A 168,115-nucleotide genomic window follows, 5' to 3' on the forward strand; every position below is an offset into this window, starting at 1 on the left:
CGGGAGGGTTGTTCTCGGTCGCCGCGATGACGTCGTGCAGGTCCTCGAAGCTTTCGATGCTTCCCTTGTACGCCAGGCACTTCTCGACCCTCGGCGCCTCCGCGAGAGCCGCCTTCGCGAGGTCGGCGAGGTCGGCCGAGGCGATCAGCACCTTGGCCTTGCAGTCACTGAGGATGTACGAGACCTCCGCCGGCAGCAGGTGAAAGTTGATCGCGGTCAGGTAGAGGCCCGAGCGGACGGCGGCCCAGTACGCGACGAAGTGCTCGACCGAGTTAGTGGCCAGCAACGCGACCGCGTCACCGCGGCGCAGCCCCTGCGCGTGCAGCCACGTCGCGAGGCGGGCCGACTGCTCCTCGAGCTGGCCGTAGGACAGCTGCTCACCGGGGTCGGTCAGGACGATCGCCGGCTTGTCGGGGTCGATCGCTGCCCACTTGCCTGGGTACATCTAGCACCTCGCAGACTTTACTTAGCAGGGTTAACTACCTGCACTACATCAGACGCGATGAGAGCCAGATGGTCAAGGTCCGACAGATCCAGGATCTGCAGGTACAGCCGCTGCGCGCCGATCTCCTGGATCCGGCCGATCTTGTCGATCACCTCGGACGGCGTGCCCGCCAGGCCGTTCTCGCGCAGCTCGTCGACCTCGCGCCCGATCGCCGCGGCCCGGCGGGCGATCTCCGCCTCGTCGCGACCCACGCAGGCGACCATCCCGGCCGACAGGGTGATCGAGGACCGGTCCCGCCCGATTGCGTCGCACGCCGCGCCGACGCGGTCGAACTGGGTCTTGATGTCGTCGATCGGTGCGAACACGCGGTTGAACTCCGCGGCGTACTGCGCGGCCAGTCGCGGCGTCCGCTTCGGCCCGCCGCCGCCGACGATCAGCGGTACGCCGCCGTCTTGCACAGGCCTCGGCAGCGCCGGCGAGTCGGTGAGCGTGAAGTGGTCGCCGTCGTACGAGAAGCGACCGCCCTCCGGCGTCCCCCACAGACCGGTCAGGATCGCCAGCTGCTCCTCGAGGATCTCGAAGCGCTCGCCGAGCGCCGGGAACGGGATGCCGTAGGCCTGGTGCTCTGCCTCGTACCAGCCCGTGCCAAGGCCCAGCTCGAGCCGCCCACCAGACATCTGGTCGATCTGCGCGGCGCTGATGGCGAGGACGCCGGGGTATCGGAAGGTCGCCGAGCACACGAGCGTGCCGAGACGGATCCGCGACGTCTCGCGGGCGAGGGCGGCGAGGGTGATCAGCGCATCGGTCGGGCCGGGCCGCCCGTCGGTGTCGCCCATCGCGAGGTAGTGGTCGGAGCGGAAGAAGGCGTCGAAGCCGAGGTCCTCGGTGGCGCGTGCGACCGCGAGCAGATCGTCGTAGGTCGCACCCTGCTGAGGCTCGGTGAAGATCCGGAAGTCCATGCGCCCATGCTATTGGCGCATGGGTCTACCGGCGGATCTGGGACTGGTCGATGACGTACTCGCCCCACTTGAGGGCGCTGACCAGGGAGGTTCCGTGGCCGGTGGCCAGCATCTGCAGGTCGTTGCGCAGCCGGATCACCTCACTGCCGTCCACGAGCCCTTCGGCCGCGCACAGTTCGACGGCCTCGTTGCAGACCTTGGAGCACACGTCCGTCGCGTGCGACTTGGCACCGGCCGCGAGTGCCTCGACGCCGGGCTGCTGCATGTCGATGAACTTCAGCGCGTGGTAGGCGAATACCCGGGCGGCCTCGACCGAAGCGCTCATACGGCCGATCTCGGCGCGGATGACGTCGGTCTCGGTCACCACAGTGCCACGGATCCGCCTGGTCGAGAGCTGCTTGACTGCGGAGTGGATGGCGCGCTGTGCGACCGACGTGGCCTGGATGGCGGTGAGCGCGCGGTCGGTGGCGACCATCAGCGCGATCGCGTCGTCGTCGATGTCGCGCAGGATGTCGTCCTCGGCGATCGGGGTGTTCATGAACTGCAGCAGCCCGAAGGTCAAAAAGCGCAGCCCGGACGTCGGGATCTGCTGGCGGCGTACCGACTCGTGGTTCAGGTCCGCCACCACGCGTATCGGCTCACCCTCGGGCCCTTTGGCCAGCACGATCGCGACATCGGCGGTCATCGTGTGCACGGCCCATAGCTTCTGGCCGGTGAGCGCGTACCCGTCGTCCCTCGTCTCGACCCGCGTGTGCAGGTGCTCGAGGTCGGAGCCACCGGAAGGCTCGGTGACCGCGATGGTGCCGATGGCCTTGCCCTCGAGCAGCGGGCCGAGCCACTTCTCCTTCAGGGACGACGATCCCGCCAGCGCGATCTCTCGCTGCACGTTGTGGTTGGACAGGTAGGGCGCGGCCTCGGCAACGCCCTCCAGCAAGGCACCGAACTCCTCACCGGACATCTCCGAGCCCCCATCGGCCTTGGCGACCAGGCCCCCGAGGTAACCGGTAGGCGCCAGCGAGGCGAAGATGCTGTGCAGCTCGTCGGCAGGTATGGGCTTGGACAGGTCCGCAGCGTGGAATGCCGACTTGGCGAGCGCCGCACCGACGGCATGAAGCTCGGCGAGATGAGGGTCTGCGAAGTACTGCGTGTCCATGTCGATCCCAACCTGGAGAAGAAGGCTTCACCTCGCAGTATTCCATCGTCGGTTCCCGGCGGGCGCCCGCGGCGGGTAAGTTGCCCGCATGAGCGAGCTTCCGAAGTATGACGACCTGCCCGAGGGCCCGCACGGCGGCCGGTTGGCCTGGCACCTGTTCGGCGAGGACGACGACCTGGGCTTGGTGAACCTGCTGACTCCCGAGCGCGTGTCCGAGGCGACCAAGCTGGTACGCCGCGGCGTGTCCTTCCCGCTGGATCACGCGCACGCCTACTACGACCCGGCCCCGAACATCAAGCGCGGCAACCCGACCCACAACCTGTTGGTGGCGCGCGAAGGGCTGTCGCTCGACGACTACTACGACGACTTCTTCCCGCAGGGCGGCAGCCAATGGGACTCGCTCGCCCACGTGGGCTATGCGCCCGGCCTGTACTACAACGGCACCACGCTCGAGCAGGTCAAGGCCGGCGAGCGGAACACGATCATCGGGTGGGCGCGCCACGGCATCGCCGGTCGTGCCGTCGTCTTGGACATCCCCGCGACCATGCAGCGGCTCGGGCGCGACTACGACCCGGGCACCGATAGCAGGCTCACTGTCGACGACCTACGCGCCGCCGCCGAGCATTCCGGCATCGAGCATCGCCCCGGGGACCTCGTCGTTCTCTACACCGGCTTCGAGCAGTGGTACGCCGGGACCGGCCGCGACATCCGCGAGGGCCTGCCGCACGACCTCGCCTCACCCGGCATCGAGGCCACCGAGGAGATGGCCCGGTACCTGTGGGACATCCACTGCACGGCGATCGTGTCCGACAACTACTCCGTCGAGGCCTGGCCGGCGACCTTCGAGGACGGCACCGCGCCCTTCGGCTTCCTGCACCAGATGCTCATCGGCAGCTTCGGCATGGCCCTCGGCGAGCTGTGGCACCTCTCGGACCTCGTCGAGGACTGCCGCGAGACCGGAGTCTACGAGGGCATGCTGGTCAGCACCCCGATGATGGCGCCGAAGGGCATCGGATCCACCGCGAACGCCGTCGTCCTGAAGTAGCCGGTCAGCTCGCCCGGCGACGTCCGGCAGCGACGGCCGCGGCGCCCGCGGTGATCAGCAGAGCGGACAGCAGCCCCATCGGCGCGGCGTCCACGCCGGTCGCGGCGAGTGCCGGGGCGCCCGGCTTCTTGCCGCCGCCGGGCTTCGGTCCGCCGGCCGGCGGGTGGCTCCCGCCGGGCTGATCCGTGCCTGCCTGGTTGCTGCCGGGCTGGCTGACCCCGGGCTGCTGATCGTCGTCGCCCGGATCGCCATCGCCCGGGTCCGCGGGATCCGGCTCCGGCGTGGCGCGGATTCCCGCGATGGCCGGATCGTGATCCGAGGAGGCGAACGGCGAGGTCGTGTAGAAGTCGGTGATGTTGTAGTTGCGGCGCGAGTACTGCATCGCGACCGATTCGTCACCGTTGATGTCCCACACCGCGGCGCCGGTGACCAGCTCGAGCGCCTTGGCGTTGGCGAAGATGTGGTCGAGCGAGCCGAGCCGGCCGCTGAACTGGTAGGTGGCGGACGTGGGCTCGAAGAGCTTCTCGACGCCCGTGTAGCCGGCGCCTTCGATGATCTGGACCGGGGTCTCCTTGCTGTAGGCGTTGAAGTCGCCGAGCAGGAAGACCGCCTCGTCGGCGTACGCCGTGTTCGCCCAGGTCGTCAGCGCGGTGGCCTGCGCCTCGCGAGAGGGGTTGGCCAGACCCTGGCCCGTGCCGTCGTCCTCGCCGGAGCCCTTGGACTTGAAGTGGTTCGCGATCGCGACGAAGGACGTCGTGCTGTCGTTCACGGTGAACTTCTGGGCCAGCGGGTAGCGGGCGTTCGCGAAGGCACCGTCGAGCAGGATCTCCGACGGGCCGTCGAGCGAGACGACGTCGGGGTTGTAGATGAAGGCGGTGCGGATGACATCCTCGTTCGGCGGCAGGACGACGGGCGAGGGGGCGTAGGCCCAGTTGCCGCCGGCGGCGTTGAGCGCGGCGACCAGCTCGGCGAGCGCCTTGTCGCGGTCCTGGCCGGGGAGGTAGGTGATACCCGCGGAGTTCTCGACCTCCATGAGGGCGACGATCTCGGCGCCGGAGCTGTTGATCGCGTTGACGATCTTCGCCTGCTGGTCGGCGAAGGCCTCCGGGGTGTAGGCGCCGCGGACCTGGCAGTCGCGCGCGCCCACCGGGTTGCCCTCGCGGTCGTCGTAGGAACGGCAGCCTGCCTCGTCCTGGCCGAGGTCGGTGAAGTAGTTCAGCACGTTGAAGGCGGCCATCTGCAGGTCGCCGCCGACGGACGGCACGGTCGCCTCACGGTCGTTCTCGCTGGTGATCGGGATGTCGACGTCGTCGCTGCCGACGACCTGCCCGACCGGCTGGTAGTTCCACTGGAAGCGGTAGTCGAGGATCACCGGCGAGACGAAGGTGACCTGCGAGCCGGTGCGCATCGGCGTCTCCTGGCTCAGGTACGGCAGCGGGGTCGACTGCGCGGTCTGGTTGGTGAGGTAGTTCCAGCTGGATCCGTCGTCCAGCGTGATGTACTTCGCCAGGTTCGCCGCCTCGTACGCCGCGGCCTCGGGCCCGGGAGCGACCACGTCGGTGGCTTGGTAGAGCGGCTGGTCGCCGTACGCCAAGCCGATCTGCCCGTACTGGCTGAGCTGGTAGTTGTTCGTGATCGTGTAGCTGCCGATCGGGTGGACCAGCATGCCCTCGTACTGCTCCTTCTCGGCGTCCGTCGCAGGCAGGGTCTCGAGCTCGACCGCCTTCGCCGGCGCGCAGTCGCTCGCGGGCGCGATCGTCGGCGAGCTGAGCTGGGTGAGCCCGTAGTACTCGCCCGCCGTGCCGGTCACGGTCAGGCAGGCGCCGACCGTCGCCGGCTCGGCGCCGCTGCCGAGGTAGACGAAGATGCCGTCGGAGGCACCGGGGGTGCTGTCCTCGACGCCGCCCGAGCCGGGAGTCTGCAGATAGAAGCCGTTGAACCCGCCGGTCGGGTAGCTGGCGGTCACCACGCCGATGGTGGTGACGCGCTGCCCGTTCATCGGGGTCTCCGCGCCGGCGCCCTGGATCTCGGCGATCGACACCACGGTCGGGTCCGGCTCGGGCTCTGGATCCGGGTCGGGATCGGGGGTGGTGCCGGTGTTGGCTGCGCCCGGGGTCGGGGTCTCCAGGAAGGTGAAGTCGGTCGCGTTGTCATCGGTGTCGACAGCGGTGGTGCGGCCGAGCGAGCCGGGTGTGGAGTTGCTTCCTGTGTAGGTCGCGGCCGTTCCTTCCGGCGAGTTCGAACCGCCGTAGCCGAGCTTGTCGACGACGAGCTCGGGCTGCGTGGCGGGGTTGATCGCCGTGGTGGTGCTCGCGAGGAAGACGGTTCCGGTGGTGCCTGAGGGGTTCACTCCGCTGGTCTGGTCGGGCTCCGGCAGGGGCGCGCCTGTGGTGCCGTTGCTGCCGAGCTGGATCACGTAGTAGCCGCCGGGCTCGATGGTGCCGGTGAGCGCAACGACGCCGCTGGCGTTCCCGGTGCCGGTCGCCGAGCGGTACTGGATCGACATGCCGTTGAGGTCGATGGCCGTGCCGGTGGGGTTGTGCAGCTCCACGAACTTGTTCGTGTACGGCTGGTTAGCACTGCCGCCGCGAGCGTAGAGCTCGTTGATGATCACCCCGTCGCTCACCGCGGCGGCTGGCAGCTGCGTCATCAGCGTGGCTGCGAGCGCGGTCGCGATGACGAGGATGAAGTTGCGGACGGCGGTGCGGAGGGACGTCGGCATCGAGGACCTCATTGGCTGGTAGCGGAGAACCCACCGGTGCTGGGGGGCGGACGACGCTGTCGTCGTGGCTCCGACGACGTTAACGCCGTCCACACACTCACGGGAACCAGGTGAGCGCACCGTTGCGCAGGTGTTCACGGGAGGGTCACCGACCGATAACCCTGTGCGACGATCACGTCAGCGCGGCCGCTCCGTGCTCGCTAACGATCACATCGCGAAGGGAATCGATCAGGTGGATATTCAGGGCAAGGTCGCAGTCGTCACCGGGGCCGCCGGCGGGATCGGAGAGGCGCTCGCGCACGAGCTGCTCGCCGAAGGCGCGAAGGTCACGGTCGTCGATCTCGACCAGAAGCGGGTGGACGCCGCGGTCGCGAAGCTGGCCGAGAAGTACGCCGGCTCGGTGATCGGCATGGCCGGGGATGTCAGCAGCAACGACGTCATCCGCGGGATCATCGAGCGCACCGAGAGCGAGCTCGGCGAGATCGAGATGTACTTCGCCAATGCCGGCATCATCGGCCCGCACGGAATTGGCGACTCAGACGACGACTGGGACCAGATCATCGACGTCAACGTGCTCGCGCACGTGCGCGCCGCGCGGATGCTGGTACCGGCATGGGTCGAGCGGGGCTCGGGCTACTTCATCTCCACAGCGTCCGCTGCGGGCCTGCTCAGCCAGATCGGCGCGGCGGCGTACTCGACGACGAAGTCGGCCGCGGTCGCGTTCTCGGAGTGGCTGGCGATCACGTACGCCAAGGACGGCATCAAGGTCAGCTGCCTGTGCCCGATGGGTGTCAACACCGACATGCTGAACACCGGCCTGGAGTCGACCGACGAGGCCGACTCGCTCGGAGCGCGCGTGGTGCAGAGTGCCGGTGGTGTTCTGGAGCCCTCGGACGTCGCGAAGACCGTGCTGCAGGCGGTGCGCGACGAGGTGTTCCTGGTCCTGCCGCACGAGGAGGTCCGCGAGTACATGCGCCGCAAGGGTTCGGACCACGACCGGTGGCTGCGCGGCATGGCCCGCCTGCAGGAGCGACAGAGCCGGTAGGCACCGGCTCATGCCGTCAGCGGAGCAGGCCGAGGTCGCGGGCGCGGGCTAGCGCGGCGGTGCGGCTGGAGACGTCGAGCTTGCCGTAGATGTGGGCGAGGTGGCTCTTGACGGTCGGCTTGCTCAGGTAGAGGCGTTGGCTGATCTGGTCGTTGGTCAGGCCCTCGGCGACCAGCGCGAGCACGTCATGCTCTCGTGGGGTCAGCGCCACCTCGGGGCGTCGGCGGCGTTCTTGCAGCCGGTTGGCAACGACCGGAGCGAGTACCGTGCGCCCCGCCGCGGCGTCCTGCACGGCGCTGATCAGATCCGCGGGTGGCGCATCCTTGAGCAGGTAGCCGCTCGCCCCGGCCTCGATCGCCTCCAGGATGTCGACGTCGTTGTCGTAGTTGGTCAGCACCAGCACCGCGGGCGCGTCCTCGCGGCGGCGTACGGCGCGGGTGGCCTCGGCGCCGGACATCCCGGCGCCAAAACGAAGGTCCATGGTGACGACGTCGATGCCGTCTGCCTGGGCGTCCACTCGGGCGACGGCGTCCTCGGCGCGGCCCACCTCGCCGACGATCTCGATCGACGGCTCGCCCTCGAACACCGCGCGGAGGCCAGTCCGCACGATCGGGTGGTCGTCTGCGATGAGCACGCGGATCATGTGGCTTCTCCGGGTTGTGCTGGTGTGGTGGGGATCTGGGCGCTGACGAGCGTTCCCTCGCCAGGTTCACCGACGACTGCGACATACCCGCCGAGCTCGGCGGCTCGGGCACGCATGCCGCTGATGCCGAAGGAGTTCGAGTCGGCCGGCGACCCGTTGATGACCTGCTCGCTGTCGAATCCGCGGCCGTCATCGCTCACTTCAAGACTGACCTGATGGTCCTCGTACTCGAGCCGGACGTCGACCGCGCTCGCCTGGGCGTGCTTCTCGACGTTCGTGAGCGCTTCCTGGGCGATCCGCAGCACGGTCGCCTCGGTGGCGGTGGGGAGATTGCGGGCCGCGCCGTCGACTCGCATGGTGACCTGCATGGCGGTTCTCGCGGCGGCCTCGGTCGCGACCCGCTCGATGGCGGTGGTCAGCGACCGGCCGGCCAGCGGTGCGGGCGTGAGGTCCTTGATAAACGCGCGGGTGTCGGCGAGGGCGGTGGACGCCGCGTCGCGCGCCTCCTGAAGGTGGGTGGCTCGCACCTCATCCTCGGGCGCGCGCTCAGCCGCGTGCAGCAGCAGCTGGATGCTCGACAAGTGCTGGGCAACCGTGTCGTGCAGCTCTCGGCCAAGGCGGGTGCGTTCGGCGTGGCGGCCGGCTTCCCGCTCCGACTCGGCCAGCCTCGTCTGCGCGGCCTCGAGCGCGGCGATCAGCTCGCCACGGGCCGACAGCTCGGTGATGATCGCGCGCAGGCCGGCCATCCCTGCGATCAGCACCGCCGCGGTCGATACCGGTCCAACGAACGCGCCGGATGACCAGCCGTGGTGCACGCTCAGGCCGAACCCGGTCAGCAAGGCGAGCCCGAAGGTGGCGGCGGGGCCGATCGACGACGGCAGCAACCACAGAGCCAGGAAGTACAAGACGAAGCCGAGATACGCAGCCTGCCGGCTCACCACGATCAGCGCCGCCCACGGAAGACACAGGGCGATCAGCCAGAGCGCGGATGCCCACCGCAGCTGGGATGCCGGTCGATAGACGAGCTCGCCGCGGCGGTGCAGCAGCACCGCGCCGACGATCCCGACCAAGATCTCGAGGACGGCGAGCGTCAAGACCATGGCCAGCGCCGGGTGGTTCGCGACGACGGTCTCCGCGACCGGCAGAGCAATCAGTAGACCGATGACAAGGACGGCCGAGACCAGGAAGCCGCGCGAGATGGGCGAGCCTTGAGTGGCTGCCATCCGCACCTTCCCCTGCATCTCACCAGGCTACGGCTCGCCCGGTGCCGCGACGTCCACCCTTCGGCCAGTTCTCGGCCCCGCCACATTCTGCCCCTGTCCACTTGGCGCGCAGTGCTGGGGCAGTCCTCATCCCTCCGACCCGGGCCTCGCCGCACCCGGCAGACGGTACGATGGGCGCTGCGCTGTACGCGGTACGGCGCAGGCCGGCCTGGCGCAATTGGCAGCGCATCTGTCTTGTAAACAGAGGGTTAGGGGTTCGAGTCCCCTGGCCGGCTCACGCCTAGACCCCCAGGTCAGGGCATAGAAACGGCCCCTCCCTAGTTCGGATAGGGAGGGGCCGTCGCTATCCTGAGCACAAGTCTTTGTCACCGCAGCCGGCATGCTCACCGCCGACCTGCTGGAGCAACCCGAGGTCGGCGCGAGTCGATCACTATCCCGCCTGACAAGGTCCCCGGCCTAGCCAGGCGGCACCCCCGCCGCCCCTCTGGCTCTCGCCTTACGCCGAGCCACCCGCACCCGACCGCGCGGCGTCAACTTCATCGGCGGCGCGCCCCCGGGGCCGGAAGTCCCTCTCGCGCGATATCTGCGCCGGGGCGCTCTCCGACCCCACGCCGCGAGACAACACTGTGGACACTCTTGTGGACAAAATGGCGCCGATAATCCATCCTTGCAGGATGGTCAAGTCGGATTGGAATACCACTCATCCGTTCATTACGTTTACCGCTCCTTACGAGCCTGAGCGTTTCAACCTGAAACTCGGCGAGGCGTTCTCTAAGTGCCAGCACCTCAGCGGTACGCCCCTCCCGCCGAAACTTGCCCAGCACCTATCTCACATCTACTTCGCTCGCGGCATCCAAGGCACAACGGCCATCGAAGGCAACACCCTTTCAGAAGCCGACGTGTCAGACGTCCTTGCTGGGAAGAAGCAACTACCTGAGTCTCGGAAGTATCAAGAGGTGGAGGTGTTAAACGTCGCCAAAGCGCTGACTGAGATTCGCGCCGAAGCGGCATCCGGCAAGCCATTCAGGCTCACTCCCAATTGGATCCGGGAGCAGAATCGCCAGGTCCTCGACGGGCTAGACGATCTTGAGGACCACGTCGTGCCAGGCGAGTACACGCGTGAACAGGTGGTCGTTGGTTCTTACCGACCTCCGAGGCCGAACTCTGTCCCTGAGCTCGTGGATCGGCTGTGCGACTGGCTGAATAGCCTCATCGAGGCATCGCAGGACAACGAAAAGAAGTCCGACGAACGCTTCCTGAACGCGTTCATGGCTGCCGCCCTGGGGCACCTGTACGTGGCTTGGATCCATCCCTTCGGGGACGGAAACGGGCGAACTGCAAGGTTGCTGGAGGCAGCCATTCTTGCTCACTCTGGCGTGGTGCCTTGGGTATCCTGCCAGTTGCTGTCGAACTTCTACAACGAAACCAGACCGAAGTACTACCGGAAGCTCGATCGTGCCTCGAAGGCACGAGAAGTCTCACAGTTCATCCTTTACTCAATCGAGGGATACGTGGACGAACTTCGCGATCAGATTTCGGTCGTGCAGGCTCAGCAGCGACATATCGCCTGGATGTCGTACGTGCACGAAGTCATGCAGAACGAGAGCGAAGGCAAGCCGAAGAAGCGGCGCAGCCGGCTGGCCCTCGCGCTGCATCCCGACACACCCACCCCCAAGGACGAAGTGCCGACTCTAGAGACGGAACTCGCGTTTCACTACGGGAGCGTCACGCCCAAGACCGTAAGCCGCGACCTGTCCGCGCTACAGCAGCTTGGTCTTGTTCGTCAACTCCCGGACGGGTGGGTGGCCAACCAGGCTGCTCTCGACGCCTTCGTGCCGTTACGAGAGAACTTCGAAACCAATGCGATCGTCGTTTCGGTGCCCGAACCGTTCGACCTTGCCACGACGGAGGATGTGGAGCCTGCGTCACTCTGACGCGGCACTAAGTCGACAGCGCCCCTTAGAGATACGTGACTCCCTCCTGGGGATCCGCGAGGGTCCAGCCGGGGTTGCGCCTCGCGATGGCTTCTAGCTGCTGCTTCGCATCTTCCGTGAGGACTGCCAACTTGTCGCGTTGGAGTCCGGCCAGCCTGAACGCTCCGAGATTCTGCACGAAGACCGATGCCCAGCGGGCGAACTCCGCATGTGCCCGGCCGTATTCATCCACTGTCTTCGGCTGCGGTTTCTCCATCATCTCGTTGAGGAGAAACAGCCCCCATCTCGCAGTTGCCCTCCACCACTCGTTGAAGCCGTCCGGTGCGCCAAGTCGATGGGTGAGGTTCTGTAGACGCCCGCGCAACTCCCGAATCATTGGCGCGATCGGCTCGCCCCATGGGTTCGCTGAGACCAACGGGGATGCCGCCATGAGGACGGCGTCCCACGCTCCGCTGATCTCGACCTGCTTCGACTGTTCGACGGCCTCGGTCGCGATCTCGTTGGCCTTTTCCGCGTGCTCGTTGGCCTTTTCCGCGTGCTCGTTGGCCTTCTTCGCGATCTCGTTGGCTTTGGAGGCTCGGCCGTTTGCAAGGATCGCCACCACGATTGCGACGAGCGCTAGGGCAACGCTCGCGCTCGCAGCAATTGCCATGACGATGTCGCTTCTCGATCCCCATGGCGCGAGTAGGTCTGGTTGCATGGGGAGAGGGTAGCCAGGACCGGGGACACATCGGTCACAAACGGCGCGGGACACGAAAGCACCGGATGAGGACGGCAGGGAACGCGGCCGATCCCAACTACAGAGAGAAAGAACGGGCGAGAACGGACAACCCGCCCCGACTTGTAAACAGAGGGTTAGGGGTTCGAGTCCCCTGGCCGGCTCCGAACAATGCTCACTGGTAGCTGATGAAGTCCGGGATCGGATCGACCTGGCTCATGGTCTGCTCCGGGGTCAACATCGGCTTGTCCTCGTCGTAGAAGTTCTTCCAGCCCCAGTAGTTGATGGACGGCGCGTTCTGGTGCAGCACGCTCCAGGTCGCCTGCTTCATTCCCTGGCCGCCCTGCCCGTCGGCGTGGATGAGCACGGCGATCTCGTCTCGACTCTGATCGACGGTATCCACGGCCGGGATCATCCCGACCTTGAACATATGCAGTACGAGCACCTTCTGCGGCAGGTTGTTCGCCTTCGTCAGATCGGCCAGCCAGGTGGCGACCTGGTTGACCTCCTCGACCGGCACACTGCCGACCTTGGTGAGGTGCTTCTCGTCGGGGCCGAGGCGCCATTCCGGGTCGAGCGCCAACCCTACGTGCGGGCGCTTCAGCAGCTCTTCGTAGAGCTTGGCCTGAGTGAGGAAGTCCGTGCGGCCCGGTTGCAGGTCGAGAATGACGTACTGCCCGTTCTGCTCGGCGAGGTCGACCAGCGGCTCGAGCTCGGCGACATCGCTCTCGGCCGAGTAGTCGCCGTCCGAGCCGGGGCCTTCGCTGGCCACCGTCGCGATGATCTCCAGCGTCGGCACGACCGCCTCGTCGGTGAGCGGCTCGTACCACGAGGCATGCTCCTGAGCGCGCGCGATCGTCTCCTCGGCCGACTGCTCCCCCAGCACACCCAGCGCTCCGGTGATCGGCGAGCCGTAGAGCGCGACGTAGGTCTTGCCCGGGAGCGCCAGCTGCCCGCCGCCCGGCAGCTCGACTCCGGTCGCGGCACTGGTCGCCTTCGCAGCCAGCCGGTCCGGGTCGCCGTACGCCGGACCGAGCCCGATGACCGTGCTCGGCTTGGCCGCGGCGAGCGCTTGCACCGTCTCGCTGGTCGCCCGCGGGTCGGGGGCGGCATTGACGAGGGTCTGGGCGCCGGCCGCCTTGGCGCTACCTAGCGCAGCCGCGTCGACGGCGGCTCCGGTCGACAGGACGACGACCGCCTCGTCGCGCTCGGGAGGGTGGGTTTGCGGGAGCTCGTCCCGGTCGCTGTCCAGGCTCTCGCCCGGGTCTGTCCCAGCTTCTGGAATCAGCAGCGCCGGCGAGGCCGGGTCGAGCGCGGCGACCCGGGCCGCCGCCTCGGCCTCGGTAACCGGGATGGGCGCGGACTCGGCTCCGATCAGCTGAGCCAGCTCGTCGTCGGCGGTGGGAACGACCACGTCGATGCCCGGGTCGCTCACGGTCCCGATCACGAGGGCGACCTCGGTCTCCAGCCGCGTCAGCTCATCCGCAGTCTGCGGACCGTCGACCAGAACCGGCACGCCCAGAGCCACCGCCGCGGACGCCGCCCTGAGCTGCTCGGACTCGCTGGCGAGCACGACGACCGGCGCGGACTCGAACAACGCGCTGCTGACTCCGTGGGCGAGATCGGCTGGCGTGGCGCCGTCGAGGACGAGCGCCGACTGTGATGGGGCCGCCGTCGTCGCGGTCAGAGCGTCCGGGTCGGGCGCGTCGTCGTCCTCCCCGTCGCATGCGGTCAGTGCCAGCACCACGACACAGATAAGCGCCACCAGCTCGCGCAGTCTCCGACTGCCGACTGACATCGCGACACCTCCTCTGGGAGGTCGTACCTCCTCCCAGAGGTCCTCAAACCCGACTCGACATTCGCGGCAGGACGGCGACGCCGAGGCCGAGCCCATCGGCGTACCCTCCCGAACTCCTCGTCAACTACGACCAGGTCACAGCTGCTGTGAGATGCCTTCGTAGTTGGGGAGGCGCTTCTCGGTGAAGGCCTGCACACCCTCGCCCATCTCACCGCCGGCGATCGACTCGCTCATCAGCTGGTCGGACTCTGCCTTCGCGGTCTCGAGGTTAGCCGTCCAGTGCGCGTACACCTGCCGCTTCATCACGGCCATCGCCTTCGGCGAGACGGTGGTGGCGACGAGCTCGGCGTACGCCAGGGCGTCGTCCAGGACGTCGTCGCTGAGGTGGTTGACCAGGCCGATGCGATGCGCCTCCTCGCCGGTGATGATGCGGCTCGACATGAGGAGGTCGAGCGCGTGGCTGGTTCCGACCAACCGCGGCAGCAGCCAGGAGATGCCGTGCTCAGCGACCAGGCCGAGCTTGGCGAATGCGGTGGTCAGCTTGGCGGCGGGCGATGCGAATCGGACATCGAACATCAGCGCCTGAACGAGACCGAGTCCGGCGCAGGCGCCGTTGATCGCGCCGATGATCGGCTTCTCGATCGTAAGTGGGAAGGTCATCGGTCGCTCGGCCTGGCCGACCTCTCCGCGCTCGTCGATGGTCTTGAGGCGGTCCATGTCGGCGCCGGCACAGAAGCCCTTGCCGGCACCTGTCACCACGATTGCCTTGACCTCGGCATCGGCCGCGGCCTCGGCAAGGGCGCCGAAGTATCCGGCCTGGATGCCGTCGTCCCAGGCGTTCAGACGTTCGGGACGGTTCAGGGTGATCAGCAGGACGGCGCCGCGGCGCTCGGTCAGGACGGGATTCTCGTCGCTCATGCGTCTACTCCTCGAGGACGTCGGACGATCGGGCTGGCTACCGCGATCATGCGCCCCACCGTACACAGCGGGCATTCGCGCGCTAGGCGCATTCTGCAGTCGTAGAACGAAGGAGAGACGATGTCTCCAGTCATCGACATTGACGGGCTCGTCAAGACGTTCGGCATCACCCGGGCGCGCCTGCGTGATCGACGATCCCGGCTTGCTCGGTGAAGTCCTGCAGGCCGCGATCGCCTATATCCCGGCGATCGCGGTGCTGGTCGGTGTGGCAGGGCTGCTCGCCGGCTGGCTCCCCCGGTGTGCCGGCCGGCGAATGAACTTGTCCCCGGATGCGCCGCGCTTGGCGCATCCGGGGACAACTGCCCGCGGGTAACTGACGAGCTCCACTCCTCCCGAGCCGTCGAGAGCCGCCCGTCGTGGTCAGGAGGCGAGAGTGGCCCGGATGATCGCCGCCTGGGCGTACTCGTGGACGTCGTGGGTCGGGGTGACCGAGATGTCGCGGAAACCGGCCTCGCTCAGGAACCGCTCGAAGTCGCCGGCGCTCAGCGCACCCGCGATGCAGCCGGTCCACTGCTGCATGTCGGCGCGGACGTCGTCCGGCATGGCCGGATCCGCGATGACGTCGCTGAAGGCGACCCGCCCACCGGGCCGCAGCACGCGCGCCGCCTCGCGAATCACGACGCGCTTGTCGGCGGCGAGGTTGATCACGCAGTTCGAGAGCGCGACGTCGACGCTGTCGTCGGGCAGCGGGATCTCCTCCAGGTAGCCCTTGAGGAACTCGACGTTCTGCACGCCCGCTCGCTCGGCGTTCGCCCGGGCCTGCTCGAGCATCTCGTCGGTCATGTCGAGGCCATAGACCTTGCCGGTCTCCCCCACGCGGCGAGCGCTGATCAGCACGTCGCCCCCGGTCCCCGAGCCCAGGTCCAGCACGGTCTCGCCCTCGGCGAGGTCGGCGACCTCGGTGGGGACGCCGCACCCGAGCGAGCCCTGCACCGTCTCGTCGGCGTCCTCCCCGTACAGCGACGCCCCGAACACCCCGTCGCGGTACAGCTCCTCGTTGCCGCCGCAGCAGCCGGACGAGATCGCCTGCGCAGCCTGCGCGTAGCGCGCCCGGACCGTCTCCCGGATGTCGTCGGACGGCGCGATCTCGGCGATCAGCTGCTCTACCCGGCTCTTGATCTCGTCCCGGATCGGCCGTACAGCGTCGATTCCCTGCCCGGCGGGGTCGTCGAGCTTCCAGTCGAGATACCGCTTGCCGGGAAACACCGGGCAGGCGTCCCCACAGCCCATGGTGATCACGACGTCCGCCGCTTCGACGCCCTCGGTGGTGAGCTTCTTGGGCACCTCGCGGCTGATGTCGATGCCTACCTCCGCCATGGCCTCGCGGACGGCGGGATTGATCTCGTCCGCCGGCGCGGACCCGGCCGACCGCACCGAGACACGGTCCCCAGCCAGGTGCTGCAGCCAGGCGGCAGCCATCTGGGAGCGGCCGGCGTTGTGCACGCAGACGAACAGCACTTCAGGACGGTTGGTCATGACAGGAAGCTCCTCGATCGGTGTGGGTGTCAGCCGCGGTGGGGTGTCAGTCGCGGTGGGGGTGTCAGTTGCGGCGCAGCTCGCCCAGCAGGCGAGTGACCCGCATCTGGATGTCGTCGGCGATCTTGCGCACCGTCTGGATGTCGGCGCCATCCGGGTCGGCCACTGGCCAGTCCTCGTACCGCTTCCCCGGCAGCACCGGACAGATGTCCCCGCAGCCCATCGTGATGACGACGTCCGACGCGCGAATGACGTCGTCGCCGAGGGGCTTCGGGTACGCATCGGGCATCGGTATGCGCCGCTCGGTGAGCACCTGGACCGCCATCGGGTTTACCTCGCCGGTGGGGTTGGACCCCGCCGACCGCACGTTGACCTTGCCGCCGGACAGGTGCTTTGCCATTGCCGCGGCGATCTGCGAACGACCGGCGTTCTGCACGCAGACGAACAGCAGCTGCGGGAACGGCTGGTGCTCCTTGCCCTCGGCCTGCGCGCGAGCGCTCAGGATCTCCCCGGCGTACCGGCCGACCAGCACAGGCAGGAACTGGGCCACGGTACACCCGGGCAGCAGCCCTGAGTGTGCCTCGCGGACGGCGCTGCGCACCTCCGGTTCGGTGAACACGCCTTCGTACCGGTCGGCGAGGTCCTCGATGAGCTTCTGGTAGCGCCCGAGGTTGCCCGCGGGCTGCCCGGTGAGCTCCAGCGCCAGCGCCGCGACCCGGTTGGCGATGTCGTCGCGGACCAGCCGCATCCGCTCCACGCCCTCGATGCCGCGCTCGCTGGGCTCGTCGGTGGACCACCGCTCGATGCTCGCCCGCATCCCCGGCGCCGCGTTGACCTTGGCGTCGTCGCCGAGGATGATGACCCGGTCGGCACGAGCGAGCAGCTCGGGGTCGATGCCCTTCGGGGTCGCCTGGCGCATGTCGGCGCCCGACTCGGTGACGACCTGCGCGGACAGCGCATTCACCTCGGTCTTCGGCGAGGTCCCCGCGGAGTGGACCTCGACCGCGTCGCCCGCGATCTGGCGCATCAGCGCCTCCGCCATCTGGGACTTGCCTGCGTTGCTTACGCAGACGAACAGCACGCTCGGGGGTGCCGCACCGTCCTGGGTCATGGCTGACCTGCCTCCGTTCGCGGGGATTCGGGCTGCTCGGCGGGGAACATCCTGCGGCGCAGCCACAGGCTCACATACACGAGGCCGACGAGGACCGGCACCTCGATCAGCGGGCCGACGACTCCGGCGAGCGCCTGACCGCTCGCGGCGCCGAAGGTGCCGATGGCGACCGCGATCGCGAGCTCGAAGTTGTTGCCGGCAGCGGTGAACGCGACCGTCGCGCTCTTCTCGTACCCCAGCCCCGCTGCCTTCGACGCCAGCAGCGAGATCGTCCACATCACGGTGAAGTAGGCCAGCAGCGGCAGAGCGATCCGGGCGACGTCGCCGGGGTTGTCGATGATCTGCCGCCCCTGCAGAGCGAACAGGATCACGATCGTGAACAGCAGGCCGTAGAGCGCGAACGGCGAGATGCGAGGCAGGAAGGTCCCCTCGTACCACTCACGGCCCTTGCGCGCCTCGAGCAGCTTGCGAGACAGATAGCCTGCCAGCAAAGGAATCCCGAGGAAGATCAGCACAGATTTCGCGATCTGCCACATCGACACGTCCAGGTCGTCCTGCGGCAGGCCCAGCCATCCCGGCAGCACGGCGAGATAGAACCAGCCGAGTACGGCGAACATCAGCACCTGGAAGATGGAGTTCAGCGCGACGAGGAAGGCGGCCGCGTTGCGATCTCCACAGGCCAGGTCGTTCCAGATAATCACCATCGCGATGCAGCGCGCGAGGCCGACGATGATCAGGCCGGTGCGGTACTCCGGCAGGTCCGGCAGCATCAGCCACGCCAAGGCGAACATCAGCGCCGGTCCGACCAGCCAGTTCAGGACCAGGCTGATGCCCATCAGACGCCGATCACTGGCGATCTCGCCCATCCGGTCGTAGCGCACCTTCGCCAGCGGCGGGTACATCATCACGAGCAGGCCGAGCGCGATCGGCAGGGAGACCCCGTCGAGCTGCACCGCGGTGATCGCGTCCGAGAAGCCGGGGATCAACCGTCCGGCGAGCAGCCCCGTGACCATCGCCAGCCCGATCCAGAGCGGCAGATAACGGTCGAGGAAGGACAGGCGGGCGCCAACGTGGGCCTCGACGGGATCGACCGCAGTCGTGTGCTCGGCGCGGGTCACGCGACCGCCTCCTTGGTTGCCAAGAGCCGGGACAGCAGGTCCGCCAGCGCCGGGACGACGCGGTAGTACACCCAGGTGCCACGCCGCTCGCTGGTGACCAGCCCGGCAGTGCGCAGGGTCTTGAGGTGGTGCGAGATGGTCGGCGCCGTGACGTCGAAGGCGCAGGTCAGATCGCACACGCAGACCTCGTCGTCCGCACTCGCGATCATGCTGAACAGCTGCAGCCGCACCGGATCGCCCAGGGCCTTGAACGCCTGGGAGAGAGTGCCCGCCTCGGACGCCGACAACGCGCGTGAGATCAGCGGCGCGCAGCACTCCACCTCGGCAAGATCAAGGCCTTGATTCAACATACGTCTAATTTAACTGTCATCGAATCAAAATTCAACGCCTCGGATACGTGTGGAGGCCGAGGCTCGCGGGTATGGCCTTCACGAGGACCACCGCAGCGTCGAACCAACGGCGGTCAGCGGGCCCCGGGACTGGCCCGGACGATCGAAAAGGCACCTAGATGAACCCGAAGGACCGCACCGACACCATCGACTGGGATCTGCTATCGCTGTACATGAACGATCACGTCAGCGGCGCGACTGCCGGCGTGGCCCGGCTGAACCACATGGCCAAGCAGTACCAGGACACCCCGCACGGCGAGAACCTGAGCCGGATCGCGCGCGAGCTGCGCGAGGAACGCGCCTTCTACCTGGAGCTGATCAGGCGGCGCGAGCTCCCCCAGCGCAGCTACCGGCAGGCTCTCGCCTGGGTCGGCGAGCGCGTCGGCCGGCTGAAGTTCAACCGCCGACCGCTGAGCACCTCGCCGATGACACCCGTGCTCGAGAGCGAACTTATGCAGAGCGCGATCGCGGGTAAGATCAGCGGCTGGCAGACCTTGACCGAGTACCACGAGGCGCTGGGGGTCGGCAGAGAGGTGTTCCAGCGGTTCATCGAGCAGGCCGAGCGTCAGATCGCCGATCTGGAGAGCATGCACGCCTGGGCTCGGCGGACCGCCTTCTACAAGGTGCAGGACGGCGAGTCCGAGACCGGCTCCCCGGCGGACCCGCGCAAGATCGACTGAACCACGCAAGATCGGCTGAGCCACCCACGGTCGTCGAGCGAGGGAGCGCCAGCGACCGACGCCGAGACGCAGCAAGGCCCGAACTAGAGGTCGATCTCCGGAAGCAGTTTCGCCAGGGCCGCGAACGCGGCGTCGTCCGACTCGAAGTCCTTGGCGTCGACGGTGGCGACGAGCTTGTCCTTGAACACCGTGCCCTGCGGGTCGATCTGCATGCAGGTGAATGCGATGTCGCCCGCGTCGACGTCCGTGATCGGCTCGTCGCAGGTCTCCTTCGAGCCGTCGGCGTACTCCTTCTGATCGATGGCGATCTCGGTCAGCATCACCCAGATCGCCGGGCCGCCCTCGGCCTCGGCCTTGAATATGCACCCAGCCTCACCCGCGGTATCGAGCGTCATGGGCTGACCCACTGCCTCGGTGACGGCGTCTGCGCTGACCCACTGGCACTCACCGTCATCGGGAGCATCGGTGTCGTCCGACTCCCCCGGATCATCGGTCTCGGTCGACTGCGAGTCACCGGTTGTGGGGTCCGAGCCCGCGGACGCCTCGTCGTCGCTTCCGCATCCTCCGAGGACGCCGACGAGTGCGCACGCAGCCACCGCGGCCGCCACCCGAAACCCACCCCTGTGCACCATGCTTCCTCCTGACGCCGAGTACCAATTCTCCTGAATCCTAAAACGTATAGGCCCCCTGGGCAATCCGCGTCGGTGATCGCTGGCTTCGGACGACCGGCCAGGGTTGCATAATGGCCGCATGAGCGAGCCGAGCACCGAGACGATCCAGACGCCGCCGCAGGCTGCCTGCACAGAATCGACCTACTTCATCGACTCCGACGACCCGGCCGTGGTCGAGTACGCCGAGAAGGTGTGCACCGACGCCGGCGCCACGACCGATCGCGAGAAGGCGGTCGCGCTTTTCTACGCCGTCCGCGACGGCTGGCGCTATGACCCCTACGACGTCTCGTACGCGAGGACCGACTACCGGGCCAGCAGCATCCTGGACTCGGCATCCAACTGGTGTGTGCCGAAGTCGATCATCCTTACCGCCCTCTGCCGCGCGGTCGGGATTCCCGCAGGGGTGGGGTTCGCGGATGTGAAGAACCACCTGCAAGCGAGAAGCTGCACGAGCAGATGGGCACCGACCTGTTCGTCTACCACGGCTACTCAGTGATGTGGATCGACGGCGCCTGGCGCAAGGCGAGCTCGGCATTCAACAAGGAGCTGTGCGAGCGGTTCGGCACCAAGGTGCTCGAGTTCAACGGTCACGATGACGCGCTGATGCACCCCTTCGACGAGTCCGGCAACCGGCACATGGAGTACGTCAACTACCGCGGCGACTACGTCGAGCTGCCGCTGGAGGACATCTTCGAGGCCTTCGACGAGGTGTACGGCGACCGCTTCAAGCAGCCGAGTACCCGCGAACGCGACGAGGCCTTCGACGGATAGCCGGCACGGCCCGAATCTCGTGAGGACGATCAGGTCCCATAGTGGTACCTGATCGTCCTCACTAGATTTTTGTGGCGGTAGGCGGGCTAGTGCTGCGACAGCTCGTGGCGGCCGACCACCATGTGGTGGACCTCGTCCGGGCCGTCGGCGAAGCGCAGATGCCGGACGTCGGTGTACAGGCCGGCCAGCGGCGTCCACTGCGACACACCCGCCGCGCCGTGGATCTGCATCGCCTGGTCGATGATCAGGCAGGCCCGCTCGGGCACCATCGCCTTGGCCATCGAGACCCAGATGCGGGCTTCCTTGTTGCCCAGCACATCCATGGCCTTGGCGGCCTTCAGCACGATCAGGCGCATCGCCTCGATCTCGATGCGGGCCCGTGAGATCTTCTCGAGGTTGCCGCCGAGCTTGGCCAGGGGCTGGCCGAACGCCGTCCGCGACATGCCGCGCTTGACCATCAGGTCAAGCGCGACCTCGGCCTTGCCGATGGTGCGCATGCAGTGGTGGATGCGGCCGGGTCCGAGACGCAGCTGGGAGATCTCGAAGCCGCGGCCCTCACCGAGCAGCATGTTGGACTCCGGCACGCGCACGTTGTTGAAGCGGATGTGCATGTGACCGCGTGGCGCGTGGTCCTCGCCGAAGACCTCCATGGGGCCGAGGATCTCCACGCCAGGCGTGTCCTTCGGCACCAGAATCTGCGAGTGCTGCTTGCCGGCGGCGCGTCGGGGCTGGTCTGCACCATCACGATCATGATCTTGCAGCGCGGGTCACCGGCGCCGGAGGCGAAGAACTTCTCACCGTTGATGACCCACTCGCCGTCCTCCAGCACCGCGCGGGTGTGCACGTTCTTCGCGTCGGACGACGCGACGTCCGGCTCGGTCATGACGTACGCCGAGCGGATCTCGCCGTCCAGCAGCGGCCGCAGCCACTGGTCCTTCTGCTCCTGCGTTCCGACGCGCTCGAGAACCTCCATGTTGCCGGTGTCCGGCGCCGAGCAGTTCATCGCCTCCGAGGCCAGCGGACTCTTGCCGAGCTCGACCGCGATGTAGGCGTAGTCGAGGTTCGACAAGCCCTCTCCGGTCTCGGCGTCCGGCAGGAAGAAGTTCCACAGCCCCTCCTCCTTCGCCTTGTCCTTGGCCTTCTGCAGTGCCTCGAGCTGACCGGGCGCGAAGGTCCAGCGGTCGGTGTGGCCCTCGCCGAGACGCTCGTACTCCTCGTACATGGGGTCGACGGTCTCCTTGATGAACCGCTTGACGTGGTCCAGCAGCGGGAGCGCCTCCTTCGACATCCGCAGGTCATTCATCTCGTCCATCGGGTCCATGCTCGGTGGATTCACGTTGTCGCTCACGGCTGCTCCGCTCAAAGTTGACGTCTGGATCAAGATCAACATAACCACGCCCCAGAACCGGCACCACCCCCACGCTTCCTACTTTGGGTGTAGACAACTCCCTGAGCGGGTATTACTCCTCAGAAGCTGACTCACCGTCAGACCCCCGACGGAAGGATCACCACGATGGCGAAGGCCGCCAAGACCGACCGCGCCGACTACACCGTTCCCGGCGTACCGACCACGAAGGGCCACGAGCTCGCAGGCAAGCTGCAGATGCGGCTGCACGCGCTCAACGACCTGGCCCTCACGCTGAAGCAGGCGCACTGGAATGTCACCGGACGCGGGTTCATCGGCGTCCACGAGATGCTCGACCCGCAGATCGATGCGGTCCGGGCAATGGTCGATGAGACTGCCGAGCGGATGGCCACCATGGGCGTGGCCCCGATCGGGACGCCGGGTGCGATCGTCGCCGACCGCACCTGGGACGACTACTCGATCGGGCGCGGTGACGTGTTCGAGCATCTCGCGGCCCTCGATCTCGTCTACACCGGGGTCGTCGAGGACCACCGCAAGACCATCGAGGCCGCGGGCGACGTCGACCCGATCACCGAGGACATGCTGATCGGTCAGGTCGCCCAGCTTGAGCAGTTCCAGTGGTTCATCCGAGCCCACCTGGAGAACTCCGACGGCTCCCTGGTGCACGATGGCGCGCAGGGTGAGCAGGCAGCCGCCGACAAGGCCAAGCCGAAGAACCCCAAGAAGTAGAGGAGAATCGGATGACTCACGACAAGAGCAACGAGCCGATCGACGACAACGATGGCCAGATGACCGACGAGGAAGCCAAGCGCATCGCGTCTGAGCAGACGGCATCGGCGTCCGAAAACGCCGACAAGGCCGGCAAGGACTGGGAAGGCCGCGACGTCGAGCCGCCCAAGCCGGTCTAGGCAACGCCGCTGAACGAAAGAGGGAGGACCCGCCCGGGTCCTCCCTCTTTCACGTCCTGAGAGCTAGACGAAGATCCCGACGATCAGGCAGAACACCAGGCCGACGATCGACAGGACCGTCTCCATGATCGACCAGGTCTTGACCGTCTCTCCGACCGACATCCCGAAGTACTCCTTGATCAGCCAGAAGCCGGCGTCGTTCACGTGCGAGAAGAACACCGATCCCGAGCCGATCGCGAGCACGATCAGCGCGAGCATCGCCGTGGACATGTCCCCGGACTCGGTGAGCGTCTCGACGATTGGGAGCATGATCGCGGACGCCGTGATCGTCGCGACCGTGGCCGAACCGGTCGCGAGGCGGATCAGGACCGCGACGAACCACGCGATGAGGATCGGCGAGAAGCTCGAGTCGGCGACGAACTTCGCGATCACCGTGCCGATTCCGGTGTCGACGAGCGATTGCTTGAAGCCACCCCCTGCGCCGACGATCAGGATGATCCCAGCGATCGGCGGCAGGGACGACGCGACGGAGTCGGCCAGCTCCTTGCGCCCCATGCCCGCCGGCGTACCCAGCAGGAAGAACGACACGATCACAGTCAGCAGCAGCGCGATCAGCGGAGTGCCGACGAACTCGATGGTCTTGTACCACCAGGTTCCCTGTGACTGCGCCGAGGTCACGAAGATCTCGACCAGCGCCTTTCCGAGCATCAGCACGACCGGAACCATGATCGCGGTGATGGTCATCCCGAAGGACGGGCTGGGCTTGGACCGGGTACTGACCGACTTCCCGACAGTGGTCTGCTCGGTGTCGGAGTCGCCGGCCTCGCGGTCGGCGTGGTCGAGGTCCTCGCGGTCGGCATGGTCGGCGTGGTCGGCGTCCTGGTGTCGGGCCTCCTGGTGTCGGGCGTCCTGGCCTCGGGCGTCCTCGACCTTCTCGCGCTCACCCTCGAAGAGGGTCGGCGTGGGCAGCTCGACCCACTTGGCCGCGAGCTTGGCGAACATCGGGCCGGAGATCGCGATGGTCGGAATGGCGATGAGGATGCCCAGACCCATGGTGATACCGAGGTTCGCACCGAGGGTGTCGATGCCGATCAGCGGGCCGGGGTGCGGTGGCACGAGTCCGTGCATTGCCGACAGGCCGGCCAATGCCGGGATGCCGATGCGGATCAGCCCGAGGCCGGAGCGCCACGCGACCAGCATGATCACCGGCATCAACAGGACGAGGCCGATCTCGAAGAACATCGGGAGGCCGATGATCGCGCCGATGATGCCCATCGCCCACGGCAGAAAGGCGGTGCTGGACTTGGAGATGATCGTGTCGACGACCTTGTCGGCGCCGCCGGAGTCGACCAGGATCTTGCCGAACGCCGCGCCAAAGGCGATCAGCAACCCGACGCCCGCGATCGTGTTCCCGACGCCGGTCGTGAAGCTCTCGACCGCGGTGCCCAGATCGGCTCCGGCGATGTCGACACCAGCAGGGCGCCGATGGTCAGCGAGATGAACGCGTTGAGCTTCGCCCACAGGATGAGCGCCACGATCACCGCGATCGCCACCAGCGCAGCGACCACCAGCCGGCCGGTCGAGGCGATCGGCTCGACCAGATCGGCCGCGAGCACCGTCATACTCATCTCGACATCTCCCTACTTCCTCTGCGCGACCCGTGCCACTACGGTGTCGACGATCGTGTCCACCGGTAGGTCAAAGCGAACGACCATGCCGTTCTCCCACTCCTCGAGCGCCTCGAGGGTGTCGTACTGCGATTGCACGAGCGTGGTGGGCATGAAATGCCCCTTGCGCGCCGCGACCCGTTCTACCGCGACCTCCTGCGGACCGTGCAGGTGCGCGAAGAAGACTCCCGGGACGTGCCTGCGGATCACATCGCGATAGACCACGCGCAGCGCAGAGCACCCGATGACCCCACCGGTCTCGGCGTTGTTCGCCAGCCATTCGCCGCACTTCTCCAGCCACGGCCAGCGGTCCTCGTCGGTCAGCGCGTGGCCGGAGGCCATCTTCTCGACGTTAGCCCTGGGATGGAGGTCGTCGCCGTCCGCGAACGGGATGTCGAGGCGCTCGGCGATGCCCTCTCCGACCGTCGTCTTGCCGCAAGCAGTCACCCCCATGACCACGATGACCGGACTCGTGAATCCGGGGGCGCCGGCGGGACTGGCGGACATGATGCACCTCACTAGAGCAAACGACCTTACCGACAGTTAACTCCTCTTCGATCGCTCACCCCGGGGCACCCGGGGTGGGCCGCGTGTCTGCCGGGACGTCCAGAATGAACAGGTGACCAGGGTGATCGGCGTACGCGGTGACGGGACTCCCTGGCTGCACCACGTCGGGCGCACGTCGGAGGTCACCCTGGACGAGCTGAACCAGATCGAGCAAGGCGGGCACCCTCGTTGGCTGATCCCGTCGGCAGCGGCGAGCTATCCGGTGCTCCGCCGCGGCGGCGTCCGGCTCGATCGGTGTTACGACCTCGCGCACGCCGAATCGGTCATCAGCGCGTTCGAGGGCACCCCGGTGGCCGGGCCGGCGAGTGCTCCGCCGACGTCGCTGACCCTGTTCACTGAGGACGACGACGCGGACGCCGGGGCAGTCGCGGCCACCCAGTACGCCGACCAGCAGCGCCGGCTGGCGGCTACCGGGCACGCCGACCGGCTCGGGCTGCTCATCGCCTCCGACAGCGTCGGAGCGCTCCTCGCGGTCGAGATGACCGAGGCCGGGATCCCTTGGGACGCCGCGATTCACGACCGGTTGCTGACCGAGGCACTCGGCGTCCAGACCCTTCCCGGGGCGCGGCCATCGCGGCTGCAGGAGCTGGCCGACCGGATCATCGAGTCCTTCGGCAGGCCGGTCAACCCCGACTCTCCGCAAGACGTGCTTGCCGCCTTCGCACGCGATGACATCGTCCTCCAGAGCACCCGCAAGTGGCACCTCGCCGGCGTCGACCACCCCGCGGTGGCGCCCCTGCTGGAGTACAAGGAGCTCTCCCGGCTGCACACCGCCAACGGCTGGGCCTGGCTGCGGGAGTGGGTGCGCGACGGCCGGTTCCGGCCCGAGTACCTCCCGGCGGGGGTAGTGACCGGCCGGTGGGCGACCCGGGGCGGCGGTGCGCTGCAGATCCCCCGGCGGTTGCGCTCGGCCGTCGTCGCCGACCCCGGCAAGACGCTCGTCGTGGCGGACGCCGCGCAGCTCGAGCCCCGGATCCTCGCGGCACTCTCCCGCGATCCCGGCATGATGCGCGCCGCCGGCGCCGAGGACATGTACGCCGCGCTCGCCACCGAGGCCTTCGACGGACGACGCGACCAGGCCAAGGTCGGGCTGCTCGGCGCGATGTACGGACAGGTCGGCGGCGGTGCGGCGCGACCCCTGCAGGTACTGCGGGACCGCTACCCGCGGGCGCTGCAGCTGCTCGAGGACGCCGCCCGCACCGGCGAGCGAGGCGGGGTGGTGCGCACCCGCCTGGGCCGCACCTGCCCGCCGGGCAGCGAGCGCGACCCCACGCCCGCCCAGGAACGGGCACGCGGCCGGTTCACCCGCAACTTCGTCGTCCAAGGCACCGCCTCGGAGTGGGCCGGCTCCCTGCTGGGGATCCTGCGGCAGCGGCTGCACCGGGCGTACGGCGACACCGACGCGGCGCGGATCGTCTTTTACCAGCACGACGAGGTCATGGTGCACTGCGACGCAGCACTGGCGGACGACGTCATCGCGCACGTCGAGGCCGCGGCGCTCGCCGCCACCCGGTTGCTGTTCGGCGAGACCGAGGTGGTCTTCGGGCTCGACGTACGCGCGGCGAGAACCTACGCCGAGGCCCACTAGCGCATACGCTCATCTGGTGAGTATCGACGTACTGACGCGCACCCCGACCACACCCGAGTCGTTCGGCGGCCTGACCGACGACGAGCGGCGGGCCGGGCTGCGGAAGATGAAGATGGTCGCCACGGGGCTGCTCGTCTTCGCCGCGATCGTCTTCGTAATCTGCGTGATCTGGCAGCGCAATGACGCGCCGGGATGGGTCGGTTACGTGAAGGCCACCGCCGAGGCGTCGATGGTGGGCGCGCTCGCCGACTGGTTCGCGGTGACCGCGCTATTCCGGCATCCGATGGGGATCCCGATCCCGCACACCGCGATCATCCCCAACAAGAAGGACTCCCTGGGCTCGTCCCTGGGGGAGTTCGTCCAGGGGAACTTCCTGACCGGGCCGGTGCTGGCCGAGAAGCTGCGGCAGGTCGGTGTGTCGCAGAAGGTTGGCGAGTACATCGGAGATTCGGAGAACGCGCGCAAGCTGGGCAACAACTTCGGCCACGCGATCGAGGTCGGTGCCGAGATCATGACGGACGACGACGTCCAGGACGCCTTCGACAACATCATCATGAAGCGGGTGCGGCAGGTGGACGCCGCACCGATCCTCGCAAAGCTCATCGACGTCGCCGTCGAGGGCGGCAACCACCAGCACATGATGACTGCCGCGCTCAAGGGCATCTCGAAGTTCATGCACGACAACCGGGCGGTGCTGCGGCTCAAGCTCGCCCAGGAGTCCCCCGACTGGGTGCCGTCGTTCGTCGACGACAAGATCTTCGAGCGGATGTTCAACGGCGTCCAGTCCTTCATCGACGACGTCTCGAACGACGAGCAGCACGCGATGCGCACCCAGTTCGACGTGAAGGTGCGCGAGTACGCCGAGCAGCTGCGCACCGACCCTGAGGCCGCCGAGAAGATCGCCGCGATCCGCGACGACGTGCTCAACCACCCCGCCGTCCGCGAGTGGTCGCAGGGTGCGTGGACGACGCTCAAGCGGCAGATCATCGAGATGGCCGCCGACCCGGAGTCCGACCTGCGCAAGAGCGTCGACTCGACGATCATGCGACTGGGCCGGATGCTGCAGGAGGACAAGGAGCTGCAGCGCAAGGCCGACGGTTGGATCGAGCGCGGCGTGCTCTACATCGTCGACCAGTACAAGGACGACATCGCCGACCTGATCTCCGGCACAGTCGCGCGCTGGGACACCCAGGACACCTCCCGCAAAATCGAGACCCTGGTGGGACGTGACCTGCAGTTCATCCGCATCAACGGCACCGTGATCGGCGCCCTCGCCGGCCTGGCGATCTACACCATCTCCCAGCTCATCGGCTGATCCCCAGCTTCCTCCGTCGACGGCTCATCGGCTGATCCTCGCGGCAGCTCCCACACACGCTCGTCGACCAGCGTCGAAGGCGCGCGGAGAGGACGCAGGATGACAATGCCCGCAACCACCGTCACGTGACCAGCGGAGCTCCCGCTGCTCGGTCGATATAGCAGTCGAAAGTTCCGGTGATCCCGTGTACGCCCGGAATCGCCGCCTTCACCTCACCGGTGACCGTTGGATACGCGGCAGTGACGACGTCCTGACAGACCATCTGCGCAACATCGGCTCCATAGCCGTCCTCCGCCGGGGCCGAGTCCATCGGGGTCTTGCCGTTGCGGACGACGGTGACCAGCGTCTGCGCGTTCGCCTGCGGATCGTCGCATGCGAGGGGCGTCGTACCGGCCGAGTCGACCTTCAGGCACAGCGCCAGTTCCTCGGGCACCGTCCCCAGGTCCAGGCCGGGCGCATCGATCGGGAGCGGCGTCTCGGTGAGGCTCACCAGGTCGCACCGCATCCACCGTTGACCGTCAGCCCACTGGTCCGCGGTCGGCAGCCAGACCCGCGGCGCAAGCGATGTCGCGCGATAGGCCGCCTGGGCCCACTTGTCATTGACGTCGACAGCCGCGGAGGCGAAAGCCTGCCCATAGATCGGCGCGCAACCGGGCAGCACCACGGTCTCCCACGTCTCGTCGTCCGCAGCGTCGAGCCGTTCCCCTGCCTGGGCCAGCTCACCGAGGGCCGTCTCCTGCCCGAGTGGGAGGTCGACGACGTCCACGGTGATGGCGTTGTGCGACGCGGCGCAGTCCGTCGGTTCCTGCTCTGTTGCGGTGACGGCGGACCCGGGATCGAGCTGCTGCCCGGTGAGCTCCCAGCACGAGCCGGCTTGCGGCGCGGCGGCGGGCTTCGCGGACTCCCCGTCCGCATCCGGGCTGCAGGCGACAACGGTGACCAGCAGCGGAACCGTCAGCAGCAGGCGGGCAGCACGCACGACACGACTACTTCAGGAAGGGGTCGCCGGGGGCACGGTCCACATAGCAGTCGAAGCTGCCGGTGAACGAGAACGCGATCGGGAGCGCCGCCTTGCCGTCCTTTCCCGCGTCGGGGTAGGCACTCTGGACGGTGTCCGCGCACATCGCGCCGGCTTGGCCGGAGAAGGCGTCGTAGTCCTGCTTGGCCGACTCGGTAGTGGCGGCGTCGAGCACGATGGTCACGACCGCCTGACCGTTGACGCTCGGGTCGTCGCAGGGCATCGCTAGATAGCCCTCGGCATTGGCGTTCAGGCAGGCGATCAGCTCGTCCGGAACCTCGGCCAGATCGGGCGTGGGGGTCTCGAAGGCGATCGGCTCGGCGGTCGGGTTCGCGATGTCGCACCGCCCCCACCGCGCCCCGCCGTTCCACTCCTCGGCGGTCGGGGGCCACGCGTACCCGTGCAACGTCGAGGCCCTGTACGCCGACGCGATCCCCCCCCCCCCGACATCGACCGCGGCGGCCGCGAACCCCTGGTCCCACGCGGCTCGGCACGCGGGGGCGACGACCGAGCGCCAGTTCGACTCGTGCCCGGGATCGACCGCCTGCCCAGTCGCGACCGCGCCCTCGACCAGCACCTCATGCTCGGGAGGGATGCCGACGACCGCGACGGTGACCGAGTTGTGCTCGGCGCCGCAATCGACCGGGGTAGCGGCCGTTGACACCATCGCCATGCCCTCGTCGAGGTCCTGGGCGCTGAGGTTCCAGCACTGACCGGCTTCTGGAAGAGTGGCGCCGCCGGCGACCGGGTCGACCGGGCCGCCCGGCATGATGCCGGAGTTCGGCGCCTCGCTCGACGTCGCCGCGGTCTCGGATCCGTCCGGGTGCGACTGCTCGTCGTCTGAGGTGCAGGCGGCAAGCGTGAGCATCAGTAGTGCGGCCAGCAGGGATCGGACGATCCGCATCGGGCAACTCCTCGTGTCGGGGACGTTCCGAGTCTGCCACGCGATCTAGCGGTACTCGCCGACCTCGGGGGTCTCCCCAGCCTCCAGCGCGGTGATGTATGCCCACGCGCGCGGTTGGGAACCATCGGTGTCGGTCACGCCGTACTCGCGTCCCAGCACCTCGGACGTCGTCGACCGCTGGTTCCAGCGCGCCTTGTCTCGGTCCGCAGCCATCGCGGCGATGCATCGGCCGGCGTACAGCGGCGACTCCGAGACTGCGAAGCTCTCCGGCGCGACCTCGCCGGTGCCGGTGTCGGTCCATGCCTCCTGCCAGTTCTCCTCGCGGACACCGAACAGGTCGAGCATCATCTCCGAGCGTAGCCAGCCGGGACTGACTGCCACGGCCGTGCATTCGTGCTCAGCGAGCTCGTGGCCGAGGCTGTACGCCAGTCTGATCAGGCCGGTCTTGATCACGTCGAAGTACGCATTGATCCGGTAGTGCGTGTCGTTGTACGCCGCGTCGCCGTCCGTGAGCGTCACGTGCAGGCCGCCCTCGTGGCGGTGCAGCAGGTCCAGGGCACAGGTGGCGGTGAGCAGGTGGGCCTCGAGCACGCCGCGCAGCATGCGGCGTCCGATCTCGACGTCCTGCTTCCAGACCGGCTGCTCCCACTCGCCGTGCAGATGCTCGCCCCCGAGACTGGTAACGAGGACGTCGAGCCGGCCGTGCTCGCGCTCGATCGTGGCTACGAGCTCGCGTACTTCGGCCTCGTTCGTGTGGTCGACGCGCACGGCGATACCCCGCCCTCCTGCCCGGGTGACCAGCTCGGCGGTCTGCTCGATCGTTTCGGGCCGGTCGTACTCCGACCGCTCACCGCCGCCGGACCGGCCCGTGCAGTACACGGTCGCTCCCGCTTCGCCGAGCGCCCTCGCTGCTCCCCTGCCCGCTCCGCGGGTCGCCCCGGCCACAAGTGCGATCCGGCCACTTAAAGTCTTGGTCTTGCCGTTATCTGTCTTCATGCGTTCCATCGTCCGCGGTAACCCTGCCATCTAGTGTCAGGGTTGAGGCGTAGATTCAGCGCATGCGTTCATCACGGTTGCTCGCCATGCTGCTGGCGATCCAACGTACCGGACGTCACACCGCTGTCGCGCTCGCTAAGGAGTTCGACGTCTCGGTGCGGACCGTGTATCGCGACATTCAGGCACTGCAGGACGCGGGCGTACCTTTGTGGACTGAGGCCGGACCCGCTGGCGGCGTACGGCTCATGACTGGCTGGCGATCCCCGATCGACGGTATGACTGGTGAAGAGATCAGCGCGCTGCTGTTCGGGCCGGCCGGTGCCGCGGACCTCGGGATGGCGGCGGTCCTGGCGACCGCGCGATCCAAGGTGCGCTCCGGGCTTCCACCGTCGGTGGTGACGCAACTCGACACCGTCACCGAACGCTTCCACATCGACTCGACGGACTGGTTCGGCGAGCGAGACCCTGGACCGTCTCTCGCTATCGTCGCCTCCGCCGTGTGGGACGGCGGTCGGCTAGACATCCGCTACCGGTCACGGTCCCGGCGGCTCGACCCCGCCGGTCTGGTCCTGAAATCCGGTGTCTGGTATCTCGTTGCCTTCCACCGCGGCAATCCACGAACCTACCGGCTCCAGCGGATCGAGTCGGCTCGCCGTCGAGCAGAGCCTGCCCGCCGCCAGCAGGGATTCGTGCTCGCAGACTACTGGAGCACCGTGGCCGGCGAACTTGATCGAAGCATCCGGCGGCTTGCCACGATTATCCGGCTTCCCGCCGGCTCGGCCGGTTATCTGCGAAGGCACGTTCCCGGGCCATTGACCGCCGAGGCCATCGACGACGCCGAGATCGACGGCGAGCACCTAATAATCACGCTACCGGTCGAGAATGTCGAAGTCGCGACCTTCCAACTCGCCACGGTTCCCGGTATCGAGGTGCTCGAGCCATACGAGCTCCGCGAGTCACTGCGCGCACTCGGCGGTTGCCTGAGCGCTGTGCACGGATAGCGTCGTCCACGCGACAAGGGGCTTCTCACGCCCAATGCCGCTGGCTACTGTCTGACTAGATAACGTCAAGGTCTGAGGCCAGCATGATGAGAGATGAGTTTGATCAGGTTTTAGAACGCTATCGAACAGGGACACAGGACAGCACCGTCTTACCGGAGGTGACACCGCCAGGTAGCGAACCAAGTTGGGATTACTGCTACTCGTGGTTTCGAGCGGGCCGAGGCGAAGACCTTCGCCGAGATTGTCTCGAACTCGGCTATTACCTCGCGAACTGGGGGATGTTTCGCGGATCCGGAGCCCTAATGCGGACTAACCTTACGGCTTTTGTGCCCGTCATGGATGTCATCAATGCGCATGACGAAGAAATGCGCGGGGTTCAACTCGCGGGCTCGAATAGTGAGTGGCGGGCGCTTGAGGAGGTCTACGGCGCCCTATCCGTGACGCTGCCCAGCCATGTCCAACCGAGCGCCACCCTCATCACCAAGGTGATTCTGGGTGTCTGGGGATGCATCCCCGCGATGGACACCTACGTTCTCGCTGGAGTGAGGAAACTGCAGCAAACAAAAGGGAAGCAAGGCATCGCGAGTTTTAATCGAAACTACTATGACTTTATGGTCGAACTCACCCAAACACATACGGACGAAATCGATAGATACCGAACGACGGCAAAACTATCCACATTCAACTCCGACACCACTGTGGGCGCCCCAAACCTCCCGGTCGGGAAGGTGCTGGATATGTACCTGTTTCAAATAGGCACCGAAGTGCTCAATGGAGAAAGTTAAGACCTAAGGCTACGGACTGCCACGTCGGTCGTCGGCACTTTCGGCCTGCGACGTCTCCAAGCGTTCCGCGCTCGTCGACGACCGTATGGGCGCGGTGGCTACTGCATGGCTTCGGCGGCGAGCTCGGCGATGGTCTTCACCTCGCGACCGGCGAGGTCGCGGATCTGGGTCTGGCAGGAGAAGCCGTCGGCGACGACGATAGCGTCAGGATCGGCCGACAGCAGCGGAAGCAGCCGATCCTCGGCGATCCTCTTCGAGAGGTCGGCGTGCTTGGCGTTGAACCCGAACGAGCCTGCGAGACCGCAGCACCCCGAATCCAGCACCTTCACGTCGTAGCCGAGCGCCGTCAGGATCTCGACGTCCGCCTGGTACCCACCGTTCGCGTTCTGGTGGCAGTGCACCTGAAGCAGGACCCGCTTGCGCACGTTCCCCTCTGGCTGCGTCTCGACGTCGCCAGTTCCTCGCTCACTCGAAGACCGTTCGGGCCCGTTCCCAGCACGGCGGGCGATCAGCCATTCGGGGAGGGAGCAGGCGATCTCGCTGAGTACCTGGGCGCGCGGGTCGTCCGGGAACAGGCCCAGCAACTCGTCGCGGAAGGTCGCCAGGCATGACGGCTCGAGGACGACGACCGGCGTCCGCGCCTCGATCGCCGGGTGCAACGACCGCATCGTCTTCTCGAGGTTCCGCTTCGCCGTCGACAGCATCCCGTAGTCGTACAGCGGTCGGCCACAGCACAGGTCCTCCTGCGGCACAACCACGCGTCCACCGGCCGCCTGCATCACCTTGACAGCGGCGATCCCCGCCTCGGGGCCGAGGTAGTTGGTGAAGGTGTCGACCCACAGCACCACGTCGCCCGGCTGCTGCGCGACGTTCTTCTTGAGCCACGCGCGCAGCGTCTCCTCGGCGAAGTGCGGCGCGGGACGCGAGTTGGTGACACCGACCGCCGACTTCAGCACCTTCCCTACCGGCGAGGCGAGTACGCCGTTGGCCAGCGACGGCAGCTTCGAGGCGAACTTTGACCCGTAGCGGATCATGCCCAGCGAGTAGGCCTCGCGCGGGCGCACCTTCCCCTTGTAGTAGTGCGACAGGAACTCCGACTTGAAGGTCGCCATGTCGACGTTCGTCGGGCAATCGGTCTTGCATCCCTTGCACGACAGGCAAAGATCGAGCGCTTCCTTGACGTCCTCGTTGCGCCAGGTCGCCTCCGTGATCTCGCCGCGGAACATCTCCTGGAAGAGCTTCGCGCGTCCACGCGTCGAGTGCTTCTCGTCGCGCGTGGCACGGTACGACGGGCACATCGTGTTCGTGTCGGTACGGCGGCACCGCCCGACGCCGACGCAACGATCCGCAGCATCCTGCAGCGAGTAGCCCTCGTCACCGAAGAAGAAGGTCGTCTTCGACAGCGGGTTGTGCGGCCGATCCGGCCCATGCTTGAGATTGGTGTCGAGCGGGAATGGGTCGATGAGCTTTCCGGGGTTCATCCGGGACGCCGGATCCCAGGCCTGCTTGAACTCCTTGAAGCCCTTCATCAGCGTCGGGGAGAACATCTTCGCCCACAGCTCGGCCCGCCCTTGCCCGTCTCCGTGCTCACCGGAGATCGAGCCGCCGAGCTCGGCCACGATCGAGGCCGCCTTCTCGAGGTACGCACGGTAGTCCTTCAACCCTTCGAGGGTCTCGGTGTGGAAGTTGGAGCGGGTGTGCATGCAGCCATCACCCAGGTGGCCGTACCAGCAGCCGTGGTAGCCGAACTCGTCCCACAGCTTGGTCATCCGGCGCAGGTACTCCCCGAGCCTCTCCGGGGGAAGCGCGGCGTCCTCCCAGCCCTCGACCAGCGGCTCCTCCCCCGGCGGGCGCGCCGTAGCGCCCAGCCCGGACTCGCGCACCGCCCACATCGCCTTCTGCTCTGCGGCGGTGCGGCATATCAACACGCTCGGATTCCCCGGTGCAGCGGCGACTGCCTCCTCGACCATCGCCTCGACGTCCGCCTCGTCGAACGAGCCGAACTCGGCCAGCACCCACCCCTTGCCCGCCGGCAGCGTCGCCAGCGACTGCAGGTGCATGTTGCGGCGACGCATATAGATGGTCAGCTGCTCGTCGACGCCCTCGCAGCCGATGATGCCGCGCATCTGACGGAATGCGGGCGCGTTGTCAGCCGCAGCAAAGATGTCCTCGTATCCGAGGACGACGAGCCGGCGGTGCGTGGGCCATGGCACGAGCTTGAGCTTGGCCTCGGTCACGACCACCAGGGTCGACTCGCTGCCCACCAGCGCTCGCGCGATGTGCGGGCCGCCCTCCTCGCTCAGCGAGTCCAGGTTGTAGCCGCTCACTCGGCGCGGGATGTCAGGGAACTCCGCACGTACCGCCTCGGCGTACTTCTGGCGAATGTCGGCGATCTGCCGGTAGATCTCCCCGGTGCGACCAGGCACGCGCGTCAGCTTCGCCAGCTCGTCCTCGCTGATCTTGCCGACGTCGAGGGTGTGCCCGTCGTAGGTGATCACCCGAAGCGACTCAATGTTGTCGACGGTCTTGCCGGCGTACACCGAGTGCGTGCCGCAGGAGTTGTTGCCGATCATTCCGCCGATGGTGCAGTAGGCGTGCGTGGCGGGATCCGGCGCGAAGGTCAGGTCGTGCTTCTCGGTGACCAGGCGCAGATCGTCCAGCACGATGCCCGGCTGCACCCGCACCCAGCCCTCCTCGACGTTCAGCTCGACGATGCGGTTCATGTGCCGCGAGAAGTCGATAATCAGCGCGACATTGCAGGACTGACCAGCGAGGGAGGTTCCACCACCGCGGGACAGGACGGCGGCGTCCACCTCGCGGGCGCAGTGGAGCGCCCAGGCGACGTCGTCCTCGTTGCGCGGAAACACCACGCCCAAAGGGATCTGGCGGTAGTTTGACGAGTCGCTGGCGTACGCCGCCCGCGTGCCACTCCCGAACTCGATGTCCCCGGTGAACCGCTCCTGGAGCAGCTCCTCGAGCCGCAGCCGGCTCGCCTCGTCAACAGTGTTGCGGTCGATCTGCGTTCCTGGACGTCCCGGCATGCCGAGGTCGACCGTGGTCATGCTTGCTGTCCTTCCTGACCAGCGCCGCGGGCGCTGGCGACCTGCCACAGGGTGACCGACGCGGCCACCGAGGCGTTGAGTGATTCGGTTGCTCCCGACATCGGGATGGAGACGATCTGGTCGCACTTCTCCGCCACGAGTCGCGAGAGCCCCTTGCCCTCCGATCCGACGACGATGCACAGCGGATCGCCTGCCATGTCGAGGTTCTGCAGCTCGACATCACCGTCGGCGGCCAGACCGACGACGAACACGCCGGCCTTCTGGAGTGCTACGAGCGCGCGCGACAGGTTCGTCACCTGGGCGATCGGCAGCCGAGCGGCCGCACCAGCCGACGTCCGCCACGCCGTGGCCGTCATGCCCGCGGCGCGGCGCTCCGGCACGATGACGCCGTGCGCGCCGAAGGCGGCTGCCGACCGGACGACGGCGCCGAGGTTGCGCGGGTCCTGGACGCCGTCCAGCGCGACCAGCAGCGGCACCTGCCCGGCGTCCACCGCCGATGCGATCATGTCGGCCGGGTCGGCGTACTGGAACGGTGGTACGGCGATGCCGAGGCCCTGATGCAGGGCCCCGCCGGTGAGGCGGTCCATCTCGCTGCGCGCCACCTCCTGGATCGGGATGCCGCGCTCGTTGCAGATCTTGATCGCCTCGCGCACCCGGTCGTCGATGTCGGTGCGCTCGGCGATGTAGAGCGCGGTCGCGGGAATCTCGGCGCGCAGCGCCTCGACCACCGGATTGCGACCGACCAGCAGCTCGGGGCCACCGCTCTGCCGCCGCACCGTCGACGTGCGCCCGGCGACCTTCTTCGCGCCCTGGGACCGGCGGTATGCCTTGTGGTTGGGGCGGTCCTCGGCGCGAGGCGTCGGTCCGCGTCCCTCAAGCCCTTTGCGGCGCTGGCCGCCAGACCCAACGACCTGGCCCTTCTTGGTGCCGCTCTTGCGCATCGCGCCTTTGCGTTGGGAGTTACCGGGCATGACAACCCCGGGTCGCAGCGCGGCTGGTCGACGACGTCGGTTTCTGGCTCACCCCGACATCCTACGGCGCCGCGCACGAGCGCCCGGCCGCGCGAGTGTCAGCCGGCCGTCGGCCAAGCGGCGCGCCGACGCCCGCTGCCGCTCTCCCATTCTTCCACGCTCATCGAGTTCCATCTCGCGTACCAATCGGCACACCGAGCGCACCACTCCTGCCCGTCGGCCATCGTCGTGACGGCGATGCTGCCGAAGCACAGTTCGCAGATCGGGAAGAGCGCCCCCTCGTTGATCGACAGCGTGCTCGCCTCCTGCACCATCAGATGCTCCACTTCGGGCCGTCCGGGGTGTCCTCGATGGTAACTCCGCGTGAGGTCAGCATGTCGCGGATCTGGTCCGCACGCGCGAAGTCCTTGGCCGCCCGAGCCTCGGTGCGCTGCGCGAGCAGGTCGTCGATCGCCCACCCCAGATCGGCACCGCCCGCTGACGCCCACTGCGGGTCGAGCGGGTCCAGACCGAACACGTCGAGCATCGCCCGCGCCTGCGCAGCGAGATCGGCGGCGTGTGCCTTGTCCCCGGCGCCCAGCGCCGAGTTTCCCTGCCGGACGACGTCGTAGACGACGGCGATCGCGCCCGAGACGTTGAGGTCGTCGTCCATCGCGGCCACGAACTCCTCCGGCAGCGCGACGTCGGCGACCTCGCCGGTCACGCCCGACCGCTCGATGAACCCCTCGATGCGCGAGTAAGCCGCCCGCGCCTCCTCCAGCGAGTGCTCACTGAAGTCGACCGTGGAGCGGTAGTGCACGGTTGCGAGATAGAAACGCAGGTCGACCGGCCGCGAGTCCTTGGTCAGCTCCTCGATCGACAGCGTGTTGCCCAGCGACTTCGACATCTTCTCGCCGGCCAGCGTCACCCAGGCGTTGTGCATCCAGAACTGCGCGAACTCGTCCCCGGCCGCGCATGACTGCGCGATCTCGTTCTCATGGTGCGGAAAGCGTAGGTCGATGCCGCCGCCGTGGATGTCGAACTGCGCTCCGAGATAGCGCCGCGCCATCGCCGAGCACTCCAGGTGCCAGCCCGGGCGGCCGCGGCCCCACGGGGTGGGCCACGACGCGGTCCGTGGCTCGGACTGCTTGTATGCCTTCCACAGCGCGAAGTCCCGCGGGTCGCGCTTGCGCGCATCAGTATCGGTGTCGTCGGCGGGCTGCAGCTCGTCGACCTTCATCCCGGTCAGCTCGCCGTACCGCGGCCACGACTTCACGTCGAAGTACACGTCGCCGTCCGAGACGTAGGCGTGCCCCCGGTCGATCAGCTCGCCCATCAGCTCGATCATCTCGGGGATGTGGCCGGTGGCGCGCGGTTCGTAGGACGGCGGCAGGACGCCGAGCGTGTCGTAGGCGGCGGTGCCGACCAGCTCGTAGCGGTAGGCCCACTTCCACCAGTCGACGCCGTGCTCGGCAGCCTTGTCGAGGATCTTGTCGTCGATGTCGGTCACGTTCCGGATGAACGTCACGTCGTACCCCGAGCGCATCAGCCAGCGGCGTACGACGTCGAAGGCCACCGCTACGCGCATGTGGCCGATGTGCGGCGGTCCCTGCACGGTGATGCCGCAGACGTACATCGAGACCTTGCCCGGCTCGACCGGCACGAACTCGCGCACGGCTCGTGTCTTGCTGTCATGAAGGCGAAGGGTCACCCGGTCGATCTTACGGGTGGGCCTGCCGGGTGGCGGGTGGGCCGGGAAGCCCCGCGAGGCCGGGCCGCACCCGCGACCCCTCACGCACGTAGACTGGTCGACGCACAGGGACCCTGGCGCGACCTGATGGGTGGGTAGGCGCGCCGTCCGCCCCGCCGCACCCTGAGGTCCCGCATCCGATGTCAGCCATCGCCGCCTACCGCCAGCTCTTCGCGTACTCCGGCCTGTCGTACGTCGTCTTCGCCTTCTTCGGCCGACTGCCGCTGGCGATGAGCCAGATCGGCACGCTGCTGCTGGTCCAGGACGCCACCGGCTCCTACGGCATCGGCGGGTTCTGCGCCGGAGCGCTCGCCGTCGCGAACGCCGTCGGAGCCCCGTTCTTCGGCTCGCTCGCCGACCGGATCGGACAGCGCCCGGTGGCGCTCGTCCAGTCGCTCGCCGGCGCCGTCGGCCTCGCGGCGGTCGTCGTCCTGACCTGGATGGACGTGCCGTGGCCGTGGATCGCGGTGGTGGCTGCGGCCGCGGGCCTGGCGATTCCGCAGGTCGGTCCGCTCGCGCGGGTGCGGTGGCGCCCCATGACCGCCGCCGCGCCCAACCAGGGCCGGCTGGTCAGTACGGCCTTCTCCTACGAGGGCGCCGCGGACGAGGCGACCTTCGTGCTCGGCCCGGCGCTGGTCGGCCTCGCCATCGCCGTGGTCTCGCCCGGCTTCGCTGTGCTGCTGGCCGCCGCGGTGCTCGGGGTCTTCGGTACGGCGTTCGCGCTGCACCGCACCGCCGAGCTGGTCGGACGTCGACCGACGGACGAGCGAGCCCCCGGCCGCCTGCTGACCGCCGGAATTATCGTGCTGACCGTCGCTCAGCTGACCATCGGGATCATCTTCGGCTCGGTGCAGACCGGCAACTCGGTGGTCGCCAACGACGCCGGTCAGCCCGGCCTGACCGGCCTGCTGCACGCGCTGCTCGGCGTCGGCAGCGTCGTGGCCGGAGTAGCGATGGCGGTCATCCCGGACCGCTTCCCGCTGCCGCGCCGGATGCTGGTGTTCGCGGTCGCCTTGCTCGTGCTGTCGTTGCCGCTGCTCTGGGTCGGCTCGCTCGGCTGGCTGGTCGTCATCCTCATCGTGCTCGGGTTCGCGGTGGCACCGTTCATGATCACCAACTTCTCGATCGCCGAGCGGATCACCGACCCGGCGCGCACCGGCGCCGCCATGACGCTGCTCGCCGCGGCGACCGGTCTCGGCTACGCCGTCGGTGCGGCGATCGCCGGCCGACTGGCCGACAGCGGCGGCGCGACCCCGGCCTTCGCGGTCACCGTGGCCGCCGGCGTCCTCGCTGTGCTGGTGTCGATGCTGGCCGGCCGGGTCCTGCGCGCTGACCTGCCCGGCTAGTCCTCGAAACGCCACGACCTGGGCGCGTAGTCGCTGAACCGGGCGACCTGCGCACGCGGTCAGGGTGGTGCCACGACCTGGGCCACAGTCGCGGAGGTCAGCGGCGGGGGTCCTTGGACCGGTCCAGGATGATCGGCTGCTCCGTGGTGCCCTGGCTGCCGTGCCGGACCGTGCGCTCGATCTGCGCTTCGACCTCGATGGAGCGCACCCGCACGACTCGCCAGCTCTCCGTCGGGCTGTCCGGCGGCAGCGCGATCTGGGCGGCGAGCGCCTGAACGAGCTCCGGACTGGGGCTGTCGATGATGAACCTCCGGGTCGAGCTGCTGTTGCTCTCGGTGTCGTGGAACCCGGCCATGACCTACCCCCTGCTCGGTGTTGCCCGACAGCGTAACGGCCAGCCGCCGCCGGGGCGGGCATTTCTCCTCCCACGGGATGAGCGGTTCGGACCCGGTGGATGACGCACAGGCACTGCCGTGCGGCCGACGATCGAGTCATGAATCCACGTACTGTGTCCGCTCTGCTCCTGGCGGCCCTCGGGGTCGTCGTCCTGGCGCTGTGGGGCGACCCGTTCAGCCTCCAGCTCGTCGCCTACCTCCCGATCCTGATCGCCGGCTGGCTGACCGGCAGCGACAAGGCACCCGCCGCCGGCGAGGTGCTCGGCTCCTGGGTGCTCTGGCGCTCGGTCCTGATCCTGGTCGCGGCCGGCGTCCTGTTCTGGCTGGCGCGACGCACCTGGCCGCGGGAGCATCTGCTCGGGCACCTCGACCGCCCTCGGCTACGGCGGGTGCTGTACTCGTCGGTGGCGATCGCCGCGGCCTGCCCGCTGTTCTACGCCGTCACCCGCATCGCGTGGGTCCTCGGGATCCCGCTCGGCCTGGACGCCGAGTTCCTCGAGTCGATCCAGTCCATCGTCAACAACGGCCTGGTGCTCGGGCTGCTCGCCGTCGGCGGCGCCGTCCTGACCATCGGGCTGCTGCGGCCGTGGGGCGAGGTGTTTCCGCGGTGGATGCCGTTCGTCGGTGGGAAGCCGGTGCCGGTGCGGTTCGTGACGCGGTTCGCGTGCGGCGTGGCGTTCCTGGTCGCCGCCGCGAGCGCCTACTTCATCCGCGCGATGGTGACCGGCAGCGAGATCTCGATGGCGCCCGCGGGCGCCGAGCGTTACTGGGGCGCCTGGCTGCCGGAGATGGTGTGGCCGGTGTGGGCACTCGCGCTGGCTGTCGCGGCCGTCGCGTACGCCGAGCGCCGGCGTCGCGCGGCGACCGAGGCGTACGCGCCGGCTCGTTAGGCTGGCCACGATGACCGTCGACCTCAGCTCCAGCAAGCCCGAGCGGAACGCGCAGGCGATCGACCTGATCGTCTTCGTGATCGCGAGCGGCGTGCTGCTGCCGGCGAGCATCTCCAGCGTCCGCGGGTCGACGCTCGGCGCCGCGTGGCAGTGGGCCGACCTGGTCGCCGTCGTCGCGCTGCACGCGGTCTTCCTCACCAGCCGGCGCTGGCCGGTCGAGACCTACGGGGTGGCCTGCGCGGCGATGGCGACCTTGGCGCTCTCGCCACACCTGACGCTCGCCGAGCAGGTGATCCCCGCGATCGTGCTGCCGTCGTCGCTGCTGTTCTTCTACGCCCTGTACGCCGTCGCGCTCCGGCGTGATGCGCGCACCGCGCTGATCTCGCTGGGAGCCGCGCTGCTGGGCGCCTCGGCGGTGACCTGGCGGCTTTCCACCACGCTGGACTGGACCTCTGATGTCGGCACGGGGGCCGGAGCGGCGGTGATTCTCGCCGGCGTCGCGATCCTCGGCCCGATCGCCGCGTGGGCCCTGGGCCGGCTCCGCTCGACCCGCGTGGCCTTCCTCGCCGAGCTCGAGGAGCGCGCCCGCCGTACCGAGGCCGACCGGCAGCGCGAGCGGGAGCAGGCCGCGTCCGACGAGCGGACCCGGATCGCCGCCGAGATGCACGACGTCGTCTCGCACTCGCTCGCGGTGATCGTCTCGCAGGCCGAGGGTGGCCGGATGATCGCTACCGACGAGCAGACCCGCGACGTCCTGCGCACGATCGGCACCACCGGCCGGACGGCGCTCGCCGACATGCGCTCCATGCTCGGCGTCCTCCGTTCAGACGACGTACGCCGCGGCGCGCCGTTGACCGGGATCAACGGGATCCCAGCGCTCGTCGAGCAGTCGGGAGGCCGGCTGGTGGAGCGCGGGGAGCAACAGCAACCGGCGGCCGCGGTGGCGCTGGCGGCATACCGGATCGTGCAGGAGTCGCTCACCAATGCCCTCAAGCACGGGTCCGGCCCGGTGACGGTCGAGCTCGACTGGAGCGACGGGCTGGCGATCACCGTGACCAACCCGGCTTCCGGTGCGACGGACTCGGGTACCGGGTCCGGTGTCATCGGGATGCGCCAGCGCGCCGAGGCCGTCGGCGGTACCCTCGCCGCGGGCCCGCACGGTGGCGACTGGGTGGTCCACGCCGTCCTTCCCTTGGAGGTCAAGTGATCCGAGTAGCGCTCGTCGATGACCAGCCCCTGCTGCGCAGCGGCGTCGCCATGGCCCTCGGGTCCCAGCCGGACATCGAGGTGGTCTGGCAGGCGGACGACGGCAGGCAGGCAGTCGAGACGAACGCGCGGGACGCGGCCGACATCGTCGTAATGGACGTCCGCATGCCCGTCATGGACGGGATCGCCGCCACGGAGGCGATCTGCCGTGACCAGCCGCAGTCGCGGGTGCTCGTGCTGACGACCTTCGACCTCGACGAGCACGCCCTCGATGCCTTGCGTGCCGGGGCGAGCGGCTTTTTGCTGAAGGACGCGCCGGCCGAGGAGCTGATTGCCGCCGTCCGACATGTCGCCTCGGGCGAGGCGGTGCTGGCCCCGGCCACGACGGCCCGGCTCGTGCAGCACTTCGTCGAAGGCTCCGCGCGGACGGCGTCCGACCAGGCGCTCCAGGCGGTTCAGGCGGTGGGGTCGCTCACCGGGCGCGAGCGCGAGATCACCCGCCTGATCGCCCGCGGGCTCACGAACCCGGAGATCGCCGACGAGCTCTACCTGTCGGAGACCACCGTGAAGACGCACGTGCGGGCGATCCTGCGCAAGCTCGGTGCTCGTGATCGCGTGCAGATCGTGATCACCGCCTACGAAGCTGGCCTCGTCTGAGACTGCTTACCCACCGGCAGCCGCGGCTGAGGCTGGTTACCCGCAGGTAGATGTCCCCAGATGCGGCGTTCTTGCCACATCCGGGGACAAATAGATCCCGGACCATCCGGGGACGTCCTTGATCCGTCGTCCTAGCGAGGTGCCTCGCGGACGTCGGCACGGGTCTAGACATGCGTATCGGGCGCGCTCTGGGAGGATGCGCGCCCGATACGGGAGGAAGACTTATCGGATCAGTATAGGCATGGATCGGGGGCCGCGGATCTGGCCGACGCTCCACTTGGTCTGGTCGCCGTCCTTCGGGAACGAGAAGTCCGGGAAGCGGTTCACGAACTCCTCGATGGCCACCTTCAGCTCCAGACGGGCCAGGTTGGATCCCAGGCAGCGATGAATTCCAAGACCGAACGCCGAGTGCCGGTTGACCTGGCGGTCGATGATGAACTTGTCCGCGTTCTCGATGAACTCCGGGTCGCGATTGGCGGCCGGGAAGGGAAGCAGGACGAAGTCCTCCTCCTTCATCGGGCAGCCGTTGAACTCGACGTCCTGCTTGACCAGACGCGCCATGGTGACCGGCGCGTAGGCCCGCAGAAACTCCTCCAACGCAAAGATCATGACGTCGGGATCGTTTCGCAGCCGCTCGACGTCCGCCGGGTTCTGCGCGAGATGCCAGAGCGAGGCGCCGATCGCGCTCCACGTGGTGTCGATGCCGGCGATCAGCAGCAGCAGGATCGCGCCACGCACCGTCTCATGCGCCAGCGGCTGGCCGCCGATCTCGGAGTTGAGCAGGTAGGTGGTCAGGTCGTCGCGCGGGTTCTCCACGTGCGCCTGGATCTGCTCGTCGAGGTAGGCGTTGAACTCCAGCCCGAACGCGGCCTTCTCCTCCGGCGGCGCGTCGATGTTCTCCAGCACGTTGTAGATGAAGTAGCGGAACTTGTCGTCGTCCTCAGGCGGGAAGCCCAGCATCCGCGAGATGACGGCCGGCGGGATGTGCTGCGCGTACTGCGTGGCGGCGTCGATGACCGTCTCACCCGGGGTGATCTCGCCGAGGTCGTCGAGGCGCTGGCGGCAGATCTCGCGGATCTCATCCTCTAGCGGATCGATCTTGTTGGGGCGGAACTGCGACAGCAGCAGCTTGCGCGCCATCTGGTGGAACGGCGGGTCGCTGGTGATCGGCGGGGCCTGGCCGATCGGCGACATCGCGGGATCGATGCGACCGTTGACCACGACGACCTGGCGGCTGGTGAAGTTGTCCGTGTCGTAGGCGATGGCGCGGACATCGGCGTGGGTGGTCGGCAGCCAGGTGCCGCCGTACCGGTTGCTGTGCGCGATCGGGCACTTCTCGCGAAGGTCGTCCCAGATCTCGTGCGCGTTCTTGTTGTACGCCGGGTCGGCGTGGTCGAAGTCGGTCGCCCAGTCGGCGACCGGGATCCCGTGGCTGGAGGGGTACATCTTGACCACGCCCTCGGGAAGCTCGTGGCCGTCGGAGGCGAGCATCGGCTCACCGGGGCCCTTCGAGAGATCTAGCGGTTCGGCTGACATTCGTCCTAGTCCTCCTCGAGCGACAGTGCGAACTCGGGGCAGTTGTCGACGGCGAGTTGGGCTTTGTCGCGCAGGTCGTCGGGAACCTCGCCATCACCCTTGATCACGGCGTACCCCTCGTCGTCCACGTCGACGAGCTCGGGTGCGAGTACCTTGCAGCGGTTGTGGCCTTGGCAGGCCTCGGGATCAACTTTGAGTCGCATGACCGAACGCTATCCGCTAGTGATAGCGATCACAAGAGTTGAACGCCGTTTAATTGACGACCGAATCATGTTCGTTATCGCCCGGCGACGTCGTCCTACGGATCCTGGCCGACGGACCGACAGGGACGGCGATGCCCGCCCGGACGCCGGGTCGCGGCGTCCAGACGGGCATCGAGGAGTCCTATTGAGAGGGCTACTTGCCCTTCCACTGCGGGGCGCGCTTCTCGGCGAACGCGGTCGCGCCCTCGATGGCGTCCTCGCTCTTGAAGACCGGGTCGATGATGTCGGCCTGCCAGGCCAGCAGGTCCTTGTCGATCCACTTGATCGAGCCCGAGACGAGCTGCTTGGAGGCCTTGACGGCGAGCGGTCCGTTCTGGGCGATCTTCTTGGCCAGCTCAAGCGCCTCGTCGAGCGCCTTGCCCTCCTCGGCCACGCGGGTGACCAGGCCGAGCTCCTGAGCGCGCTCGGCCTTGATGAAGTCGCCAGTCAGCGCGAGCTCCATGGCGGCGCCGTACGGCATGGTCTTGGCGAGCTTGAGGACGCCGCCCGCGGCAGCGACGAGGCCGCGCTTGGCCTCCGGGATGCCGAACTGAGCGGTCTTTGCCGCGACGATGATGTCGGCGGCGAGGGCCAGCTCGCACCCGCCCGCGAGCGCGTAACCCTCGACGGCGGCGATCAGCGGCTTGGCGATCTCGGCCTCGGTGAGGCCGGCGAACCCGCGGCCCGGGATCGAGGGGCGCTCGCCCTTGGCGAAGGCCTTCAGGTCCATGCCGGAGCAGAAGGTGCCGCCGGCGCCGGTGATGATCAGCGCGACGACCGAGTCGTCGGCCTCGAGCTTGTCGACGGCATCGGCTACGCCCTGGGCGACACCCAGGTTGACCGCGTTCTTGGCCTCGGGACGGTTGATGGTGATCACGCCGACGCCGTCGGTGATCTCTACCTTGACGAGCTCGCTGTCGCTCATGTGCGCTCCTGACTAGTTAGCAAGACGAACTTCTCCGCCTCGACGATAACGCCCCACCGGCGACCTGACCACCCTGTCAACTCCGTTCTGCGGGGCTGGGCAGACCGCTTTCGGCCCCGTAGCGTGCTCCACTGCCCCGCAGAACCACAAGGGCGGACGGCGGGGTCAGGAGACGGACGACGAGCGGGGGTAGATCAGCGCGACGGCATTGGCCAGGCGGCCCTCCTCGCGGCCGGGATAGCCCAGCCCGTCGGTGGTGGCGCCGGCGACCGACACCGGCGCCCCGATGACCTCACTCAGGAGGGCCTGCGCCTCGTCGCGCCGCGTGCCGATCTTGGGGGTATTGCAGACGATCTGCACCGAGGCGTTGCCGATCTCGAAGCCCGCGTCGCGCACGAGCCGCACGCACTCGGTCAGCAGCTGGACGCCGGACGCACCGGCCCACTCCGGTCGGCCGGTTCCGAAGACCGCTCCCAGGTCGCCCAGCTGGGCGGCGGCCAGCAGCGCGTTGCAGAGTGCGTGGCACGCCACGTCGGCGTCCGAGTGCCCGGCGCAACCGTCGACGCCGTCCCACCGCAGGCCCGCCACCCAGCACTCGCGACCGATCTCGATGGCGTGGATGTCGGTGCCGGTGCCGACGCGCGGGACGATCATGCGCCCAGCGTAGATGGCCACCAACCGCGGATATTCAACCGTCTGGTTGACAACTGTCGGCACCAAGGCCTACGGTTTTCTCAACCGATCGGTTGAGAAAGGGGCGCGATGACAGACACTCTGTCCCGGGCGTTCGCCGCGCTGGCCGATCCGATCCGGCGCGACATCGTCGTCCGGCTCTCGATCGGCGACGCGACGGTGGGCGAGCTGGCCGCGCCGTACGACGTAAGCCTGCAGGCGATCAGCAAGCATCTGAAGGTGCTGGAGGACTCCGGCCTCGTCTCCCGCCGTCGCGACGCCCAGCGGCGTCCGGCACACCTGGAGGCCGAGGCGCTCGGCGAGCTGACCACCTGGATCGAGCGATATCAGCGACAGGCCGAGGAGCGCTTCTCCCGGCTCGACGACGTCCTGGCCCGCATGGCGCAGGACGAGATGGAACAGAACGAGCAAACCCACCCCCGTTCGAGAGGAGAGCACCGATGAGCACCAATGACCACATCACGACCGCCCGGATCGAGGCCGCTGAGCACGTGCCACTGATCCGCATCACCCGCGACTTCAAGGCGACGCCGGCGCAGCTGTTCCGCGCCCACACCGACCCGGACCTGTACGCCGCGTGGGTCGGCCCGCACTCGGTACAGACCCGGATCGACTACTGGGACGCGCGCAGCGGCGGGTCATGGCGGTTCCTGAACCTGCGGGCCGGCGAGGAGTTCGCCTTCCGGGGCTGCTTCCACGAGGTCCGCCCCGACCGGATCGTCCAGACCTTCACCTGGGAGGGCATGCCAGACGCCGTGTCGTTGGAGACGATGACCTTCGAGGACCTCGGCGACGGCCGGACCCGGCTGCATGCCCAGTCGCTGGTCGATTCCTTCGAGGGCAGGGATGCGTGGCTCCAGAGCGGCATGGACGTCGGCGTCAACGAGGGATACGCGAAGCTCGACGACCTGATCGCAAGCGACGCGGCTGCGCTCAGCCCGCTCCCCCAGCGCGCGCTCGCCGAGAAGTACCGGGCGATCGCCTCCGAGTTCGACCGCCGGGTCCGGGCGGTCAGCGACTGGGACGTTCCGACGCCGGTCAAGGAGTGGACGGCGCGCGACATCGTCGACCACCTCGCCACCTGGCTGCCCGCCGTCCTCAGCAGCGCCGTGCAGCTCGACCCCGGGCCGCCGGCGTCCAAGGATCCGGTCGGGGCGTGGGAGAACCTCGATCGTCAGGTGCAGGCCATCTTCGACGATCCGGCGTCGATGGAGATCATCCACGCGAACCCGAACACCGGCGAAAACCCCCTGCCGGTGATCATCGATCGCATCTTCACCGGAGACGTCTTCTTGCATACCTGGGATCTGGCCCGCGCGACCGGTCAGCCCGACCGGCTCGATCCCGACATGGTGCACGACGCCTACGAGGGGATGCGCGCCGCCGAGGAGTTCCTGCGGCCGACCGGTCAGTTCGGCGAACAGCAGCCCGTGCCGGACGACGCGACCGAGCAGGAGAGGCTGTTCGCCTTCCTCGGCCGCGATCCCCGCTGGAGCCCACCGGCCTCCTGACCGCATGGCGGCCGCCCCGGCCGCAGTAGGCTCGGCTGATCATGAGCTTCTCAGTCGCAGTGGTGCTCGCCGGAGGGCGCGGCACGCGCGTCGGCGCCGATCGCAACAAGGTGCTGCTGGACCTCGCGGGACGGCCCGTCATCGGCTGGTCCATCGCCGCTTTCGCCACACATCCCTCGATCGACCGCGTCGTGCTGGTCGGGCATCGCGACGACCTCGACGAGCTCGGCCGAATCGCCGAGACGTACGGTGTCCGCGATGTCATTGAGGGCGGCGCCGAGCGCGCCGACAGCGAACGGGCCGCGCTCGACCTGCTGCGCGCCGAGATCACGGCTCGATCCGTTGCGTCAGTGGTGATCCACGACGGCGCCCGGCCGTGCGTGTCACCGGGTCTCATCGATCGGGTCGTACGCAGCGCTCGCGTCGAGGGAGTCGTCCCGACTCTGGAGGCTCCCCCGCTGGTGCACATCGCGGCGTCGCGGATCTCCGCCGCGCCAGGGCATCTGATGAGGGCGCAGACGCCGCAGGGCGGTCCGGCCGCGTGGTTGCTAGCGGCGTACGACGATGCGCAAAGCGCCGGGTATATCGGCACCGACACGGCGTCGTACCTGGAGCGTGCCGGGTACGACGTACGGGCGGTGCCTGGCGAGGAGCAGAACCTGAAGATCACCTATGCGGCGGATCTATCGGTCGCTGAGGCGACGCTCACCGGCCTGCACGACAAGGACGCTGGTCGTTGACACCAGTGCACCCCGCCGCGTCTCCACCAACCACCGGCTGCCGTCGACGACCGTCGGATGAGCCACGAGCCTCCGGCCGCCGTTGACGACCGTCGGATGAGCCATGCGCTTGCGACCGAGTCACGGTGTCGCCCGCGGCTTCTCTGAAGCCGCAGGGGTCAGGCGGGCAGCGAGTTCAGCGGTCCCGCACGCTCCAGAAGATTCCGCAAGAGTGCTTCGGGATCAGCTCCATCGAGAATCGTCGATTCAGCGACAATCGGGTAACCGGCGATCGCCAGCTCTTCACGCGGCACCGTCGCGCGCACCAGACCGTCGGCGTCGACGTCCTTGACGGTCTCCGGCATCGGCGTCGTGCTCACCCACGCCTCGGCCTGTCCAGCCCAGCGCGTCACCTGATCTGCCAACGCGGGTAGGACGTCGGCGTCCGGCCCGATCGCCACTGTGCCGGAGAAAGAGTGAAGGTCGCCCGCCGACGTCAGCCGGCAGGCGACCTTCATGCCAGCACTCGCGATGTACAGATCAGTCCACTGCATCGAAGAGTGCTGCTCCGATTAGGAGTCGAGAACCTCGTCGAGGAGGATCTCCGCCTTCTCCTCGGTGGTGTCCTCAGCGAGCGCGAGCTCCGAGACCAGGATCTGACGGGCCTTGGCCAGCATCCGCTTCTCGCCGGCGGACAGCCCGCGCTCCTTGTCCCGCCGCCACAGGTCGCGGACTACCTCAGCGACCTTGTTGACATCTCCGGAGGCAAGCTTCTCGACGTTCGCCTTGTACCGACGCGACCAGTTCGTCGGCTCCTCGGTGTGCGGCGCACGAAGCACCTCGAAGACCCGGTCCAGACCCTCCTGGCCGACAACGTCACGAACACCGACGACCTCGGCGTTGTCCGCGGGCACGCGCACGGTCAGGTCACCCTGCTGAACTTTGAGAACCAGATAGGTCTTCTCTTCGCCCTTGATGGTGCGCTTCTCAATCGCTTCGATCAGTGCCGCCCCGTGATGGGGGTAGACCACGGTCTCGCCGATGTTGAATTCCATATTTGCTTATCTCCTATCGGGTTGTGTCAATTCTAACACGCCATGAACGACGAGAAAAGTTGAGAGGTTCGACGTTTTGCCAGGTCAGCGGCGGTTTTCATGAGCAACTCCGGTTTGACATCTGCGCAAAAATTTGCTGCGCACTACGAAGGAAGGGCAGCCAGGCAGAGCGCGGGGCGATCGTGGATGAGCCAAATGACGCGTGCCGGTGACATCCCCGTGAGGTCCTCGCACTACTCTATTGCGAAGACGCTTGCACCAAGATCGAGGAGTCTGTCGTGAGCCTGACCGCCGCACCGCGCCGCAGCGCGCGCCGTTCCCGCCTGGCTGCCGCCGCGATCGCCCTTCCGATGGCGGTGGGCCTGGCGCTGACCGGTTGCTCGGCTGGCCAGCATGCCCAGACAACCGAGAAGCGCCCCGCGGTCGAGGGATCGACCGCCGAGACCGGTGACCTGCGCATTCTCAACGCGCACTTCGTCTCGCCCGGCGAGGACGGCAAGTACGAGGCCGGCGCCGAGGTGGAGATGGAGATGGTCGTGACCAGCACTGGCGCGGCCGACGAGATCACCAGCATCACGGTGGACGGCGCGGAAGCCACCATCTCCGGAGGCGGCGGTAGCGCGGGTCAGAGCGGCGCCCCCGAGGGCGATGCGGACACCAACTCCGAGGCCCCCTCGGCCGAGGGCGCGCTCACAGTGCCGGCCGACGGCATGCTCGTGATCGGCGGCGACCAGGGCGAGGCCACCGTCACCGCCACCCTGGCCGACGAGGCCTACCCGACCACGCTGATCCCGGTCACGATCAGCTTCCGTGAGGCCGGGGACGTCGAGATCGAGGTGCCCATCGCCGTCGAGTGGGAGGACGTCCCGCGCGATCCCGAGCAGCAGTACCACCCCAAGGAGGGTGAGGGCGGGGGTCACTAACCCCGTTGCACAGCTTCCAGACAGACGCCCGGCCGGCTGGCCGGGCGTCTGCTGTTTTGTCTGGGCGCTGAGGCAGAGTGGAGCGCATGGCAGGAAAGGTCAAGCAGAGCTACAAGTGCTCCGAATGCGGCAACGTCACCGCACGCTGGTTCGGGCGGTGCCCGGAGTGCCAGTCGTGGGGCACGCTTGAGGAGTCCGGCGGCGGCTCGGCCGCGCTGCGCAGCCTCACCGCCGGCGCCGTCAGCGCTCCCGCGAAGCCGATCCGCCAGGTGGACGTCGAGGCGGCCCGCGCCCGGCCGACCGGCGTCAGCGAGCTCGACCGGGTGCTCGGCGGAGGTCTCGTGCCCGGCTCGGTGGTGCTGCTTGCGGGCGAGCCGGGAGTCGGCAAGTCCACCCTGCTGCTGGAGGTCGCGAGCAAGTTCGCGGACGCCGACCGCAAGGCGCTGATCGTCACCGGTGAGGAGTCCGCCTCACAGGTGCGACTGCGCGCCGAGCGAACGGGCGCGCTCGCGCCGTCCCTCTACCTCGCGTCGGAGACCGACCTGTCGGCGCTCATCGGGCATGTGGACGCCGTACGGCCCGGCCTGCTCGTCGTGGACTCGGTGCAGACCCTCGCCTCCCCCACCGTCGACGGCTCCGCGGGCGGCATCACGCAGGTGCGCGCGGTCGCAGCCGCGGTGATCGCGCTGGCGAAGGAACGCGGCATCGCCGCCGTCCTCGTCGGGCACGTCACGAAGGACGGCTCGATCGCTGGGCCCCGGATGCTCGAGCACCTCGTGGACGTCGTCCTGCACTTCGAGGGTGACCGGCACTCGACCCTGCGGATGGTGCGTGCGATCAAGAACCGGTACGGCGCCGCTGACGAGGTCGGCTGCTTCGAGATGGTCGACGACGGAATCCGCGGCCTCGCCGACCCCTCCGGGCTGTTCATCAGCGACCGCAAGGACACCGTCGAAGGCACCTGCATCACGATCGCTGTCGAGGGACGCCGTCCGATCCCCACCGAGGTACAGGCCCTGACCAACCCGAGCCAGATCCCGTCGCCGCGCCGCTCGGTCAGCGGACTGGACTCCTCGCGGGTAGCGATGAGCCTGGCCGTGCTGGCGCGCTCCGGCTATCCACTCGGCGATCGCGACGTCTTCGTCGCGACGGTCGGGGGCGTCAAGGTCACCGAACCGGCTGCCGATCTGGCGATCGCGCTGGCGCTCGCCTCCGACCTGCGCAGCAAGCCGCTGCCGCCGTCCCTCGTGGCGTTCGGCGAGGTCAGTCTGGCCGGCGACATCCGCCGCGTGACGGGCGTGTCGCGGCGGCTCACCGAAGCCGCGCGGATGGGTTTCAAGACGGCGATCGTGCCACCGGGTACGGGCAAGGCACCGGCAGGCCTACGGGTCGTAGAGGTGCGCAGCCTGCGTGAGGCGCTGCTCGCGGCAGGCCTGCCGGCTCGGCCTGGGGCCGGGGCAGGATCGGCGACAGGGTAGGCGCCGACGCCGGGGTGGACCGACGGCTGGCTCGCACGGCTGGCCTCCCGGTCACGTCGGGCGCAGCGATAGCATGAGCGGGTCAGTCACGCCGCTTCGTACCCCGCCTCGATAGGACGTCATGCTCCGCTCGATCCTCGCCTCGATGGCGCCGGGAACGGCCCTGCGCGAGGGTCTGGACCGGATCCTGCGCGGCCGCACCGGCGGGCTGATCGTCCTCGGCTGGAACCGCGCTGTCGAAGGACTCTGCACCGGCGGCTTCCCCATCGACACGGAGTTCTCGGCAACCCGGCTTCGCGAGCTGTGCAAGATGGACGGCGCCGTCGTCCTCTCCAGCGACGGTACGCGGATCGTGCGGGCCAGCGTCCACCTGATGCCCGACGCGTCCGTGAGCACCGACGAGTCCGGGACGCGGCACCGAACCGCGCAGCGAGTCGCGGTGCAGACCGGCGTACCGGTCATCGCGGTGAGCCAGTCAATGAACGCGATCACCTTGTACGCGGACGGCGAGCGGCACCGCATCGAGCATCCCACTGTGCTGCAGGACCGGGCAAACCAGGCGCTCGCGACGCTGGAGAAGTACAAGCATCGCCTCGATGAAGTCGCTGGAACCCTTTCTGCGCTGGAGATCGAGGATCTCGTGACAGTTCGGGACGTGGCCGCGGTGAGCCAGCGGCTGGAGATGGTCACTCGGATCTCCGAGGAGATCGCCGGGTACGTCAGCGAGCTCGGCACCGACGGCAGGCTGCCGGCTCTCCAGCTCGAGGAGCTGATGGCCGGGGTCGTCGACGAGCGAGCGCTGATCGTACGCGACTATCTGGTCGCCGGCCGCCGGGCGCGGAGCGTCGAGAGCGTGCTCGAGCAGCTTGAGGGGATGCCGTCGGCGGACCTGATCGACCTCGCGGCGATGAGCGTCGCCCTCGGTTTCGCCGGGACGCCGGAATCGCTGGACGAGGCGGTGAGCCCACGCGGGTATCGGCTGCTGGCTCGGGTTCCACGGTTACCGGTGCCGGTCATCGAGCGGCTCGTCGATCACTTCGGCACCCTGCAGCGACTGCTGGCCGCCACTCCCGAGGAGCTGACCGAGGTGGAGGGCGTCGGCGAGACCCGGGCCCGCGGCATCCGCGAGAGCCTCTCTCGCCTGGCCGAGACCACCATCCTCGACCGCCACCTTTAGCAGGGGCGTTCTCTGGCCGCGTTTTCCGGTGACCGAGGTTTATCTCGGCGCTAGCGAATTCGCCCCTGCCGCAACCGCACGCCACACCGATCCGCGACGGCAAGTACCGGTTACGGCTCGATGGTGAAGGGGACCCGCTCGCTAACGACGCCGTCCTGGACGGCCTCGAGCAGATAGCTGCCGGCGCCGAGCGTCTGGCGCGGGGTCGAGCAGCCCGGCGACGACGTCTTGCCGGCCCAGACCAGCGAGAAGTCGACCTTCTGTCCGGGCGCGAGCAGCCGGGTGTCGTCGGAGGACTCCGGATAGCAGTCGTTGCTGGACCACAGGCGAGTACCGTCCGCGGCGTACACCAGCAGCTCCTGGTTGGCCGCATTCAGGTTGCGCAGGCACTCGGTCCCACCGGCGTTGGTGACGCTCAGCACGAGCGTCGGCTTGTCGCCCGAGCGGATCGGTGAGGTCGCGATGCCCGCCTGGACGACGATTTGCGCAGCCTCACACACGGCGGGGGCAGCGGGCGGAGCCGGGGGTGCCGGCGCCGGAGCGGGCTCGGTGGCCGGCGCAGGCTCCGCGGAAGTCCTCGGCGTAGGCTCGCTGGGCTGCTGCGCCCCGGACGCCGACGCATCCGAAGCGCCCGAGGCCGCCGCGGCCGAGCCGCTGACGCCCGAGCCGCTGGCGCCAGAAGTACTCGCATCGGAGCCGCTCGAACCATCACCCTCGCTCGCCGAGGATCCGGCGTCCGCCGAGGAGGAAGTCTTGGTTGCGGCCGAGGCCGGTGCGTCGTCCCCTCCGAAGATCCGCGCGGTGACCCAGAAGAACACGATCACGGCCAGGACGACCGCCACCAGCGCAGCAATGCGCCGGCGCCAGTACACCGAGGGGTGGAGTGGTCCGACTGGTTCGAGCACGTCTTCAAATCTAGGTCGTGGACGGCTCAAGTCCGGGTAGCAAACGCCGTAGCAGCCCGGATCCGTCGAGACTCCGTCTGCCCCCGTGGGTCCGGCAAAGGAGCGGTTGAAAACGCAGCGTCTGCGGCCGGGCATCGGGATAGTGACCCTCGTCTTGCTTCTGCCGCTGCGTTTTCAGCAGCGCCAGTCACCCGGAAGCGGGCAGGATGGTCGCCATGCCTTCGTCCGACGACGCGCTGGTGGCCGCGATCAGCGACTGGTACGACGACCACGCCCGCGAGCTGCCCTGGCGCGGTCCGGGCGCGACGCCGTGGGCGGTGATGGTCAGCGAGTTCATGCTGCAGCAGACGCCGGTGTCGCGGGTGATCCCGGCGTTCGAGGCGTGGATGGCGAAGTGGCCGGCGCCGTCCGACCTGGCCGCGGCGAGCATCGGCGAGGCGGTGCGGATGTGGGGCAAGCTCGGTTATCCGCGCCGAGCGCTGCGGTTGCATGCGGCGGCGGCCGAGATCACCGAGTCCTACAACGGCGTCATACCAAGCGCTCTGTCGGATCTTCGCGGGCTGCCCGGTGTCGGCGAGTACACGGCGGCGGCGATCTGCGCCTTCGCTTTCGGGCGGCGGGTGGCGGTGGTCGACACCAACGTGCGGCGCGTCGTGCACCGCGCCGTGCTGGGCGCTGCGGACGCCGGCCCGAGCACGACGAAGGCCGACTTCGCGCTGGTCGAGTCGATGCTGCCCGACGCCCCCGCGGAGGCGGCAAAGCTGTCGATCGCGCTCATGGAGCTCGGCGCCCTGGTGTGTACGGCGAAGAATCCCCGGTGCGCCGACTGCCCGATCGTCAGCGCGTGCGCGTGGGTGGCGGCGGGGAAGCCGGAGTACGACGGTCCACCGAAACGGGTGCAGCGATTCGCCGGAACCGACCGGCAGGTGCGTGGACTGCTGATGGACGTACTGCGCGGCAACGAGGGCAGCGTCGCGAAGGCGCAGCTAGACGTCGTCTGGAGCGATGGCGAGCAGCGGGAGCGAGCCCTCGCCGGCCTCCTGGCCGATGGTCTCGCCGTCCGCACTCCCGACGGCACCTACACCCTCCCTTAGCCCGATTTTGGATTGAAGCGCTCGCTGAGCGAGCGCTTCAATCCAAAATCGGGGTCAGAACTGGGTGATGGAGATGGTGGGGTTCAGGACGCCGGCGGCGGCCATCTGGTCGACGATCGCCTGAAGCTGCGCGTGACCCTCGTCCGGCAGGGTGCGCCCGGAGTTCACCTCGACGTCCAGGTGGGTCTCCGACTCGTAGGCGTACGCCGTGAAGTCCTGCACGATGCCGTCGTCCCCGGGCTCTCCGATGTATGTCTCCCGGAAGTCGACCATCTGGGTGGCGAAGACCGACCAGCCGGGCTGGTACGGCGTACCGGCCGCCACCGCGACGGTCCCGTACGCCCTGGGGCAGCTGAATTGGACCTCGACCGACGGGATTCCCGCAGTGGTGGCTGCACCGGTGATCACCGGGACGCTCGTCTGCGCCGCACCGTCGAGGTCGGCGCAGGTCGCCACCTCGAGCCGAGTGCTGAGCTCGAACGCGGCAGCGGCGTCGTCTGATGCGACATAGGCGGCTCGCGCAGTGGTCAGCACGACGGTGTCGACGAATGCCTGCGCCATCGCAGTGCTGAATCCGCTGTGGTCGGCAGCGCGTACCTCGAGGGAGTGCTGGTCATCGAAGCGGAGCGTGACAGCGGGGCCGCCTCGGTCGGTGAACTCCGACGGCAACCGCTCGGCACTGGACGCGTCGTGGGTGGCGACGATCTGCTGCACCTGCTCGGCGGTGGTCGACGGAACGAGATCGACTGTGGCCTGGTAATGCGGCCGCCAACCCTTGCACCTGTCGATGCACTCGCGCTCCACGACCACCGTCACCTGCGCGACGCCAGGCTGCTGCTCGAGCTGTTCCTCGATGCCCTGTGCGATCGCCGGATCGGGTTGCTCGGGCTCGGGGTACTCGCGGGTCATCCCGAAAGTGATGGGAGCACCGATCGCGAAGACCACGGCGACGACGGCAGCGACGATGCCGAGCAGCACCCACAGCAGCTTCTTGGTCATCGTCATCCTCATCGCCGGTCGTCAAGGGGAACCCTACGACGGCTCGTCGGCGAGTGGCCGTTCCGGCGCCGCCCCGACCCTCCCCCGATTCTCTTACGAACGCGGGTCACCGGCGCCTGGCGGGCGGCGGCAGACACCACCAGCAGACCGCGGCGCAGCCGCCAGTCGACAGCCCCAGACCGCTACGCCACGTCGTACACCAGCTTCAGCACGCCGTTGCCGTAGGCCTCCTGCTCGATAGCGAGAGTCGCGCTGCCATGCACGATGATCGGTCCGCCGTCGGTCTCCTTCAGTGCGCGGACGTCGTCCAGCGAGCGCAGCACGTGCGGTGCCTCCCAGGTGCCGTCGTCCGACTCGGGGAGCGTCGTCGAGACGACGTACTTCGGCATGGCGTTGTACTTGCCGAACTCCTCGGTCATCGACGGCCAGACCGGCGCGAACTCCTGGTAGGAGACGCGGCCGAGCAGCATCGCCTCGGAATGCAATCTGCGGGGCAGTGGAGCACGCTATCGGTTAGATAGCGCGCCCCACTGCCCCGCAGAAGCAGAACGTCGCAGGCAGGACCGGCCCTAGATGGTGGCGCCTCCGCCGGCGCTGTCACCGGACGGCGTCCCGTGGTCAGGCGACGACCCTGGAGAAGCCTCCGGAACAGCACCGGTGCCGCCGATCTGGTCGATGGTGGTGCTGGCGTCGTCCGCGCCGACCTTCACCGGCTCGGCCCGCTTCTCGCTGCTGAAGCCGAAGTGGAAGTCGAACAGGCCGTTCTTCTCCGCGGCGAGGATCTTCTCGGTCGGGATGGACTTGCCGTCGGCGTCGATCGCGTCGACCTTGATGACCGATCCGGGCTCGATCTCGCCATAGAGGATCTTCTCCGACAGCGGGTCCTCGATGTCGCGCTGGATCTCGCGGCGCAGCGGGCGGGAGGTTTGCGCGATCTCCGCTGCATCTGGACCCGACTCGCTCGACGAGCCGAGCACTGGAGTCAGCTGTCCTCGTCGTACGCCGCGGCCTGACCCTCGTAGAGCTCGGCGTACATCGCGGCGGTCATCCGGCCGGCGGCGCGAATGGCCGGATCGCTGGGATCCAGCAGCGCCGCCGCGTGCGTCAGCGAGGCCTGCGAGAGCACCAGACGCAGCTCCTCGACACCCTCGGCTAGCTCCTCCGAGCGGACGGCGCGCTCAGCCGACCCGAGCCGGCCCTCGAGCTCGTCCTCGATCCTGTCGACCTCGGAGGCCCGCACGGCCGCGTCGAAGTACGCCGGGGCCTGGCGTGCGGCGGCGGACACGACCGCCCGGTTCCGCTCGCACTCTCGGATCCGCACCGCGACCCCGCGCGCAATCAGCCTCCCGTTCCCGAGCAGCCGGTTCAGCAACTTCGCGTACCCGACGCCGACCACGATGCAGACCGCGACGGTCACCAGGCTTACATTCCCGTCCTCGCTCCCAATGAACGTGGCAACGATCGATCCGAGCATGAGCCCGCCGATTCCACCCAGGATGGGCGAGGCCGGGGTCACCAGCCGTCGGCCTGGGGCAGCGATCGTCCAGCAGGTCGGTGGGCCGACGCGCACGTTGGGCTGTAGGTGCGGGGCGCGAATGGGTGCTGCGTCAGCCACGGCGACCTCCTTCGAGATAGGCCCGCACGGTCGCCTCGCGATCGGTAGCAGCGGCATCGAGTCGGTCGGCGTACGCCGCGAGCCGACCCACTAGCTGCGCGTCATGGGCCCCGGCGACGCTGCCCGCGGCGTGCAGCTCGCGCATCTGCTCGGACTGCAGCCGCAGCGCGTCGGCGCGAGCGAGCTCCTCGGCCTGATCGAAGTAACCGATCGCGTGAGACTCGGCGAATCTCAGCAGATCGCGAGCGAGCGGCTGAGTCATCCGCATCGAGATCACGTCTCCGCGCCTGAGCGCCGCCTGGAGCTTGCCTTCGCTGCCCACCACAAGACGTATCGGGTACGGCACAGTCAAAGCGAGAACGAACACGACGATCAAGACGATGCCCGTGATCGTCCGCCCGGGAGATCGGTCATCAGCGTTGGTCAACAGCAGCAGCGACACGAACCAGAGCACGAACACGGCCAGGCTGGCGATGGGGATGCTCACGGATGAACCGACCGGGATCCACGCGCCGCGGCGTCCGAAGTAGATCAGCTTCTCTTGCTCATCGAGATAGCCGCCCAGGACCTGCTTACCGAAGACCGCGCTGTCGATACCGTGCAACGGCCGAATATCGTCGTCCATCGTCCCGCCCAACCGTGCTCGCCTGCCCTGATGGCGGCTTGGAGTTCATCCTAGGGGTGCGAGTTCCCCACAAGGCAGCTGTCTTCGTCGTACGCCACGGGCCCTCGTACAGCTCGGCGCACATCGCGGCAGTGAGATGCCCTGCGGCGCGAATGACGATTAGATGCGCTTGAGCTTCGACTGGGGATCGACGACGCCGAGGTCGGCGAGCTGCGCGACGGCGTCCTTCACACTCGCGGACATCTCGGCGCGGTCGGTCGCCAGCGAGGTCTCGATGACGACGTGCGTCTGCGTGCCGTCGAAGCTGAGCAGGATGTCGCCAGAGTGTCCGCCCGCGCCGGGAGGGCCGCCCGCATCGGTGACAGCGACGAGGTCGGAGACGGCGTCCGACCACCCCGGCTGATACCCGATCGCGCTGTCTACCGCCAGCTCCCCGGCGACGTTGTCGCACTCCAGGTGAAGCAGCACGTGCTCCTCACCGTTCGACTGGGCAGCGGCGGTGAGGTCGGGCAGGTGCTGTTGCATGAGCGCGTCGAGATCGGTGCAGGACGCCGTCTGCAGCTCGGCCGCCGGTGTCAGAGCAGGCGTCGAAGAGCCCGCCGTACTCGATGCGGCATCCGACCCGGCTGACTCGCCCTCCTTGTCGAGCGTGTCGCTCAGGTAGAACATCAGGACGGCGTATCCAACGAGCAGCACGGCGGCGAGGCCGATGACGGCCCACGCCAGCTTGCCCAGCACCTCCCGCATTCACGCTCCTCGTCATCATCCACCGGGTCATGAGTAGTCATCGCCCGCCACACGCATCTGCGGGGCGGTGGAGCACGCTATCGGTTAGATAGCGCGCCCCACTGCCCCGCAGAAGCAGAACGTCGCAGGCAGGACCGGCCCTAGATGGTGGCGCCTCCGCCGGCGCTGTCACCGGACGGCGTCCCGTGGTCAGGAGACGACCCTGGAGAAGCCTCCGGAACAGCACCGGTGCCGCCGATCTGGTCGATCGTGGTGCTGGCCTCGTCTCCGCCGACCTTCACCGGCTCTGCGCGCTTCTCGCTGCTGAAGGAGAAGTGGAAGTCGAGCAGCTTGTTCTTGTCCGCGGCGAGGATCTGATCCAGCGGCAGGGACTTGCCGTCGGCGTCGATCACGTCGACCTTGATCACCGATCCGGACTCGATCTCGCCATAGAGGATCTTCTCCGAGAGCGGGTCCTCGATGTCGCGCTGGATCTCGCGGCGCAGCGGACGGGCACCCATGACCGGGTCGAAGCCCTTGCGTGCGAGCAGGTTCTTCGCGGTCTCGGTGAGCTCGATGGTGAGGTCCTTCTGGGCCAGCTGCTCGCCGACGCGGGCGATCATCAGGTCGACCATCTGGACGATCTGCTCCTGGGTGAGCTGGTGGAAGACCACGATGTCGTCGATGCGGTTGAGGAACTCCGGTCGGAAGTTCTTCTTCAGCTCGTCGTTCACCTTGAGCTTCATGCGCTCGTAGCTGGAGCTGTCGTCGTTGCCGGACTGGAAGCCCAGGCCGACAGCCTTCGAGACGTCCTTGGTGCCGAGGTTGGTGGTCAGGATCAGCACCGTGTTCTTGAAGTCGACGATGCGGCCCTGGCCGTCGGTGAGACGTCCCTCCTCGAGCACCTGCAGGAGCGTGTTGAACACGTCCGGGTGCGCCTTCTCGATCTCGTCGAACAGGACGACGGAGAACGGCTTGCGGCGCACCTTCTCGGTGAGCTGTCCGCCCTCGTCGTACCCGACGTAACCCGGAGGGGCACCGACGAGCCGCGAGACGGTGTAACGGTCGTGGAACTCCGACATGTCGATCTGGATCAACGCATCGGAGTCACCGAACAGGAACTCCGCGAGCGCCTTGGCGGTCTCGGTCTTGCCGACGCCCGAGGGGCCGGCGAAGATGAACGAGCCACCGGGACGCCTGGGGTCCTTCAGGCCGGCGCGGGTGCGGCGGATCGCCTGCGAGACCGACGTGATGGCGTCGTCCTGGCCGATGATCGTCTTGTGGAGCTCGTCCTCCATGCGCAGCAGGCGGGTGGTCTCCTCCTCGGTGAGCTTGAAGACCGGGATGCCGGTCCAGTTGGCCAGCACCTCGGCGATCTGCTCCTCGCCGACCTCGCTGATGACGTCGAGGTCGCCCTGGCGCCACTGCTCCTCGCGCTCGGCCTTCTTCTCCTGAAGCTTGCGCTCGTCGTCGCGGAGCTTGGCGGCGCGCTCGAAGTCCTGCGAGTCGATGGCCGATTCCTTCTCGCGGCGTACGCCGGCGATCTTGTCGTCGTACTCGCGCAGGTCCGGCGGGGCGGTCATCCGCTTGATGCGCATCCGGGCGCCGGCCTCGTCGATAAGGTCGATGGCCTTGTCGGGCAGGAACCGGTCGCTGATGTAGCGATCGGCCAGCTGCGCGGCGGCGACCAGCGCGTCGTCGGTGATGGAGATGCGGTGGTGCGCCTCGTAGCGGTCGCGCAGGCCCTTGAGGATCTCGATGGTGTGCTGCAGCGACGGCTCGCCGACCTGGATCGGCTGGAAGCGACGCTCCAGGGCGGCGTCCTTCTCGAGGTGCTTGCGGTACTCATCGAGCGTGGTCGCGCCGATGGTCTGCAGCTCGCCGCGGGCCAGCATCGGCTTGAGAATGTTGGCCGCGTCGATCGCGCCCTCGGCGGCGCCGGCTCCGACGAGGGTGTGAATCTCATCGATGAACAGGATGATGTCGCCGCGGGTGCGGATCTCCTTGAGGACCTTCTTCAGCCGCTCCTCGAAGTCACCGCGGTAGCGCGATCCGGCGACGAGCGCGCCGAGGTCGAGGGTGTAGAGCTGCTTGTCCTTCAGCGTTTCGGGGACGTCGCCCTTGACGATCGCCTGGGCGAGGCCCTCGACGACGGCGGTCTTGCCGACGCCGGGCTCACCGATCAGCACCGGGTTGTTCTTGGTGCGGCGACTGAGCACCTGCATCACGCGCTCGATCTCCTTCTCGCGCCCGATGACCGGGTCGAGCTTGCCCTCGCGGGCGGAGGCGGTGAGGTTGCGGCCGAACTGGTCGAGCACCAGGCTGGACGACGGCGTCCCCTCGGCGGGCGCGCCGGCGGGCGCGGGCTCCTTGCCCTGGTAGCCCTGCAGCAGCTGGATGACCTGGGTGCGGACGCGGTTGAGCTCGGCGCCGAGCTTGACCAGGACCTGGGCGGCGACGCCCTCGCCCTCACGGATCAGGCCGAGCAGGATGTGCTCGGTGCCGATGTAGGTGTGGCCGAGCTGCAGCGCCTCACGCAGCGACAGCTCGAGCACCTTCTTGGCGCGCGGGGTGAACGGGATGTGCCCGGTCGGCGCCTGCTGGCCCTCGCCGATGATCTCCTCGACCTGGCTGCGGACGGCCTCCAGCGAGATGTTCAGCGACTCGAGCGCCTTGGCCGCTACGCCCTCACCCTCATGGATCAGGCCCAGCAGGATGTGCTCGGTGCCGATGTAGTTATGCGAGAGCATGCGGGCTTCTTCTTGCGCGAGTACGACGACTCGGCGGGCCCGGTCAGTAAAGCGTTCGAACATGCGTCTGTCTCCTTCAAGGCCGCTCCCGTAGGAAGCAGCGCGCAGGGCGCCGGAGCGGTCATCCCATTAAACGACGCCTTCGCCCGGGTTTCTTCCTCTCGAGCGGTTCAGTGGGTACGCCGGGAGCGAACGCGGAGACCACCAACCCTCGACCGAAAAGGCTCGAAGGCTGCGTACGCCTTCGCGTTAGCCCTAGGATCATACGAGAACTACACACGGAGCTAGATACGCACAACGAAAGGCCGAGTGGAGATGCTCTTTGAGCTCGTGCTTCCTCGGTGTTTGCGGACGGACCCCTAGTGGCCAGCCGGATCACCGACTACCAGGCCAAGTACTACGCACATGAGTTGCAGCGCAGCTACGCGAACGATCACGTCGGCAAGCTCGCCGGGCTCCTGTTCGACGCCCAGGTGGAGCCGAAGCCGCACCAGATCGACGCCGCCCTATTCGCTCTGCAGACACCGTTCCTGCCGGGCGTGATCCTCGCTGATGAGGTTGGCCTCGGTAAGACGATTGAGGCGGGCATCGTCATCTCGCAGTACTGGGCGGAGCGTCGTCGCAGCATCCTGATCGTCGCCCCGTCGAGCCTGCGCCAGCAGTGGCAGCAGGACCGCGTGGCGGTCGTCGGCAACGAGATTGCTGCAGGTCAAGCGCGTGACCGCGGGGAGGGCATGCAGGTTCGGACCTTGTGGGGGGAGATCGCCCGCCAGCTCGGCGGTCGCGAGGCCTACGACATGCTCGCGGACTCTGATGCCAACAGCACGAGTCCTGGAGACCTGCTGCGGGAGCTCCTTGCGAAGTACGCCCCCTGCGTGATCCTCATTGACGAGTGGGTCGCCTACGCCCGCCAGCTGAGTGAGGAAGCGCTCCCAGGCGGAACTTTCGAGACACAGTTCACCTTTGCTCAGGCCCTCACGGAAGCGGTCGCGGCAACACCGGGCGCTCTGCTGCTCGTGTCGATCCCAGCCAGCGACGTCCGACGCGAGGATGGTGACGCGGGCGGCCCACTCGCCTCCGACCTCGAGACTGGCGGCGAGCACGGAAAGGCAGCGCTCAAGAGACTCGAGCACGTCGTGGGACGCGTCGCACACCAGTGGCACCCCGCCTCGGCTCAGGAGTCCTTCGAGATCGTGCGTCGACGGTTGTTCGAGCAGCCAGATGCGGCAGCTCTGCGTGCAATCAACGCCACCGCCCGCAAGTTCGTGACCTTCTACCGAGACCACATGGGCGAGTTCCCGCGCGACACGACCGAGACGTCATACGAGACGCGGATCAAGTCCGCCTATCCGATCCACCCCGAGCTCTTCGCGCGGCTCTACGAGGACTGGTCGACCTTGGAGCGGTTCCAACGGACCCGCGGCGTCCTGCGGCTGATGAGCGCCGTCGTTCACGACCTCCACGCCTCTGGTGACGACTCCGCGCTGATCATGCCCGGCTCGGTGCCGGTCTCGGCTCCATCTGTTGTCGGTGAGCTCACGCAGTACGTCGACGTTCATTGGAAGTCCGTCATCGACGCCGACGTCGACGGCACGGACAGCCTGCCGTTCCAGATCGACAAAGAACGGCCGCTGTTCGGCGACCGCGGACTCACGCGCCGTATCGCTCGCGCGACCTTCCTCGGATCGGCTGCAACCCTCCAGAGCGCCCACAAGGGGGTGGAGCGCAAGCACATCTTCCTCGGCGTTGCCATGCCCGGCGACACTGTCGGCAACTTCGGTTCGTCGCTCCAGATGCTCAGCGACCGCGCGTCGTACCTGTTCTCGGAGGGCGATCGTTTCTGGTACGACCTCCAACCGTCGCTCAACCGCACCGTGAACGAGCGGGCTGCGAACCTCCACGACGAGGACATCTGGGCCGAGGTCGTTACCCGGCTGAAGCAGGCGGGGTCGAACGCCGGCGCCGACATCGCATCCACCATCGTCGCTCCGGAGGACTCGTCGGATGTGCCGGAGGCAGAATCGGTGCGACTCGTGCTGACTCACCCCAAGCACCAGCACAAGAACAAGGACACGGACTCCGGGGCGATCAGGTTCGCCCACGAGGTCGTCAAGTCACGGGGGAGTGGTAATCGCGAGCGTCGCAACACGCTCGTGTTTCTCGCCCCGGACGAGCAGAGATACGCCGAGCTCGAGTCTGCGGTCCGCCAGCACTTGGCTTGGCGCAGCGTCGTTCGTGACAAGGACCAGCTCGACCTGACCCAGCAGCGCGTGGCACTCGCCACCTCCAAGGTCGATGAGACGAACAAGATCGTCGACCAGCGCATCGCCACGAGCTGGATCTGGGCGCTTCACCCGCGCAATCGCGCCGACGACGAGCCCTTTGTGATCGGCGTCGTCAAGGCGGACGGCGACGAGTCGCGGCTTGCAGTGCGTACGGGCAAGAAACTTGTGCGTGAAGACATCCTTCGTGTCCAGATCGCTGCATCGACCGTGCGATACGACCTCGACTCGAAGCTTCACCGTGTCTGGAACAAGGGCCCGGTTCGGGTCGGCGATCTGTGGGACTACTACACGAAGCACCCCTACCTCCCGCGGCTGCGTGACAAGGGAGTCCTGACCGAGGCAATCGCCGAAGTCATGACGGACATCTCCTGGGTTCAGACCGGCTTCGCCCTCGCTACGGGCTACGACGCGACCTCGGGTGAGTTCACAGGGCTGGCAATCCCGAACGAGGACGTGTTCGGGAGGGTCGATGACGACACCTACCTCGTCGCGCCGCACGCAGCTCAGGCACAACGACAGCGCGAAGAGGCGACCGCAGAGGAGGCCGCCAAGGCAAAGAAGGCTGCCGAAGGCGACGGCGATGGCGACGACTCCACCACGACCAAGCCGCCCAAGAAGACGACTGCGACGCCGGAACTGCAATCCGTCAAAGACGGCCGATACCGTGCGCGCTTCGAAGTCGACACCTCGAGGCCCGACGTCATGGGAGAGAGCGTCAAGCAGGCAATCGAAGAAGTCCTCCGCCACATCGCGGCAGCAGAGGGTGCCGAGAACGTCGAGATCGTCCTCGACGTCCGTGCCGAGAACTCGAGCGGCTTCGGAGAGAACGTTGTACGCACCGTAAAGGAGAACAGCCGCGTACTCGGCTTCGACGTCAGCGAGTTCGAGGACGTCGAATGGTAGAAGCGAACGATGTCGAGGTCGTCGACACGATCAAGCTGAAGCCTGACGCCGGCCTCGTCAAGAGCCTCGGATCGCATCACACCTTCGAGTCGGCAATTGCAGACCTCGTCGACAACTGCATCGACGCCGAAGCGACCCGGATCTCCGTTCGGCTGCTGACCAAGGACGACCGGTTGGTCCAGATCGAAGTCGTCGACAACGGCAAGGGCATGGACGCAGCCGCCGCCGACCAGGCGATGACGCTGGGGCACCAGCGCGAGTACGGCGACACCGACCTCGGTCACTTCGGTGTGGGCCTGAAGGCAGCTTCCTTCGGGCACAGCGATGTCCTGACGGTCTGGTCGAGCCGGTACGGCGCGGTGCCGGTCGGAAGGCGGATCAAGCGCGCCAACTTCTCCAAGGACTTCTCGTGCGAGGTCCTGTCCGCAGATGCTGCCACCGAGGTCCAGGAACAGCGACAGAAGCAGATCGACGTCGCCTGGGGAACGACAGTCGTCTGGTCCGGGCTGCGCAGCACGTACCACGGCCGCAATGCCACTGAGGCACGCGAGTGGCTGTCCAAGACCGAGCTCGCAGTACGTCAGCACCTGGGCGTGACCTTCCATCGACTGATAGCGAAGAAGTCCATCGTCATCGACGTCCTCGTGGACGAGGTGGAGTTCGCGGATGAGGCGATTGGCACGCCCGTCAAGGCGATCGACCCCTTCGGCTATGCCACGTCCGGCCGTCCCGGATACCCGAAGACGATCGTCGCCTCGGCGGCCGGCCATGAAGTGAAGCTCGAGTGCCACATCTGGCCCGCCAAGACGGATATCCCCGGTTATCGCATCCAGGGGAAGTCCGGCGAGAAGTTCCAGGGGTTCTACATCTACAGGAACGATCGTCTCCTGCAAGTGGGCGGCTGGTCAGCCGCAGCCAACCCCACGGTTCGGCGCCAATTGGCTCGGGTTGTGATCGATGACGCGTCGGCGATCGGAACTCTGCTGACGATGAACCCGGAGAAGTCGGGACTTCGCGTCGAGGCTGGGTTCAAGGACGCACTCGCACAGGCGTCGGCAGCGGACGGCACAACGTTCGATCAGTACCTCCAAGACGCCGAGGACACGTACAAGACCGCCAACAAGCGGACCATGAAGCGTCACCCGGTCATCGCGCCCGACCGCGGCTTCGCGCCAGCAGTACGCAAGCAGATCGAGGCCGAGCTCGGTCTGATCAAGTCCGACTCATTGGAGATCCGCTGGACCCGCATGCCGGAGGGCGAGTTCTTCGACATCGACTTCGGGAACAGCACCTTGCTCCTCAACCAGCGATACCGGTGGATGTTTGCTCCCCAAGGGAGCAGCCTGAATGACGCACCCCTGGTCAAGGCCCTGATGTTCCTGCTGACTCACCAGATCTTTGAGGGCGCCAACCTGGGTCCGAAGGACAAGGACAACATCGCCCTTTGGCGCGCCATCCTCGGTGCAGCCGTCGAGGCTGAGGAGGAGATGCGCTATGAGTGAGCCACTGAACGATGCCCGTCACTACTCCCTCGCGAACGTGGATGCCTTCTGGGCGGCCGGCAACCCGGTGGTCCTTCCCATCAGCGGGACGCCCTCCTGCACGCTCGACATCCATCCGGCACTCGGGACGATCACGCTCACGACCCCCTTCGTCCCGCCGGAGCCAGACGTCGCGAAGTGGCGCAACATCACCTTCAAGCCAGTGGCTTCGGACGACGGAGACATGGCTGAACTGACCGTCTCGGTTGATGACAACCTCCACGGCGCGTACGGGCTGCTTACGAGCATCGCCGACGAGCTCCAGATCGAGGGCGAGCCCCTCGCCGTGGCCGTGGCATCGGCCATCCAGAGACACCGAGGAATGTTCGCAGGCAAGGCCGGTCTCAGTCCCGACAAGGAGATTGGCCTCTTCGGCGAGCTCCTCGTCCTTGAGTACCTGATCAACAAGATCGGCGCCGGCCCGGCGGTGGCATCCTGGCAAGGGCCCCTTTCGGAGGAGCACGATTTCGTCTTCGGCGAGGTTCACCTAGAAATCAAAACGACATCTGGGGAGCAGCGTCGTCACATGACGCACGGCTTCACCCAGCTCGTTCCTCTGCGCGGCGTACCGCTCAGCTTGGTCTCGATTCAGCTGACGCGCAGCAACATCGAAGGCGGGCGCACCCTGTCGCAGCTGGTGTCGCAGATCCGCGCGAAGTCCGGCGGCCACCGCCCGAAGGTCGACGAAGCTCTCGAAGCCGTTGGTTGGAGGGACGACGACGCCGAGCTCTACTCAACGTTCTGGGCCAAGCGCAGTGAGTTCAGGGCATACGACGTCGATGACCGGTTCCCGGCACTGACCCTCGACCGACTCGGCCAGGTCGTCCCGAACATCAAGGTTGTGTCGGACCTCTCGTACAGAGTGGACGTCACCCACTTTCAGAACCACACGTTGCCTGGCGCGCTTGCCGCACTTGTCGAACCCCCGGAGATTGCCGAATGAGCCTCGCTGCTCCCAGCCTGTCCCAGCCGCTGAAGAATCTTCTTCAGGGCCTCGCGGAGCAGGCTCCTATTCCCGTGCTGCCCATGCTGAGTGGCTTCGCCGGCCAGCCGGTTTCGGAGGACGACCTGGTTGCCTTCGTGCAGCAGGCGCCGCCGAACGACCCCGGCATGATCCAGCTCCGCCTCGCTCTCGCGAAGTGGGACGCGAGCAACGATCTGAAGTTGATCGGAGCCGACGGGCAGGAGACCGGGTCGGGCACCATCGCTCGACGAATCGCCGTGGTCAAGAACCTCGGCTTGAGTGACGAGGCGGAAGGTGTGCTCCGGGAGAAGATTCCCGTCCACGTCGAGGGTGCCATCGTCATCTCGAGGGAGTTCGAGCCCTGGTACGAGGAGGTGCGCCACCAGCGCAGCACCATGTACTGGGACCACTACGAGAAGTACCTCGCCCAGGAGAAGAAGTGGCCGGCGGCCTCGATCACGACCATCGATCAGAGTACGGACGCTGTCGTTGAGCGCCTGACGGACCCGACGCGCCCCGACATCAAGCGCACGAAGGGCCTTGTCGTCGGCTACGTACAGAGTGGAAAGACTGCCAACTTCACGGGCGTCATCGCGAAGGCGATCGATGCGGGCTATCGACTGGTCATCGTCATGACCGGAACCATCGAGATCTTGCGCGCGCAGACCCAGCGGCGCATTGACATGGAGCTCATGGGTGTCGAGAACGTCATCGCAGGGCAAGATCCGAACGATCCCGAGGTTGCCAAGGGTCTCGACTACCAGCAGGACGAGGACTGGCTGGCAGACAAGTTCGTGCGGCATGGCCAGGAGGCCCTCAACCAGCCTGGGGTCGCTCGCATTCGTCGCGTGACCACTCACAAGGGTGACTACAAGAGCCTGCCGCAGGGGATGTCCCAGCTCCGGTATGAGCGCCACGACAAGTCGAAGCCGCTGAACGCGGAGGAGAACCTCTTCCACACCGACGCCTACGTCGTGATCGTCAAGAAGAACTCGGCGCCACTAAAGAAGCTGATCAAGGATCTCAAGCCGATGCAGGCCATGCTCAACGAGCTGCCGGCCCTGATCATCGACGACGAGTCAGATGTCGCATCGGTCAACACTAAGGACCCGAAGAAGTCCAAGGACCGCACGATCATCAACAAGCTCATCACGGAGATCATGGAGATCGTTCCGCGGGCCCAGTACGTCGGCTACACGGCCACCCCGTTCGCGAACGTGTTCATTGACCCCGACGAGACCGACAAGGTCGATCTCTTCCCGTCTGACTTCGTGTTGTCGCTTCCTCGGCCTCCGGAGTACATGGGCGTCCAGGAGTTCCACGACATCGATCCGGACTGGGAGAGCGCTCCGAAGACGGTCGCCACGTCGAACGAGCTTGCCTATGTGCGTGCAGTGTCTGGCGACCCCGACGTAGATCCGGCACTGCACAAGGACGAGTTGCGGCTGGCGCTCGACGCGTGGGTGCTCAGCGGTGCCATCAAGAAGTACCGCGAGGCGAAGACCGGGAGCATTTTTCGGCACCACACCATGTTGGTCCACGAGGACGTGCGCAATGCCTTGCACGTCGACTCCGCGTCCATCGTCCGCGGCTTGTGGAACACCGGCAAGTTCACGTCTGGTGAGGGACTCGCGAGGCTTCGGAAGCTCTTCGACGACGACTACGCAGACGTGATGGCAGCTCGGGCTGGCGGTGAGCCCGTGCCCGCATCATTCAACGAGTTGAAGCCCTACATCCCTGAAGCGATCGCCGAAATGACGAGTGGGGGTGCGGACCCGGTGCTGATCGTCAACTCTGACAAGGAAGCCCAAGCCCAGCAGGAGGCACTCGACTTCGACAAGGGCCGGGTCTGGCGCATCCTCATCGGTGGCGCGAAGCTCAGCCGTGGCTTCACCGTCGAGGGGCTCACGATTTCCTACTTCCGGCGCAAGGCCGGACAGGCCGACACGCTGATGCAGGCGGGTCGATGGTTCGGATTCCGGGAGGGTTACCGCGACCTGGTGCGTCTCTACATCCGACGTGACCACAAGGTGGATCTGTACGAGGCGTTCGAAGCGCTTCTCCTCGACGAGGAAGCATTCCGCGACGAGCTGGGTAAGTACGCCGGCCTCGACGAGGACGGGAAGCCGCTCGTGGAGCCCCGTCAGATCCCGCCGCTCGTTAGCCAGCACCTGCCTTGGCTGAAGCCGACCGCCCGCAACAAGATGTTCAACGCGGTCGTCAAGGCGCGCGCTTCGGTCGGCACCTTCCACCAATTGTCGTCGATCCCGCCGCGGCCAACGGCGCCAGCCACTCCCAAGGAGCAAGCCAAGTTCAGGGCTCAGCACAAGGCGAACCTGGACAACGTTGTCCTGCCATTGCTCGCGTTGGCCGACCACGCGGCAGTCCTCCCGTACGTCGACTCGGATGGCACGAACAAAGAGCAGCACGCGCGGGTCGGGCTCATTGACGCCGACGAGTTCCTGAAGCTGTTCGACAAGCTGGCGTGGCACGAGAACTATCTGAGTGTGATCGATCCTCTGCGCGCGTTCATCGCTACCGCGACGCAGAAGGGGCGCATCAAGGACTGGGCGATCATCTGGCCGCAGCGTGCTGCGTCCGGTCGAGATCTGGAGTTCAGTGAGCTGTCCGTCCCCGCCCCGATCTTCAAGCGCGCGCGACGTCAGCCGCCGCGTATCGACTTCACCGGTGAGAACAAGCGCAACATCCTCGCTGCCGGCGCGGTGCCGTCGGGCAGCTCGCTGCCTGGCCTCGGCAAGAGCGATACCCGCGGTGTACTTGTGGTCTCGCTTGTGGCGGATCGCGACGAGACATCCGAGGCCGAAGCGGTGGCGCGCGACGAAGTCGTGGGACTGATTTCGCTCCGGGTTCCCGACAAGTCGGTTCAGAGCAAGAGGGACCACATCCAGTACGGAGTGGTGATCCCGGCCAAGGCCGACGAGGTGGCGGTGGACGTCGACGCTCAGAAGGCAGGCTGAGTCCCTCGAATGGTGGATCCAGACTTCGAGTTCCTCGACCTTCGGCCGCGCAACTGGGCAGACGCCTTCCCGTGGCTCCCCGGCAAGGCGTCGAGTGAGGGGGGCACAAAGGACGCGTGGTGGAGCAGTCCGATCGATGATGCTGAGTTAGCGGCACGCGCGGCGCTCATAGGCAAGGTCGTTGAGCTAGCCATCGACCACCTCGGGAAGTGGACGATCGGCGAGGTCTTTCCTGGTCTCGCCCCGGACATTTCCCTTGCGATGTTGGACCTTCCGGTGCGCGCGAAGAACGTTCTCAATCGCGAACAGCTGCTGCTGACAGCGGATCTGGCCGATGTGTCTCTCGAGGAGCTGCTCGCCTTCCGCAACGCTGGCATTGGGACCGTCAGGTCGATTCTTCAGCAGCTCGCCGAGCTGTCCACCTCCCTACCACAGGCCTCCGCTCCGCTGCAGTCTTCGGGTGGGATCGAGACCGCATCTCCTTCGAACGCGTGGCTGGGCGATCTCATCCGGGATCTCGAGACCCTCGCAGAGTGGAACCTCAGCCTTGGACGCGCTGACAGTGGCCTCCTGGGGGAGCTCCCTCTAGGAGCTCCGCCGGATGCGGTCGCCGCGCGCAAGAGACTGCTCGCACTGAGCGCCGGCGAGGTTCTCCCATCGACTGACGTCAACGTGGCGGACGCGCTTGAGGCCGCGATCTACGGGTTGGATCAGCGGTACCAGAAGATCCTACGGGATCGTGTGTTTGCCTGGGAGCCCCTGACCCTCGAGGAGCTCGGTCAGGAGTTCGGGGTGACTCGCGAGCGTGTGAGACAAGTTGAGGTAAAGGCTCGCGCCAAGCTCGACGATCTCGTCACTGCGGCCAACTCCGTCGGCCGTGCCGCAGACTTCGTTCGCACGCAGATTCGCGGCGTCCGCCCCCTCCAAGAGTTGCTTGATCAGGCACCCGCGCTGGCCCACGAAGTGGTCTCCGTGGGTCAGCCCACGTGGAGGGTGATCGACGTCTTGGATGACGCGTATGAGATCGCCGACGGTTGGTGTGCCGAGCCAAGCTTCGAGGCAGCGCGACGCGACACGTCGGTCTTCCTCGACGAGTTGGCAGACTCGTACGGGGTGGTCCGCTTGGCCGACGTCTCCCTATCCGGGGACGAGGCCGGCTCCCTGCCGTGGTTGAAGGAATGGCTGATCTATCTGGGGTACGAGGTCAGAGACCAGTTCGTTCTCCTCAAGACGGCGTCGCTCAATGACATGGCTGCGGCCATCCTGTCGATCGAGGGGGCGCCACTGACCTTCGATGAATTGCACAAGAAGGTGGGACGCGGAGCTGCAGGAAGCCTCCGCAACCAGGTGAGCACCGATCCGGTCTTCACCAAGATAGACCGTGAGCACTTCGCTCTGACCGAGTGGGGACTTGAGGGCTACACGAATATTCGGGGCGAGATCGGCAAACTTCTCGAGCAGGCCGATGGCGAGTTGCCGCTGGCCACAGTGGTCGAGTCGCTGGTCGGCAGGTTCGGGGTCTCTGCGAACTCGGTCGCGGTCTACGCAGGCAGCCCGCCGTACAACGTGATGAACGGAATCGTTCGGACCGAGACGGGACAGTTGGCCGGCGGGGGAAGAAATCCTGCAAAGGTGCAGCGCTACTACCGTCGAGGAGGCGACTGGCTCTATCGCACTACGGTGACGTTCGATCACCTACGGGGCAGTGGGTGGCCGGCATCAACGGCCTTGTCCACGATCCTCCGTATGGCGCCGGGGGAGTACGCCGAGCTGTCGTCCAGACTCGGCCCCCAGAAGTTCTCCTACAAGACTCACCAGCCGTCATTCGGAAGCATCAAGCGCTTCCTCGAGGACATGGACTTGGGGATCGGTGACGAGATCTTCCTAGTCTTCAAGAAAGACGGTTCCTTCGATGTCGAGAAGCTTCCAGACGTGCCAGACGTGCCAGACGGCCGCATGGCCCAGGCGCTGCGACTCGTCGGAGCCGACATATCCCTCGATGTTGCGGATGCGATTGCGGCGCTCGGTTCGGCGATCAAGTTCGCGCCCGACGCGGACATCGTCTCAATTGCGCATGGATACAAGGCGCGCCGCGAGCAGCACATTCATGACCTAATCCTTGGTTTGGAACCGAGTTCGGACGAGTGACCTTGGCATCCAGAGTACGGGCGCCTGTTCACAGGTGCATCTCATCGCAGCCGACGGCAGCCGGCGGCGTCGCACCGTTGAGGGCACCGACACCTCGGCCGCAGATATTCAGGAGATCTGTCGCGAATTAGCGCGTCGGTGGTGAGGCACGATTCCTAGTCGGGTCTCAAGGGAATCGCTCGCGCATCGGGCTTGCGCGAGCCTGTTGCCTTTTCAGGCAACGATCTCGATGAACCGCCCCGGCAAGTCCAGAGACTCCGTTCCTTGGGAAGGATGGAGTCATGTCTGGGAGTACGTCGAAGAGGTACCCGGCCGAGCTGCGTGAGCGGGCGGTCCGGATGGTCACCGAGATTCGGGCCGACCACGAGTCGGAATGGGCGGCGATGAGCAAGGTCGCTGAACTGCTCGGGGTCGGGACGCCGGAGACGGTCCGGAAGTGGTGTCGGCAGGCCGAGGTCGATGCCGGCAGGCGCCCCGGGGTGACCTCGGAGGAGTCGGCGGAGTTGAAGCGGTTGAAGCGGGAGAACGCCGAGTTGAAGCGGGCCAACGCGATTCTCAAGAGCGCGTCGGTTTTCTTCGCAGCCGAACTCGACCGGCCACAGCGCTGATCGTGCGCTACATCGACGAGCACGTCGGTGAGCGCCACGATGACGGTCTGCGATGGGGTGTCGAGTCGATCTGTGCCGCGCTCACCGAGCTCGGCGCCAAGATCGCCCCCGCGACCTACTACGAGCACCGCCACCGCAAGCCGACCGCCCGCGAGGTGCGCGACGAGGAACTGAAGCCGAAGGTCGCCGAGGTCCACGCGGCGAACTACGGCGTCTACGGCGCGCGGAAGGTGTGGCTGACGCTCAACCGGGAGCGGGCCGCAGATGCGCCGCCGATCGCGCGCTGCACCGTGGAGCGGCTCATGGGTGAGCTCGGCCTGGCCGGCGCGGTGCGGGGCAAGGCCAAGCGCACCACGATCAGCGACCCGAAGGCGCCGAAGCCACTGGATCTCGTCGACCGGAGCTTCCGGCCGTTAGCACCCGATCGGCTCTGGGTGGCGGACTTCACCTACTGCTCGACGTGGTCGGGCTGGTGCTACACCGCGTTCGTGATCGACGCCTACGCCCGGCGGATCCTGGGCTGGTCGGTAGCGACCACGATGACCAGCCAGCTCGTCGTGGACGCCGTTGAACAGGCGATCTGGACCCGCGGCCGCGAAGGGCGTGACCTGGCCGGACTGGTTGCGCACCATGACCACGGCACGCAGTACCTGTCCGTGGCCTACTCCGAGAAGCTCGACGCCGCCGGGATCAAGCCTTCGACCGGCGCGGTGGGCTCGTCCTACGACAACGCACTGGCCGAATCGATCATCGGGCTTTACAAGACCGAGCTGGTCAAGAAGCAGCGGCCGTGGAAGGGCTTCGACGACCTCGAGGTCGCCACCGCTGAATGGGTGGACTGGTACAACCACCGCCGGCCCCACGAGTACTGCGACGACCTCACGCCCGTCGAGGCAGAGGCCGCTCACTACGCTCACCACGAGACCCCAGCAACCGTTGGAGTCTCAAGCTAGAAAGTCTCCGGACACGCCGGGGCGGTTCACCCGGGACTCGATGTTGCTTACGGCTCGAGCCCAGTCACAGTCCATGGCAGCGCGCACCGGGATTCGGTCTCTACTCAGTCTGGCGCCGACCCGGCCTAGTTTCAACTGGCCGAACGAACACGGAAGCTTGTGGTTCTATCAACGCGTGCACGAACCGATCCCGTCGCCCGATCGGGATCCGCACGAGACAGGGCAGGCTGGAGTCCTCGTCGGGGTTGCGCGCAATCAGCAGCGGCCCAACCCCATCAGGGTAGGCAGAATGCTCGCCCGCCGTGATCTGGGGCACATGACTTGCCCCTGAAACGAGGCTCGTTTACTCTTCAACGAGGTCACGAGAATCGCCGCGAAGCCCTGGCTCGGCGATCGGCAACCCCCGCCTCGTGGTGGGGTGCTCCAGGTGAAGACCTGGCCGGATCGCAACAGCGACCGGCAAGTACGAGTTCGCTCACGCGGGTTAGGAGAAACCAGCCATGGACGCCACGTCTGGTTTTCGCACCGCCCATTCACGACCGATGACCGGTCACGAAGCCGCTTGGCGGCTGTACGTCGATCTGGCGCTCGTCGCCAGCATGCGCTGTTCGCGCTAAGAGCGCGTTCCGCCCGACCTACACACCACACATCACCTCCTGACGGATAGTTCCGTCTCGTCGTAGCCGCCTCGGCAGCTTCGGCGATCTTCCTGCATTCCTTACGCAGCGGTGATGTGCCTTCCTACCTTGAGGTGCTTCCACGCATGTCCAACAATCCGGCGACCCCGCCGTCCGCTTCCTCCGAACACATCAACCTCTCTGTCGCGCTCGACGGCGCGGGGTGGCATCCGGCCGCCTGGCGTGAGCCCGGAGCCCGTCCTGCCGACCTGTTCACAACCGCCTACTGGGCAGAGCTCGTCACCGAAGCCGAGCGCGGCCTGCTCGACTTCGTGACGATCGAGGACTCCCTCGGCATCCAGTCCGACCACTTCGGCGGGCCGCCCGACCACCGCACCGACCAGGTACGCGGGCGCCTCGACGCCTCGCTGATCGCGGCGGCGCTCGGGCCCATCACCTCCTCGATCGGCCTGGTCCCCACCGTCACCACCACCCACACCGAGCCGTTCCACATCTCCAAGTCCATCGCCACCCTGGACTTCGCGAGCCGCGGCCGCGCCGGATGGCGGGTGCAGGTCTCCGGCCGCGCCCACGAGGCCGCACACTTCGGCCGCCGCGACATCCCCGAGCTCGACCGAAACTGGGCCACCCAGGAGGACTCCCGCCAGGCCATCCGCGAGCTGTTCGACGAGGCGGCCGACTCGATCGAGGTGGTCCGCCGGCTGTGGGACAGCTGGGAGGACGACGCCGAGATCCGCGACGAGGCGACCGGCCGCTTCATCGACCGCGACAAGCTGCACTACATCGATTTCGAGGGGTCGAAGTTCAGCGTCAAGGGCCCGTCCATCACACCGCGCCCGCCGCAGGGCCAGCCGGTCGTGACGGCTCTCGCGCACGCCGATATCCCCTACGAGCTGGCCGCTCGCGGCGCCGACCTGGTCTTCGTCACCCCGCAGGGCATCGACGACGTGCCCGCCCTGATCGGGCAGGTCCGCGCGGCCGAACAAGCGGTCGGCCGCACCAGTACGCCGCTGCTGATCAACGCAGACCTGCTGGTCGTCCTGGGCGACACCGAGAAGGACGCCCGTGACCGCCTGCGCCGCCTCGACGACACCGCGGGCGAGAAGCTCCGTTCCGACGCCGCGATCCTCGCGACTACCCCCGACCAGCTGGCAACGCTGCTCGTCGACTGGGCGGACGCCGGGTTGGACGGGTTCCGGTTGCGACCCGCGGTGCTACCAGACGACCTCGTCGCGATCACCCGCGGCGTCGTCCCCGCTCTCCAGTCGGCCGGCGCGTTCCGCCACACCTACGAGACCACCACCCTCCGCGATCATCTCGGGCTCCCCGTAGCGGTCAACCGCTACGCCGCGATCGCCTAAGGGAAAGGGAACCACTTTCATGAGCACCAGCAATCCACGCAAGCAGATCATCCTCGGCGCGCACTTCCCCGGCGTCAACAACTCGACCGTCTGGCGTGATCCGGCGTCGGGCAGCCAGATCGACTTCTCGTCGTTCGAGCACCTCGCGCGGACCGCCGAGCGCGGCAAGTTCGACTTCTTTTTCCTCGCCGAGGGACTCCGGCTGCGCGAGCAGCGCGGGCTGATCCACGACCTGGACGTCGTCGGGAGGCCCGATACGTTCGCCGTCCTCGCGGCACTCTCCTCAGTCACCAAGCATCTCGGCCTGGCCGGCACCATCAACGCGACCTTCAACGAGCCGTACGAGGTGGCGCGCCAGTTCGCGACCCTGGACCACCTCTCGGCAGGGCGAGCCGCCTGGAACGTCGTCACGAGCTCCGACGCGTTCACCGGCGAGAACTTCCGCCGCGGCGGATTCCTGCCGCACGCGGAGCGCTACGAGCGGGCGCGGGAGCATGTACAGACCGCGCGCGAGCTCTGGGACTCGTGGGCGCCCGACGCCATCGCGGCGGACAAGGAGTCCGGCGCGTTCCTGCGCGACGGCCACGCCGGCGCGTTCGAGCACAACGGTAAGCAGTTCGCCATCTCCGGCCGATTCAACGTCCCGCGCAGCCCGCAAGGGCATCCAGTCATCCTCCAGGCTGGGGATTCCAGCGACGGCAGGGAATCGGCTGCCCAGTTCGCCGACGCGATCTTCACCCGGCACGGGACGCTCGACGAAGGGATCGCGTTCACCAAGGACGTCAAGGCGCGCGCCGTGCGGTACGGCCGCCGGCCCGACGACCTGAAGGTGCTGCCAGGCGTCGGGTTCATCCTGGGCGACACCGACGCGGAGGCGGCCGAGATCGCTCGCGAGGTGCGGTTCCAGCAGGTGAGCCCGCAGACCGCGATCCTGCTCCTGGAGCAAGTATGGAACCGGGACCTCTCGTCGTACGACCCCGACGGCCCGCTGCCGGCTGAGGATCCCGACGTCGAGTCGATCTCCATCATCCAGGGACGCGCCCGCCAGGTCGACAGCGTGCTCGATACCGCCCGCCGCTACCGAGAGCTCGCCGAGGCCAAGAACCTGAGCATCCGCGAGCTGATCGTCGAGGTGACCAGCCGCGGGCTGTTCGTCGGTAGCCCGGCGACCATTGCCGACCAGCTCGACCAGTTCGTTCTCGCCGGGGCCAGCGACGGATTCATCCTCGTCCCGCACATCGTCCCGGCGGGGCTGGATCCGTTCGTCGACAAGGTCGTCCCGCTCCTGCAGGAGCGCGGCGCCCTTCGCGCGGACTACACCCCCGGCGCCACCCTGCGCGACAACCTCGGTCTGCCCGCGGCCACCCCCGCGGAGCGCTGGTCGGCGCTGGCCAACGATCCCGCGGCCGCCGCGTCGTGACCACCGCTGACCGCTCTCCCACCACTCCCCTCACCGACCACCGCTACCGAAAGAGCACCACGATGAACACCCCACGACCGGGACGCCGGCACCTGCTCGTCCCCGCCGCGCTGCTGACCGCCGCGAGCCTCGCGCTCGCCGCCTGCGGCAGCGGAGCGAACGCCGAAGACTCGGCCGCCGGATCGCCCGTCAGCGGCGGAAAGGCGACCTTCGCAGTCAGCTCCGACGCCGGTTGCGTCGACCCCCAGCAGGTCGGCAGCAACGACACCATCTGGTCGACCCGGCAGATCGTGGACTCCCTCACCGACCAGAATCCGGAGACAGGCGAGATCGTTCCGTGGCTCGCCGAGTCGTGGGAGATCTCGGACGACACGAAGTCGTTCACCTTCCACCTGCGCAAGGGAGCGACGTTCTCCGACGGCGCGGTAGTGGACGCCGCTGCCGTGAAGGCGAACTTCGACCGCGCGGTCAACCTCGGCGCCCGCGCGACGCTGGCCCGCGGTTACCTGGCCGGCTACGCGAGCAGCACGGTCGTCGACCCGCAGACCGTGACCGTAACGTTCAACCAGCCCAATGCGCAGTTCCTCCAGGCGACATCCACGCACAGCCTCGGCCTGCTCTCGCCGGCAAGCGTGGCGCTCAGCGACGACGAGCGCTGCAAGAGCGTCATCGGATCCGGACCCTTCGTCCTCGGCTCCTATACCCCGAACCAGTCCATCGTGCTGACGAAGCGCGACGGCTACGACTGGGGATCGTCGCTGTGGAAGCACAAGGGCGAGGCATACCTCGACCAGGTCACCTTCCAGATCGTCCCCGAGTCAGGGGTGCGCGCGGGCAGCCTGCAGTCCGGTGAGGTCGATGCGATCAGCAGCATCGGCCCGCAGGACGAAGCGGCGTTCAAGGGCACCGACGTCGTCTTGCAGGACCGGTCCAACCCCGGCGTCGTGTTCAACCTGGGCTTCAACAACTCGCGCCCGCTCGGCGCCGACCCGGTGGTCCGCGAGGCGCTCTCCCTGGTCATCGATCGCCAGCAGGTCGTCGACACGGTCTACACGTCGCAGACCAAGCCGGCCACCAGCATCCTCGCGTCGACGACGCCGATGTACGCGTCGCAGAAGGACGCTCTCGGCAGCGATCCCAAGAAGGCGGCGAAGATCCTCGAGGACGCCGGCTGGGCGAAGGGCTCGGACGGCATCTACGCCAAGGACGGCCAGAAGCTCACGCTGACGGTCAGCTGGGCGGCGGTCATCGGCACGAACAAGCCCGCTCTCGAGCTGATCCAGCAGCAGGCGGCCGAGGCCGGGATCGACATCCAGCTCAAGGAGCTGCAGCTCACCGAGTCGACCTCGGTCGTGTCGTCGGGCGACTTCGACATCTACTGGGCCAACGTCACCCGGGCTGATCCGGACATCCTGCGCTCCAACTACTCGACGGCTCTGGCGAACAACTACCGGCTTCCGGCGTCCGATCTCGACGACGTCCTCACGGCGCAGGCATCGGAATCCGACCCGACGAAGCGCGCCGAGTACGCCGCACAGGCGCAGAAGCTGATCGTGGACAACTACTACGTCATTCCCGTCGTAGAGCTGACCACGGTGCTCGCGCACGGTGCGAAGATCCACGAGATCACCTATGACGCGTCGTCGCGCATCCAGCTCTTCGACACGTGGGTCGACGCGGGGTGATGCGCCGATGACCAGGTACCTCCTTCGTCGGGTCGCCCTCGCGGTCGGCGTGCTCTGGGCAGCGTTCACGGTGTCGTTCGTCGTGCTCTACCTGATCCCGGGCGACGCCGTCGACGCGATGGTCTCCGCCCAGGAAGTACCGCCTTCGGCAGCCGAGCTCGCCCAGCTGCGCGCACAGTACGGGGTCGACGAACCGTTGATCGTGCAGTACGGCGAACGGCTGTGGGCCGCGCTGCAGGGTGACTTCGGCGACTCGATCCAGACCGGCCGTTCGGTGACGTCGTCGATTGTCGACGCGCTTCCGAGCACGGCCGTGCTGGCTGGTGCCGCGCTGCTGCTGGCGATCCTCGGCGGCGGCCTGCTCGCCATCGTCGCCACGGCGACCGAGTCGCGGTGGGCGCGCCAGTTCCTCCTGGCGCTCCCGCCGCTGGCGGTCTCGCTCCCGACGTTCTGGGTCGGGCTCGTGCTGATCCAGGTGTTCAGCTTCCAGCTCGGCCTGTTCCCGTCGATCGGCGGCACCGGTCTGAATGCGCTGGTGCTGCCGGCAGTGACACTGGCGCTGCCGATCGGCGCCGTGATCGCCCAGATACTCGCAAAGTCGCTGAGCACCGCGCTCGACGACGCCTACGTGACGACTGCTCGCGCGAAGGGGGTGAGCAGGGCCGGCATCCACTTCACGCACGCGCTGCGCAACGCCGCGTTGCCTGCGCTCACCGCCGTCGGCCTGCTGGTCGGGCAGCTGCTGGCCGGCTCAGTCGTGGTCGAGACCGTGTTCGCCAGGGCTGGGGTCGGCCGGCTCACCGTTCAGGGCGTCACGGCCCAGGACATTCCCCTCGTACAAGGAATCGTGGTGTTCGGCGCACTGGTGTTCGTAGCCACGAACCTGATCGTCGACCTGATCTACCCCGTGCTCGATCCCCGGATCACGGCGACCAGCACCGCGACGCCGAGAAAGGTACCCGCATGACCGAGCTCGCCACCGCCACCCTCGTGCGGGACGTCGAACCGCCTGAGGTCACGGCCCCGCCGAGCACAGTGGTGGCGGCGGCGGACCCCACCGACCGTCGGCGCGGCCTACCCCGTTGGCTCCGGTTCGCGCTGGCCCGACCGGGCCTGATCATCAGCGTCGTCTTCCTCGCGCTGGTGCTCATCGCCTGCTTCGCCCCTTCCCTTCTAGCCTCGGGAAACCCGCTGACCGGGGAGCCGGCGGACCATCTCAAGGCACCGAGCCCGGCCCACCTGTTCGGAACCGATCACCTGGGTCGCGACGTGTTCACGCGGGTCGTGCACGGCACCTCGCTGTCGCTGCGATCGGCGCTGGTCGCCGTCACGATCGCGCTCATCGTCGGCGGCCTGATGGGCCTCATCGCCGGAACCCTGGGCCGGTGGGTCGACGATGCGATCATGCGCTTCGTCGACGTCCTGCTCGCCATCCCGGCGCTTCTGCTGTCGCTGGCGCTCATCACCGCCCTCGGCTACGGCACCGTGAACGTCGCGATCGCCGTGGCGATCGGCTCAATCGCCACGTTCGCGCGGATCGCTCGTTCGGAGACGTTGCGCGTGTCACGGGCGACGTACGTGGAGGCCGCGCGCTCCGTCGGATCACGGCCGTGGACGACGCTGCGGAGGCACATCCTGCCCAACGCGATCGGCCCGATCCTCGCTCTCGCCGTGCTCGAGTTCGGCGTGGCCATCCTCGCGGTCGCATCGCTGAGCTTCCTGGGCTACGGCGCTCCCCCGCCGACGCCCGAATGGGGATCGATGGTCGCCGAGGGCCGCAACTACCTGGCCACCTCATGGTGGCTGACCACCTTGCCCGGCCTGACTGTCGCGGCGACCGTGCTCGCGGTGAACAGGGTGTCGCGGGCCCTCGACGGCGAATGGACGCGTGCGTGATGAGCAACAACGACCCATCGACCCTGCTGAAGGTCGACGGCCTGAAGGTGGGCTACCGGACGCGCAGCGGGCGGGTTCCCGCGCTGCGCGGCGTCGACCTGCGGATCGAGCGCGGCGAGGTGGTCGCGCTCGTCGGAGAGTCGGGCTCGGGCAAGAGCACACTCGCTCACGCCGTGATCGGGTTGCTGCCCCCGAACGCCGAGATCGAGGCGGGCTCCATCGCGTGGCGAGGAACCGACGTCGCACATGCGTCGACCCGCGCCTACCGGCGAATCCGGGGCAAGGAGATCGGCCTCGTCCCGCAGGATCCGACCGTCTCGCTGAACCCGGTGCAGCGCATCGGGCGGCAGGTCGCCGAGGGGCTCCGCGTGCACGGACTGGCAGGCCGCCGTACCGCGGCGATCGAGGCGGTCGCCGCACTCGAGCGGGCCGGGCTGCCCGACCCCGAGGTGCGCGCCCGGCAGTATCCGCACGAGCTGTCCGGCGGGATGCGTCAGCGGGTGCTCATCGCGATCGCAACCGCCGCCGAGCCGCAGCTCCTCATCGCGGACGAACCGACCAGCGCCCTCGACGTGACCGTGCAGCGGCGGATCCTCGATCGCATCGAGGCGCTCCGCGCCGAGCGCGACATGTCGGTGCTGCTGGTAACCCACGACCTCGGGGTGGCCGCCGACCGCGCCCAGCGCATCGTCGTCATGTCACACGGCGCGATCGTGGAGCACGGCCGCACCGCCGACGTCCTGCACGACCCGCAGCACGAGTACACCAAGCGGTTGCTGAGGGCCGCCCCCGGGCTCGAACTCGGCGGATTCGGCGTCCGGCGGCGTACCGCCCCGGCGCCCGCGAGCGACTCGGCGCCGCTCGTGCGGGCGACGAGCCTCGTCAAGGAGTTCCGGCTGCCCCACGGTGAGACGCTGCGCGCGGTCGACGACGTCACCTTCGAGATCCCGAAGGGCCAGACCCTGGCCCTGGTGGGAGAGTCGGGATCCGGCAAATCAACGACCGCCCGCCTCGTCCTTGGCCTCACGCAGCCGACGTCCGGAACAGTCGGCATCGGCGACACCGAGATCAGCGGTCTGCGCGGATCCGCGTGGCGGGAGGCACGACGCCATGCACAGCTGGTGTACCAGAACCCGTTCGCCTCGCTCGATCCCCGCTGGAACGCCGAGGAGATCGTCGGAGAGCCACTTCGCGTGTTCAAGGTCGGGACCCGCGCCGAGCGCCACGACCGGGTCGCGACGCTGATCGACCGCGTCGCGCTCCCGGCATCGACCTTGCAGCGCAAGCCGGCCGAGCTCTCCGGCGGGCAGCGGCAGCGGCTCGCGATCGCGCGGGCGCTCGCCCTGTCCCCTGAGCTCGTCGTTCTCGACGAACCGGTGTCGGCCCTCGACGTGTCGGTGCAGGCGCAGGTCCTCGACCTCCTGGTCGAGCTGCAGGCGGACCAGCAGCTGACCTACCTGTTCATCACTCACGACCTGGCGGTGGTCAGCCAGATCGCGCACCGGGCGGCGGTGATGCGCCGCGGCGCGATCGTCGAGACCGGGCCGGTCGACGAGCTGTTCTCCCGACCACAGCACGACTACACCCGCGACCTGCTGAATGCGATCGCCGGCCGCCACCTGCGCGACGCCGCCGCGGCGCGCTCCTGACCCGAAAGGCTTCACCCCTACATGAGCACCATCCCGTTGTCCGTTCTCGACCTCGCTCCCGTGATCGACGGATCGACCCCGTCGCAGGCGCTGCGCAACACCATCGACCTGGCCCAACGCGCCGAGGAGTTCGGCTACCACCGCTACTGGGTCGCAGAGCACCACTTCAACGAGGGCGTGGCCAGCTCGTCGCCGGCGGTGCTCGTCGGCCTGATCGCCTCCGCGACCAACCGGATCCGCGTGGGCTCGGGCGCCGTCCTCGCCGGGAACACCACCGCGGCGGTCGTCCTCGAGCAGTTCGCCACCATCGACGCCGTACACCCCGGACGCATCGACCTGGGGCTCGGCCGCAGCGGGCAGCGCCGCGCCGAAGCGCTCGCGGCGGTCGGCGCCCCGCCGGCGCGTCCGGCGAGGGAGGAGCGCGTCGTCAACGGGCTTCTGCTGCCCGCGCCGTTCGACATCACGAAGCAGCTCACGTCGTCCCGCGCACGCGCCGCCGACCAGCTGCTCCGTCAGGAGGGCGCGCAGTCACCGGCTTTCGCCGCGCAGGTCGACGACATCCAGGCGTTCATCGCCGGCACCTACCGCACCGCGGACGGAGAACCGGTCCTTCTGGTGCCGGGCAAGGGCGCGACCATCGAGGTGTGGCTGCTCGGCAGCAGCGGCGGAGAGAGCGCGCAGCTCGCCGGCGCCCGCGGACTGCCGTTCGCCGCGAACTACCACGTCGCGCCATCCGCCGTCCTCGACGCAGTCGAGGCCTACCGGGCCGCGTTCACGCCGTCCGAGAACCTCGCCCGGCCGTACGTCGTGGTGTCGGCAGACGTCGTCGTGGCCGAGACGGACGAACGCGCCCGCGAGCTCGCGTCGCCGTACGCCGCGTGGGTGCGCAGCATCCGCAGCGGGTCGGGCGCGATCCCGTTCCCGTCGCCGGCTCAGGTCGCGGGGCTGGAGTGGACGGCCGAGGACACCGCACTCGTCGACGACCGGGTCCGCACCCAGTTCGTCGGGTCGCCGGGCAGGGTCGCCGACCAGCTGCGCGTCCTGCAGGAGGCCACCGGCGCCGACGAGCTGCTCATCACCTCCGTCACCCACGACCACGGCGACCGGATCCGCTCGCACGAGCTGCTCGCCACCGAATGGGACATCTGAGCCATACAACCGAAGTAGCATCACAACGAGAGGAAGATCGATAACCATGACGACGACAAGCTCCGCGACGGAGACCTTCGCCGACGAATGGCGGCAGTGGCACGCCGAGCACGAGAAGAACCGGGCCGACGGGCATGGCTTCCTCGCCATCACCGGCTTGTACTGGCTGAGCGCGGAGCCCACCACGCTGCCCGACGCGCCCGGAACCTGGATCACCGGGGAGAACGGCCCCGTCGTCGAGCTCGGGGAGTCGGAGAGCCTCACCGTCGGCGGCGAGCGCGTCACCGGCCGCCACGAGTTCGGACCGATCCCCGAGCGCGGCGGCGTCAATGCCGAGTTCGACGGCGGCGTGATCGAGGTGGCGCGCCGCGGAGGACGGGATCTGCTGCGCCCGCGGCGCCCCGACAACGCGTTCTTGAAGGAATACCAGGGGAATCCGGCCTTCAGCCCTGACCCCGCGTGGCGAGTCGACGCCCGCTTCGTGCCGTGGGACGAGCCCCGCGCCGTCACCGTGGGCGCGGCGGTCGACGACCTGCAGCATGTCTACGACTCGCCGGGCCAGGTCGAGTTCGAGATCGACGGTGAGACCCACCGGCTCACGACCTTCCCCGGCCACGAGCCGGGCTCGTTGTTCGTGCTGTTCACCGACCAGACCAGCGGGATCACGACGTACGGCGCGAACCGGAGCATCGCGATCGCCGCCCCGGACGCAGCCGGCCACACCGTGCTCGACTTCAACCGCGCGGTGAACCTGCCGTGCGCGCACACCGACTTCGCGACCTGCCCGCTGCCGCCGGCGGAGAACCGGCTGCCGATCGCCGTCGAGGCCGGCGAGAAGACTCCGAAGTCCCGCCTGGTCGGAAAGGTCACCGACACCGGGATCACTCTCTGACTCACCGCTCGACGAGGGGGGACGTCGGGCTGGGTTCAGCAGGCGATGACGACGGTGAGCAGGACGGCACTGTCGTCGAGCGCCTCGAGGTCATGACGGGCCGGCGGGATGATGAGCAAGTCGCCCGCCGGGCGCGTCTGCTGGCACAAATCAGTCGCGCAACGCGGCGCGTGATCGTAGGTCAGCCACCAGCTCGACCGCGGCAGCAACCTCGGCGTGCGTTGGGCCGAGGTCATACGAGTGATGGTGCGCGGCCTGTGACAGCGAGTCCCACGCGAACTGCGCCTTTCCTGCTACATCAGGAGAATCTCGGTACAGAACCTCGATGCAGCAGAGTCTCGTCCGCACGCTGGACCGTCCAGGGTCGGCGCCCTTCGCGCGAATCAACCCGACCAGCACATCCTCCAGCTCGGCCCGGGCGAGCCACCCGGCAGCGCGCACCGAGTGCGATCGCACATCCACCGATCCATCGAGCAGACCTCTCGCTTGCTCGAGCGGCGATCTCATCGGGCACCGGCCGCGAGGTCATCTACCGCGCTCTCGACATCTCGGCAGGCATCGATCGGGGCCACGCTTTCCAGCTGGGAGTGGATAGCGTTCGCGTGCTTCAGCGCCCTACGTCGGTGCGGGTACTGGTTCAGCCATCCGGCCGGGTCGGCGCCGTCAGCCACCGCGAGCCCCAACCGTGCCCTAGTTTTCATCGCCGCGGCCCAGTTCTCCTCTACCTCCTGGTGGCTCGCTCCGCTTGAGAGGCCACGAGTGAAGTACACCTCGCGGCACTGCGCTTCTAGCGCCATGCGCAGCAGTCCGGGGAGCACCCGACGTAAAGTCTCGAGGTCGAGGCCCTCGTCCTTGGTGATTGCGAACGCATCTCGCAGATAGCGCTGCGCCGGGCTGAGGGCCACCACGGCGGTGACCTTCGAGTTCGCCTCACGGCGGATCTCGAGCACCTTCACGGGCACCTCCCGCGGCGCCCGGCGTACGGCGCTGGCGAATCGATCGTCGTGCGAGAACACTATGACTTGCCGGGTACGTGCGATTTCGAGCAACACATTCACCAGCCCGTCGACCTTCGCCGGGCCCATCGCCTGCACGGGGTCGTCGAGGACGACGAACCGGAACGGGCTCCGGGGCATTGTTGCTCGCGGAATGAAGAGCGCGAGGGCGAGAGAGTGCAGCTCACCTTGGCTCATCACCGATAGGGCGCCCACGTCTTCGCCGTCCACGGTGGCGGAGACGACGACGCGACGACGGGTGTTCGAGCCCTCCAGCGCCAGGCCGGCGATGTCGACATTGCTCTGCTGGCGAAGTCCTGCCCAGATCCGCTTCGCCTCCTCTGCGATCGGCAACACGCGTTCGTTCTTGAGCGCGATCTCGTTCGTCTTCAGCCACTGATGGGCATCCTTCGCAGCGCTTGCCTCCGGCTCGGACCTGTGCCACGCGTCGAGATCATCGACGAAGGTGGCGATCCGCGTCGCGATCGCTCCCCACGCATCGTCGAGCTCGTCGACGTACTGCTGGGTCGCGGTCTGGAGTTTCGCGAGGGCGTCGTCGAGCGGAGCGCGCTTCGTCTGGATGTGCTCCCTGAGCTCAAGCAGGTCTCCTGGCGCAGACGCCCAGTCTTGCCACGCGGTTCGAGTCGCCGCAGCGGGCCCGGTCAGTTCTACTGGCAGGTCGACGCTCAGTGCGGCCGGCGGATGCTGGATCACTCTCCGTGCGGCGTTGCCCGCATTCTGGTGCCGGTCTCTCGCGTCACGCAGGGCAGTCGCCGCTGACCGCTCCGCGGCACGCTCGGCCCTCAGCGTTGCGATGAGATCGCCGTCGACGGTGCCCACTCCGCAGACCGGACACTGTTGACGCCCCTCGTGCTCGTGCAGCGCGATCACCGCGTCGACGAGCTGCGCACGACGCTCGGCGGCGGCATCTGACCCGTGTGCCAGATCCGCGAAAGCGCCGACCGCGGCCTTCAGCTCGTCGGCCGCCTCGGCGCACTCCTGTTCGCTCGGCAACCGAAGCCGCAGCAAAGCGCGAACCTGCGCCGCTTGACCGGTGTCACCCACACTCCCGATCGCCAGCTGGCGCAACTGGCCGGCATCCGGTTTCCGCTTCTTCAGCAGTGCGGCGGCCTGACGCGCGCGCTCGTCGTCCAGCGCCTCGAGCTGAGCCAGGAGGTCTTTCCTGTCCTTGGCGAGCTTGGCTTGTGGGGCGGACAGGCCTCTCTGATGTGCCTCGAGCCGCCTCACCGCGTCGCTCAGTTGGCCGATTCCGAGGACGGTTGAGATCTTGTCGTAGAGGTCCGCCGGTGCGGCGGCGAGTAGCGCGCCGAGCTCCTCGTATGTGAGCAACGGACGGTACGTCTCCAGCGGGCCCGCCCAGCCGAGGCTGTCCATTCCGGGCTCCTGTTTGCCACCTTCGCGCTGGAGCGTCGTGCGCGGGGCCTCCAGGTCGGCATCGTCGGGCCAGTCGACGACGAGACGAGTGCGACCTACACCTTCCTCTACCAAGGTGACTTCAATGCGCGGATCGTCATGGCAGTGGACGTTGCGCCAGCGTTCCTTCCATTGCGTCGTCCGATTGCGCCACCTGAAGGTGGAACCCGTCAGCGCGACTTCGAGGCCTTCGGCGAAGCTCGACTTGCCCGACCCGTTACGGCCAGAAATGACGGTGAGCGACGGGCCGGGATCCAGATCAATTTGCGCCTCATCACCGATCCCGCGAAATGCGCGAACCTTGATCTGCTTGAGGAACGCGCCGACGGGCTCGACCGTATCGGCAGCCTTCGGCGCGGATTGCGGCGGCGTCCAGCCTGCCATGTCGGCCAGCGCGGCGTCGCCGTCGAGCGCCGCCATGATGAGCAGCTTCGCGTCGTCAGAGAGCCCGTCGTCCTCGTCGAGCCGGCGACTCACCCAGCTGTTCAGATCCTCGGTCACAACGTCCTCCCGCAGGGCAGAAACTAGCCAGACCGTAACAGTGAGGGCCGACGGATCCACCGGCCCAACCCATCGGCCGCTGTCGGGTATGCGCTAACGATTACCTGGGTGCGCGGTCGTGGGTGCGGCCAGCATTAGCGGTCGACCCCGCCGCGACAACGCGCGTCCAGAAGATTGTCGGTGCTGTCAACCATCCCGCTGGTGGTGGGTTGGGAGGAGGGTGAGTGAAATCGTCGGCCGGAGCAGACAGTATGTAAGCGTGGACACCTACTTACGTTCTCCGCACGCGCTGTTCGCACTGAGCCAGAACTTCAACATCCCACTCTTCCAGCGCAGATACGTCTGGACGGAGGAAGACCAGTGGGCACCACTGTGGTCCGACGTCCGCCGTACGGCTGAAGCGCGCGCGGGCGGAAATGCCGACGTCACACACTTCCTCGGGGCGGTCGTCCTGCAGGATCAAGGCGCCGTCGTCGGCGGCGTCCCGCAGTGGTCGGTCATTGACGGGCAGCAGCGGATCACGTCACTGCAGCTACTCATGGATGCGGCGGCGGCCGCGCTCGAGGAGCTCGAGCAGACCCGGCTGGCGAGCCGGCTGCGCAAGCTCACGCACAACGACGCTGACGAGGTCGACGGCGATCTTCTCAAACTGAGACACTCGAACGCCGATCGCGAAGCATTCGACGAAGTCATGGAGGCGCCGGCGCCGGTCGATCACTCCCGGTTGAAGTCCGGGAACACGCTCGTAGCGGCGGCGCACGCCTTCTTCACCGAACGGATCGCGCACTGGCTCCAGGAGAAGCCTGACGAGGATCAGGCCCAGTGGGCCAGCGCGCTCGCCGACACGCTCGCGTCGGCTCTACAGCTCGTGGTCATCGCGCTCAAGCCGGACGAGGATTCGCAAGAGATCTTCGAGACCCTCAACGCTCGGGGCACCCCGCTTCAGGCAGCGGACCTGATCAAGAACCTGCTGTTCCAGCGTCTAGTGAGCTCGGTGATGAGCCCCGAAGTCGCCTACCGCGAGTACTGGCGACTATTCGAGACACCCTTCTGGGAAAAGGAAGTAACCGTCGGCCGCGTCCGGACCACCCGCTCTGCGCTCTTTCTGAACCAGTGGCTCGTCAGCCGCGTCGGCGAGGACGTCGGCCCCAGGGCGTTCTTCCGCCGCTTCAAGCATTTCGTCGACCACGAGTTCGACGGCGACGCGGCCGAGATCCTCAAGCTGCTGCACGGACAGGCGATCACTTACCAACGTTGGGTCGAGCGCGCTGCGTCGCAGGATCCCTCGATCGATCGCGTCTCCCTGTCCGTGTATCGGATGGACGCCATAGGCCTTCAGATCGCCCGACCGATGCTGATCTGGCTACATCAGCCGGGGTTCGACGTTCCAGAGAACGAGCTCTCGATCGCGATCGACGCTGTGGAGAGCTGGCTCGTTCGGCGAGCCATACTTCGACTATCGGCCTCCGATCTCGGTCGAATCGTCGCTCGTCTCATCAACCAGTTCCGCGACACAACACCCGATGGCATCGGCACCAGGATCCGCAACGAACTAGCCCGCCTATCGACCGAGACCACCTACTGGCCGGACGATGACGAGATCCGTGACTTCTTAGCTACCGCACCCGTCTACAGTCACTACAGCGCGGCTCGGATGCGCATGCTGCTCGAAGCGGTCGAGGACGACGCCCGCGGGTTCAATTCGGGAAAGAGCAAGACTGGCGTCCGAACGTCACGCGGCATCATGGCGATTGAGCACGTGCTCCCCCGGCGATGGCAAACCAACTGGCCTGTTGCGACGCTCGCGGAGGAAGTGGAGCGAACAAATCACGTCCACCGGCTCGGCAACCTCACGTTACTCACGCACACTCTGAACTCGTCCGTGTCGAACGCGGCGTGGGGCTCGGACTCTGGTAAACGAGCGGCGCTCCGCAGGCACGACGTAATGCTCATGACCCGCAACTTGACGGACAGGGCCACCTGGGACGAGGCGGCCATTGACGGCCGCACTGAGGAGATGACCGCCGCGATTCTCGCCACGTGGCCAATCCCCGAGGAGCATAGTGGTCTGCCTGAGGCCAAGAAGCCCATGTCCACATATGTCAGCGTCAAAGATCTCGTCGCGTCCGGCCGGCTCTTGCCGGGCACAGTCCTGAAGGCGCGCACCGGCGGAGAGGACGCCGAGATCACCGATCGTGGCGACATCCGCTACAAGGGCAGGCTGTATGACACCCCCTCAGGCGCAGGGAAAGCGGCCCTTGGCCGCACGGTTAATGGATGGCACTTCTGGCGCCTTGAGGACGGGCGGCGGCTCGTGGACGTGCGCATGGATCAAGCCCGAGCCGACGATGTGCGGGCATCCACTCGGGAACGCGGCCTGCGAGAAGTGACCGAATGGCTCCAGGCGAGGGGCTGGGCAGTCAACCAGGAGAAGACTGGTAATCGGCTCCGCTTGGTCGCGGAACGGGACGGGAAGCAACGAAGCCTGCGCGTTTCCACGAAGTCTGCCGCCAGCTGGCAGCTCAGCACGGCTGATGGAACGCCTGCCGTCGATTCATCCGGCTACTGGGCGTTCGTCGATCTTCAGTCGGCCGAGCCGACTGTCGTCGTCTACTCAGAGCAGAATATTCGCGACCTCATTGCAGTAGACGTAGCGGAGTACCTGGGTCAGCACGGCGGCAAGCGACCCGTCAACTCAAACAGCGAGCATTTCGCTCTTCACCCGTCTCGGCTCGCGTCCATCAATCCCCGTCTCGATTGGTGAGTGGCGCAAGTCCGGCCCACCGGCTCGCGACCGCCCGCTTCACCAGACGGACCGATCACAGCTGGGGTCGTCTACGTGCTCGTCGCGAGTCCCGTCGGTCCACCGCTTCGGCCCCGTCCCGTCACAGACCGGGGTCAGGTCGATGATCCCCGTGACGAACTTGTCTTCGCGGCGGGTGTGACGCCGACAATGCTTCTCGACCCCGAGGACCTCGACGCCGTCCAGACGGGCCGGATCGTCGATCAGCAGCCGGTGTCCTTCAGCCAGGACGGCGTCGTTGGCGGTGTGCCACGCCACTCCCAGCCCCCGGCGACGCGAGCCATGGACAGGTGCTGGACCACGATGCCGACCAGGGCCCAGGCTAGCCCGCCCCGGGAGATCTTCGCCCGCAGCTCGGCCGCGGCAGTGGTGTCCTGACGCCACACATGCGAGCACTCCGCGCACCGGTACCGGCGCACCGTGACCAGCAGGGTGGTGGGGGCCATCCGAACGGCGCGTGCGTGAACCGGCGGACGACGGTGTCCCTGGCTACGCCTTGGCAGCCGCAGCGGCGGCACCAATCCGTCCGGGTCGACCACCCGGCAGGCGAGCACCGCCCGGTCGGGTTTGAGCAGCTGGCGGGTCACCTTCAGGCCGAGCTCGTCCAGCCGGGTGCAGGTGCCCAGGTTGGGGTAGGCGAAGGTAGTAGCGTCACGCAGGTCGAGGTCTTTCGGATGGGCGGTGTAAGAACTCCCATCTTCGGAAGACCTCGACCCTCATCCAGCCAGCGACGCGCGGGGCGACCTCTACACGGTCAAATGCGAAGAGCCGGGGAACCTCACCGACGTTCATGCGCCCCGATGTAACCGAGGATGTCGCTGACACGACGACCCCTCATGGGTACGAGAGTCGCTGCGCACTCAGCCGGTCATCTTCAACGAAGTTGGCGTAGTCGCCGACCGGGAGCGCGATATCCGGTGCGCGAACAGCAGGTGCGCCATCTCCCGCGGGAGCGTTCTCTTCAGCCGTGGATGCGGCCGGAAGAACGAACCTCTCTACGGGATCCGCACGATCCTGCGCTGCGGCGCCGAGATCCCTGAGATCAAGCGGCTCGGGGAAACGCTCAGCAACGGAGGGAGGCGTTCTTGGCCTACTTCGACACCGGCCGCGCCAGCAACGACGGCACCGAAGCGATCAACGGGCTGATCGAACTCGACCGTCGCGTCGCCCACGGATTCCGCAACCGCGACCACTACCGACTACGCATGCTGCTCACCGGCGGCGGACTGGCCCACCCCACCTCAGATAGGAAGAGCCTGAATGGTCATGTCTTTCGACCGGGTGGTCACCGTCAGGAAGCCGCACGCGGGGATACGCACGGGGCGCTACATCGCGACGTCTACTCTTTTGCCAGTTCACACGGAATTGTCTTCGTCGTGGCAACTAACGCTGTGGGGTGCCCATAACCGATGTAGCCGCATTCATTGATGTCGTCGACATGCCCTCGAATGAGTACCCACATCGCAGGCTTCGTTATCTCTGCCAAGGTTTCCGCGCTCACTGACCGTTTCTCGAATCCACCATTGGCCGCGACCTGATACTCAGTCTTTCCGAGTCCCTCGAATTTCGTCTTCACAACGATGTTAGGCCCGAATTCAGGAGTGTCCGACCAAGTACTGTCTTCCAGGTTGGAGACCACCGGCTGACAGTACGCCTTGCCGAGGTAGCCCTTAACCCATGGATCGCTCGCGGGGAAGTCCTTGCACATCGCAGAGTCAATATCCCAGACCGGAAACACATAGAAACCTTGCATGTCCTGCAGCCACACAGAGGCTGAGGTTTTGACCTCGTAGCTCATGTCGAACAATGCGTCGGCGTGTGATGCTGGTGCAATCGTGAATGCCGAGAATTCAACGGTAATCCGCTCGGAACCGGTGCCATTGACCAGGAATTCGTAGGTCAGCCTGTCTGATTCGGGCTGACTTGCGCCAGTGTTTGCCGGAACCGAGGGGACTGCCGTTCCCGTGCGGTATACCGGCGTATCACCTGCCGAATTCGGAAGAAGTATGAACACGGTGTCCGTCTCCATGCCGGCGGAGTTCTTGCTTGTGAGCATGAACTCTTCACTCATCGGCGAGCCGAACTTCGGCTCGCCCGACTCGAGGACTTCATAGTCAACCGTGATGTCTAAGCCGTCAACTGTGATCGTCTCCAATATGCAGGGAACCCACATCCACGTGTTTAGCCCAGCGTAGGTCGTGTAGTACGACCCACACATCGCATATAGCCCTAGCGTTGAGGTGCCATAGAGGTTGCGTTTGTACGCCGGGAAACAGGAAGTTTGGCCAGCCTCGTCTGAGGACACGCCGCTTTCAGTCAGGAGCGCGTGGAAAGCGCTAGTGATCGTGGGCTCAATCTCGGACCAGTTGACAACACGTTGCCCTCCCGGAAGCCCCGCTTCAACAGATCCATGATCTTCAGTAGCCGTCGCTACAGCTTCAGCGCTTGCCCCTGGAGTCGAGCTACCGTTCCGATTCTCTCCGTTATCCCCGGTCGATGGGCCCGAGCACGCCACGAGACATAACCACGCGACCAAGAGCACCAATATACGCATGTAGTCCACTCCTTAGGAATTAGGTCCGCCGACTTGTAATTCGGCGTTGTCATTTGTTGGAATTCAGTTAGCCCGAGATGCGACGAGCTGGCAATTTTCGGTACGAATGGCGGCACGATGAGCAAAGCGCCACTTTAGGGACGAGCCTCCACGCAGGGCATCGGTGAGGACGTGCTCGATGTCTAGCCCGTGAAGGTGACTCCGGCGGAATTGAGCTTGAAGGCAGCGCCGCTGACCGAGTTGGAGCACGTGACTCCATCCTTCGCCATCGCGCAACTGATGTTCCCGTATTTCAGAGTCTTCCCGTATGGCAACACGTCGTAGGTGAACCCGTCCTTGACGATCTGCTCACCGAATCCGCCTGCGTTCCACGCTTGATTTACTGGCCACGAGGCGATTCCACCCGCGCACATCCATCCGGCCTTGTCGCCGAGTACGATCCAGCCTGGGCTTATTGAGCCCCCACCGTCCGGGCAGACCTCTTGCCAGGTTGGAGCTATCGCTGAAGCGCCTGCTGTGAGGTCACATATTGCACCCGGGTCGTCATCCAGTTTCTCCAAGGCGCAGGTGAGGCTACCAAGTGGGCTACTGAACTGCGCCCCGCCAAACGGCTCGACGTCGAGCGTCTGCCCTTGGGACGGCGGATCGAGCGCGAGACCGTTTATCGTGTCTACGACTCGCTGAGCGACATCCGGGTGATTAACAATTCGAGAGTGCCCACACGGCGCTGACTGTGAAGCAACCACGCCGAGTGCGGCGTACTTGGCGTCGCCGACCTTCTTCGTGAAAAGACTGGCGAACAGGTCGGCGCCGTCACCAACGAGCTCAAGACCCGCGCCCGCCAGGCGCGCGAAATCACGCGCGGCGCCTTCCAATCCCTTTCCAGACACTAGCTCGTCCGAACTCACCCGACAGGCAATCGTGTGCATCGCCGACCCGACCCCCGGTTTTGGCTGGGGGGACCCGGCTGAGGCGTTGTAGCCGTGCTGTGATACGTCTCCTACGATCCCGTCGCTGAGCAGGTCGATGTCGTTGTTCGGGATGGGAAAACCGAACAGCAATTTCTCGACGATTACCCGACCTTGGATCTGGATAACCGGGATGCCCTCAGGCAAGTAGGGTGGTCGGGCACACCCGGCTGGCAGGGGATGCTGGTCGTCGTAGAGCGACAAACAGGTCGCGGCGCGCGTTCCGAGATGAGGCACCGCGCCGATATCCTCGGCCTTCGTCATCGTTTGGTAGAAGAGTTCCCCGGCCTGCTTGAATTCCGCTAGCGTTCCGCCGAAAGGCGAGCCTCGATGTGGAGTGTCGATAGTGATGACTGCTCCAACCCGATCGGGCGAAGCCGGTTGGCCTACTCCACCGTTGGTCACATCATTCAGTGCGAACCGGGCCAGTATGCCCCCCATCGAATGGGCAACGATCACTACCTTCCCCGATCCACCGACCGCCCGATGTGACTCAGAGACTGCTTCTATGAACAGAGCAAGGCAGTCTGAGGTCCCCGGTTCATCGGCCCACCGACCATTGGACTTGCTGTAGTCAAAGAGGAAGATCGCGAGGTCCGGCTCACGCTCCAACAGGTTCTCACCGAGTTGCTGCATGTCCGAAGCAGACGCTGTCCATCCGTGTACGAGCACCACAACTCGCCCGCCCGACGACATCTCCGACCAGACATCTGACGATCCCTCGACGTTGCTTGGGCACAACTCAACGAACGTTTCGTAAGCCTGATTCGCGAAGGCAGGTCTCGCAGCGATGATCGGCGCCGTTAGCGCAACCAGCAGACCAAAGACCAAGAGCACCGGACTGATACGCCAACGGACAGAACTCGCGCTCATGGTCCTCTCCGAACTGTCGCTGTGATTCGCCATGCTCCGTCTCGGTGCCCGAGATACACGTCCCACGAATCGGCCAAACGGTCGGCCACCACCACTGACGTAGAGTCGTCGATCGGTTCCACGGTGGACAAGTCGAAGGCCAGGGGGTCGGATTGCAGGCCCAAAACCAGTTCCGTCGGCAACTGGCCATCGACGGCGTCGAAGCACGCCCGAACCCGGTCTGGATCACCGGAGCTGAGTTCAGCGGCCAGGTTCAGTAAAACGTCAGCTGGCGGGGCGCCGCTCGATGGCGATTCTGTATTGGTGGCTGTTGGCGAGCCTCTGGACGCGCTCGGTGTCGAGCCTCGACTACCGTCAACCGAGAGCCACAGGCCAACGGCAAGGACGACGGCGACGACTGCCGCTATCCACCAACGTCGGGCCATGCGTTTCATCGCCAACCTCCTCGCGGTCGAAGCGATGCAAACCCTACTTACCCCTCGCATCGAAAGTGCCCGTTCTATCGCGGTCATCTCGCGCCTCGGCATGCTTTAGCGTCAGAGCCAAAAAGGTCCATCTGGGCAAGGAGCAGGGGATACCGAAATCAAGTGGTGCGCGAGATGTCCCTCGTGTTACGCAGCAAGTTCTCCTGTGCCAGTCAACGGAGTGCAACGCTTGGTCGACGGCGTAGCAAGCGCCCACGGCCCAGAATTCAGTTCAGAACTGTCGATGGCGAAATCACCTCATTCGTGACCTGCCTGGTGGACAGTTGCACTATGCGGCCAGCGGCGCAGTCACAATCTGCAGTGGCTTTGGCTGTGGGCGTGACCTCGGAACAACGATCCTCCGCACTAAGCGTCGAGTCGACGCACGCCCCACCGGCCCCGTTGCGGGGGCGGTGCTTCAGTTGTCCACCACATCGGTGGCCGGCGGTGACGCGAAGGTCGATCCGGAACCCCGCAACTCGATGACGGCTCCCTCACCAGGCTCCGAGTCGATTGTCACCTCAATACCGAGAAGCTGACATTGTCCGACGACTTGCTCGGTGAGTCCAAATCCCATCGGTGCCGTCGCGTCGAAGCCCACCCCGTCGTCTCGCACAACCAGGGCCCACTCGTGGTCGGAGGCCGTCGCATGAATAGTCACGGCACCCGCGTTCGCGTGCTGACGAATGTTGTCCAGCAACGTCCGCAAGGCAGACGCCGTAGTGGCCTGCGCGTCGGTCGTAAGCGGCCGCTCGTTCGCTAGCAGAGTGTTGATCGCCAGCGGCAAGTCGCCGTAAGCAGCGGTGGTTGCCGCGACAATCTCGTGCAACGTTCGCTCGCGGCTCTGATCATTGGTGGTGTACACCCGCCGCCGCAGCTCACGGCTCATGGACTGCGCCTGAGCCCGTAGGATCCGATCGAGATCAGGGTCTGCATTCTCTCCCAGCATGGCCAGGAAGCCTGCAGTGTCGTGCAACACGATCCGCTGAGCAGCTCGTTCCTCGGCGATCGCGGCGTCCGTCGCAAGCCTCGCGTTCAGTTCCCGAGCCCGGTTCAAATGCCGCGCTAGCGATCGTAGATAGGTCGCGACTATGAACACCGCAGGGACGAGGCACAGGAATGCGACCGTGTTCACGAACGCAGACTGCACTTCACTCTCCGTCGGCGGGGCGAGGGTCCCGATAAGGTAAGCAACTGCCGACGAGACAGACAGGATCGCGATCTGGATCGGGCGGTTGACGGAGAGTGCCACATAGCAAGCAACTGACATCCCCGCAGCAAACTGCCACTGACTCCATGAGCCCACGTGACCGCTGGTCCACCAGATAGCCGGGTGCACGAGAATGAATAGCCCGAACCCGGCGTCGAGCAACGCTTGCCGCCCTGGCGGGACCGTTCCGCGTATCGCCGCAGCCACCGTCACCAAAGTCGATTCCGCGATGAACGCGAGGGCGATAAGGAGCGTAGCGAGCGGGGTGTCAGCAGCCTTCATGATCATCGGTAATGAGAGGGCGCTCTGGATTACCGCCGTCAGGCGCACGAACGCTGCCGCGAGTATCAGCGAACGCTCGGCACTCGCGCGAGCGTCAAACCCGATGTTCGGTAACCAGGATCGAATAGCGTGGCGACCTCCCCCACCCAGTGCCGAACCGCTATCCATCACGGCCATCACGTGCGCTCATGCGATTAGTGAACAAGACGCTCGCGGGACACACAACCTGACGGGATCAGCCGTCGAGAAGATCGCCCGGTCCAACGCCCAGATGTCGTTCTAGGTCGGCCGCGGAGTGGTTTGTCAGATAGTCGGAGAATGCCAGGCTGACCCTGTTCATGTAGTCCTGGGCTGTGCGTTCTGAAATGTTGAGTCGCTTGGCGATGCTCTTGAACGGTTCACCTCGGGCGCGGGCCGATAGCACCTCACGTTGGCGCGTCGACAGCTCGCGCATATGGCCCGATGCACGGATGGCCTCAGCAAGCCCGGCCAGTGCCACCGATAGCACTTTCGCGCCGCGGGCCACCTCCTCAATAGCAGCCTCGATGTGACTGATCGGCTCCGACTTGTGCACGAGTCCAAAGGCGCCCGCTGAATAACATCGAGCGAGAACGAGTAGCCGGTGTTCGTTGGTGTACAGCAGAACGCGATACCCGGCGGCGCTTATTGCTCGGACCGCAGCTGCGCCGTTGAGCCCGTTCCGCGTTCCGCCAATTCCATTGAGATTGAGGTCGAGGACGACTACGTCGCAGCTGGGGCGATCGTCGAGGAGCCGCTCGGCCGACATGTAGGTACCGGCCACTCTGACCCTCGAAAAGAGCTTCGCCGCACCTTCGCGGATCAAGGTGTCGTCGTCCACCACGACGACGCGGCGTTCGGGGGCGGGCTGCATGCTCCTCACATTATTCCGTCGTCTGGGTACGCGAGCCCGTAGTTCCACGGGCAGTTGATGGACAAATCATAGGCGACGAGACACCGTCCAGGTGCCCGTCATATCGCGGTAATTTCCTTCGTGCCAGAACCATACCGTCAGACTCGTTGAACTCCCGACCAGAAGGAGCACGCTGATGGTAGACCCGCGCGAAAGGGTTAATGCCGAACGATTCGAGGTGAACTCAACGCTTCCGCCAGACAGTATTGTCAAGGCCGGCCGCCTAGCAGCGCAATCGAGCAAGACCACGATGACTTCAACCGTTCACGAGGACCGAGTGGCGGCGGATCACGTCAATTACGTGGTGAAGGGACCGGGCGGGTTCGTCACCCAGATGAGGATGAGCGTCCACTGGAGCGACGCCGTAGATGGGCGACGGCGAGTCACGCTTGAGATTGACGAGTTCAAGGTAATACGTCAGTACTACCTGAGCGTTATTCCCGGCCCAAGGGTGATCCCTGCACTCAAATCGCTTCGAAAGTTCTCGACGCTGATGAGAGAGAAGCTGGCCTAGGCCGTAATTCCTGGTGCGCTAATACACGCCGGGCATCTCAGTTAACGACACAGTTGCAGTCCGCTTCGAAACGCCCTCTCAATTTGATTCGATGCCCGCTACCGAGTCCCTCATGAGCATTAAGAAGGTAAGCAAATGAAGTTCAAGGCCCGAACTCTCGCAACATCAGTCGCCGTCGTGGCACTCGGAACGGCGGGGTGCTCAAGCACCGATGCCGGGAAGACTACCTGCTCCGAGTGGCACGCGCTCGACCGCGATTCGATTAATGTCGCACAGCCATGGAGCGATGAGCAGGAGACGATTTTGAAGGAGATGCTGGTCGATCACGAAAAAGACGACGGCCAACTGTCAGGAAACCTGGAGTACGCCGCGATCCAGGTCGCCGAGTTCTGCGGCGTAGATGGATCTGGTCAGTATAAGAACGCTGATCAGCCGATCGAGGACGGAGTCGATTGGTCATGATGCGCCCGGCCAGACGCAGTTTGAACTCCGAGCCCGACGAGCGGCGGATAACCCGGCTGATCGTCGCCTGCGCGGCGGCCACCAGCGCAGCCTGTGCAGGGGAAGGGCCAGAAGGCGATGCATCAACGCCCGGTGCTCCTACGTCGTTCGCGGGGGCCATCATCGATGACACCTGGGTGCCGATCGGGCATCCCTGTATGTTGCTCTCTCAGGCGGACATCGACGACGTGATCGGTCCCGGTTTCACGCTCGGTGTCAGCCATGAGGATTGCCTCGCGGAGAGAACCGCCGGCGGCACCAGCTACATCTCCGTCGACACCTCCGGCGCCCGGACCGACACTGGCGCGCAGATCGCCCCTGCGGATATCGAGTCAGGCGATATCGCGTTCCTGAACGAGGCCGATCGAAACGGCGCGTGCGTACCCGAGGGAGACCGCTGCTGGGCGAGTGGAGTGGTCAATCAGATGCGGATTACCGTCGCGGTCAAGGGCGTGCCCGATCCACAGTCCGCGAGCATCGAGCTCCTCGATCGCGCCATGAGCAACGCCCCTGCCGATTGCGCGATGCTGACTTCAGCTGAGAAGTCCATCGCCATCGACCAGGTCGAGAGGTTCCTGTCTGCGGCGATCGCGCACGATGAGGACGAGCTAAGCGCACTCCGTGCCCCTTGGTACGACAAGGGTGCGGAGTCGCCGCTTGATCCGGAGGCCGCCGAGACGTACCAGGAGGTTCTGGATCACGGCAGCACCGGATGGGAAGTCACTGCGGAGGACCCGTGCGCGAACCAGTTGTACGTGCGGTTCGACGACGTGGGTTGGGGAATCGGCGTCTATCGCGGCCCGACCGGATACCTGATCAACGACACGTGAGCCGCCGGAAGCGTCATGTATGCATGGTCATCGCCCGCGGCGTCAAGTCCGTCGCCGAAGAACTGACGGCGCAGGCTGTGATCGTCATTCACCGCGAGACCGCCGCAGTGATCGCTGACATGGGCTATTCATAACACCTGCGGGAATCACGAGACTGACTCAGGACTCATAGCTGGCCCGAATGACGTGGGGTTGGTTGGCTGAACATCACCGATGCTGTTTGTGCGCAATCCTTGTTGTTGCAGGGACGTATAGATCGCCAGCTACCGCTCGTGGATACGTGAGTCGCGGGGCACTCAGCCGTCTTGCTCGGGCAGGATGCGGTGCGCCTGCTCGCCCATCAGTCGCTCGCGGACCGCGGAGCCGAGAAAGCGGAAGGTCCACTCCTGCGCGAGGGCCCGGTTCTCCAGGAACAGGATCGGTACTGACGGCCACCGCACCTGGCACTCGCCGAGCATCTCCGCGACCACGGCCGGGCGCACGTGATCGAGCTTGAAGACCGCCGAGTACCGGTCCTCCACCACGACGGCGGCGGACGGCGCGGTCGCCAGATCGGCCAGCCGATAGGCCAGCCGGCCCGACGTCAACGAGCCCGCGAGATCAGCCAGCGACTTGCGCTCCACCACCGCGACGAGATCAGCCTCGACGAAGCTCGCGTAGTCGCCGACCGGCAGCGCCCGCTTGACCGTGGTCGCCTGCTGATGGCTGAACTTCCACGCGTACCGCTCGCGGGTGTCGACCACGATCTCCAGCGAGTCGAGCCCGCCGGCCCTCGCCGTCGGCAGCGCAACATTCGGCCGCGCGGCCTTCGCCACCCGGGCGGTCTGCCAAAAGATCATCTCGCGGCCGCGAGCACGCGTCATCACGAACTGCGATCGCGCGTCCCTGGTGCGATCGGCCACAACGTCGATGGCCGCGCCTCGTCGCGAGCACTCCCGCAATGCCACTGTCTCGACGATCTCGGCGTCCGCTGGCCATGGCTCGTCATGGCGGTGGCAGTAGACCTTCGACGTCCGCGGCCACGTCTCCCTGGTGCGCAGCACGATCCCGTCGCCGAGCGGGATGCGCACGAGATAAGGCAGGCTCGAGGCCGGGTCCGGGTTTCGCGCGATGAGCAGCGGTTCTCGCATGCGGCCACGCTACACACTCGTCAACGTAACCACGGTGACGCGAGGTGGCGATCACGAACTTTAGGCCCGCCCGATCGCATGGCTTCTGCCGGAGCCGCTCCCCGTCTGCTTGGCCAAGGTTTATCAGATGCGATAAGGCCGCATGGTGGGTGGAGGACGTGCCGCGCTCGGCGGCACGTCTCCAGGACCTCGTTCCGGTCGAGGTCCTGGAGAGGTGCGTATCGACGGTCGGCTGCTGCGAATACGGTCGTCGACGCGTGCACCCAGCTCGCCGACAAGCTGCTACGACGGAAGGGGTGGTGGTCGCGATCCGCAATGTCGACGTCGACCCCGACGCCCCGATCGCGACGTGGCCGTACGAAGCACTCGTCACGCTCATCGAACGCGGCGGCATCACCGACTGGGCCATCCTCGCCCGGGCCATCAATCGCCAGCCCTGGGGAATCGTCGCCCGCCAGATCGAGGAGTACCTCGCCTACAGCCGGCCGTACGGCGTCGCGCCGCTGACTTCGGATCCCGCCGGCACGGACGCTTGAACTGTGCTGATTCCGGGCGAGATCGAACTGCAACAACACAACGGGCCCGTGGAGCATCGACGTACTTCTTCACTGCTTCGGCGATCTTGTCGAGATCGGGCCCACCCCGGGATCACTTCGACGATGTCCTCTTAACGCACGAACTGCGCAGCCGCAAGTTGAGTCCCGCATAGTGGTGTAGCGCGGTCGCCGAGATCGTCCGCCCCGCGCCAGCGGGGATGATCCAAGGCCCAGCGTCGCCACTCCACTCGGCACCGCTCGCTGCGGTTCTCTGGTCGCGGACCACAACGAGCGCTCCGGTCGAGGGCCAGTGGGTTACTCGATGGTGATCTCTTCGTAGGTGACGGTCCAGGTGGAGCCGCGTGCGGTCGTGAAACTGGCGGGCTTCCCGTTGGCGACGTGGAAGCCGGTTCGGGGCTGGTCGTCGTCGGAGTCGATCGGAGTAACCGGCTCGCCGATAGCTACCTCGGCGCTCTCCTCGCCGACCTCGCCCACCGTGAAGGTCATCTGAGCCCCGTCCTGATCATCCACGGTGATGCTCCGCCCCTCGTCGGCATACAGCTGCACCTTCACAGCGGCCTCCGGGGATTCGATGCGCAGCAGGAAAGTCGCGCTGCTCGGCCCCGGATCGCTTCCACCACCGCACCCGGCCAGCCCGACCAGGGCGAGCGACAACGTCGCAGCGAGAAGCAGTAGGGAACGGAAAGGGTGACTGTGCATGAATATTCAGACCGCGATTCGCGATGACGGTTCCGTCGAACACCTCACGCCCGGGCCGTGATTGAGGCGCTCGGAGCGCGGCGACTCATCCATCAGCCGCAGCTCGACGATAAACCGGGTCAAGCGCTCATAGCAGCAGCAACGTCGAGGTTCGCGCTCCCGCGGGAGCCCTACAGCGCTCGCAGCTTCTCCAGCAGCGGTCCGGCTGCCTCGGTCAGGAACTGCTCCTGGCGTTCGTCGCCGACCTGCACGAGCGCGACATCGGTGAATCCGGCATCGACGTACTTCTTCACGGCTTCGGCGATCTTGTCGAGATTCGGCCCGCACGGAATCGCCCCGGCGACGTCCTCCTCACGCACGAACTGCGCGGCCGCGTCGAACCCCGCCGGCGTAGGCAGGTCGGCATTGACCTCCCATCCCCCGCCGAACCAGCGGAACAGCTCGTGCGCGCGCGTGACCGCTTCCTCCTCCGACGGCGCCCAGGACACCGGGATCTGACCGATGGCGCGCGCCTTGCCGGGGATCTGAGCAGCGCCCGAGACGGCATTCCACTGCGTGATGAGCTCGGCGTCCGGCTGGACAGCGATCAGGTGGTCGGCCAGCTCGGCGAACTGCTCGATCCCCTTCTCACCCGACACCGCGACGCCGATGTCCAGCCCCTGCTCCGGCACATCCCAGAGCTTCGCGGTGTCGACGCTGAAGTAGTCGCCCTCGTGCGTCACCATTTCGCCGGTCAGCAGCTTGCGGATGATCTCGATCGCCTCGGCGAGCATCTCTTGCCGCACGTGCGCGCCGGGCCAGCCCTCACCGACCACGTGCTCGTTCAGCCGCTCGCCGCTTCCGAGCCCGAGAGTGAAGCGCCCATCGGCCAGGATCTGCACGGTCGCCGCCTTCTGCGCGACCACGGCCGGGTGGTAGCGGACCGTCGGGCAGGTCACGTAGGTCATCAGCTCGACCCGCTCGGTGGCGTGCGCGACGGCTCCGAGCACGCTCCACGCGTACGGCGAATGCCCCATCTCCTCCAGCCACGGGAAGTAATGGTCGCTCATCACCTCGAAGTCGAAGCCCGCCTGCTCGGCGCCCTGCGCGTACCCGACCAGTTGCTTCGGACCGCTCTGCTCGGTCATCAACGTGTACCCGAACCGCGTCATCGCTCTCTCCCTGCACGTCGGCGTCCTTGTTGCTTCTCCAGGGCCTGGCTCTCGCCAAGATCCCGGTGGGTTCTTCCCGTGATGCCCGATCCAGCCGACGCTAAACGACCGGGCCGGCGAGTCGGGTGCGTCGATACGCCTTTGGCATCAACGACCGCGTCCAGCGGAGTTCACGCATGAAATCCCTCGGGCCCGTGATTGTGGATCTCGCGCGTCGCGCCGGCCCCGATCGCGCCAAGATCCCCTGGATGTAAAGGATGTGCTGATAGACGGGATCGACCGGGCCGAGCGTCGCCCACGACTGCCGCAGCGAGATCCCCGATGCCGCTGACACCAGCTGGCTCGACTCTCGCCCCGGCGGCCACGGGCACCAGTCGGCGTACGCCGGCATGACCAGCACGACCCGGCGTGGATTCGGTACCCCGTTCAGCAGCTGGCCGAGCTCGTCGGTGCTGAACACCTCGTCCGTCGTCCGCTGCGTGATCACGATGTCGCACGCGGCGAGCAGGTCCTTGAGCCGGCCCCGGTCAACGACGGGGTCGATCAGGCTGAGCGACTTGTTGCGGTCCCACATCGCGAATCCCGGCGCGTCGCGGCGGGGCACACGGTCCGCCGACTCGTGCTCGACGCGGACGACGTTCGCCCCGAATCGGCCAGCAGCATCGTGGTCATCGCCGGCGCGACGCCCGTGGAGAGGTCGAGAACCCTCAGATCGTCGAGTGCCGCCATCCGTGCTGTCCCCCACCGTGTCCGAGCCGGGCTTTTCGCAGACGTACCCGATCGCGCGAACCCGTCACCCGGTGCCGCTGACGCTCAGCCCTCCTGCAGCTCCACCCGCACGCGCTGCCACTCGGCCCAGACGTTCTCGGGATCGATGTCGTCGTACCCGCGGCTCGCCGCCAGTGCCCGCTCCATCGACCGCGGCACCATCATGGCCACCGAGCTGTCGCGGATCTCGATGACCTCCTGCTCGGTCAGCGGCTCGCCCTTCGCGTTCTCGCGGTTGAGCAGGACGGCGATCAGCGCGGGCGTGAAGCTCGGGACGAGGTCGTCAGTCATGTCCTCATCCTGCCTTGCCGAGTCAGCCGATCCCTGCGGCGTCGTCGAGATGCTGGAGCAGCTCGTGGGCCGCGAGCTCGACCGACTTGTGGTGCCATTCGGACGCGCGGTAGACGCAGGCGATCAGCGCCGAGCGGTGGACCCGCCGGAAGTCGCCGAAGCCGAAGGCATACCGAGCCTTGGTCTCGTCGTTCGCGCCCTCGGTGAGGCCGAGGTGCCAGGCGGCGTATTCCTCCCAGGAATGCCGTTCCAGATAGTCGTTCTGGTCATCGGCCGAGGGTTGGACCTCGTTCCAGACGCTCTTGAGCACGTACTGCTTCTTGTCGATGAGCTCACGGGCCTTCGCCACCGCTGAGCTGTTGACGCTGTACTTGGCCATGGCCTCATCGTGACCGGGTCGGCGTACGGACGCCGTAGGCTCGCGACCGGCCACGCCGTCCGCCCGGCGTAGTCTGAGGCATCGGCGCCAACGCCACCGACGTTGGTGGTGTTGGCGCGAATGCCTCATGTTCACGGGCTGTCCGGGTAGCGCCCGGTGGTACGCCGCACCGTGGAACACTGGCGTCGACATGACTCCCCTGCTGATCGCGTCCTTCTGCATCCTGGCCTTCGCCGCGGCTGCCCAAGCCACGACCGGCTTCGGGTTCGCGCTGGTCGGCGTCCGCTGCTCACGCTGGCGGCAGATCCACAGACAGCCGTCGTCACGATCACCACCGTCAACCTCGTCCTCGTGGTGATGATCGCGATCCGCGTGCGTGCGCACATCGAGTGGATCAGCCGCGGTGATCACCGGGACGAGCCTGTTCGGCATCCCGCTCGGTCTCTACGTGCTCGCCACCTTTGACGAGAGACCGCTGACGATCATCATCGCGTTCGTCGTGCTGGCATTCACCGTCTTCCTCGCCGTCGGCCAGCAGATCGCCCGCATCACCCGTAACGAGGCCGCAGTCGGCGTGACCAGCGGCGTCCGCCGCACTCAAGCTGCTCGTTCGAGAAGCCGAGACCGACGCGCTGTTGGAGACACTCTCCTCGCAGGAGCCCGATCTGGCTGCCTGCTATTTGCTGGAAGCCGAGGTACGTCGCGCCGGAACGCGACTGCCAGGGGTGCAGCAGAGTGCGATCACGGCGGTTCTCGACGGCGTCGCTCTCCACGAGACGCCGCCCTCGCTCTACCGCGAAGCAGGACTCCTACCTGGCGACCGATTGCGGTCGCTCGAGGCGATCCACCTCGCTGCCGCCGTGCGCCTGGGTGCTGAGCGAGTCGCAACCTACGACCAGAGCATGCAGGAAGCGGCCGCGGCAATCGGACTAATCTGTATCGCCCCTGGCGGTGAGGTACGGCCGGGCTAGGCGGGCACGTTTCGTGAGCTGTCACAAACTCCGTCCGTGCGGTGTCGTATGCGCAACCGACACCCAACCCGACGGAGGTGGGCGAGATGCCCAGCACGAGCAAGTTCCGGATCCCGAAGGCCGCGATCAAAGGCGTCCACGGCGCCGCAATGCGGATCGCAGCGAAGAAGATGTTCGGTGGCCAGATACCGGACGTCGCCTACGTCTTGATGCACCACAAGCCGATCCTGCGAGCGTCCTCGTCGTTCGGCATGAAGGTGCAGCAGTGGAAAGAGCTCGATGCCGACCTCACGAGCTACGCACTCATGGCCAGCGCCGGGAGCATCGGCTGCTCCTGGTGCCTGGATTTCGGTTACTTCATGGCACACAACGACGGCCTGGACCTCGCCAAGGTCCGCGAGGTGCCGCGGTGGCGCGAATCCGATGTCTTCACGCCGCTTGAGGGGGAGGTCATGGAGTACGCCGAGGCGATGACGGCAACTCCACCGACTGTGACGGACGAGATGGTGCACAGCCTCGTCTCGCAGCTCGGGCCCGCCGCGGTCGTCGAGCTGACCCAGGTGATCGCGTTCGAGAACATGACCTCACGGTTCAACTCGGCGGTCGGGCTGGCCAGCCAGGGGTTCTCCGACGTCTGCGAGCTTCCACTGGCACAGCCCACCGGCGCCGCCGACACGGCACCATGAACTCATGACCGACACCGACCCGTTCCTCGTGCACCGGAACCTGCTGTTCACGGTCGCCTACGAGATGCTGGGCTCGGCGGCCGACGCCGAGGACGTGCTGCAGGAGGCCTGGCTGCGGTGGGCGGACGCCGATCGCAGCCAGGTCCGCGATGCACGCGCCTACCTGGTGCGCATCACGACCCGTCTTGCGCTGAACCGGTTGCGCACCACTGCACGACGTCGCGAGGTGTACGTCGGCCCATGGCTGCCCGAACCGCTGCTCACCGCACCAGACGTCGCCGATGACGTCGAGCTGGCCGACAGCGTCTCCACCGCGATGCTCGTGGTGCTCGGGACCCTGCCGGCCACCGAGCGCGCGGTGTTCATCCTGCGGGAGGTCTTCGACCTGCCGTACGGCGAGATCGCCGAGACGCTGGGAAAGACGCCGGATGCAATCCGCCAGATCGCGCTTCGGGCGCGCCGGCACGTCGCCGATCGCCGTCCTCGCCAGCGGGTTGATCCCGCGCAGCACCGCGAGATCACCGAGCAGCTCATGAACGCCGTCGTCACCGGCGACCTCGACTCGCTCATGCGCGTCCTGGCGCCGGACGTCGTCCTGGTCACCGATGGTGGCGGGGTCAAGAAGGCCGCGCTGCGCCCGATCCAGGGTGTGGAGAAGGTGCTGCGGTTCATCGCCGGCGTGACCCCGAAGGACGCCGTGGTCCACGCAGAGCCGGTGCTCATCAACGGGCACCCCGGCGTCCAGTTCCTCTTCGACGGCGAGATCGACACCGTCGTGACGACTCGCGTCGAGGACGGCGTGGTGACGGCGCTCTATCTGGTCCGCAACCCGGCCAAGCTGGAGCGCATCACCCAGGAGACCCCGCTGACGCGGTGATGCTAGCGCTCAGGCGCTGCCCTCTCAGGCATGGTTGGCGTAGATGTCGCGGTACAGCCGCAATGCGCTCTCCCGGAGCGCATTGCGGGGTCGGCACCGGCGAGTCACGTCGGCTCGAGCTCCCCGTTACCTTCTTCGTGACCCCGTACGGCGGGGTTCTGGTCGCCAGGGTCGGCATGACTCAAAGCCCCTGTCTCTTGCATGATCCGGGGGGTGTTGTCACCGATTCTGGTGGCGTTGGCTGACCGCTGATAGGGACAGGGCCGCCCTTGGGTAGGTCTCTTCGTAACGTGGGTGCCGGCTTCCTTCGCCAGACGTGCGACCAGCACCTGCAACGAGCGGAGAGGAATGAACGATGCCGCGACCTGAGTATGCCGTGTTCCTTGGTCTGGACGTCGGCAAGCAGGAGCACCACGCCTGCGGGCTGGGCCCGGATGGCAAGCGCGTCCACGACGGGCCTCTGCCGCAGTCCGAAGCAAGGATCGGCGAGATCCTGGAAGATCTCAGCGGGCGCGGCCGGGTGCTGGTGGTGGTAGACCAGCCCGCGTCGATCGGCGCGCTGGCGGTGACCGTTGCGCGGTCGCTGGGCGTCGATGTGGCCTACTTGCCCGGGCTGGCGATGCGACGGATCGCGGATCTGCATCCGGGCAACGCGAAGACCGATGCTCGGGACGCCTACGTGATCGCCGAGGCGGCCAGGACGATGCCGCACGCGTTGCGTCGCGTTGACGCTGGCGATGAAGCGCTCGCCGATCTAGAGGTCATCGTGGGGTTCGATGATGACCTGGCCGGTGAGGTCACCCGGATCAGTAACCGCATCCGCGGCCTGCTCACCCAGGTCCATCCAGCGCTGGAACGCGTGCTGGGTCCCAAGGTCCAGCACCGAGCGGTGCTCGAGCTGCTGCAGCGCTTCGGTGGACCTCAGGGACTCGCGAAGGCGACCCGGCGTCAACTCATCGCCGCGACGAAGGTGCGTGCGCCACGCTCATACGAACGCCTCGTCGACGCGGTGGTGAAGGCGCTGACCGAGCAGACGGTGAGCGTGCCGGGCACTCGGGCGGCCGAACTCGTGCTGCCACAACTCGCCGTGACCCTCGGTGGGCTGCTCGACCAACGCGAACAAGCGGCTAAACAGATCGAGGAGATGCTCGATCCGCACCCTCTTTCCCGGGTCCTGACCTCGATGCCGGGGATCGGAGTCAGGACCGGCGCACGGATCCTCCTCGAGGTCGGTGACGGCTCGGCCTTCCCCACCAGCGGACACCTCGCGGCCTACGCCGGGCTCGCGCCGGTGACCCGCAGATCGGGCACGTCGATCCGAGGGGAACACCCCAGCCGGGCCGGGAACAAACAACTCAAGCGAGCGTTCTTCCTGGCCGCTTTCGCATCTCTTTCTGACCCGACCAGCCGGGTCTACTACGACCGCAAACGCGCCGCCGGGAAGAAGCACAACGCCGCCCTGATATGCCTCGCCCGGCGCAGAGTCGACGTACTCCACGCCATGCTCAAGAACGGCACCCTCTACGAAACGAGACAATCCTCAGCTCCGGCAGCTTGACGAACCTGATAGGGACACCCCCCCCCGAAGCTCTGCGCCGTCGACCATGGCTGCGGCCAGCCTTCGAGCGGCACCCTCGGCGTGGGTTACCAACAGTGCCTGCGCAACCCACACGTTCGGCTGCTCGGGATGCCGGCCCAGGAAAGGCCGGTTGTCCGGCGTCATCGCGAAGACGCCATTGACTCGCCGCTCGGGCGCGAACCTGACCTCGGCGCGCAGCAGTCGCTGAGCCGTCTCGATCACGGCTTCGAATTCCGCGGTCCAGGCGAGGCCCGCGCCGCCGTCCAGCTCACCCTGCGAGACCGGAACCGGCCGATGGCCGTAGCTGCCGATGCCGACCCGGTCGCCGTGCACACGCGCGTAGACGTGGTGCTCCGGCCACCGCACGAACGGCCCGTCGTTCCACCGCGCCGACGGCACGTCATAGGCGTATGGATGCGCAACCGGGACCAGCGGCAGCTCCAGCCCCGTCAAGCCGGTCAGCGTCGGCCCCCCCAAACGCCACCCGCGAGGACGACGTCGTCGGCGGCGTACCGGCCACCGGGGCCTGTGTCGACGACGACCCGCGATCCCCGCTGCTCGATGGCGGTGACCTCCCGGGCGGGGACGAATCGGGCGCCGAGCGACGTCGCCGCCGACCGAAGCGCACGGGTCACGGCCATCACGTCTACCGACCCATCATCGACGAAATGGCCCATCGCGGTCACCTGCTCGGCGTCGACGAATGAGACGACCGACTCGGGAAGGCCCGCTGCGGACACCACGTCGGCCCGGAGCCCCGCTGCGCGGGCCGCCTCGGCGCGACGCTCGACCTCGGCAGCTCCCTCTTCCGAGGTGGCAAGCTCCAGCCCTCCAGAACGGCGAAAGCCGCGCGGGGCCGTGTCGTAGACCGCCGCCGAATCACGCGCCAGCTAGGTCAGGATCGGTACGTCGTTGTACAGCCCGACGAAACTGGGCGCGAACGCCGTCGATCCCTTCGGTTCATGGGGATCGCGGTCGAGCACGGTGACGTCGGCACCACGTTCGGCCAGCGCGTGCGCCAGCGAGATTCCGACGATTCCGGCGCCCACGACAATGACCTCCCGTCCCACCGGCACTCTCTCATCGCTCGCTGAACGCCGTCCGCCATCGTACGAGAGGCAGCGCGCGCGACGGCGCATACGGTGGGTGGATGACAGACGCAATGATTCTGCTTCCGACCAGCATCGATCTCGTCTCCGAGCAGGTCGAGGCGACCACGGACGACGGCTGGAGCTCACCTTCCCCGTGCGAGGGGTGGAGCGCCGTCGACGTCCTCGCTCACGCGACCGGAACCCTGCAGACGGCGATCGGGAGCATGGGTGGCGGCGACTCCGCGGCCGCTCCGGCGGATGCCGCCAATGCGTCGGCCATGTCGGAGGTCGTGACGCAGTGGGAGGAGACCGCCGCCAAGGCCGCCGACACCATCGTGGCCGCGTCCCCGGACCAGTCCGTCAGCACCCCGGACGGCGAGGTTCCGCTCAGCGAGGAGCTCGCGCTGCCAGCCGCCGACCTCGCCGTTCACGCCTGGGACCTCGCCGCTGCCGGCGGCCGCCGACTCGATCTCCCCGACGACCTGATCGAGCACGTCGAACGCGTCGTCGCGAACATCCCGCCTGCGCAGCTCCGCTCCGACGGCCTGTTCGGGCCTGAGGTCGACGCACCGGCGGACGCCAGCCGCACCGAGAAGCTCATGGCCTATCTCGGACGCCGCCGTCCGTAGTCTCGCGGCCGACGACTCGGTCTCGTAGCCGGCTACTCGACGGAGATCTCCTCGTAGCTAACCGTCCACGTCGTGCCGGTCTCGGAGACGAACTTCGCCGGATCGCCGTTCGCGACGGTGAAGTCGGTGCGCGGCTCACTGCCAGGGTCATCCGCCGGTGTCACCGGCGGGTCGACTCGGATGTCGGCTGTGCCGTCCCCGACATCCACGACAGTGATTGCCAGGTCGCCACCGCTGCCGTCCGTGACGCTCTGCCCGCGTCCCTTGATTGCTGGGATCTTCCACTTGTCTGTCGATGCGTCCGACTGGATGCGAAGCAGGAAGGGCGACCGTTCGTCGCTGCCCGGATCGGCTCCACCCGAATCGCTCGCACAGGCGACGAGACCAAGCAGGGTCAACGCAAGCAGCGGCACGATCAGTCGTGCAGCGCGCAGGAGTCGGCTAGGCATGGCGTCTCAGACCCTAACCGGCCAGAATTCGTTCCGGACCGTGGTGCGGGCACTGGGGGCTTCCGTCGTCTCCACTGCGCTCGGCGTCGCTCGTTCCTCGCACGCCTCGCTCCGGTCGACGATCAAACAAGGACGGCCGTTCGGCCTGCACCCACCGCATCGTGTTGCTGGCACCGATCCGGTCGTGCTCACCCAGGACCTTGATGTGCTCGGCATGCCCCTGTGGATCCTTCGCCAGCATCTGCAGCCTCGCCGGGCCGAAGCCGTACCACGACGCGACCTCCTCCGAGCCGTCGTCGCGGAACGAGTCAGCGAGCTTCTGGCCTCCGCCCGGAAGGTCGCCTCCTGGTCGGGATGCGCGCCGTACCCACAGCCGGCCGCCACCAGCCCGAGCACGCGGTCCGGATGCCGCATGCCGATGTGCAGCGTCGCGAAACCACCCATCGAGTTGCCGACGAAGAACGCTTTGTTCGCCCCGATCGCATCCAGGACGACGATATTCGATCTGCTGCCCGCCCTGCGCAGCAGGATTGACCGCAGACTGCGGGCCACGACCGGCCGAAACGAGACCCGGGGTCAGGTGCCGCAGAACGTGACGTAGCGGTCGGTGAAGCCGTCCGGCGCCGGCTCGGCGTACCGCTCGAGCCCCGGACGCTCGGTGAACGGGTCGGTGACTGCGTCAAGCAGCTGCTCGAACGGGCCCAGCTCACCGTCGACGGCTGCCTGCAGCGCCTGCTCGACCAGGTGGTTGCGCGGGATGTAGACCGGGTTGACGGCGTCCATCTGCTTCGCCGTAGTCGCGTGGTCCTGCTCGCCGAGGCGATCGAGCCACTTCGCCTGCCACGCGTCGTACGTCGTGACGTCGGTGATGCGCTCGCGGACAGCGTCCGCCTCACCCCCGAGCACCTTCGCGAGGCGTCTGAAGGTGCCGGTGAAGTCAGCCTGGTTGAGCTTCATGATCGACAGCAGCTCGTCGACCAGCTGCTGATCGGCGGCGTCCTTGCCCTGGAGGCCGAGCTTCGCGCGGAACCGACGGAGGTAGGCGTCGCTGCACTGCGGTGCGAAGGCCTCGACGCGGCGGGTCGCGTCGGCGATGGCGTCGTCGATCGCCTGCTTGCGGACATCCTCGTCCTGCGACGTCTCTGCCGGCCTGCGGCCGTCATCGACGACCGTGTTGTCGGCGATGAGGGGGACGAGGGTTTCGGCGAGGAGGCTGAGGTTCCAGACCGCGATCGGCGGCTGGTTGGCGTAGCGGTACCGGCCGCCGGTGTCGATCGAGCTGAACACTCGCTGGTCGTCGTACGCGTCCATGAACGCGCAGGGCCCGTAGTCGATCGTCTCGCCGGAGATCGTCATGTTGTCGCTGTTCATCACGCCGTGGATGAATCCGATGCTCATCCAGGCGGCGATCAGCTCAGCCTGCCGCGTCACCACCGCCGAGAGGAACCCGGCGTGGTCTCCGGCGTCGAGCTCTGGGTAGTGTCGCGCGATCGCGTAGTCGGCCAGCTTGCGCACGTGCTCGGGGCTGCCGTGATGGTTGGCCATCTCGAAGGTCCCGACCCGCAGATGGGACGACGCCACCCGGGTCAGGATCGCCCCGGGGAGCATTCCTTGCTCTCGCAGCACCGTCTCCCCCGTCGTCACGGCCGCGAGCGCGCGCGTGGTCGGGATGCCGAGTGCGTGCATCGCCTCGCCGACGACGTACTCACGTAGCACCGGGCCCAGCACCGCCTTGCCGTCGCCACCGCGGGAGAACGGCGTCCGGCCCGATCCCTTGAACGAGATGTCGCGGCGATTGCCGTTGCCATCGATGAGCTCCCCCAGCAGGACGGCGCGGCCGTCTCCGAGCATCGGGCTGAGGTAGCCGAACTGATGACCGGAGTAGGCCTGCGCGATGGGCTCGGCACCGTCCGGCACCGTGTTACCGACCAGCACGGCGAGCCCGTCGTCGGAACGCAGCCACGACGGATCGAGCGCCAGCTCGCCGGCCAGGGCGTCGTTCAGCGCCACCAGCGTGGGGTCGGGTGAGGCGGCCGGCTGCCAGGGCTCGTAGTACCCCTCGAGCTCGCGCGCGTAGGTGTTGTCGAACGCCCAGTGCATCGCCGTCGTCATCGGTCCAGGCTGCCACGGTTCGGCGAGGCCGGGGGCGCGGCGAAAACTACGTGTATCTGGCGCCCCAAGTGCAATATGCGCTTCAACGGCCGGATTCCCGTAGTTTTGGTCGGCCTGTTGGCCCCGCGTTGTTAGTCAGCAGCCCTTTTCGCGGGGTGCTCTCGGTCATGGCGCAAACACCTGGGATGCTGGAGAGTGGACGTTTGAGGAATGTGAAGGGGCTGGCTGTGCGGATTGGCGTACCCAAGGAACTCCACGAGCCGTTGGTAGCGGCGACCGGCAAGACGGTCGCGCAGCTCATCGGGCTCGGCTACGAAGTGATCGTCGAGCGCGGCGCCGGCGCGGACGCCGACCAGCCCGACACCGCTTATCACGGCTCCGGCGCGATCATCGGCAGCGCCGACGACGTATGGGCCAGTGACATCGTCATCAAGGTCGAGGCCCCCACCGACGAGGAGATCGCCAAGCTCCGGCCCGGCACCACCCTCATCGCACAGATGGCACCGGCCCGCAGCCCCGAGCTGCTGGAGAAGCTGCAGCGTCAGGGCGTCACTGCCTTGGCGATGGACGCCGTCCCCCGCATCTCGCGCGCCCAGTCGATGGACGTCCTCTCCTCCGTCGCCAACGTCGCCGGCTACCGCGCCGTCGTCGAGGCCGCCCACGAGTTCAAGCGCCAGTTCACCGGCCAGGTCACCGCCGCCGGCAAGATCCCACCGGCCCGCGTGTTCGTCGTCGGCGCCGGCGTGGCCGGGCTGGCGGCGATCGGCGCGGCGGGCAGCATGGGTGCCATCGTCCGCGCCTTCGACGTCCGCCCCGAGGTCGCCGAGCAGGTCGAGTCGATGGGCGCCGAGTTCGTCACGGTCGACATGGAGCAGCAGGTCAGCTCCGACGGCTACGCAAAGGAGATGACCGCCGAGCAGGAGGCCGCGACGGCCGCGATGTACGACGAGGAGGCCCGCAAGGCCGACATCGTCATCACCACCGCGCTGATCCCCGGCCGCCCGGCTCCCCGGCTGATTAAGGCCGAGACCATCGCGGCGATGCATCCCGGTTCGGTGGTCGTCGACATGGCGGCGGCGTACGGCGGCAACGCGGCCGGCACCAAGGCTGGCGAGAAGGTCGTCACCGACAACGGCGTCACCCTGATCGGCTACACGAACCTCGCCGCGCGCCTGGCCGCGCAGACCTCGCAGCTCTACGGCACCAATATCGTCAACCTGTTCAAACTCATCACCCCCGAGAAGAACGGCGTGATGAGCCTCGACATGGACGACGTGATCGTCCGCGGCATCACCGCCGTCCACAACGGCGAGGGCATGTGGCCGCCGCCGCCCGTGCAGGTCTCGGCCACCCCCAGCGCCGCCCCGGTCGCCGCGCTCGCCCCACCGGAGGCCGAGAAGAAACAGGCCGACCCGCGCCGCAAGGTGTTCGCCGCGGCCCTCGGGGCCGTGCTGTTCGCGCTCGTCGCGGCGTACAGCCCGCCGAGCTTCCTCGGGCACTTCACGGTGTTTGCGCTGGCGATCTTCGTCGGCTACTACGTGATCAGCAACGTCACCCACGCGCTGCACACACCGCTGATGAGCGAGACCAACGCGATCTCCGGCATCATCCTCGTCGGCGGACTGCTGCAGGTCGGCAGCGACAACCTCGCCGTCACGATCATCGCGCTCATCGCCGTACTCGTCGCCAGCATCAACATCTTCGGCGGCTTCCTGGTGACCCTGCGCATGCTCAAGATGTTCCAGAAGGACTAGCCCCGAATGACGACTCACATCCTCGCCGCCGTCGGTACCCAGGCCGACGGCTCGGTCCTCTCCGGACTGGTCACTGCCGCCTACATCATCGCCGCGGTGCTGTTCATCGCCGCCCTCGCCGGGCTCTCCAAGCACGAGACCGCGCGGGCAGGTAACTACGCCGGCATGGTCGGCATGGTCATCGCGCTGGTCGCGACCATCGTCCTCGCCGCACGCAACAGTGAGCGCCCCGCCGCCATCACCCTCGCCCTGATCATCGTCGCGATGCTGATCGGCGCGTTCATCGGCTTCTGGCGGGCCCGCACCGTCGAGATGACCGGGATGCCGGAGCTGGTCGCGCTGCTGCACAGCTTCGTGGGCCTGGCCGCCGTCCTCGTCGGCTACAACTCCTACCTGGAGACCGACCACTCCGTCGGCGGCTCGTTGGCCACCATCCACTCGGTCGAGGTCTTCCTCGGCGTGTTCATCGGCGCCATCACCTTCACCGGCTCGATCGTCGCCTTCCTCAAGCTCAGCGCCAAGATGAAGTCCGCGCCGATGATGCTGCCGGGCCGGCACATGCTGAACCTGGGCATCATCCTGGCCTCGGTGGCGCTGATGGTGTGGTTCACCCTCGACACCAGCGACGCGGCGATCATCCCGCTGCTGATCATGACCGTGCTCGCCCTGCTGCTCGGCTTCCATCTCGTGGCGGCGATTGGCGGCGGCGACATGCCCGTCGTCGTGTCGATGCTCAACAGTTACTCCGGCTGGGCCGCGGCCGCGGCAGGCTTCATGCTGGGCAACGACCTGCTGATCATCCCCGGTGCGCTCGTGGGCTCGTCCGGCGCGATCCTCTCCTACATCATGTGCAAGGCGATGAACCGCTCGTTCGTCTCCGTCATCGCCGGCGGGTTCGGCTCGGACGGCGCAGTGTCGGACGACGGCCGCGACTACGGCGAGCACCGCGAGATCGACGCCGCCGGCGCCGCCCAGCTGCTGGCCGACGCCCAGTCGGGGGGCATCACGCCCGGCTACGGCATGGCGGTGGCCCAGGCGCAGTACCCGGTCGCCGAGCTCACCAAGCGGCTGCGCGACCAGGGGGTCGACGTCCGGTTCGGCATCCACCCGGTCGCTGGCCGCCTGCCCGGTCACATGAACGTGCTGCTGGCCGAGGCCAAGGTGCCCTACGACGTCGTCCTCGAGATGGATGAGATCAACGACGACTTCCCCGATACGGACGTCGTCCTGGTCATCGGCGCCAACGACACCGTGAACCCGGCGGCGCTCGAGGAGCCCAACAGCCCGATCGCCGGCATGCCGGTGCTCGAGGTGTGGAACGCCCGCGACGTCATCGTGTTCAAGCGGTCGATGGCGGCCGGGTACGCCGGCGTGCAGAACCCGCTGTTCTTCCGCGAGAACACCCAGATGCTGTTCGGGGACGCCAAGGACCGCGTCGAGGACATCGTCGCCGCGCTCCCGAAGTGACGGCCGCTGCTGCCCGACCGCCCATCGGCCCGGGCCCCCTACAGTAGGGCCGTGGCCAAGCCAAGACCTGACTCAGAGATAGAGCGTGCGCTGATCGTGGTGGCGCACCCCGACGACGCCGACTTCGGCGCCGCGGGCACCGCCGCCGGCTGGGTAGAGGCCGGCATCGAGGTCACCCTCCTGTGCGTTACGCACGGCGAGCAGGGCGCCCACCCGGACGCCGACATCACCACGATCCCGGCGCTGCGGGAGAAGGAGCAGCGGGCCGCGAGCGCCCGGGTCGGGATCACCGACGTCCGCTGGCTCGAAGGCTTCCGCGACGGCTGGGTCGAGCCGAGCTTCGACCTGCAGCGGGCGATCGTGAAGGTGATCCGCGAGGTGCGGCCGCAGCGGGTGATCACCCAGAGCCCGGAGCGCTTCTACGACCGGCTGCAGGCCTCGCACCCCGACCATCTGGCGACCGGTGAGGCGACGATTCGGGCGTGCTATCCGGCGTCCGAGAACCCCTTCGCGTGGCCCGAGCTGGGCCTGCCGTTCTGGCACGTCGGCGAGATCTGGCTGATAGCGCACCCCGCACCGGACCACGCTGTCGACATCACCGACCGGTTCCCCCGCAAGATCGCCGCGCTGCGCGAGCACGTCTCGCAGACCGGCCACCGCGCCGACCTCGAGGAGCTGGTCGCGGGGATGAGCTACGGCCTCGGCAGGCTGATGGGGTTGCCCGAGGGCAGGATGGCCGAAGCCTTCAAGGTCATCACCCTGAACTAGGTTCCGCTACGACCGCGGCCCAGCCCGGCGCGCCGGTCGATTTCGCCCGTTCGTCGACGAGCGCCGTACCGCGCTCGTCGATGGGCGCAGAAAGGACCAACCGGGAGGGTGACATTTGTGGTGCGAACTGCTTTCGCACCACGACCAAGAGCCCGCCTGCGGTCAGGCGAGAAGCTCGCGGACCATCGGGATGACCTTGGTGCCGTAGAGCTCGATCGAGCTCATCAGCTGCTCGTGCGGCATCGCGCCGTTGGCGTACTTCAGGTCGAAGCGCTCCAGCGACAGCGCCTGCGCCGTGGCGGCGATCTTCCTCGCGACCGTCTCGGGCGAGCCGACGTACAACGCGCCGTCCTCGACCTCGGCCTCGAACTCGGCCCGGTTCGTCGGGGGCCAGCCGCGCTCACGACCGATGCGGTCGCGGTTGGCCTTGAAGTGCGGGAACAGCTCATCGCGAGCCTGCTCGTCGGTGGCCGCGATGTGCCCGGGCGAGTGGACGCCGACCGGCAGCTCGCCGTTGAGCAGGTCGCCGGTACCGAGCTCGCGCGTCGCGCGTCGGTAGAGGTCGGCGTACGGCGCGAACCGGTGCGCGGAGCCGCCGATGATCGCCAGCATCATCGGGATCCCGTAGCGGGCCGCGCGGATCACCGACTCGGGTGATCCTCCGACGCCGATCCAGGTGCGCAGCCGGCCGGACTCGGTCTTCGGGAAGACCTCGACCTCGCGCAATGGCGGGCGGATGGTGCCCTCCCAGGTGACCGGCTCCTCGTCGAGCAGCCGGGAGAACAGGTCGAGCTTCTCGTTGAACAGCACCTCGTAGTCGGCCAGATCAAGCCCGTACAGCGGGAAGGACTCGGTGAACGAGCCGCGCCCGAGCTGCACCTCGGCGCGGCCGTTGGAAAGAGCATCGAGGGTCGCGAATCGCTCGAACACCCGGATCGGATCGTCGGAGGACAGCACGGTGACTCCGGTGGCGAGCAGAATCTGCTTCGTGCGCGATGCAGCCGCCGCGAGCACGACCTCGGGGGCTGTGACGGCGTAGTCGTCGCGATGGTGCTCCCCTACCGCGAAGGCGCGGACGCCGACCGAGTCGGCAAGCACTGCTTGGTCGACGATGTCGCGCAGCACCTCGGCGTACGAGAGCTTCTCGCCTTCGGCATCGACAGTCACGTCACCGAAGGTGCCCAGCCCGAAGTCCATCGATCCTCCATTAGTTCAATGTTCAATAAGTCTACCCCGCGGGCCGGATCCGGAGGGCGGCGGCGTCTCGAGAGCGGGGCTGCCACCCCTCTGCGGCAGCCCGACGGGTGAGTGACGCCAAGGCGGTGTTCACCGGCGTCGGTACGCCGTGCACCCGGCCCAGCCGTACGATCTCGCCGTTGATGTAGTCCGTCTCGACCGATCCGGTACCACGCGCGATGGACTGATAGGTCGATGAGCCCATCTCCTCGGGCGCTCCCGGCACCGACGCGATCTGCGCTCGCAGCCGATTGGCGCTCTCCTCCTCGTCGTCCACGACCGCCTCGCCGGTTGCCGCGAGCACGGCGCGCGCCTCGGCTTGCGCGTCCTTGATCAGCCGCTTGCTGGCCTCGCTGCGCACGAACAGGGCGTCGATCGCGTTGACCATGTTCGAGACCAGCTTGCGCCGTTTCCAGGCCATCACGTCGTCCGGCAGTGGCACCGAGAGCCGCGCAGACTCCCAGTCCCGAGCAACCTCGCGCGCAAGGTCGTCCGGCCCGTCGCCGCGGTAGCGGCCGAGGTGAAACACGCCGGAGACGGGGGTGTAGCGAGCCACGATCTCGCCAGGAGTCACATGGGTCGCGGGGCACCAGACGCAAACGCCGTACACCCTCTCGAAGTACCGCAGCGCGAGGTCCTCAGCGGCCAGACCGTTCGTGAGACAGAGGATCGGCAGCAAGTCCCCCGCCGTCCCCAGCGTCTCGGCGCCGGAGCGGACCGGGACGTCGGCCCAGGCGGCGAGCGCCTCGGCCGCCTGCTGGGTCTTGACCGCGAGCACGAGGACGTCGTCCGGACCGAGCTCCGCCTGTTCGGGTGATGCCCACACAGTGGCGCGCACCTCGATGGTCTCGTCGGGAGTGCGCAGAGTCATCCCGTCGCGGACGAGCACCTCGCCGTGCTCTCCCCGAGCCACCCACACCACCGGAATGTCGTGCTGTGCCAGGCGGCCCCCGACCGTGCCGCCGATCGCCCCGGTCCCCATGATCACGTATCGCCGCATGCGATCAGTCTCTCAGCGTCAGCGCCCCTTCGCTCGCCACGCCGTCCGGTCGCCGGGGCAAGATGGGGCGGTGCGCGGACGTTGGGCGGGGTGGACGGTCACGATCGCCGTTGTCATCCTGGCGTTGCTGACCGTCGATCCGGCCAGCCTGGGGTTGTCGACGTACGAGCCCTTCGCGCAGGTGATCGCGATGCGGGGACTGCTGTCGCTGGTGCTGCTGATGGCCGCGTTCGCGGCCGGGCTGTGCGCGGTGCTCGTGCTGCATCGCGGCGAGGCGCGCCCGGTCCGACTAGGCATCACCTTCCTGGTGCTGCTGGCCGTCGGCGTCGTCCACGCGGGCGTAGTCGTTGCGCGGGGCCCGTCCGCGGCGGCCGCGCTGCCGGAGGGCAAGCCGGACGGCGCCGTCGACGTCCTCGCCTTCAACGCCCTGCACCAGGGAGCCTCCATCGAGGACGTCGTCCGCGCTCTCGACGAGCACCGCCCCGACGTCGCCGTGCTCCCCGAGGTCGCCGAGTCGCGGGCGGAGACGATCATCAAGAACGCAGCCGGCGACTTTGCCCTGTTCATGGGGCGCGGACGGTATGGCCGCTCCGTGCCCACCGCCTTGCTGATCGCCCACACGCTGGGCGAGTACGAGCGCATCGACGGGCCCGACACGGCCCTGGGCACCGTCGGCGCGGAACCGGCGAACGGAGACGGCCCGGTGCTCTACGGCGTCCACACGATGTCGCCGGTCGGTGAGCGGATGCCGACCTGGCGCGCCGACCTCGAACTGGTCACCGGCCTGTGCAGCGGCACCGACGGAATCATCATGGCCGGGGACTTCAACGCCACCTTCGATCATGCGCCGATGCGGGAGACCACCTGCGTGGACGGGTCGGTCGGCGACGGCGGCGTGGGCACCTGGCCGACCGGCTTTCCGCGGGTACTCGGCGCCTCGATCGACCACGTGCTGGTCGATCCGGATCGCTGGCAGCCGTCGGGGTCCGCCGTCTTTGAGGTCCCCGGCAGCGACCATCGCGGCGTGGTGGTGCGGTTACGGCCGAAGCAGTAGGCGGTGCAGCTCACGGCGGCATACCCTTGATCCGTGCCATCGCTACGCGACCGCCGTCTGTGGATCGTGCTGTTCACGATCATCATCGGACTGCTCGCCATGCACGGCCCCACCTTCGTGACGTTCGCAGGCACAGCAACCGCTGCGTCGGTTCATTCGTTCGCCGAGGACGGCGCCGCGGGGCACGTGGGCAGTGCTCATGCAGTCATCATCGCGCCCGCCACTGGCGACCATGCAGCCGTGGAAGTCATGGGTACTGCGGACGCGGTCATCGGGTCTACTGGTGGGGACCATGCAGCCGTGGATCGCCCGCCGGCGCATGTCGGCACCAGTCACGTCGACGCGGCGGACGCCGCGGCACCAGAAGGTCACGACCACGACTCCGCAGCGCATCTGCTGCACCTGTGCGCCGCGGTTCTGCTCGCCCTCGTCGTCCTCGGCCTAGCGCTGCTGTTGCGCCGCCGCCCTCGGATACTCGATCTGCTTCCCGCGCCCCGCGGCCCCGGACCCATCCGGCAAGACCGCCATCCTCCCCCCCATGGGGCCGCCCTGCTGAACCGCCTGTGCGTGAGCCTGACCTGAGCCTGGTCGCCACACGACCAACAACAGCTCAGAACGCTTACCCATAGGAGAAACAGCATGAAGAAGTACCTAGCAGTCCTCGCCGCCGTCCTCACGGCACTATTGGTCGCAGGCTGCGGCTCGAACGCGGACACCGCCAGCGAGTCGTCGTCCGCCGCGTCGGAGGAGCACAACACGCAGGACGTGATGTTTGCGCAGATGATGGTCCCGCACCACCAGCAGGCCATCGAGATGGCCGACATGGTGCCGGGGCGCGGCGCGAGCCCGCAGCTCGAGTCGCTCGCCGAGCAGATCAAGAACGCCCAGCAACCCGAGATCGACGAGATGACCGGGTGGTTGGAGTCGTGGGACCAGAACGTTCCCGACCCGGACTCGTCCATGGGTGATCACGCCGGTCACGCCGGGATGGGCGGCATGATGACGGACGAGCAGATGACCGCGCTGGAGGCGGCGTCCGGCCCCGAGTTCGAGAAGATGTGGCTGGAGATGATGATCCAGCACCACGCAGGGGCGGTGCAGATGGCCGAGGAGCAGAAGGAGTACGGCCAGTACGAGCCGGCGATGGCGATGGCCGACGAGATCATCAAGAGCCAGCAGGCCGAGATCGATCAGATGGAAGAGATGTTGGCCTCGTAGCTCGACATTCCACGGCGGGCACGGCAGGCCCGACCCGCGGTGCTTCCTGGTGCGCTACGCGAGCGATAGCGCGCCAGGAGCACCGCGGGTGGTGCCGTGCGGATGTGCGGCGTGCGGGAGTGCCGCGCGGGGGTGCTCCAGTCGGTCAGCGCACCCAGGACGGCGGCTGCTCGTCCTCGCGGACCGGGGGCGGCGGCGTGCCGTCACCGAACGGCCGGCCGCCGAGCGACTCCCGGCCGTGCTCGGTCAGCCACGCGTCGAGGTTCGGGCCCTTCGGGATGATCCCGCTCGGGTTGATGTCCGTGTGGACGACGTAGTAGTGCGCCTTGATCTGCTCGAAGTCAGTCGTATCGCCGAAGCCAGGCGTCTGGTACAGGTCGCGCGCATAGCCCCAAAGCGCGGGCATCTCGGCGAGCTTGTTGCGGTTGGTCTTGAAATGCCCGTGATAGACAGGATCGAAGCGCGCGAGCGTGGTGAACAGTCGCACGTCGGCCTCGGTGATCTGCTCGCCCATCAGGTAGCGGCGATCGGTCAGCCGCTCCTCGAGCCAGTCCAGCGCCGTCCAGAGCCGGTCGTACGCCGCGTCGTAGGACTCCTGCGATCCGGCGAATCCGCACCGGTAGACGCCGTTGTTGACCTCGGTGTAGATGCGCTGCATGACGTCGTCCATCTCGTCGCGCAGGTCCTCCGGGTAGAGGTCCGGCGCGCCGTCGCGGTGGAACTCGCGCCATTCGCTGGAGAAGTCCAGGGTGATCTGCGCGAAGTCGTTGGTGACCACCTCGCCGCTGGGGACGTCGACGATCGCGGGGACGGTGATCCCCTTCGAGTAATCGGGGAAGCGCTTGAGGTAGGCGTCCTTGATGCGCGGGATCTGCAGGACGGGGTCCACGCCGCCTGGATCGAGATCGAAGGTCCACGAGTCGGGGTCGTGCGTGGGGCCCGGCAGGCCGACGCTGATGGCGTCCTCCAGGCCGAGCAGCCGCCGGACGATCAGGGTGCGGTTCGCCCACGGGCACGCCCGCGCGGCCACGAGACGGTAGCGACCGGCCTCGACCTTCCACCCGCTGGAGCCGTCCGCGGTGATGCGGTCATCGATGTACGTGGTGTCGCGGGTGAACTCCTTGCCCGGCACGGAGTAGACACCGCCCTTGCTGTGCTCTTCGTTCGCCATACCTCAATAGTTGCACCTTCAACTACTTTTCGCCACCCCGCCCTTGGCCCGATTCACCCCTGCGTCTTTGACGGGTTGGCGCAGTACGGTCCGGAGCTTCTCCTGCGGCACCCGGCGGGGGTCGCTCAGGTAAATCTCATGGTGCGGCCCGTTCCAGGTCAGCCCGCGCGACGGCATGATCTCGTGATGCAGCCGGGCGAGGGTCGGCGCCTCGTCGTCATAGCTGCCGATGTGCATGATCTGCAGCGAGCGTCCCTCGTCGAGCTCGATCGCCCGCACGTCGGCGATCCGCAGCTCCGGCTTGGTCTCCCGCGCCTTTGCCAGACCGGCGTCGACGTCCCCGACGGGCACCTGCTCGGGCAGCGGGATCAGCATCGTCCAGTCCCAGTCCGCCTTGCGGCCGCCTGCGAACGCTGTCGGGTCGTCACTCGACCACAAGCCCTCCAGCGGACCCACCACGAAGTCCACGCCCGATTCTGACCGCGCGGTGAACTTGACGGCGTACGCCGCCGCGTACAGCGCCGGCACGGCCGAGGCGTACTCCTTTGCGTGGTTCGGGTCGCCATGCCCGTCGATCGCGAGATAACGCATGAGCGGCACGTGCACCTCGACGAAGTTGCGGACGCCGGGCCGGTACAGGTCCTTGCGATCCTTCTTGAGGTCGATCTTCACGCTGCGGCCTCGTAGTAGCTGTAGCCGCTCGACTCGTCGACCCTGGTCGGGTGAAGCAGCCCGAGGCGGTCGTATTGCCGAAGCACCCAGGCCGAGACCCCGCCGAGTCGCGCGAAGTCACCGATCGTCAGGGACATGAGTCGACCTTACGAACGCACGGCGAGGCGCACCAGGTCTCGCCCCGAGTCCAGCCGCTACGCGAAGGCCTCCATGACGCGACGCGCACCGCCGAGATGCCCGCCCTTGACCGCGCCCGGAACCAGAATCGGCGTCGTCACGCCGGCCTCGACCCAAGCCGCGGTGCGATCGCGCACCTCTTCCGCGCTCCCGTACAGCGTGAAGCTCGACAGCCATCGCTCGCTCATCAGCGACGGGATGGCCTTCTGATCGCCGTCCTCGATCGCCTTCTCGAAGGCGTCCATCTCCTGCTCGAACCCGGCGGTGCGCCAGTAGTTGCGATAGTTCGGCAGCATCGCGTAGCCGACGAGCGACTCGCGGTGCCGATTGGCGGCGGCCTCCTTGTCGTCGTCCACGATGGTGGGGATCATGTTGGCCACGATGTGCCCTGACTCGCGCCGTTCCGCCGGGATCCGGCCCACGGCACGCGCGGCGTCGTTCAGGCAGATGTTCGCGAAGATCGTTCCTTGGCCGAGCTCGGTGCTCAGCGCGATCATCTTGTCCCGCAGCGCGGCGAACAGCAGCGGCGGCAGGCCCAGGTCGCGGTCGCCGGGCTTCGGATCATTGGCGCGGAGGTCCTCGACGTACTGCCGCAGGTCGGCCAGCGGCTTGCCGCGGTTGACCACGCCCATCCGGTCCAGCGCAGGCTCGTGGCTGACCCCCAGACCGAGCAGGAACCGGCCGCCGGACACCTCGTTCAGGTACGAGGAGTAGCTGGCCAGAGCCGAGGCGTTCTGCAGGTAGATCGGCTGGATCGACGTCGCGATCTTGTTCTCGGTCGCGACCGCGAGGGAGCCGCACAGGCCGAGCGCCTCGCCGGGGCTCTGTATGAACAGTCCGGCGAACCCCCGCCTGTCAGCTTCCTGGGCGAGCTCGATGGTCTGGCGCCGACGTCCGGGAACGGCGATGAGTGAGAGTGCAGGCGGCGTCACGATGGCGTCCTCGTCGATCGGTGGAAGAGTTGAGCCAACACTAGTGCCGACCACCCGCGCCGGTGCAGGGTCGGCTCCAGCGAGGACGCCTCTGGACAGAGGTAGTTAGCAGTGCGAAACTGCTCGTCACGTCGTCCGCGAGACCTGGGAGCCAGCACATGGAGCGCAATCTGTACGAGCAGGAGCACGAGGACTTCCGCCAGATGGTGCGGTCCTTCATGGAGAAGGAGGTCGCTCCGCACAACGAGGAGTGGCTCGACGACAAGATAGTGCCCAAGTCGCTGTTCACCAAGGCCGCCGAGATCGGGCTCATGGGGCTGAACGTGCCCGAGGAGTACGGCGGCGCCGGCGAGGTCGGCTACCGCTACAACCAGATCATCTCCGAGGAGACCGCCCGCGTCGGCGGGCACCTGGGCGGCATGCGGGTGCACACCGACGTCTGCCTGCCCTACATCCTCGAGTACGCCAATGACGAGCAGAAGCAGCGCTGGTTGCCGAAGATCGCCGAGGGCAAGGGGATGCTCTCGATCGCGATGACCGAGCCGGGCACCGGCTCTGACCTCGCCGGCATCAAGACCAACGCCAAGCTGGACGGCGACCACTGGGTGCTCAACGGCGCGAAGACCTTCATCACCGGGGGCGCGAACGCCGACCTCGTCATCGTCGTCGCGCGGACGTCGACCGACCCGGAGAACCGCCGCAAGGGCCTGAGCCTGCTGGTCGTCGAGGACGGCATGGAGGGCTTCGAGAAGGGCCGGCTGCTGAACAAGATCGGCCTGCCGCTGCAGGACACCGTCGAGCTGTCATTCACCGACGTGCACGTGCCGACGGCGAACCTCCTCGGCGAGGAGGGCGAGGCGTTCAGCTACCTCGGCCACAACCTCCCGCAGGAGCGACTGTCGATCGCCTCGGGCGCGCTGGTCGCGTGCGAGGCGGCGCTGAACTACACCTTGGAGTACGTCAAGGAACGCGAGGTCTTCGGCAAGGCGCTGGCGACCTTCCAGAACACCAAGTTCGAACTGGCCGCGATCGAGGCCAAGATCGAGGCCGCCCGGGCCATGGTCGACCGCGCCGTCCTGCTGCACGAGGAGGGCAAGCTGACGCCGGTCGACGCCGCCAAGGCCAAGCTGTTCTGTACCGAGCTGCAGGGCGAGGTCGTGGACCGCTGCCTGCAGCTGTTCGGCGGGTTCGGCTACATGCTCGAGTACCCCATCGCGCGGCTCTACACCGACGCCCGCGTCACCCGGATCTACGGCGGGACGTCGGAGATCATGAAGACGATCATCGCCAAATCTCTCGGCATCTAAGGGTCCTCGCCCCGGTTTTCGAACGGCACGCCGTGGAATCCGCGCGATCCGTTCCACGATCGGGTCAGCGTCGGGCGGGGCGGCGGTCGAGGCGGCGGCGCAGCATCCAGCGCCAGCCGTTGCGCAGGTACCACTGCCAGCGCTGCCGCGCGGTGAAGCTCGGCAGACCATCGGGGACGACGACCTCCGGCGGGGCCAGTCCCCACCGCTCGGCGAGGGCCACGGCGTACCGCTCGGCGTAGTAGTAGTGCCCGGCCTGCGAGAGGTGGGTCCCGTCCGGCCCCGTGACGTGGTTTCCTGGCCACGGCACGTGGATGCCGCCCGCCGCCGTTGATCGTGCCGCGATGAGCCGGTTGACCAGCGCCCCCTGCCGATCCCACGCCCGCATCGCCCAGGACGGGCCGGGCAGGACCGACGAGATCCGCGGCAGCTCCATCGTCAGCGGAGAGCCGCCGGCCTCCTGTACCGCGTCGAACACGCGGGTCACCGCAGCGCGCGTCTGATCGAGGGTGTACGACGACCGCAGGACGTCGTTCCCGCCGATCCACAGGCACACCAGGTCCCCCGGCCGGATGTCGGCCTGCGGCAACTGGCTGGCGAGCACGTCCTGCGAGGTCACTCCGATGCTCGCCAGGCGTGAGGTGAGCGTCGCGTCGGTGCCCATCAGGCGCAGCAGGTCGACCATGATCTCGTGCCATGGCACCAGCGGGTCGTTGCTCCACACGTCGGCGATCGCGGCGGTCAGCGAGTCGCCCAGCCCGTGGACGACGACCCGCTCGGGCCTCATCGCTCGTACCCGGCCAGCAGCTGCCGCGCCGCCTCCTCCCACGTGTAGCTCGCGGCGGACGCCGCCGACCCGGCCCGTGCCCGGGGATCGCGCCGCAGCGCCAGCGCGGCCTCGCCGAAGCCCTGTGCAGTGCCCGGCGCGGGGCGAGTCTGCGGGATCTCGCTGATCGACCCGGACTCGCGGCAGACCACCGGTAGCCCGCACGCCATTGCCTCGAGCGCGCTGACCCCGAAGGTTTCGAAAGGACCGGGCGCGACAAACACGTCCGCGGAGCGCAGCAGCTCGGCCATCCGGTGTGGACCATCGACGTACCCGACCATGCGGGCATGCGGGTGGCGAGCGACCTGCGCCGCCTCCGGTCCCGAGCCGATCACGATCAGCTCGACGTCCACCCCGGTGCCGGCGATGTACTCCGCGGCCCGGGCGCTCAGCGTCGGGTCCTTCTCTGCGGAGAGCCGCCCGGCGTGCACCAGCCGAATCCCACCCGCGGTGGGTTTTGCCTCGCTATCCCCACCTGCGGTGGGTCTTGCCTCGCTAGAGCGAGTCGTAACGTCCCGCAGGTGGAAGATCGAGTGGTCGACGCCCCACGGGATGACGCTCACGTCGATGCCGGCGTCGGCGTACGGCGTGGCGGCGAACTCGCTCGGCGCGACGACGGCATCGACGGAGCGGCCTAGTCGCGCCAGCCAGCGCAAGGTCGGTCGCGCCGCTACGGGCAGCCGGCTCCAGAAGGCCGCGAGCAGGTCGAGCCGCTCGTGCGCGACCAGCACCGACCGGATGCCGCGCCCGCGACACTCGCCGCCCACCCAGGCGAGCGTCAGCTGGTCGTGCACCTCGACGACGTCCGGGCGCACCTCGTCGATCAGGGACCGGATCGCTGGCCGGCTGAGCACCAGACGGTAGGGCTGTCCGGGGGCGAGCGGCATCCCGGGCAGCGTGCCGACGTCCAGCACCCCCGGCACCGCCTCGATGCCGGACGACGGTCCCGGGACGACGATCGTGCTGTGCACCCCTAGGTCGGCGTGGGCGTGCGACAACCGCCGCATGACGGTGCGTATGCCGCCGCTGGTGGGTGATACGAAGTTGGCCAGGCGCAGGACCTTCAGACGGCGATCAGCGGGCACTCAACGCCTCGTCGTACGACGACAGCAGGGACTGCATGCTCGACTCCCACGTCCGGTGTCCCACGGTTGCCGCGATGGCCGTGGGCTCACGCTGCGCCACTGACAGCTCGGCGAGGGCGGCAGCCCGCAGCGCCGCGGCGTCCCCGCCGGTGAAGTGCCGGCCCGAGACGCCGGGGACGACGAGCTCGGTGCTGCCCGATCCGGCGTCCGGCACGATGCACGGCACCCCAGACGAGAGTGCCTCGAGCACGACCTGGGACAGCGTCTCCCCGCGGCCGGGATGCACGAACAGGTCCAGAGACGACACGGCCTTCGGGTAGGCCGGTCCGGTGAGCTTTCCGGTGAACTCCGCCTCGGGCATGAGCCGTTCGAGCCTGGCCCGCGCGGGGCCGTCGCCGATGATCTTCAGCTGCGTGCCCTCGATACCGCGCAACGCGGCGAGCAGGTCGAGCTCCTTCTCACCGGCGAGGCGGCCTGCGTAGCCGATGGTCCGCGGACGGCCGTTCGTGGCGGCGAGACGCTCGTTCCGACGGTGCGGAGTGAACCGGATGGTGTCGATGGCCCGCAGCCATTCCCGCGGGACCGGGGATCCCCAGCGGCGCAGGGTGTTGAGTGCGTACTGCGAGCAGGCGACGTTGATGGTGGCCATGGAGTGCAGTGCCCGCTGCACCTTGCTCGCGGCGCGAGAGGTGACGGCGGTGCCCGGCAGCCCGCGCATCACCTGGGTGCTGAAGGCGGTGAAGTCGGTCAGGTAGGCGGCGACAGCGGGGACGGCGTGACGGCGGGCAGCGCGCAGCGCGCTGTAGCCGACCGACAGCGGCGAGGCGACGTGTATCAGGTCGGGGCGCCACTGCTGGATCATCCGGACGGTCTTCGCACCCAGCCGGCCGACGGTGTATTCCTGCGTGGGGCCGACGCGCATCGACTTCGCGGGGTGCAGCTCCTCGCCCGGCGACTGGTCGGTGACCGGCGCGATCACGCGCGTCTCGTGCCCTCGCGCGCGCAGCTCCTGCACCAGGCGCACGCTCGAGGTGGCCACGCCGTTCATCGCCGGCGGCCACGACTCGGTCACGAAGACGATCTTCACCCGCCGACCGCCCACGCCTGAGCATCGACATCGACATCGAAGAAAGTCGATGCGAGGGGTCTCCCCCACGCGCGATAGCTCCACCCTGCCCGGCTCCACTGCTCGGGCTTGAGGCCGTGACGGCCGTCGATGATCCGCCGGCGACGTACGACGCGGCCGAGTGACTCGGGGTCCAACTCGCGATAGTCGGGCCACTCGGTGAGGTGCAGGACGACGTCTGCCCCGCGCGCGGCCCGTAGGACGTCGCGCTCGTACCGAAGCCGCGGGTGCGCCTTCTTCGCGTTGTCGATGGCGAGCGGGTCGTGCACGGTGACCCGGGCGCCGAGGGCGTCACAGATCCGGGCCACGTCCAGAGCGGGCGACTCGCGGACGTCGTCCGTGTGCGGCTTGAAGGCCGCTCCCAGCACCGTGATGTTCTTGCCCATCAGGTCCCCGTCGCACATGTCGAGGGCGAGCTCGACGACGTTGGTGCGGGCCTTGCCGTTGACCTGCTCGACGGCGCGCATCATCGTCACGGCGGGCTCGGCGCCGTACTCCTCGGCGCGCGCTTGGAAGCCGGCGAGGTCCTTGGGCAGACACCCTCCCCCGAACCCGAGCCCGGCCGACAGGAACTGGTGACCGATGCGCGCGTCCATGCCGATCGCCTCGGCGAGCGCGACGACGTCCGCCCCGGACTGCTCACACAGCTCGGCGACCGCGTTGATGAATGAGATCTTCGTGGCCAGAAAGGCGTTGGCGGCCACCTTGACCAGCTCGGCGGTCGCGTAGTCGACCACCAGACGCTGGGTGCCGCGTGAGTACTGCGGCGCAAAAATCTCATCGAGCACGTCCACGTCGTCCTGAGGGCGGCTGCCGCCGGTCCCGTAGACGATCCGGTCCGGGTTGAGCGTGTCGTGTACGCACCGGCCTTGGCGGACGAACTCCGGGCTCCACGCCAGGCGCACCTCGCGGCCCGCGGCCTGACGCAGCGCGGTCGACAGCAGGGCTGCGGTTCCGACCGGGACGGTTGACTTGCCGACCACCAGGGCGTCCGGCTTCAGATAGGGCACCAGGCCGAGCGCGGCGTCGAAGACGTGCGACGTGTCGGTCTCGCGCCCATCGGCACTCTGCGGAGTCCCGACGCACAGGAAGTGGACGTCGCAGTCGGCGAGGTCGGCGACGCGGTGCGTGAAGGTGATCCGCCGACGCGCGGCGCGGAAGACCTCCTCCAGCCCCGGCTCGAAGAACGGCAGCCGGCCCTTGCGGAGACCATCGACGCGATGCCGGTCGATGTCGATGCCGACGACCTCGAACCCTTCGTGAGCGAGGCAGATCGCGTGGACGAGGCCGAGATACCCCAGACCGCTGACCGAGATTCGACGGCTCATCGTTGCTCCTCCCGCGGCGTCCGACTCGGACGCCGACCGAGGCCACGTGTGGCAGCCTCGGGAACATTGCATGCGCGTCGCACGTCGCGATGGCGAACACCACGTGATGTCAGATGAACGCTCAGAAGAACATCGATGCACCCATTGATTCGCCTCTCGTCGATATTATGGTGCGGGGAATCGACGTCCGATCGGTCCGCGCGCAACCGCCCGGCGTCTGAGGCGGTGGAGGATGTTCAGATGAGGTTCGGCAAGAGCGCCATCGCCGCGACGATCGCCGCTGTAACCGCGTTCGGCGCGGGCTGTAACGAAACCACCGGCGGAGCTGGCTCGCCGTCGCCCGACTCCAGCTCGTCGTCCGGGCCCGGTTCGTCGTCCGAGGCCGGCCCGTCCACGAGCGGACAGCAGGGCGACCCGGTCGGAAAGCTGGTGTTCAACGAGACCGAGGGGAGCTCCAACGGGGACGCCGTACGGGCGTATGCAGAGTCGAGCCCGGATCCAATGCTCCTGCGCTCGGCGGAGGAGCTCACCGCGTGGCGCAGCGGGCTCCCGGGCGAGCTGGGTGACGACGCGAGCGTGGTCTCGGCCCCGTCGCTGATGGACGATGCCGTCGCGGTGGCCGCCAGCTACCCGAAGTGCATGGAGACCAGCGCCGTCATGGCCCACGACGGGGGCAAGATCAGCTTCGAGGTGTGGGTCCCCGAGGAGCACAAGAACACCGCGTGCTCCTGGTCGCCGGTCGAGCTTGAGCTGTGGATCGTCGAGCTCGACGAGCTGGGCGCCGACTCGCCCGAGGACGTCGAGCTGGTCGACTGACGCACTGACAGCCGACTCGCGGCGTGCTCCGCGACGGAACCGAGCGGTTCTCGTTCGGAGCACACCGCGAGCGCCGATGTCGCGCTGCGAATCGCGAGCCGCGGCGACCGGTGTCGCGCCGCGAAGCGCTAGCTACGGCGGTCGGCGTTGGCGTGGATGGCGTCGCGGACGTACTGCGCCATCCCCGGTCGGACGGCGTCGTAGTACGCGGTGAATCGCTCGTCGCCCACGTACATGTCCGCCAGGTTGCGCTGCATGTCGTAGCCGCAGTCGTAGAACCGCTCGATGCTCTGGCGGTGCAGCTCGGCTGCGTCCATGGCCCGCTCGCTGGTCGCCGGCTCGCCGGCGTCCATCGCGGCCGCGAACGCCTCGTTGACGGCGTCCCCCTCTGCCTTCACCTGCTGCCAGTCGGCCTTGGTGTACTTCGCCGTCCGCTCCTGGGACTGCTTCCATGCGTCGGTCTCGCCCCAGCGCTGCTGCGCCTCCTCGGCGTACGACTCGTCGAAGGCGTCGCCGAACAGCTGGCGCATCTCGTCGTCGGTCATCTTCTCGTTGCTCATTTCCTTCTCCAATGCAAGGTCGATTGCCTCGACGAGCTCGCGCAGCTCGTCCAGGCGGGACATGACCGTTGCGCGCTGACGACGCAGGTGATCGGCCGCGTTCTCTCCGTCGTCCAACAGGGCGGCGATCTCCTCCAGCGGCAGCTCGAGCCGCCGGTAGACCACGATCTGCTGGAGGCGGGTGAGGTCCTCCTGGGTGTAGAGCCGGTAGCCGGCCGGGGAGCGCTCACTGGGGGTGAGCAGCCCGATCTCGTCGTAGTGGTGCAGCGTGCGCACCGTGACACCGAAGGTGTCGGCCACCTTCCCTACTGTCCAGGCGGTCATCGCCTGCGTCCTCTCGGTCATGGCTCCTACGATCGGGCCTCACGTCGCGGGAGGGTCAAGCCTATTTCCGGACGACTTCTGCACGCGCACGAGACACGGGTGAGGGTGCGGCCAGCCTGATCCCGACAGGACGCCACACGCCCAATGCGGCGTGCGAGGATGGCTCGGTGTTCGTGAAGGTGTGCGGTCTGGACTCGGTCGCGAACGCCCGCATCGCGGTAGCCGCCGGTGCCGACGCGATCGGCGTCGTGATGAGTCCTCGCAGCCCTCGCCACTTGGACCTCGAGTCGGCCGCCGAGATCGTGGCTGCGGTGCGTGGCGAGGTCGACACCGTGCTCGTCGTCCGCGAGATGGACGCCGTCGAGGCTGCGCAGACCGCCCGGCAGTTGGGCGTCAGGGTGCTGCAGCTGCACGGAGGGCGTTACCAACGGGAGGAATTCGAACGCGCCGCCGAGCGGTTCGGGCATCTCTGGCGCGCCACCTCCATGGCGGAGCGTCCCGACCGGTCGGCCAGCTGAGCTCGTTTCTCCCTAGGTGCTCACCTGAGCACCGTCTGGCGTGCACAGGTGAGCACCTAACCTCGACTCGTGCGCACGCAGGTCGCGCTCGGACGGGTACTACTCGGGCTTGACGAAGGGGAACAGGATGGTCTCGCGGATGCCGCGGCCGGTGAACACCCGCAGCATCCGGTCCACGCCGATGCCGACCCCGCCGGTGGGTGGCATGCCGTACTCGAGCGCCCGCAGGAAGTCCTCGTCGACGTCCATCGCCTCGACGTCCCCGCCCGCCCGCTGCGCGGCCTGGTCGGTGAACCGCTCACGCTGGATCACCGGATCTACGAGCTCGGAGTACCCGGTGGCGCATTCCATGCCGTCGATGTAGAGGTCCCACTTCTCCACTACGCCGGGGATCGAGCGGTGGGCGCGCACCAGCGGCGAGGTGTCGACCGGGAAATCGATCACGAACAGCGGCCCGGAGAGCAGGTCGGACGACGTCGCCTCGAAGATCTCCTCCAGCACCTTGCCGGCGACCCACGCGGGGTTGACCTTCACCCCAATGCGGTCGGCCACCGAACGCAGCTCGTCGAGGGAGGTCTCCGGCGTCAGCTTGGCACCCGAGCCTTCGGAGGCCATCTCGTACAGCGAGCGCTTGGGCCACTCCCCGGACAGGTCGATCGACGAGTCGTCCCAGCGCTCGAAGCTCAGGGCCCCGACGGCGTCCTGCGCCGCCTGCTGGTAGAGCTCCTGGGTCAGCGCGGCGACGTCGTTGTAGTCGGCGTACGCCTGGTAGAACTCAAGCATCACGAACTCCGGCGAGTGCGTCGAGTCGGCTCCCTCGTTGCGGAAGTTGCGGTTGATCTCGAAGACCCGGTCGATGCCGCCGACGACGCCCCGCTTCAGAAACAGCTCGGGCGCGATCCGCAGGTAGACGTCCTGGTCGTAGGCGTTGTAGTAGGTGGTGAACGGCCGCGCCGGGGCGCCGCCCTGCACCGCCTGCAGCATCGGCGTCTCGACCTCGATGAAGCCGTGGTCACCGAGCGTACGGCGCAGCGAGGCGATCGTCCGACCGCGCGTCTCGACCATCCGGCGCGCCTCGGGACGCACGATCAGGTCGGCGTACCGCTGGCGGATCCGGGTCTCCTCGTTCATCGGCTTGTGCGCCACCGGAAGCGGCCGGATCGCCTTGGCCGTCAGCTGCCACGAGTCGGCCATCACCGACAGCTCCCCGCGCTTGGAGGTGATCACCTCGCCCTCGGCGAAGATGTGATCGCCCAGGTCGACGTCCGACTTCCAGCGCGCGAGCGACTGCTCACCGACGTTGGCCAGCGACAGCATCACCTGCAGCTCCACGCCGCCCTCGCGCAGCGTGGCAAAGCAGAGCTTGCCGGTGTTGCGCATGAAGATCAGCCGGCCGGTGACGCCGACGCGCTCGCCGGTCTGGGTGTCGGCGGGCAGGTCCGGGTGCCGCTGACGGACCTGCGCAAGCGAGGTGGTGCGGGGTACGGAGACGACGTACGGCTCGATTCCGTCACCGAGCAGGCGATCACGCTTCTCGCGGCGGATCCGCAGCTGCTCGGGGAGGTCGTCGTCCTGCTGGTCGTCGTTCGGGGATAGATCGGGGTTCTGCGCCACGCTGAAAACCCTACGGCACGCTTATGCGGTGGGTTTCACCCCGCTACAGCGCTCGTAGCGTGGTGGAACCCACCGCATGCCGGGGTCGGTGGGGAGCTATAGCTCCTTCGAGAGCTTGACGACCTGTTCGCCATAGCCGATTGCCGCGTAGAAGTCACGAGCGGTCTGGTTAGACGCCGGGGTCTCGATGTGAATCCACTTGTGGCCACGGCCGCGGGCCCAGTCCTCACACGCCTCCATCAGCTTGGTGCCGACGCCCTCCCGCGCGACGCGCTCGTCGACGGCGAGACCGTCGACGTACGCCTCCTTCTGACCGACCATCTGGCCCTTCATGAACACCTTCACCATGCCGGCGACGCCCTGGTCGTCCTCGGCGACGTACACGGCGGTCGGGGTCTGGTTGGTGGCCTCCTCCGCGGCGAGCATCCACTCGACGGTGTCGAACGGCCCGGTGCCTTCGTCATGGAAGGGGTTGACGTTCTCCATCAGACGCGGTGCCAGCTTCTCGCAGGCGGCACGATCACGTTCTTCGAACGGGCGGATGTTCATTGAGAGTCCTCCACTCATCGACGTACTGGGCCGATCCTAGGCATATCGTGGGTAACGCGGTAGCCGGACCCACGCGACAGTCGCACGAGCCCGAACTCGAGGAGATCTGATGGCGCGCACCATCGCGATGAACATCGTCGACATGCTCAAGGCCAACGGCGTACGGCGGATCTACGGCGTACCCGGAGATTCGCTCAACGGCCTGACCGATGCGATCCGCCGCGACGGATCGATCGAGTGGGTGCACACCCGCCACGAGGAGGGCGCCGCGTTCGCCGCGGCGGCCGACGCCGAGCTGACCGGCCAGCTCGCGGTGTGCGTCGGCAGTTGCGGTCCCGGCAACCTGCACCTGATCAACGGGTTGTACGACGCCAACCGCAGTCGCGTCCCGGTGCTGGCGATCGCGGCACAGATCCCCAGCGGCGAGATCGGCAGCGGCTACTTCCAGGAGACCCACCCAGCGGAGCTGTTCCGCGAATGCAGCATCTACAGCGAGCTCGTCGCGCACCCCGCGCAGATGCCGCGCGTGCTGGAGATCGCCGTGCGCGCAGCGATCGAGAAGCGCGGCGTCGCGGTGATCAGCATTCCCGGCGACATTGCGCTGATGAAGCCGACCGATGACCGCGTGAGCGTCATCGTCCCGGCGCGCTCGCACGTGACTCCGCACGCCGACGACCTGCAGCGGGCCGCCGACCTGCTGAATGAATCGCGGCGTACAACGATCCTGGCCGGCGCCGGCGTGGCGGGCGCGCACGACGATGTCCTCGCGCTCGCCGAGGCACTGGGCGCCCCGATCGTGCACACCATGCGCGGCAAGCAGCACATCGAGCACGACAACCCATACGACGTCGGCATGACCGGTCTGCTCGGGTTCGCCAGCGGCTACCGCGCGATGGAATCTGCCGACACCGTGCTGATGCTCGGCACCGACTTCCCCTACCAGCAGTTCTATCCGGAGCACGCGCAGTTCGTGCAGGTCGACGTTCGCGGGGAGCAACTCGGGCGCCGGGTGCCGGTCGACGTGGGGCTGGTGGGCGACGTCGGCGACACGGCCCGCGCGCTGCTGCCGCTGTTGCAGCGCAACACCGACCGCGACCACCTCGACGACTCCGTCGCGCACTACCGCAAGACGCGCGAGAAACTCGATGACCTCGCGACGCCGGCGAGGAAGGGCAAGGCGATCCATCCGCAGTACGTCGCGCGGCTGGTCGACGAGCTCGCGGCGCCGGACGCCGTCTTCATCCCCGACGTCGGATCGCCGGTCATCTACGCCGCGCGCTACCTGCGCGCGACCGGCGACCGCCGCATCATCGGGTCGTTCACGCACGGGTCGATGGCGAACGCCGTACCGCACGCCGTCGGCGCGCAACTGGCCGATCCGGAGCGTCAGGTCATCGCGCTCAGCGGCGACGGCGGGCTCACCATGCTGCTCGGCGAGCTGCTCACCGTCACGCAGAACAAGCTGCCGGTGAAGATCGTCGTGTTCAACAACTCGTCGCTGAACTTCGTCGAGTTGGAGATGAAGGCGGCCGGGTTCGTCGACTTCGGCACCGGCCTCGACAACCCGAACCTGGCTGCGCTCGCCGAAGCGCTCGGCATCAAGGCCTGGCGGGTCGAGGAGTCCGACGACCTTGAGTCGGCCCTCCGTGGAGCCTTCTCGCACGACGGCCCTGCTCTGGTCGACGTGGTGACCGCCCGCCAGGAGCTCACCATCCCGCCGTCCGTCACTGCAGAGCAGGTCAAGGGGTTCACGCTCTATGCGATCCGCACCGTACTTTCCGGTCGCGGCGACGAACTGCTCGATCTGGCCGCGCAGAACTTCCGACAGTTGTTCTGAGGCGACGTACGCCCACCGAGCGATCGCTAGGTCGGCGTACGACGCTTCCCTCGTGGCAGGTAACGTGCCTGCAAAGAGCCCACCACTTCTCGGAGGTCCGCATGGCCGACAAGCTCAACCGTTTCGAAGGCAAGTCCGCGATCATCACCGGTGGCAGCCGGGGTATCGGTCTCGGTATCGCCGAGGCAATCCTGAACGAAGGCGGCCAGGTCGTCATCACCGGTCGCAAGCCCGAGCAGCTCGAGGAGGCCGCCAAGGGGCTGGACGCCGGCGACCGCCTGCTGACCCTCGCAGGCAACGCCTCCCAGGAGGAGCACCGCAAGGAGCTCGTCGACCTCGCGATGGAGAAGTTCGGCAAGATCGACCATGTCGTCGGCAACGTCGGCATCAACCCCTTCTACGGCTCGACGCTCGACCTCCCCCTCGATACCGCCCGCAAGGTGCTCGACACCAACATCGTCTCGACCCTCGGCCTGATCCAGCTCGCCTGGCACGCCGGCATGAAGGACAACGGCGGCTCGGTCGTCATCATCGCCTCGGTCGCGGGTCTGCGCTCGGCCGGCCCGATCGGCATCTACGGCACCTCGAAGGCCGGCTTGATCCAGCTCACCCAGCAGCTGTCGATCGACATGGCCCCCGGCGTCCGCGTCAACTGCATCTCCCCGGCCGTGGTCAAGACCCGCTTCGCTGAGGCGCTGTACGCCGACAACGAGCAGGAGGTCGCCGACTCCTACCCGCTCAAGCGCCTGGGCCGGCCCGAGGACATCGGCGCCACCGCGGCATTCCTGCTCTCGGACGACGCCGGCTGGATCACCGGCCAGAACATCGTCGTCGACGGCGGCGCGCTGCACACCCCGAAGACCTGACCCTGAGGCCACCCCGATCTGCGGGGCAGTGGAGCACGCTCATCACCCATTCCCGTGCCCCACTGCTCCGCAGGTCCGTCTCCTAGGGTGGTGGGCATGCGCATACCCATCGAGGACTATCTCGCCGAGGCGCTGGACGCCGTCCGTGGACGGGACGACGGCGAGCCCGCCGACTACATCAGCGAGCTGGCGAACGCCGACACCGAGAAGCTCGCGATCGCGATCGCCACCCTCGATGGCCGTACGTACAGCGCCGGCGACAGCGACTATCCGTTCACGATCCAGTCGATCTCCAAGCCGTTCACCTACTCGATGGCGATCAAGTACCGGGGGCTGGACGACGTCCTGCAGCGCATCGGCGTCGAGCCCTCGGGAGAGGCATTCAACGAGCTGTCCCTCGAGGAGGGCAGCAAACGCCCTCGCAACCCGATGATCAACGCCGGAGCGATCGTGGCGCACGCGATGCTCGGCGACACAGCCAACGAGCGGTGGGAGAAGGTGCACGACGGCTTCTGCCGGCTCGCCGGCCACGACCTGCAGGTCGACCAGGAGGTCTACGAGGCCGAGATGGAGTCCGCGCATCGCAACCTCGCCATCGGCCACATGCTGCGCAACTACGACATCCTGGTCTCCGACCCCGAAGAGGTCGTGCACGGCTACATCCGGCAATGCGCCATCCAGGTCACCACCACCGACCTCGCGCTGATGACCGCCACCCTGGCCAACGGCGGACGTCAGCCGCAGACCGGGGAACGGGTGCTGTCGCATGAGGTCGTGCGCCAGGTGCTCAGCGTGATGACGACCTGCGGCATGTACGACGGCACCGGCGAGTGGATCGCGGACGTCGGCATCCCGGCCAAGAGCGGGGTCGCCGGCGGCATTGTGGGAGCCCTGCCCGGTCAGGTCGGTGCCGCAACCTTCTCGCCGCGCCTGGACAAGCAGGGCAACAGCGTGCGCGGCACGCTGTTGTTCGAGCGGCTCTCCCACGACATGGGCATGCACATGTTCGAGGTGCCGGACGCCGCCCGCTCGGTCATCAGCAGCATCCGTACGGTCGACAGCGACGAGGGCCCGTACCGGCTCTACGAGCTCCAGGGCAGCCTGCATTTCGCCAGCGCCGAGCGGATCCTGCGAGCTATCGCCGAGGACGACGTCCAAGACATGCCGGTCGTGGTCGACATCGACGACGTGTTCACGATCAACGACGTCGCGGGGCGGATGCTGCTGGAGACCTTCCGGCGGCTGGCCGAGGAGGATCGCCCCGTCACGATCGTCGACCCGGACGGCCTGCTCCGCGACATCCGTCCCAGCGACGAGTTCCACTACAAGGTGGTCGATGCTCGACCCGGTCTGACCGAGCACTGAGCCCACCCGCGGTGGACGTCGTCCGCCCTGGCCCTCCCCCGCGTCCGCGCCCTCTGGCCTACCGCCGGTGGCCGACGACGAGAGACCTGGCGCTGCGCTCGTCGATGATCGCCCGGGTGCTGCCGGCACACCCCGCCCCCGGTGCGAGTTGGGCGCCTCGTGGTACCAGGGATTCTCCAGGTGCTGCGGTAGCACAACGCACATCACCGCCGTAGGGTCGGAAGAAAGCCAGCAGCGCATCACCGCACGGCGAGAGGGGCGCTCATGTCGCTGAAGAAGACCTTCCTCGGATGGCCTGTCCTGCGCCAGATCGCCGAGGGCGACCTTCTCGGCCGTGGCCCGGCAGTCACGTCCAAGAAGACCCAGGACTGGACCGCGCGCACCGAGGACGCCGACCGTGTCGCGCAGAGCGTCTGCCCTTACTGCGCCGTCGGTTGCGGGCAGCGCGTGTACGTCAAGGACGAGAAGGTCATCCAGATCGAGGGCGATCCGGACAGCCCGATCAGCCGCGGCCGGCTGTGCCCGAAGGGCTCGGCCAGCGAGCAGCTGGTGAATCAGCCCGGTCGGATCACCGAGGTGCTCTACCGCAAGCCGTACGGCACCGACTGGGAGGTCCTCGACCGCGACCAGGCCATCGACATGATCGCCGAGCGGTTCGTGAAGGCGCGCCGCGAGCACTGGCAGGACGCCGACGACCAGGGCCGGCCGCTGCGTCGCACGATGGCGATCGCCAGCCTTGGCGGTGCGACGCTCGACAACGAAGAGAACTACCTGATCAAGAAGCTGTTCACCGCAGCTGGAGCGATCCAGATCGAGAACCAGGCGCGTATTTGACACAGCGCCACGGTCCCCGGTCTGGGGTCCTCGTTCGGCCGGGGCGGCGCCACCCAATCCGTCCAAGACCTGTCCAACTCGGACTGCATCGTCATCCAGGGCTCGAACATGGCAGAGTGCCATCCGGTTGCGTACCAGTGGGTGATCGAGGCGCGGCTGCGTGGCGCGAAGGTCATCCACGTCGATCCCCGCTTCACGCGCACATCGGCCACGTCCGACAAGCACATTCCGATCCGGGCCGGCAGCGACATCGTGCTGCTCGGCGCGCTGATCAACCACGTGCTGACCAACGGCCTGTGGTTCAAGGACTACGTGCTGCACTACACGAACGCCGCACACCTGGTCAGCGACGACTTCCAGGGCCCTGAGGACCTCGATGGGCTGTTTTCCGGGTACAACGAGGCAGACGGCAGCTACGACCTGAAGTCCTGGTCCTACCAGGAGGACAACGGCGACAAGGTCGAGGGAGCGGACGAGTCCGAGCACGGCGGTGGCGAGTCCGACCGGGCGGCCGGACAGCAGTACGGCTCCGGCGGTCCGCCGCTGGAGCACGCCGAGATCAAGCGAGATGAGACCCTGCAGGACCCGCGTTGCGTGCTGCAGATCCTCAAGCGTCACTACTCGCGGTACACGCCCGAGATGGTCCGCAATACCTGCGGCATCAGCATCGAGGACTTCCACTATCTCGCCGATGCGGTGACCAGCAACAGTGGCCGGGAGCGCACGAGCGCCTTCGTCTACGCCGTGGGGTGGACCCAGCACAGCCTCGGCGCGCAGTTCATCCGCACCTCGTGCATCCTCCAGCTGCTGCTGGGCAACATGGGCCGGCCTGGCGGCGGCATCATGGCGATGCGCGGGCACGCCAGCATCCAGGGCAGCACCGACATCCCCACGCTGTACAACCTGCTGCCGGGTTACCTGCCGATGCCGGTGGTCGGCGAGCACGACACCTGGCGGCAGTACATTGACGCGGTCGGATCCAAGCAGCAGAAGGGATTCTGGGCGAACGCCGACGCCTACATGACGAGCCTGATGAAGGCGTGGTGGGGTGAGGCGGCGACCGCCGAGAACGACTGGGCATACGACTACCTGCCGCGGCTGTCCGGCCCGCACGGCACTTACCAGACCGTCATGTCGATGCTCGAGGGCGAGGTCGACGGGTACTTCGTGCTCGGTCAGAACCCGGCGATCGGCTCGGCCAACGGTCGCCAGCAGCGCATGGGGCTGGCGCACCTGAAGTGGCTCGTCGTCCGCGACTTCGCGATGATCGAGACCGCCACGTTCTGGAAGGACGGCCCCGAGATCGCCACGGGCGAGCTCGAGACCGAAAAGATCGGCACCGAGGTCTTCTTCATGCCCGCGGCCACGCACGTCGAGAAGGCCGGCACCTTCACCCAGACGCAGCGCATGCTGCAGTGGCACGAGAAAGCCGTCGACCCGCCGGGCCAGGCGCAGAGCGACCTGGAGTTCTTCTTCGAGCTCGGCAAACGGATCCGCGAGCTGGTCAAGGACTCCGACGATCCTCGCGACCGGCCGCTGATCGACCTCACGTGGGACTACCCGGTCGACGAGCACGGCGAGCCGGACGCCGCGGCGGTGCTGCGGGAGATCAACGGCAGCCACATCACCGGCGAGAAGGCCGGGCAGCCGCTGACTGGCTTCGCGGAGATGAAGGCCGACGGGACGACGTCCGGCGGCTGCTGGATCTACTCCGGCGTGTACGCCGGGGGCGTCAACCGCGCGGCCAACAAGAAGCCCGGCCGAGAGCAGGACCAGATCGCCCTTGAGTGGGGCTGGGCGTGGCCGGCGAACCGCCGCATTCTCTACAACCGTGCCTCGGCCGACCCGGAGGGCAAGCCGTGGAGCGAGCGCAAGAAGCTCATCTGGTGGGACGCCGAGCAGGGCAAGTGGGTCGGCCCGGACGTGCCGGACTTCCCGGTCGACAAGGCGCCGTCCTACCGGCCCGAGCCGGGCACCGGCGGCCCCGCGGGCCTGGCCGGAGACGACCCGTTCATCATGCAGTCCGACGGCAAGGGCTGGCTGTTCGCGCCGCGCGGCATGATCGACGGTCCGCTCCCGACGCACTACGAGCCCAACGAGGGCCCGGTCCGCAACCCGGTCTATCCGCAGCAGCAGAGCCCCACGCGGCGGGTCTTCCCCCGGAAGGACAACCTGTTCGCGCCGTCCGCCGGGGAACCCGGGTGGGAGATCTACCCGTACGTATTCACCACCTACCGGCTCACCGAGCACCACACGGCCGGCGGCATGAGCCGGTGGCTGCCCTACCTGTCCGAGCTGCAGCCGGAGCTGTTCTGCGAGATCTCACCCGAGCTTGCCGCCCTACGCGGGCTGGAGCACAACGGCTGGGCGACGATCATCTCGCCGCGCACCGCCATCGAGGCGCGGGTGATGGTCACCGATCGGATGACCCCGCTGACGGTGAACGGGCACACCGTGCACCAGATCGGCCTGCCCTACCACTGGGGCATCGGCGGGGACGCCGTCGTCTCCGGGGACTCGGTCAACGACCTGCTGGGCGTCGTCCTCGACCCCAATGTGCTGATTCAGGAGAGCAAGGCCGGTTCATGCGACATCCGGCCCGGACGTCGTCCGCACGGCGAGGCCCTGCTGCGGCTGATCGAGGAGTATCAGTCGCGCGCCGGCGTCACGGTGATGACTGGTGAGCAGCTGCTTACCGAAGGAGGGCGTGACTAATGGGGTTCTGGCACAACCAGCTCGCCGGTCCCACCGACCCGGCACGTGACGCCGGCTGGGAGGGTGAGACGCCGCGGAAGGGCTTTTTCACCGACACCTCGATCTGCATCGGCTGCAAGGCCTGCGAGGTGGCGTGCAAGGAGTGGAACCTGCTGCCGGCCGACGGCGATTACAACCTGCTCGGGATGAGCTACGACAACACCGGTTCGCTGGGCGCCACGACCTGGCGGCACGTCGCGTTCATCGAGCAGTCCTCCGAGCGGATCGAGCAGGCCCGCCGCAGCGGCGCCGCACTGGTCGATCTCGGCATGCCCTCCATCGGCCCCCCGGCTGAAGCTGCCCCGAGCACGGACGGCGAGGCCCCGATCCCGGACTTCCGGTGGCTGATGGCCTCGGACGTGTGCAAGCACTGCACGCACGCCGGCTGCCTCGACGTGTGCCCGACCGGTGCGCTGTTCCGTTCCGAGTACGGCACGGTCGTCGTCCAGCCCGATGTCTGCAACGGCTGTGGCTACTGCGTTCCGGCCTGCCCGTTCGGCGTGATCGAGCGCCGCGGGGAGCTGCCCGATCAGACATCCGCCGAGAAGGTCGGCGTGGCGCAGAAGTGCACGCTCTGCTACGACCGTCTGGACGCCGGGAACACTCCGGCGTGCGCGCAGGCGTGCCCGACGACGTCCATCAAGTTCGGGGACCTCGACGAGATGCGCGCCGAGGCGCAGGACCGCGTCAACGCGCTGCACGCGCAGGGCATGACCGAGGCGCGGGTGTACGGCGCCAACGACCACGACGGTGTCGGCGGCACCGGGTCGGTCTTCCTGCTCCTGGACGAACCCGAGGTCTACGGCCTGCCGCCGGACCCGCAGGTCGCTACCGCGAAACTGCCGGAGATGTTCCGCGCGGCCGGGTTCGCCGCCACTGGCATGCTCGTCGCGGCGGCGTCGCTGTTCTTCGGGAGGCGCCGATGACCACCAGCCCGTTCGACGCCGACCGCGGCCCGGACGTCGTACGCCGGCGCCGCGGTGGTGGCAGCCGCAAACCGGACGGCGCACTCCGCAAGCGGAGGTCTGATCCGAACGCCGTCGTACCGGACCCTGAGTTCAGCAGCTACTACGGCCGGCAGATCGTCAAACCGGCCCCGTGGAAGCACGAGGTCCCGGCGTACCTCTTCCTCGGCGGGGTCACCGCCGGATCGGGCCTGATAGGGGCATTCGCACATGCCCGCGGGCTCGACACCCTCCGCCGCAACAGCCGCTACTCCGCGGTCGTCGGCGTCGGGCTCTCCAGCGGCGCACTGATCGCCGACCTGGGCCGGCCCGAGCGCTTCCTGAACATGCTGCGCACCGTGAAGCTGACCTCCCCGATGTCCGTCGGCACCTGGATCCTGGCTGCGTTCGGCGCAAGCGCCGGCGTGGCCGTGGCATCGGAGATCGCCGGCCAGCTCGGCATCGGCCAGGGCGACTCGAAGCTGCAGAGGACCCTCGGTATGGCGCTGGACGTGGCAGATCCGCTTTCCAGCCTGGGAAGCGCAGCGTTCGCCGCCCCGCTCGCGGCGTACACCGCCGTCCTGCTGTCGGACACCGCGACGCCGATGTGGCACGAGGCCTACCGCGAGCTGCCGTACGTGTTCACCGGCTCGGCGCTCGCGGCGTCGTCCGGCCTGGCGCTGCTGACCTCACCGACCTCGCAGACCGCCGAGGTGCGGCGCCTGGCGGCCTTCGGCGCACTGGTTGAGCTCACCGCGCACAAGCTGATGACGCGGCGGCTCGGCGAGCTCGCCGAACCGCTCGAGCAGGGTCGTGCGGGCCGACTGTCGAAGGCGGCGACCGCACTCACCATCGCCGGGGGGCTCGGCGCCGCCGTCTTGGGCCGCAACCGCGTCGGCGCGGCCGTGAGCGGCCTGGCGCTGCTCGCCGGGTCCGCCGCCACCCGCTTCTCCATCGTGGAGGCCGGCATCGAGTCCGCGAAGGACCCCAAGTACACCGTGCGGAGCCAGAAAGCGCGACTGGCCGCACGCCGAGCCAAAGAGCGGCTCGATCACTCGATCACCACTGCGCTGGGCCGACCGGGTCAGGGCCAGCGCAGGAGGCTGACGTGAGCTCGCCGCACCTTCGACGGCGTCCGACACCGCGCCCACCAAGGGAGCTGCGAATCGCTGATCGATCCTGGTCGCAGCGATCCTGATCCAGCTCGCGCTCGGCGCGGTCTATGCCTGGAGCGTGGTCTCCAAGGCGATCAGCGAGTCCCACCTGCGGTGGGTCAGCGGACGGCGATGGTGGCGCCGTCGGCGTACGCCGGGACCAGCTCGCCGATCACGGGGGCGCCGGGGATCTCGCCCGCGACGAGCAGTCCGCCGGAGGTCTGGGCATCGGCGAGCAGAACGAGCTCGAGGTCGTCCACGCCGTCCGCCTGCAGGTGCGGACGTACCCAGTCGAGATTGCGTCGCGATCCGCCGGGCACGAAGCCGTCGGCCATCGACTCGCGGACGCCGTCCAGCACCGGCACCGCCCGACGGTCCAGGACGGCGGTGACTCCCGATGCGCGGGCCATCTTGTGCAGATGCCCAAGCAGGCCGAACCCGGTCACGTCGGTCGCGGCCTTGATCCCAGCTGCGAGCGCGGCCTCGCTGGCCGCGGCGTTGAGCTGGGTCATCACCTCGATCGCGGGACCGAACACCTCACCGGTGGCCTTGTGCCGGTTGTTCAGGACGCCGACCCCGATCGGCTTGGTGAGGCTGATCGGCAGGCCCGCCTCCGCCGCATCGTTGCGCATCAACCTGCCCGGCTCGCCGATACCGGTGACGGCCAGGCCGTACGTCGGCTCCGGCGAGTCGATCGAGTGCCCGCCGGCCAACGGGCAGCCGGCTTCGCGGGCGACGTCCAGCCCACCACGAAGCACCTCGCTGGCCAGCTCGCGCGGCAGCACCTCCCGCGGCCAACCCAGCAGGTTGATCGCGAGCACGGGCCGACCACCCATCGCGTAGATGTCCGAAAGCGCGTTGGTGGCAGCGATGCGACCCCAGTCGTACGCGTCGTCCACGACCGGGGTGAAGAAGTCGGCGGTGGAGAGCACGGCCCGACCGCCCTCGATGCGCACCGCCGCGGCATCGTCGCCGTCGTCCAACCCCACGAGCAGCGAGTCCCAGGTGACGCCGGTGAGTCCGCGCACCATCTCCTCGAGGTCGCCCGGCGGGATCTTGCAGGCGCATCCTCCGCCGTGAGCCAGCTGAGTCAGTCGAATCTGGTCGGCCATGCCGACACCCTAGTCGCAGTCACACACGCCGCATCCCGAGTGCAGGCTTCTCGGGTACGGTGACGCCTGGAAGCGTATGGGTTCCTGGTGGGCCCCCCGGTCTTCAAAACCGGTGAGACCGAGTATCTCGGTCTGGCGGGTTCGATTCCCGTCCGCTTCCGCCATGCTTCGGCCGCCGCGCCGCGCGGCCGCGACGGACGTCGGAGGTGCGCCGTGACCAGCCCGCGCGAAGATCCGCGGCGACGCATCCCGCGCACCGATACGCTGCTCGCCCTGCCGGAGCTGTCTGCCGCCGCGCGTACGCACGGCCCGGCCGTCGTGCGTACCGCCGTCCGGCAGGCGCAGGACCGCGCCCGCTCGGGCGAGATCCGTCCTGAGGACGTCGGCGCCGAGGCGGTCGCGGCGTTGCCGTCGCGGCTCACGACGATGCGGCCGGTCATCAACGCCACCGGGATCGTCGTCCACACCAACATCGGCCGCGCTCCGCTCGCACAGGCCGCCATCGACGCGGTCGTTGCCGCATCCGGTTACGTGGACGTCGAGCTCGACCTCGGCAGCGGCACCCGCGCTGGCCGCGGCCAGGGCGCCCTCTCGGCGCTACGCGAGGCGGTGCCCGCAGCTGGCGGGGTGCTCGCCGTCAACAACGGCGCGGCGGCGCTGGTACTCGCGACGACCGCCCTCGCCGCGGGACGAGAGGTGATCGTCAGTCGCGGCGAGCTGGTCGAGATCGGTGATGGGTTCCGGCTGCCCGATCTGATCGAGTCGACCGGCGCCCGGCTGCGCGAGGTAGGGACGACGAACCGCACCTCGGTGCAGGATTACGCCGACGCTGTCAGCGAGCGGTCGGGGTGCATCCTCAAGGTGCACCCGAGCAACTTCCGCATCGACGGGTTCACGTCGTCTGTCAGCGTCAGCGAGCTGGCCGGGCTCGGATTGCCTGTGGTGATGGACATCGGGTCGGGTCTGCTGGCGCCCGAGCCGTCGCTACCCGACGAGCCGGACGCCGCCACTGCCCTCGCGGACGGCGCGACGATCGTCACCGCGAGCGGCGACAAGCTGCTCGGCGGGCCACAGGCCGGCTTGATCCTGGGAGATGCCAAGGCGGTCGAGAAGCTACGGCGCCATCCGCTGGCGAGGGCGCTGCGTATCGACAAGCTGACGCTCGCTGCGCTCGAGGCGACGATGCGTGGCCCACAGGCGCCGGTCCGCGAGTACCTTTCAGCCAGCCCGGAATCCCTTCGAGAGAAGGCAATCCGGCTCGCCATCGAGGTCGGGCTCAGCGAGTCGGACGTCGTCGCCGTGGACGGCCGCGTCGGTGGCGGCGGTGCACCCGGCGTACCGCTGCCCGGTTACGCGGTCGTGCTGCCCGAGGACTGCGCCCGTCGGCTGCGCACCGGTGAGCCCGCAGTGCTGGCGCGGGTCGAGAAGGGCCGCTGCCTGGTCGATCCCCGCTGTGCCGGCGAAGCAGAGATGGGCGCGCTGATTGGCGCCGTCCGGCAGGCCCTGGGCATGACGTCATGACTGGTGGCGGTGGGCCCCTGACGGCGGTCATCGCGACAGCTGGGCACGTCGATCACGGCAAGTCCGCACTCGTGCGCGCGCTCACCGGCATCGAGCCCGACCGGTGGAGCGAAGAGCGAGAGCGCGGCCTCACCATCGATCTCGGTTACGCGTGGACGACGCTTGGGACCGGCGAGACGGTCTCGTTCGTCGACGTACCAGGGCATCAGCGCTTCATCGGCAACATGCTGGCCGGCGTCGGCCCTGCGGCTGCGGTCATGCTGGTGGTGGCTGCCGACGAGGGGTGGCGGCAGCAGACCACCGAGCACCTGCTGGCGATCGATGCTCTCGGAATCCGTCACGGCCTGCTCGTCGTGACCCGCAGCGACCTCGCTGATCCCGGCCCCGCGATGGCCTCGGCCAAGGAGCGGATCGCCCGGAGCTCACTTGGACAGGTCGAGGCCGTGGCAGCGTCGGCGCGCACGGGGGCCGGCGTCGATGAGCTGCGCGCGGCGCTCTCCCGCCTCGTCACCGAGCTGCCCGTGCCTCGTCGCGACGGCCGAACCCGCGTGTGGATCGACCGCACGTTCACCATCCGGGGCGCGGGGACAGTGGTTACCGGGACGCTTGGGGAGGGCAGGCTGACGGTGGGAGAGGCGGTCCGGCTGATCCGTCCCGGCCGGACGTCGTACGACGCGCGGGTCCGCGGACTCCAGAGCCTCGACTCCCCTATCGACCACCTGGCCGCGACCGCACGAGCGGCAGTGAACCTGCCAAGCGTGGACGTCGGCGACGTCGGCCGCGGTGACCTGCTGTTGGCTGGCCAGTGGCCGCTGAGCGACACCCTCGACGTCCGGCTCACCAGCGCGTCGGCCAACGAGCTGCCCGAGGAGCTGATGCTGCACGTCGGGAGCCACGCCGCGCAGGTGCGCGTGCGGCCTCTCGGGGACGACGCCGTGCGCCTGCGGCTGCCGGCCACGCTGCCGTTGGTGGCGGGTGATCGCGCGATCCTGCGAAATCCGGGGCTACAGCACGTCGTCACTGGTATCGAGGTGCTCGATGTCGACCCTCCGCCGCTGCGCCGTCGCGGCGCGGCAGCCCAGCGGGGCGTACAGCTGGCGTCGTACGACGAGAGTGCCGGGCGGCTGCGCGACGAGGTCACGCGGCGAGGAGCCGCCGAGATCCGGGAGCTGGAGAGCCTGGGTTACTCGGTCGACGAGGTCGATTCCGACATCCAGCAGCGGAACGGCTGGCTCATCTCCCCTGCCCAGTGGCAGTCGTGGGTCGACACGTTTCGGATGCTCACTCAGCAGCAGCACTCGCGTGATCCACTCGAGCCCTCACTGGCCGAGGACGCCGTCGTGCGCTCGCTGGGCCTGCCACGACGAGAGTGGCTGAGCGAGCTCGCACCGGACGCCGGTGCCGAGCTGGTCAACGGACGCGTTCAAGTCGCGGGCGCCGCACCCAGTCTCGGCCCCGCGGACGCTGCCCTCGACGCGATCGAGCAGCGACTGGCCGCGAAGCCGTGGGCGGCGCCCGAGCAGCACGAGCTCGACGCTGCTGGCCTCGGCAATCGTGAGCTCGCGGCCGCCGTCCGGCTCGGTCGGATCCTTCGTCTGCCGGGCGACATCGTGCTGCTGCCGAGCGCGCCGGCGTTGGCGATGCGCGAGCTGGCTGCGCTGCCTCAGCCGTTCACGACCAGCCAGGCGCGGCAGGCTCTCGACACGACCCGACGGGTGGCTATCCCGCTGCTGGAACACCTCGACTCGCGCGGCTGGACGCGGCGTCTCGACGGCAGCACCCGAGAGGTCGTCCGCCGTACCGCCGCAGGCTGAGCCCCGTTCTGCGGGGGTCACAGATGGTCGCGCCAGGTCTCGCCGACGACTCGTAGTTCGGCTGCACCGCCGGTGAGGCTGGCGAGCTGGGCGCGGACGGCGTCCTCGTCGGCAGGTGTCAGAGCACCGCGGATCAGCGCTGTCGTGCCGATGGAGTAGTCGACGTCGCGGACGTCCAGACCGGTCGCCCGAAGCGCGTTCTCGAGCTTGCCAACGTCCGCCAACGCCACCCGCACTTCGACGAGGAGGGCGTGCGTACGGCGCAGCACGCCGGCGTCGTGCAGGCCCGCCGCCGCAGCGTCGGTGTAGGCACGCACCAGGCCACCGGCGCCGAGCAGCGTTCCGCCGAAGTATCGAGTCACTACTACGACGACGTCGCTGAGCCCGCGGCCGGTGATGGCAGCCAGGATCGGTGCGCCCGCCGTCCCCGACGGCTCCCCGTCATCGTTCGAGCGGCTGAGCTCGGATGACGAGCCCAGCACGAAGGCGCTGCAGTGGTGCCGGGCGTCCCAGTACTCCTTGCGGCACTGCTCGATCACCGCTCGCGCGGAGTCCTCGTCGTCCACGCGGCGGACCCGAGCGAGGAAGCGCGAGCGCTTCACCTCGATCTCGGCGTCAGCGTCGCGGACGACGGTCAGGTACTCCTCGGGCACGCGGCCACCCTACGCCGTGGTTGCGGACATTCTCGCCCCACTCCCAGCAACCCCCAGCGAACTCGCGCAAGTCCGCCCACCCGCAGTCCGGCTGGCGACACTCCATCGATTCATGTCAATGTATCGGCGCGTCGGGGTCGGAATGGTGGGCGCTCGGGTGGCTGCAGCGGCATAATGGGACGCTGTCCCACGAGTCAAGGCGCACATGTCCACCCTGCTGAGAAGCCACCTTCGCACTCCCGAGCGAACCCTCGTCGACATCCTCTATGCGACCGCTGAGGCACACCCTGGCAAGGCCGCGCTGGATGACGGCGACGTCGTCCTCTCGTACGCCGAGATGATGCGGCACGCTGAGCGGATCGCCGCCGGTCTGCATGAGCACGGCGTACGACGCGGTGATCGGGTCGGCATCCGCATCACGTCGGGAACTCGCGAGCTGTACCTGGCGATCATCGGAACGCTGCTGGCAGGCGCGGCGTATGTTCCCGTCGACGCAGACGATCCGGACGAGCGAGCGGCCCTCGTGTTCGGCCAGGCCGAGGTCAGCACAGTCCTCGACTCGGTCGACGCGGTCCGCGAGCTGCTAGTCAGCCAGGGGCCGGCCCCCGAGCGTCCCGCGCTCGACGACGACTGCTGGATCATCTTCACCTCCGGCTCCACCGGCCTGCCGAAGGGCGTCGCCGTCACCCACCGCTCGGGTGCTGCATTCGTGGACGCCGAGGCCAGGATGTTCCTACAGGACGACCCGATCGGCCCGCAGGACCGCGTGCTCGCCGGTCTATCGGTAGCCTTCGATGCTTCGTGTGAGGAGATGTGGCTGGCGTGGCGGTACGGCGCCTGCCTCGTCCCCGCCCCGCGGGCCCTCGTCCGCACCGGCGCGGACCTCGGTCCGTGGCTGACCGCGCGCGACATCACGATCGTCTCGACCGTCCCCACGCTCGCCGCCCTCTGGCCCGCGGACAGCCTGGAGGACATCCGGTTGCTCATCTTCGGCGGCGAGGCCTGTCCGCCCGAGCTCGCCGAGCGGCTGGTCACCGACACCCGGGAGGTGTGGAACACCTACGGCCCGACGGAGGCAACGGTGGTCGCCTGCGGCGCCAAGCTCACCGGCGAGCCGCCGATCCGCATCGGACTGCCCCTCGACGGGTGGGACCTCGCCGTCGTCGGGCCCGACGACCAGCCGGTCGCCGACGGTGAGCAGGGCGAGCTGATCATCGGCGGCGTCGGCCTGGCCCGGTATCTCGACCCGGTCAAGGACGCCGAGAAGTACATTCCGATGCCGACCCTGGACTGGGACCGCGCCTACCGCTCCGGCGACCTCGTGATCAACGACCAGCAGGGGCTGCTGTTCGTCGGCCGGGCCGACGAGCAGATCAAGCTCGGCGGACGGCGGATCGAGCTCGGCGAGGTGGACGCCGCGCTGCAGGCGCTCCCCGACGTCAGGGGGGCCGCGGCAGCAGTCAAGCAGACCCCCACCGGCAACCAGCTGCTCGTCGGGTACGTCGTCCCCACCGTCCCGGCCACCTTCGACAGCACGCAGGCGCGCGATGAGCTCGCCGACGTCCTTCCTGCTGCGCTCGTGCCGCTGATCGCCGTCGTCGACGACCTGCCGACCCGCACATCGGGCAAGGTCGACCGCGATGCGCTCCCGTGGCCGCTGCCGGACCTGTCGACCCCCGACGCGGACGCCGAGCGGCTCGAGGGCACCGCCGGCTGGGTCGCCGAGATCTTCGGCAAGGTCCTCGGGGTCACGCCGTCCGCCCGCGCCTTCGACTTCTTCGCCAACGGCGGCGGCAGCCTCACCGCTGCCCAGCTCATCTCGCAGCTGCGGGCCCGCTTCCCGGAGGTGACCGTCGCCGACCTCTACGGCCAGCCGACGGTCGGGGCGATGGCGGACTTCCTCGACTCGAAGACCCGCGTCATCCAGCCGTCGGCCCGGCGCGGCGACGTCGAGCCGACCCGCCGCCTCACCCAGCTGCTGCAGATCGCTCTGAGCGCCGTGATCAACACGATCGCGGGCGCGCGCTGGGTCACGATGCTGCTGCTGATCGCCAACGTCGTCGGCGGCATCGGTGCCATCGACCTGCCACACGTCTCGTGGTGGATCGTCGGGACCGCATCAGTACTGCTGCTGACCCCCTTCGGGCGGATGGCGATCGCGGCCGTGGGCACCAGGCTGCTCCTGCACGACGTGAGACCAGGCGTCTACAACCGTGGCGGCCGGATGCACATCAAGCTGTGGGCGGCAGAGCGCCTTGGCGATGCGGTGGGCGCTGTCAATCTCGCCGGGGCGCCGTGGATCCCCTACTACGCGCGGGCGCTCGGCTGCCGGATCGGCAGGAACGTCGACCTGCACTCGCTGCCGCCGCTCACCGGCCTGCTCACGCTGGGTCGCGAATGCTCGATCGAGCCTGAGGTCGACCTGTCGGGCTACTGGATCGACGGCGACGCGCTGCACATCGGGCAGATCACCGTCGGGGCACGCGCCCAGGTCGGCTCACGCTCACACCTCGCGCCCGGCACGGTGATCGGCAAGGACTCCGACATCGCGCCCGGCTCTGCCGTCTTCGGGACCGTGCCGCCTGGCGAGTATTGGAGCGGCTCGCCTGCCACGCGAAAGTCGCGGGTCAAGCACCCATGGCCCGAGGAACGGCCGGCGTCGAGCCGGGCATGGCTGGCGGCGTACGCCGTCACGTCCGTCGTCCTCTCGCTGTTTCCCGTTGCCGCAGCGGTGGCCGCGCTCTGGATCGTCTCGTTGTTCATCGCGGACGACGCCGACTGGCTACCGGTCGCGCTGCACACCCTCCTCGCGACGCCGCTGGCTGCACTGGCCGGGTTCGTCGTCCTGGCGCTGCTCACCCTCGTAGCGGTGCGATTCTTCGGCCTGTTCATCCGGGAGGGCGCCTTCCCCGTACGCAGCAAGGTCGGGTGGGCGGCCTGGTCGACCGAGCGCGCGCTGGACGCCGCTCGCACCTACCTGTTCCCCATCTACGCCAGCCTGGCCACCCCGACCTGGCTGCGACTGCTCGGCGCAAAGGTGGGCAAGAACGTCGAGGCGTCGACGGTGCTGCTGATCCCGAAGCTCACCGAGATCCGGGACGGCGCCTTCCTCGCCGACGACACCTTGGTCGCGGGGTACGAGCTCGGTGGCGGTTGGGTGCGCACCGACCGGGTGAAGGTCGGCAAGCGAGCGTTCATCGGCAACTCCGGGATGGCCAGCGGTGGCCGCAACGTGGCCAAGAACAGCCTGGTCGCCGTCTTGTCGGTGGCGCCGCACAAGTCCAAGGCCGGGACCTCGTGGCTGGGTAGCCCACCGGTCAAGCTGCGACGCAACGCGCGGGAGGTCGACAAGTCCCTCACCCACAAGCCGACCCGACGGCTGAAGATCAGGCGCGGTCTGGTCGAGTTGTGCCGCGCGATCCCGGTGATGGTGACCGTCGGCATCGGCTTCGGCGTCCTGCTCGCGCTCGGCGCGCTCTGGAGCACACTCGGGCTGTGGGCCGCCTTCATGCTGTCCGGCGTTGTGCTCGCGGTCGCTGGCGCGGTGGCCGCGGGGATCACCACGCTCGCCAAGTGGCTGGTGATCGGGCGGATCGGGCGGATCGAGACTCCCCTGTGGTCGTCGTTCGTCTGGCGCAACGAGGTCGTCGACACCTTCGTCGAGTTCGTGGCCGCGCCATGGTTCGCGACCCCGGCGACCGGCACCCCGCTGCTGAACCTGTGGCTGCGCACGCTCGGCGCGAAGATCGGGCGGGGCGTCTGGTGCGAGTCCTACTGGCTGCCCGAGGCCGACCTCGTCACGCTCGAGGACGGCGCGACCGTCAACCGGGGCTGCGTGGTGCAGACGCACCTGTTCCACGACCGGGTCATGCAGATGGACACCGTGCGGCTCGGCCGCGGCGCGACCCTCGGGCCAAACAGTGTCATCCTCCCGGCCGCCTCCATCGGGGACGCCGCCACCGTCGGACCGTCGTCCCTGGTCATGCGGGGTGAGGCGGTGCCGGCTGGCTCCTTGTGGCAAGGTAATCCGATCGGCCCGTGGTCGAAGAACATCCCCTCGTTGAGAGCCTGACGTGACCAAGAACCCCCTGATCGGCGCCGACTCCGCAGGAGACGACTACACGCCGAAGCGGGGCAACGGTGGGTATGAGGTCGACTCGTACTTCCTCGACCTGCACTACCGGGTCCCCTCGAACTACCTGCGAGCGCTGGCCGTCATCTCGATCCGCACCACCCAGCCCCTGGAGAAGCTGACCTTCGACCTCACGGGGCTCAGCGTGGCGAAGGTGACCATCAGCGGACGCCGGGTCAAGAAGTTCGCCGCCCGCGCCGGCAAGCTGGCGATCTGGCCGGCCGCGACCATCGAGGCCGGCGCGTCCGTCACCGTCGAGATCGGGTACTCGGGCAATCCGCGCCCGACCCGGACGCCGTGGGGGATGCTCGGGTGGGAAGAGCTCGAAGGCGGGGCGATCGTGGCCTCGCAGCCCACCGGCGCCTCGACCTGGTTCCCCTGCAACGACCATCCGTCGTCCAAGGCCTCCTACCGCTTCCAGATCACTGCGGACGCGCCGTACACGGTGGTCGCGAATGGCACCCTGATCTCGCACCGCAAGTCCGGCTCGATGGCGACGTGGGTGTACCGGCAGACCGAGCCGATGGCCAGCTACCTCGCCACGCTCTACATCGCCCGCGCTCCGTGGTTCCAGATCCGCGACGATAGCCTCGACGTCCGGCAGTCAGCCGTCGTCCCCGCCGCGCTGCGCCGCAGGTTCGATCATGACTTCGCGCGGCAGGGCGAGATGATCGCGCTGTTCAGCCGGCTGTTCGGACCGTATCCGTTCGGCGACTACAAGGTGCTCGTGACCGAGGATCCGCTGGAGATCCCGCTCGAGTCGCAAGGCATGTCGACCTTCGGCCGCAACCACGTCGATGGACGCAACGGCTCGGACCGGCTGATCGCGCATGAGCTGGCCCACCAGTGGTTCGGCAACTCCGTCGGGCTCGCAGCGTGGCAGCACATCTGGCTCAACGAGGGCTTCGCCTGCTACGCCGAGTGGCTGTGGTCGGAGTACTCCGGGGGGCGGGACGCCGACGCGCTGGCCCAGCAGTACCATCGCAGACTTGCCAAGCTCCCTCAGGAACTGCTGCTGGCTGACCCTGGCCCCCGGGACATGTTCGATGACCGGATCTACAAGCGCGGTGCGCTCGCCCTGCATGCGCTGCGGCTGGCAGTCGAAGACGCCGCCTTCTTCGATCTCACCCGCGAGTGGTGCCTGCGCAACGCCGACGGCACCGTCACGACCGCGATGTTCCTGGACCTGGTCCAGTCCCGGCTCGACGAGGCCGCCGTGGCGGTGCTGCGTCCCTGGTTGTTCGAGACCGCGCTGCCTTCCCTGGGCTGAACGGACCTCGCGGGGACGCGGGTCCGGCATCGATCGTGTGTTGGCGCAGCGGGCGATCGCGTAGATTCGGGGCATGGTGATCACCGATCGGGACCGCGCCTTCTTGACGCGCGCGGTGGACCTTGCCGAGGCAGCCGTTCGAGCCGGCGACGAGCCATTCGGGTCCGTGCTGGTCTCGCCGGCGGGCGAGATCCTGATGGAGGACCATAACCGGGTCGGCGGCGGCGACCGCACCCAGCATCCTGAGGTCGCGATCGCGCGCTGGGCCGCAGTGAACCTCACCCCTGAGGTGCGCGCGCAGAGCGTCGTCTACACCTCCGGAGAGCACTGCCCCATGTGCGCGGCCGCGCACGGGTGGGTTGGGCTCGGCCGGATCGTGTACGCGTCGTCGTCCGCGCAGCTGACCGAGTGGGCGCGAGAACTGGGGCTATCATCCTCGCCCGTCGCCGCACTGCCGATCAGCTCAGTGGTCCCGGGCGCCGAGGTCGATGGGCCGGACGCAGAGCTGGCCGAGCGGGTGCGCGCCCTGCACGCCCAGCGCAGCGTCTCGACGTCGGTCGCTAGCGCTCCCTCGCTCGACGACCGTGAATCGCGACCGCAGGCACACGCTGGCGCTCCCTCGCTCGACGACCGTGAATCGCGACGACCGTGCGTTCCGACCGGCACGGAGCTGGCGGTCGCCATGCCGATCAGTAGTCTTGCAGCTTGGACGGGCTGGCGCCGCCACCCTCGATCCGGGCCTGGCGCGCCCGGCGGCGCTCCTCGGCGCGCGCGTCGAGCGTGCTCTCCTGACGCAGCTTGCGGCTCTCGGAGACAACGTCGCGGTACTTCTTCTCCTTCTTCTCGCTGACGACCGTGTCGCGCGGTGGGAGCTGCAAGGTCTTCTCCGCCTTGATCCCGGCCTGCAGCTGCCGGGCCCGCTCGACCTCGGCGTCCACCTCGGCACCGAACAGCAGCGCCATGTTGGTCAGCCACAGCCACAGCAGGAAGATGATGACGCCGGCCAGCGACCCGTAGGTCTTGTTGTAGTTGCCGAAGTTCGCGACATAGAAGCCGAAACCGAGCGAAGCGAGGATCCACACCAGGATCGCGATCGCCGCCCCGAGGCTCATCCATCGGAACTTCGGCTGCTTGACGTTGGGTGTGGCGTAGTACAGCAGGGCGATCATGAACACGACGATGAGCAGGATCACCGGCCACTTCGCGATGTTCCACACGGTCACAGCCGTGCTGCCCAACCCGATCAGATCTCCGACGCTTCGAGCGACGGGGCCGCTCATGACCGCACCGAACAGCACGAGCGCTGCCCCGAGCACGAGGATCGCGGTGACGATGTACATCTGCACGCGCAGCTTGATGGTCGAGCGTCCCTCGTCGACCTGATATACGCGGTTCATTGCACGCCCGAATGCGCCGACATAGCTCGAAGCGGACCACATGGCACCGAGCAGGCCGATCACGAGCGTCCATCCGGCACCGGTCGACTCAGTGACCTGCTTGATGATCGGCTCGAGCGTGTCGGCGGCATCGCCGGGGCCGAGCTGATCGACCACGTCGAGGATCGCGTCGGTGGTCTGCTGACCGGACGAGACCACGCCGAGCAGCGACACCAGCGCCAGCAGCGCGGGAGCGATCGCCATGACCGCCCGGTAGGTCAGGGACGCGGCCAGGTCGGAACACTCGTCACGGCCGAACTCCTGTACGGCACGCTTCAGGCCGATCTTCCACGCCGCGGTCTTCAGCTCCGTCGGTGCCTGCGGCTTGCGTCCGTCGTCCGGCTGCGGAGCGGTGTGCTCCTTCTCGGCGGCGACTCCTTCTTTGGCCACGTCACTCCTGAGGCTGGTGGGTTCGGTCTGCTTTCTTGCTACCACAGCGAGAGGTACCCGCGACGGGATTTGGGAAACATCGCCGCTCAGGCGACGTCCGGCATCACACCCGCGACCTCGTCGATGACGAATAGGCCTCCGCCACCGGGCTGGGGGACATAGCCGGCTACGAAGCGGTCTGCGACGGTGATACTCACCTGGTCATCAAGAGTCTGCACCCACTCCTGTAGCTGCTCCTTGTCGCCGTCGATCAGCTCGATCAGTCCCGCGGCGGTCTCGCGGACCTCACTGCCCGTGAAGGGCGCGGCATAACTGATGCCCAGGCCGGTCAGCGGCTGCTGGACGGTCAGCATCGTCGTGCCCTTGGTGCAGATCCCGTAGCTGCACTCCCAGCCGGCCTCACCGAAGGCGCCGTCCAGCTGCGGGATCGCCGGCAGCCGGTCCTTCTCCCCCGTGTTCTGGACGGGAGGCAGGTCGGGCGACTCCCAGGTGGCCAGCGACCCGAAACAGAAGTACGCGTTCGCGCGGTCATGGGTGCAGGCGGTGAAGTCCTCGCCGGGAGTGACGATAGCGGCGATCTGGTTGCCAAGAGCGGTCGCCTGACCGGTGTCCGGCGTTCCGCCGATCGGCAGCGTCTCGGCGGTGTAGCCGGCCACTCTGCCCGCAGGATCGGCCTGTAGGAACACGATCGTGACGCGCTCGGAATCCTGTCCGTAACAGGCCAGGACTGAGCGCTCGTCGCTTAGCGGTCCGGACGTGCACGTCAATTGGTCGTCGAGCAGGTCCGCGACCTGACGTGCCGCCGACCCCTCCTCGCCGAAGTCCTCCCACGGGTCGGGCTCGCTCGCGCGCGGCAGCAGCACGAAGGCGATGATCACGCCGATCGCAGCCACCAGCAGGACGAGCTGCGCCCACCCGGGCATCCGCCATCCTGGCCGTCCGCGCGGCTCGAGCCGCCCGTCATCGGCGTCCGGATCGACGCCAGCCGGCGCGGCCTCGTCGGCGCGCTCGGCGCGCTCGGGGTGCTCGTCGGCGAGCTCCGCGCGCTCGGGGCGTTCGGCGCGCTCGGAGGCGGGGTCGTCGGCGGGCGTCGTCACCGCCTCATTCTAGGTTCGCGGGGTCGTTGCGGCGTCGGACGACGAGCCGAGGAGCGGGCTGATAGCCGGCGAGCATGATCACCGATCCCTCAGCGGGGATCCGGTGCACGTAGATGCGCCGGGTGGCGATCACCCCCGGCTCGACGTACCACCCGTCGGGGTGCCGGACGACGAAGGTTTCCGGCGCCGTCCGCAGGCCCGTGCCCGTGAGCTTCAGCGCAGCTTCCTTGGCGACCCACACCTGCAGGATCGCCGCGGCGCGCGCGACGCCCTCGAGACTCGCGAGGACGGCCCGCTCGGCGCGGTGCAGCGCAACCGCATCGATGCCCTCGACCTGCCGGTCGGGCTCGGCGTCCACGCCGACTGGCTCGCCGCCGTGGGCGACGACATGCAGATCCCCCGCGTGCGCGATGCTGATGTGACCTCCGTCGACGGTCGGCCTGCCGTGCTGAATGCTGCCGCAGTCCGGGCATTCACGTCGTACCCCGAGCCCACCGACGAGCGCGGCGTACGCGTGCTGCCCGCACAGGTCGATATGGACGTCGATGGCCGATCCCCTCCCGGCGTGCAGGTTACGCGGCTGGGAGAATCGCCGGGTGCTGATCCTGCTCCCGCCGTCCGAAGGCAAGACCGCACCCGCCCGCGGCAAGCCGCTCGCCCTCCCGTCGCTGGTGCACCCCGAGCTCGCCGCCGCCCGAGAGCGGATCATCGACGAGCTGGCCGCGGTGTCCCGGCGGGAGGACGCGCCGCAGCTGCTGAAGGTCTCCGCCGGGCTGCGCGACGAGGTGCGCGCGAACACGCTGGTCCGCGAGGTGCCCGCCGCGGCCGCCGAGACGGTCTACACCGGCGTGCTGTTCGACGCGCTCGATGCCGGCTCGCTTGAGGCGCCGGCGCGGCGCCGCATGTCGCGTCGCGTGCTGGTGTTCTCGGCGCTGTTCGGCGTCCTGCGGATGAGCGACCGGATTCCCGCCTACCGACTGTCGGGCTCGGTCTCGCTGCCGGGGACCGGCGTGGTCTCGACGTACTGGCGTGAGCCGCTTCGGGAGGTGCTGAGGGCGCCGGGTCTCGTGGTGGACTGCCGGTCCTCGGCGTACGCCGCGATGTGGGGCCCGCCCGGTGACCGGCACCTGCCGGTGCGGGTGTTCCGGGAGGTGGACGGCGAGCGCTCGGCGGTCAGCCACATGGCCAAGCACAGCCGTGGCTTGGTCGCCCGGGCGCTGTGCGAGGAGCCGACGAACCCGCAGACCGCCGTCGAGCTGGTCGAGCTGCTGGATGCCTACTTCCACACGCATGAGGTAAGGACGGCGGCCGGTGCACCGGTCGCCGTCCGCGTCGAGCTCGGCGACGGCACCATCGACGTCGTCACCACCTGAGCCGGGAATCGATGAATAGCTGAAAACGCAGCGCGAGCGCCTCGACACGCAAACTAATTGCATGCGCGGCCGGAGATGCTGCGTTTTCAGTACGGACGGCGGCCACGCCCGGAATCAGGCTGTGGGTCAGACGTGGCCGATGTTGCCCTCGACTTGGATGCGCCCGTCGGCGAGCCGGTAGGTGGCGCCGACGATCGCCAGGCGGCCCGCCTCGACCGTCTCGTTGACGATCCGCGAGCGCTCATTGAGCAGCTGTACGGTCTGCGCGACGTGCTCGGCGCCGACGCTCTCGGCGGTCACCTCGTCCTCGCCCGCTCCCACCGCGACATTGCTCGGCAGCACCTTCTGCACGATGTCGCGCACGAAGCCGCCGGGCAGGTTGCCGGTCTGCACCGACTCTATGGCCGCCTTGACCGCCCCGCACGAGTCGTGCCCCAGGACGACGATCAGCGGGATGCCCCGCACCTCCACGCCGAACTCCACCGATCCTAGGACGGCCGAGTCGAGCACGTGGCCCGCCGTCCGGACGACGAACAGCTCGCCGAGGCCCTGGTCGAAGATGATCTCAGCGGCGACGCGGGAGTCGCTGCAGCCGAGCACCAGCGCGAACGGGTGCTGCGCTGTGGCGTGGGTGGCTCGCTTCACCGAGTCCTGAAATATCTCGGTGTTCTGGTCGGTCACGAAGCGGTGGTTGCCCTCGAGCATGCGCTCCCACGCCTGGGCCGGAGTCAATGACTGCATACGAATGAATATCTCACGCCCGGTTGTCGACCGGATGCGCGGGCGGTGCGTCTAGAAGCGCGGCTAGAAGCCGCTGGCCGGCAGCAGCGGTCCGCTGCGTCCGTCGCGGTCCAGATGCCGCACGATCTGCTCGGTCCACTTGCCCATGTCGGCGACCTGGTCTGGGCGCAGGAACGACAGCAGGTGGGCCCGCACGCCCTCGACGTGCACGTGGGCGGCCTGCGAGAGGACGTCGTACCCACTGTCGGTGAGCTCGGCGAAAGTACCGCGGGCGTCGTCCGGGCAGGTCGAGCGGCTGGTGAGGCCGCGGGCCTCGAGGCGGTTCATCTGATGCGACAGGCGGCTCTTGGACAGCCCGGACGACGCAGCCAGCTCGGTCATCCGCAGCCGCCGCTCCGGCTCCTCGCTCAGCCGCACGAGGATTCCGTAATCGGTCAGCGACAGGTCATGGCTCTGGCTCAGCTCACGGCTGAGCTGGTCCAGCACCAGCCGGGATGCCAGCAGGAAGCCACGCCATGCGCGCTGCTCGTCTTCGGTCAGCCACTTCGTCTCGCCCATGCGATCCAGTTTAGATCACATTTGTTGACACTTCAACGTCTTTGGTTGTAATTTCAACTAGTCGCACGGAGCCAGGCCCCGAATCACCGCGACCCACGACCATCAAGCGCCCATCACACCTCACGAGGAGCAACCATGACCAACGCACAGTCCCTGAACCTGACCCCCGGCACCTGGAACATCGACGCCGTCCACTCGAGCGTCGGCTTCAGCGTCCGCCACATGATGGTCAGCAAGGTCAAGGGCGTCTTCAAGGAGTTCGGCGGTCAGGTCGTCGTCGCCGATGACATCGAGGCATCCAGCGTCTCGGCCACCATCAAGGCGTCCTCGGTCGACACCGGCAGCGAGCAGCGGGACGCTCACCTGCGCAGCGCCGATTTCTGGAACGCCGAGCAGAACGAGACCTTCGAGTTCCGCTCCACCTCCATCACCGCGGACGGCGGGGACTGGAAGGTCGCGGGCGAGCTGACGCTCAACGGTGTCACCAAGCCGGTGGTGCTGGATGTCGAGTTTGGCGGGGCGGGCCCAGACGGCCAGGGCGGCCAGAAGGCGGGCTTCGAGGCCAAGACCGAGATCAACCGTAAGGACTTCAACGTCGACTTCAACATGCCGATGGACGGCGGCGGCGTCGTGGTCGGTGACAAGGTCACCATCACCCTCGACATCGAGGCCGACCTCGCGCAGTAGCGAGCATCGCCCGTCGGCGGGCAGGAACGGCAAAGAGGCCGGGAGCGCGAGCTCCCGGCCTCTCTGTGTAGGTTCAGGCGGTTCGGCGCTCAACCGAGGATGCGGATCTGGAAGGGGTACTCGTACGGGCGGCCGTTCCACGCCCGGATCGCGCCCTTGATGTGGCACCAGGCGGCGACCACGAAGGTCACTCCCCAGATGAGGAGCGCGACCGGGATGCCGATGAGGGTGAACACCAGGACCCAACCGAGCACCTGCATCACCCAGAACGAGATGTTGAAGTTGAACGCGCCAGCGGCTGCGCGGCGTACCTGCGGGCTGCGATCCTTGTACATGTACCAGACGATCAGCGGGCCGACGATGCTCAGCCATCCGGCGCTCAGGAAGAACGCGATCGGGGCCGACAGGTGCGCGAGCACACCTGCACCACGATCCTCGCTGTCGTATGCGGCGACGTCGTCTCGGCTGTGGATGTCGGGACGGGTCATGCTGCCTCCTTCACAGGCGCGGTCGCGCCGTCGTGAGCCCCAACGTCGTGAGCCGCCGGTTTATGCCGGACGCGGCACCGGGTGGGTACCCGCCTTCATTGGCGTGCCCCCACCCGGTGTGTGCGGTCAACCGCCCGCGACTATGCCTTGCGGCGACGTCCGAGTACCGCGAGCGCGGCTCCCGCGCCCAGCAGCAGCGCGGCGAGCCCCAGTTGCGGAGCGGCGTCGGTACCCGTGTACGCGATCTTCTGAGCCGGGCCACCGGAGCCGCCCTTGGTCCCGGCGGGATCCTTCGGTGCCGGCGTCGGCGTCGCGGCCGAGTCGTCATCGTCGTCCCCCGGCGACGGGCTCGGCGAGCTCGCCGCCGTCACCTCGAACTGGGCCGAGGCAGTCAGCCCGCCCGCAGTCGCTGTGATGGTGTGGGTGCCGACCACGTCAGTGGGCACCGTCAGCGTCCCGGTGAACGAGCCGTTCGCGTCGGTGGTGACCTGCTCGATCAGGACCCCGTCGACGGCGATGTCGACGACCGTGTTGGCCGGGAAGCCGGTGACAGTCACCTGGGTCTGACCGCCGGCCTGGACCGGGGAGTCGATAGTGATCGCCGGCTCCAGCGCCGCGGCGGTCACCGTGATCGGGATCGTCACGGTCGTGCCGGACGGATCGGCGACCAGCTGGAGGGTGGCCGGACCGGCCGGGGTGTCGGCCGGGACGATCGTGTCGATCGTGGCGACGCCGCCGGCACCGGCGACGTTCGGGATGGTCGAGGTCACGATGGTCTGGCCGGCGACGATCTGGAAGGTCCCGATCTCGACGCCGTTGAGCATCACCTTGCCGCCGGTGTTGGTCGGCGAGCCGAGGCTGGTCAGGTCGAAGCCCTGCGCCTGGAAGCTCAGCGCGGTGCCGGCCTGGACGGTGGTGGGCAGCTCGCGGACGGTGACCGCCTGCTTGGCGAAGTCCGGCGAGACCGGGCTGTTGGTGTCGATCCAGTTGATGAACGACTCGGTGTCGATCAGCCCGGAGTCCTTCATGTTCGCGCCGTTGCGGAACTCCCAGAAGTTGTCACCGCCGCCGATCAGGAACGAGGCGCCGACGATGGTGTAGGTCGCGGCGGGGTCGATCGGCTCACCGTTGATGGTGATCGAGGTGATGCGGTCGTTGAGCGCCCGGTCCGGATCGAAGGTGTAGGTGACGTTCTCGGACAGTCCGAGCTTCAGGTAGGGGCGTCCGCTGGTCAGCGGAACACCGTTCTTATCTCGCTGCCACTGCTGCTCGAGAACCGTCTTGAACTGCTCACCGGTGAGTTCGATCGTCTGCAGGGTGTTGGCGAACGGCGTGACCGCGGCGGCCTCGCCGTAGGTGATCTCCCCGGTCTTGTTGGCGCCGTCGTCGTACAGCAGCTCGGCGCGCACGCCGCCGGGGTTCATGACGCCGATGTCGGCGCCGGAGCGGCCGGGCTCTTTGAGCACCTCGACCATCGACTGGGCGATCAGGTTCGACAGCGTCGACTCCGAGAGCCGGTCGTCGCGCTTGCCATCGGCGTACGCCGTGGTGATGTCGTCGGTGACCTGGCCGATCGGCTGCTGACCGATCGCCTTGGCCTGGGCGACCGCGGCGGTCACCACCTGGCTGGCCGCGATGTACTGCGGATCGGTCTTCGGGCAACTCGCGCCGGGCGTGCTGGGGACCGTGATGTTCTGGGCGGCGTAGCTGGTGACGGTGTCGGTCACCGCGTCGTAGGTCAGCTGGACGTGGCCGAGCGGGTTGGCGTAGGAGCCGGACTGGATGACCGGCCGGGTGCCGTCACTGTCAGGCACCGGGCCGTCCCACACGTAGGTCTTGTGGGTGTGCGCGGTGAAGATGGCATCGACCTCGCTGGAGGTGTCGTTCACGATGCTGGCGAACGCGCCTCCGGTCGCGACCTGCTCCTGCAGGGTCGACGGATCGCCGGCGGTCGCGCCCTCGTGGTACTCGGCGATGATCACGTCGGCCTCGCCGTTGGTGGTGTCCCCGTCGCTGAGCTGGGCGGCGACGCGGTTCACCGCGGCGACCGGGTCACCGAAGGTCAGGGTGCCGGTTGCGTTCGGACCGGTGAGCGACGGGGTCTGCTTGGTGACCGCGCCGATGATCCCGACCGAGACGCCGTTGACCTCGATGATCTTGTACTCGTCCAGCGCTGGCGTGGTGGTGCCGGCGAGGTAGACGTTCGCGCCGAGGTGGGCGAACTGGGCGCGCGGATCGACCCGTTCGGTCAGGTCGGTATAGCCCTTGTCGAACTCGTGGTTGCCGACGGCGGAGGCGCGCAGCTCAAGCGCGTTCAGGAAGTCGATCGTCGGGTTGTCGTCCTGGGACGAGGAGGTGAACGGCGAGGCGCCGATGTTGTCTCCCGCCGACAGGAAGATGCTGTTGGCATCGCCGTAGGTCGCCTTCGACGACTCGAGGGTGCAGGCGAAGGACAGCCCGAGGTTGCCTGTGTAGTCGGTGTCGATGCGCCCGTGGAAGTCATTGACGTTGAAGATGTCGATGACTCCCGGCTTGCCGGGCTGAGCCGTCGGCGTGCCGGTGTTCGTGGCGGCGGAGGCCGGGTTGGCGAAGGCCAGAACCGTGGTCAGTCCGATCGCGGCGGTCGCGCTCGCGCCCAAGGCGCGTCGAATGGCAGAAGTCATGGAAGCGGGGCCCTCTGTGGATGCTCGGGAGGCGCGCACTTCTTGCGCGCACTTCACACTGGCCGAACACCGGCGCCGGATCAAGGGGTGTGTACAGACGTTTGGTTTCTGTTCACCGATCCTGCCCCGGGAGAGCTACCGACGACACGGCCTGTGCTCAGTAATCCTCGTCGGAATCGCCCGGGACCCGGCAGCACTGCTCGAGCCAGAGACCGGCAAGGGCGAGGGCGAGGCTCAGCGCCACGCCCACGAACGCGATCACGGTATCGGTCTTCGCAGAGATGAGGTGACCCCATTGGCTTGCGGTGTACGCCGCGAAGCCGGCCCACAACCCGGTGAGGGCGGCGCCGACGTACGCGCTGGCCTTCGCGAGGGCGAGCGCGCGGGCCGCCACGATAGGGTCGACCGGCTCGGCGCCCTTCTTGCGCCCGATGCGGGACTTGAGGTTGATCCCGAAGAAGACCTCGGCCAGGGCCAGGACACCGGCCCAGACCGGCATGTACCACCTCAGCCGCGGGATGTCGCCGTAGAAGGTGCTGACCAGCGCCCAGCCGATGACCGCGCTGCCGACCACCAGCGCACCGAGCGTGGAGCGGCTGGTCGGCTGCAGCGGGCTGTTCACAACCCGATCCCGTCCAGCCGTTCGACCTGCTGCTCGGGGCATCCCGATTCGATCAGCCCGCGCAGCAGATCCTCGGCCGAGCCTTGCGGCAGCATGGCGTGCGGCTGCACCTCGACCCAGGGGGCGAGCACGAAGGCGCGCTCATGCGCTCGAGGATGCGGCAGGGTCAGGTCGGCGTCGTCCAGCCGGAGCGACCCGCCGTGCTCGTCGTCGTCGGCGTACACCGCGACCAGGTCGACGTCGAGGGTGCGCGGGCCCCACCGGACGTCGCGGGTGCGCGCGGCGGCCTCCTCGCAGCTGCGGGCCAGCGCAAGCCAGCCGCGGGCGTCAAGGCTCTCGTCGGCGGCGATGAGCACCGCGTTGTGGAAGGGGTCCTGCTCCACCCCGCCCCAGGGGGCGGTGCGGTAGATCGAGCTGGCGACCATCAGCCGGTTTCCGACTGCGGCGACGACCGAGCGCAGATGCTCGATGGAGTCTCCGACGTTCGATCCGATCGACAGGACGGCGGTGGTCATCGGCGGCTCCTCCTGACGGTGACGGCGACATCGGCGAACTGGAGCGGGATCGGCGCCTGCGGCTTGTGCACGGTGATCTGCGCCCACTGCACCCGCTGGTACCCGAGCGCGACGTCCACCAGCTTGTGGGCAAGAGTCTCGATCAAGTCGTAGGGCTTGCCGGCCACCGTTGCGGCGATCGCCTCGGCGAGCTCCCCGTAGTGCACGGTCTGAGCGAGGTCATCGGACCGCGCGGCGGGTGTCGTGTCGAGACCCAGGACCGCGTCGACCACGAAGGTCTGGCCTTCGCGGCGCTCCTGCTCGAACACGCCGTGATGCCCAGTGACCGCGAGGCCGGTCAGCCGGATCTCGTCCACGCTCCCGCTCACGCGCGCCCGGCCTTCCATGCGGCGGCCACCTTCACGGCGTCCAGGGATGCCTGCACGTGGTGTGCGCGGACGCACCATGCCCCACCGATGGCCGACAGCGCAGAGATGGCGGTGGTGGCGTCCTCGCGACCACCGGGTGGTCGGGGCGTGCCATCCACGCTCAGCAGCGAGCCGAGGAAGGACTTGCGCGATGCTGCCACCAGCACCGGGTAGCCGGCGCCCACGAAGCGGTCGAGCCGGCTCAGCAGGGCCCAGTTGTGATCGGCGGTCTTCGCAAATCCCAGCCCCGGATCGATGATGATCCGCTCGCGGCGGACGCCGGCCGCCAGCGCCTCGTCGACGCGGGTCAGCAGCTCCCGCAGGACGTCCTCGACGACGTCGTCGTACCGCGCGAAGGCCTGCATGTCGCGGGAGTGGGCCCGCCAGTGCATCAGGATGTAGGGGACGTCGAGCTCGGCAGCGGTGGGGTTCATCTCGGGGTCGGCGAGACCGCCCGAGACGTCGTTGATGATGGCGCACCCTGCCTCGATGGCGGCCCTGGCGACCGAGGCTCGCATGGTGTCGATCGACGTGGCGATGCCCTCGGCGCTGAGCGCTTCGATGACCGGGACTACGCGCGCGATCTCGACGTCCGCCGGGACCCGCTCGGCACCGGGACGAGTGGACTCGCCTCCGACGTCGATCAGGTCGGCGCCGATCCGGTGCATCTGCAGTCCATGCTCGATGGCGCGGTCGGTCTGCAGGAAGCGGCCGCCGTCGCTGAAGGAGTCCGCGGTCACGTTCAGCACGCCCATCACCAGCGAGCGGTCCGCGCTGGGCAGCGTCCGGGTCATTGCGATCGGCCCGAGATGAGGCTGAGCGCCTCGGCGCGGGTTCGGCTGTCGCGCTGGAACACGCCCCGTACCGCGGACGTCGTCGTGCGGGAGCCGGGCTTGCGGATGCCGCGCATCGCCATGCACAGGTGCTCGGCCTCGATCACGACGATGACGCCGCTCGGACTGAGTGCCTCGACCAGGGCGTCGGCGATCTGCGCTGTGAGCCGCTCCTGAATCTGCGGGCGCTTGGCGTAGAGGTCCGCCAGACGGGCCAGTTTCGAAAGTCCGGTGATGCGGCCGGACGCGCCCGGGATGTAGCCGATGTGCGCGACGCCGTGGAAGGGCACGAGGTGGTGCTCGCAGACGGAGTAGAGCTCGATGTCCTTGACCAGGATCAACTCGCGGTGGTCCTCGTTGAAGGTCCTGTGGAGCACCTCACGCGGATCGGCGTGCAACCCCGCAAACATCTCGGCGTACGCCCGAGCGACCCGGTCGGGGGTGTCGCGCAACCCCTCGCGGTCGGGGTCCTCCCCCACGGCCAGCAGCAGCTCGCGTACGGCGGCCGCGGCCCGGTCGTGGTCGACGCTCATCGCTTCTGGTCGTCGGGGGAGGGCGGGTTGAGCCACTCGTGGGGATACGGCGGCGGGACCGGCGGGCGGGCCGGCTCGTCAGTCGGCGGGGCCGGCGGGACCCGCGGCATCTGGGTGGGGGGGGCGCTGGGGTCGGCGTCCCGGGCCGCATGGCGGCCCCGTGGCGGGGGCCCTTTCTCGCCCTCCCGGGCCGGGGCTGGGGGGGGGCCCGGGGCCCGGGGGGGGGGTCCCGGGGCCGGGGGGGGCGGGCCGGGGGCCGGGGCGGGGGGGGCCGCCGCCCGGCCGCAGACCGCCCGGGCGCCCCCCGCGGGCCGGCGCCCCGCAAGGCTGTCCCTCTGGGGGGCGCCCGGGCTGACCGAGTCACCCCCCGCCGATCTGCTGCAGCTGTTCGCGGAGTCGCTGGACGCCGGTGGTCCTCGCCCAGTGTCCGCCGTGTGGAACGACATGTCGCTGGCGATCCAGACCTCGTGGCACCCGCCGACCGAGGTCAAC

Annotated in this window: 154 protein-coding genes, 2 tRNA genes, 5 pseudogenes and 1 riboswitch (1 of these 162 running past the window's edge); of the genes and pseudogenes, 75 read left to right on the plus strand and 86 right to left on the minus strand. The window is 67.8% G+C overall.

Annotation, left to right across the window (positions count from 1 at the left end; translation table 11 throughout):
- The 3 genes in view from DAA40_RS12065 to DAA40_RS12075 are tightly spaced (at most 25 nt apart) and all read right to left on the minus strand, a layout consistent with a single transcriptional unit that may run on beyond the window.
- A protein-coding gene (locus tag DAA40_RS12065; RefSeq protein WP_106849943.1) for an acyl-CoA synthetase crosses the window boundary here: on the minus strand, positions 1 to 445 show its beginning. 1,088 nt of this gene lie to the left of the window's left edge; the window shows 445 of its 1,533 coding nt (coding positions 1-445); it begins with the start codon at positions 443 to 445; its stop codon lies off the left edge, out of view.
- A 17-nt stretch (positions 446 to 462) separates the two neighbouring features.
- Positions 463 to 1,404, minus strand: coding sequence for an LLM class F420-dependent oxidoreductase (locus DAA40_RS12070; RefSeq protein WP_106849944.1), 942 nt, complete (start codon positions 1,402 to 1,404; stop codon positions 463 to 465).
- Between the two features lie 25 nt (positions 1,405 to 1,429).
- On the minus strand, positions 1,430 to 2,557 hold the full coding sequence (locus tag DAA40_RS12075; protein WP_106849945.1) for an acyl-CoA dehydrogenase family protein: 1,128 nt from the start codon (positions 2,555 to 2,557) through the stop codon (positions 1,430 to 1,432).
- An 88-nt stretch (positions 2,558 to 2,645) separates the two neighbouring features.
- On the opposite strand from DAA40_RS12075, the gene DAA40_RS12080 reads away from it, so the two are divergent.
- Entirely contained in the window at positions 2,646 to 3,602 is a 957-nt protein-coding gene (locus DAA40_RS12080; RefSeq protein ID WP_106849946.1) for a cyclase family protein, read from the plus strand.
- 4 nt (positions 3,603 to 3,606) lie between these two features.
- Here the strand turns inward: DAA40_RS12080 and DAA40_RS12085 are convergent, their stop codons facing one another.
- Positions 3,607 to 6,324 (minus strand): ExeM/NucH family extracellular endonuclease, encoded by a 2,718-nt coding sequence (locus DAA40_RS12085; RefSeq protein WP_199849725.1) that lies wholly within the window; start codon positions 6,322 to 6,324, stop codon positions 3,607 to 3,609.
- A 232-nt stretch (positions 6,325 to 6,556) separates the two neighbouring features.
- Here DAA40_RS12085 and DAA40_RS12090 point away from each other — a divergent pair, with 232 nt between their 5' ends.
- Positions 6,557 to 7,369 carry an SDR family oxidoreductase gene (locus DAA40_RS12090; protein WP_106850154.1) on the plus strand — a complete coding sequence of 271 codons (813 nt, stop codon included), beginning with the start codon at positions 6,557 to 6,559 and terminating at the stop codon, positions 7,367 to 7,369.
- 16 nt (positions 7,370 to 7,385) lie between these two features.
- On the opposite strand, the gene DAA40_RS12095 is transcribed toward DAA40_RS12090, so the two are convergent.
- Positions 7,386 to 8,012 carry a response regulator transcription factor gene (locus DAA40_RS12095; RefSeq protein WP_106849947.1) on the minus strand — a complete coding sequence of 209 codons (627 nt, stop codon included), beginning with the start codon at positions 8,010 to 8,012 and terminating at the stop codon, positions 7,386 to 7,388.
- The gene (locus tag DAA40_RS12100; RefSeq protein ID WP_106849948.1) at positions 8,009 to 9,253 is read right to left on the minus strand and encodes a sensor histidine kinase; all 1,245 of its coding nucleotides are present in this window, start codon (positions 9,251 to 9,253) and stop codon (positions 8,009 to 8,011) included. Before DAA40_RS12100 ends, DAA40_RS12095 begins: the two co-directional genes overlap by 4 nt.
- Before the next feature lie 184 nt (positions 9,254 to 9,437).
- Between DAA40_RS12100 and DAA40_RS12105 the strand changes: the two genes are divergently transcribed.
- Together DAA40_RS12105 and DAA40_RS12110 are read left to right on the plus strand one after the other, a co-directional pair.
- Positions 9,438 to 9,510, plus strand: a tRNA-Thr gene (locus DAA40_RS12105).
- A gap of 399 nt (positions 9,511 to 9,909) precedes the next feature.
- Positions 9,910 to 11,169: a Fic family protein gene (locus tag DAA40_RS12110; protein WP_106850155.1), complete on the plus strand. Its 1,260-nt coding sequence runs from the start codon at positions 9,910 to 9,912 to the stop codon at positions 11,167 to 11,169.
- Between the two features lie 25 nt (positions 11,170 to 11,194).
- Here DAA40_RS12110 and DAA40_RS12115 read toward each other — a convergent pair whose 3' ends face one another.
- The 3 genes from DAA40_RS12115 to DAA40_RS12125 form a co-directional block, all read right to left on the minus strand.
- A complete protein-coding gene (locus DAA40_RS12115) occupies positions 11,195 to 11,869 on the minus strand; it encodes a hypothetical protein (protein ID WP_158716407.1) in 675 nt (224 codons plus the stop codon).
- A 193-nt stretch (positions 11,870 to 12,062) separates the two neighbouring features.
- Positions 12,063 to 13,685, minus strand: coding sequence for a hypothetical protein (locus DAA40_RS12120; RefSeq protein WP_106849950.1), 1,623 nt, complete (start codon positions 13,683 to 13,685; stop codon positions 12,063 to 12,065).
- A 135-nt stretch (positions 13,686 to 13,820) separates the two neighbouring features.
- Complete coding sequence (locus tag DAA40_RS12125; protein WP_106849951.1) at positions 13,821 to 14,603, minus strand: enoyl-CoA hydratase-related protein; 783 nt, start codon at positions 14,601 to 14,603, stop codon at positions 13,821 to 13,823.
- A gap of 184 nt (positions 14,604 to 14,787) precedes the next feature.
- Between DAA40_RS12125 and DAA40_RS12130 the strand changes: the two genes are divergently transcribed.
- A complete protein-coding gene (locus DAA40_RS12130; RefSeq protein WP_106849952.1) occupies positions 14,788 to 14,976 on the plus strand; it encodes a hypothetical protein in 189 nt (62 codons plus the stop codon).
- Between the two features lie 47 nt (positions 14,977 to 15,023).
- Here the strand turns inward: DAA40_RS12130 and arsM are convergent, their stop codons facing one another.
- From arsM to DAA40_RS12150, 5 genes and pseudogenes are all read right to left on the minus strand, one after another.
- On the minus strand, positions 15,024 to 15,761 hold the full coding sequence (gene arsM, locus DAA40_RS12135; protein ID WP_234356371.1) for an arsenite methyltransferase: 738 nt from the start codon (positions 15,759 to 15,761) through the stop codon (positions 15,024 to 15,026).
- Positions 15,747 to 16,139, minus strand: a pseudogene (locus DAA40_RS16740) (arsenate reductase ArsC); the annotation flags it as partial. The gene arsM and the pseudogene DAA40_RS16740, both read right to left, overlap by 15 nt.
- A gap of 64 nt (positions 16,140 to 16,203) precedes the next feature.
- On the minus strand, positions 16,204 to 17,250 hold the full coding sequence (locus tag DAA40_RS12140) for a three-helix bundle dimerization domain-containing protein (protein WP_234356355.1): 1,047 nt from the start codon (positions 17,248 to 17,250) through the stop codon (positions 16,204 to 16,206).
- On the minus strand, positions 17,247 to 18,368 hold the full coding sequence (arsB, locus tag DAA40_RS12145) for an ACR3 family arsenite efflux transporter (RefSeq protein ID WP_255413587.1): 1,122 nt from the start codon (positions 18,366 to 18,368) through the stop codon (positions 17,247 to 17,249). Before arsB ends, DAA40_RS12140 begins: the two co-directional genes overlap by 4 nt.
- Positions 18,365 to 18,718 carry a metalloregulator ArsR/SmtB family transcription factor gene (locus DAA40_RS12150; RefSeq protein WP_106849954.1) on the minus strand — a complete coding sequence of 118 codons (354 nt, stop codon included), beginning with the start codon at positions 18,716 to 18,718 and terminating at the stop codon, positions 18,365 to 18,367. The genes arsB and DAA40_RS12150 overlap by 4 nt, the downstream gene beginning before the upstream one ends.
- A 158-nt stretch (positions 18,719 to 18,876) precedes the next feature.
- Between DAA40_RS12150 and DAA40_RS12155 the strand changes: the two genes are divergently transcribed.
- Complete coding sequence (locus DAA40_RS12155; protein WP_106849955.1) at positions 18,877 to 19,437, plus strand: hypothetical protein; 561 nt, start codon at positions 18,877 to 18,879, stop codon at positions 19,435 to 19,437.
- Between the two features lie 83 nt (positions 19,438 to 19,520).
- Here the strand turns inward: DAA40_RS12155 and DAA40_RS12160 are convergent, their stop codons facing one another.
- Entirely contained in the window at positions 19,521 to 20,069 is a 549-nt protein-coding gene (locus DAA40_RS12160; RefSeq protein ID WP_158716408.1) for a hypothetical protein, read from the minus strand.
- Positions 20,070 to 20,187: 118 nt separating this feature from the next.
- On the opposite strand from DAA40_RS12160, the gene DAA40_RS16475 reads away from it, so the two are divergent.
- Positions 20,188 to 20,604, plus strand: a complete 417-nt coding sequence (locus DAA40_RS16475) for a transglutaminase family protein (RefSeq protein WP_199849726.1) — start codon at positions 20,188 to 20,190, stop codon at positions 20,602 to 20,604.
- Positions 20,565 to 20,879: a hypothetical protein gene (locus DAA40_RS16480; RefSeq protein ID WP_199849727.1), complete on the plus strand. Its 315-nt coding sequence runs from the start codon at positions 20,565 to 20,567 to the stop codon at positions 20,877 to 20,879. The genes DAA40_RS16475 and DAA40_RS16480 overlap by 40 nt, the downstream gene beginning before the upstream one ends.
- An 86-nt stretch (positions 20,880 to 20,965) precedes the next feature.
- On the opposite strand, the gene DAA40_RS16745 is transcribed toward DAA40_RS16480, so the two are convergent.
- Entirely contained in the window at positions 20,966 to 21,376 is a 411-nt protein-coding gene (locus DAA40_RS16745) for an acyl-CoA dehydrogenase family protein (RefSeq protein ID WP_234356356.1), read from the minus strand.
- Entirely contained in the window at positions 21,337 to 22,227 is an 891-nt protein-coding gene (locus tag DAA40_RS16750; protein ID WP_234356357.1) for an acyl-CoA dehydrogenase family protein, read from the minus strand. The genes DAA40_RS16745 and DAA40_RS16750 overlap by 40 nt, the downstream gene beginning before the upstream one ends.
- A gap of 165 nt (positions 22,228 to 22,392) precedes the next feature.
- On the opposite strand from DAA40_RS16750, the gene DAA40_RS12175 reads away from it, so the two are divergent.
- Both DAA40_RS12175 and DAA40_RS16485 read left to right on the plus strand, forming a co-directional pair.
- On the plus strand, positions 22,393 to 22,974 hold the full coding sequence (locus DAA40_RS12175) for a Dps family protein (RefSeq protein WP_106849957.1): 582 nt from the start codon (positions 22,393 to 22,395) through the stop codon (positions 22,972 to 22,974).
- 11 nt (positions 22,975 to 22,985) lie between these two features.
- The gene (locus tag DAA40_RS16485; RefSeq protein WP_199849728.1) at positions 22,986 to 23,153 is read left to right on the plus strand and encodes a hypothetical protein; all 168 of its coding nucleotides are present in this window, start codon (positions 22,986 to 22,988) and stop codon (positions 23,151 to 23,153) included.
- Positions 23,154 to 23,216: 63 nt separating this feature from the next.
- On the opposite strand, the gene DAA40_RS12180 is transcribed toward DAA40_RS16485, so the two are convergent.
- Genes DAA40_RS12180 through DAA40_RS12185 form a run of 3 tightly spaced genes read right to left on the minus strand, consistent with a single transcriptional unit; the run spans position 23,217 to position 25,327 of the window.
- Entirely contained in the window at positions 23,217 to 24,617 is a 1,401-nt protein-coding gene (locus DAA40_RS12180; RefSeq protein ID WP_234356372.1) for a GntP family permease, read from the minus strand.
- Positions 24,536 to 24,781, minus strand: coding sequence for a hypothetical protein (locus DAA40_RS16755; protein ID WP_234356375.1), 246 nt, complete (start codon positions 24,779 to 24,781; stop codon positions 24,536 to 24,538). Before DAA40_RS16755 ends, DAA40_RS12180 begins: the two co-directional genes overlap by 82 nt.
- Before the next feature lie 12 nt (positions 24,782 to 24,793).
- Entirely contained in the window at positions 24,794 to 25,327 is a 534-nt protein-coding gene (locus DAA40_RS12185; RefSeq protein WP_106849958.1) for a gluconokinase, read from the minus strand.
- Between the two features lie 112 nt (positions 25,328 to 25,439).
- Between DAA40_RS12185 and DAA40_RS12190 the strand changes: the two genes are divergently transcribed.
- Both DAA40_RS12190 and DAA40_RS12195 read left to right on the plus strand, forming a co-directional pair.
- The gene (locus DAA40_RS12190; RefSeq protein ID WP_106849959.1) at positions 25,440 to 26,975 is read left to right on the plus strand and encodes a bifunctional 3'-5' exonuclease/DNA polymerase; all 1,536 of its coding nucleotides are present in this window, start codon (positions 25,440 to 25,442) and stop codon (positions 26,973 to 26,975) included.
- Positions 26,976 to 26,991: 16 nt separating this feature from the next.
- Positions 26,992 to 28,290, plus strand: coding sequence for a DUF445 domain-containing protein (locus tag DAA40_RS12195; protein ID WP_106849960.1), 1,299 nt, complete (start codon positions 26,992 to 26,994; stop codon positions 28,288 to 28,290).
- A gap of 121 nt (positions 28,291 to 28,411) precedes the next feature.
- Here DAA40_RS12195 and DAA40_RS12200 read toward each other — a convergent pair whose 3' ends face one another.
- Genes DAA40_RS12200 through DAA40_RS12210 form a run of 3 tightly spaced genes read right to left on the minus strand, consistent with a single transcriptional unit; the run spans position 28,412 to position 31,208 of the window.
- Complete coding sequence (locus tag DAA40_RS12200; protein ID WP_106849961.1) at positions 28,412 to 29,269, minus strand: septum formation family protein; 858 nt, start codon at positions 29,267 to 29,269, stop codon at positions 28,412 to 28,414.
- 7 nt (positions 29,270 to 29,276) lie between these two features.
- On the minus strand, positions 29,277 to 30,212 hold the full coding sequence (locus DAA40_RS12205; RefSeq protein WP_106849962.1) for a hypothetical protein: 936 nt from the start codon (positions 30,210 to 30,212) through the stop codon (positions 29,277 to 29,279).
- 45 nt (positions 30,213 to 30,257) lie between these two features.
- Positions 30,258 to 31,208 (minus strand): SDR family oxidoreductase, encoded by a 951-nt coding sequence (locus DAA40_RS12210; protein WP_199849730.1) that lies wholly within the window; start codon positions 31,206 to 31,208, stop codon positions 30,258 to 30,260.
- 62 nt (positions 31,209 to 31,270) lie between these two features.
- On the opposite strand from DAA40_RS12210, the gene DAA40_RS12215 reads away from it, so the two are divergent.
- Both DAA40_RS12215 and DAA40_RS12220 read left to right on the plus strand, forming a co-directional pair.
- Positions 31,271 to 32,209, plus strand: a complete 939-nt coding sequence (locus DAA40_RS12215) for a YafY family protein (RefSeq protein WP_106849964.1) — start codon at positions 31,271 to 31,273, stop codon at positions 32,207 to 32,209.
- A gap of 335 nt (positions 32,210 to 32,544) precedes the next feature.
- On the plus strand, positions 32,545 to 32,994 hold the full coding sequence (locus DAA40_RS12220) for a hypothetical protein (RefSeq protein WP_158716409.1): 450 nt from the start codon (positions 32,545 to 32,547) through the stop codon (positions 32,992 to 32,994).
- 98 nt (positions 32,995 to 33,092) lie between these two features.
- On the opposite strand, the gene DAA40_RS12225 is transcribed toward DAA40_RS12220, so the two are convergent.
- The 4 genes from DAA40_RS12225 to cysS form a co-directional block, all read right to left on the minus strand.
- On the minus strand, positions 33,093 to 36,056 hold the full coding sequence (locus tag DAA40_RS12225; protein WP_106849966.1) for an FAD-binding and (Fe-S)-binding domain-containing protein: 2,964 nt from the start codon (positions 36,054 to 36,056) through the stop codon (positions 33,093 to 33,095).
- The gene (gene rlmB, locus DAA40_RS12230) at positions 36,053 to 37,027 is read right to left on the minus strand and encodes a 23S rRNA (guanosine(2251)-2'-O)-methyltransferase RlmB (RefSeq protein ID WP_106849967.1); all 975 of its coding nucleotides are present in this window, start codon (positions 37,025 to 37,027) and stop codon (positions 36,053 to 36,055) included. The genes DAA40_RS12225 and rlmB overlap by 4 nt, the downstream gene beginning before the upstream one ends.
- Before the next feature lie 98 nt (positions 37,028 to 37,125).
- Entirely contained in the window at positions 37,126 to 37,341 is a 216-nt protein-coding gene (locus DAA40_RS12235) for a hypothetical protein (RefSeq protein WP_106849968.1), read from the minus strand.
- Positions 37,341 to 38,717 (minus strand): cysteine--tRNA ligase, encoded by a 1,377-nt coding sequence (gene cysS / locus DAA40_RS12240; RefSeq protein ID WP_106849969.1) that lies wholly within the window; start codon positions 38,715 to 38,717, stop codon positions 37,341 to 37,343. Before cysS ends, DAA40_RS12235 begins: the two co-directional genes overlap by 1 nt.
- Before the next feature lie 179 nt (positions 38,718 to 38,896).
- Here cysS and DAA40_RS12245 point away from each other — a divergent pair, with 179 nt between their 5' ends.
- Complete coding sequence (locus DAA40_RS12245) at positions 38,897 to 40,102, plus strand: MFS transporter (RefSeq protein WP_106849970.1); 1,206 nt, start codon at positions 38,897 to 38,899, stop codon at positions 40,100 to 40,102.
- A 97-nt stretch (positions 40,103 to 40,199) separates the two neighbouring features.
- Here the strand turns inward: DAA40_RS12245 and DAA40_RS12250 are convergent, their stop codons facing one another.
- On the minus strand, positions 40,200 to 40,457 hold the full coding sequence (locus DAA40_RS12250) for a hypothetical protein (protein WP_106849971.1): 258 nt from the start codon (positions 40,455 to 40,457) through the stop codon (positions 40,200 to 40,202).
- 138 nt (positions 40,458 to 40,595) lie between these two features.
- On the opposite strand from DAA40_RS12250, the gene DAA40_RS12255 reads away from it, so the two are divergent.
- Genes DAA40_RS12255 through DAA40_RS12265 form a run of 3 tightly spaced genes read left to right on the plus strand, consistent with a single transcriptional unit; the run spans position 40,596 to position 43,250 of the window.
- Positions 40,596 to 41,387 carry a hypothetical protein gene (locus tag DAA40_RS12255; RefSeq protein WP_106849972.1) on the plus strand — a complete coding sequence of 264 codons (792 nt, stop codon included), beginning with the start codon at positions 40,596 to 40,598 and terminating at the stop codon, positions 41,385 to 41,387.
- Positions 41,388 to 41,397: 10 nt separating this feature from the next.
- The gene (locus DAA40_RS12260; RefSeq protein WP_106849973.1) at positions 41,398 to 42,594 is read left to right on the plus strand and encodes a sensor histidine kinase; all 1,197 of its coding nucleotides are present in this window, start codon (positions 41,398 to 41,400) and stop codon (positions 42,592 to 42,594) included.
- On the plus strand, positions 42,591 to 43,250 hold the full coding sequence (locus tag DAA40_RS12265) for a response regulator transcription factor (RefSeq protein ID WP_199849731.1): 660 nt from the start codon (positions 42,591 to 42,593) through the stop codon (positions 43,248 to 43,250). The genes DAA40_RS12260 and DAA40_RS12265 overlap by 4 nt, the downstream gene beginning before the upstream one ends.
- Positions 43,251 to 43,472: 222 nt before the next feature.
- Here the strand turns inward: DAA40_RS12265 and DAA40_RS12270 are convergent, their stop codons facing one another.
- The 4 genes from DAA40_RS12270 to ispF all read right to left on the minus strand — a co-directional run bounded on the left by DAA40_RS12270 (position 43,473) and on the right by ispF (position 46,607).
- Complete coding sequence (locus DAA40_RS12270; RefSeq protein WP_199849732.1) at positions 43,473 to 44,786, minus strand: cytochrome P450; 1,314 nt, start codon at positions 44,784 to 44,786, stop codon at positions 43,473 to 43,475.
- 5 nt (positions 44,787 to 44,791) lie between these two features.
- A complete protein-coding gene (locus DAA40_RS12275) occupies positions 44,792 to 44,989 on the minus strand; it encodes a ferredoxin (protein ID WP_106849974.1) in 198 nt (65 codons plus the stop codon).
- 193 nt (positions 44,990 to 45,182) lie between these two features.
- Complete coding sequence (locus tag DAA40_RS12280) at positions 45,183 to 45,953, minus strand: crotonase/enoyl-CoA hydratase family protein (RefSeq protein WP_106849975.1); 771 nt, start codon at positions 45,951 to 45,953, stop codon at positions 45,183 to 45,185.
- Between the two features lie 165 nt (positions 45,954 to 46,118).
- Positions 46,119 to 46,607, minus strand: a complete 489-nt coding sequence (gene ispF, locus DAA40_RS12285; protein WP_106850160.1) for a 2-C-methyl-D-erythritol 2,4-cyclodiphosphate synthase — start codon at positions 46,605 to 46,607, stop codon at positions 46,119 to 46,121.
- Between the two features lie 108 nt (positions 46,608 to 46,715).
- On the opposite strand from ispF, the gene DAA40_RS12290 reads away from it, so the two are divergent.
- From DAA40_RS12290 to DAA40_RS12300, 3 genes are read left to right on the plus strand one after another with little or no spacing between them, the layout of a single operon-like run.
- Positions 46,716 to 47,090 carry a helix-turn-helix transcriptional regulator gene (locus DAA40_RS12290; RefSeq protein ID WP_106849976.1) on the plus strand — a complete coding sequence of 125 codons (375 nt, stop codon included), beginning with the start codon at positions 46,716 to 46,718 and terminating at the stop codon, positions 47,088 to 47,090.
- Positions 47,087 to 48,157 (plus strand): TIGR03086 family metal-binding protein, encoded by a 1,071-nt coding sequence (locus DAA40_RS12295; protein WP_106849977.1) that lies wholly within the window; start codon positions 47,087 to 47,089, stop codon positions 48,155 to 48,157. The genes DAA40_RS12290 and DAA40_RS12295 overlap by 4 nt, the downstream gene beginning before the upstream one ends.
- A 41-nt stretch (positions 48,158 to 48,198) precedes the next feature.
- Positions 48,199 to 48,897 carry a 2-C-methyl-D-erythritol 4-phosphate cytidylyltransferase gene (locus DAA40_RS12300; protein WP_106849978.1) on the plus strand — a complete coding sequence of 233 codons (699 nt, stop codon included), beginning with the start codon at positions 48,199 to 48,201 and terminating at the stop codon, positions 48,895 to 48,897.
- A gap of 158 nt (positions 48,898 to 49,055) precedes the next feature.
- On the opposite strand, the gene DAA40_RS12305 is transcribed toward DAA40_RS12300, so the two are convergent.
- Both DAA40_RS12305 and DAA40_RS12310 read right to left on the minus strand, forming a co-directional pair.
- Complete coding sequence (locus DAA40_RS12305) at positions 49,056 to 49,430, minus strand: hypothetical protein (protein WP_106849979.1); 375 nt, start codon at positions 49,428 to 49,430, stop codon at positions 49,056 to 49,058.
- 18 nt (positions 49,431 to 49,448) lie between these two features.
- A complete protein-coding gene (locus DAA40_RS12310) occupies positions 49,449 to 49,931 on the minus strand; it encodes a CarD family transcriptional regulator (protein ID WP_106849980.1) in 483 nt (160 codons plus the stop codon).
- A gap of 278 nt (positions 49,932 to 50,209) precedes the next feature.
- Here DAA40_RS12310 and DAA40_RS12315 point away from each other — a divergent pair, with 278 nt between their 5' ends.
- The 3 genes from DAA40_RS12315 to disA all read left to right on the plus strand — a co-directional run bounded on the left by DAA40_RS12315 (position 50,210) and on the right by disA (position 53,509).
- Positions 50,210 to 50,854, plus strand: coding sequence for a hypothetical protein (locus DAA40_RS12315; RefSeq protein WP_106849981.1), 645 nt, complete (start codon positions 50,210 to 50,212; stop codon positions 50,852 to 50,854).
- Positions 50,855 to 50,940: 86 nt separating this feature from the next.
- Positions 50,941 to 52,332, plus strand: coding sequence for a DNA repair protein RadA (gene radA, locus DAA40_RS12320; RefSeq protein WP_106849982.1), 1,392 nt, complete (start codon positions 50,941 to 50,943; stop codon positions 52,330 to 52,332).
- Positions 52,333 to 52,453: 121 nt separating this feature from the next.
- Positions 52,454 to 53,509 carry a DNA integrity scanning diadenylate cyclase DisA gene (gene disA / locus DAA40_RS12325; protein ID WP_106849983.1) on the plus strand — a complete coding sequence of 352 codons (1,056 nt, stop codon included), beginning with the start codon at positions 52,454 to 52,456 and terminating at the stop codon, positions 53,507 to 53,509.
- 110 nt (positions 53,510 to 53,619) lie between these two features.
- Here disA and DAA40_RS12330 read toward each other — a convergent pair whose 3' ends face one another.
- Positions 53,620 to 54,414: a hypothetical protein gene (locus tag DAA40_RS12330; RefSeq protein ID WP_158716410.1), complete on the minus strand. Its 795-nt coding sequence runs from the start codon at positions 54,412 to 54,414 to the stop codon at positions 53,620 to 53,622.
- Positions 54,415 to 54,629: 215 nt separating this feature from the next.
- Between DAA40_RS12330 and DAA40_RS12335 the strand changes: the two genes are divergently transcribed.
- The gene (locus DAA40_RS12335; protein ID WP_199849733.1) at positions 54,630 to 55,508 is read left to right on the plus strand and encodes an A/G-specific adenine glycosylase; all 879 of its coding nucleotides are present in this window, start codon (positions 54,630 to 54,632) and stop codon (positions 55,506 to 55,508) included.
- 54 nt (positions 55,509 to 55,562) lie between these two features.
- On the opposite strand, the gene DAA40_RS12340 is transcribed toward DAA40_RS12335, so the two are convergent.
- The 7 genes from DAA40_RS12340 to DAA40_RS12370 all read right to left on the minus strand — a co-directional run bounded on the left by DAA40_RS12340 (position 55,563) and on the right by DAA40_RS12370 (position 62,286).
- Positions 55,563 to 56,507, minus strand: coding sequence for a hypothetical protein (locus DAA40_RS12340; protein WP_106849986.1), 945 nt, complete (start codon positions 56,505 to 56,507; stop codon positions 55,563 to 55,565).
- Positions 56,508 to 56,689: 182 nt separating this feature from the next.
- Positions 56,690 to 56,992: a dihydrofolate reductase family protein gene (locus tag DAA40_RS12345; protein ID WP_255413589.1), complete on the minus strand. Its 303-nt coding sequence runs from the start codon at positions 56,990 to 56,992 to the stop codon at positions 56,690 to 56,692.
- Positions 56,993 to 57,076: 84 nt separating this feature from the next.
- A complete protein-coding gene (locus DAA40_RS12350; RefSeq protein ID WP_199849734.1) occupies positions 57,077 to 57,484 on the minus strand; it encodes a hypothetical protein in 408 nt (135 codons plus the stop codon).
- 5 nt (positions 57,485 to 57,489) lie between these two features.
- Entirely contained in the window at positions 57,490 to 58,122 is a 633-nt protein-coding gene (locus DAA40_RS12355; protein WP_106849989.1) for a hypothetical protein, read from the minus strand.
- Entirely contained in the window at positions 58,115 to 58,747 is a 633-nt protein-coding gene (locus DAA40_RS12360; protein WP_106849990.1) for a hypothetical protein, read from the minus strand. Before DAA40_RS12360 ends, DAA40_RS12355 begins: the two co-directional genes overlap by 8 nt.
- A 159-nt stretch (positions 58,748 to 58,906) precedes the next feature.
- Positions 58,907 to 59,494, minus strand: a complete 588-nt coding sequence (locus DAA40_RS12365) for a hypothetical protein (RefSeq protein ID WP_106849991.1) — start codon at positions 59,492 to 59,494, stop codon at positions 58,907 to 58,909.
- Positions 59,495 to 59,634: 140 nt separating this feature from the next.
- A complete protein-coding gene (locus tag DAA40_RS12370) occupies positions 59,635 to 62,286 on the minus strand; it encodes an ATP-dependent Clp protease ATP-binding subunit (protein ID WP_106849992.1) in 2,652 nt (883 codons plus the stop codon).
- A 299-nt stretch (positions 62,287 to 62,585) separates the two neighbouring features.
- On the opposite strand from DAA40_RS12370, the gene DAA40_RS12375 reads away from it, so the two are divergent.
- The 14 genes from DAA40_RS12375 to DAA40_RS12440 all read left to right on the plus strand — a co-directional run bounded on the left by DAA40_RS12375 (position 62,586) and on the right by DAA40_RS12440 (position 85,293).
- Positions 62,586 to 65,411, plus strand: a complete 2,826-nt coding sequence (locus DAA40_RS12375) for a DUF499 domain-containing protein (protein WP_158716411.1) — start codon at positions 62,586 to 62,588, stop codon at positions 65,409 to 65,411.
- A complete protein-coding gene (locus tag DAA40_RS12380) occupies positions 65,405 to 66,913 on the plus strand; it encodes an ATP-binding protein (protein WP_106849994.1) in 1,509 nt (502 codons plus the stop codon). The genes DAA40_RS12375 and DAA40_RS12380 overlap by 7 nt, the downstream gene beginning before the upstream one ends.
- Positions 66,906 to 67,895, plus strand: coding sequence for a PD-(D/E)XK motif protein (locus DAA40_RS12385; protein WP_199849735.1), 990 nt, complete (start codon positions 66,906 to 66,908; stop codon positions 67,893 to 67,895). Before DAA40_RS12380 ends, DAA40_RS12385 begins: the two co-directional genes overlap by 8 nt.
- On the plus strand, positions 67,892 to 70,894 hold the full coding sequence (locus DAA40_RS12390) for a Z1 domain-containing protein (RefSeq protein ID WP_106849995.1): 3,003 nt from the start codon (positions 67,892 to 67,894) through the stop codon (positions 70,892 to 70,894). The genes DAA40_RS12385 and DAA40_RS12390 overlap by 4 nt, the downstream gene beginning before the upstream one ends.
- A 9-nt stretch (positions 70,895 to 70,903) precedes the next feature.
- Positions 70,904 to 73,042, plus strand: a complete 2,139-nt coding sequence (locus tag DAA40_RS12395; protein WP_106849996.1) for a sigma factor-like helix-turn-helix DNA-binding protein — start codon at positions 70,904 to 70,906, stop codon at positions 73,040 to 73,042.
- Between the two features lie 281 nt (positions 73,043 to 73,323).
- Positions 73,324 to 74,603 (plus strand): IS3 family transposase gene (locus DAA40_RS12400; RefSeq protein ID WP_106849997.1). Its coding sequence is split into 2 segments (ribosomal slippage): positions 73,324 to 73,612 and positions 73,612 to 74,603, totalling 1,281 coding nucleotides; the frame shifts between segments, so codons are not numbered across the junction.
- A 357-nt stretch (positions 74,604 to 74,960) separates the two neighbouring features.
- Positions 74,961 to 75,075, plus strand: a riboswitch (SAM riboswitch).
- A 291-nt stretch (positions 75,076 to 75,366) separates the two neighbouring features.
- Positions 75,367 to 76,602 (plus strand): LLM class flavin-dependent oxidoreductase, encoded by a 1,236-nt coding sequence (locus DAA40_RS12405; protein ID WP_106849998.1) that lies wholly within the window; start codon positions 75,367 to 75,369, stop codon positions 76,600 to 76,602.
- Positions 76,603 to 76,621: 19 nt separating this feature from the next.
- Entirely contained in the window at positions 76,622 to 78,022 is a 1,401-nt protein-coding gene (locus DAA40_RS12410) for an NtaA/DmoA family FMN-dependent monooxygenase (RefSeq protein ID WP_106849999.1), read from the plus strand.
- A 62-nt stretch (positions 78,023 to 78,084) separates the two neighbouring features.
- Positions 78,085 to 79,707: an ABC transporter substrate-binding protein gene (locus tag DAA40_RS12415; RefSeq protein WP_106850162.1), complete on the plus strand. Its 1,623-nt coding sequence runs from the start codon at positions 78,085 to 78,087 to the stop codon at positions 79,705 to 79,707.
- 7 nt (positions 79,708 to 79,714) lie between these two features.
- Positions 79,715 to 80,674, plus strand: a complete 960-nt coding sequence (locus DAA40_RS12420) for an ABC transporter permease (protein WP_106850000.1) — start codon at positions 79,715 to 79,717, stop codon at positions 80,672 to 80,674.
- A complete protein-coding gene (locus tag DAA40_RS12425; protein ID WP_106850001.1) occupies positions 80,671 to 81,603 on the plus strand; it encodes an ABC transporter permease in 933 nt (310 codons plus the stop codon). The genes DAA40_RS12420 and DAA40_RS12425 overlap by 4 nt, the downstream gene beginning before the upstream one ends.
- A complete protein-coding gene (locus DAA40_RS12430; RefSeq protein ID WP_234356358.1) occupies positions 81,603 to 83,252 on the plus strand; it encodes an ABC transporter ATP-binding protein in 1,650 nt (549 codons plus the stop codon). Before DAA40_RS12425 ends, DAA40_RS12430 begins: the two co-directional genes overlap by 1 nt.
- Positions 83,253 to 83,273: 21 nt before the next feature.
- A complete protein-coding gene (locus DAA40_RS12435) occupies positions 83,274 to 84,401 on the plus strand; it encodes an LLM class flavin-dependent oxidoreductase (RefSeq protein ID WP_106850003.1) in 1,128 nt (375 codons plus the stop codon).
- Positions 84,402 to 84,447: 46 nt separating this feature from the next.
- Entirely contained in the window at positions 84,448 to 85,293 is an 846-nt protein-coding gene (locus DAA40_RS12440) for a DUF1684 domain-containing protein (RefSeq protein ID WP_106850004.1), read from the plus strand.
- Between the two features lie 35 nt (positions 85,294 to 85,328).
- On the opposite strand, the gene DAA40_RS16225 is transcribed toward DAA40_RS12440, so the two are convergent.
- Together DAA40_RS16225 and DAA40_RS12450 are read right to left on the minus strand one after the other, a co-directional pair.
- Positions 85,329 to 85,529 carry a hypothetical protein gene (locus DAA40_RS16225; RefSeq protein WP_158716412.1) on the minus strand — a complete coding sequence of 67 codons (201 nt, stop codon included), beginning with the start codon at positions 85,527 to 85,529 and terminating at the stop codon, positions 85,329 to 85,331.
- Positions 85,530 to 85,796: 267 nt separating this feature from the next.
- The gene (locus DAA40_RS12450) at positions 85,797 to 88,283 is read right to left on the minus strand and encodes an AAA family ATPase (protein ID WP_158716413.1); all 2,487 of its coding nucleotides are present in this window, start codon (positions 88,281 to 88,283) and stop codon (positions 85,797 to 85,799) included.
- Positions 88,284 to 88,482: 199 nt separating this feature from the next.
- Here DAA40_RS12450 and DAA40_RS12455 point away from each other — a divergent pair, with 199 nt between their 5' ends.
- On the plus strand, positions 88,483 to 90,987 hold the full coding sequence (locus DAA40_RS12455; protein ID WP_158716414.1) for a DUF262 domain-containing protein: 2,505 nt from the start codon (positions 88,483 to 88,485) through the stop codon (positions 90,985 to 90,987).
- Positions 90,988 to 91,080: 93 nt separating this feature from the next.
- Here DAA40_RS12455 and DAA40_RS12460 read toward each other — a convergent pair.
- A pseudogene (locus DAA40_RS12460) lies at positions 91,081 to 91,685 on the minus strand (ISL3 family transposase); the annotation flags it as partial.
- 417 nt (positions 91,686 to 92,102) lie between these two features.
- On the opposite strand from DAA40_RS12460, the pseudogene DAA40_RS17055 reads away from it, so the two are divergent.
- Positions 92,103 to 92,432, plus strand: a pseudogene (locus tag DAA40_RS17055) (transposase); the annotation flags it as partial.
- On the opposite strand, the gene DAA40_RS16230 reads toward DAA40_RS17055, so the two are convergent.
- The 4 genes from DAA40_RS16230 to DAA40_RS12480 all read right to left on the minus strand — a co-directional run bounded on the left by DAA40_RS16230 (position 92,366) and on the right by DAA40_RS12480 (position 98,269).
- A complete protein-coding gene (locus tag DAA40_RS16230; RefSeq protein WP_158716415.1) occupies positions 92,366 to 93,331 on the minus strand; it encodes a hypothetical protein in 966 nt (321 codons plus the stop codon). The pseudogene DAA40_RS17055 and the gene DAA40_RS16230 sit on opposite strands and share 67 nt — an antisense overlap.
- A gap of 431 nt (positions 93,332 to 93,762) precedes the next feature.
- The gene (locus DAA40_RS12470) at positions 93,763 to 95,421 is read right to left on the minus strand and encodes a triacylglycerol lipase (protein WP_158716416.1); all 1,659 of its coding nucleotides are present in this window, start codon (positions 95,419 to 95,421) and stop codon (positions 93,763 to 93,765) included.
- An 882-nt stretch (positions 95,422 to 96,303) separates the two neighbouring features.
- Positions 96,304 to 97,557, minus strand: a complete 1,254-nt coding sequence (locus DAA40_RS12475; protein WP_106850009.1) for a sensor histidine kinase — start codon at positions 97,555 to 97,557, stop codon at positions 96,304 to 96,306.
- A gap of 55 nt (positions 97,558 to 97,612) precedes the next feature.
- Positions 97,613 to 98,269 carry a response regulator transcription factor gene (locus DAA40_RS12480; RefSeq protein WP_199849737.1) on the minus strand — a complete coding sequence of 219 codons (657 nt, stop codon included), beginning with the start codon at positions 98,267 to 98,269 and terminating at the stop codon, positions 97,613 to 97,615.
- Between the two features lie 175 nt (positions 98,270 to 98,444).
- Between DAA40_RS12480 and DAA40_RS16235 the strand changes: the two genes are divergently transcribed.
- The 4 genes from DAA40_RS16235 (at position 98,445) to DAA40_RS16240 (ending at position 100,287) form a co-directional block, all read left to right on the plus strand.
- Positions 98,445 to 98,822 (plus strand): hypothetical protein, encoded by a 378-nt coding sequence (locus DAA40_RS16235; RefSeq protein ID WP_158716417.1) that lies wholly within the window; start codon positions 98,445 to 98,447, stop codon positions 98,820 to 98,822.
- Between the two features lie 135 nt (positions 98,823 to 98,957).
- Positions 98,958 to 99,284, plus strand: coding sequence for a hypothetical protein (locus tag DAA40_RS12490; RefSeq protein WP_106850011.1), 327 nt, complete (start codon positions 98,958 to 98,960; stop codon positions 99,282 to 99,284).
- On the plus strand, positions 99,281 to 100,153 hold the full coding sequence (locus tag DAA40_RS12495; protein ID WP_158716418.1) for a hypothetical protein: 873 nt from the start codon (positions 99,281 to 99,283) through the stop codon (positions 100,151 to 100,153). Before DAA40_RS12490 ends, DAA40_RS12495 begins: the two co-directional genes overlap by 4 nt.
- Positions 100,150 to 100,287, plus strand: coding sequence for a hypothetical protein (locus DAA40_RS16240; RefSeq protein WP_158716419.1), 138 nt, complete (start codon positions 100,150 to 100,152; stop codon positions 100,285 to 100,287). Before DAA40_RS12495 ends, DAA40_RS16240 begins: the two co-directional genes overlap by 4 nt.
- A gap of 162 nt (positions 100,288 to 100,449) precedes the next feature.
- On the opposite strand, the gene DAA40_RS12500 is transcribed toward DAA40_RS16240, so the two are convergent.
- Positions 100,450 to 101,283: an ERCC4 domain-containing protein gene (locus DAA40_RS12500; RefSeq protein WP_106850013.1), complete on the minus strand. Its 834-nt coding sequence runs from the start codon at positions 101,281 to 101,283 to the stop codon at positions 100,450 to 100,452.
- 296 nt (positions 101,284 to 101,579) lie between these two features.
- On the opposite strand from DAA40_RS12500, the gene DAA40_RS12505 reads away from it, so the two are divergent.
- Positions 101,580 to 101,819, plus strand: coding sequence for a hypothetical protein (locus DAA40_RS12505; RefSeq protein ID WP_106850014.1), 240 nt, complete (start codon positions 101,580 to 101,582; stop codon positions 101,817 to 101,819).
- A 315-nt stretch (positions 101,820 to 102,134) separates the two neighbouring features.
- Here the strand turns inward: DAA40_RS12505 and DAA40_RS16245 are convergent, their stop codons facing one another.
- The 5 genes from DAA40_RS16245 to DAA40_RS12530 all read right to left on the minus strand — a co-directional run bounded on the left by DAA40_RS16245 (position 102,135) and on the right by DAA40_RS12530 (position 105,128).
- Entirely contained in the window at positions 102,135 to 102,539 is a 405-nt protein-coding gene (locus tag DAA40_RS16245; protein WP_158716420.1) for a hypothetical protein, read from the minus strand.
- 170 nt (positions 102,540 to 102,709) lie between these two features.
- Positions 102,710 to 103,690 carry a TIGR03557 family F420-dependent LLM class oxidoreductase gene (locus DAA40_RS12515; RefSeq protein WP_106850016.1) on the minus strand — a complete coding sequence of 327 codons (981 nt, stop codon included), beginning with the start codon at positions 103,688 to 103,690 and terminating at the stop codon, positions 102,710 to 102,712.
- 100 nt (positions 103,691 to 103,790) lie between these two features.
- On the minus strand, positions 103,791 to 104,435 hold the full coding sequence (locus DAA40_RS12520; RefSeq protein ID WP_158716421.1) for a CoA transferase: 645 nt from the start codon (positions 104,433 to 104,435) through the stop codon (positions 103,791 to 103,793).
- A gap of 68 nt (positions 104,436 to 104,503) precedes the next feature.
- The gene (locus DAA40_RS12525; protein WP_106850018.1) at positions 104,504 to 104,749 is read right to left on the minus strand and encodes a hypothetical protein; all 246 of its coding nucleotides are present in this window, start codon (positions 104,747 to 104,749) and stop codon (positions 104,504 to 104,506) included.
- Between the two features lie 22 nt (positions 104,750 to 104,771).
- On the minus strand, positions 104,772 to 105,128 hold the full coding sequence (locus DAA40_RS12530) for a hypothetical protein (protein WP_106850019.1): 357 nt from the start codon (positions 105,126 to 105,128) through the stop codon (positions 104,772 to 104,774).
- Positions 105,129 to 105,318: 190 nt separating this feature from the next.
- Here DAA40_RS12530 and DAA40_RS12535 point away from each other — a divergent pair, with 190 nt between their 5' ends.
- The 4 genes from DAA40_RS12535 (at position 105,319) to DAA40_RS12560 (ending at position 109,220) form a co-directional block, all read left to right on the plus strand.
- Positions 105,319 to 105,486 (plus strand): hypothetical protein, encoded by a 168-nt coding sequence (locus tag DAA40_RS12535; protein ID WP_158716422.1) that lies wholly within the window; start codon positions 105,319 to 105,321, stop codon positions 105,484 to 105,486.
- Between the two features lie 699 nt (positions 105,487 to 106,185).
- Positions 106,186 to 106,785: a carboxymuconolactone decarboxylase family protein gene (locus DAA40_RS12550; RefSeq protein WP_106850023.1), complete on the plus strand. Its 600-nt coding sequence runs from the start codon at positions 106,186 to 106,188 to the stop codon at positions 106,783 to 106,785.
- 4 nt (positions 106,786 to 106,789) lie between these two features.
- Positions 106,790 to 107,662 carry an RNA polymerase sigma-70 factor gene (locus tag DAA40_RS12555; protein ID WP_106850024.1) on the plus strand — a complete coding sequence of 291 codons (873 nt, stop codon included), beginning with the start codon at positions 106,790 to 106,792 and terminating at the stop codon, positions 107,660 to 107,662.
- A gap of 355 nt (positions 107,663 to 108,017) precedes the next feature.
- Positions 108,018 to 109,220: an IS110 family transposase gene (locus tag DAA40_RS12560; protein WP_106850025.1), complete on the plus strand. Its 1,203-nt coding sequence runs from the start codon at positions 108,018 to 108,020 to the stop codon at positions 109,218 to 109,220.
- Here DAA40_RS12560 and DAA40_RS12565 read toward each other — a convergent pair.
- Positions 109,203 to 109,694, minus strand: coding sequence for an FAD-dependent oxidoreductase (locus DAA40_RS12565; protein ID WP_158716423.1), 492 nt, complete (start codon positions 109,692 to 109,694; stop codon positions 109,203 to 109,205). The two genes, DAA40_RS12560 and DAA40_RS12565, sit on opposite strands and share 18 nt — an antisense overlap.
- A gap of 5 nt (positions 109,695 to 109,699) precedes the next feature.
- Positions 109,700 to 110,290, minus strand: a pseudogene (locus tag DAA40_RS16760) (NAD(P)/FAD-dependent oxidoreductase).
- 101 nt (positions 110,291 to 110,391) lie between these two features.
- Here DAA40_RS16760 and DAA40_RS12580 point away from each other — a divergent pair.
- Positions 110,392 to 110,961 (plus strand): TIGR03086 family metal-binding protein, encoded by a 570-nt coding sequence (locus tag DAA40_RS12580; protein ID WP_106850029.1) that lies wholly within the window; start codon positions 110,392 to 110,394, stop codon positions 110,959 to 110,961.
- 32 nt (positions 110,962 to 110,993) lie between these two features.
- On the opposite strand, the gene DAA40_RS12585 is transcribed toward DAA40_RS12580, so the two are convergent.
- Complete coding sequence (locus DAA40_RS12585) at positions 110,994 to 111,410, minus strand: hypothetical protein (protein WP_106850030.1); 417 nt, start codon at positions 111,408 to 111,410, stop codon at positions 110,994 to 110,996.
- On the opposite strand from DAA40_RS12585, the gene DAA40_RS12590 reads away from it, so the two are divergent.
- On the plus strand, positions 111,409 to 112,011 hold the full coding sequence (locus DAA40_RS12590; protein WP_106850031.1) for a hypothetical protein: 603 nt from the start codon (positions 111,409 to 111,411) through the stop codon (positions 112,009 to 112,011). The genes DAA40_RS12585 and DAA40_RS12590 overlap by 2 nt on opposite strands.
- Here DAA40_RS12590 and DAA40_RS12595 read toward each other — a convergent pair.
- Positions 111,987 to 113,522, minus strand: coding sequence for a YdiU family protein (locus tag DAA40_RS12595; protein WP_106850032.1), 1,536 nt, complete (start codon positions 113,520 to 113,522; stop codon positions 111,987 to 111,989). The genes DAA40_RS12590 and DAA40_RS12595 overlap by 25 nt on opposite strands.
- 185 nt (positions 113,523 to 113,707) lie before the next feature.
- On the opposite strand from DAA40_RS12595, the gene DAA40_RS12600 reads away from it, so the two are divergent.
- From DAA40_RS12600 to DAA40_RS12610, 3 genes are read left to right on the plus strand one after another with little or no spacing between them, the layout of a single operon-like run.
- Positions 113,708 to 115,276: a Re/Si-specific NAD(P)(+) transhydrogenase subunit alpha gene (locus DAA40_RS12600; RefSeq protein ID WP_370430645.1), complete on the plus strand. Its 1,569-nt coding sequence runs from the start codon at positions 113,708 to 113,710 to the stop codon at positions 115,274 to 115,276.
- A 6-nt stretch (positions 115,277 to 115,282) separates the two neighbouring features.
- Positions 115,283 to 116,743 (plus strand): Re/Si-specific NAD(P)(+) transhydrogenase subunit beta, encoded by a 1,461-nt coding sequence (gene pntB / locus DAA40_RS12605; protein ID WP_106850034.1) that lies wholly within the window; start codon positions 115,283 to 115,285, stop codon positions 116,741 to 116,743.
- 51 nt (positions 116,744 to 116,794) lie between these two features.
- The gene (locus DAA40_RS12610) at positions 116,795 to 117,511 is read left to right on the plus strand and encodes a PIG-L deacetylase family protein (RefSeq protein ID WP_106850035.1); all 717 of its coding nucleotides are present in this window, start codon (positions 116,795 to 116,797) and stop codon (positions 117,509 to 117,511) included.
- Positions 117,512 to 117,673: 162 nt separating this feature from the next.
- Here DAA40_RS12610 and DAA40_RS12615 read toward each other — a convergent pair whose 3' ends face one another.
- Together DAA40_RS12615 and DAA40_RS16250 are read right to left on the minus strand one after the other, a co-directional pair.
- Complete coding sequence (locus DAA40_RS12615) at positions 117,674 to 118,708, minus strand: LLM class flavin-dependent oxidoreductase (RefSeq protein ID WP_106850036.1); 1,035 nt, start codon at positions 118,706 to 118,708, stop codon at positions 117,674 to 117,676.
- A 31-nt stretch (positions 118,709 to 118,739) separates the two neighbouring features.
- Positions 118,740 to 119,747: a ketopantoate reductase family protein gene (locus tag DAA40_RS16250; RefSeq protein WP_158716424.1), complete on the minus strand. Its 1,008-nt coding sequence runs from the start codon at positions 119,745 to 119,747 to the stop codon at positions 118,740 to 118,742.
- A 70-nt stretch (positions 119,748 to 119,817) separates the two neighbouring features.
- Between DAA40_RS16250 and DAA40_RS12630 the strand changes: the two genes are divergently transcribed.
- The 3 genes from DAA40_RS12630 to DAA40_RS12640 are packed head-to-tail and all read left to right on the plus strand — an operon-like array spanning position 119,818 to position 122,019.
- Positions 119,818 to 120,801, plus strand: coding sequence for an endonuclease/exonuclease/phosphatase family protein (locus DAA40_RS12630; protein WP_158716425.1), 984 nt, complete (start codon positions 119,818 to 119,820; stop codon positions 120,799 to 120,801).
- A 33-nt stretch (positions 120,802 to 120,834) separates the two neighbouring features.
- Positions 120,835 to 121,383, plus strand: a complete 549-nt coding sequence (locus tag DAA40_RS12635) for a hypothetical protein (protein ID WP_106850038.1) — start codon at positions 120,835 to 120,837, stop codon at positions 121,381 to 121,383.
- A gap of 57 nt (positions 121,384 to 121,440) precedes the next feature.
- Positions 121,441 to 122,019, plus strand: a complete 579-nt coding sequence (locus tag DAA40_RS12640; RefSeq protein ID WP_106850039.1) for a DUF305 domain-containing protein — start codon at positions 121,441 to 121,443, stop codon at positions 122,017 to 122,019.
- A gap of 145 nt (positions 122,020 to 122,164) precedes the next feature.
- Here the strand turns inward: DAA40_RS12640 and DAA40_RS12645 are convergent, their stop codons facing one another.
- Genes DAA40_RS12645 through DAA40_RS12660 form a run of 4 tightly spaced genes read right to left on the minus strand, consistent with a single transcriptional unit; the run spans position 122,165 to position 124,971 of the window.
- Complete coding sequence (locus tag DAA40_RS12645; protein WP_106850040.1) at positions 122,165 to 123,190, minus strand: glutathione S-transferase family protein; 1,026 nt, start codon at positions 123,188 to 123,190, stop codon at positions 122,165 to 122,167.
- An 18-nt stretch (positions 123,191 to 123,208) separates the two neighbouring features.
- Positions 123,209 to 123,862 carry a GyrI-like domain-containing protein gene (locus tag DAA40_RS12650; RefSeq protein ID WP_106850041.1) on the minus strand — a complete coding sequence of 218 codons (654 nt, stop codon included), beginning with the start codon at positions 123,860 to 123,862 and terminating at the stop codon, positions 123,209 to 123,211.
- Positions 123,859 to 123,999, minus strand: coding sequence for a MerR family DNA-binding transcriptional regulator (locus DAA40_RS12655; RefSeq protein WP_106850042.1), 141 nt, complete (start codon positions 123,997 to 123,999; stop codon positions 123,859 to 123,861). Before DAA40_RS12655 ends, DAA40_RS12650 begins: the two co-directional genes overlap by 4 nt.
- Positions 124,000 to 124,056: 57 nt before the next feature.
- On the minus strand, positions 124,057 to 124,971 hold the full coding sequence (locus tag DAA40_RS12660; protein ID WP_158716426.1) for an LLM class flavin-dependent oxidoreductase: 915 nt from the start codon (positions 124,969 to 124,971) through the stop codon (positions 124,057 to 124,059).
- A 158-nt stretch (positions 124,972 to 125,129) separates the two neighbouring features.
- Here DAA40_RS12660 and DAA40_RS12665 point away from each other — a divergent pair, with 158 nt between their 5' ends.
- Positions 125,130 to 126,278: an acyl-CoA dehydrogenase family protein gene (locus DAA40_RS12665; protein WP_106850044.1), complete on the plus strand. Its 1,149-nt coding sequence runs from the start codon at positions 125,130 to 125,132 to the stop codon at positions 126,276 to 126,278.
- A gap of 64 nt (positions 126,279 to 126,342) precedes the next feature.
- On the opposite strand, the gene DAA40_RS12670 is transcribed toward DAA40_RS12665, so the two are convergent.
- Genes DAA40_RS12670 through DAA40_RS12685 form a run of 4 tightly spaced genes read right to left on the minus strand, consistent with a single transcriptional unit; the run spans position 126,343 to position 130,643 of the window.
- Positions 126,343 to 127,065, minus strand: a complete 723-nt coding sequence (locus DAA40_RS12670; protein ID WP_106850045.1) for a GDSL-type esterase/lipase family protein — start codon at positions 127,063 to 127,065, stop codon at positions 126,343 to 126,345.
- Positions 127,062 to 128,189, minus strand: coding sequence for a glycosyltransferase (locus tag DAA40_RS12675; protein ID WP_106850046.1), 1,128 nt, complete (start codon positions 128,187 to 128,189; stop codon positions 127,062 to 127,064). The genes DAA40_RS12670 and DAA40_RS12675 overlap by 4 nt, the downstream gene beginning before the upstream one ends.
- Complete coding sequence (locus DAA40_RS12680) at positions 128,179 to 129,261, minus strand: glycosyltransferase (RefSeq protein ID WP_158716427.1); 1,083 nt, start codon at positions 129,259 to 129,261, stop codon at positions 128,179 to 128,181. The genes DAA40_RS12675 and DAA40_RS12680 overlap by 11 nt, the downstream gene beginning before the upstream one ends.
- Positions 129,262 to 129,272: 11 nt before the next feature.
- Positions 129,273 to 130,643: a UDP-glucose/GDP-mannose dehydrogenase family protein gene (locus tag DAA40_RS12685; RefSeq protein WP_106850048.1), complete on the minus strand. Its 1,371-nt coding sequence runs from the start codon at positions 130,641 to 130,643 to the stop codon at positions 129,273 to 129,275.
- 240 nt (positions 130,644 to 130,883) lie between these two features.
- Between DAA40_RS12685 and DAA40_RS12690 the strand changes: the two genes are divergently transcribed.
- On the plus strand, positions 130,884 to 131,459 hold the full coding sequence (locus tag DAA40_RS12690) for a hypothetical protein (protein WP_106850049.1): 576 nt from the start codon (positions 130,884 to 130,886) through the stop codon (positions 131,457 to 131,459).
- 128 nt (positions 131,460 to 131,587) lie between these two features.
- On the opposite strand, the gene DAA40_RS12695 is transcribed toward DAA40_RS12690, so the two are convergent.
- The gene (locus DAA40_RS12695) at positions 131,588 to 132,364 is read right to left on the minus strand and encodes a MerR family transcriptional regulator (RefSeq protein ID WP_234356360.1); all 777 of its coding nucleotides are present in this window, start codon (positions 132,362 to 132,364) and stop codon (positions 131,588 to 131,590) included.
- Between the two features lie 146 nt (positions 132,365 to 132,510).
- Here DAA40_RS12695 and DAA40_RS12700 point away from each other — a divergent pair, with 146 nt between their 5' ends.
- A complete protein-coding gene (locus DAA40_RS12700) occupies positions 132,511 to 132,861 on the plus strand; it encodes a hypothetical protein (protein ID WP_158716428.1) in 351 nt (116 codons plus the stop codon).
- Between the two features lie 99 nt (positions 132,862 to 132,960).
- Here DAA40_RS12700 and lysS read toward each other — a convergent pair whose 3' ends face one another.
- Together lysS and DAA40_RS12710 are read right to left on the minus strand one after the other, a co-directional pair.
- On the minus strand, positions 132,961 to 134,475 hold the full coding sequence (gene lysS, locus DAA40_RS12705; RefSeq protein WP_199849738.1) for a lysine--tRNA ligase: 1,515 nt from the start codon (positions 134,473 to 134,475) through the stop codon (positions 132,961 to 132,963).
- A gap of 96 nt (positions 134,476 to 134,571) precedes the next feature.
- Positions 134,572 to 135,024 (minus strand): GNAT family N-acetyltransferase, encoded by a 453-nt coding sequence (locus DAA40_RS12710; RefSeq protein WP_158716429.1) that lies wholly within the window; start codon positions 135,022 to 135,024, stop codon positions 134,572 to 134,574.
- Positions 135,025 to 135,133: 109 nt separating this feature from the next.
- On the opposite strand from DAA40_RS12710, the gene poxB reads away from it, so the two are divergent.
- The 6 genes from poxB to nrfD all read left to right on the plus strand — a co-directional run bounded on the left by poxB (position 135,134) and on the right by nrfD (position 144,736).
- Positions 135,134 to 136,861: a ubiquinone-dependent pyruvate dehydrogenase gene (gene poxB / locus DAA40_RS12715; protein ID WP_106850052.1), complete on the plus strand. Its 1,728-nt coding sequence runs from the start codon at positions 135,134 to 135,136 to the stop codon at positions 136,859 to 136,861.
- Positions 136,862 to 136,962: 101 nt separating this feature from the next.
- Positions 136,963 to 137,727 (plus strand): SDR family oxidoreductase, encoded by a 765-nt coding sequence (locus DAA40_RS12720; RefSeq protein WP_106850053.1) that lies wholly within the window; start codon positions 136,963 to 136,965, stop codon positions 137,725 to 137,727.
- Positions 137,728 to 137,823: 96 nt separating this feature from the next.
- Positions 137,824 to 139,092, plus strand: a complete 1,269-nt coding sequence (locus DAA40_RS12725; RefSeq protein ID WP_106850054.1) for a glutaminase — start codon at positions 137,824 to 137,826, stop codon at positions 139,090 to 139,092.
- 264 nt (positions 139,093 to 139,356) lie between these two features.
- Positions 139,357 to 142,641 (plus strand): formate dehydrogenase, encoded by a 3,285-nt coding sequence (gene fdh / locus DAA40_RS12735; RefSeq protein WP_255413593.1) that lies wholly within the window; start codon positions 139,357 to 139,359, stop codon positions 142,639 to 142,641.
- Positions 142,641 to 143,606, plus strand: a complete 966-nt coding sequence (locus tag DAA40_RS12740) for a 4Fe-4S dicluster domain-containing protein (RefSeq protein WP_106850057.1) — start codon at positions 142,641 to 142,643, stop codon at positions 143,604 to 143,606. The genes fdh and DAA40_RS12740 overlap by 1 nt, the downstream gene beginning before the upstream one ends.
- Entirely contained in the window at positions 143,603 to 144,736 is a 1,134-nt protein-coding gene (nrfD, locus tag DAA40_RS12745) for an NrfD/PsrC family molybdoenzyme membrane anchor subunit (protein ID WP_106850058.1), read from the plus strand. The genes DAA40_RS12740 and nrfD overlap by 4 nt, the downstream gene beginning before the upstream one ends.
- Before the next feature lie 161 nt (positions 144,737 to 144,897).
- On the opposite strand, the gene selD is transcribed toward nrfD, so the two are convergent.
- Positions 144,898 to 145,890 (minus strand): selenide, water dikinase SelD, encoded by a 993-nt coding sequence (gene selD, locus DAA40_RS12750; protein ID WP_106850059.1) that lies wholly within the window; start codon positions 145,888 to 145,890, stop codon positions 144,898 to 144,900.
- 68 nt (positions 145,891 to 145,958) lie between these two features.
- Between selD and DAA40_RS12755 the strand changes: the two genes are divergently transcribed.
- The 3 genes from DAA40_RS12755 (at position 145,959) to selB (ending at position 149,225) form a co-directional block, all read left to right on the plus strand.
- A tRNA-Sec gene (locus tag DAA40_RS12755) sits at positions 145,959 to 146,054 on the plus strand.
- Positions 146,055 to 146,103: 49 nt separating this feature from the next.
- Entirely contained in the window at positions 146,104 to 147,411 is a 1,308-nt protein-coding gene (gene selA / locus DAA40_RS12760; protein ID WP_106850060.1) for an L-seryl-tRNA(Sec) selenium transferase, read from the plus strand.
- Positions 147,408 to 149,225: a selenocysteine-specific translation elongation factor gene (selB, locus tag DAA40_RS12765; protein ID WP_106850061.1), complete on the plus strand. Its 1,818-nt coding sequence runs from the start codon at positions 147,408 to 147,410 to the stop codon at positions 149,223 to 149,225. Before selA ends, selB begins: the two co-directional genes overlap by 4 nt.
- Before the next feature lie 17 nt (positions 149,226 to 149,242).
- Here the strand turns inward: selB and DAA40_RS12770 are convergent, their stop codons facing one another.
- Entirely contained in the window at positions 149,243 to 149,878 is a 636-nt protein-coding gene (locus DAA40_RS12770; RefSeq protein WP_106850062.1) for a YigZ family protein, read from the minus strand.
- Positions 149,879 to 150,083: 205 nt separating this feature from the next.
- Between DAA40_RS12770 and DAA40_RS12775 the strand changes: the two genes are divergently transcribed.
- From DAA40_RS12775 to DAA40_RS16765, 3 genes and pseudogenes are all read left to right on the plus strand, one after another.
- The gene (locus DAA40_RS12775) at positions 150,084 to 153,950 is read left to right on the plus strand and encodes a Pls/PosA family non-ribosomal peptide synthetase (protein WP_106850063.1); all 3,867 of its coding nucleotides are present in this window, start codon (positions 150,084 to 150,086) and stop codon (positions 153,948 to 153,950) included.
- 1 nt (position 153,951) lies between these two features.
- Positions 153,952 to 155,280, plus strand: a complete 1,329-nt coding sequence (locus DAA40_RS12780) for a M1 family metallopeptidase (protein WP_106850064.1) — start codon at positions 153,952 to 153,954, stop codon at positions 155,278 to 155,280.
- Between the two features lie 73 nt (positions 155,281 to 155,353).
- A pseudogene (locus DAA40_RS16765) lies at positions 155,354 to 155,653 on the plus strand (nucleoside deaminase); the annotation flags it as partial.
- A gap of 316 nt (positions 155,654 to 155,969) precedes the next feature.
- On the opposite strand, the gene DAA40_RS16770 reads toward DAA40_RS16765, so the two are convergent.
- The 3 genes from DAA40_RS16770 to DAA40_RS12800 form a co-directional block, all read right to left on the minus strand.
- Entirely contained in the window at positions 155,970 to 157,106 is a 1,137-nt protein-coding gene (locus DAA40_RS16770) for a YihY/virulence factor BrkB family protein (protein ID WP_234356362.1), read from the minus strand.
- An 86-nt stretch (positions 157,107 to 157,192) separates the two neighbouring features.
- A complete protein-coding gene (locus DAA40_RS12795; RefSeq protein ID WP_106850066.1) occupies positions 157,193 to 158,203 on the minus strand; it encodes a hypothetical protein in 1,011 nt (336 codons plus the stop codon).
- A gap of 4 nt (positions 158,204 to 158,207) precedes the next feature.
- Entirely contained in the window at positions 158,208 to 158,831 is a 624-nt protein-coding gene (locus DAA40_RS12800) for a 4'-phosphopantetheinyl transferase superfamily protein (RefSeq protein ID WP_158716430.1), read from the minus strand.
- Here DAA40_RS12800 and DAA40_RS12805 point away from each other — a divergent pair.
- Positions 158,800 to 159,576, plus strand: coding sequence for a YaaA family protein (locus DAA40_RS12805; RefSeq protein ID WP_106850067.1), 777 nt, complete (start codon positions 158,800 to 158,802; stop codon positions 159,574 to 159,576). The two genes, DAA40_RS12800 and DAA40_RS12805, sit on opposite strands and share 32 nt — an antisense overlap.
- 126 nt (positions 159,577 to 159,702) lie before the next feature.
- Here the strand turns inward: DAA40_RS12805 and DAA40_RS12810 are convergent, their stop codons facing one another.
- Together DAA40_RS12810 and DAA40_RS12815 are read right to left on the minus strand one after the other, a co-directional pair.
- Positions 159,703 to 160,317 carry a carbonic anhydrase gene (locus tag DAA40_RS12810; RefSeq protein WP_106850068.1) on the minus strand — a complete coding sequence of 205 codons (615 nt, stop codon included), beginning with the start codon at positions 160,315 to 160,317 and terminating at the stop codon, positions 159,703 to 159,705.
- A 63-nt stretch (positions 160,318 to 160,380) separates the two neighbouring features.
- Positions 160,381 to 160,875 carry a MarR family winged helix-turn-helix transcriptional regulator gene (locus DAA40_RS12815; protein WP_106850069.1) on the minus strand — a complete coding sequence of 165 codons (495 nt, stop codon included), beginning with the start codon at positions 160,873 to 160,875 and terminating at the stop codon, positions 160,381 to 160,383.
- A gap of 135 nt (positions 160,876 to 161,010) precedes the next feature.
- Between DAA40_RS12815 and DAA40_RS12820 the strand changes: the two genes are divergently transcribed.
- Positions 161,011 to 161,562 carry a YceI family protein gene (locus tag DAA40_RS12820; RefSeq protein WP_106850070.1) on the plus strand — a complete coding sequence of 184 codons (552 nt, stop codon included), beginning with the start codon at positions 161,011 to 161,013 and terminating at the stop codon, positions 161,560 to 161,562.
- An 89-nt stretch (positions 161,563 to 161,651) separates the two neighbouring features.
- Here DAA40_RS12820 and DAA40_RS12825 read toward each other — a convergent pair whose 3' ends face one another.
- The 7 genes from DAA40_RS12825 to folE all read right to left on the minus strand — a co-directional run bounded on the left by DAA40_RS12825 (position 161,652) and on the right by folE (position 167,623).
- Entirely contained in the window at positions 161,652 to 162,050 is a 399-nt protein-coding gene (locus tag DAA40_RS12825) for a DUF4870 domain-containing protein (RefSeq protein WP_106850071.1), read from the minus strand.
- 140 nt (positions 162,051 to 162,190) lie between these two features.
- Positions 162,191 to 164,713: a bifunctional UDP-sugar hydrolase/5'-nucleotidase gene (locus DAA40_RS12830; protein ID WP_106850072.1), complete on the minus strand. Its 2,523-nt coding sequence runs from the start codon at positions 164,711 to 164,713 to the stop codon at positions 162,191 to 162,193.
- Between the two features lie 157 nt (positions 164,714 to 164,870).
- Positions 164,871 to 165,335: a DUF3180 domain-containing protein gene (locus DAA40_RS12835; RefSeq protein WP_158716431.1), complete on the minus strand. Its 465-nt coding sequence runs from the start codon at positions 165,333 to 165,335 to the stop codon at positions 164,871 to 164,873.
- The gene (folK, locus tag DAA40_RS12840; RefSeq protein ID WP_106850074.1) at positions 165,332 to 165,850 is read right to left on the minus strand and encodes a 2-amino-4-hydroxy-6-hydroxymethyldihydropteridine diphosphokinase; all 519 of its coding nucleotides are present in this window, start codon (positions 165,848 to 165,850) and stop codon (positions 165,332 to 165,334) included. The genes DAA40_RS12835 and folK overlap by 4 nt, the downstream gene beginning before the upstream one ends.
- Positions 165,847 to 166,218, minus strand: coding sequence for a dihydroneopterin aldolase (folB, locus tag DAA40_RS12845; RefSeq protein ID WP_234356363.1), 372 nt, complete (start codon positions 166,216 to 166,218; stop codon positions 165,847 to 165,849). The genes folK and folB overlap by 4 nt, the downstream gene beginning before the upstream one ends.
- A complete protein-coding gene (folP, locus tag DAA40_RS12850) occupies positions 166,215 to 167,051 on the minus strand; it encodes a dihydropteroate synthase (RefSeq protein ID WP_199849739.1) in 837 nt (278 codons plus the stop codon). Before folP ends, folB begins: the two co-directional genes overlap by 4 nt.
- Positions 167,048 to 167,623, minus strand: coding sequence for a GTP cyclohydrolase I FolE (folE, locus tag DAA40_RS12855; protein WP_106850075.1), 576 nt, complete (start codon positions 167,621 to 167,623; stop codon positions 167,048 to 167,050). Before folE ends, folP begins: the two co-directional genes overlap by 4 nt.
- Between the last annotated feature and the right edge of the window lie 492 nt (positions 167,624 to 168,115).

The sequence above is a fragment of the Blastococcus sp. Marseille-P5729 genome, from assembly GCF_900292035.1.
GTDB lineage: Bacteria > Actinomycetota > Actinomycetes > Mycobacteriales > Antricoccaceae > Cumulibacter.

What these genes read in the sequence shown, in the direction of transcription:
- DAA40_RS12560 (WP_106850025.1), top strand. Translation starts at nt 108,018, where the DNA reads ATGCCGCGACCTGAGTATGCCGTGTTCCTTGGTCTGGACGTCGGCAAG.
- DAA40_RS12370 (WP_106849992.1), bottom strand. Translation starts at nt 62,286, where the DNA reads ATGTTCGAACGCTTTACTGACCGGGCCCGCCGAGTCGTCGTACTCGCG.
- DAA40_RS12670 (WP_106850045.1), bottom strand. Translation starts at nt 127,065, where the DNA reads ATGAGGCCCGAGCGGGTCGTCGTCCACGGGCTGGGCGACTCGCTGACC.
- DAA40_RS12525 (WP_106850018.1), bottom strand. Translation starts at nt 104,749, where the DNA reads ATGACTGACGACCTCGTCCCGAGCTTCACGCCCGCGCTGATCGCCGTC.
- DAA40_RS16235 (WP_158716417.1), top strand. Translation starts at nt 98,445, where the DNA reads ATGGTAGACCCGCGCGAAAGGGTTAATGCCGAACGATTCGAGGTGAAC.
- DAA40_RS16225 (WP_158716412.1), bottom strand. Translation starts at nt 85,529, where the DNA reads ATGACCTCGGCCCAACGCACGCCGAGGTTGCTGCCGCGGTCGAGCTGG.
- DAA40_RS12125 (WP_106849951.1), bottom strand. Translation starts at nt 14,603, where the DNA reads ATGAGCGACGAGAATCCCGTCCTGACCGAGCGCCGCGGCGCCGTCCTG.
- DAA40_RS12695 (WP_234356360.1), bottom strand. Translation starts at nt 132,364, where the DNA reads ATGACCGAGAGGACGCAGGCGATGACCGCCTGGACAGTAGGGAAGGTG.
- DAA40_RS12665 (WP_106850044.1), top strand. Translation starts at nt 125,130, where the DNA reads ATGGAGCGCAATCTGTACGAGCAGGAGCACGAGGACTTCCGCCAGATG.
- DAA40_RS12405 (WP_106849998.1), top strand. Translation starts at nt 75,367, where the DNA reads ATGTCCAACAATCCGGCGACCCCGCCGTCCGCTTCCTCCGAACACATC.
- DAA40_RS12415 (WP_106850162.1), top strand. Translation starts at nt 78,085, where the DNA reads ATGAACACCCCACGACCGGGACGCCGGCACCTGCTCGTCCCCGCCGCG.
- DAA40_RS12825 (WP_106850071.1), bottom strand. Translation starts at nt 162,050, where the DNA reads ATGACCCGTCCCGACATCCACAGCCGAGACGACGTCGCCGCATACGAC.
- DAA40_RS16745 (WP_234356356.1), bottom strand. Translation starts at nt 21,376, where the DNA reads ATGCGCACCATCGGCAAGGCCGAGGTCGCGCTTGACCTGATGGTCAAG.
- selD (WP_106850059.1), bottom strand. Translation starts at nt 145,890, where the DNA reads ATGGCCGACCAGATTCGACTGACTCAGCTGGCTCACGGCGGAGGATGC.
- DAA40_RS12080 (WP_106849946.1), top strand. Translation starts at nt 2,646, where the DNA reads ATGAGCGAGCTTCCGAAGTATGACGACCTGCCCGAGGGCCCGCACGGC.
- DAA40_RS16480 (WP_199849727.1), top strand. Translation starts at nt 20,565, where the DNA reads ATGGGCACCGACCTGTTCGTCTACCACGGCTACTCAGTGATGTGGATC.
- DAA40_RS12295 (WP_106849977.1), top strand. Translation starts at nt 47,087, where the DNA reads ATGAGCACCAATGACCACATCACGACCGCCCGGATCGAGGCCGCTGAG.
- DAA40_RS16755 (WP_234356375.1), bottom strand. Translation starts at nt 24,781, where the DNA reads ATGAGTATGACGGTGCTCGCGGCCGATCTGGTCGAGCCGATCGCCTCG.
- DAA40_RS12185 (WP_106849958.1), bottom strand. Translation starts at nt 25,327, where the DNA reads ATGTCCGCCAGTCCCGCCGGCGCCCCCGGATTCACGAGTCCGGTCATC.
- DAA40_RS12390 (WP_106849995.1), top strand. Translation starts at nt 67,892, where the DNA reads ATGAGCCTCGCTGCTCCCAGCCTGTCCCAGCCGCTGAAGAATCTTCTT.
- DAA40_RS12430 (WP_234356358.1), top strand. Translation starts at nt 81,603, where the DNA reads ATGAGCAACAACGACCCATCGACCCTGCTGAAGGTCGACGGCCTGAAG.
- folE (WP_106850075.1), bottom strand. Translation starts at nt 167,623, where the DNA reads ATGAGCGTCGACCACGACCGGGCCGCGGCCGCCGTACGCGAGCTGCTG.
- DAA40_RS12270 (WP_199849732.1), bottom strand. Translation starts at nt 44,786, where the DNA reads ATGTCAGCCGAACCGCTAGATCTCTCGAAGGGCCCCGGTGAGCCGATG.
- DAA40_RS12655 (WP_106850042.1), bottom strand. Translation starts at nt 123,999, where the DNA reads ATGTCCCTGACGATCGGTGACTTCGCGCGACTCGGCGGGGTCTCGGCC.
- DAA40_RS12720 (WP_106850053.1), top strand. Translation starts at nt 136,963, where the DNA reads ATGGCCGACAAGCTCAACCGTTTCGAAGGCAAGTCCGCGATCATCACC.
- DAA40_RS12175 (WP_106849957.1), top strand. Translation starts at nt 22,393, where the DNA reads ATGGCGAAGGCCGCCAAGACCGACCGCGCCGACTACACCGTTCCCGGC.
- poxB (WP_106850052.1), top strand. Translation starts at nt 135,134, where the DNA reads ATGGCGCGCACCATCGCGATGAACATCGTCGACATGCTCAAGGCCAAC.
- DAA40_RS12155 (WP_106849955.1), top strand. Translation starts at nt 18,877, where the DNA reads ATGAACCCGAAGGACCGCACCGACACCATCGACTGGGATCTGCTATCG.
- pntB (WP_106850034.1), top strand. Translation starts at nt 115,283, where the DNA reads ATGACGACTCACATCCTCGCCGCCGTCGGTACCCAGGCCGACGGCTCG.
- DAA40_RS12435 (WP_106850003.1), top strand. Translation starts at nt 83,274, where the DNA reads ATGAGCACCATCCCGTTGTCCGTTCTCGACCTCGCTCCCGTGATCGAC.
- DAA40_RS12115 (WP_158716407.1), bottom strand. Translation starts at nt 11,869, where the DNA reads ATGCAACCAGACCTACTCGCGCCATGGGGATCGAGAAGCGACATCGTC.
- DAA40_RS12365 (WP_106849991.1), bottom strand. Translation starts at nt 59,494, where the DNA reads ATGCGGGAGGTGCTGGGCAAGCTGGCGTGGGCCGTCATCGGCCTCGCC.
- DAA40_RS12215 (WP_106849964.1), top strand. Translation starts at nt 31,271, where the DNA reads ATGCGTTCATCACGGTTGCTCGCCATGCTGCTGGCGATCCAACGTACC.
- DAA40_RS12535 (WP_158716422.1), top strand. Translation starts at nt 105,319, where the DNA reads ATGACTCCCCTGCTGATCGCGTCCTTCTGCATCCTGGCCTTCGCCGCG.
- DAA40_RS12775 (WP_106850063.1), top strand. Translation starts at nt 150,084, where the DNA reads ATGTCCACCCTGCTGAGAAGCCACCTTCGCACTCCCGAGCGAACCCTC.
- DAA40_RS16250 (WP_158716424.1), bottom strand. Translation starts at nt 119,747, where the DNA reads ATGCGGCGATACGTGATCATGGGGACCGGGGCGATCGGCGGCACGGTC.
- DAA40_RS16245 (WP_158716420.1), bottom strand. Translation starts at nt 102,539, where the DNA reads ATGCACAGTCACCCTTTCCGTTCCCTACTGCTTCTCGCTGCGACGTTG.
- DAA40_RS12110 (WP_106850155.1), top strand. Translation starts at nt 9,910, where the DNA reads ATGGTCAAGTCGGATTGGAATACCACTCATCCGTTCATTACGTTTACC.
- DAA40_RS12515 (WP_106850016.1), bottom strand. Translation starts at nt 103,690, where the DNA reads ATGACGCGGTTCGGGTACACGTTGATGACCGAGCAGAGCGGTCCGAAG.
- DAA40_RS12255 (WP_106849972.1), top strand. Translation starts at nt 40,596, where the DNA reads ATGAATCCACGTACTGTGTCCGCTCTGCTCCTGGCGGCCCTCGGGGTC.
- DAA40_RS12340 (WP_106849986.1), bottom strand. Translation starts at nt 56,507, where the DNA reads ATGACCAAGAAGCTGCTGTGGGTGCTGCTCGGCATCGTCGCTGCCGTC.
- folP (WP_199849739.1), bottom strand. Translation starts at nt 167,051, where the DNA reads ATGACCCGGACGCTGCCCAGCGCGGACCGCTCGCTGGTGATGGGCGTG.
- DAA40_RS12710 (WP_158716429.1), bottom strand. Translation starts at nt 135,024, where the DNA reads ATGAACATCCGCCCGTTCGAAGAACGTGATCGTGCCGCCTGCGAGAAG.
- DAA40_RS12580 (WP_106850029.1), top strand. Translation starts at nt 110,392, where the DNA reads ATGACAGACGCAATGATTCTGCTTCCGACCAGCATCGATCTCGTCTCC.
- DAA40_RS12085 (WP_199849725.1), bottom strand. Translation starts at nt 6,324, where the DNA reads ATGCCGACGTCCCTCCGCACCGCCGTCCGCAACTTCATCCTCGTCATC.
- DAA40_RS12160 (WP_158716408.1), bottom strand. Translation starts at nt 20,069, where the DNA reads ATGGTGCACAGGGGTGGGTTTCGGGTGGCGGCCGCGGTGGCTGCGTGC.
- DAA40_RS12360 (WP_106849990.1), bottom strand. Translation starts at nt 58,747, where the DNA reads ATGGACGACGATATTCGGCCGTTGCACGGTATCGACAGCGCGGTCTTC.
- folK (WP_106850074.1), bottom strand. Translation starts at nt 165,850, where the DNA reads ATGACCACCGCCGTCCTGTCGATCGGATCGAACGTCGGAGACTCCATC.
- DAA40_RS12645 (WP_106850040.1), bottom strand. Translation starts at nt 123,190, where the DNA reads ATGGCGAACGAAGAGCACAGCAAGGGCGGTGTCTACTCCGTGCCGGGC.
- DAA40_RS12725 (WP_106850054.1), top strand. Translation starts at nt 137,824, where the DNA reads ATGCGCATACCCATCGAGGACTATCTCGCCGAGGCGCTGGACGCCGTC.
- DAA40_RS16485 (WP_199849728.1), top strand. Translation starts at nt 22,986, where the DNA reads ATGACTCACGACAAGAGCAACGAGCCGATCGACGACAACGATGGCCAG.
- DAA40_RS12100 (WP_106849948.1), bottom strand. Translation starts at nt 9,253, where the DNA reads ATGCAGGGGAAGGTGCGGATGGCAGCCACTCAAGGCTCGCCCATCTCG.
- DAA40_RS12205 (WP_106849962.1), bottom strand. Translation starts at nt 30,212, where the DNA reads ATGCGGATCGTCCGATCCCTGCTGGCCGCACTACTGATGCTCACGCTT.
- DAA40_RS12275 (WP_106849974.1), bottom strand. Translation starts at nt 44,989, where the DNA reads ATGCGACTCAAAGTTGATCCCGAGGCCTGCCAAGGCCACAACCGCTGC.
- disA (WP_106849983.1), top strand. Translation starts at nt 52,454, where the DNA reads ATGCTCCGCTCGATCCTCGCCTCGATGGCGCCGGGAACGGCCCTGCGC.
- DAA40_RS12210 (WP_199849730.1), bottom strand. Translation starts at nt 31,208, where the DNA reads ATGAAGACAGATAACGGCAAGACCAAGACTTTAAGTGGCCGGATCGCA.
- DAA40_RS12395 (WP_106849996.1), top strand. Translation starts at nt 70,904, where the DNA reads ATGGTGGATCCAGACTTCGAGTTCCTCGACCTTCGGCCGCGCAACTGG.
- DAA40_RS12815 (WP_106850069.1), bottom strand. Translation starts at nt 160,875, where the DNA reads ATGGGCGAGACGAAGTGGCTGACCGAAGACGAGCAGCGCGCATGGCGT.
- DAA40_RS12420 (WP_106850000.1), top strand. Translation starts at nt 79,715, where the DNA reads ATGACCAGGTACCTCCTTCGTCGGGTCGCCCTCGCGGTCGGCGTGCTC.
- DAA40_RS12425 (WP_106850001.1), top strand. Translation starts at nt 80,671, where the DNA reads ATGACCGAGCTCGCCACCGCCACCCTCGTGCGGGACGTCGAACCGCCT.
- DAA40_RS12615 (WP_106850036.1), bottom strand. Translation starts at nt 118,708, where the DNA reads ATGGACTTCGGGCTGGGCACCTTCGGTGACGTGACTGTCGATGCCGAA.
- DAA40_RS12245 (WP_106849970.1), top strand. Translation starts at nt 38,897, where the DNA reads ATGTCAGCCATCGCCGCCTACCGCCAGCTCTTCGCGTACTCCGGCCTG.
- DAA40_RS12490 (WP_106850011.1), top strand. Translation starts at nt 98,958, where the DNA reads ATGAAGTTCAAGGCCCGAACTCTCGCAACATCAGTCGCCGTCGTGGCA.
- DAA40_RS12590 (WP_106850031.1), top strand. Translation starts at nt 111,409, where the DNA reads ATGGCGTCTCAGACCCTAACCGGCCAGAATTCGTTCCGGACCGTGGTG.
- DAA40_RS16475 (WP_199849726.1), top strand. Translation starts at nt 20,188, where the DNA reads ATGAGCGAGCCGAGCACCGAGACGATCCAGACGCCGCCGCAGGCTGCC.
- DAA40_RS12555 (WP_106850024.1), top strand. Translation starts at nt 106,790, where the DNA reads ATGACCGACACCGACCCGTTCCTCGTGCACCGGAACCTGCTGTTCACG.
- nrfD (WP_106850058.1), top strand. Translation starts at nt 143,603, where the DNA reads ATGACCACCAGCCCGTTCGACGCCGACCGCGGCCCGGACGTCGTACGC.
- DAA40_RS12820 (WP_106850070.1), top strand. Translation starts at nt 161,011, where the DNA reads ATGACCAACGCACAGTCCCTGAACCTGACCCCCGGCACCTGGAACATC.
- selB (WP_106850061.1), top strand. Translation starts at nt 147,408, where the DNA reads ATGACTGGTGGCGGTGGGCCCCTGACGGCGGTCATCGCGACAGCTGGG.
- DAA40_RS12480 (WP_199849737.1), bottom strand. Translation starts at nt 98,269, where the DNA reads ATGCAGCCCGCCCCCGAACGCCGCGTCGTCGTGGTGGACGACGACACC.
- DAA40_RS12810 (WP_106850068.1), bottom strand. Translation starts at nt 160,317, where the DNA reads ATGCAGTCATTGACTCCGGCCCAGGCGTGGGAGCGCATGCTCGAGGGC.
- DAA40_RS12380 (WP_106849994.1), top strand. Translation starts at nt 65,405, where the DNA reads ATGGTAGAAGCGAACGATGTCGAGGTCGTCGACACGATCAAGCTGAAG.
- radA (WP_106849982.1), top strand. Translation starts at nt 50,941, where the DNA reads ATGGCAGGAAAGGTCAAGCAGAGCTACAAGTGCTCCGAATGCGGCAAC.
- DAA40_RS12440 (WP_106850004.1), top strand. Translation starts at nt 84,448, where the DNA reads ATGACGACGACAAGCTCCGCGACGGAGACCTTCGCCGACGAATGGCGG.
- DAA40_RS12280 (WP_106849975.1), bottom strand. Translation starts at nt 45,953, where the DNA reads ATGAGCGACAGCGAGCTCGTCAAGGTAGAGATCACCGACGGCGTCGGC.
- DAA40_RS12290 (WP_106849976.1), top strand. Translation starts at nt 46,716, where the DNA reads ATGACAGACACTCTGTCCCGGGCGTTCGCCGCGCTGGCCGATCCGATC.
- DAA40_RS12260 (WP_106849973.1), top strand. Translation starts at nt 41,398, where the DNA reads ATGACCGTCGACCTCAGCTCCAGCAAGCCCGAGCGGAACGCGCAGGCG.
- DAA40_RS12070 (WP_106849944.1), bottom strand. Translation starts at nt 1,404, where the DNA reads ATGGACTTCCGGATCTTCACCGAGCCTCAGCAGGGTGCGACCTACGAC.
- DAA40_RS12300 (WP_106849978.1), top strand. Translation starts at nt 48,199, where the DNA reads ATGAGCTTCTCAGTCGCAGTGGTGCTCGCCGGAGGGCGCGGCACGCGC.
- DAA40_RS12150 (WP_106849954.1), bottom strand. Translation starts at nt 18,718, where the DNA reads ATGTTGAATCAAGGCCTTGATCTTGCCGAGGTGGAGTGCTGCGCGCCG.
- DAA40_RS12500 (WP_106850013.1), bottom strand. Translation starts at nt 101,283, where the DNA reads ATGCGAGAACCGCTGCTCATCGCGCGAAACCCGGACCCGGCCTCGAGC.
- DAA40_RS12235 (WP_106849968.1), bottom strand. Translation starts at nt 37,341, where the DNA reads ATGGTGCAGGAGGCGAGCACGCTGTCGATCAACGAGGGGGCGCTCTTC.
- DAA40_RS12600 (WP_370430645.1), top strand. Translation starts at nt 113,708, where the DNA reads ATGCTGGAGAGTGGACGTTTGAGGAATGTGAAGGGGCTGGCTGTGCGG.
- DAA40_RS12690 (WP_106850049.1), top strand. Translation starts at nt 130,884, where the DNA reads ATGAGGTTCGGCAAGAGCGCCATCGCCGCGACGATCGCCGCTGTAACC.
- DAA40_RS12220 (WP_158716409.1), top strand. Translation starts at nt 32,545, where the DNA reads ATGGATGTCATCAATGCGCATGACGAAGAAATGCGCGGGGTTCAACTC.
- DAA40_RS12305 (WP_106849979.1), bottom strand. Translation starts at nt 49,430, where the DNA reads ATGCAGTGGACTGATCTGTACATCGCGAGTGCTGGCATGAAGGTCGCC.
- DAA40_RS12585 (WP_106850030.1), bottom strand. Translation starts at nt 111,410, where the DNA reads ATGCCTAGCCGACTCCTGCGCGCTGCACGACTGATCGTGCCGCTGCTT.
- DAA40_RS12385 (WP_199849735.1), top strand. Translation starts at nt 66,906, where the DNA reads ATGAGTGAGCCACTGAACGATGCCCGTCACTACTCCCTCGCGAACGTG.
- ispF (WP_106850160.1), bottom strand. Translation starts at nt 46,607, where the DNA reads ATGATCGTCCCGCGCGTCGGCACCGGCACCGACATCCACGCCATCGAG.
- DAA40_RS12120 (WP_106849950.1), bottom strand. Translation starts at nt 13,685, where the DNA reads ATGTCAGTCGGCAGTCGGAGACTGCGCGAGCTGGTGGCGCTTATCTGT.
- rlmB (WP_106849967.1), bottom strand. Translation starts at nt 37,027, where the DNA reads ATGCCCGGTAACTCCCAACGCAAAGGCGCGATGCGCAAGAGCGGCACC.
- DAA40_RS12095 (WP_106849947.1), bottom strand. Translation starts at nt 8,012, where the DNA reads ATGATCCGCGTGCTCATCGCAGACGACCACCCGATCGTGCGGACTGGC.
- DAA40_RS12595 (WP_106850032.1), bottom strand. Translation starts at nt 113,522, where the DNA reads ATGACGACGGCGATGCACTGGGCGTTCGACAACACCTACGCGCGCGAG.
- DAA40_RS12470 (WP_158716416.1), bottom strand. Translation starts at nt 95,421, where the DNA reads ATGAGCGCGAGTTCTGTCCGTTGGCGTATCAGTCCGGTGCTCTTGGTC.
- DAA40_RS12335 (WP_199849733.1), top strand. Translation starts at nt 54,630, where the DNA reads ATGCCTTCGTCCGACGACGCGCTGGTGGCCGCGATCAGCGACTGGTAC.
- DAA40_RS12225 (WP_106849966.1), bottom strand. Translation starts at nt 36,056, where the DNA reads ATGACCACGGTCGACCTCGGCATGCCGGGACGTCCAGGAACGCAGATC.
- DAA40_RS12250 (WP_106849971.1), bottom strand. Translation starts at nt 40,457, where the DNA reads ATGGCCGGGTTCCACGACACCGAGAGCAACAGCAGCTCGACCCGGAGG.
- DAA40_RS12830 (WP_106850072.1), bottom strand. Translation starts at nt 164,713, where the DNA reads ATGACTTCTGCCATTCGACGCGCCTTGGGCGCGAGCGCGACCGCCGCG.
- DAA40_RS12530 (WP_106850019.1), bottom strand. Translation starts at nt 105,128, where the DNA reads ATGGCCAAGTACAGCGTCAACAGCTCAGCGGTGGCGAAGGCCCGTGAG.
- DAA40_RS12410 (WP_106849999.1), top strand. Translation starts at nt 76,622, where the DNA reads ATGAGCACCAGCAATCCACGCAAGCAGATCATCCTCGGCGCGCACTTC.
- DAA40_RS12310 (WP_106849980.1), bottom strand. Translation starts at nt 49,931, where the DNA reads ATGGAATTCAACATCGGCGAGACCGTGGTCTACCCCCATCACGGGGCG.
- DAA40_RS12740 (WP_106850057.1), top strand. Translation starts at nt 142,641, where the DNA reads ATGGGGTTCTGGCACAACCAGCTCGCCGGTCCCACCGACCCGGCACGT.
- DAA40_RS12685 (WP_106850048.1), bottom strand. Translation starts at nt 130,643, where the DNA reads ATGAGCCGTCGAATCTCGGTCAGCGGTCTGGGGTATCTCGGCCTCGTC.
- DAA40_RS12550 (WP_106850023.1), top strand. Translation starts at nt 106,186, where the DNA reads ATGCCCAGCACGAGCAAGTTCCGGATCCCGAAGGCCGCGATCAAAGGC.
- DAA40_RS12495 (WP_158716418.1), top strand. Translation starts at nt 99,281, where the DNA reads ATGATGCGCCCGGCCAGACGCAGTTTGAACTCCGAGCCCGACGAGCGG.
- DAA40_RS12640 (WP_106850039.1), top strand. Translation starts at nt 121,441, where the DNA reads ATGAAGAAGTACCTAGCAGTCCTCGCCGCCGTCCTCACGGCACTATTG.
- DAA40_RS12075 (WP_106849945.1), bottom strand. Translation starts at nt 2,557, where the DNA reads ATGGACACGCAGTACTTCGCAGACCCTCATCTCGCCGAGCTTCATGCC.
- DAA40_RS12140 (WP_234356355.1), bottom strand. Translation starts at nt 17,250, where the DNA reads ATGACCCAGGACGGTGCGGCACCCCCGAGCGTGCTGTTCGTCTGCGTA.